The organism is Wolbachia endosymbiont (group A) of Barypeithes pellucidus, from assembly GCF_964030885.1.
Lineage (GTDB): Bacteria > Pseudomonadota > Alphaproteobacteria > Rickettsiales > Anaplasmataceae > Wolbachia.
The window spans coordinates 922,744-1,153,429 of sequence record NZ_OZ034985.1 but is presented as its reverse complement, the minus strand read 5'-3'; the positions used below and the strand labels follow the sequence as shown (position 1 = coordinate 1,153,429).

General features: G+C 35.5%; 205 protein-coding genes, 6 tRNA genes, 2 other RNA genes and 27 pseudogenes (1 of these 240 cut by a window edge). 132 read left to right on the top strand and 108 right to left on the bottom strand.

Annotated features, from left to right (window positions below; all coding sequences use genetic code 11):
- From ACQH1X_RS05940 to ACQH1X_RS05915, 6 genes are all read right to left on the bottom strand, one after another.
- Nucleotides 1-1,000 carry the 5' portion of an IS110 family transposase gene (locus tag ACQH1X_RS05940; RefSeq protein WP_425385829.1) on the bottom strand. Its footprint begins 23 nt before the window's first position, so the window shows 1,000 of its 1,023 coding nt (coding positions 1-1,000); it begins with the start codon at nucleotides 998-1,000; its stop codon lies beyond the left edge, outside the window.
- Between the two features lie 287 nt (nucleotides 1,001-1,287).
- Nucleotides 1,288-1,875 carry an ankyrin repeat domain-containing protein gene (locus ACQH1X_RS05935; RefSeq protein ID WP_425385989.1) on the bottom strand — a complete coding sequence of 196 codons (588 nt, stop codon included), beginning with the start codon at nucleotides 1,873-1,875 and terminating at the stop codon, nucleotides 1,288-1,290.
- A 38-nt stretch (nucleotides 1,876-1,913) separates the two neighbouring features.
- Nucleotides 1,914-2,258 (bottom strand): ankyrin repeat domain-containing protein, encoded by a 345-nt coding sequence (locus tag ACQH1X_RS05930; RefSeq protein ID WP_425386679.1) that lies wholly within the window; start codon nucleotides 2,256-2,258, stop codon nucleotides 1,914-1,916.
- The gene (locus ACQH1X_RS05925) at nucleotides 2,216-3,610 is read right to left on the bottom strand and encodes an ankyrin repeat domain-containing protein (protein WP_425385988.1); all 1,395 of its coding nucleotides are present in this window, start codon (nucleotides 3,608-3,610) and stop codon (nucleotides 2,216-2,218) included. The genes ACQH1X_RS05930 and ACQH1X_RS05925 overlap by 43 nt, the downstream gene beginning before the upstream one ends.
- A gap of 141 nt (nucleotides 3,611-3,751) precedes the next feature.
- Nucleotides 3,752-4,915, bottom strand: coding sequence for a multidrug effflux MFS transporter (locus ACQH1X_RS05920; protein WP_425385987.1), 1,164 nt, complete (start codon nucleotides 4,913-4,915; stop codon nucleotides 3,752-3,754).
- A 267-nt stretch (nucleotides 4,916-5,182) separates the two neighbouring features.
- Nucleotides 5,183-5,404 carry a phage tail baseplate protein gene (locus ACQH1X_RS05915; RefSeq protein WP_425385986.1) on the bottom strand — a complete coding sequence of 74 codons (222 nt, stop codon included), beginning with the start codon at nucleotides 5,402-5,404 and terminating at the stop codon, nucleotides 5,183-5,185.
- Between the two features lie 171 nt (nucleotides 5,405-5,575).
- On the opposite strand from ACQH1X_RS05915, the gene ACQH1X_RS05910 reads away from it, so the two are divergent.
- The 3 genes and pseudogenes from ACQH1X_RS05910 to ACQH1X_RS05900 all read left to right on the top strand — a co-directional run bounded on the left by ACQH1X_RS05910 (nucleotide 5,576) and on the right by ACQH1X_RS05900 (nucleotide 7,201).
- A complete protein-coding gene (locus ACQH1X_RS05910) occupies nucleotides 5,576-5,923 on the top strand; it encodes an IS630 transposase-related protein (protein WP_425385784.1) in 348 nt (115 codons plus the stop codon).
- A gap of 10 nt (nucleotides 5,924-5,933) precedes the next feature.
- Nucleotides 5,934-6,434, top strand: a complete 501-nt coding sequence (locus ACQH1X_RS05905; protein WP_306794344.1) for an IS630 family transposase — start codon at nucleotides 5,934-5,936, stop codon at nucleotides 6,432-6,434.
- A 15-nt stretch (nucleotides 6,435-6,449) separates the two neighbouring features.
- Nucleotides 6,450-7,201, top strand: a pseudogene (locus ACQH1X_RS05900) (IS5 family transposase).
- Between the two features lie 17 nt (nucleotides 7,202-7,218).
- Here the strand turns inward: ACQH1X_RS05900 and ACQH1X_RS05895 are convergent.
- From ACQH1X_RS05895 to ACQH1X_RS05880, 4 genes are all read right to left on the bottom strand, one after another.
- Entirely contained in the window at nucleotides 7,219-8,169 is a 951-nt protein-coding gene (locus ACQH1X_RS05895; protein WP_425385985.1) for an IS481 family transposase, read from the bottom strand.
- Between the two features lie 66 nt (nucleotides 8,170-8,235).
- On the bottom strand, nucleotides 8,236-8,829 hold the full coding sequence (gene pdxH, locus ACQH1X_RS05890) for a pyridoxamine 5'-phosphate oxidase (protein ID WP_425385984.1): 594 nt from the start codon (nucleotides 8,827-8,829) through the stop codon (nucleotides 8,236-8,238).
- A 16-nt stretch (nucleotides 8,830-8,845) separates the two neighbouring features.
- Nucleotides 8,846-9,661, bottom strand: coding sequence for a bifunctional DNA-formamidopyrimidine glycosylase/DNA-(apurinic or apyrimidinic site) lyase (mutM, locus tag ACQH1X_RS05885; RefSeq protein WP_425385983.1), 816 nt, complete (start codon nucleotides 9,659-9,661; stop codon nucleotides 8,846-8,848).
- Nucleotides 9,627-9,770 (bottom strand): hypothetical protein, encoded by a 144-nt coding sequence (locus tag ACQH1X_RS05880; protein WP_265026127.1) that lies wholly within the window; start codon nucleotides 9,768-9,770, stop codon nucleotides 9,627-9,629. The genes mutM and ACQH1X_RS05880 overlap by 35 nt, the downstream gene beginning before the upstream one ends.
- Nucleotides 9,771-9,790: 20 nt before the next feature.
- On the opposite strand from ACQH1X_RS05880, the gene ACQH1X_RS05875 reads away from it, so the two are divergent.
- Nucleotides 9,791-9,863: transfer RNA gene (locus ACQH1X_RS05875), tRNA-Thr, on the top strand.
- Nucleotides 9,864-9,916: 53 nt separating this feature from the next.
- On the opposite strand, the gene ACQH1X_RS05870 is transcribed toward ACQH1X_RS05875, so the two are convergent.
- Both ACQH1X_RS05870 and ACQH1X_RS05865 read right to left on the bottom strand, forming a co-directional pair.
- Complete coding sequence (locus ACQH1X_RS05870; protein WP_425385982.1) at nucleotides 9,917-11,434, bottom strand: acyl-CoA carboxylase subunit beta; 1,518 nt, start codon at nucleotides 11,432-11,434, stop codon at nucleotides 9,917-9,919.
- 118 nt (nucleotides 11,435-11,552) lie between these two features.
- On the bottom strand, nucleotides 11,553-12,659 hold the full coding sequence (locus ACQH1X_RS05865; RefSeq protein WP_425385981.1) for a hypothetical protein: 1,107 nt from the start codon (nucleotides 12,657-12,659) through the stop codon (nucleotides 11,553-11,555).
- Between the two features lie 127 nt (nucleotides 12,660-12,786).
- Between ACQH1X_RS05865 and der the strand changes: the two genes are divergently transcribed.
- From der to ACQH1X_RS05835, 6 genes are all read left to right on the top strand, one after another.
- Nucleotides 12,787-14,112, top strand: coding sequence for a ribosome biogenesis GTPase Der (der, locus tag ACQH1X_RS05860; protein ID WP_425385980.1), 1,326 nt, complete (start codon nucleotides 12,787-12,789; stop codon nucleotides 14,110-14,112).
- 51 nt (nucleotides 14,113-14,163) lie between these two features.
- The gene (locus ACQH1X_RS05855; RefSeq protein WP_425385979.1) at nucleotides 14,164-14,640 is read left to right on the top strand and encodes a disulfide bond formation protein B; all 477 of its coding nucleotides are present in this window, start codon (nucleotides 14,164-14,166) and stop codon (nucleotides 14,638-14,640) included.
- Nucleotides 14,615-15,157, top strand: coding sequence for a demethoxyubiquinone hydroxylase family protein (locus tag ACQH1X_RS05850; protein ID WP_425385978.1), 543 nt, complete (start codon nucleotides 14,615-14,617; stop codon nucleotides 15,155-15,157). Before ACQH1X_RS05855 ends, ACQH1X_RS05850 begins: the two co-directional genes overlap by 26 nt.
- Before the next feature lie 169 nt (nucleotides 15,158-15,326).
- Nucleotides 15,327-15,554, top strand: coding sequence for a hypothetical protein (locus ACQH1X_RS05845; protein WP_425385977.1), 228 nt, complete (start codon nucleotides 15,327-15,329; stop codon nucleotides 15,552-15,554).
- Nucleotides 15,555-15,596: 42 nt separating this feature from the next.
- On the top strand, nucleotides 15,597-16,577 hold the full coding sequence (gene mraY / locus ACQH1X_RS05840; protein WP_425386678.1) for a phospho-N-acetylmuramoyl-pentapeptide-transferase: 981 nt from the start codon (nucleotides 15,597-15,599) through the stop codon (nucleotides 16,575-16,577).
- A gap of 6 nt (nucleotides 16,578-16,583) precedes the next feature.
- Nucleotides 16,584-17,180 (top strand): ribonuclease HII, encoded by a 597-nt coding sequence (locus ACQH1X_RS05835; RefSeq protein ID WP_010082329.1) that lies wholly within the window; start codon nucleotides 16,584-16,586, stop codon nucleotides 17,178-17,180.
- A 14-nt stretch (nucleotides 17,181-17,194) separates the two neighbouring features.
- Here ACQH1X_RS05835 and virB9 read toward each other — a convergent pair whose 3' ends face one another.
- The 3 genes from virB9 to ACQH1X_RS05820 form a co-directional block, all read right to left on the bottom strand.
- Complete coding sequence (virB9, locus tag ACQH1X_RS05830; protein ID WP_425385976.1) at nucleotides 17,195-17,980, bottom strand: P-type conjugative transfer protein VirB9; 786 nt, start codon at nucleotides 17,978-17,980, stop codon at nucleotides 17,195-17,197.
- Nucleotides 17,981-18,167: 187 nt separating this feature from the next.
- Nucleotides 18,168-18,623 carry an outer membrane lipid asymmetry maintenance protein MlaD gene (gene mlaD, locus ACQH1X_RS05825; protein ID WP_182184055.1) on the bottom strand — a complete coding sequence of 152 codons (456 nt, stop codon included), beginning with the start codon at nucleotides 18,621-18,623 and terminating at the stop codon, nucleotides 18,168-18,170.
- Between the two features lie 2 nt (nucleotides 18,624-18,625).
- Nucleotides 18,626-18,940, bottom strand: coding sequence for an NADH-ubiquinone oxidoreductase subunit NDUFA12 family protein (locus tag ACQH1X_RS05820; protein WP_064125427.1), 315 nt, complete (start codon nucleotides 18,938-18,940; stop codon nucleotides 18,626-18,628).
- 64 nt (nucleotides 18,941-19,004) lie between these two features.
- On the opposite strand from ACQH1X_RS05820, the gene ACQH1X_RS05815 reads away from it, so the two are divergent.
- The 4 genes and pseudogenes from ACQH1X_RS05815 to ACQH1X_RS05800 all read left to right on the top strand — a co-directional run.
- On the top strand, nucleotides 19,005-20,471 hold the full coding sequence (locus ACQH1X_RS05815; RefSeq protein ID WP_425385975.1) for a proton-conducting transporter membrane subunit: 1,467 nt from the start codon (nucleotides 19,005-19,007) through the stop codon (nucleotides 20,469-20,471).
- Between the two features lie 53 nt (nucleotides 20,472-20,524).
- A complete protein-coding gene (gene rodA, locus ACQH1X_RS05810; protein ID WP_425385974.1) occupies nucleotides 20,525-21,628 on the top strand; it encodes a rod shape-determining protein RodA in 1,104 nt (367 codons plus the stop codon).
- Nucleotides 21,629-21,653: 25 nt separating this feature from the next.
- Nucleotides 21,654-23,039 (top strand): amidophosphoribosyltransferase, encoded by a 1,386-nt coding sequence (gene purF / locus ACQH1X_RS05805; protein ID WP_425385973.1) that lies wholly within the window; start codon nucleotides 21,654-21,656, stop codon nucleotides 23,037-23,039.
- A gap of 197 nt (nucleotides 23,040-23,236) precedes the next feature.
- Nucleotides 23,237-23,869: pseudogene (locus ACQH1X_RS05800) on the top strand (IS4-like element ISWosp8 family transposase); the annotation flags it as partial.
- A gap of 18 nt (nucleotides 23,870-23,887) precedes the next feature.
- On the opposite strand, the gene ACQH1X_RS05795 reads toward ACQH1X_RS05800, so the two are convergent.
- The 3 genes from ACQH1X_RS05795 to ACQH1X_RS05785 all read right to left on the bottom strand — a co-directional run bounded on the left by ACQH1X_RS05795 (nucleotide 23,888) and on the right by ACQH1X_RS05785 (nucleotide 26,609).
- Nucleotides 23,888-24,640 (bottom strand): IS5 family transposase, encoded by a 753-nt coding sequence (locus ACQH1X_RS05795; protein WP_425385758.1) that lies wholly within the window; start codon nucleotides 24,638-24,640, stop codon nucleotides 23,888-23,890.
- A 26-nt stretch (nucleotides 24,641-24,666) separates the two neighbouring features.
- Entirely contained in the window at nucleotides 24,667-25,128 is a 462-nt protein-coding gene (locus ACQH1X_RS05790) for a hypothetical protein (RefSeq protein WP_425385972.1), read from the bottom strand.
- A gap of 77 nt (nucleotides 25,129-25,205) precedes the next feature.
- Nucleotides 25,206-26,609: a malonyl-CoA decarboxylase gene (locus tag ACQH1X_RS05785; RefSeq protein ID WP_425385971.1), complete on the bottom strand. Its 1,404-nt coding sequence runs from the start codon at nucleotides 26,607-26,609 to the stop codon at nucleotides 25,206-25,208.
- A 237-nt stretch (nucleotides 26,610-26,846) separates the two neighbouring features.
- On the opposite strand from ACQH1X_RS05785, the gene ACQH1X_RS05780 reads away from it, so the two are divergent.
- Nucleotides 26,847-27,908, top strand: a complete 1,062-nt coding sequence (locus tag ACQH1X_RS05780; RefSeq protein ID WP_425385970.1) for a hypothetical protein — start codon at nucleotides 26,847-26,849, stop codon at nucleotides 27,906-27,908.
- A 747-nt stretch (nucleotides 27,909-28,655) separates the two neighbouring features.
- Here ACQH1X_RS05780 and ACQH1X_RS05775 read toward each other — a convergent pair.
- The 8 genes and pseudogenes from ACQH1X_RS05775 to pgsA form a co-directional block, all read right to left on the bottom strand.
- A pseudogene (locus ACQH1X_RS05775) lies at nucleotides 28,656-28,946 on the bottom strand (SPFH domain-containing protein); the annotation flags it as partial.
- Between the two features lie 207 nt (nucleotides 28,947-29,153).
- Nucleotides 29,154-30,101 carry an IS110 family transposase gene (locus ACQH1X_RS05770; protein ID WP_425385766.1) on the bottom strand — a complete coding sequence of 316 codons (948 nt, stop codon included), beginning with the start codon at nucleotides 30,099-30,101 and terminating at the stop codon, nucleotides 29,154-29,156.
- A gap of 218 nt (nucleotides 30,102-30,319) precedes the next feature.
- Nucleotides 30,320-30,877: pseudogene (locus tag ACQH1X_RS05765) on the bottom strand (SPFH domain-containing protein); the annotation flags it as partial.
- Nucleotides 30,878-30,884: 7 nt separating this feature from the next.
- Entirely contained in the window at nucleotides 30,885-31,745 is an 861-nt protein-coding gene (locus ACQH1X_RS05760) for a M23 family metallopeptidase (protein ID WP_425386677.1), read from the bottom strand.
- A gap of 273 nt (nucleotides 31,746-32,018) precedes the next feature.
- On the bottom strand, nucleotides 32,019-32,759 hold the full coding sequence (locus tag ACQH1X_RS05755; protein WP_425385969.1) for a YebC/PmpR family DNA-binding transcriptional regulator: 741 nt from the start codon (nucleotides 32,757-32,759) through the stop codon (nucleotides 32,019-32,021).
- Nucleotides 32,760-32,818: 59 nt separating this feature from the next.
- Nucleotides 32,819-33,526: an outer membrane protein assembly factor BamD gene (locus ACQH1X_RS05750; RefSeq protein ID WP_425386676.1), complete on the bottom strand. Its 708-nt coding sequence runs from the start codon at nucleotides 33,524-33,526 to the stop codon at nucleotides 32,819-32,821.
- A gap of 60 nt (nucleotides 33,527-33,586) precedes the next feature.
- Nucleotides 33,587-34,528: a hypothetical protein gene (locus ACQH1X_RS05745; protein WP_425385968.1), complete on the bottom strand. Its 942-nt coding sequence runs from the start codon at nucleotides 34,526-34,528 to the stop codon at nucleotides 33,587-33,589.
- 120 nt (nucleotides 34,529-34,648) lie between these two features.
- Nucleotides 34,649-35,182: a CDP-diacylglycerol--glycerol-3-phosphate 3-phosphatidyltransferase gene (gene pgsA, locus ACQH1X_RS05740; RefSeq protein WP_425385967.1), complete on the bottom strand. Its 534-nt coding sequence runs from the start codon at nucleotides 35,180-35,182 to the stop codon at nucleotides 34,649-34,651.
- 134 nt (nucleotides 35,183-35,316) lie between these two features.
- Here pgsA and ACQH1X_RS05735 point away from each other — a divergent pair, with 134 nt between their 5' ends.
- The 6 genes and pseudogenes from ACQH1X_RS05735 (at nucleotide 35,317) to ACQH1X_RS05710 (ending at nucleotide 39,706) form a co-directional block, all read left to right on the top strand.
- The gene (locus ACQH1X_RS05735; protein ID WP_425385966.1) at nucleotides 35,317-36,639 is read left to right on the top strand and encodes a malic enzyme-like NAD(P)-binding protein; all 1,323 of its coding nucleotides are present in this window, start codon (nucleotides 35,317-35,319) and stop codon (nucleotides 36,637-36,639) included.
- Between the two features lie 78 nt (nucleotides 36,640-36,717).
- Nucleotides 36,718-36,936: a BolA/IbaG family iron-sulfur metabolism protein gene (locus tag ACQH1X_RS05730; RefSeq protein ID WP_425385965.1), complete on the top strand. Its 219-nt coding sequence runs from the start codon at nucleotides 36,718-36,720 to the stop codon at nucleotides 36,934-36,936.
- Between the two features lie 15 nt (nucleotides 36,937-36,951).
- A complete protein-coding gene (gene grxD / locus ACQH1X_RS05725) occupies nucleotides 36,952-37,257 on the top strand; it encodes a Grx4 family monothiol glutaredoxin (protein ID WP_425385964.1) in 306 nt (101 codons plus the stop codon).
- Between the two features lie 440 nt (nucleotides 37,258-37,697).
- Nucleotides 37,698-38,491 (top strand): annotated as a pseudogene (locus tag ACQH1X_RS05720) (IS5 family transposase).
- Entirely contained in the window at nucleotides 38,488-38,934 is a 447-nt protein-coding gene (locus ACQH1X_RS05715) for a group II intron maturase-specific domain-containing protein (RefSeq protein ID WP_425385963.1), read from the top strand. Before ACQH1X_RS05720 ends, ACQH1X_RS05715 begins: the two are co-directional and overlap by 4 nt.
- Nucleotides 38,931-39,706 (top strand): annotated as a pseudogene (locus ACQH1X_RS05710) (Rpn family recombination-promoting nuclease/putative transposase). The gene ACQH1X_RS05715 and the pseudogene ACQH1X_RS05710 overlap by 4 nt, the downstream one beginning before the upstream one ends.
- A gap of 71 nt (nucleotides 39,707-39,777) precedes the next feature.
- On the opposite strand, the gene ACQH1X_RS05705 reads toward ACQH1X_RS05710, so the two are convergent.
- Nucleotides 39,778-41,025, bottom strand: coding sequence for an IscS subfamily cysteine desulfurase (locus tag ACQH1X_RS05705; RefSeq protein ID WP_425385962.1), 1,248 nt, complete (start codon nucleotides 41,023-41,025; stop codon nucleotides 39,778-39,780).
- Nucleotides 41,026-41,671: 646 nt separating this feature from the next.
- On the opposite strand from ACQH1X_RS05705, the gene recJ reads away from it, so the two are divergent.
- Entirely contained in the window at nucleotides 41,672-43,411 is a 1,740-nt protein-coding gene (gene recJ / locus ACQH1X_RS05700) for a single-stranded-DNA-specific exonuclease RecJ (RefSeq protein ID WP_425385961.1), read from the top strand.
- A gap of 18 nt (nucleotides 43,412-43,429) precedes the next feature.
- On the opposite strand, the gene ACQH1X_RS05695 is transcribed toward recJ, so the two are convergent.
- The 3 genes and pseudogenes from ACQH1X_RS05695 to ACQH1X_RS05685 form a co-directional block, all read right to left on the bottom strand.
- Nucleotides 43,430-44,602, bottom strand: coding sequence for an NADH-quinone oxidoreductase subunit D (locus tag ACQH1X_RS05695; RefSeq protein ID WP_425385960.1), 1,173 nt, complete (start codon nucleotides 44,600-44,602; stop codon nucleotides 43,430-43,432).
- 143 nt (nucleotides 44,603-44,745) lie between these two features.
- A complete protein-coding gene (locus ACQH1X_RS05690) occupies nucleotides 44,746-44,961 on the bottom strand; it encodes a hypothetical protein (RefSeq protein ID WP_425385959.1) in 216 nt (71 codons plus the stop codon).
- Nucleotides 44,958-45,751, bottom strand: a pseudogene (locus ACQH1X_RS05685) (IS5 family transposase). The gene ACQH1X_RS05690 and the pseudogene ACQH1X_RS05685 overlap by 4 nt, the downstream one beginning before the upstream one ends.
- Nucleotides 45,752-46,603: 852 nt before the next feature.
- Between ACQH1X_RS05685 and ACQH1X_RS05680 the strand changes: the two are divergent.
- The 7 genes and pseudogenes from ACQH1X_RS05680 to ACQH1X_RS05650 all read left to right on the top strand — a co-directional run bounded on the left by ACQH1X_RS05680 (nucleotide 46,604) and on the right by ACQH1X_RS05650 (nucleotide 55,973).
- Nucleotides 46,604-47,124 (top strand): annotated as a pseudogene (locus tag ACQH1X_RS05680) (cytochrome b).
- Between the two features lie 5 nt (nucleotides 47,125-47,129).
- On the top strand, nucleotides 47,130-48,158 hold the full coding sequence (locus tag ACQH1X_RS05675; RefSeq protein WP_425385958.1) for an NAD(P)H-dependent flavin oxidoreductase: 1,029 nt from the start codon (nucleotides 47,130-47,132) through the stop codon (nucleotides 48,156-48,158).
- Between the two features lie 112 nt (nucleotides 48,159-48,270).
- Nucleotides 48,271-49,446 carry a hypothetical protein gene (locus tag ACQH1X_RS05670; RefSeq protein WP_425385957.1) on the top strand — a complete coding sequence of 392 codons (1,176 nt, stop codon included), beginning with the start codon at nucleotides 48,271-48,273 and terminating at the stop codon, nucleotides 49,444-49,446.
- 101 nt (nucleotides 49,447-49,547) lie between these two features.
- A complete protein-coding gene (locus tag ACQH1X_RS05665) occupies nucleotides 49,548-49,922 on the top strand; it encodes a hypothetical protein (RefSeq protein WP_425386675.1) in 375 nt (124 codons plus the stop codon).
- Between the two features lie 44 nt (nucleotides 49,923-49,966).
- Nucleotides 49,967-52,321 carry a type VI secretion protein gene (locus ACQH1X_RS05660; RefSeq protein ID WP_419247215.1) on the top strand — a complete coding sequence of 785 codons (2,355 nt, stop codon included), beginning with the start codon at nucleotides 49,967-49,969 and terminating at the stop codon, nucleotides 52,319-52,321.
- Nucleotides 52,302-55,370 (top strand): hypothetical protein, encoded by a 3,069-nt coding sequence (locus ACQH1X_RS05655; protein WP_425385956.1) that lies wholly within the window; start codon nucleotides 52,302-52,304, stop codon nucleotides 55,368-55,370. Before ACQH1X_RS05660 ends, ACQH1X_RS05655 begins: the two co-directional genes overlap by 20 nt.
- 111 nt (nucleotides 55,371-55,481) lie before the next feature.
- The gene (locus ACQH1X_RS05650; RefSeq protein WP_425385955.1) at nucleotides 55,482-55,973 is read left to right on the top strand and encodes a WBM0748 family T4SS-associated protein; all 492 of its coding nucleotides are present in this window, start codon (nucleotides 55,482-55,484) and stop codon (nucleotides 55,971-55,973) included.
- Here the strand turns inward: ACQH1X_RS05650 and ACQH1X_RS05645 are convergent.
- On the bottom strand, nucleotides 55,970-56,311 hold the full coding sequence (locus ACQH1X_RS05645) for an SH3 domain-containing protein (RefSeq protein WP_425385954.1): 342 nt from the start codon (nucleotides 56,309-56,311) through the stop codon (nucleotides 55,970-55,972). The genes ACQH1X_RS05650 and ACQH1X_RS05645 overlap by 4 nt on opposite strands.
- Here ACQH1X_RS05645 and ACQH1X_RS05640 point away from each other — a divergent pair.
- The 3 genes from ACQH1X_RS05640 (at nucleotide 56,310) to ACQH1X_RS05630 (ending at nucleotide 58,715) form a co-directional block, all read left to right on the top strand.
- On the top strand, nucleotides 56,310-56,465 hold the full coding sequence (locus ACQH1X_RS05640; RefSeq protein ID WP_425385953.1) for a hypothetical protein: 156 nt from the start codon (nucleotides 56,310-56,312) through the stop codon (nucleotides 56,463-56,465). The genes ACQH1X_RS05645 and ACQH1X_RS05640 overlap by 2 nt on opposite strands.
- A gap of 57 nt (nucleotides 56,466-56,522) precedes the next feature.
- Nucleotides 56,523-57,821: a pyruvate dehydrogenase complex dihydrolipoamide acetyltransferase gene (locus ACQH1X_RS05635; RefSeq protein ID WP_425386674.1), complete on the top strand. Its 1,299-nt coding sequence runs from the start codon at nucleotides 56,523-56,525 to the stop codon at nucleotides 57,819-57,821.
- A 69-nt stretch (nucleotides 57,822-57,890) separates the two neighbouring features.
- Complete coding sequence (locus ACQH1X_RS05630) at nucleotides 57,891-58,715, top strand: hypothetical protein (RefSeq protein WP_425385952.1); 825 nt, start codon at nucleotides 57,891-57,893, stop codon at nucleotides 58,713-58,715.
- A 49-nt stretch (nucleotides 58,716-58,764) separates the two neighbouring features.
- Here ACQH1X_RS05630 and ACQH1X_RS05625 read toward each other — a convergent pair whose 3' ends face one another.
- Complete coding sequence (locus tag ACQH1X_RS05625; RefSeq protein WP_425385843.1) at nucleotides 58,765-59,994, bottom strand: IS256-like element ISWpi15 family transposase; 1,230 nt, start codon at nucleotides 59,992-59,994, stop codon at nucleotides 58,765-58,767.
- Between the two features lie 95 nt (nucleotides 59,995-60,089).
- Nucleotides 60,090-61,166, bottom strand: a complete 1,077-nt coding sequence (locus tag ACQH1X_RS05620) for an ankyrin repeat domain-containing protein (RefSeq protein ID WP_425385951.1) — start codon at nucleotides 61,164-61,166, stop codon at nucleotides 60,090-60,092.
- Between the two features lie 104 nt (nucleotides 61,167-61,270).
- Here ACQH1X_RS05620 and ACQH1X_RS05615 point away from each other — a divergent pair, with 104 nt between their 5' ends.
- Nucleotides 61,271-61,426 carry a hypothetical protein gene (locus ACQH1X_RS05615; protein ID WP_425385950.1) on the top strand — a complete coding sequence of 52 codons (156 nt, stop codon included), beginning with the start codon at nucleotides 61,271-61,273 and terminating at the stop codon, nucleotides 61,424-61,426.
- 64 nt (nucleotides 61,427-61,490) lie between these two features.
- Here ACQH1X_RS05615 and ACQH1X_RS05610 read toward each other — a convergent pair whose 3' ends face one another.
- On the bottom strand, nucleotides 61,491-62,447 hold the full coding sequence (locus ACQH1X_RS05610) for an IS5 family transposase (protein ID WP_425385760.1): 957 nt from the start codon (nucleotides 62,445-62,447) through the stop codon (nucleotides 61,491-61,493).
- A gap of 905 nt (nucleotides 62,448-63,352) precedes the next feature.
- On the opposite strand from ACQH1X_RS05610, the gene coxB reads away from it, so the two are divergent.
- The 5 genes from coxB (at nucleotide 63,353) to ACQH1X_RS05585 (ending at nucleotide 70,268) form a co-directional block, all read left to right on the top strand.
- The gene (coxB, locus tag ACQH1X_RS05605; protein ID WP_425385949.1) at nucleotides 63,353-64,117 is read left to right on the top strand and encodes a cytochrome c oxidase subunit II; all 765 of its coding nucleotides are present in this window, start codon (nucleotides 63,353-63,355) and stop codon (nucleotides 64,115-64,117) included.
- Nucleotides 64,118-64,132: 15 nt separating this feature from the next.
- Nucleotides 64,133-65,683: a cytochrome c oxidase subunit I gene (gene ctaD, locus ACQH1X_RS05600; protein ID WP_425385948.1), complete on the top strand. Its 1,551-nt coding sequence runs from the start codon at nucleotides 64,133-64,135 to the stop codon at nucleotides 65,681-65,683.
- Nucleotide 65,684: 1 nt separating this feature from the next.
- The gene (locus ACQH1X_RS05595) at nucleotides 65,685-66,572 is read left to right on the top strand and encodes a heme o synthase (protein ID WP_425385947.1); all 888 of its coding nucleotides are present in this window, start codon (nucleotides 65,685-65,687) and stop codon (nucleotides 66,570-66,572) included.
- A gap of 176 nt (nucleotides 66,573-66,748) precedes the next feature.
- A complete protein-coding gene (gene rnhA / locus ACQH1X_RS05590; RefSeq protein WP_425385946.1) occupies nucleotides 66,749-67,186 on the top strand; it encodes a ribonuclease HI in 438 nt (145 codons plus the stop codon).
- On the top strand, nucleotides 67,179-70,268 hold the full coding sequence (locus tag ACQH1X_RS05585; RefSeq protein WP_425385945.1) for an AsmA-like C-terminal domain-containing protein: 3,090 nt from the start codon (nucleotides 67,179-67,181) through the stop codon (nucleotides 70,266-70,268). The genes rnhA and ACQH1X_RS05585 overlap by 8 nt, the downstream gene beginning before the upstream one ends.
- 345 nt (nucleotides 70,269-70,613) lie before the next feature.
- On the opposite strand, the gene ACQH1X_RS05580 is transcribed toward ACQH1X_RS05585, so the two are convergent.
- Together ACQH1X_RS05580 and ACQH1X_RS05575 are read right to left on the bottom strand one after the other, a co-directional pair.
- Complete coding sequence (locus tag ACQH1X_RS05580) at nucleotides 70,614-71,843, bottom strand: IS256-like element ISWpi15 family transposase (protein ID WP_425385843.1); 1,230 nt, start codon at nucleotides 71,841-71,843, stop codon at nucleotides 70,614-70,616.
- 280 nt (nucleotides 71,844-72,123) lie between these two features.
- Nucleotides 72,124-73,146 carry an IS110 family transposase gene (locus tag ACQH1X_RS05575; RefSeq protein WP_425385829.1) on the bottom strand — a complete coding sequence of 341 codons (1,023 nt, stop codon included), beginning with the start codon at nucleotides 73,144-73,146 and terminating at the stop codon, nucleotides 72,124-72,126.
- A gap of 223 nt (nucleotides 73,147-73,369) precedes the next feature.
- Between ACQH1X_RS05575 and ACQH1X_RS05570 the strand changes: the two are divergent.
- Nucleotides 73,370-73,915: pseudogene (locus tag ACQH1X_RS05570) on the top strand (IS256-like element ISWpi15 family transposase); the annotation flags it as partial.
- 36 nt (nucleotides 73,916-73,951) lie between these two features.
- A pseudogene (locus ACQH1X_RS05565) lies at nucleotides 73,952-74,053 on the top strand (IS3 family transposase); the annotation flags it as partial.
- 58 nt (nucleotides 74,054-74,111) lie between these two features.
- Here ACQH1X_RS05565 and ACQH1X_RS05560 read toward each other — a convergent pair.
- A pseudogene (locus ACQH1X_RS05560) lies at nucleotides 74,112-74,366 on the bottom strand (EndoU domain-containing protein); the annotation flags it as partial.
- Nucleotides 74,367-74,450: 84 nt separating this feature from the next.
- Here ACQH1X_RS05560 and ACQH1X_RS05555 point away from each other — a divergent pair.
- Nucleotides 74,451-75,202, top strand: a pseudogene (locus ACQH1X_RS05555) (IS5 family transposase).
- Nucleotides 75,203-75,263: 61 nt separating this feature from the next.
- Here the strand turns inward: ACQH1X_RS05555 and ACQH1X_RS05550 are convergent.
- Both ACQH1X_RS05550 and ACQH1X_RS05545 read right to left on the bottom strand, forming a co-directional pair.
- Nucleotides 75,264-75,465, bottom strand: a pseudogene (locus ACQH1X_RS05550) (EndoU domain-containing protein); the annotation flags it as partial.
- 58 nt (nucleotides 75,466-75,523) lie between these two features.
- Entirely contained in the window at nucleotides 75,524-76,711 is a 1,188-nt protein-coding gene (locus tag ACQH1X_RS05545) for a phosphoglycerate kinase (RefSeq protein ID WP_425385944.1), read from the bottom strand.
- A 137-nt stretch (nucleotides 76,712-76,848) separates the two neighbouring features.
- On the opposite strand from ACQH1X_RS05545, the pseudogene ACQH1X_RS05540 reads away from it, so the two are divergent.
- The 4 genes and pseudogenes from ACQH1X_RS05540 to ACQH1X_RS05525 all read left to right on the top strand — a co-directional run bounded on the left by ACQH1X_RS05540 (nucleotide 76,849) and on the right by ACQH1X_RS05525 (nucleotide 78,981).
- Nucleotides 76,849-77,626 (top strand): annotated as a pseudogene (locus ACQH1X_RS05540) (IS5 family transposase).
- Nucleotides 77,623-77,757 carry a transposase DNA-binding-containing protein gene (locus ACQH1X_RS05535; RefSeq protein ID WP_425385943.1) on the top strand — a complete coding sequence of 45 codons (135 nt, stop codon included), beginning with the start codon at nucleotides 77,623-77,625 and terminating at the stop codon, nucleotides 77,755-77,757. The pseudogene ACQH1X_RS05540 and the gene ACQH1X_RS05535 overlap by 4 nt, the downstream one beginning before the upstream one ends.
- Nucleotides 77,758-78,111: 354 nt before the next feature.
- Nucleotides 78,112-78,447, top strand: coding sequence for a hypothetical protein (locus ACQH1X_RS05530; protein ID WP_425385942.1), 336 nt, complete (start codon nucleotides 78,112-78,114; stop codon nucleotides 78,445-78,447).
- Nucleotides 78,448-78,522: 75 nt separating this feature from the next.
- Nucleotides 78,523-78,981 carry an IS4 family transposase gene (locus ACQH1X_RS05525; protein WP_265026145.1) on the top strand — a complete coding sequence of 153 codons (459 nt, stop codon included), beginning with the start codon at nucleotides 78,523-78,525 and terminating at the stop codon, nucleotides 78,979-78,981.
- A gap of 8 nt (nucleotides 78,982-78,989) precedes the next feature.
- Here the strand turns inward: ACQH1X_RS05525 and ACQH1X_RS05520 are convergent.
- A pseudogene (locus tag ACQH1X_RS05520) lies at nucleotides 78,990-79,817 on the bottom strand (IS630 family transposase); the annotation flags it as partial.
- Nucleotides 79,818-80,076: 259 nt separating this feature from the next.
- On the opposite strand from ACQH1X_RS05520, the gene recR reads away from it, so the two are divergent.
- The 3 genes from recR (at nucleotide 80,077) to ACQH1X_RS05505 (ending at nucleotide 83,255) form a co-directional block, all read left to right on the top strand.
- Nucleotides 80,077-80,682: a recombination mediator RecR gene (recR, locus tag ACQH1X_RS05515; protein WP_425385941.1), complete on the top strand. Its 606-nt coding sequence runs from the start codon at nucleotides 80,077-80,079 to the stop codon at nucleotides 80,680-80,682.
- Nucleotides 80,683-80,685: 3 nt separating this feature from the next.
- Nucleotides 80,686-81,915 (top strand): KAP family P-loop NTPase fold protein, encoded by a 1,230-nt coding sequence (locus tag ACQH1X_RS05510; protein WP_425385940.1) that lies wholly within the window; start codon nucleotides 80,686-80,688, stop codon nucleotides 81,913-81,915.
- A gap of 110 nt (nucleotides 81,916-82,025) precedes the next feature.
- A complete protein-coding gene (locus ACQH1X_RS05505) occupies nucleotides 82,026-83,255 on the top strand; it encodes an IS256-like element ISWpi15 family transposase (RefSeq protein WP_425385843.1) in 1,230 nt (409 codons plus the stop codon).
- 19 nt (nucleotides 83,256-83,274) lie between these two features.
- Here ACQH1X_RS05505 and ACQH1X_RS05500 read toward each other — a convergent pair whose 3' ends face one another.
- From ACQH1X_RS05500 to ACQH1X_RS05485, 4 genes are all read right to left on the bottom strand, one after another.
- Complete coding sequence (locus tag ACQH1X_RS05500; RefSeq protein WP_425385939.1) at nucleotides 83,275-83,958, bottom strand: IS5 family transposase; 684 nt, start codon at nucleotides 83,956-83,958, stop codon at nucleotides 83,275-83,277.
- Between the two features lie 57 nt (nucleotides 83,959-84,015).
- Entirely contained in the window at nucleotides 84,016-84,435 is a 420-nt protein-coding gene (locus ACQH1X_RS05495) for a WD_0033/WD_0034 family tandem repeat-containing protein (RefSeq protein WP_425385938.1), read from the bottom strand.
- Nucleotides 84,436-84,967: 532 nt separating this feature from the next.
- A complete protein-coding gene (gene gyrB / locus ACQH1X_RS05490) occupies nucleotides 84,968-87,355 on the bottom strand; it encodes a DNA topoisomerase (ATP-hydrolyzing) subunit B (RefSeq protein ID WP_425385937.1) in 2,388 nt (795 codons plus the stop codon).
- A gap of 361 nt (nucleotides 87,356-87,716) precedes the next feature.
- Complete coding sequence (locus ACQH1X_RS05485) at nucleotides 87,717-88,673, bottom strand: IS5 family transposase (RefSeq protein WP_425385760.1); 957 nt, start codon at nucleotides 88,671-88,673, stop codon at nucleotides 87,717-87,719.
- Between the two features lie 366 nt (nucleotides 88,674-89,039).
- Between ACQH1X_RS05485 and ACQH1X_RS05480 the strand changes: the two genes are divergently transcribed.
- From ACQH1X_RS05480 to ubiH, 15 genes and pseudogenes are all read left to right on the top strand, one after another.
- Nucleotides 89,040-90,281 (top strand): hypothetical protein, encoded by a 1,242-nt coding sequence (locus ACQH1X_RS05480; protein ID WP_425385936.1) that lies wholly within the window; start codon nucleotides 89,040-89,042, stop codon nucleotides 90,279-90,281.
- Between the two features lie 122 nt (nucleotides 90,282-90,403).
- Entirely contained in the window at nucleotides 90,404-91,729 is a 1,326-nt protein-coding gene (locus ACQH1X_RS05475) for a dihydroorotase (RefSeq protein WP_264688260.1), read from the top strand.
- Between the two features lie 208 nt (nucleotides 91,730-91,937).
- Nucleotides 91,938-93,122, top strand: coding sequence for a dicarboxylate/amino acid:cation symporter (locus tag ACQH1X_RS05470; RefSeq protein ID WP_425385935.1), 1,185 nt, complete (start codon nucleotides 91,938-91,940; stop codon nucleotides 93,120-93,122).
- A 3-nt stretch (nucleotides 93,123-93,125) separates the two neighbouring features.
- The gene (gene pyrE / locus ACQH1X_RS05465) at nucleotides 93,126-93,722 is read left to right on the top strand and encodes an orotate phosphoribosyltransferase (RefSeq protein WP_425385934.1); all 597 of its coding nucleotides are present in this window, start codon (nucleotides 93,126-93,128) and stop codon (nucleotides 93,720-93,722) included.
- A 452-nt stretch (nucleotides 93,723-94,174) separates the two neighbouring features.
- Complete coding sequence (locus ACQH1X_RS05460) at nucleotides 94,175-94,561, top strand: hypothetical protein (RefSeq protein WP_246433168.1); 387 nt, start codon at nucleotides 94,175-94,177, stop codon at nucleotides 94,559-94,561.
- A gap of 26 nt (nucleotides 94,562-94,587) precedes the next feature.
- Nucleotides 94,588-95,889, top strand: a complete 1,302-nt coding sequence (gene ltrA, locus ACQH1X_RS05455) for a group II intron reverse transcriptase/maturase (protein ID WP_425385808.1) — start codon at nucleotides 94,588-94,590, stop codon at nucleotides 95,887-95,889.
- Between the two features lie 11 nt (nucleotides 95,890-95,900).
- Entirely contained in the window at nucleotides 95,901-96,062 is a 162-nt protein-coding gene (locus tag ACQH1X_RS05450) for a hypothetical protein (RefSeq protein WP_425385933.1), read from the top strand.
- A gap of 96 nt (nucleotides 96,063-96,158) precedes the next feature.
- Nucleotides 96,159-96,680: a hypothetical protein gene (locus ACQH1X_RS05445; RefSeq protein ID WP_425385932.1), complete on the top strand. Its 522-nt coding sequence runs from the start codon at nucleotides 96,159-96,161 to the stop codon at nucleotides 96,678-96,680.
- Between the two features lie 181 nt (nucleotides 96,681-96,861).
- Entirely contained in the window at nucleotides 96,862-98,691 is a 1,830-nt protein-coding gene (gene typA / locus ACQH1X_RS05440; RefSeq protein WP_425385931.1) for a translational GTPase TypA, read from the top strand.
- Between the two features lie 62 nt (nucleotides 98,692-98,753).
- A pseudogene (locus ACQH1X_RS05435) lies at nucleotides 98,754-98,996 on the top strand (PD-(D/E)XK nuclease family transposase); the annotation flags it as partial.
- Nucleotides 98,997-99,451: 455 nt separating this feature from the next.
- On the top strand, nucleotides 99,452-99,595 hold the full coding sequence (locus ACQH1X_RS05430) for a hypothetical protein (protein ID WP_425385930.1): 144 nt from the start codon (nucleotides 99,452-99,454) through the stop codon (nucleotides 99,593-99,595).
- Nucleotides 99,582-101,180, top strand: coding sequence for a group II intron reverse transcriptase/maturase (gene ltrA, locus ACQH1X_RS05425; RefSeq protein ID WP_425385929.1), 1,599 nt, complete (start codon nucleotides 99,582-99,584; stop codon nucleotides 101,178-101,180). The genes ACQH1X_RS05430 and ltrA (ACQH1X_RS05425) overlap by 14 nt, the downstream gene beginning before the upstream one ends.
- Nucleotides 101,177-101,914: an Rpn family recombination-promoting nuclease/putative transposase gene (locus ACQH1X_RS05420; RefSeq protein ID WP_425385928.1), complete on the top strand. Its 738-nt coding sequence runs from the start codon at nucleotides 101,177-101,179 to the stop codon at nucleotides 101,912-101,914. Before ltrA (ACQH1X_RS05425) ends, ACQH1X_RS05420 begins: the two co-directional genes overlap by 4 nt.
- Nucleotides 101,915-101,921: 7 nt before the next feature.
- Nucleotides 101,922-102,932, top strand: a complete 1,011-nt coding sequence (locus ACQH1X_RS05415; RefSeq protein WP_425385927.1) for an Mrp/NBP35 family ATP-binding protein — start codon at nucleotides 101,922-101,924, stop codon at nucleotides 102,930-102,932.
- 49 nt (nucleotides 102,933-102,981) lie between these two features.
- Nucleotides 102,982-104,139, top strand: a complete 1,158-nt coding sequence (ubiH, locus tag ACQH1X_RS05410) for a 2-octaprenyl-6-methoxyphenyl hydroxylase (protein ID WP_425385926.1) — start codon at nucleotides 102,982-102,984, stop codon at nucleotides 104,137-104,139.
- Between the two features lie 16 nt (nucleotides 104,140-104,155).
- On the opposite strand, the gene ACQH1X_RS05405 is transcribed toward ubiH, so the two are convergent.
- Together ACQH1X_RS05405 and ACQH1X_RS05400 are read right to left on the bottom strand one after the other, a co-directional pair.
- Nucleotides 104,156-105,160, bottom strand: coding sequence for a gamma-glutamyl-gamma-aminobutyrate hydrolase family protein (locus tag ACQH1X_RS05405; RefSeq protein WP_425385925.1), 1,005 nt, complete (start codon nucleotides 105,158-105,160; stop codon nucleotides 104,156-104,158).
- Nucleotides 105,161-105,237: 77 nt separating this feature from the next.
- Nucleotides 105,238-105,310 (bottom strand) — tRNA-Phe (locus tag ACQH1X_RS05400).
- A gap of 81 nt (nucleotides 105,311-105,391) precedes the next feature.
- On the opposite strand from ACQH1X_RS05400, the gene coaD reads away from it, so the two are divergent.
- Nucleotides 105,392-105,898 carry a pantetheine-phosphate adenylyltransferase gene (gene coaD, locus ACQH1X_RS05395; RefSeq protein WP_425385924.1) on the top strand — a complete coding sequence of 169 codons (507 nt, stop codon included), beginning with the start codon at nucleotides 105,392-105,394 and terminating at the stop codon, nucleotides 105,896-105,898.
- 68 nt (nucleotides 105,899-105,966) lie between these two features.
- A complete protein-coding gene (locus ACQH1X_RS05390; protein ID WP_425385923.1) occupies nucleotides 105,967-106,158 on the top strand; it encodes a zinc-finger domain-containing protein in 192 nt (63 codons plus the stop codon).
- Between the two features lie 24 nt (nucleotides 106,159-106,182).
- Here ACQH1X_RS05390 and ACQH1X_RS05385 read toward each other — a convergent pair whose 3' ends face one another.
- Nucleotides 106,183-106,809, bottom strand: coding sequence for a phosphatidate cytidylyltransferase (locus ACQH1X_RS05385; protein ID WP_425385922.1), 627 nt, complete (start codon nucleotides 106,807-106,809; stop codon nucleotides 106,183-106,185).
- Nucleotides 106,799-107,494 (bottom strand): polyprenyl diphosphate synthase, encoded by a 696-nt coding sequence (gene uppS, locus ACQH1X_RS05380; RefSeq protein WP_425385921.1) that lies wholly within the window; start codon nucleotides 107,492-107,494, stop codon nucleotides 106,799-106,801. Before uppS ends, ACQH1X_RS05385 begins: the two co-directional genes overlap by 11 nt.
- Nucleotides 107,495-107,757: 263 nt before the next feature.
- Between uppS and ACQH1X_RS05375 the strand changes: the two genes are divergently transcribed.
- Nucleotides 107,758-107,946, top strand: coding sequence for a hypothetical protein (locus tag ACQH1X_RS05375; protein WP_425385920.1), 189 nt, complete (start codon nucleotides 107,758-107,760; stop codon nucleotides 107,944-107,946).
- Between the two features lie 124 nt (nucleotides 107,947-108,070).
- On the opposite strand, the gene frr is transcribed toward ACQH1X_RS05375, so the two are convergent.
- The 4 genes from frr to rpsB are packed head-to-tail and all read right to left on the bottom strand — an operon-like array spanning nucleotide 108,071 to nucleotide 111,079.
- Complete coding sequence (gene frr / locus ACQH1X_RS05370; RefSeq protein WP_425385919.1) at nucleotides 108,071-108,628, bottom strand: ribosome recycling factor; 558 nt, start codon at nucleotides 108,626-108,628, stop codon at nucleotides 108,071-108,073.
- A 7-nt stretch (nucleotides 108,629-108,635) separates the two neighbouring features.
- The gene (pyrH, locus tag ACQH1X_RS05365) at nucleotides 108,636-109,379 is read right to left on the bottom strand and encodes a UMP kinase (protein ID WP_419247394.1); all 744 of its coding nucleotides are present in this window, start codon (nucleotides 109,377-109,379) and stop codon (nucleotides 108,636-108,638) included.
- Nucleotides 109,380-109,389: 10 nt separating this feature from the next.
- Entirely contained in the window at nucleotides 109,390-110,250 is an 861-nt protein-coding gene (tsf, locus tag ACQH1X_RS05360) for a translation elongation factor Ts (protein WP_425385918.1), read from the bottom strand.
- Nucleotides 110,213-111,079, bottom strand: a complete 867-nt coding sequence (gene rpsB, locus ACQH1X_RS05355) for a 30S ribosomal protein S2 (protein WP_425385917.1) — start codon at nucleotides 111,077-111,079, stop codon at nucleotides 110,213-110,215. Before rpsB ends, tsf begins: the two co-directional genes overlap by 38 nt.
- A 191-nt stretch (nucleotides 111,080-111,270) precedes the next feature.
- Between rpsB and ACQH1X_RS05350 the strand changes: the two genes are divergently transcribed.
- The 4 genes and pseudogenes from ACQH1X_RS05350 (at nucleotide 111,271) to ACQH1X_RS05335 (ending at nucleotide 115,644) form a co-directional block, all read left to right on the top strand.
- Nucleotides 111,271-111,347, top strand: a tRNA-Asp gene (locus tag ACQH1X_RS05350).
- A gap of 129 nt (nucleotides 111,348-111,476) precedes the next feature.
- Nucleotides 111,477-111,923 carry a preprotein translocase subunit YajC gene (yajC, locus tag ACQH1X_RS05345; protein ID WP_425385916.1) on the top strand — a complete coding sequence of 149 codons (447 nt, stop codon included), beginning with the start codon at nucleotides 111,477-111,479 and terminating at the stop codon, nucleotides 111,921-111,923.
- Nucleotides 111,924-111,955: 32 nt separating this feature from the next.
- Nucleotides 111,956-113,767, top strand: coding sequence for a glutamine--fructose-6-phosphate transaminase (isomerizing) (gene glmS / locus ACQH1X_RS05340; protein ID WP_425385915.1), 1,812 nt, complete (start codon nucleotides 111,956-111,958; stop codon nucleotides 113,765-113,767).
- A 443-nt stretch (nucleotides 113,768-114,210) separates the two neighbouring features.
- Nucleotides 114,211-115,644, top strand: a pseudogene (locus ACQH1X_RS05335) (IS4 family transposase).
- A gap of 518 nt (nucleotides 115,645-116,162) precedes the next feature.
- Here the strand turns inward: ACQH1X_RS05335 and ACQH1X_RS05330 are convergent.
- The 5 genes and pseudogenes from ACQH1X_RS05330 to ACQH1X_RS05310 form a co-directional block, all read right to left on the bottom strand.
- Nucleotides 116,163-117,596: pseudogene (locus ACQH1X_RS05330) on the bottom strand (IS4 family transposase).
- 149 nt (nucleotides 117,597-117,745) lie between these two features.
- Nucleotides 117,746-118,099 carry an Asp-tRNA(Asn)/Glu-tRNA(Gln) amidotransferase subunit GatC gene (gatC, locus tag ACQH1X_RS05325; RefSeq protein WP_265025593.1) on the bottom strand — a complete coding sequence of 118 codons (354 nt, stop codon included), beginning with the start codon at nucleotides 118,097-118,099 and terminating at the stop codon, nucleotides 117,746-117,748.
- A complete protein-coding gene (locus ACQH1X_RS05320) occupies nucleotides 118,089-119,015 on the bottom strand; it encodes a ribose-phosphate diphosphokinase (RefSeq protein ID WP_425385914.1) in 927 nt (308 codons plus the stop codon). Before ACQH1X_RS05320 ends, gatC begins: the two co-directional genes overlap by 11 nt.
- Nucleotides 119,016-119,226: 211 nt before the next feature.
- A complete protein-coding gene (locus ACQH1X_RS05315) occupies nucleotides 119,227-120,447 on the bottom strand; it encodes a hypothetical protein (protein ID WP_425385913.1) in 1,221 nt (406 codons plus the stop codon).
- A 116-nt stretch (nucleotides 120,448-120,563) separates the two neighbouring features.
- On the bottom strand, nucleotides 120,564-121,430 hold the full coding sequence (locus ACQH1X_RS05310) for an ankyrin repeat domain-containing protein (protein WP_425385912.1): 867 nt from the start codon (nucleotides 121,428-121,430) through the stop codon (nucleotides 120,564-120,566).
- Between the two features lie 417 nt (nucleotides 121,431-121,847).
- On the opposite strand from ACQH1X_RS05310, the pseudogene ACQH1X_RS05305 reads away from it, so the two are divergent.
- A pseudogene (locus ACQH1X_RS05305) lies at nucleotides 121,848-122,641 on the top strand (IS5 family transposase).
- 22 nt (nucleotides 122,642-122,663) lie between these two features.
- Nucleotides 122,664-123,218 (top strand): annotated as a pseudogene (locus tag ACQH1X_RS05300) (integrase core domain-containing protein); the annotation flags it as partial.
- Here the strand turns inward: ACQH1X_RS05300 and ACQH1X_RS05295 are convergent.
- Complete coding sequence (locus ACQH1X_RS05295) at nucleotides 123,215-124,414, bottom strand: multidrug effflux MFS transporter (RefSeq protein ID WP_425385911.1); 1,200 nt, start codon at nucleotides 124,412-124,414, stop codon at nucleotides 123,215-123,217. The pseudogene ACQH1X_RS05300 and the gene ACQH1X_RS05295 overlap by 4 nt on opposite strands.
- Before the next feature lie 332 nt (nucleotides 124,415-124,746).
- On the opposite strand from ACQH1X_RS05295, the gene ACQH1X_RS05290 reads away from it, so the two are divergent.
- Nucleotides 124,747-125,676 (top strand): AEC family transporter, encoded by a 930-nt coding sequence (locus tag ACQH1X_RS05290; protein WP_425385910.1) that lies wholly within the window; start codon nucleotides 124,747-124,749, stop codon nucleotides 125,674-125,676.
- A gap of 415 nt (nucleotides 125,677-126,091) precedes the next feature.
- Here the strand turns inward: ACQH1X_RS05290 and ACQH1X_RS05285 are convergent, their stop codons facing one another.
- The 4 genes from ACQH1X_RS05285 to ACQH1X_RS05270 form a co-directional block, all read right to left on the bottom strand.
- On the bottom strand, nucleotides 126,092-127,048 hold the full coding sequence (locus tag ACQH1X_RS05285) for an IS5 family transposase (protein ID WP_264735368.1): 957 nt from the start codon (nucleotides 127,046-127,048) through the stop codon (nucleotides 126,092-126,094).
- Nucleotides 127,049-127,229: 181 nt separating this feature from the next.
- Nucleotides 127,230-127,544, bottom strand: coding sequence for an FtsB family cell division protein (locus tag ACQH1X_RS05280; protein ID WP_265035566.1), 315 nt, complete (start codon nucleotides 127,542-127,544; stop codon nucleotides 127,230-127,232).
- 49 nt (nucleotides 127,545-127,593) lie between these two features.
- Nucleotides 127,594-127,722 carry a type B 50S ribosomal protein L36 gene (ykgO, locus tag ACQH1X_RS05275; RefSeq protein ID WP_006279631.1) on the bottom strand — a complete coding sequence of 43 codons (129 nt, stop codon included), beginning with the start codon at nucleotides 127,720-127,722 and terminating at the stop codon, nucleotides 127,594-127,596.
- A 69-nt stretch (nucleotides 127,723-127,791) separates the two neighbouring features.
- A complete protein-coding gene (locus ACQH1X_RS05270) occupies nucleotides 127,792-128,610 on the bottom strand; it encodes a pyruvate, water dikinase regulatory protein (protein WP_425385909.1) in 819 nt (272 codons plus the stop codon).
- Nucleotides 128,611-128,745: 135 nt separating this feature from the next.
- Between ACQH1X_RS05270 and ccmC the strand changes: the two genes are divergently transcribed.
- Complete coding sequence (gene ccmC / locus ACQH1X_RS05265) at nucleotides 128,746-129,456, top strand: heme ABC transporter permease CcmC (protein WP_265025583.1); 711 nt, start codon at nucleotides 128,746-128,748, stop codon at nucleotides 129,454-129,456.
- Nucleotides 129,457-129,762: 306 nt separating this feature from the next.
- On the opposite strand, the gene ACQH1X_RS05260 is transcribed toward ccmC, so the two are convergent.
- Nucleotides 129,763-131,418 carry a hypothetical protein gene (locus ACQH1X_RS05260; protein WP_425385908.1) on the bottom strand — a complete coding sequence of 552 codons (1,656 nt, stop codon included), beginning with the start codon at nucleotides 131,416-131,418 and terminating at the stop codon, nucleotides 129,763-129,765.
- Between the two features lie 180 nt (nucleotides 131,419-131,598).
- Here ACQH1X_RS05260 and ACQH1X_RS05255 point away from each other — a divergent pair, with 180 nt between their 5' ends.
- The 4 genes from ACQH1X_RS05255 to ACQH1X_RS05240 all read left to right on the top strand — a co-directional run bounded on the left by ACQH1X_RS05255 (nucleotide 131,599) and on the right by ACQH1X_RS05240 (nucleotide 137,127).
- Complete coding sequence (locus ACQH1X_RS05255) at nucleotides 131,599-132,876, top strand: adenylosuccinate synthase (protein WP_425385907.1); 1,278 nt, start codon at nucleotides 131,599-131,601, stop codon at nucleotides 132,874-132,876.
- 243 nt (nucleotides 132,877-133,119) lie between these two features.
- Nucleotides 133,120-136,119 carry a hypothetical protein gene (locus ACQH1X_RS05250; protein ID WP_425385906.1) on the top strand — a complete coding sequence of 1,000 codons (3,000 nt, stop codon included), beginning with the start codon at nucleotides 133,120-133,122 and terminating at the stop codon, nucleotides 136,117-136,119.
- A gap of 170 nt (nucleotides 136,120-136,289) precedes the next feature.
- On the top strand, nucleotides 136,290-136,553 hold the full coding sequence (gene infA, locus ACQH1X_RS05245; RefSeq protein ID WP_425385905.1) for a translation initiation factor IF-1: 264 nt from the start codon (nucleotides 136,290-136,292) through the stop codon (nucleotides 136,551-136,553).
- The gene (locus tag ACQH1X_RS05240) at nucleotides 136,531-137,127 is read left to right on the top strand and encodes a Maf family nucleotide pyrophosphatase (protein WP_425385904.1); all 597 of its coding nucleotides are present in this window, start codon (nucleotides 136,531-136,533) and stop codon (nucleotides 137,125-137,127) included. Before infA ends, ACQH1X_RS05240 begins: the two co-directional genes overlap by 23 nt.
- On the opposite strand, the gene ACQH1X_RS05235 is transcribed toward ACQH1X_RS05240, so the two are convergent.
- From ACQH1X_RS05235 to ACQH1X_RS05225, 3 genes and pseudogenes are all read right to left on the bottom strand, one after another.
- A complete protein-coding gene (locus ACQH1X_RS05235; RefSeq protein ID WP_425385903.1) occupies nucleotides 137,119-139,968 on the bottom strand; it encodes a hypothetical protein in 2,850 nt (949 codons plus the stop codon). The genes ACQH1X_RS05240 and ACQH1X_RS05235 overlap by 9 nt on opposite strands.
- Before the next feature lie 119 nt (nucleotides 139,969-140,087).
- Nucleotides 140,088-141,422 (bottom strand): alanine:cation symporter family protein, encoded by a 1,335-nt coding sequence (locus ACQH1X_RS05230; RefSeq protein WP_425385902.1) that lies wholly within the window; start codon nucleotides 141,420-141,422, stop codon nucleotides 140,088-140,090.
- A gap of 266 nt (nucleotides 141,423-141,688) precedes the next feature.
- Nucleotides 141,689-142,720 (bottom strand): annotated as a pseudogene (locus ACQH1X_RS05225) (IS3 family transposase); the annotation flags it as partial.
- A 73-nt stretch (nucleotides 142,721-142,793) separates the two neighbouring features.
- Between ACQH1X_RS05225 and ACQH1X_RS05220 the strand changes: the two are divergent.
- Nucleotides 142,794-143,546, top strand: coding sequence for an IS5 family transposase (locus tag ACQH1X_RS05220; RefSeq protein WP_425385758.1), 753 nt, complete (start codon nucleotides 142,794-142,796; stop codon nucleotides 143,544-143,546).
- Here ACQH1X_RS05220 and ACQH1X_RS05215 read toward each other — a convergent pair.
- Nucleotides 143,511-143,666: a hypothetical protein gene (locus ACQH1X_RS05215; protein WP_425386695.1), complete on the bottom strand. Its 156-nt coding sequence runs from the start codon at nucleotides 143,664-143,666 to the stop codon at nucleotides 143,511-143,513. The genes ACQH1X_RS05220 and ACQH1X_RS05215 overlap by 36 nt on opposite strands.
- 202 nt (nucleotides 143,667-143,868) lie before the next feature.
- Between ACQH1X_RS05215 and ACQH1X_RS05210 the strand changes: the two genes are divergently transcribed.
- Both ACQH1X_RS05210 and ACQH1X_RS05205 read left to right on the top strand, forming a co-directional pair.
- Nucleotides 143,869-144,216 carry an IS630 transposase-related protein gene (locus ACQH1X_RS05210; protein ID WP_425385784.1) on the top strand — a complete coding sequence of 116 codons (348 nt, stop codon included), beginning with the start codon at nucleotides 143,869-143,871 and terminating at the stop codon, nucleotides 144,214-144,216.
- A 10-nt stretch (nucleotides 144,217-144,226) separates the two neighbouring features.
- The gene (locus ACQH1X_RS05205) at nucleotides 144,227-144,727 is read left to right on the top strand and encodes an IS630 family transposase (RefSeq protein ID WP_306794344.1); all 501 of its coding nucleotides are present in this window, start codon (nucleotides 144,227-144,229) and stop codon (nucleotides 144,725-144,727) included.
- A 67-nt stretch (nucleotides 144,728-144,794) separates the two neighbouring features.
- Here ACQH1X_RS05205 and ACQH1X_RS05200 read toward each other — a convergent pair whose 3' ends face one another.
- The 3 genes from ACQH1X_RS05200 to ACQH1X_RS05190 form a co-directional block, all read right to left on the bottom strand.
- Nucleotides 144,795-145,298, bottom strand: coding sequence for a protein-disulfide reductase DsbD domain-containing protein (locus ACQH1X_RS05200; RefSeq protein ID WP_425385901.1), 504 nt, complete (start codon nucleotides 145,296-145,298; stop codon nucleotides 144,795-144,797).
- A gap of 415 nt (nucleotides 145,299-145,713) precedes the next feature.
- Nucleotides 145,714-147,363, bottom strand: coding sequence for a chaperonin GroEL (gene groL, locus ACQH1X_RS05195; protein WP_425385900.1), 1,650 nt, complete (start codon nucleotides 147,361-147,363; stop codon nucleotides 145,714-145,716).
- A 100-nt stretch (nucleotides 147,364-147,463) separates the two neighbouring features.
- A complete protein-coding gene (locus tag ACQH1X_RS05190; RefSeq protein WP_425385899.1) occupies nucleotides 147,464-147,754 on the bottom strand; it encodes a co-chaperone GroES in 291 nt (96 codons plus the stop codon).
- A gap of 174 nt (nucleotides 147,755-147,928) precedes the next feature.
- Here ACQH1X_RS05190 and ACQH1X_RS05185 point away from each other — a divergent pair, with 174 nt between their 5' ends.
- The gene (locus ACQH1X_RS05185; protein ID WP_353285399.1) at nucleotides 147,929-148,735 is read left to right on the top strand and encodes a YgfZ/GcvT domain-containing protein; all 807 of its coding nucleotides are present in this window, start codon (nucleotides 147,929-147,931) and stop codon (nucleotides 148,733-148,735) included.
- A gap of 698 nt (nucleotides 148,736-149,433) precedes the next feature.
- Nucleotides 149,434-150,390 (top strand): IS5 family transposase, encoded by a 957-nt coding sequence (locus ACQH1X_RS05180; protein ID WP_425385760.1) that lies wholly within the window; start codon nucleotides 149,434-149,436, stop codon nucleotides 150,388-150,390.
- A gap of 627 nt (nucleotides 150,391-151,017) precedes the next feature.
- Here ACQH1X_RS05180 and ACQH1X_RS05175 read toward each other — a convergent pair.
- Nucleotides 151,018-151,731 carry a hypothetical protein gene (locus tag ACQH1X_RS05175; protein WP_425385898.1) on the bottom strand — a complete coding sequence of 238 codons (714 nt, stop codon included), beginning with the start codon at nucleotides 151,729-151,731 and terminating at the stop codon, nucleotides 151,018-151,020.
- Between the two features lie 196 nt (nucleotides 151,732-151,927).
- Between ACQH1X_RS05175 and ACQH1X_RS05170 the strand changes: the two genes are divergently transcribed.
- Complete coding sequence (locus ACQH1X_RS05170) at nucleotides 151,928-153,133, top strand: MFS transporter (protein ID WP_425386673.1); 1,206 nt, start codon at nucleotides 151,928-151,930, stop codon at nucleotides 153,131-153,133.
- A 398-nt stretch (nucleotides 153,134-153,531) separates the two neighbouring features.
- On the opposite strand, the gene ACQH1X_RS05165 is transcribed toward ACQH1X_RS05170, so the two are convergent.
- From ACQH1X_RS05165 to secG, 3 genes are read right to left on the bottom strand one after another with little or no spacing between them, the layout of a single operon-like run.
- Nucleotides 153,532-153,939: a nucleoside deaminase gene (locus tag ACQH1X_RS05165; RefSeq protein ID WP_425385897.1), complete on the bottom strand. Its 408-nt coding sequence runs from the start codon at nucleotides 153,937-153,939 to the stop codon at nucleotides 153,532-153,534.
- Nucleotides 153,924-155,585, bottom strand: coding sequence for a CTP synthase (locus ACQH1X_RS05160; RefSeq protein ID WP_425385896.1), 1,662 nt, complete (start codon nucleotides 155,583-155,585; stop codon nucleotides 153,924-153,926). The genes ACQH1X_RS05165 and ACQH1X_RS05160 overlap by 16 nt, the downstream gene beginning before the upstream one ends.
- Nucleotides 155,585-155,905, bottom strand: a complete 321-nt coding sequence (secG, locus tag ACQH1X_RS05155) for a preprotein translocase subunit SecG (protein WP_425385895.1) — start codon at nucleotides 155,903-155,905, stop codon at nucleotides 155,585-155,587. The genes ACQH1X_RS05160 and secG overlap by 1 nt, the downstream gene beginning before the upstream one ends.
- A 144-nt stretch (nucleotides 155,906-156,049) precedes the next feature.
- Here secG and ACQH1X_RS05150 point away from each other — a divergent pair, with 144 nt between their 5' ends.
- Nucleotides 156,050-156,565 carry a gamma carbonic anhydrase family protein gene (locus ACQH1X_RS05150; RefSeq protein ID WP_265025559.1) on the top strand — a complete coding sequence of 172 codons (516 nt, stop codon included), beginning with the start codon at nucleotides 156,050-156,052 and terminating at the stop codon, nucleotides 156,563-156,565.
- A 45-nt stretch (nucleotides 156,566-156,610) separates the two neighbouring features.
- Here ACQH1X_RS05150 and ACQH1X_RS05145 read toward each other — a convergent pair whose 3' ends face one another.
- Genes ACQH1X_RS05145 through ACQH1X_RS05135 form a run of 3 tightly spaced genes read right to left on the bottom strand, consistent with a single transcriptional unit; the run spans nucleotide 156,611 to nucleotide 159,077 of the window.
- The gene (locus ACQH1X_RS05145; RefSeq protein ID WP_425385894.1) at nucleotides 156,611-157,351 is read right to left on the bottom strand and encodes a hypothetical protein; all 741 of its coding nucleotides are present in this window, start codon (nucleotides 157,349-157,351) and stop codon (nucleotides 156,611-156,613) included.
- A gap of 11 nt (nucleotides 157,352-157,362) precedes the next feature.
- Nucleotides 157,363-158,664, bottom strand: coding sequence for a group II intron reverse transcriptase/maturase (gene ltrA, locus ACQH1X_RS05140; RefSeq protein ID WP_425385808.1), 1,302 nt, complete (start codon nucleotides 158,662-158,664; stop codon nucleotides 157,363-157,365).
- A gap of 26 nt (nucleotides 158,665-158,690) precedes the next feature.
- Nucleotides 158,691-159,077, bottom strand: coding sequence for a hypothetical protein (locus tag ACQH1X_RS05135; RefSeq protein WP_246433168.1), 387 nt, complete (start codon nucleotides 159,075-159,077; stop codon nucleotides 158,691-158,693).
- Between the two features lie 361 nt (nucleotides 159,078-159,438).
- On the opposite strand from ACQH1X_RS05135, the gene ACQH1X_RS05130 reads away from it, so the two are divergent.
- The 8 genes from ACQH1X_RS05130 (at nucleotide 159,439) to ACQH1X_RS05095 (ending at nucleotide 170,663) form a co-directional block, all read left to right on the top strand.
- Nucleotides 159,439-162,009 carry a valine--tRNA ligase gene (locus tag ACQH1X_RS05130; protein WP_425385893.1) on the top strand — a complete coding sequence of 857 codons (2,571 nt, stop codon included), beginning with the start codon at nucleotides 159,439-159,441 and terminating at the stop codon, nucleotides 162,007-162,009.
- A 68-nt stretch (nucleotides 162,010-162,077) separates the two neighbouring features.
- Nucleotides 162,078-162,674, top strand: coding sequence for a hypothetical protein (locus ACQH1X_RS05125; protein ID WP_425385892.1), 597 nt, complete (start codon nucleotides 162,078-162,080; stop codon nucleotides 162,672-162,674).
- 63 nt (nucleotides 162,675-162,737) lie between these two features.
- Nucleotides 162,738-163,595 (top strand): hypothetical protein, encoded by an 858-nt coding sequence (locus tag ACQH1X_RS05120; protein ID WP_425385891.1) that lies wholly within the window; start codon nucleotides 162,738-162,740, stop codon nucleotides 163,593-163,595.
- A gap of 73 nt (nucleotides 163,596-163,668) precedes the next feature.
- Complete coding sequence (locus tag ACQH1X_RS05115) at nucleotides 163,669-165,075, top strand: hypothetical protein (protein WP_425385890.1); 1,407 nt, start codon at nucleotides 163,669-163,671, stop codon at nucleotides 165,073-165,075.
- Nucleotides 165,076-165,111: 36 nt separating this feature from the next.
- Nucleotides 165,112-165,792, top strand: a complete 681-nt coding sequence (gene pyrF, locus ACQH1X_RS05110; protein WP_425385889.1) for an orotidine-5'-phosphate decarboxylase — start codon at nucleotides 165,112-165,114, stop codon at nucleotides 165,790-165,792.
- Between the two features lie 435 nt (nucleotides 165,793-166,227).
- The gene (locus ACQH1X_RS05105; RefSeq protein ID WP_425385888.1) at nucleotides 166,228-167,427 is read left to right on the top strand and encodes a phage major capsid protein; all 1,200 of its coding nucleotides are present in this window, start codon (nucleotides 166,228-166,230) and stop codon (nucleotides 167,425-167,427) included.
- A gap of 349 nt (nucleotides 167,428-167,776) precedes the next feature.
- Entirely contained in the window at nucleotides 167,777-169,108 is a 1,332-nt protein-coding gene (rmuC, locus tag ACQH1X_RS05100) for a DNA recombination protein RmuC (RefSeq protein WP_425385887.1), read from the top strand.
- A 151-nt stretch (nucleotides 169,109-169,259) separates the two neighbouring features.
- Nucleotides 169,260-170,663, top strand: a complete 1,404-nt coding sequence (locus ACQH1X_RS05095) for a hypothetical protein (protein WP_425385886.1) — start codon at nucleotides 169,260-169,262, stop codon at nucleotides 170,661-170,663.
- Between the two features lie 184 nt (nucleotides 170,664-170,847).
- Here the strand turns inward: ACQH1X_RS05095 and ACQH1X_RS05090 are convergent.
- The 5 genes and pseudogenes from ACQH1X_RS05090 to ACQH1X_RS05070 form a co-directional block, all read right to left on the bottom strand.
- Nucleotides 170,848-171,924: pseudogene (locus tag ACQH1X_RS05090) on the bottom strand (IS256 family transposase); the annotation flags it as partial.
- On the bottom strand, nucleotides 171,912-172,037 hold the full coding sequence (locus tag ACQH1X_RS05085; protein ID WP_425385885.1) for a hypothetical protein: 126 nt from the start codon (nucleotides 172,035-172,037) through the stop codon (nucleotides 171,912-171,914). The pseudogene ACQH1X_RS05090 and the gene ACQH1X_RS05085, both read right to left, overlap by 13 nt.
- A gap of 11 nt (nucleotides 172,038-172,048) precedes the next feature.
- Nucleotides 172,049-173,350, bottom strand: a complete 1,302-nt coding sequence (ltrA, locus tag ACQH1X_RS05080; RefSeq protein WP_425385808.1) for a group II intron reverse transcriptase/maturase — start codon at nucleotides 173,348-173,350, stop codon at nucleotides 172,049-172,051.
- Between the two features lie 26 nt (nucleotides 173,351-173,376).
- Nucleotides 173,377-173,763 carry a hypothetical protein gene (locus ACQH1X_RS05075; protein ID WP_246433168.1) on the bottom strand — a complete coding sequence of 129 codons (387 nt, stop codon included), beginning with the start codon at nucleotides 173,761-173,763 and terminating at the stop codon, nucleotides 173,377-173,379.
- Entirely contained in the window at nucleotides 173,753-173,956 is a 204-nt protein-coding gene (locus ACQH1X_RS05070) for a hypothetical protein (protein WP_425385884.1), read from the bottom strand. Before ACQH1X_RS05070 ends, ACQH1X_RS05075 begins: the two co-directional genes overlap by 11 nt.
- Nucleotides 173,957-174,235: 279 nt before the next feature.
- Between ACQH1X_RS05070 and era the strand changes: the two genes are divergently transcribed.
- Nucleotides 174,236-175,120, top strand: a complete 885-nt coding sequence (era, locus tag ACQH1X_RS05065; RefSeq protein ID WP_425385883.1) for a GTPase Era — start codon at nucleotides 174,236-174,238, stop codon at nucleotides 175,118-175,120.
- Nucleotides 175,113-175,940, top strand: a complete 828-nt coding sequence (locus ACQH1X_RS05060; protein ID WP_425385882.1) for a 3'-5' exonuclease — start codon at nucleotides 175,113-175,115, stop codon at nucleotides 175,938-175,940. The genes era and ACQH1X_RS05060 overlap by 8 nt, the downstream gene beginning before the upstream one ends.
- Nucleotides 175,941-175,983: 43 nt before the next feature.
- On the opposite strand, the gene ACQH1X_RS05055 is transcribed toward ACQH1X_RS05060, so the two are convergent.
- On the bottom strand, nucleotides 175,984-177,201 hold the full coding sequence (locus ACQH1X_RS05055) for a lipase family protein (RefSeq protein ID WP_425385881.1): 1,218 nt from the start codon (nucleotides 177,199-177,201) through the stop codon (nucleotides 175,984-175,986).
- Nucleotides 177,202-177,651: 450 nt separating this feature from the next.
- Here ACQH1X_RS05055 and ACQH1X_RS05050 point away from each other — a divergent pair, with 450 nt between their 5' ends.
- Together ACQH1X_RS05050 and ACQH1X_RS05045 are read left to right on the top strand one after the other, a co-directional pair.
- Nucleotides 177,652-179,664 carry a WD0745 family porin gene (locus tag ACQH1X_RS05050; RefSeq protein WP_425385880.1) on the top strand — a complete coding sequence of 671 codons (2,013 nt, stop codon included), beginning with the start codon at nucleotides 177,652-177,654 and terminating at the stop codon, nucleotides 179,662-179,664.
- Between the two features lie 112 nt (nucleotides 179,665-179,776).
- Nucleotides 179,777-179,995 carry a ParD-like family protein gene (locus tag ACQH1X_RS05045; RefSeq protein ID WP_250295244.1) on the top strand — a complete coding sequence of 73 codons (219 nt, stop codon included), beginning with the start codon at nucleotides 179,777-179,779 and terminating at the stop codon, nucleotides 179,993-179,995.
- A gap of 163 nt (nucleotides 179,996-180,158) precedes the next feature.
- Here ACQH1X_RS05045 and ACQH1X_RS05040 read toward each other — a convergent pair whose 3' ends face one another.
- Both ACQH1X_RS05040 and ACQH1X_RS05035 read right to left on the bottom strand, forming a co-directional pair.
- Entirely contained in the window at nucleotides 180,159-181,115 is a 957-nt protein-coding gene (locus ACQH1X_RS05040) for an IS5 family transposase (RefSeq protein ID WP_264735368.1), read from the bottom strand.
- Between the two features lie 70 nt (nucleotides 181,116-181,185).
- Nucleotides 181,186-181,326: a hypothetical protein gene (locus ACQH1X_RS05035; RefSeq protein WP_425385879.1), complete on the bottom strand. Its 141-nt coding sequence runs from the start codon at nucleotides 181,324-181,326 to the stop codon at nucleotides 181,186-181,188.
- A 174-nt stretch (nucleotides 181,327-181,500) separates the two neighbouring features.
- Here ACQH1X_RS05035 and ACQH1X_RS05030 point away from each other — a divergent pair, with 174 nt between their 5' ends.
- Together ACQH1X_RS05030 and ACQH1X_RS05025 are read left to right on the top strand one after the other, a co-directional pair.
- Nucleotides 181,501-182,307: a DUF2163 domain-containing protein gene (locus tag ACQH1X_RS05030; RefSeq protein WP_425385878.1), complete on the top strand. Its 807-nt coding sequence runs from the start codon at nucleotides 181,501-181,503 to the stop codon at nucleotides 182,305-182,307.
- Between the two features lie 31 nt (nucleotides 182,308-182,338).
- A tRNA-Ser gene (locus ACQH1X_RS05025) sits at nucleotides 182,339-182,425 on the top strand.
- Nucleotides 182,426-182,551: 126 nt separating this feature from the next.
- Here the strand turns inward: ACQH1X_RS05025 and ACQH1X_RS05020 are convergent.
- Complete coding sequence (locus tag ACQH1X_RS05020; RefSeq protein WP_425385877.1) at nucleotides 182,552-183,598, bottom strand: class I SAM-dependent methyltransferase; 1,047 nt, start codon at nucleotides 183,596-183,598, stop codon at nucleotides 182,552-182,554.
- 99 nt (nucleotides 183,599-183,697) lie between these two features.
- On the opposite strand from ACQH1X_RS05020, the gene ACQH1X_RS05015 reads away from it, so the two are divergent.
- The 4 genes and pseudogenes from ACQH1X_RS05015 to ACQH1X_RS05000 all read left to right on the top strand — a co-directional run.
- The gene (locus ACQH1X_RS05015) at nucleotides 183,698-184,069 is read left to right on the top strand and encodes a hypothetical protein (RefSeq protein WP_370273656.1); all 372 of its coding nucleotides are present in this window, start codon (nucleotides 183,698-183,700) and stop codon (nucleotides 184,067-184,069) included.
- Nucleotides 184,070-184,363: a DUF2610 domain-containing protein gene (locus tag ACQH1X_RS05010; RefSeq protein WP_425385876.1), complete on the top strand. Its 294-nt coding sequence runs from the start codon at nucleotides 184,070-184,072 to the stop codon at nucleotides 184,361-184,363.
- A gap of 61 nt (nucleotides 184,364-184,424) precedes the next feature.
- Nucleotides 184,425-185,654, top strand: a complete 1,230-nt coding sequence (locus tag ACQH1X_RS05005) for an IS256-like element ISWpi15 family transposase (protein WP_425385875.1) — start codon at nucleotides 184,425-184,427, stop codon at nucleotides 185,652-185,654.
- Between the two features lie 191 nt (nucleotides 185,655-185,845).
- Nucleotides 185,846-185,941 (top strand): annotated as a pseudogene (locus ACQH1X_RS05000) (WPE palindromic element domain-containing protein); the annotation flags it as partial.
- Between the two features lie 55 nt (nucleotides 185,942-185,996).
- Here the strand turns inward: ACQH1X_RS05000 and dapD are convergent.
- Nucleotides 185,997-186,827 (bottom strand): 2,3,4,5-tetrahydropyridine-2,6-dicarboxylate N-succinyltransferase, encoded by an 831-nt coding sequence (dapD, locus tag ACQH1X_RS04995; RefSeq protein ID WP_425385874.1) that lies wholly within the window; start codon nucleotides 186,825-186,827, stop codon nucleotides 185,997-185,999.
- A gap of 73 nt (nucleotides 186,828-186,900) precedes the next feature.
- Between dapD and ACQH1X_RS04990 the strand changes: the two are divergent.
- From ACQH1X_RS04990 to ACQH1X_RS04950, 9 genes and pseudogenes are all read left to right on the top strand, one after another.
- A pseudogene (locus ACQH1X_RS04990) lies at nucleotides 186,901-186,960 on the top strand (zinc-ribbon domain-containing protein); the annotation flags it as partial.
- Nucleotides 186,961-187,023: 63 nt separating this feature from the next.
- On the top strand, nucleotides 187,024-187,329 hold the full coding sequence (locus ACQH1X_RS04985) for a hypothetical protein (RefSeq protein WP_419247537.1): 306 nt from the start codon (nucleotides 187,024-187,026) through the stop codon (nucleotides 187,327-187,329).
- 119 nt (nucleotides 187,330-187,448) lie between these two features.
- Complete coding sequence (gene rpe / locus ACQH1X_RS04980) at nucleotides 187,449-188,129, top strand: ribulose-phosphate 3-epimerase (RefSeq protein WP_265025803.1); 681 nt, start codon at nucleotides 187,449-187,451, stop codon at nucleotides 188,127-188,129.
- Nucleotides 188,130-188,460: 331 nt separating this feature from the next.
- Nucleotides 188,461-188,847: a hypothetical protein gene (locus ACQH1X_RS04975; RefSeq protein WP_246433168.1), complete on the top strand. Its 387-nt coding sequence runs from the start codon at nucleotides 188,461-188,463 to the stop codon at nucleotides 188,845-188,847.
- Nucleotides 188,848-188,873: 26 nt separating this feature from the next.
- Complete coding sequence (gene ltrA, locus ACQH1X_RS04970; protein WP_425385808.1) at nucleotides 188,874-190,175, top strand: group II intron reverse transcriptase/maturase; 1,302 nt, start codon at nucleotides 188,874-188,876, stop codon at nucleotides 190,173-190,175.
- A gap of 11 nt (nucleotides 190,176-190,186) precedes the next feature.
- Nucleotides 190,187-190,321 (top strand): hypothetical protein, encoded by a 135-nt coding sequence (locus ACQH1X_RS04965; RefSeq protein WP_425385873.1) that lies wholly within the window; start codon nucleotides 190,187-190,189, stop codon nucleotides 190,319-190,321.
- Nucleotides 190,322-190,642: 321 nt separating this feature from the next.
- Nucleotides 190,643-192,148 (top strand): ABC transporter ATP-binding protein, encoded by a 1,506-nt coding sequence (locus tag ACQH1X_RS04960; RefSeq protein WP_425385872.1) that lies wholly within the window; start codon nucleotides 190,643-190,645, stop codon nucleotides 192,146-192,148.
- A 1-nt stretch (nucleotide 192,149) separates the two neighbouring features.
- The gene (locus tag ACQH1X_RS04955) at nucleotides 192,150-192,590 is read left to right on the top strand and encodes an SWIM zinc finger family protein (protein WP_425385871.1); all 441 of its coding nucleotides are present in this window, start codon (nucleotides 192,150-192,152) and stop codon (nucleotides 192,588-192,590) included.
- Nucleotides 192,562-193,557 (top strand): hypothetical protein, encoded by a 996-nt coding sequence (locus ACQH1X_RS04950; protein WP_425385870.1) that lies wholly within the window; start codon nucleotides 192,562-192,564, stop codon nucleotides 193,555-193,557. The genes ACQH1X_RS04955 and ACQH1X_RS04950 overlap by 29 nt, the downstream gene beginning before the upstream one ends.
- A gap of 78 nt (nucleotides 193,558-193,635) precedes the next feature.
- On the opposite strand, the pseudogene ACQH1X_RS04945 reads toward ACQH1X_RS04950, so the two are convergent.
- Nucleotides 193,636-194,181, bottom strand: a pseudogene (locus tag ACQH1X_RS04945) (IS256-like element ISWpi15 family transposase); the annotation flags it as partial.
- 223 nt (nucleotides 194,182-194,404) lie between these two features.
- On the opposite strand from ACQH1X_RS04945, the gene ACQH1X_RS04940 reads away from it, so the two are divergent.
- Nucleotides 194,405-195,427: an IS110 family transposase gene (locus ACQH1X_RS04940; RefSeq protein ID WP_425385829.1), complete on the top strand. Its 1,023-nt coding sequence runs from the start codon at nucleotides 194,405-194,407 to the stop codon at nucleotides 195,425-195,427.
- A gap of 181 nt (nucleotides 195,428-195,608) precedes the next feature.
- Here the strand turns inward: ACQH1X_RS04940 and ACQH1X_RS04935 are convergent, their stop codons facing one another.
- Nucleotides 195,609-195,737: a hypothetical protein gene (locus tag ACQH1X_RS04935; protein ID WP_425385836.1), complete on the bottom strand. Its 129-nt coding sequence runs from the start codon at nucleotides 195,735-195,737 to the stop codon at nucleotides 195,609-195,611.
- 531 nt (nucleotides 195,738-196,268) lie between these two features.
- Complete coding sequence (gene terL / locus ACQH1X_RS04930) at nucleotides 196,269-197,720, bottom strand: phage terminase large subunit (RefSeq protein ID WP_425385869.1); 1,452 nt, start codon at nucleotides 197,718-197,720, stop codon at nucleotides 196,269-196,271.
- A 33-nt stretch (nucleotides 197,721-197,753) separates the two neighbouring features.
- On the opposite strand from terL, the gene ACQH1X_RS04925 reads away from it, so the two are divergent.
- Nucleotides 197,754-198,002, top strand: a complete 249-nt coding sequence (locus tag ACQH1X_RS04925) for a hypothetical protein (RefSeq protein ID WP_425385868.1) — start codon at nucleotides 197,754-197,756, stop codon at nucleotides 198,000-198,002.
- A gap of 353 nt (nucleotides 198,003-198,355) precedes the next feature.
- Here the strand turns inward: ACQH1X_RS04925 and ACQH1X_RS04920 are convergent, their stop codons facing one another.
- Both ACQH1X_RS04920 and ACQH1X_RS04915 read right to left on the bottom strand, forming a co-directional pair.
- Complete coding sequence (locus tag ACQH1X_RS04920) at nucleotides 198,356-198,757, bottom strand: DUF1284 domain-containing protein (protein WP_425385867.1); 402 nt, start codon at nucleotides 198,755-198,757, stop codon at nucleotides 198,356-198,358.
- Complete coding sequence (locus ACQH1X_RS04915; protein WP_425385866.1) at nucleotides 198,754-199,281, bottom strand: biotin transporter BioY; 528 nt, start codon at nucleotides 199,279-199,281, stop codon at nucleotides 198,754-198,756. The genes ACQH1X_RS04920 and ACQH1X_RS04915 overlap by 4 nt, the downstream gene beginning before the upstream one ends.
- Before the next feature lie 81 nt (nucleotides 199,282-199,362).
- Here ACQH1X_RS04915 and ACQH1X_RS04910 point away from each other — a divergent pair, with 81 nt between their 5' ends.
- On the top strand, nucleotides 199,363-199,950 hold the full coding sequence (locus tag ACQH1X_RS04910) for a nitroreductase family protein (RefSeq protein WP_425385865.1): 588 nt from the start codon (nucleotides 199,363-199,365) through the stop codon (nucleotides 199,948-199,950).
- On the top strand, nucleotides 199,931-200,719 hold the full coding sequence (gene dapF, locus ACQH1X_RS04905) for a diaminopimelate epimerase (RefSeq protein WP_425385864.1): 789 nt from the start codon (nucleotides 199,931-199,933) through the stop codon (nucleotides 200,717-200,719). The genes ACQH1X_RS04910 and dapF overlap by 20 nt, the downstream gene beginning before the upstream one ends.
- 644 nt (nucleotides 200,720-201,363) lie before the next feature.
- Here the strand turns inward: dapF and sucD are convergent.
- The 7 genes from sucD to hemF all read right to left on the bottom strand — a co-directional run bounded on the left by sucD (nucleotide 201,364) and on the right by hemF (nucleotide 205,838).
- Nucleotides 201,364-202,248, bottom strand: a complete 885-nt coding sequence (gene sucD, locus ACQH1X_RS04900; RefSeq protein WP_425385863.1) for a succinate--CoA ligase subunit alpha — start codon at nucleotides 202,246-202,248, stop codon at nucleotides 201,364-201,366.
- 3 nt (nucleotides 202,249-202,251) lie between these two features.
- The gene (gene sucC / locus ACQH1X_RS04895; protein ID WP_265026259.1) at nucleotides 202,252-203,403 is read right to left on the bottom strand and encodes an ADP-forming succinate--CoA ligase subunit beta; all 1,152 of its coding nucleotides are present in this window, start codon (nucleotides 203,401-203,403) and stop codon (nucleotides 202,252-202,254) included.
- A 37-nt stretch (nucleotides 203,404-203,440) separates the two neighbouring features.
- The gene (gene rpsU / locus ACQH1X_RS04890; RefSeq protein WP_006279819.1) at nucleotides 203,441-203,641 is read right to left on the bottom strand and encodes a 30S ribosomal protein S21; all 201 of its coding nucleotides are present in this window, start codon (nucleotides 203,639-203,641) and stop codon (nucleotides 203,441-203,443) included.
- A gap of 199 nt (nucleotides 203,642-203,840) precedes the next feature.
- A tRNA-Pro gene (locus tag ACQH1X_RS04885) sits at nucleotides 203,841-203,914 on the bottom strand.
- A 209-nt stretch (nucleotides 203,915-204,123) separates the two neighbouring features.
- Complete coding sequence (locus tag ACQH1X_RS04880) at nucleotides 204,124-204,810, bottom strand: 16S rRNA (uracil(1498)-N(3))-methyltransferase (protein ID WP_425385862.1); 687 nt, start codon at nucleotides 204,808-204,810, stop codon at nucleotides 204,124-204,126.
- 28 nt (nucleotides 204,811-204,838) lie between these two features.
- Nucleotides 204,839-204,910 (bottom strand) — tRNA-Glu (locus tag ACQH1X_RS04875).
- Nucleotides 204,911-205,013: 103 nt separating this feature from the next.
- Nucleotides 205,014-205,838: an oxygen-dependent coproporphyrinogen oxidase gene (gene hemF / locus ACQH1X_RS04870; protein ID WP_425385861.1), complete on the bottom strand. Its 825-nt coding sequence runs from the start codon at nucleotides 205,836-205,838 to the stop codon at nucleotides 205,014-205,016.
- Nucleotides 205,839-205,998: 160 nt separating this feature from the next.
- Between hemF and ACQH1X_RS04865 the strand changes: the two genes are divergently transcribed.
- The 3 genes from ACQH1X_RS04865 to ACQH1X_RS04855 all read left to right on the top strand — a co-directional run bounded on the left by ACQH1X_RS04865 (nucleotide 205,999) and on the right by ACQH1X_RS04855 (nucleotide 210,260).
- Entirely contained in the window at nucleotides 205,999-208,479 is a 2,481-nt protein-coding gene (locus tag ACQH1X_RS04865; protein WP_425385860.1) for a response regulator, read from the top strand.
- A 90-nt stretch (nucleotides 208,480-208,569) separates the two neighbouring features.
- The gene (locus ACQH1X_RS04860) at nucleotides 208,570-209,412 is read left to right on the top strand and encodes a ParA family protein (RefSeq protein WP_264687980.1); all 843 of its coding nucleotides are present in this window, start codon (nucleotides 208,570-208,572) and stop codon (nucleotides 209,410-209,412) included.
- Nucleotides 209,409-210,260: a ParB/RepB/Spo0J family partition protein gene (locus ACQH1X_RS04855; RefSeq protein WP_264731549.1), complete on the top strand. Its 852-nt coding sequence runs from the start codon at nucleotides 209,409-209,411 to the stop codon at nucleotides 210,258-210,260. The genes ACQH1X_RS04860 and ACQH1X_RS04855 overlap by 4 nt, the downstream gene beginning before the upstream one ends.
- Before the next feature lie 1,401 nt (nucleotides 210,261-211,661).
- On the opposite strand, the gene ACQH1X_RS04850 is transcribed toward ACQH1X_RS04855, so the two are convergent.
- Together ACQH1X_RS04850 and ACQH1X_RS04845 are read right to left on the bottom strand one after the other, a co-directional pair.
- Entirely contained in the window at nucleotides 211,662-212,951 is a 1,290-nt protein-coding gene (locus ACQH1X_RS04850) for a bifunctional folylpolyglutamate synthase/dihydrofolate synthase (protein ID WP_425385859.1), read from the bottom strand.
- The gene (locus ACQH1X_RS04845; protein ID WP_425385858.1) at nucleotides 212,926-213,531 is read right to left on the bottom strand and encodes an MlaC/ttg2D family ABC transporter substrate-binding protein; all 606 of its coding nucleotides are present in this window, start codon (nucleotides 213,529-213,531) and stop codon (nucleotides 212,926-212,928) included. The genes ACQH1X_RS04850 and ACQH1X_RS04845 overlap by 26 nt, the downstream gene beginning before the upstream one ends.
- A 109-nt stretch (nucleotides 213,532-213,640) precedes the next feature.
- Between ACQH1X_RS04845 and ssrS the strand changes: the two genes are divergently transcribed.
- From ssrS to ACQH1X_RS04830, 3 genes are all read left to right on the top strand, one after another.
- Nucleotides 213,641-213,802, top strand: a non-coding RNA gene (gene ssrS / locus ACQH1X_RS04840) — 6S RNA.
- Between the two features lie 19 nt (nucleotides 213,803-213,821).
- On the top strand, nucleotides 213,822-214,283 hold the full coding sequence (locus tag ACQH1X_RS04835; protein WP_425385857.1) for a type II toxin-antitoxin system RatA family toxin: 462 nt from the start codon (nucleotides 213,822-213,824) through the stop codon (nucleotides 214,281-214,283).
- 53 nt (nucleotides 214,284-214,336) lie between these two features.
- On the top strand, nucleotides 214,337-215,023 hold the full coding sequence (locus ACQH1X_RS04830; RefSeq protein WP_425385856.1) for a DsbA family protein: 687 nt from the start codon (nucleotides 214,337-214,339) through the stop codon (nucleotides 215,021-215,023).
- A gap of 29 nt (nucleotides 215,024-215,052) precedes the next feature.
- Here the strand turns inward: ACQH1X_RS04830 and ACQH1X_RS04825 are convergent, their stop codons facing one another.
- Nucleotides 215,053-215,331, bottom strand: a complete 279-nt coding sequence (locus ACQH1X_RS04825; protein WP_250295262.1) for a DUF2671 domain-containing protein — start codon at nucleotides 215,329-215,331, stop codon at nucleotides 215,053-215,055.
- A 258-nt stretch (nucleotides 215,332-215,589) separates the two neighbouring features.
- On the opposite strand from ACQH1X_RS04825, the gene ACQH1X_RS04820 reads away from it, so the two are divergent.
- Nucleotides 215,590-216,237 (top strand): O-methyltransferase, encoded by a 648-nt coding sequence (locus ACQH1X_RS04820; RefSeq protein WP_265034547.1) that lies wholly within the window; start codon nucleotides 215,590-215,592, stop codon nucleotides 216,235-216,237.
- 1 nt (nucleotide 216,238) lies between these two features.
- Here ACQH1X_RS04820 and ACQH1X_RS04815 read toward each other — a convergent pair whose 3' ends face one another.
- Together ACQH1X_RS04815 and ACQH1X_RS04810 are read right to left on the bottom strand one after the other, a co-directional pair.
- Nucleotides 216,239-216,892: a glutathione S-transferase family protein gene (locus tag ACQH1X_RS04815; RefSeq protein ID WP_425385855.1), complete on the bottom strand. Its 654-nt coding sequence runs from the start codon at nucleotides 216,890-216,892 to the stop codon at nucleotides 216,239-216,241.
- Nucleotides 216,889-217,290, bottom strand: a complete 402-nt coding sequence (locus ACQH1X_RS04810; RefSeq protein WP_425385854.1) for a WPE palindromic element domain-containing protein — start codon at nucleotides 217,288-217,290, stop codon at nucleotides 216,889-216,891. Before ACQH1X_RS04810 ends, ACQH1X_RS04815 begins: the two co-directional genes overlap by 4 nt.
- A gap of 58 nt (nucleotides 217,291-217,348) precedes the next feature.
- On the opposite strand from ACQH1X_RS04810, the gene ffs reads away from it, so the two are divergent.
- From ffs to ACQH1X_RS04790, 4 genes are all read left to right on the top strand, one after another.
- Nucleotides 217,349-217,448: signal recognition particle sRNA small type (gene ffs, locus ACQH1X_RS04805), an RNA gene on the top strand.
- A gap of 15 nt (nucleotides 217,449-217,463) precedes the next feature.
- Entirely contained in the window at nucleotides 217,464-219,065 is a 1,602-nt protein-coding gene (gene dnaX / locus ACQH1X_RS04800) for a DNA polymerase III subunit gamma/tau (protein WP_425385853.1), read from the top strand.
- Between the two features lie 21 nt (nucleotides 219,066-219,086).
- Nucleotides 219,087-219,401: a YbaB/EbfC family nucleoid-associated protein gene (locus tag ACQH1X_RS04795; protein WP_064125278.1), complete on the top strand. Its 315-nt coding sequence runs from the start codon at nucleotides 219,087-219,089 to the stop codon at nucleotides 219,399-219,401.
- Nucleotides 219,402-219,774: 373 nt separating this feature from the next.
- The gene (locus tag ACQH1X_RS04790; protein ID WP_425385852.1) at nucleotides 219,775-220,467 is read left to right on the top strand and encodes an acyloxyacyl hydrolase; all 693 of its coding nucleotides are present in this window, start codon (nucleotides 219,775-219,777) and stop codon (nucleotides 220,465-220,467) included.
- 109 nt (nucleotides 220,468-220,576) lie between these two features.
- Here ACQH1X_RS04790 and ACQH1X_RS04785 read toward each other — a convergent pair whose 3' ends face one another.
- Entirely contained in the window at nucleotides 220,577-221,533 is a 957-nt protein-coding gene (locus tag ACQH1X_RS04785) for an IS5 family transposase (protein WP_264735368.1), read from the bottom strand.
- A gap of 153 nt (nucleotides 221,534-221,686) precedes the next feature.
- Between ACQH1X_RS04785 and ACQH1X_RS04780 the strand changes: the two genes are divergently transcribed.
- Complete coding sequence (locus ACQH1X_RS04780; RefSeq protein ID WP_425385836.1) at nucleotides 221,687-221,815, top strand: hypothetical protein; 129 nt, start codon at nucleotides 221,687-221,689, stop codon at nucleotides 221,813-221,815.
- A gap of 181 nt (nucleotides 221,816-221,996) precedes the next feature.
- Here the strand turns inward: ACQH1X_RS04780 and ACQH1X_RS04775 are convergent, their stop codons facing one another.
- Nucleotides 221,997-223,019, bottom strand: coding sequence for an IS110 family transposase (locus ACQH1X_RS04775; protein ID WP_425385829.1), 1,023 nt, complete (start codon nucleotides 223,017-223,019; stop codon nucleotides 221,997-221,999).
- 223 nt (nucleotides 223,020-223,242) lie between these two features.
- On the opposite strand from ACQH1X_RS04775, the pseudogene ACQH1X_RS04770 reads away from it, so the two are divergent.
- Nucleotides 223,243-223,788 (top strand): annotated as a pseudogene (locus ACQH1X_RS04770) (IS256-like element ISWpi15 family transposase); the annotation flags it as partial.
- A 33-nt stretch (nucleotides 223,789-223,821) separates the two neighbouring features.
- Here ACQH1X_RS04770 and ACQH1X_RS04765 read toward each other — a convergent pair.
- Nucleotides 223,822-224,622 (bottom strand): annotated as a pseudogene (locus ACQH1X_RS04765) (IS110 family transposase); the annotation flags it as partial.
- Nucleotides 224,623-224,989: 367 nt separating this feature from the next.
- Here ACQH1X_RS04765 and aspS point away from each other — a divergent pair.
- Nucleotides 224,990-226,792: an aspartate--tRNA ligase gene (gene aspS / locus ACQH1X_RS04760; RefSeq protein WP_425385851.1), complete on the top strand. Its 1,803-nt coding sequence runs from the start codon at nucleotides 224,990-224,992 to the stop codon at nucleotides 226,790-226,792.
- A 52-nt stretch (nucleotides 226,793-226,844) separates the two neighbouring features.
- A complete protein-coding gene (locus tag ACQH1X_RS04755; RefSeq protein WP_425386672.1) occupies nucleotides 226,845-228,107 on the top strand; it encodes an MFS transporter in 1,263 nt (420 codons plus the stop codon).
- A 7-nt stretch (nucleotides 228,108-228,114) separates the two neighbouring features.
- On the opposite strand, the gene ACQH1X_RS04750 is transcribed toward ACQH1X_RS04755, so the two are convergent.
- A complete protein-coding gene (locus tag ACQH1X_RS04750) occupies nucleotides 228,115-229,038 on the bottom strand; it encodes an RluA family pseudouridine synthase (protein WP_425386671.1) in 924 nt (307 codons plus the stop codon).
- A 226-nt stretch (nucleotides 229,039-229,264) separates the two neighbouring features.
- Between ACQH1X_RS04750 and ACQH1X_RS04745 the strand changes: the two genes are divergently transcribed.
- Nucleotides 229,265-230,560 (top strand): Na+/H+ antiporter NhaC family protein, encoded by a 1,296-nt coding sequence (locus tag ACQH1X_RS04745; protein ID WP_425385850.1) that lies wholly within the window; start codon nucleotides 229,265-229,267, stop codon nucleotides 230,558-230,560.
- Nucleotides 230,561-230,686 lie beyond the last annotated feature (126 nt).

Sequence of the window (230,686 nt, the reverse complement as noted above, 5' to 3'; positions counted from 1 at the left end):
ATCTCCTAGTCCTGTAGCTTTTGATATGGTCAGGATTAAAAGCCTTTTTTGATTTTAAAATACCAAAAACAATATGAAGCAACTTACGCATTGCAGCACCAACAATGGCCATATTATGCTTGCCTTTTTCTTTTAATCTCTTGCAAAAAGTCATAATAATAGGATTGTGATTTTTAGCTACTATAGCAGGAAAATACATGGCCTTACGTAGTGTTCGTGAACCTGATTTACTTAATCTGGGCTTGGCATATACAGATGAACCTGATGTTATATTTCGTGGTATAGTTCCAGCGTATGCTGCCAATTGTCTGGCATTTATAAAAGCCTTTGTGTCAGGAATTTCAGCTAAAATAGCTATTGCTGATTCCTCTCCTATTCCTGGAATAGTCAATAAGAGTTGAAAGTTTTCCAACAACTCTTTGTGCTGTTTTAATAGTTCACGTATGGAGTTTTTTATTGTTTCTATTGATTGTTCTATGTTCACTGCAAGGTTTTCCCAAGCATTTGCAACTTCTTCAGGCAGTCTCTCCTTCTTTTCTAAATGATTATTTACGAATGTTAATCCATCTTTTAACGCAACCGAGCAACGATAAAGATGTTTTAATTTTTTCATTTCAGGAGAAGGTGGTGTCCAACGAGTAGGTTCCTGTCTTTGGCAATAATCAGCAATAATTTCTGCATCGGTCTGATCATTCTTTTGTCTTACAAGCTTACTCCTCGCATAAGATTTAATACAATAAGGATTTACAACACTTACAAAATGTCCAGCATTGTGTAGAAATTCAGCCAAAGCTTCACTATAACAACCGGTAGCTTCCATACAAGCTTTCACTTGCTCTACGTTATGTTTTTGTAGAAAGCTCTGCAGACCTTGAAACCCATTATCATCGTTCTTAAAGCTTCTTTTCCTAGTTTCACGTTTTCCTTTTTTACTTATAAATGAGAGAAAAACATCAAAGCGATCTTTTGATACATCTATTCCCAGAAAGTTGTTGATCATATATAACCCCATACGTTACTATTTAAAATGAAAAGTAAGGCTAACCTTGTGAATACAGAATTAGAACCATTTAGGTTTTTCTACGATACCGTCCAGCCTATACTTTTGAGAAGGGAATTCTTATCTCCTCTACAGATTTTATATCTAAGAAGAAGCACAGAGTTCCTCCCTTCTCCACCTAATGCTTAAGCTTAAAACATTAGATGCTTTTGACAAGATACAAGAAGGAGGCTACTTAGAGAGGATGTCATTCCAGCACGTGACGCTGGAATCTAGTAAACCTTTAGCTATATTATGTCATGGTCTCCTGAATTATTCGATGATTCTAACACAACTGGTTGGTCAGATTCAGATGATGATTGTATTGGCTCATCAGACCCAAACAACCATGGAAAAAACCCACCAAAAAATGATGCAATTAATGAAAAAGGCTTCATAAGTATACTAAACAAACTACAAAAAAAAGAGCTCGGCTGTTCTTCTGTTTGTGCAGGTTCTGTGGGAGCAATAGGCTGTGCACTTCCGGTTGTTAGAACCTCTTCACTATCTGTCGATGATTCATCCACTGAACCATCAACAGGGTTTTCTGCGGCTTTTAATAATAGAGTTCTTATTTCTTCTGTCTTAGCTAAATCTAAAGGAGTCTTTCCATCCTCATCTACTATATTAACATTTTTTGAGTAGCCTATTAGAATTTTTACCATCTCTGTTTTATTAAGTAAAACAGCCAAATGTAAAGGAGTATTTCCATCCTCATCTACTATATTATCAATATTTGTTCCTATAGATAGATTATCACCAAATCGCCCTTGTAATAGAGCTTCTACCAGTGTGTCTACCTCCTGCGCATTACCATTTTTAACAGCTGAGCACAAAGCTTCGATGTTTTCTTGTGCTTGTTTTAGAACTTCTACTACCTCGTTGTGATTATTTTTTTAGCAAGATCTAAAGGAGCATTGTTTTTGTTATCTTTTGCATAAACATTAATTCCTTCGCTTCTTATTAGAGCACTTACTATCTCTGTATGACCATTTGCAGCAGCACAATGTAAAGGAGTATTTCCAAAATAATCTTTTGCATTAACATCTGCTCCTTTTCTTAATAGAGTGTTTACTATATCCGTATAGCCCTTTTCAGCAGCCAAATGTAAAAGGGTCTTTTCGTGAATACCTTTTGCTGCAACATCGACTTTTTCTATTGTTAACAGCACTTTTACTACACCTTCATGGCCATTTTGAGCAGCCCAATATAATGCCAGAAAATATTCATTAACATCGATTTTTCTGCTGTTAATAGCACTTTTACTACACCTTCACGGCCATTTACAGCAGCCAAACGTAATTCCTCAGAAAGTATTTTAACACCTATTTCTTTTTCTTTTGTTAATAACACTTTTACTACATCTTCATAGCCCTTTTCAGCAGCAAAACGTAATGCTCGAGGATATGTATTAACATCAATTTCTTTTGCTGTTAATAGCACTGTTGCTACATTTCCATAGCCCTTTTCAGCAGCCAGCCATAAAGAAGTCATTCCTCTAGAACTTTCTACTAAATTAACATTTGCTCCTTTATTTAATAGAATTTCTACTATCTTTTCATGGCGACTTGCAACAGCAAGATGTAAAGGAGTAATATTCAGACCAAATGCTCCTGCATTAACATTTGCCCCATTATCCAATAGAGCTTGCACCACTTGCTTATAACCTTTTTCAGCAGCCCAATGTAAAGGGGTCCTTCTATCTTCATCTGTTGCATTAACACTTGCTCCTTCACTTATTAGACGTCTTACTTCATCACTATCACTATCACTATTTTTAGCAGCCTCAAGTAATTTAGTTGTGTTTTGTAATAGAGTTTGTATTCCTTCATCAGTGGCTAAATCGAGAGGAGTCTCTTCTTTATCATTTTGTGCATTAACATTTGCCCCTTTATCCAATAGATCTTTTACTATCTCTGCATGGTTTCTTTGAGCAGCCCAATGTAAAGGAGTCTTTCCATTTTGATCTGTTATATTAACACTTGCCCCTTTGTCCAATAGATCTTTTACTATCTCTGCATGGCCCATTTCAGCAGCAAAATGTAGAGGAGTGCTGTCATATTTATTTTGTGCATTAACATCGATCCCTTCTACTTGCAGTAGGGCTTCTACTACTTCTTTACGGCCATGTGCAGCAGCAAAATGTAAAGGAGTCTTTCCATCTTTATTTACTGCATTAACATTTGCCCTATTATCCAATAGAGCTTGCACCACTTCTTTATAGCCATATCCAGCAACATAATGTAAAGGAGTGTTGTTATGGTCCTCTATTGCATTAACATTTGCCCCATTATTTAGTAAAACTTCTACTACCCCTTTATGGTCCTCTTTAGCAGCCCGATGTAGAGGAGTCTCTTTTAACTCATTTGTTGCATTAACATTTGCCCCATTATTTAGTAAAACTTCTACTACCCCTTTATGGCCCTCTTCAGTAGCCCAATGTAAAGGAGTGTTGTTATGTGCACCTACTGCATTAACATCTGCTCCTTCACTTATTAGACGGTTTACTGCATCAACATCACCTCTTTTAGCAGCCTGAAACAAATCATCTATACTTTGTGAACTACTCATCCTACACCTCTTTGTAAAACTATATTGTTATGATAAAGCCGTTAATAATCTATGAGCTCTCACCCCCTGTAAAATTATATTATCATGATAAAGTCATTAATAACCCATGAGCTCTATGTTCCTGGATCACGTAAATAATGGCTATTCCCCGTGTTTTTCAGTACATTTGAGCTGGCTGTACATAAGAACCGCAATTGTAGAACATGCTATTGTTAATAGTAAATTTGGTAAAATACCATAGCAAAAAAATTTTCCTACTATATATATTCCAATAGCCCCAAACATCATATTGCAGAATGAGAGGACTGCACTACCAAGCCCTATACCTTTGATCGTTTCTAAAGCAGAAGTTACGTTATTGCTTATTATTAATGCAAGTCCGATATTGGCTGGAATCCAGGCGACTTGAAGAATTAATATATTCAACTTGTCCGCGAAATAAAAATATACCAATAAACTATCGGATATTATCGGTAACACCAAACCTATTATTAGCATTTTGCTAACCCCTATTTTTGGTACATACCTTCTATTAATTAAAGTTCCAATTATGTAGAATATGACTATGATCGATATGAGGTAGCCAAAACACTGTACTTCAATGCCCATCGATTCAAATATGAACGGGTAGTTAGCAACGTATGCCCAAAGCCACATGAAAGTTAATCCATGAATAATTGAAAACCCAAGGAAACGATAATTTCTAAATATTGATATATATTGCTTGAAGATATTAGTAGTTATGTTAGTTATACTGGTTTCATTTTTATTTACAGTGAGTGTTTCTTGTAATTTAAAGTAAATAAAAATAAGCATAGCAATTGCCGCAAGTGATATAATAAAAAACAAAAATTTCCAACTATACCCATGCGAAATTATATAACTGCCCACCACTGGAGCTATTCCAGGTGAGAGTGCCACTACCATATTTAACTTTGAAATTACTCTCGAGTATTCACTACCCGAATACATATCCCTTATTGCTGCATACCCAACAACACCTGCAACACCAGCCCCTGTTCCTTGTATGAAGCGAATTAGTATCAAGAGCGCAATACTGTCGGCTATATAACACATGACACTTGCCAAAGTAAAAATTGTCATACCAATCAGCATCATTGGACGCCTACCATAATGGTCCGATAATGGACCATAAATTAATCCAGATACTGCAAATCCAACTAGATTCAAGCTAATTGTAAGCTGCACTACACTGCCTTCTACTTTAAAATAATTGGCAATGCTTGGTAGTGCAACTGAGTACAAATCAGTTGCCATATCGACAATTGCTACAGACAATATCATAATAAGAGAGATGATATTTTGCGAAAGAGCTGTTTTCACTTAATGATTTATTGGTAAATATGCTTGATTATAGTATATTTTTTTCATTAGTACATTAATTTAACTACTGAAATTAAGGGTAGCTATTCGAGAAAAAGCCTGTGAAGGCTCTATCCAGTAGGGTGTCATGCAAGTAGCTGACACTGGGATCTTAAGCTAAAATCATAAAAAGCGCGAATTTCAATATTTTATCTTTGATTATTCAAGTTTAAGTTTAAATACTGAGCATCAATTGTTTAGGACCTTCGCTTCCGTATTTTCCAGCGAGTCACCATAAGTCACTGCTTTTAGGTAAAACTTTTTTCCCCTTTGCACTTCGAAAGATATTATTGAATCATCAAGTAGAACAAATTTTTCACCTGCGGTGTCTTTAGTACCTTCTTGCCCTCTAATTAGGTTGCTAAGCTTATATTTATTTTTATCTATGAGTTCAGTACTCTGGAATTTCACTATCTCTTTTCCGATTAATGCTGAATTTGAATCGATAATTCCTAGGCTCTGTGGACAAAAAATATGAAAAGAGAGAAAAAGATGGTAGTTTAGCTTAATAGGTAAAAAATGGAGAAACTATAGTATTTCCCAAAGTAAATGATAAAGGTATAATAAGGTATTTGGGTTATAATGGCGTATAGTGTGGATTTAAGAGAAAAGGCAATATCGATGATAGGAAAAGGGAAGAAGAAGGTTGAGGTGGCAGAGCTTCTGGAGATAGGAATAGCAACTTTGTACCGCTGGTTAAAAAAGAAAGCTGCTGGTGAAAGCCTCAAGCCATCTAAAAACGGCAGCTTTATTCGAAAAATAGACCCAAAAATACTCGAAGAATATGTTACAAAGAATCCAGATCATACTCTGGCAGAGATGAAACAAAATCTTGGATTTGGAATAAATTCAATTTGGTATAGACTAAAACAGCTAAAAATTACTTTAAAAAAAAGTCACACTATATCAAGAGCGCAATCAAGAAGATAGGCAGCAGTTTATTGATAAAATCTCAAAAATAGACCATTCCAGCATCTTATATATAGATGAAGCAGGAGTTGATAATAAATTATACCGAGAATATGGACGTGCTCCAAGAGGAAAGAAAATTTATGCAGATATTCCAGGGAGAACTCGAGAGAGAATCAGTATAGTAGCCGGGTGGATTGGAATGAGATTTATTGCACCAATGACTTTCAAAGGTGGGTGTGACAAAGAGGTATTCAATATATGGTTGGAGAAGATGTTATTACCTAAATTGCCACTTGGCACAACCATAGTTATGGATAATGCTACATTTCATAAGACCACTAAAACAAAATCATTAATAGAGTCTTTTGGCTGTCATGTGCTGTATCTTCCAACATATTCACCAGATTTGAATCCCATAGAACACTGTTGGCATACCATCAAAAGCCGCCTCAGACCTCTAATGTATAAATGTACAGACTTACAACTTTTGGTTGGTAATACCATAATGGAAATTTATCATTCATTTTAGAAAATACTATACCATATGCAATATTACATCAAAGAGGAAAATTGGAAACAAATTTTAGAGTTCATAAAAAGCGTAAAAGGAATGCATAGCAAAGATGAAAAACGTTTAAGAATATTCATAGAGGCAGTGTGGTACATAGTCCGAAGTGGTTGCCAATGGAGACTTTTACCAAAAACTTATGGTAATTACAGGAGTATACATAAGCGATTTAAAAGATGGTGTGAAAGAGATGTCTGGGAAAAATTGCTTGAATATACTAAACAAGAGCCTGATTTAGAAGTTGCTATAATCGACGGTACGATCATCCGAGCCCATCCATGTTCATCTGGATATACAAAAAACTCCAAGGATCAAGAAGCTTTAGGGAGGAGCAAAGGTGGCTTTACAACTAAAATACATGCGCTTGTCGATGCACTTGGAAATCCACTTAAATTTACTCTGACCCCTGGTCAAAGAAATGAGATTACACAAGCAGCAACATTAACTGAAAGTGTCTATAATACCACTGTAGTGGCTGATAAAGGCTATGACAGCAATGCTTTTGTTACGAGTCTTGAAAGCAAGGGATGTACAGCAGTTATTCCTCCGAAGCGTAATCGAAAAGTGCAGAGGGGTTACGATAAACACATTTATAAAGAGCGTCATTTAATTGAGTGTTTTTCGGTAAAATTAAGAACTTTAGGCGTATTTTTTCCAGATTCGATAAAACGGCTGAGGTTTTTATGGGTTTTCTAAATTTTGTCGGGGCTCTTGTATGGCTTCTCTAAAATTTTGTCCACAGAGCCTAGGTGTATGGTCCCAGAGTGTGATGGTGTGGATTTAGTATAAATAATTCTGGAGACTGTGTCCACTGATAACATATAAATTCATAAGGAGTAAGACCCTTAAGAGTTTTGAGTCTCTTTGCATAATTATAAGCCATAACAAAGTTATAAAGGTGTTCTTTAAGTTGCTGGTGCGATTGATAGTAATACTTCTTAACTGTAGCATCCTTTAAAGTTTTATTCATACGCTCAACTTGCCCATTTGTCCAAGGATGGCTAACTTTTGTCAAACGATGTTCAATAACATTCTCTTCGCAAACTCTATTAAATATGTGTTGGAAAGCATACTTATGACGCTTCTGGTTTGTAAATTGTATACCGTTATCTGTCAAAATAGTATGGATTTTATACGGTAAAATTCTAATCAAATTACGTAAGAACTCAGCAGCTATGGGTTTTGTAGCACTGTTACGCAACTCAACATAGGTAAATTTGGATGTCCTATCAATAGCAACAAACAAATGTAATTTGCCCTCCTCAGTTCTAACTTCAGCAATATCAATATGAAAGTAACCGATAGGATATTGTTTGAATTTCTTTTTTGACTTAACTTCTCCATCAACAGTTGGTAATCTGCTAATGTTGTGTCTTTGTAAACAACGATGCAAGCTAGAGCGAGTCAAATGCGGAATTGTAGACTGCAGAGCGTAAAGGCAATCATCTAGTGGCAGTAGTGTATACTTGCGAAATGTAACTATTATAGCTTCCTCTTCTAGCGTTAAAACAGTCGATCTTGGATGCTTTGGACCCATATCAGCATCTTTCGTAAATGAACGTTTTCTCCACTTAATAATAGTTTTTGGATTAAGGTTATAATGCTTGGAGAGTTTTGCTATGCTCTCTTTTCTATTTTGTATTGCTCTACGAATCGTCTGTGTTGTTTTGGCGCACCCATGTAATATTTGTCCCATAACTCCTCCTTTGATGGTATTTTTTTCTCATATTTTATCATACCATCACACTCTAGGACTGTACACCTAGGGATATAGTTGTTCTATTTTCCAATCGCTTCCCTCAACAAGAGTATATCTAAACCTAGTGTGTCTCCTATATTCACCTTCTTGCCAAAATTCAATTACTTTTGGGATTACGCAAAATCCCACCCAAAAGTCAGGACGAGAAACTTGTATATTGTAAAATTCTTTTTCCTTCAATTTTATAGCTTGCTCAAAATCTTGCCAATCTTTCAGAATGCTCGATTGTTTTGAGCACCATGCGCTAATTTGACTATCGCGCGCTCGAGAAGAGAAGTATTTGTCAGTTCTTTCATCGTTTAGAAGTTTAACCTCTCCTTCAATTCGTACTTGCCTAGCAAATTCTATCCAATGAAACACTAACGCAGCTTTGGGGTTCTCAGTCAATTCTTTCCCTTTTTTACTGTTTACGTTAGTGAAAAACACAAAACCTTCTTTGCTATATTCCTTTAGTAATACCACTCTTGCAGATGGAATGCAGTCTTTGCTACAAGTTGCTAGCGTCATTGCAGTTGGTTGTTTACACGGAGAATTAAGTACTGCTTCATACCACTTTGAAAACAAGTTAATAGGATCTTTTTCAGGTAAAAATGTCATATTCAAAAATAAAATCTTAATTCTGACATACGTTGCAGAAATAAGTGCTACGGCCATTTTGTCGTATAAGTGTTATGATATTGTTGCAGATTTTGCAAGGTTTTTGAACTTTACCATATACGTAAAAGTTATTTTGAAAGTATCCAGCAGATCCAGATGGCTGTGCATAATCTTTCAGTGTTGAACCGCCTGCAGCAATTGCATCACTCAGAGTATTTTTTATTTCAGCAGCAAGTTTTTCGCACTCTCTATAGGTCAAGTCTTTTGCTGACCTGAGTGGTGATATGCGGGCTCTAAACAAACTTTCAGAAGCATATATATTGCCTACGCCAACTATTAATTTATTGTCCATTAATGCTGATTTGATATTCACTTTTTTGTTTTTCAGCAACTCCTGTAAATAGTCTCCACTGAATTCATCCGTGAGGGGCTCTATTCCAAAACCATCAAAAAAATTTATTTCTTGTTCTTTGCTTAAAATAATAACTAATCCAAATCTTCTTGGATCATTAAAGATTATTGAAGTATTATCAGAAAAGAAAAATACCACATGATCATGTTTATTCTTCACTTGATCGTGGTCAGCATATATAAGCTTTCCACTCATGCCAAGATGTATGATTACAGCCATACTGCCATCTGTATTCCAGATCGTATACTTACCTCTACGCTTGATGTTGCGTATGACTTTGCCCTTTAGCATATCATCAATATTTTTTGTTATTGGGGCACGTAAATTCCAATTATTAACTATAACATTACTAATTTGCTTGTTTTTAATTTTATCAAGCAAGAAGTTAGAGATTACTTCCACTTCCGGTAGTTCTGGCATCTTGTCTACTCTGTTGCTGCTTTTTTCTTTTCAAAATATTTTGCTTTAAAGCTTTCGCTAATCTTTTTTTCTCCTCTTCTTTTTCCTTATTCTTTTTTATATTATTCATTATCATTATATATAAATCCTGCCGTTATAGCTCAGGTGGTAGAGTACGTCATTGGTAATGACGAGGTCCCAAGTTCGAGTCTTGGTAACGGCACACTGATTACACTTATAATATTGCATAACTTGTAAGCAAGGCTTAGAAGAAAGTTACAGAGGTAAGTTGTCATGCTTTTTCCATATCCTTTCTACTTTCTTGTTTTTGAGTAGCTCTAATGCTTTACAAAAGTGATGCCTTGTTTTACTTGGCACTATAATGTCATCAATGTATCCATATGATGCAGCAAAAAATGGATTAGCAAATTTTTCTTTATACTCTTTAATCAGTGTTTGCTGATCTTTTTCGTATCGAAATATAATCTCAACTGCACTTTCAGGGCCCATCACAGCTATTTCAGCAGTTGGCCAGGCATAATTTATATCACCTTTTAGATGTTTTGAATTCATAACAATGTATGCACCACCATACGCTTTTCTAGTGATAAGGCTAATTTTCGGCACGGTCGCTTCAGCGTAAGCGTAAAGCAGTTTCGCTCCGTGTTGTATTATATTATTGTATTCTTGATTTGTACCCGGCAGAAATCCTGGAACATCAATAAGTGTGATGATCGGAATGTTAAATGCGTCACAAAACCTTACAAACCTTGCAGCTTTTCTTGAAGAATCAATATCCAAACATCCTGCAAGGTGCATAGGTTGATTTGCAACAATACCAACAGTATTTCCTCCAATTCTACCAAAACCAATTATGATATTACGAGCAAAGTCAGGTTTTAACTCAAAAAATTTCCTTCCATCACAAACTTTTTCAATGAGTTCATACATATCATAAGGAGTATTAGGATTGGTAGGAATTAGAGTGTTTAAGGATTCATCGATGTCATTGCAGATTGGTGCAGATTTTGGTGATTCTTGATTATTTGCTGGTAAGAAAGTAAAGAATTCACGCATTTTTAGCAGCATTTCAACATCATTATTGAATGCAAAATCCGCTACTCCTGTTTTGCTTGTATGAATTTTTGCTCCACCAAGGTCTTCGAAACTTACATCTTCGTAGGTAACCTTTTTTACTACATCTGGTCCGGTTATAAACATATATGAACTGTTTTTCACCATGAAAGTAAAGTCAGTTAATGCTGGGGAATAAACTGCACCACCAGCACATGGCCCCATGATTAAAGAGATTTGTGGTATAACACCCGATGCATTTACGTTTCTTTGAAAAATTTCTCCATAACCAGCAAGAGAATTTACTCCCTCCTGAATTCTGGCTCCACCAGAGTCATTTAGCCCAATTACAGGAACTCTAGCATTAATTGCCATATCCATAATTTTGCATATTTTTTTTGCATGTGACGCACCAAGTGACCCACCAAAGACAGTAAAATCTTGCGAGTAAACAAAAACTTTTCTGCCATAAATAGTACCATGACCAATCACTACTCCATCACCTAAAAAATTAGCATTTTGCATGCCAAAATCAGCTACGTGATGCTTCACGAATTTATCGTATTCCTCAAACGAATTTTCATCGAGTAATACACTGAGCCTTTCTCTAGTAGTTAATTTCCCTTTTTCGTGTTGTTTATTGATTCTGTTAGAACCGCCTCCTTTTTCAGCTTCTAGTGTTTTGGTTTTTAGATTTTCTAGTATTTTAAAGTCTTGCATACGATAAAGTAGTTTTTAAATTGGTTGTAACTTTATTAAGTTTACAAACTCTACTACTATATACATACACTATTGCATGTGGCAACAGTGTATGTATTATGATTGTTAGAACTTTAGCCTAAGAGGGATGATGACCGCAGTTAGTGCACTTGAATGCACTGACTTCTTCCAGAACACTAAATGGCTCACTTTGTTTTCCGTTTTTCTCTTCGACAAAACTTTTAGCCCTATCAACAATTCTTTCTATACGTGGTTGCCCTTTTAGTATTTCATAGTGCTTTAAGAAAATTTCACAATTTTTATCATCCATATACACCATTATTGTACCAAAATCTAATGCGTTGTTTTCAGGTTCATGAGCTTTTTTAGAGAACAAAACCATCTCAAGCTTCTCATTACCAACTTTAAAAGTCATTTTTACTCTGCCTTTCATATCATGATATTGCCCATTTCGTAGCCGAATTATATTATCTCCTTCTCCCATTTGCAATGCACCATATTCTAAGTCCTTAAATCCCGGAGAATTCATAAACTTCGCAGGAGTTATAACACTTTCTTCTGGGCATTTTACGCAATAAAATCTATTATCTCTTTCTACTACAACTCCTTCTTTTTTGTCATTTTCAATACTGTCACACACAACTTTCTCTAGGCTCAATAAGTAGCTGTTACGCTTTTCTTTTAGAGCCGAATCTATTGGTGTATTGTTGCACGAATCCAAGATTTCTTTACTCACATACGTGCCTGTTGAAATTAAATTAGTTATCTCTGAGCAAAGAGAATCCAATTTTTCTTTTTCACTATTTTCAAGGCTTAAATTTTGTCTTTTGATTAGGTCTACATTTTTTATCAAGTGCCCTATCAGTGATATTTCTTTTGCTGTTCGTTCTTTTTCTTCATTAGATAGTATACCATGCACCAAACCATACGGCATACCAAACATAATTTGGTCCTGATATGCAAGCTTTACAATTTCTAGTAATTCGTCAACCATTTTTCCCACAGCCTGACTATCAGAAAACACTTTATATTTTTCTTCTATATCTTCTACTCGCTTTAGGATCTTTTTCCGCTTCTCTCTCTCAATTTGTTTATATAATGTCCTACTTAATAGGAATTCATCTGTCTTTTCTGGACGTTCTATACTTCTATATGAACGCTTTTGTGACCCTTGTTGTCCTAATTCTTTATTATCTAAACTCTGTACTTGCTCTAGCCCTAACATAACTCCCCCTTTCACATAATGAAATAAAAATTTCTTATTGTAGTGTACTTACGTGATCTACAAAGTCAATAGTTAAATTGAAAAGTTTCGGTTATAATTTACTTCATATAGAACATGCCCTTGAATTATGCTAAAAATCGCTATAGTAGGCCTACCAAATGCCGGAAAATCAACTCTTTTTAATAGGTTGGTGGGAAGAAAAGCGGCAGTAGTTAGTAATATTCCAGGAGTGACAAGGGATAGGCGAGAGGGAATAGGCAGAATTAGCGATTTGGAGTTTAAAGTTATAGATACAGGAGGATGGAACGACCAAACTAATTTTTCACTGCAAGTTATTGAGCAAATAGAATTTTCTTTATTGAGTGCAGATGTCATTTTCTTTCTTGTTGATGCAAAAGTGCAGAATGAGCAGAATAAAGAATTTGCAAAGTGGCTGAAGAGAAAAATGAATAAACCTGTAATCCTCATAGCAAATAAATGTGAGAGTCATAAATCCGAAAATGTTGATTATTTGCAGTTTTTTGATTTTCTTGGCCCGGTATACATCTCTGCCGAACATAATCTTGGTATGGTTGATCTTTATGATGTACTAGCTGGTGTTATTGAAGATTTAAATGAGGACACTGAACTACTTGAAAATGAATCCAGCAGACTTAGAATTGCAATCATCGGTCGTCCAAATGTCGGAAAATCAACTTTTTTAAACAGCTTGCTTACAGAAAACAGAGTAATAGTGAATTCAGAGCCAGGCACAACACGTGATTCTTTAGATATTGTATACGATCATAATGGAAAGCTAATTACTCTCATCGATACCGCAGGAATCCGCAGAAAGGCTAATGTTACAGATAAATTAGAATCAAGATTTGTTGAGAAAAGCATGGAATCAATCAAGCGCTCTCATGTGGTAGTTTTAATGCTAGACTCCCTACTTGGTATTGAGCAGCAGGATTTATCAATTGGTGAAGCTGCAATCAAAGGAGGAAAGGGGATTATCGTTGTTTTAAATAAGTGGGATTTAATAAATAAAGATGACAGAAGTAAGTTAATAAAATTTGTCAAACAACAGGAAGTGACTCGGTTATTCTTGGGAGTGTCAACTATAACAATTTCTGCGTTAAAAGGCATGCGCTGCGGTGATGTGATAGATAAGTGTCTTGAAGTGAGTGAATCTTTGAACAAGAAGATCAGCACTGCAAAACTGAATAAGTGGCTAATTGATGCTTTAGATAGGCACTCTCACCCGCTTGTAAAAGGCAAAGCAGTTAAAATGAAGTATATCGCTCAAATTGGTACTAAACCTCCAGCTTTTTCTTTGATATGTAACATACCTGAAAGTGTTGATGAAAGTTACAAACGCTATTTAATTAATGACCTTAGAAAAAATTTCTTTGCTGAAGGCGTGCCAGTCAGATTACTTTTGAAAAAAAATAAAAACCCCTATGCAAAATGAATACTCTACTTTATACTTTCAGGGGTCTTCTATAATAATTTACTTAAAGTCGTGTGTAATAACTCCAGAATTCCTACAATCTTTCTGCTATCAAGTGCTTTTGCTCTAATTTTTGCATATGTGCTAGAATATTTTTTCAATATGCTGCCATGCAAGTTATGTATATACGAGCGGGTAGTTTACTATGTCGCAGGGTTACTTGCAGTAGTATGCATGCTTAAAGACAACAAAATTCTAATCTATGCAATGTTTTGCAGCTACCTCATAGGTGCAGTAATATCTTTTTATCATGTAGGTCTTGAACTCCACTTATTTCATGATGTTTTAGGTTGTACAGAGCAAGCAAGTGGTAACGTTAGTATAGAAGAGCTCAGAAATAATCTACTAAATCCTAATTACTCTCCATCTTGTGACAGACCTCATTACGTTCTAGGTGTTTCCTTAGCAACATGGAATTTAATTTATCTCATAGCGACTCTATTTGTACTGGGTAAAATATATTGTGGAGAAAGAAAGAAATCTAAATAATTTAAGGTGCAGCAACAATCAGTTCTTGCAACAGGCAATTAGAGTAAATCATGCTGGAGAATATGGAGCTATTTGCATTTATTCTGGTCAAAAATTTATTCTTAAAAAATCTTCTATAATCAATGAAATAATTGAAATGGAAGAGCAGGAAAAAAAGCATTTTCACTATTTTAATGAGAAAATTAAAGAGCAAAAAGTTCGTCCTACTGTTTTGTTGCCAGTTTGGCGTGTTTTAGGAGTGTCACTTGGCGTTGCAACTGCCATTATGGGCAAAAAAGCTGCTATGGCTTGCACTGCTGCAGTTGAAGAAGTTATAGGGGAGCACTACAAAGAGCAAGTTTCACATTTAGAAGATGGGGAATTAAGAGAAACTATAAGTAAATTTCGCGACGAGGAGTTAGAGCACAGAGATATTGCAATTCAGCACAATGCTGAAAGTGCATTTGGCTACAACATTTTATCTTCATTCATAAAAACAGGCTGCAAAGCTGCTATTTGCTTGTCCAAGTTAATTTAACTAAGCAGCTTTCTTAAAGTGTTTTAAATGTTCTGATGACAGCAGAAATCAGGAAGAAATTCAAGTGTAACAATTATTTTATAACTATATTTTCATATCACCATTATTAATAAATAATTAGTGTTTGTAAACTAACTACATTAAAGTATAGACCGCAAAGGAGGCAAAAGTGCGTTTTAATTTAGAACCAGGAGATACTGCTTGTGATGGTAGAAGTAAGCTCGTAGCTGTCAAAATAAATAACGAAGAAAGAATTAACTTACCTTTCACATCTTACGTTTTCGATAAGGATCATTTTGTCATATCTAACTTTAGACACAATCCGATGAACGGCGTACTAACCAATTTATCTCAAGGACTACAATTAAAGCTAGAAAAAGCAGGAGATGATTATTGACCTTACCCAGATGGTATGATACTTAGTCAATTAAATAAGCAGATGATCTTAGCTACAAAAATATTTTTTACCTCATTTGTTTTTGGATTTATTCTTTTTCCCTATTTTATAAAGCTTCTAAAAAAAATAAGTAAAGATGGGCAACCAATTAGATCACGTGGACCAGAAAGTCATTTAATAACAAAAAAGAATGTACCACCTATGGGCGGAATAATAATACTGATTTCTTCTTTATTACCAATTTTACTCTGGGCTCAGTTAACACCAGAAATCTTGCTGCTGATATTGACAACTCTATTTTTTGCTCTACTTGGATTTATTGATGATTATTTAAAATTGAAGACAAATCACCATCGAGGTTTAAGTGCAAAAACCAAAATACTTATTCAGTTTATTGTTGCTCTGGTTGGTGTGTTTATACTTAAGCTATACTCTGCTGAAGGTTTTACAAAAACGTCCCTATTTAAAGGAGTAATAATTGATTTTGGCTATCTATATGTCCCATTCGCTGCGTTTGTAATTGTCGGCTCTTCTAATGCTGTGAATCTCACAGATGGTTTGGATGGCCTTGCTGCAACTCAAGTCATCACTTCCTTTGCTTTTTTGGGGCTAATTGCATACATAACTCAAGCAGATATGAATATTACTTTATTCTGCATTGCATTTATAGGAGCTATTCTAAGTTTTTTGTGGTTTAACACACATCCAGCAAAAATATTTATGGGTGATGTTGGTAGCTTGTCGGTAGGCGCAGCTTTAGGGTTAACTAGTGTCCTAATTAAAAGAGAAATGCTTTTTGCCGTTATTGGAATAATCTTTGTAATAGAGACTCTATCTGTAATTATTCAGATATCATATTTTAAATATACAAAGTTTAAATATGGAGAAGGAAAAAGAGTTTTTCTTATGGCACCAATACATCATCACTTTGAGAAGAAGGGATGGTCAGAAAATGTAATCGTTATGAAATTTTGGATAATTTCTATTATCTGTTCAGTTTTTACTATAACTTTCTTATTATAAAAACCTATGAAATACCCAGACTTTACATTAGAAAATAAATTATCAGGAGTGATAGCAGGAGTGGATGAAGTTGGAAGAGGTCCGCTAGCTGGTCCAGTAATATCCGCAGCCGTAGTGTTTATTGATAGAAATACAATTATTGATGGAATCAACGACTCGAAAAAGTTGACTCCTCAATGTAGGCAAGTCCTATATGAAAAAATAACATCCGTTGCAAAATTTGGTATAGGAATGGCAAGCGTAGAAGAAATAAATTCATACAATATCTTGCAAGCAACAAAACTTTCAATGAAACGTGCGTTGATAGACCTGGACCTAGAATTAGATTATGTGCTAGTTGATGGTAATCAACCACCTGAAGTGAAATGGCAAGTGAAATCCATAGTAAATGGTGATAATTTGAGTACATCAATTGCAGCAGCTTCAATCGTTGCAAAAGTTACGAGAGATCGGCTTATGCAAGAATTGCACAATAAGCATCCTGAATATAATTGGTATAAAAATAAAGGATATGGGACAAAAGAGCACCTTAACGCTATTGGCCTTTATGGAATTACAGAACATCATAGAAAAAACTTTGCACCCATATCTCGGGCATTATAGCCTTTAGATAGTAATCACTTACCTTTTTTGAAAGGCATGTTTTCATTAAATAGGCAAACTGTACTTGATCCATTCCTTAAGGTAAACACTGAACTCACCCTTTCGATTATCAGGTAGTTGTCAGCTGTACGGAAGTTTACTAAAGACTCATACCCTGCAGAATCAACCATAAAAACTGCCGGGAAATCAGAGTTTGTTTTATTGAATTGTAAATATGTAAATTTTCCGTCATCAAAAACTTTAATTGGTATTATTGACTGACTGCCTTTAACGTGCGAGATGGAATAATTAAAATTTAAGCCCTTCTTTACAACTTCAATGTCGTTTATATCAGGAATAATGGTATGACTAGCTTGTTCGAAGATATCGCCGTTATTTGTTGTGTAAATCTCATCACTGCTAAATAATGGATAAAGAAACCTTACTTCATATGCTAATTTTGGATCATCTAGTCCAGTTGCTTCTTCAGCATGAAGTTCAAAGTAATAAACTCTTTTATTGGTAATTATAGTTGCGTTAGTATCGGCAATATCATCTATAGGCTTAATAAACAATCTGTTACCTTGAGGAAGGAGTTGCCAACCAGTTGAATCACCCATTGAAAGGTTTTGTATTACCTCCCCTGGTTCAAACAATATGCTGGATTGATAACCATAAAAACCCGTATACTTATGTATAGCTTGTGGGTTATAATTTATTACCTTTATGTGATTATCTCCAGCTATTGAACGTGGCTCCTGTTTTGCAAGTGCATCACTACCACAAAAAAACAACAGTACGGCAAACAGTAAACCAACCATAATATCAAAATAAATTAATCTTCATTTTATCATTGATAGACATGCACTGCAACTGTTAAGCTGTACTATAAACCCCAATTATAGGTTAGCAAGGGGTAGAAAAGGCAAGAAATAAGGCAAATTCCTTAAATACTTTAGAACTACAGGAGGCTTCACCTGAACGGATATACTTGGAATCCTGCCATTTTCACTTCGTAAACATACCAAGAATTCTGTCCATTATTCCACCCATATTTGCTTCAGCTTGAGTATACTCTATTTTACCACCGTGCAAGATTAGTTTAATATCTGATCCAGGTGATATATTAACAAATTTACTACCAACAACTCCACTGCTAGTGATCAGAGCTGAGCTATCAACTGGCAACTTTATATCTCGGCTTACGCACATATCGATTCGTGCTATGTAGGTAGCTTTGTCAAGTGATACACCAGTTATGCTTCCAACGTCCACACCAGAGATCTTGACACTATCACCAACTCCTATACCGTTAGCGTTAGCAAAAAGACCATATATTTTATAGCAATCCTTATAGTTTTTCTTTATGTAAGATAGCTTATCAATAGCAAAGAAAATCAGAAAAATAGTGAAAACTAATACAAATAATCCAGCGGTTATTTCAAGTATATTTGACCTTCGCATCTTTAGTTATCAGGACTCCAGCTTTTATAGTAATTTTTCACTTTTTGGTTTGGATAGTATGCATCTTTTGTACCCGTTAAATTAGGAGTATGTTTTACTTTTCTTTTTTTATTATTAACTGGTACTACATTATCAGTATAGTGAAGCCATATATGCCATTCCGGAGGCACTGTTGTAGGCTCAGAAACACTGCTATACATAATCCACCTTTTCCCTTTACTTGATTCATAGTAAGAATTTCCATTTTCATCTCTTCCTACAAATTTATCTTCTCTTCGTAATAGGCGTTTTATTGCGTTACAAATTTTAGATAACATAAGAGTATTAAAACAAAAAGTATTATATATACTAATACTTTAACGATATATTAACAACAATTTAATGCAATTACCAATTTTACAAGTTATTATACCAATAATTGCATCAATGTTTTGCTTTCTTGCCAAGAAACACAAGGTGTCTTGGTTTATTTCTTTTATTGCAACAACAATCACTCTTATCATTTCATCGATACTACTCATTAAAACATATAAAGGCGAGATTATAACTTATCACCTTGGAAATTGGGCTCCTCCGTACGGCATAGAGTTAAGAATCGACGTGTTAAACTCCTTGATTCTAACTTTGGTGAATTTTATAGCGCTGATTAGTGTGCTTTATAGCTTTTATATTAACGAAAAAGAAATTAGCAAAAACAAAATCACTGGTTTTTACTCTCTATTTCTGTTGTGCTTAAGCGGACTATTCGGAATTTTAGTAACAAACGACATATTCAATCTTTATGTTTTTTTGGAAATTTCATCTCTTTCTTCTTATGTATTAGTTTCAATGGGAAGGGATAAAAAAGCTCTAGTTGCAGCATTTGAATATCTAATTAGTGGAACAATAGGCGCAACATTTTATTTATTTGGCATCGGGCTTTTGTACTCCATGACAGGAACGCTCAATATGTCTGACATGGCTGAGAGAATAGTGCCATTATACGATAATAACATCATAAAACTTGGCACATTGTTCATTTTTGTTGGTCTCTCAATCAAAATGGCACTATTTCCATTAAGCAGGTGGCTGGTTAATGCATATAGTGAGGCACCAAGTTTCATTAGCATATTCTTTTCAGGCACAGTAACTAAAGTGATGATATATGTTTTCATCAGAATCTTTTATACCATTTTCCAACAAAATTTTTTCTTGTTTAAGCCGCTGTTGGACAATGTGATAATTATCCTCGCACTTTGCGCTATTGTATTTGGGTCGATATTTGCAATAACCGCAAAAGACATAAAAAGACTGTTTGCTCACTCTAGTATTAGCCAAATTGGTTATATAATTTTAGCACTGAGTTTTAACTCAAAAACAGGTGTATTTGCAGCAATTCTTCACATAGTAAACCACAGCATAATAAAAACATCTTTATTCATGGCTGCAGGATGTATTTCTTACAAATTTGATACAACAAAAATAGAGAATTTATCGGGACTCAAGAAATCAATGCCTTATACAGCACTTGCGTTCACTCTACTCAGTTTAGCATTAATCGGTGTGCCTTTAACAAATGGCTTTGTAAGCAAGTGGTATATAATGAAAGCAATTATCGAATCTCATGCGTGGATTTCCCTTGTAACATTTGCTGCTGGCTCTTTCCTTGCATTGATATATATGTGGAAGATGGTAGAGAAAATGTATTTTGAAGATGATGCAACGTCACGCACTGGAATGACAACGGACAAAATTAATGATGTGCCATTTCCTATGCTTTTCTGTCTATTATTTATGGCAGCTTTAACAGTAGTAACTGGAATATATAGCACTTCAATTCGGTTAGTAGTTGAGAAGTTGGTTTTTTGATTTTTATCTTTGTTTCATATTTTACTATACTTTAAGGTTATAAGGTCTTTATTGTGGATAGGCTGAAGAAGATTCATTGGTTGTTAGTCATTAACGTGATAGCTCTGTTTTGCGTTGGCATTGTTGTTCAATACTCTTCTGCTGGAGGAAAGTGGGTGCCATTTGCGATTCACCAACTGGTCATATTCTCCTTCTTTTTCCTACTCGCTATAGCTATGTCATTCATAGAACTAGATTTTTATTTGAAGCACGCCTACTTTTTTTATATAGCAGCAACGATTTCGCTATTAGCAGTAAATTTTTTTGGCTCACACATAATGGGTGCAACAAGGTGGATAAGAATTGGGTCGATTAGTTTGCAACCATCAGAATTTGCAAAAGTGGGCTTAATACTTGCGCTTGCTCGCTATTTTGATAAGCAGAGTGTGTATAAAATGATGGAATTTAAAAGATTGCTTAAGGCACTTATAATTATTTTCTTACCCGTGTTCTTGGTGTTAAAGCAACCTAATTTAGGCACAGCTGTAATAATGTTACTTATAGGGATGTCAATTATATTCACAGCAATAATAAAAAGATCTCATTCAGTAATATGTGGAACTCTTGGCATTTTTGCAGTACCGGCTATTTGGCCTTTCTTACGTCCTTATCACAAGCAAAGGATATTGTCGTTTTTGGATTCATCAGTGGATCCACTTGGGATAGGTTATAATGCGCAGCAATCTCAGATAGCTATTGGTTCAGGAGGTTTACTTGGTAAGGGCTTTGTTAACGGAAGTCAAACTCAACTTGGATTTTTGCCGGAAAAGCGTACAGATTTTGCTTTTGCAGTGCTGAGTGAGGAGTGGGGCTTTTTAGGTAGCATGGCTTTAATTTTGCTTTATACCTCATTACTTGGAATAATTTTCTCTATCGCTTATAGGTCGAAAAATTATTTTTCTAAGTTAGTATCTATCGGAATTTTCGCCTTTTTTAGTGCTCATTTCTTTATAAACATCGGAATGTCAATAGGCCTCTTGCCTGTGATAGGCGACCCATTGCCATTTCTGTCCTATGGAGGAAGTACAACTGCTGCAAGTTTGATATGTATAGGATTATTGCTGGCAATAAAAGCAGATGAACAACAAAATGCTTGTATTTTACCTATGCTAAAGTAGAATTAAACTTTACTTAATAGTTTTTATGCTAGATGAAATGCGTGAGGAGTGTGGGGTATTTGGCATAAGTTGCAACCAAAGTGCTGCTTTTAACTCTATACTTGCTCTCCACGCTTTGCAGCATAGAGGTCAAGAGTCTTTTGGCGTAGCAACCAGTAACAACGATAAGCTGCACTCTTATCACTTTCAAGGTCAAGTGAGCAGCGTATTTGATGATATAGATGAAATAAAGAAATCCTTACCTGGAGATTGTGCAATAGGTCATGTTCGATACTCAACAAGTGGTAGTAAATTTGGAGTGCAGCCCATGTTTGGCAAAAGTGGCAAATTTGGGGGTTTTGCCATAGCACATAATGGTAATTTAATTAATATTTCTCCGATACGCGAACAATTAATTAAACAAGAGTGCGTTTTTCAGTCAGATATTGATACAGAAGTAGTAGTGCATCTAACAGCAAGCGGTGAAAAAGATAGCTTCTTAGAGAGTTTTATATATGCATTAAAGCGAATACAAGGTGCTTATTCTTTTGTGGCAATCAATCAAGAAGTAGTTATTGGAGTACGTGATCCATCTGGAATCAGGCCTCTTGTTTTAGGAAAGTTAAACGGTTCTTACGTTCTTGCATCTGAAACTTGTGCTCTTGATATAGTAAATGCAGAATTTGTTAGAGAAATAGAACCAGGCGAATTAGTTACCATCAGTTCGGATAGTAAGCTAGCCTCAATGTTTCCTTTCCCACAGCAAAAATCAAGTTTTTGTATTTTTGAATACGTTTATTTTTCAAGACCAGACAGCATAATGGAGAATAGGTCTATATACGATACAAGAAAAGAAATAGGAAGAATACTTGCGAAGGAAAGTCCACCAAAAAACAATGTGGATATGATTGTACCAATACCTGATTCTGGAATACCTGCAGCTATTGGATACGCAGAACATTCAGGATTACCTATGGAACTGGGGATAATTCGTAATCATTACATAGGAAGAACTTTTATACAACCAACCGCTGAAGTACGTAAAGTTAGAATAAAATTGAAATTCAACGCTAATAAGCACATTTTAAAGGGTAAAAACATAATTTTAATAGATGATAGTATAGTGCGTGGTAGTACGTTAACAAATATAATAGTTATGTTAAAGGATGCAGGAGTAAAAGAAATTCACCTCAAAATTTCAAGCCCACCAATTAAGCATTCTTGTTTTTATGGAATAGATACGCCAGAGTGCAAAGATTTAATTGCTGCAAATAAATCTGTAGAGGAAATTAAGGAAGTTATAGGAGTAGATAGCCTAGCCTTCTTGAGTATTGATGGACTATATCAGGCTGTTAAAGCAGAAAAGCGTAACAATGCTACACCACAATATTGTGATGCTTGTTTCACTGGTGATTATCCGATTGGCAAATAGTCTACACAAGATCACTGGAGCTCAATTGTACCCGTTCAGCCAATGGCGTCAACTTAAGGGAAAATATCAGTGATTGTGTATAAAACTTCTCTCTAAATTTTTTACCATTAAATTACCCAAAAGCTGCAATAAACAGCACTTTTGTTTCTGTTTTATTTCAACAAAGAAGTCTAAAATGTGTCCTTTTTAGGTGAAACATGCAAAAAGGAAAAAATCTTATTCTACAAATTAAAAATATAATATACTCGAAAGCTTTTCAGAGAATCCATTGTGTTGAGTTTTACACGAACAAGAAAACTTCCTTTTACGACAGTATTTTCTATGATTTTAAAGTTAATTAAGAAAAGTTTAGGAATAGAATGTGAGCTCATTAAGTTCCACCCTCAAAGCAAGCTTTTTCTAAAGCAAGATATAAATACAGGTTTTAAAGAATTTAAGCATCCAAACAGCCTATCAAGATGAGCCTGAGCTGGAGAGGCTATAGGCTTATTGCAGCAGATGGTTCTGGTATTCAGCTCTGAAGAAATTGTATCCGAATTTGAACCAAATGGAACAATAGGCACCATTGGCAATTTGTTTGTTGATTTATGTACTTCGCTGATTTGTAGTGCTCGCCTTGCGGCCTGGAATGTGGGTGAGCAAACGTTAGCAGAAACCTGAAGTCGTTACTCAAATGTGTTCATTAAATCAAATTATTTATCTACTACCGTCTTCATTAAAATTCATTCAGCAGCATTATGAATTGAAAGTAGACTTTATTTTTCGCTTGCAAAAAAGAAATTATAGCAAGCTATGGTTCATCTGGTGAATTAGATTTTGACTTTGTGCTAGGCTCTGTGGACAAAATTTTAGAGAAGCCATACAAGAGCCCCGACAAAATTTAGAAAACCCATAAAAACCTCAGCCGTTTTATCGAATCTGGAAAAAATACGCCTAAAGTTCTTAATTTTACCGAAAAAACACTCAATTAAATGACGCTCTTTATAAATGTGTTTATCGTAACCCCTCTGCACTTTTCGATTACGCTTCGGAGGAATAACTGCTGTACATCCCTTGCTTTCAAGACTCGTAACAAAAGCATTGCTGTCATAGCCTTTATCAGCCACTACAGTGGTATTATAGACACTTTCAGTTAATGTTGCTGCTTGTGTAATCTCATTTCTTTGACCAGGGGTCAGAGTAAATTTAAGTGGATTTCCAAGTGCATCGACAAGCGCATGTATTTTAGTTGTAAAGCCACCTTTGCTCCTCCCTAAAGCTTCTTGATCCTTGGAGTTTTTTGTATATCCAGATGAACATGGATGGGCTCGGATGATCGTACCGTCGATTATAGCAACTTCTAAATCAGGCTCTTGTTTAGTATATTCAAGCAATTTTTCCCAGACATCTCTTTCACACCATCTTTTAAATCGCTTATGTATACTCCTGTAATTACCATAAGTTTTTGGTAAAAGTCTCCATTGGCAACCACTTCGGACTATGTACCACACTGCCTCTATGAATATTCTTAAACGTTTTTCATCTTTGCTATGCATTCCTTTTACGCTTTTTATGAACTCTAAAATTTGTTTCCAATTTTCCTCTTTGATGTAATATTGCATATGGTAGTTTCTCCATTTTTTACCTATTAAGCTAAACTACCATCTTTTTCTCTCTTTTCATATTTTTTGTCCACAGAGCCTAGCGCTTCTTTCATTTTTTTCTGAAGTGACATAGCTTGATTAAGTTTGTCTCTTCTACCATCGTTACCATTATCAAGTAGCTTTAAAGCTTCTACCACTATGTTTAAGTTTTTATAAGCTACTTCAATATTATACTTGTCACTCAAAGGCTCATTGTTAGCTAAAGAGTGTTTCAAGCTATCCCAACAATCCTCTTCAATAATAGCATGTTCTATTGTAAGCGATTGATAGATACTCCAAAGCTTTCTGATTATTTCTTCTTTTTGATTATGATCCTTTCCAACTAGCTCCAGACTTTCTTTAATATCTTCAACTAGATTACCATACAGAGGAGATTTTACTATCGACCTGCTCTGTATTGATTGATTTATTTCTTTCTCAATATCTTGAAGTTTTCTCAAAATCATACACTTTCCCTCACAAAATTATCTAATATTATATACATAAACATTAGGAAATTTTCAACATATTTATGCATTTCCTATTATTCCTTCAACATAGACGACACTTTTTTCGAGCAGGAAATCACTTTATTAACCATATAGTTTTCATGATTGTTATCTATTTTAGGCAACTCATACAGATAATTTACCATCATTCCAGCCGACTGACTAATACCCTTTTCAGAAGTATCCGCCATCCAGTTTAATTGTTTTATCGATGCACCATTGCTTAAATGAAAATGCGCCACCGGGTCATAAGCATTTCCATTACTATTATTCACTTTTAGTAAATAATATGCACATAGTTTAAGCATGCATTGTTTAGTTTCATTTGTACATTCAACGTTAATTTTTAATTGCTCTGCACTTTCTAAAATTTCTGTACTAGATTGTTTTATATTTAGTTTGCCCAATAAAGTGACATCTTGGTTTAGATTGTTTTTTAGCCATTTCGTAAAGCCAGGTATTGGAGAAAGAGTTGCGTATGTTTTTATACTTTTAAACTCTTGCGATAGCTTTTCTACAACCCTTTTGATCAAAAAATTACCAAGGCTGATTCCAGATAACCCTGCTTGAGTATTTGATATTGAATAGAATATAGCAGTGCTCGCATTACTCGGATCATTTGAAGGTACCGACTCATCTAAAAGGTGTTGAATGCTATCTGCAATCTTATCCACCAATGCAACCTCTACAAAAATTAGAGGTTCGTTTGGTATCTTGTAATGAAAAAAAGCAAAACAGAGACGATCAGAGTCTAGTCTGTTTTTTAGGTCGCCCCAAGAGGAAATTTTATGCACAGCTTCATATTTTATAAGTTTTTCTAGCAATGATGCAGGTGAATCCCAGGTGATTTGACGAAGATCAAGTAGATCAACATCAACCCAAGTATAGAGTATATTTTTTAATTCGTTCTCTAGAGGATTCAAGCTTCTATGTTGGTTCTTTAGCTTAAGCACATCAGAACGCATATCAACAATAAACTTAAGGCCTTCTGGTAAAGAAATAAATTGCTTTAATATTTTAGAACGTGGTGATTCAAGAATTTTTATTAAATCCTGCTCAAATTTATAGTTTAACTCGGGATCTTGGTTTTTCTTATACTCTTTAATTTTCTCATCTATTTCCGCTTTATTCGGATTAAATTTTTCTGCCAGGGTTTGTAGAAATTTTATTTTACCTTTCTCTGATAAGCTCAAGTACAGATTACCAAGAGATACAGCGTTTTTACGTGCTGAAACTTCCCCTCCCTTTGGGTTTAAGCACTCGTTCATCTTCAAGACTAAACTATCGATATCGCGACTGTTGCTTAAATCAGGACTGATGTTACCAATCCACGATCTTACAGCATCTGCCACTCCACCTAGTATTTTAAAAAAGCTTCTTACCGCTTTTTTGTCTTCAACTTTCACTATATCAGTTTTTACCAATGATTCTTTTGTCATAGATTCCCTTTATTATACATGGCTAATGCAAGTCAGGGTCATACCGCCGCGGTATCTCTAGATCCCGCTAACAAGCAGCGGGATGACGGTTTGTCAAATCGTCGGTAAACCCAAGTTATTTTAGCTACATATAGCTTAAGTTAAAGGAAAATTTTAGCTACATAGCAGGCACTATTACTAGATTATTAACAATTCAGTAATACAATTAATTTCAGAATGTTAATGGGGAGCAAGATTATGGCAGAAGCAAAGAAAAATCCAATCGTTACATTAAACGCTCAAGCTAAAGAATTTGACTTCAGTAAATTAAGAGCTGCAGAGGATAATAAAGAAGCAAACTCTGGCGAAACAATGTACTTAGATTTCCACAGGATGAATTTCGTTATTAATGAAAAAAAAATAGATAAAAGTCTTATTATTGTGCTGAAAGAAGGAGCGAAGGACTATGAGAGTAAGCTTCTTAGTGAGAATGATATTTATAGTGATTCTCTAGTTGGTGAAAGAGAAATAGATACAGATCAGGGTAGAGTTTTTGTTGATTCAGTGTTAAAAGAGCTTAATCAGAATAGATTACCTAAAATTTTGGAGAACCACTTCAATAATCCTGAAATTACTGATCATCAGAAAACTGATTCATATAGAAAAGAGTTTGAAAGATTTTACAACATAGGAAAGGAGCATAATCACCTACTACCAAAAAAGGGAGATAAAAATCACCGCCCATTTGCAAAAGAAGTTTTTAAGGAAATGTTCAAATATGCTGGAGCAAAAGTTCCAAGTGACCCCATTTTAGAAGAGCTAGTTACTAATTGTAATCAAGCAGGGTATGGAGCTGGTATATTTAATGAGTATCACGCTGCGCTTAGCAGTTACAGCTTAACTCCACATAATCCTGAAAAAGCACTAAATATCTACTACATTGACCACAATCACATAAAAATTAAGTCTGATATGGCAATACCTATAACCACATTTGACAATCCAGAAGAAAAAATATGTGATCTATCCAGCTCATTAGAATTCACACTTGAGTCTCAAGATGGTAAAGATGGTGTAACATATAAAGACGGCAAATTGTCACTTACTGCTCCTGAAGAGCTAAAAAACTATCAAGAGGGTGAAAAGAGTTTGTTTGACATTATTAAAGAATATTTCCAAAAATTCTGCGAAAAGTTAGGATTTAAGTTCGAAACAAAAACACAAATAGAGCATAATCTGAACAACTCACTGAAAGTAGGCAGTTGTTTGGAAAATGTAGAACCGCCTGTCCACAGTAACGGACACGTTCATGGCGGTTAAGAATTATAGCTAACCCTTCTAACATTAGACTTCTTGCATAACCATATAACGAACTTTTATTGGGAATAGAGACGAAAAAACTTACTTGACACCCTTCGCCAGTCCCCTTATCATGAGACTGAAGCTATTTATTTATCTTCGCAATTTGTGCAGGTTAATGACAAAAAACTTAGGGTATTTGGCGTCTCATGTTTAATTTTTCGCACTACGTGCATCGCATGTCTTTAAAAATTTCTGGGTTTTTACCTATATAAGCCGAAACGCGCTTACAAAGCGTTTAAGACAGCAAAAAACGTCAAATTGACAAGGGAGAATTTGAATGCTAGCTACTACGGGGTTTCTTTGCCTTTTTTCCTGCTTAGTAAATTTCTTAAACACTTGCGGTGTAGGTTAGTTGCAAGTTAAAAGTAACTAAATCGCTCTTAATCAAGCGTTTTAGAATAAAAAAACGCCGATATTTTAGTACATAGTAAATAGCCAACCACCAACGGGGTTTCTTTTGCCTTTTTTTTTGTTTGGTAAATTTCTTAATGTTTATAGCTAAACGACAACCGTCATCCCGCTACTTGTTAGCGGGATCTAGAGATACCGCGGCGGTATGACGGTTCGTGGCGGTATGACGAGGGAAACCTGACTTGCATTAGCTATATCAAGCTTAAAATGTTGATAATCTTAAATTTCTTTACTAAATTATAATAATAACATAGTTTGGCCTATTAACCAAAAAGAATTAAAAGTATACCTAAGCTAATTATTATCCAAACTAATCGTCGGTTGTGCATCTTGCTCAGAGATTAGGGCAACCAACAAATTATTTATCAATTGAACTTTTTGCTTGCCATCTAATTGTAGGCTTTTGTTTTTTTCAAAATGAGCTATTACTTCCTCGACAATTCCTATTGCATTTTGCACTATATGCCTTCTTGCCGAAGTGATAGCATGTGCTTGTTGACGCCTTAACATTGCTTGTGCAATCTCGGACGAATACGCCAAATGCGATATTCTTGCTTCTGTAATCTCAATTCCTGCAATATCTAATCAACTATGTTTTTTTTAAAATTTTTTATTTGTGTAATTCTGTAACTTTGTTCAATCATGTAGGCAATAAAAACCCGTGTGTCATAGAAATAAAATTTTATATCAAACACTGCCACAACAATTTCTGCTTAGCTAATGAATATGTGCTTTAAGTCTGTGTGGACGCACATATTCATTAGCCAATTTCAGTTACCGTTGTGAGGATTTTTAAGTATGCAAATTAATTGCTTCTTTAAGTTTTGCATTAGCAATTACTATAATTTTTCGCATTAGAGCTGTTATAGCTACCATTTTCTTCTTACCACTTTCAACAAGCTTGGAATAAAAGGCACCAAGTACAGATTTGGACCTTGCAGCAGACATGGCAGCTATAAAAAGCTTTTTACGGACATTACTTCTACCACCTATAATCCTTCGATAACCAACAGCTTTACCACTTTCCCTAGGATGAGGTGCAACTCCGGCAAGACTTGCTACTTCTCTTCTGTTTAAGTAACCAAGCTCTGGTATTAAACACAGAAAATCTTGTGATAACTTTTTACCTATTCCAGGAACTGTTTTAAGGATTTTTTGATGTTCTTGTAACTCATGGCTTTCATCAATGATTTTTTGTATAGTATTACTGAGTTCATCTATTTGGCTATTAAAGAATTCAATAGTTTTTTGACAACTTTCCCTTATATGGTCGTTTTCAGGTGCTTCCAGTCTACATTTTTCCTGAGTTCTCATTTGCGTGATGCCATCACGACGTTGACAAAGTGCAACCAAGGTTGATTGTTTTTCAGAAGTAGGTACAAATAGAGAGAGAGTTCTATGGCGTTCAAATCCATATTGAGCAAGAGCCCTTGCATCTGATTTATCGGATTTTGCTAAAGTTCCGTGAGATAAAATAAAACTTTTTACTTTGCGGGTATTAGCTCGATGTACGGTGATATTCTTGTCAATAAGAAAATGCGACAAACCAAGCTCATATTTTCCTGTGTTTTCTAAAGTCACTAAAGAATTAGGTAAGATATCTGAGAATTTTTGAAACAATTGTTGCCAACCAGAAGTATTATTGTCAAATTCGACAGCATTTTTCTGTTTGTGAACCGCAACAACATTCTTGAATTTTCCGATGTCAATGCCAATAAAATTTTGATAAGATGTAACCATGATAACCTCGATAGTTTTATTAATTTAAGATTGTAAACGGGTGCATATATATGTCCCATACAACTATTCAAACGTATCGAGAGATGGGCTAGTGTACCTTGATAGGAACGGTTGTAATACCAATCTTTGTTCGGTCGCACACGCCCGTGATAGCCCTATTCCTATAGTGAGTAGGGTTATCTTCCCTCTTGTTTCTTTTATAACATGTTTTTAACTTACAATCTTTGTTGTAACATTGACCGCAATTCATCTGAAATTTTATCAGAATTTTTACGTAAAGACTCCTCATCGCTTTCGCTGTCATACGGATAATTGCTTGCTAATTCTCTTATTACTGAGTCACTTTGTACAAAAACAAATTCGTGATAGTTGTTAACATTATAATACGCCTTTGCCGGGCTGTTTACTCTCCAAACAATTACTGCAGAAATCTCTATTGGACTTCCGTTTGCATCATTAACTTTTATTTTTTCTGTGTTAATATTCTGAAATTTTAGGGAAACTATATATTTGTTTAAAAAGGGAAGCGTTACACATATTCCAGACTTAAAATAAGTTCCAATATAATGACCAAAAAACTCTATCACTCTTGCTTCATTAGGGTCATTAATAAAAAATCCTTGAAGAAAAGTCAAAATTGAAACAGCAGCAACTCCAAGCGCAATTGTGCTGTCATATGCAAAAAAAAGCAGCGATAAAATTAATCCTAGCGCTATTAGTACAGAAAAAAAACGGAGTTGACTTAAATTTCTATCGTTTATCGTATTCTTATCTATATTGTCTTTAAACTTCTTTTTCACTTGAATCCTCTCTGTTGATCGTTTTATTTATCTTATTTACAAATAGTTTAAACTCTCTTAATTCATGATCAGGCAATTTTACTTCAGTTTTATGCGCTATCGTAAGCGGATCGATGTGTTTGCCGTTATATATAACTTCGTAATGTAAATGGGGTCCTGTTGCAACACCAGTGCTACCAACATAAGCGATGACCTGCCCCTGCTTTACTTTAGAGCCTAACTTTATATCGTCACTAAATCTACTTATGTGCGCGTAACAGGTTGAATATTCATTTTTGTGTTTTATTTTGATGTAATTTCCATAGCCACCATTCTTTCCTATATATTCTATCACACCCTCTGCAGCAGCGTATATGGGAGTGCCAAGTTTAGCTGCATAATCCACTCCTTTGTGAAAAGCAATTTTACCGCGAACAGGATGCTTTCTATTGCCAAATTTTGAGGATATGCGATAATCTCCATTTAAAGGATTTGCAAAAATTTCGCCATTTTTTAAGCTTATTCCTTCATTATTAAAATACCTTTCTTTGCCGTCTTGCGATTTATAATGATATAAACTAATAGCTTTCTTGTTTATTGTCAGTGAAGCATATAAAATTTTTTCTTCAGTCTTCTGATTATTAGGCAATCTCTCAAAAAGAACCTCCAATTTACTCTTCGGCACAATGTCTTTTTTAAAATCAACACCGAAATCTTTATATATGTTGATCAATTTCACCACTGTATTTGGCGCCAACCCTTGCTCAATTCCCGTGGCAAAAAAGGAAGATTTTATGGTACTGGATATGAATAATAATCTTCTATCATGGTTGCTTTCTGTCACCTCAAAATCCTCTCCTGTCATTCCAGCGCTTGACGCTGGAATCCAGTTTTTATTATACAATCGCTTGATGTGTTCATTTGTAATTGAATTTTCTGGATCCAAGTAGTCAAGCACTGGGATGACATCTTTCTTGGTGGAAATTACCCTTATATCACAATGTTCGTACAGTTGTTTGTTTGACACTGGCTCTTTTTTCCTGATCCCATGCTGGAACAGCACTGCAAAATCTGTTGATGTTTCAGCGGTATATAACGGTAAGATAAAGAGCAGTATAAATATAATCAGCTTCATCATTTAAACAGCATCAACAAAAGTAAAATTACCTTCCACATACTGTACATCATCATTATCTTCCAGCTCTTCAACCAATGCAGATAATTTATCAATCAACTCTTTATCGCTAATTTCAATCAGATCTTTTGGCTGCCGTGAAAGACGAGCAAGTTCTGGTTCTCCGAATTTTGCATAAAAGGCATCGCGTACTTTACCAAAATCTTTTATTTCACAAGTTATAACGTGTAATCCTTCTTTGTCATTTTCCTCAACATTCAATACTTCTAATTCGATTCCATGACTGAATAAATCGTCAAAATTCATACCTTCTGCTTTATAGACGATTAAGCCTACATGATCGAAAAGGTAACTAATACTTCCTGTTTCTCCTAAATTTCCACCTTTACGAGAAAAGATATAACGTACCTCAGAAGCAGTACGGTTGCGGTTATTAGTCAAGGCATGGACAATGAGTGCAGTGCCAAAAGGCCCATGACCTTCATATTGTATTTCCTCGTAATTTTCTCCAGCAACGTTACCAGTTGCATTTTTTATTGCTGTTTCTATTTTATCTTTTGGTAGATTTTCCTTGCGTGCAGCAAATATAGCAGAGCGAAGGCGCGGGTTGAGTTCGGGATCGGGTAGCCCTTGCTTTGCAGCAACTGCTATTTCTCTGATCAGCTTCGTAAATTTTTGAGAGCGCTTTGCATCCTGAGCGCCTTTCCGATGTTTTATATTTGAAAATTGTGAATGACCAGCCATATTCAAATAGTTAAAAACCTAATTATATATCAAAGCATAGAAAAAGCTAAAGCAAATTTTCAAGCCTCTGGCTTGGCATCTTGCAGGTTTTCTGCTAATAACATACTTTCATACTGCTTAGCTTCTAAGTCAAGGCCAATAGCTGAAAGGGCTGCTATTAAATGGTTAATAGACTTAGAAAAATATTTAGAATCCTTATAGCTTGCCATATTCTGGAAACGCTTAATTGCTGCCAAATATTCACCACGCCTCAGATAAAATTTACCGATAAAATACTCTTTTGTTGATATATGCTCTGTGATTAGCTTTGCTTTTTCCTTTATCTCGTCTACATATTCGCTGCCTGGAAAGAGATTAATGTACTCTGTAGCCAGCTCTAAAGTTTTATATGCAGTTTGCTGTCCAAGTTGCACTTTATTAATTTGCATGCAATAAGATAATACTCTTAAGTAGTATACATATGGTAAATCTTCACCATTTGAATAAACATATATATAATCATCCATATCACTTGCAGCACTGCTATAGTTACCCATATTATAGTGAGAAACCCCAGATAATAATTTCGCTTTCATTGCCCAATAAGACAAAGGATACAAATCCTCTATCTTATGAAATGCCCTAATAGCTTGTTTATATTTTTTCTGGTCAAAAAGTTCAACTGCTTCTTCATATAGTTCAGTTTCAGTTTTTTCAAGATCATTCGCATACGATTGTGTAAAGGAGCAAATTAGGAAAATAAAGCACGTGATTAAAGTCTTATACATAAGATTTTTTTTGATCAAAATAAAGTATAGACCTAAATATTACTTAAATAAATAAATTTCTTAGGCAATAGCCGGCCCTTCTTCTTTATAACTACGGTCAGAACTACCTGCATTTCTTGATTCACCTCGTCCTTCCACTTTTGGATCTTTCAGCGTCTTGCTGTAGGAATGTATAGTTAAGACCTGTACAGCCATAAAAATTGCAATACCTATCAAGCCTAAAGTAGGTCCAACAGCAGGATTTAAGGACGATGCTAATGCCATTAACATTATCCTTCTTATTAAAAATATAGAAGAACCAGCAAGCGCCAATCCGGCTACAGACATATTGCTAGTTTTCTTGCTAGATTTCTCATCAAGATCAGACTTTTCTGTTTCCTTTTTCTTATTTTTTTCATGCTTATCAATATAAGAAACAATAGTTACAAGAAAAGCAATTGCATTGGCAAGAAATAAAATTGCATCCTCTGCTGCTTCAAGTGAAGATGTTTCACCCATTATCATACCCACAATGACCAGTGCAGTTGTTATAGCCTCAATATAGATCAAACACTGACCTATATCAGAAATATTGTGCTCTTTTTCCTTTACTTCCTCTTCATTTTCAATATTTTTCAACTCTCGTTCTTTTTGTGCTATTTTCCTATTATTGTAAATTAAATATAGTGTGCAAATAAGAGATAGGACCATGAAAGGTAATATAGTGTGACTTAGCGCGCCACTTATCACGCCAAGTAATACCTGATCGCTACATATTTTTTCCAGTTCAATAGCCATAAATAATGCAAATGGAACCATTGTTACCAATGATGCACATTGTCTATATAGCTCTCTTTTTTTTAGTGTTAATAGCTCTTGTTCTAGCCTTTCTCTTTTGACTTCTTTATCAACTGTTGGCCAAAAATCCCCAAAAAACTCTTCTAATGGTTCAAAATCTCTTTTTTTCTTATTCTTTCCTGGAACCTTTTTGGTAGAAGAAAATTTGCCACTAGGTATTTTCATAATATTAACCTAATTAGTTGTAAGTTAATACAATTATACACCTTTTTGCTTTCTGAGTCAATATCACTAAGATATTAACTACTCTTGTCTATTAACTATTTCCTAGGAGATTTAATCAATCTATTTGATGCCGGCTAGGATATAATTATAGCCTGACCACACAGTTATAATAGCTGCAACCCATAAACAAATCGCACCTGTATATTGAATCATATAATAATCGTTCATTATTAGCGCTACTACAGCAACCATCTGTAGAAATGTTTTAATTTTTCCAGCTTTGCTTACAGGTAGACTAACATTTGTAGCTATCAGAAACTCCCGTAAACCCGAGACTAATATCTCCCGACAGATGATGATAATCGACGGTACTATTGTAAAATCATTTACCTTTTGCTTATAAATTAGCATAATTATCGTTGAAACCACTATTAATTTATCAGCAATTGGATCAAATAGCTTGCCAAACTTTGATTGGACTTTCCACGCACGCGCCAGGTAACCATCAAAAAAATCCGTAATGCACGCAAATACAAAGATTGATATTGTTATCAGGCCTGCATATTTATTTTCTATATAAAAACTTAATATTATTGCTGGTATTGCAAGTGCACGAGAAATTGTAAGCAAATTAGGCACGTTTTTCTTAAGCATGTAATATCATCTTACGTAATAGGTAAACTTATACAGAAGTACAACAGAGTTCACAAGCTAATAGTTTACAATTGAACATTTATAAAAACTCCATATACTTAAAAAATACAAGCTTAAAATATAAGGATGTAATGATGAATGATGATTTAGATAGTACCACAAAACAAGAAGCACTTAAGTATCACAGTAGAGGTGGTAACCCTGGTAAAATTTCAATCATGCCAACAAAACCTTTATCTACCCAGTATGATTTGTCACTTGCTTATTCTCCTGGCGTTGCAGCTCCGTGCCTTGAAATAGCTAAAAATCCTGAGGTTGTTTATGATTATACAGCAAAAAGCAACTGTGTTGCTGTCATTTCAAATGGCACTGCAGTGCTTGGACTTGGTAATATCGGTCCTCTTGCTGCAAAACCTGTCATGGAAGGCAAAGCTGTTTTATTTAAGCGTTTTGCTGATATTGATGCAGTAGATATAGAAGTTGATACAGAAAATATAGAAGATTTCATCAATGCAGTAAGATATCTTGGACCAAGTTGGGGAGGAATAAATTTAGAAGATATAAGATCTCCCGATTGTTTCATAATAGAGAAACGTCTGAGTGAATTGATGGACATTCCAGTATTCCACGATGATCAGCATGGAACTGCGGTGGTTGTTGCAGCTGGTATAGAAAATGCTCTTGATATTGCCGGAAAGAAATTAGAGGATGTTAAGATCATCATGAATGGAGCTGGAGCAGCCGGTATTGCATGTTTAGAAATACTAAAGTCCATGGGCGCTAAAAATATAGTGCTGTGTGATAAGCAAGGAGTAATATACAAAGGTAGAAACGAGGATATGAATGAGTGGAAGGAAAAGTATGCAATTGATACTTCCGAACGTTCTCTACTTGATACAATAAAAGGCGCTGATGTATTCATCGGACTATCTGCAAAAGATGTGTTAAATGAAGAGATGTTAAAGAGTATGGGCAAAGACCCGATTATTTTCGCTCTCGCTAACCCCGATCCAGAAGTAAGGCCTGAGTTTGCAAAATCTGTGAGGCCAGATGCAATAATCGCAACTGGTAGGTCAGATTACAACAACCAAGTCAACAACGTAATGGGTTTTCCTTATATATTTAGAGGGGCGCTTGATGTATATGCAACAACAATAAATGATGAAATGAAAATTGCAGCTGCAGATGCAATAGCAAAGCTTGCCCGTGAGCCAGTACCAGGTGAGATATCTGCAGCCTATGGCGGTCGTAAAATGAGCTATGGACGTGAATATATAATACCTACTCCATTTGACCCAAGATTAATTTCTATAGTATCTCCTGCTGTTGCAAAAGCTGCAGTTTACTCAGGTATTGCAAGAAAGGCAATACAAGATTGGAGCAAATATGAAAATCAATTAAAATCTCGCCTTGCTAGTGCTCTTAACATGCTGAATTTACTGTCTTCACGATATTAGTAACTATACAATCAATAATTCAATTGTGCTCAATCGTTTTAGATTTATAATAAAAGTATTGTAATTTAAAGTAAATCAATGGTTATTGCAATTCATGAACTAGAAAGAATCGTCAAACAATCGTTCCCCGACGCTGATATAAAGATTCATGATCTTGCTGGAGATAATGATCATTATTATTTAAAAATAACCTCCAAGCGCTTTCTCGGAAAGACAAAAATAGAACAGCATAGAATGGTATATAAAGCACTAGAAGGTCAGTCTATATATGCCTTGCAGCTAGAAACTAATACTTAAAAATAAGGTGAATTTATGAGTAATTTTGAACAAATAAAAAAAAATATAGCAGAAAATGATGTGATATTGTATATGAAAGGCACTTCTGATTTTCCTCAATGCGGATTCTCTGGACTCGTCGTGTCAATCCTAAAAAAATTGAACGTGAAGTTTAAGTGTATTAACGTATTGGAGAATGATGAAATACGTGAATCTATAAAAAAGTTTTCTGATTGGCCAACAATTCCACAATTATATATAAAGGGAGAGTTTATCGGTGGCTGCGACATAACCCGCGAGATGTACGAAAAAGGTGAATTGCAAAGCTTATTAAAAGAATAAAAAAATTATTGCGGAATAAGTACCAAGAAACCAGTGCCCAGACGCTGGAATTGGTATAACGTAGTATAGCTATGAAAAAGGATCTTGTATCTTGAAAAAAGCATCTAGTGTTTTTAAGCTTAAGCATTAGGTGGAGCAGTTGTGTTAAAAGTCAATAGAAAAATTGATGTAGCTGTGAATAAGTACTTAAAATTTGTGTGGTGTACTTATTCACAGCTACGCTATTATTATATAGAAGCAGTCTTAGGACTATATTCCTCAGTAAACAGTCTACCGTCTCTTACTAAAGAGTTAGTGACCTTACCCAGAAAAAGTGGAGAGAAAGTTAAGACGATTTTGTCATGAAAATGATGAATCAAAAAATTCAGGAATGCAATAGTTAGAGCTTATCCGCAAACGAAAAAAAGTATAGTATATGAGTTTTAAAAATGGGGTTAGAAATGAGAAAAAAGTATCCTACAGATCTTAGTGAAAGAGAGTGGTCGCTAATAGAGAAACACTTTAGAGTATCATACAAGAAAGGAGGAAGGCCGCTAAAACATAGCAAAAGAGAAGTATTATCGGCAATTTTTTATGTACTACGTACAGGATGTCAATGGCGCTATTTACCGCACGTCATGGAAGACAGTATATGAACAATTTAGGAGGTGGAAAAAGCAAGGAATTTTCGAAAAAATGAACTACGATATCACTAAATATAGTAGGTCAAAAATGGGAAGAAACGAGGAGCCAAGTGCTTGCATAGTAATCTGTAAAAACGACAGAAAAAGGGGGGTCAAAGGTTATGATGGGAGTAAAAAAGTAAAAGGTAGAAAAAGGCACATAATCTCAGGGTTTTATATTAGGCTGTTATGTGGGTGCTGCTAGTGAAAATGACAGAGATGGTAGCATTGGATAATATGAGGAAAAAATATACTAACGTTAAGAAAATGTGGGCTGATATGGGGTATCAAGGAAGAAATTTAAAGGAGTACATAGAAAAAGAGTACGGAATAGACATTGAAATTGTTAAAAGGCCTCCATGTAGGTTTTGGGTACACAAAGACACACCACCTGAACTACTACCAATGAGGGAACAGGGGTTTAAAGTACAGTCAAGAAGATGGGTTGTAGAAAGGACTTTTGCTTGAGGAATAGAAGGCTATCAAAGGAATACGATTTACTTACAACATCCACTGAAAATTTCATATACCTGGCTATGAGTAGGGTTATGTTAAGGAGGGAATATGCTTGAGTTTACCAGTTTCCGGACAAGCTCTGAGAGGATGGGAAAATTACTATCACCATGTGTGTGCGAAAAGAGCTTTCAACAAAATAGACCATGAAATTATGTGTGCTCTATGGAAATGGGCAAAGAAAAGACATCCCCGTAAAGGATTACGTTGGATAAAGAATCGTTACTTTAAGGTAATGAATCAACGCCAATGGGTCTTTGCTGCACCAATATGCAAGAACAAACCGAAAGAGATAAGGTATTTAAGATTGCTTAGGCTGATTGATATACCTATCAGACGACATGTAAAAATCAGAGAGGATGCAAATCCACTTGACTTTAAATGGAAAAAGTATTTTGATGAAAGAGTGAAACGAACAAAAATGTTAGCAAGCTCTTTCTCAAGAGAAGGTTCTCTACTGTTAGTGTCACCACTAAAGATGCTGTTCTCCGAGGAATCATGAAAGACAAGCCGGTTCGAGAGAAGAAGAACTTAGATAAGGGGCTCAAGCGTAGTGTGGGGAAACCCGCATGCTGCGTTTCTAAGGGAGGAAGTAGTATTACTACTACTTCCTTACCTAACCAGCTCGCTCGCGATAAAGGCTTTGAAAAACGTGCTCAATACTATGCTGCTAAAGCTTACTCAAGGCAAGCTGATAAAGGTGACCAGTATCATAACCTTAAGGAAATTATCTTCATTGCTATAGCAGATTGTGTACTGTTTCCTAATAAATCTGAGTACAAATCAAAGCATACTATTCGAGATGAAGACACTAATGAGCATGATCTAAAAGATTTCTATTTTATATTTATTGAGTTGCCAAAATTTCCAAAGAATAAGGAAGAACAGCTAGAAAGTATAGTGGATCGTTGGTTGTTTTTCTTCAAATATGCAGATGAAACTACGGAAGCAGACTTAAGGAAAATAGCAGAAAAAGCACCAATAATAAAGTTAGCCTACGATGAATTAGACAGGTTTAGCTGGAATGAAAAAGATCTAATAGCGTATGAAGAAAGAATAATGGATCTACGTAAGGAAGAAGCCATCCTTGAATACAGACTTGACCTTGCTGAAGAGAAAGGTATACAAATTGGCGAAGAAAGAGGCATCAGAATCGGTAAAGAGGAAGGAAAAATTGAAGTCGCAAAAGCAATGCTGGCTATAATGTTAATGTCAACACTATTGTTAAGTTTACTGGCCTCTCCATGAGTGAGATCAAAGAATTGCAGAATTAAGTGAAAATCTGTGAATGGTTACAGAGTAATTTCAAAGTGCATTTGCAGTTGGACTGGCTGAATGGATACATTTAATGAGAGTCCCATTTCACGGTGTTCAAATCTACTCCTTCTTGTACCATCTCCCAAAGTGGGCTCATTTCTCTCAGTCGGCCAACATTTTTAGCAACAAGATCTGCTGCGTACAAAACTTCTTCTTTAGTTGTAAATCGGCCTAGGCCAAATCTAATTGATGAATGCTCAAGGTCATGGCCATTATTTAGCGACCGTACGACATAGGAAGGCTCAAGAGACGCAGACGTGCACGCAGAACCAGAACTTACTGCTAAATCCTTGATTGCCATGATGAGAGACTCACCCTCAACATAGGGAAAGCTCAAGTTTAGGTTGCCAGGAATTCTATTTTCATAATCACCATTTAAAACGATATCAGGAAACGCTTCTTTTATCTTGTTATACAAAATATCCCTTAATTCTTCCACTCTAGTTGTTTCTTTTTTCATTTCTTCTCTAGCAATACGTGCCGCTTCACCAAAACCAACTGCAAGAGGTGTTGGAACTGTTCCAGAACGCATACCTCTTTCTTGTCCACCACCACTAATTAGTGGTATCAGCCTAACACGAGGATTCTTTCTACGGACATATAATGCACCTATTCCCATAGGTCCATAAATTTTGTGGCTAGAGAGACTCATAAGATCAATGCACATCTCATTAACATCAATTGGAACTTTTCCAAAGCTTTGAGCTGCATCTGTGTGGAAAAATATATTATGCTTTCTACATACTGCACCAACTTCTTTGACAGGCTGAATTACTCCGATTTCATTATTTATCATCATCACTGAAACCAGGATTGTTTTATCAGTAATTGCTTCCTCAAGCTTTGATAAATCTATAATTCCGTTTTGCTTAACAGGCAAATATGTAACTTTAAAGCCTTCATTTTCCAGATGCCGACAAGAATCCAGAACACACTTATGCTCCGTGCAGACAGTTATTATATGATTTCCTTTATTTTTATAAAAGTGAGCAACGCCCTTGATTGCCGTATTATTTGACTCAGTTGCACCTGAGGTAAAGATAATTTCTTTGCTATCTGCGTTCACCAGATCAGCGATATGTTTCCTTGCTTTTTCCACTGCTTCTTCAGCAGTCCAACCAAATGAATGGCTGCGAGAGTGTGCATTACTGAACTCACCAAAGTAAGGTATCATCACCTCTAAAACACGGGGATCTACTTTAGTAGTAGATTGATAATCAAGAAATATTGGTAATTTTATTTTAGCATCATGTATTTTTTTACTTTCAACATTCATAAAGCTACCACAGAGACAAAATTTACAATTATTTTATAGCATCAAAACTTAATTTTTTCAAGATATAATCTTGCATCAACAAACGTTGTCACCAAAGGGATGTGTGTATGACTCTGGTTCACTCTGTGATGGTGTCATGCAAGTAGCTTGACGCTGGAATGGCTTTGTTGCATCGCTAGCTATGATGGATTAAAGATAAAAAAGATAGAGAATATCAGTAGCTTATTATTCTGGTATTTATAACAAGAACGGTCAGTGAATACCTAAATTTGAGTAAAAGAAATTTCACTACCACTCACTAATCCGGCTAAAATTCAAGAATTTCAATGCTTTAGCTATTTTCAATAGAATTAAATTTATTAATGTAAATAATAAATTACTATTCTTAAATTTGATCAGATTGATTGCAAAAAAACAAGATTTTCAATAGGTTGCTTATAATCCTAACTATAGTTAGCCTTTCATAAGTAGCGATGCAACAAAGCCATTCCAGTGTCAGCTACTTTCATGACACCGTCATAAAGGAACCAGTGTCAAGCTACTTTGATGACACCTTTTTTCTGCTTAGTTTAGGTTATGCAGAAGTCTAATACAATTATAGAACAAGCTTAAAAATTCTGGTAAAGTAGTTTTATTTACAAAGAATATGCTACTTGAAATTGAAAAGCGCAGCATAACAAATGCATTGTGGAAGTTACAAGAAGCAGATCAAAGGGAAATCTTAACTCTTATACAGAGATTTGAGTTGCCAGAAGTACTAGCAAGAATATTGGTTACTCGTGGTGTTAACATAGAAAATGCAAGCGACTTCTTATATCCACTAATCAGATTGCTATTACCAGATCCCTTTCACCTTCTTGATATGGATAAAGCTGTTTCTCGTATAATACGGGCAATAAAAAATAATGAAAACATTGCAATATTTGGTGACTATGATGTTGATGGTGCAACGTCGTCAGCATTGATCAACAGGTACCTAAGAGCAATCGGTATACACTCTATAATCTACATTCCAGATCGTGTTGATGAGGGCTATGGATTAAACACAGATGCTTTATTACAACTTAAAAAAAACGGGATCGATTTATGTATTTCCGTTGATTGTGGTACGCTTGCATATCAACCAATAGAAGATGCAAAGGTCTTTGGTCTTGATATTATAGTTGTCGATCATCATCTTGGTACGGAAAAATTACCAAGCGCCGTAGCAGTTGTTAACCCAAACCGCCTTGATGAGAGCTCTCCTTATAATAACTTAGCAGCAGTTGGAGTGTCATTTCTGCTAATTGTTGCTCTTAATAAAAGCCTACGTGAGCAAGGATTTTTTACCAACAAAAAAGAACCAGATTTATTTGATCTGCTGGATTTGGTTGCCCTGGGAACTGTCTGTGATGTTATGCAGATTACCGGCCTAAATAGAGCATTTGTCTCACAAGGATTAAAAGTGATGTCAGCAAGAAAAAACGTTGGCTTGCGTGTTTTATTTGATGCTTTGGGAATCCTTGAAAAACCAAGTGTTTCGCGGTTAGGGTTTAGTATTGGGCCATGCATAAATGCTGGAGGAAGAATCGGAGAAGCATCGCTCGGTGCACGGCTACTTTCTACGGATGATGAAGAAGAGGCACATTCAATCGTGCTAAAATTAATAGATTTGAATAATGCAAGGAAAGTGTTAGAAAATGAGGCTCTCTTAGAAGCCACAGCACAAGCGGAAAAATTTGCCCAATTAGGTGTAAATTTTATAATGGTAAGTGGCAATTGGCACCAGGGGATAATCGGTATAATTGCATCAAGGCTAAAGGAGCAGTTTCACTTACCAACGATAGTGATGTCTTTAAACAATGGAATAGGAAAAGCAAGCTGTAGATCAATTTTGGGAGTTGATATCGGTGCTGCAGTCCTTTCCGCAAAGTTTATAAATTTGATTATTGAAGGTGGTGGCCATAGTATGGCGGCAGGATTTTCAATTAAAGAAGACAAAATAAATGATTTGCATGATTTTTTTACTGAAAGATTTTCAAACTCTATAAATGAGAAAACTTTAAAAGCTGATAGTATAGTAACTGCTAAAGCAATAAACTTGTCTTTATGGAATCAATTGCAACGCTTGGGACCATTTGGAGTTGGGAATCCTGAACCAAGGTTTATTATCCAAGGAGCAAAGATAAGAAAGCCTGAAGTTATAGGAGTTGACCATATAAAATGTTTTATTGCCGATGATAATGTTATGGTAAGAGCTATTGCATTTCGCTCTGCAAATACTCACCTTGGCTCTGCTATTATGCAGGGTAATGTTAAAGCTATTTTGGGTAAAATCTCTATGAATCACTGGAATGGCAATGAATTTGTACAATTTTTAATAGAAGATGTATTGACCATTAGTTGAGTTGCTATTTTACAATAATTACCTATCAATCTCACCAAAAACTATATCGAGTGAGCCAATAATTGCTGCAACGTCGGCAAGCATGTGTCCTTTTGCCATAAAATCTAAGGCTTGTAAATGTGCAAAGCCAGGTGCTCTTATTCGGCATCTGTAAGGTCTATTGGTACCATCTGAAACTATATACACTCCAAACTCGCCTTTTGGTGCCTCAACAGCTGTGTAAGCCTCACCTTTTGGTACATGATACCCTTCCGAATAAAGTTTAAAATGGTGGATGAGAGCTTCCATAGATTTTTTCATCTCCGCTCTTGGCGGTGGAGAAATTTTTCTATCTTCAGTTTTTACTGGCCCTTCAGGCATTTTCTCTATACACTGCTTCACTAAGCTAACAGACTGCCTGATCTCTGCCATTCTAACTAGATAACGGTCATAACAGTCGCCATTTTGGCCGATCGGTATATCAAAATCTAGCTGATCATATATTTCATATGGCTGGCTTTTTCGCAAATCCCAAGCAAGCCCAGCAGCGCGCAGCATTGGGCCACTAAAGCCCCAATCAAGTGCCTGTTTAATTGATATTTCACTAATTCCTACAGTGCGTTGCTTCCATATTCTATTTTCTGTTAAAAGTTCATCAACATCGTCTATATACTTTGGAAATTGCTCTATAAACTTTGCAATATCCTCAATCAAACCTTCTGGAACATCTGCTGCAATTCCACCTGGCCTGATGTAAGCTGCGTGAAACCTTGCACCTGAAGCTCTTTCGTAAAATTCCAGTATTTTTTCTCTTTCTTCAAAGAGCCATAAAAGAGGGGTCATTGCTCCAACATCAAGCGCTTGAGAAGAAACGTTCAGTAAATGATTTAGTATTCTCGTCAGTTCACAAAACAAGGCACGTAAATACTTTGCCCTAATTGGAATTTCGCATTGCAACAACTTCTCCACACACAGTGAATATGCATGCTCTTGTGACATTGGTGATACATAATCAAGGCGATCAAAATAAGGCAAAGCTTGAAGGTACGTTTTATGTTCTATTAATTTTTCAGTACCGCGGTGCAAAAGCCCAATATGGGGATCTGCCCTCTCGATTACTTCACCATCCATCTCCAAAACAAGACGCAACACTCCATGTGCAGCCGGATGCTGAGGGCCAAAATTTAACATCATTGTCTTTAGATCGGGCATATCCGATAGTTTAAGATATTAGAATTGTATAGACTGAAGTACGTTGAAAGTCAATTAAAAACCCTCAGTTATATAATTGACATTGGTTGCAACATTATGTAATAATGAAGGATCACATCAATGAAGAGGATTATCATGCCTGATCAAAAAAAGTTTGCATCGTATGCATTAATAACCATAGGGTCCGTAGTGCTTATAGCTAATACCATAGCTTTTAAGTATTGTTCTAATTTATCGCCCTTGATTGCAGGGGGAATGATTGGCTCTATGATCCCGCTATTTGGATGTGCTATTATTGGCGTTTTATTGCTTATGGATAGAATCCTTCTCAGAGCTTGTCCGGAAACTGGTAAACTCAAGCATATTCCCTCCTTAACATAACCCTACTCATAGCCAGGTATATGAAATTTTCAGTGGATGTTGTAAGTAAATCGTATTCCTTTGATAGCCTTCTATTCCTCAAGCAAAAGTCCTTTCTACAACCCATCTTCTTGACTGTACTTTAAACCCCTGTTCCCTCATTGGTAGTAGTTCAGGTGGTGTGTCTTTGTGTACCCAAAACCTACATGGAGGCCTTTTAACAATTTCAATGTCTATTCCGTACTCTTTTTCTATGTACTCCTTTAAATTTCTTCCTTGATACCCCATATCAGCCCACATTTTCTTAACGTTAGTATATTTTTTCCTCATATTATCCAATGCTACCATCTCTGTCATTTTCACTAGCAGCACCCACATAACAGCCTAATATAAAACCCTGAGATTATGTGCCTTTTTCTACCTTTTACTTTTTTACTCCCATCATAACCTTTGACCCCCCTTTTTCTGTCGTTTTTACAGATTACTATGCAAGCACTTGGCTCCTCGTTTCTTCCCATTTTTGACCTACTATATTTAGTGATATCGTAGTTCATTTTTTCGAAAATTCCTTGCTTTTTCCACCTCCTAAATTGTTCATATACTGTCTTCCATGACGTGCGGTAAATAGCGCCATTGACATCCTGTACGTAGTACATAAAAAATTGCCGATAATACTTCTCTTTTGCTATGTTTTAGCGGCCTTCCTCCTTTCTTGTATGATACTCTAAAGTGTTTCTCTATTAGCGACCACTCTCTTTCACTAAGATCTGTAGGATACTTTTTTCTCATTTCTAACCCCATTTTTAAAACTCATATACTATACTTTTTTTCGTTTGCGGATAAGCTCTTAGCCGCTAACAAGTAGCGGGATGACGATTGTCAGGCTAGCTGTCATCCCAGTGCCCAGACACTGGGATCCAGGAAAGTTTGCTTGTTTACAAGCAAACTAGCATAGAAAGTGGTTACAACGTTTTCGATGAGATTATATGGAAAACTGGATTCCAGTGTCAAGCACTGGAATGACATCACAGGGGCACTGGAATGACACCTCTCTTGGGCTCTTTTAGCTACAAACATTAAGAAATTTACCAAACGAAAAAAAAGGCAAAAGAAGCCCTAGTCATTGTCTACTTTCAGTATTGGCGTTTTTTAAGTCTTAAACACTGCAATTTAGCTGCTTTTAAATGCAACTCACTTTTGTTTAAATGTTTAAGAAATTTACTAAGCAGAAAAAAAGGCAAAGAAATCCCGTGTTAGCTAGTTGTCACTCTCTAATCCTGCAAATTGGCGTACTATACTGTCTTAAACGACTTATAAGCGCGTTTCAGCTTATATAGGTAAAAACCTAGAAATATTGTGAAGACATAAGGTGCACATAGTGCGAAAAATTAAAAATAAGACGCCAAGTACGTTGTTTTTTTGCTGTTTAATCTGCACAGATGAAGATAACTGAATACCTTCAGTTTCATGATAAAAGGGCTGGCGGAGTTTGCCAAGGAAGTTTTTCGTTTCTATGAGCTACTTGACTCTCGGCTGGGTCGAATTTGTATAGCTACATTGTCGGTAAATCTAAATTGCTTTAATAATTTTGATTGAAAAATAGTTTTTCTATTATACAAATGCTACTTTAGAGTAATCAAAATGGAAGATGACAAATATAGCCTAGGTTTAAGAGTTATCCATTGGTTGATGGCTGCTTTTATTATCGGTATGCTTTGTTCTGGACTTTATATGAAAAGCTTACCACTTAGCAATGAAATTAAATTCAACATATATGCTATTCATAAGGCTTGTGGTATCACTATTCTCGGATTAATCATAGTACGCATATTTTTTCGCATCTTTACTTACGCTCCACCACTTCCAGCAAACTTCTCTCGATTTGTAATCAATGCAAGTAAAACAGTACACTTTGGTTTATATTCTTTAATGGTGCTAATGCCACTATCTGGCTATGTCATGTCTTCTGCTTTTGGCAAAAAGATCAAGTATTTTTTCATATCCCTTTGTTGATTAATCAAAACAAAGACCTAGCTAACACGGCTAATGAGCTACATTCGATGCTTGCATATTTTATGATACTCTTTATAATCTTACATATACTTGGCGCTTTGAAGCACACATTTATAGATAAACAAAACATTTTTAAACGCATGATATAGGTTATATGTTAAGTAGCCTCTGGAAAAAAGGAACAGATTTTCTTGGCAGTGAGTTTGCTATAATGGGTGGTGCTATGAGCTGGGTTTCAGAGAGAAACTTGGTCTCAGCAATCTCAAACGCTGGTGGTTTTGGTGTGATTGCATGTGGTGCAATGTTCCCAGACTTACTGGAAAAAGAAATCATAGAGACACAAAAATTAACTAACAAGCCATTTGGTGTAAACCTAATTACTATGCACCCAAAGTTGAGTGAGTTGATAGATGTGTGTATTGAAACGAAAGTGAGCCATATAGTGCTTGCCGGTGGACTGCCAACAAAGCCTAATATAGAAAAAATCAAGGGTGCAGGCATTAAAGTTATGTGCTTTGCACCAGCATTAAGCCTTGCGAAAAGGTTAGTAAAAATGGGAGTAGATGCATTAATAATAGAAGGAATGGAAGCAGGTGGGCATATAGGTCCAGTTAGCACTTCTGTTCTTGCACAAGAGATATTGCCTCATTTTAAAAATGAACAAATACCAGTGTTTGTTGCAGGTGGAATAGGAAGAGGTGAAATGATAGTTAATTACCTGGAAATGGGGGCAAGTGGCTGTCAAATAGGTACATTATTTGTCTGCACTAATGAGTCAATTGCCCACAAAAATTTTAAGGAAGTGTTTATTAAATCGGCCGCACGTAATGCAATACCTTCTGTACAGATAAGTGCTGATTTTCCTGTAATTCCAGTAAGAGCTATAGCCAACAAAGCAAGCGATGACTTTATGAAGCGTCAAAAAGAAGTTATTGATGAATACCAAAAGGGACAGATCTCAAAAGAAGATGGGCAGCTTGAAATAGAAAAGTTCTGGGCTGGAGCTTTAAGAAGGGCAGTGATTGAAGGAGATGTTGAAACGGGATCTTTAATGGCTGGCCAAAGTGTTGGCATGGTTGATAAGGAAAAGCCTGTAAAAGAAGTAGTGAATATGTTAGTTCAACAGGCAAACAATTATATTGAGAGCAAATCTGTAGAAGTAGAAAGCCCAGAAAGCAAATAGTTAAGCGACCTCACAATAAGCAAATTATCCATATATGGCATAATTGCCCAGTTTTAATGTAAAATTAACGCTAAAAAGGTATCTATACATTTTATTTGTATGGAGAAGTGCTATGCCTGTTTCACCTAGTAAAATAGAAAATTCTACTGAATCTTGGAATGACGCAGATTGGAAATTGTTCAACGCTATACGCGAAAAGGCAACAAGAAAAGATCATAAACATGAAAGCCCAAAAAAAAATGGAGATGGAACTATCAAAAAATGCATAGAGTTTTTCAAGAAAGGAGCTGGTCCTAAGGTATTAATTCAATTAGAAGAATCACTGAAAGAGCGAGAAGAATATTATAATTATTACACCAAAAACTTTCTTCCAGCATTGAAAGCAGAAATAACAAACTCAAAAAAACTAGACTCAAAAAAAAAGGTAGCAATAGTACAAACAATTTTGGAGATTACTAACAGGAGCAGCAATGTAAGCTCAATACCAAGTGCTGTTAAAGAAAATATTGAAGATCAAATGCAGCTAGGACATATTGAAGAGCAAAACAACACACAAGAAACACCCTTGAATGTAGCTGAGAAAAAAAGTGGTGATAATAAAATACTTGGCCAATTAGATATTCCGAAAGAGGTATCTAGAAAATATAGTAAAGTTATGGAGCAATTAAAGAAGAATATAAAAACTCCTAAGCTTGGTAACGGTAGTGGTTCAGATAGTGGAATAGACTCACCTGGACTGAGTGAAAAAAACTCGATATCACCAATAAATAGTAGAAAAAACAGTTTAACATCAATAGCAAGCACTTCATCTGAGGAAAGTTTAAACTCAACATTGAGCTCTGTTGAAGAAGATAATGGCTTACAACCAGAGGGTGGAGAAAAAACTGAGTTATTAGAATCAAATTTGGAATCCCCAAAAGAAAACGAGACTCAAGTGCAGCCAGAGCAGACTGTAAAAAAAGAGCCAAAAATGCAAGAAAATGAAAACTCAGATGGTCAAGCAAATCCAGATCAAGTTAAGAAAGATATCCTACTTAAAAACCAACCCAATAACAGAAATCTTCACGTTGCATTTGTAGCAGGTTGTGCTCTCTCCACAATAGGGTGCATTGTTGCAGGAGCAATGACATCAGGATTGATAGGAGCAGGACTACTTGCTATGGCTGCAGTGTTTGCTATAGCAGCAGTAGCTGAATTGCATTCAAACTTCCTATCAAGTAAATTAACATCCATTAATGTGAGTCCTCTTGTTGATGATAAAGAGCTTACAGCATGTTCACAGCGGTAAAAATTAAATATGTGTTACTTGTAGTGGATAAGTGAATTCAGTTCTTGCCTATTGATATAAAAGTTGTTATATTTGAGGAATGTTTAAAAGGTGTTTAGTTGATGCGCATTCAATTGAATAAAGTTTTGGTTTTTATAGCCTTATTAAGTTTTATTTTTGCATCATATTCTAGCGAAGCAAGTTCGGTGAGTGATGAGTTAAAGGATGTACAAGAAACGGTAAAAAATTTTATTTCTTCATTTTCAATTAAAGATACTGTAGAAAATATGAGTCCTTCAACAATCATAGGGTTGTGTATAGCTGCGGTGATACTTGCAGTAGTGTTCAGAGGTCTAATCTTTTTTATGATGATGTTTGGTGTACTGGTCCTGATGTTCGGTAGTACAGAAAAGGCAACAGACTACTTAAAAGAAAAATTTAACTTTGCAAAAGATATAAAATTACAATCCGATAGCGAAAAAAAAGATAAAAATTAAGATAGTATTTTTATCTTTTTTAATTATCTTTATTGAATGCGCATATGCAGCTAAAAGTACCAGCGATTAACTCTAAGTTTGAAAAAAAGAACAACTTAGCATTACTAGAAAGCATTGATTTAGATTTCATTCCGTATGCTTGTCATTACGATGAAGAAACCATACTAACAAAACAGGGAGAATTGTTAAAAATAATCAAGTTAGAAGATTATTCTTCTGTTGATAACTACAGCGACCTTAGAACTGAAATTAGAAAAAGCATATCAAAAAATATTAATAGCCTATATTTTACCGTTTGGATTCATACCGTTAGAAAGCGCAATAAGTTGAGCTTAAAATGGAATAAAACTGAAGACTTCTCTGATAAGCTACATTCAGCACGGTTTGATAAACTTACTGATAGTAAATTACAGTATATAAATGAATTATATATTGTAATATTGTTTAGCGATTTTGGCAAGCATACTAATAATTCATTTTTTTTTAATAGAATAAAGAATAAGCATAAGCTGTCTTTACAAGGAAGCCACCAGGAGTTGCAAAAGATAACTGACTTAATTCACAGTGATTTAGGACCTTTTGGAGCTAAAAAACTGGGTCTAAGATTTAGTGAAGGTAAAATATATTCTGAAATGATAGAATTTCTCCACTATATTGTTACATTAACGCACAAAGATTATCCAATACATGAAGGGGACCTGTCGCAATATATTAGAAATTTTAAAATAGCTTTTGGTTTTAATACGTTTCAAACAATATTTGAAAGTCAACAGAAATTTGGCTCTATTTTCAGCATAAAGGAATACCGGGAAATCTCTTTAGGCAATATAGATAGATGCTTGCAGCTTGAATCTGAATTTATCATTACAGAAATAATGATATTTACTAGTAATAGTAAGGCAATAAAAGAATTTAACAAACAAATTAACATGCTGCAAATTAGTGAGGATAATACCTTACTTAAAAATTCAGGAATTGAAGAAATAATAGAGCTTGAAAAGACCTCTAGTATAGACTTTTGCCAACAGAAAATTATTTTTACAATATTTGCAGACGATAGGAATAAGTTAGCCGAAAATATTAGTGATTTATCTTCTATAATGTCATTAATTGGCTTCATGATATTTAGAACTGATTTACATATGGAAAGTCATTTTTGGGCACAACTTCCGGGCAATTTTACTTTTATTACACAACCGAAAAATATATTAGCAAAGTATGCTTGCAGTTTTGCTATGCTGCATGATTTTACGTCAGGTACATTAAAAGGAGGAAGGTGGAAAGAAGCGGTAACAGTTTTTTTCTCAAGAGAAAGAAATCCTTACTTCTTTAATTTCCATGGAAAAAGAAATAATGGCCATACTACGATACTTGGAGCTCCAAATTCAGGCAGAACTTCACTCATTAATTTCCTATTATCAGAATCAAGAAAGTTTAACCCAAGAACTGTCATATTGGATAACACTGGAAAGTCGATAATTTTTACTAAAGCAGTGAGTGGTAAATATTATATAATCGATCCAAAGTATAAGGACAAAAGCCTAAAATTTAATCCACTAAACATTGAAGATAGTGCTTCCAATCGCAATATGTTGGTTGAACTAATCAAAAGAATGGTAGCCGATACGAGCTTGGTGGACGTAGAAGAAAAGATAAGAAAAATTGTGGATTCTATATTTGCTATACCCAAGGAATCACGTTCTATTTCACAAATTTCTGAGGTGCTTTTGCTCTTGGGGGGTAAGGTAAGTAGATGGTGTGACGGTGGTGAGTTTGCTTACTTATTTCAAGATGGTGATGAATCAGATATTGACTGGGAAACAAAAATTATATCTCTCAACACCGCAAACCTTACAAAACAAAAGGAATGTATGTCCGTGATACTTTACTATTTTTTATATTCTTTTGAGGCAAAATGTGATGGCTCGCCTGCAATACTTGTTTTGGATGAAGCATGGGAGATAAGTAATGTTTTTCCTACAGAGAAAGAGTTTGATAACTGGATGCAAAGAATGACGGAACTAAATGTTGTGGTAATCTTAAGTACTGAAAATTTAAATCTCGCATTTGCTAGCAAATTTACTCAATATTTAGATAAACATGTTGATACAAGAATCTTGATGCCGAACATCAATGCAAATAGATTATACATGAAGGCATTTTCTTTATCAAAAGAGGAGCTGAATATAATTCTGCAGACGCCAACACAGGAAGGTTTATTTTTGATAAAGCAGTACAAAGGATTAGTAACTTTAAATTTAGATTTAAAGAATATGCAAGAAATACATGTACTTTCAGCTAACAAAGAGACTATAAAGTATATGTACGAGGCAATAAAAGAAAAAGGGGAAGAAGTTAATGAGTGGTTACCGGTGTTTTATGAGAAGTGTAAAGCTTAAAGCCAAAATTTTTTTTCTAGTATTAATTTTGCTAATTGCAAGTAGTGGATATTCTGATACTTGCACAGTTATATACACTCGTACTGATCTTGAAGCTGGGGGAAGCACAATAGGAAAAGGTTTTTGGAACTTTATTACTGGCAAGTGGGGTGATTTGAATTTTGATCCTCATCTATTAAAAGAAATTAAAGTGACAGCAATAAAAGAGCAAGGAATTGATGGTTATTTCAACCCAAAGATTCAAGTCTGTGATTATGAAGGAAATAATTGTTATCAGTTATACAGTGAAACATCCTGCCGTCAGATATATGGAACGCAGACCAGTGGTGCTGGAATTTCTGCAGCAGTTTTTATCGACTGGGAAGGAGATAAAATGTTAGGTGATGGAAAAATTAAGGAAGGAATTGCGAAAGGTCTCGAGTGGGAGTGGGTAGATAATGTTACTGATGAAGAAAAAAGGAAATTTGCTAATTCTCCTAAAATATGTGCTTGTAGCCAAAAAGCGGCTTGTATAAGTGGTATTTTTGAATGGGCTGATAAAGTAGGTGAAAGAGCAAATATTTTTCGCCCTGGAGGAATGGAAAATGTTTGTGACACCTGCTATCAAACGGCAGTAAAATGTGCCCCTGTGCCACTTGCACCTGGCCCACCTCCGTTCTGTGAACAACTTGTGATGTCACCTCCACAAGTTAGAATTGTTCCTATAACAAATGGAGACAATGATTACTTTAACCCTAAAGTTAAGGTAATAGCTGGTGATCTAATAGAAGAAGACGGAAAGATTGGAAAAGAATTAGATTTTCCCAGAAAATACAAAAAAGATAAAGCTGGGGAGCGCCCTACTTCGGATGAAGTTGTTAGGGAGTATCCTATTTTGGATAAAGATGGCACGACACATTACTTCGCAACTTATAGAGAAAAAGATAAGCTCTGCGCTGAATACCATGGAACTCAAAGTATAGATGAAAAAAATCCACAGTTCGTCCGCTGTTTCCCGGCACCACCTGCTCCGGAGCCTGAAGTAGTAGAGATAGTAAAAAGTAACACGCCTGGAAAACAGAGTAACACGTTAAAGATAAGAATGAAGATGAGTGAGAACACTTGTACTTATAGAGCACATGGAACCTACAGTAATGGTTCCTGTACTTTTAATGTTAATGCTGGTTCTTTTTTAAACATTGGCCCTCTATCTTTAAAAGTAGTAAAACCGAGAATAGTTGAAAGAACAACTAGTACTAGTGACAATAAAAGTAATATTAACGATATTATAGAAGGTATATTAAAAAATAATTCCCAGTTTGAAGTTCTAAAAAAATATGATTATGTTCCTGATGTGCAAGTTAAATGTTCTAAAGGCGGAAGTTTTTATAGTTTGAATGATTTTGAGAAAAAGTTAAAAGACAAATCTATTCAATGTGAATTTAACAACTCTGGGCAGCCGGAAATAGAAATAAAATATAACGAAAATTCTAACAGCAAAATGCTCTGCCTTTCTGGATGGCAGCCAGAACCAGAGGAGTTTGTTCTTGAAAGAGAAAATAAAATAATACCACTAAAATTAATGGGAACAAGATACACTAAATACAATGCTGTTTATTCAAATGAATCGAATCAGTTCTATTATCTTCCAAGCAAGGAAATAGTTGACCTCTTAAAAAGCTCTCAAGATTGGTTGGATAAAATAGTGTTCAATAAGCAAGGGTATGTTTTCTTCCCCGATGAAAATAAGCAGGAGAAGGGAAAATGCAGTTACTGTGTAAAAAGAAATGATGAGATAGACGACGCATTTAAATCTAGTAAAGGACTGAAAGTAGTATACAAATTGACGGATGTAGAGCATAAAGAAGGATGTGAGCAAGGTGATGATGGTTGCATCTGCTTTGATGGAAAGTGTAGCCGTTCAAAACAATATTTGAATAAAAATGAAGATGGTAAGCCATTTTACTTAAGGTATGAGGAAGTGGATTGTAAAGATAAGGATGGTAAAGTATTAAGAGATGAAAAAAATGAAGTACAAAAGTGTACACAATTAAAAGATCAACTGATTAAAGCAAACAGAACAGAGGTCTTTTACGCTGATAAATTGTGTAGGTTCGATTTAGAAGGTCTTAAAGAGAAATTAAAAGAGATAATCGAGAAACAACTGAAAAATAAGGAACCAGAATTTGAAAAAAAGAGCGGAAAATCCCATGATTTTGGAAGTGGAAATCATGATGTGGATGGCTCACAAATAACATCTAGCCATGTTGAAATAGAAGTATGGGGAAGTGGTGAAGCAGGTCACATAAAAGATACACCCGCTCTCTGCGAACATTATGTAGATGATGCCACTAAGAAGAATGCCTGTTCCACTGAAACTAGAGCAGGAATGCCAGGAGATTATATTAAAGCTAAATTGGAAATTGATCCTGATTATCCTATCATTGACATTGAAGTTTCAGAGGGAGGAGGTAACAGAGAAAAGAGATACACAGATAAGGATGGGGGTCCTATTTTTATAAGAAAGTGTCGTGTAGGCAAACAAGAGTGCAAGGATGGGGGTCCTATTTTTATAAGAAAGTGTCGTGTAGGCAAACAAGAGTGCAAGGATTTAATCACTATGGGGGGTGGAGGTATCTATAAAGAGTATGAGTATAAAGGTCGGTATAGGGATTATATGGAAACAATAATTGATGGTAGTGTAGAATTAAAAGACAGAGTCATAATAGTAAGACCGCAGTCTGATGAAGATAATAAAATAGCATATATAGAAAATGGTGAAATCAAGTATGAAACAGTAGAGTGTGAAAGTGGTTTTAGAAGCAGTAAACCTGGTGCAAGTGGTTGCATTGATAAAAGCAAAAGAATTTATGGTAAAGGCTCTGCAGGGCAGGTGAAGATAACGCCTATTATAAAGGGATTTGACAAAAACATAATAAAGGATGCTATTGAAAAAAGAATAGGAAATCAATATGATTCCGGGGAGGTTAGGGATTTCTCGAGGAGTGAGTTTGACACGAGTTTAACTAAGATGATTGAAGAGGAACTCAAAAAAGAATTGTTAAGGTAAAAAGATATAGCTCTGAAAATTATGCTCTTGTTTTAATAATTAATTAAAACAAAGCATGTAGTAAATGGTGTATCTTAACAAAAAGGTATAACGAATGTAGGAGGGTACTTTATGTCTCTAAAGAATAAAATTTCTGAGTTAATAGAACAACAATTTAGCGTTAAGTACCATGCCAATTATTTGGCTTACACTAAACACAAGTGGGCTGCAAGTGAAATATCTAATTCTATTGCTTTTTGCATAATTGGTTGTGGAAATTGTAAGATTGGATATCAAGATGTTGCAAATTCATTCAACATAACAAAAGAAGAAATTGATCAAGATAATATTGCAAGCATAGAAAGTAAAATAAAAAGTGAAGCTGAAAAATCAGGTAGCGAGTTTTCTGAGTTGATTTCTAGAATGGATCAATCGCTAAAAGAGCAGAGTGAAAAGTCTATTGTACAAATTTTAGATTCATCCGCTGAGGAGATGTTAAAAAGTTTCTGTGATAGCCCTGTACAGTCTCCAGAGCATGAAGAAGTCAGTGCGTCCTCTGTTTCACATGAAGAGCCTACTGAAGGCCCAGAAACTATTGTTAATCCAGATCCTTTATCAACCTAATCAACCCCATATATGTGCTCTTTTTGCACCCACGCTTTGCGTTTTGGGGTAGAAAGAAAACACCACTCTTCGTTGCACTTTTCTATCTTCATCACAACAAACTTGTCTATTTTTATAATGATTTTACTGTCTACACTCTGTTTTTGATATCCATAAGCGTCTTCTTTTACAATCGCGTAGCGCTTATCACTAAGAAGATTGCCTTTTATCCATCCGCAGTCTTCATCTATATCACAGACCTTTTTCCAACTCTCAAACTCTTCTATCCCTTTCAGGGGCAGATTTTTGCAAGTGTATATCCATTTTACAGGATAGTGAAACCCTGGCCCCGTTCTCATGTTGATCTTATTTGATTTGGTTGAAACAAAGTTGCTAGCAAACAAGCTATGGCTAAATAATAAAAACAATAGGATAATAGTACTGCCCAGTGTCACGCACTGGGATGACGTGAGGGATAGTGTAACAGACTTATTCATCATAATTCACGATTAGATTGACATAAGATAAAGAGTAAATTAAAAATTGAATAGATCTTTAAATACAAAATCAATGCCTATAGAAATATTAATGCCTGCTCTTTCACCGACAATGAGCAAAACTGGAGGAAAAATTGTAAAGTGGCATAAAAAAGAACAAGACAAAGTTGAAGTAGGCGATGTAATTGCTGAGATAGAGACTGATAAAGCCATAATGGAGTTTGAATCTGTAGATAAAGGAGTTTTAGCAAAAATTTTAGTAACAGAAGGAACAAGTGGCGTGCCTGTAAATCAACTGATAGCTTTAATGCTGGAAGAAGGAGAAGATAGCAGTGTGCTTAATAACTATACCTCAACTTCCATCAATAGTGCAGTTAAAAAGGAAGTGACAAAAAGTGCTGTTGATAATCAAAAATCAGAACACCAAGATTTAAACGGAAAGCCAACAAGTCATTCTTCGGTGTCATCCCAGTGCTTGACACTGGGATCTAGAAAAGAAGAAGATACCAAGACAACAGAAGGTAGAATAAAAATAAGCCCATTAGCTAAGAAAATAGCTCAAAATGAAGGGGTTAATGTGCAGCAATTAAAAGGTACAGGACCATATGGTCGCATAATTAAGGCTGATGTGTTGGAGTCTTTAGGCAGTGGTATACACACTGAAAGTCCTGAGAAAGATACCATAGTTGAAGTAAGCAACATACGCCAAGTGATAGCGCAGCGCCTGACTGAATCAAAACAGAATGTTCCACATTTTTATTTAACTGTAGACTGCCAGGTTGATAAGTTAATCTCGTTAAAAAACGAGATTAACTCAGCAGATGAAAACAATAAAGTAACAATCAATGACTTAGTAATAAAAGCTGTGGCCTTCAGTATGAAAAAATTTCCTGATATAAATTCTTCGTGGATAGATAATAAAATACTTAAATACTCGAATGTAGATATTTCAATCGCAGTAGCACTTGAAGATGGGCTAATTACTCCTATAGTAAAAAATGCTGATAAAAAGGGTATTTTATCTATATCAAAAGAAGTGAAAGATCTAGTAAGCAGAGCAAGATCTGGAAAATTGAAACCTGAAGAGTTTCAAGGAGGTGGGTTTACTATTTCTAATTTAGGAATGTTTGGTATAAAAGCCTTCAGTGCTATAATCAATCCGCCGCAATCTTGCATTATGGCAGTTGGTGCATCCAAAAAACAACCAATAGTTATAAATGAAAAAATAGAGATAGCTGAGATAATGACAGTAACACTTTCTGTTGACCATAGAGCAGTTGATGGAGCATTAGGAGCAAAATTTTTAAACGCCTTTAAGCATTATATAGAGAGTCCTCTGGTGATGCTTATTGAAACTGCGGTAACCTATTAGCATTGTTATTACAAAATTAATACCTCTAAGTTTATAATTCTACTAGTTAATAGGCTTAGAGGTAAAAAAATGAATACTACAGTAGAAAAAAATAATCCAAAAATTTTTCCTAAAAATGAAGGAAAGGTTAATTCAAAAGGCATGGTTGCTCCACCTGTTCCTCCGAAATCTTCCCAAGCTAAATTTGCTGGAATAAGAGCAATTTTTGAGCAAAATGCATCTCATTTCCAAGCAAATGATAGTAATAAAACAGTGAGTAGCAATCTTGGAAGAACATTTGGCCCAACAATGCAAAAACTCATGAAAGACAATATTCATAGCACTTCTAACAAACAACGCCGTGATTCAGGGGATAGTGGTATCAGTGATGTTAGTAGCAGCACTTCTGATGATGAGGATAGAACAATAAAAGATAAAATGATGGAAAATGTTAAGCAGGATAACCATCAAAAAAGCTTTGATTTACATCAAGTACAAGCAACTGATGAATTAGAAACCGTAAAATTTCTCAAAACGCTAAGCAAGAAAGAAAGAGAAAAACTTGGTTTTTCTCCTAAACAGCAAAATAACCAAAAGGTTGAGACTAGCAAAAAAACTTACAATCCACTTGATTGGAATCCAATCTATCAAGGTAAAAAGCGTTTTAGTTTAGACAATATGTCGAGCAACTCGTCTTCGTACAGTGAAAAAAGTAATATTTCAGATATAAGCGATAAGTCTAATAATTCAAACATCGTCAGATGTAATATTACTAGGAGTAACAGTAAGGAAGACCTTCGTAAACCTGATGCTTCACATAATGACAAATCTGCAGGCAAAAAATTATCTAATGTCAATGTAAGCGAATTAATCAGAAAGTTTGAACAAGGTAGTGACATAGTAAAAGGGCGTTAATCAAATGTTACCCTAGGGAGTGTTAAATAAACTGTGTCAAACCGCATTTTTAGTTCGACTCAATTTTCAATCTGCCAGGAAAGAAAACATCAAGTTGAGAGATAGTTAATGCCCAATCATGTACAGGCATCGTCCACTTTTCCTCTGCCTTCTTTATAGCACAATATACCTGCTTATACAAGGCATTTATGCTGGTAAATGAGCCTTTGGTCTTAGTGAATTTCCTAATTTGCCTATGTAGCCCCTCTATGGGATTGGTGGTGTAGATTATCCTCCTAACTGGACCAGAATACTTAAAATAACCAGACAAGTTTTCCCAATTATTCTGCCAAGATTTTATAACCATAGGGTACTTTGTGCCCCATTTTTCATCCAATTCCAACAGATAATTCTCGGCAATTTCCTTGCTTGAAGCTTGATATACCTTCTTTAAATCGCTCAAAAAACTCTTCGCATCTTTACTGGCCACATACTTCAGTGAGTTGCGTATCTGATGCACTATACACATCTGCACTTCCGCATTAGGAAAGACACTGTTTATAGCTGCAGGAAAGCTTTTTAGCCCATCAACGCAGGCAATAAGGATATCTTCTACTCCTCTTTCTTTGAGGTCATTTAACACTCCCAACCAGAAGTTAGCTCCTTCACTTTCAGCCAAATAAAAACCTAATACTTCTTTTTTGCCATTTTGATCTATGCCTAATATGTTATACATGCATTTACTTACGCAATGCCCGTCCTCTTTGACTTTAAAAAACATGCCATCCATGAAAACTATCGGATATACAGACTGCAGCGGGCGACTACGCCATTCGTTGATTACTGGTAGCAATTTGTCAGTAATACTTGATATCTCTGCCGCCGATATTTTGTGATCATAAATTTCCTCAACATGTGACACTATATCTCTATAGCCCATACCACTGGCAAATGTGCTCAAAATCTTCGTTTCAAGCTCTGGATGTAAGTTTGTTTGCCTTTTTTTGACTATTTGTGGTTCGAAACTTCCTTCTCTATCTCTTGGTGTTAATAGCTCTGCACTTGTACGTAAAGTTTTTGCATTTCTCCCATTTCTTCGATTATTCTCTTCGCTTTTAGCCGACAAGTGGTTTTCTATTTCACCTTCCAGGCTTACCTCCAGCAACTTTTTTATAAACGGTGTTAATGCTCCATCTCTTCCTGTCAACGGTCTTCCTTCTCGTATAGACGACAGGATATTTGTTTCTAATTCTTTATAATCTACCAAACCGGTAGTTCTGTTTACTACTTTCTGACTCATTGTCAAACCTCCATTTTTTTATATCAATTTATTACTTTTTTTTCGGTTTGACACAGTTTATTTAACACTCCCACGGCTAGGTTTTTATGGGTTTTCTAAATTTTGTCGGGGCTCTTATATGGCTTCTCTAAAATTTTGTCCACAGAGCCTAGATATTCTGTAATTTCTACATAACCATATGCAGTAGCATAATGTAAAGGGGTATGTCCATCTTTATCCTGTACATCAACTTTTGCTCCACGTTCTACCAAACATTTCACTGATTCTTCATTGTTGTTTGCAGCAGCACGATGTAAAAGAGTCAATCCATTTTCATCTTGTGCATAAATGTCTTCTCCATCTTCTAATATAGATTGGCTTAAAGCTTCAGATTCATCTGCATCAAAACATATTCCGCTGTCGTCACTACTACTTTTATTTAAAAAGGTCCGTTCCCCATTATATGTAGTATACTGCTCTGGATGTTGATTGTGCAAGTAATCTTGTTCTATGCGCTTCTGATTATTGGCAAATCTTTGTTCTGCTTCTTGCAACTTTTGCTCCACAGCATTTCTTTCTCTTAGAGCCTGTTCTCTTTCTAATGTATCATCTACTTTGTCTGTATTGTTTTCATTATTGTTCTCTTTCTGAAGTTCTTCCAATACTCGCACTCTTTCCACTACTGATGCTTTCGTATTCTCATGATCTCTTGTCAAAGAACTTGCTGCCTCTAACATTTCTATTATAGCCTTTTTACCTTCTACATCGCCGACAATATCCCTTGGAGTTTGGCCTCGACTATCTTCTAGTGAAGGATCTGCGTTATTGTTCAATAAAAGCTGAACTATCTCTTGATGACCATGCAAAGCAGCAATGTGCAAAGCAGTGAATTTAGAATTAACATCACCCGACATTTGTTCATCAACTTTTACTTTCTTTTCTAGTAGGAGTTTTACTATTGGTACACTGTTATACTCCACAGCAAGATGTAACAACATACAATTTACAGTTTTGTCTGAATCTTGTATCATGAATAGCTTATCTATCTTCAAATTGTTACAAGTGCTATATGCTCCTGGGTTTATACCTTTTAGCTCACTTCCTATTCTTTCAAGCAAATTATCCTTATTCAAACCTTCACTCTCACTCACATTGCGTATTATTTTAAAAAACTTTTCCTTTTCTATTGCCATAACCTTTCCTCTCAATTTATTTATTATTGCTGAACAGTCTCACAAAAAAGTTAAGTTTGTCGAAATTCCATGTTTGATCTAAAAATTAGTCATAAACATTTTCTATGCAAGTAGCTGACACTGGTTCACTCTATAATGGTATCATCCCAGTACCTTCTCCTGTCATTCCAGCCGCCCCTATGATGTCATTCCAGTGCCCTCTTCTTGTCATCCCAGTGCGTGACACTGGGATCTCATTTTACTTTATGATGATGTCATGAAAATAACTGACACTGGGATGGCTTTGTTGCATAGCACCTTAAGCAGTGATGGTTTACGACAAATTTATGTAATGATTTCAAATTTAGCCATACCAATATCAGTGAATTTGTTGAGCAAATAGCACTTAATTAGTAATTCTTTTTCACGATTTACTTCAGATTTATTCCTAAAGCTAAATCCAAATACTTGCTTCAACCTTGAGAAAAATCCTTCTATGTAAGATCTCTTTCCATAAATCGCTTCCTTTTTCCACTCTTTTACACCATCTTGTCCATATAATTTTATTAACCTAATAGCAGCATTTCTGTCAGACATATAATCTATTTTTGAATGTTCTGCTGCATCCTTTTTTGGTAGAACTTTTGTCTTTATATCGTATTTCTTACACAATTTATAAAGTTTGTGCCTATCGTATGCCCTATCTGCATATAATGCTTTTATTTTGTGCTGAAAATTAACTTCTTCAAGCAAATCGCAAGCTCCATAGTGGTCAGAGTAGACGCCATTACTGTATCTTGCAGCTATAGCTTTTTTACTATTCACACTTAACATAACATGTAACTTTCTTACTTGCTCGTAGCTTCGGTACTTTCTATCTGCACTGTTTTCCTTACTGTGGCCAGGAGTGTTACTGTAAATGCTGATACTTGTGCTATCTATGATAATTTCAATATTTTCCATGTTGCTTTTATCAACCCTGCAATCATTTATCTTAATATTAAGTTTTTTAAACCTTCTTGATGCTTGTGAATAGCTGATAACTGCCAAATTTTTTCCTATTTGTTGCAGATATCCTTTTATAAACCCCACCGTTTGTCTTAAACCAATTCTAAAAAGATTGACAATTATATGCACCAAAATTACGACTTTATCACTGTAAATATAGTTGCCGCCCTGCATTTTTGGACTATTTTCATACCAATTTTCGATAGCTTCATCGATGTAATGAAAAATATTTCCCCTTTTTTCAAGGAATTTGTTATATTCGTTTTGGTTACTGACTTTCATTTTCTGTGGCATATTTTTTCTTCAACAGTTAAATGGTTATTTATAATGAATTTTGTCAGTAGCTACCAGATTTTTTCGGTTGCTATGCAACAAAGCCATCCCAGTGTCAAGCACTGGGATGATACCCTTCTGGTGGGCCCAAATCACAATGTTCGTACAGTTGTGGAATGAATCACGGTATGACGGTTCGCGGTGGCATGACGATAAGCCTCGTCACCCCGCTACGTGTTAGCGCCGCGGCGGTATGACGGTTCGTGGTGGCATGACGATAACTTCGTCATCCCGCTACTTGTTAGCGGGATCTATGCTAAGATTTTGGGTGAAATCAGGAATTTTAGCGTATTTTGCCTTGTTTTGGCGAAAGACCTTCATGAAACTTTGCCCATTTGGCTTCTCTAAAGATTTCGTTTACAAAATCTAGTAACTCAGCTATGCAGAATGAAAAAAGTTTGTATGGTATACAAATAGTGTGTTTTTTTATAATTATTTTCTATAATGCATAAACCTTTGGTCCAGTAAATGCTACCACAGGCATTAAAAGTTAATTAATAAACTGCAATGTATAATGAGATAAAGACACTTGTAAGATTTTGATCTTACAGATTATAAACTTGTCATAAAGTTTAATAGTGTCTGTTACTGCTTTTAGGTGTGAGGCTAGAGGGTTATTAGCAGTAACAGACACTATTAAACTTATTATAGAATTTACTTAAAGTAAATACTTAATTTAAAATATTATAACATTTTTACTCACAATAGATTTATGTAAATGCTTTTTTCCTCAAATTAGTATTGTACTACTATACTTGTTGAATGCTAAAAAATTATTAACCATCACTAATCTCTATTTGTATAGTAAGTTTATATATACTATTATACAGTATATCATTTAGTTTTATAGTAAACAAACAAAAGATATGGTGAAGTTACTTGCACTATTGATAATATTTTACTCAAATATATCTGTTGCCTCTGCTCCTACTTCCTGGCAATTTGGATTTCCTGCTCCTGCAACTGAAGTAATGGAGGCTGTAGTTAGGTCACATTCGTTTGTGATGGTTGTGATGGTTGCAATAATGCTTTTTGTGTGGGCGCTGCTTGCTTATATAGCGTTTCGCTTTCGTAAAAGCAAAGTAACAAACATAAGTAAAACTACCCATAGTGTTCCTTTAGAAATTATTTGGTTTGTTATACCAACTATCATTGTTGGTATATTAGCCTTTGAAAACGCTAAATTACTGAAGCTACAGGAAGAAATACCGAAGGCTGACATAACACTAAAAGTTATTGGCCATCAATGGTATTGGAGCTACCAATATCCAGAATATCAAGGCGTGTCGTTTGATAGTTATATTAAGGGAAAAGAAGACTTTATCGAAGGAGATTTAAAGCTGTTCTCTGTTGATAACAACATCGTTTTACCCGTTAATGCTAACGTTCGTTTACAAGTTACAGCAGGAGATGTGATACACAGCTGGGGAGTACCAGCTTTCGGTGTAAAAATTGATGCGATACCAGGTAGGCTGAATGAGGCGTGGTTTAATGTCAAAAGGTCTGGTGTTTATTATGGGCAGTGCTACGAATTGTGTGGTCAAGGCCATGGATTTATGCCAATTGTTGTTGAAGCAGTAAGCAAAGAAGAATTTAATAAGTGGATCGAAAATAGAAAATTAGTGAGTTAAATTTGGAGTATAGATATGAGTGATGTACCAAAGGGCATAAAGCGTTGGTTGTTTTCCACTAATCATAAAGACATAGGGACACTGTACATTATTTTTTCCATATTAGCTGGAATTATTGGTGGATTATTATCGGTGATTATTCGCACTCAGCTAATGCACATTAATATACTTAACAATAATTATCAATTATATAACGTAATGGTTACAGGGCATGCGTTGATAATGGTGTTTTTTATGATAATGCCAGCCCTCATGGGAGGATTTGGTAACTGGTTTGTACCTCTCATGATTGGCGCACCAGATATGGCATTTCCTCGTATGAATAATTTAAGTTTTTGGTTATTAGTGTCATCTTTTATTTTGCTCATTCTCTCAGTGTTTATTGGTGAAGGTCCAGGTACAGGTTGGACTTTATATCCACCTTTATCACAGGTAATGTCCCATCCAAGTGCAGGAGTTGACCTTGCTATACTTGCACTTCATGTTGCTGGTATGTCGTCAATTGTTGGGGCGATCAACTTTATAGTTACTATATTTAACATGCGCGCAAAAGGAATGTCATTAACTAAGATGCCACTGTTTGTTTGGTCTGTCTTGTTAACAGCATTTATGTTGATTGTTGCCTTACCAGTGCTTGCCGGTGCTATAACTATGCTTCTTACTGATCGCAATGTTGGTACTTCCTTTTTTGATCCTGCCGGTGGTGGCGATCCTGTGTTATTTCAACATCTATTTTGGTTTTTTGGTCATCCAGAAGTTTACGTAATTATTTTTCCTGCATTTGGCATCATAAGTCAGGTTGTATCAACTTTTTCTCACAGACCTGTGTTTGGTTACATAGGGATGGTTTATGCAATGATAGGTATAGCAGTATTTGGCTTTATGGTTTGGGCTCATCATATGTTCACTGTTGGGCTTAGTGCTGACGCTGCTGCATTTTTTAGCACTACCACAATTTTTATCGGTGTTATAACTGGTGTAAAAGTCTTTAGCTGGATTGCAACTATGTGGGGCGGAGCAATTGAGTTTAAAACCCCTATGCTATTTGCACTAGGTTTTATTTTTATGTTTGTTGGCGGTGGCATAACGGGAATAATTCTCTCTCATGGTGGAATAGATAAGCTCCTGCACGACACCTATTATGTTGTTGCTCACTTCCATTATGTCATGTCACTTGCTGCATTATTTGGAACTTTTGCTGGCTTTTATTATTGGATTGGTAAAATGTCGGGTAGGCAATATAATGAGCGCTTAGGTCAAATCCACTTTTGGCTTACTTTTATTAGCACCAATATCACTTTTTTACCTCAACATTTCTTAGGATTAGCTGGTATGCCAAGGCGTATACCTGATTATCCTGATGCGTTTATCCCTTGGAATTATATATCCTCAATTGGCTCATATATGTCCTTTGTTTCAGTTATGTTTTTTGTGTTTATAGTTATACATCTCTTTAAATGGGGCAAGAAAGCTGGAGATAATCCTTGGGAAGGTGACACCTTGGAATGGACGGTATCTTCACCACCGCCTTTTCATACTTTCGAAAAACCACCAGTGGTAAAATAGAATGTACACAAGTGTTTTGCTAAATGTTGAATCAACAATACTGGATTTTTGGCGTTTGCTGAAGCCAAGGATAATGTACCTTGTGGTATTTACTGCAGTTGCTGGTATGGTTACTGCACCAGGTAGTATGCACCCTTTTCTAGCACTAATATCTCTTATATGTGTTGCTCTTGGCTCAGGATCTGCAGGTGCTATAAATATGTGGTATGACAGAGACATAGATCTGCTCATGGAAAGGACAAAAAACCGCCCTATACCCTCAGGTAGAATTCTTGCAGAAAGTGCGCTTGAATTTGGTATAACTCTTGGAATATTGTCAGTATTTATCATGGCAATAGCAGTAAACTATATTTCTGCTGCTTTGCTTGCAGTTAGCATATTATTTTACGTTTTTGTATATACAATCTGGCTCAAAAGACGCACTCCGCAGAATATCGTTATCGGTGGTGCAGCAGGTGCTTTCCCTCCAATGATTGGCTGGGCAGCTGTGACTAATTCTGTCAGTTGGGAAAGTTTCATTTTATTTTTAGTAATTTTTATGTGGACTCCACCACACTTTTGGGCCCTATCTTTAAATAAGTCTGAAGACTATGCAAAGGCATCAATTCCAATGTTCAATATTGTTTATGGTCCGGAAAAAACAAGAAAATATATATTAATTTATAGTGTTTTGCTGGTGCTAACTAGCTTGCTTCCAGCTCTATTTTTGAAAAAGGCTTTACTTTATCTAAGCATGGCAACCTTTGAAGGGTGCGTTTTTGTTTGGTATGCTATATCAATTCTCAGATTCAAGAATCACAGCTCACAGAAAAAAATGTTTTCTTATTCAATTTCTTATCTATTTTCCCTATTCGCCAGTATTATTTTTTGTTCTATTGATTTATTTTAGTTATGAAAGAACGGCAGAAGCATAAAAACTATTTTTTACTTTTCCTTTTGGTAATGCTCGTTGTCACACTTTTTTTTGTTTCTATAATAAAATTTAAAGGTGCAGCTTAAACTACCTTTAGAAATTGTGCTTTCATAAAAGCAACTATATACTTTATTAATTCATTACAGTTAAAGATGAGTAAAAAAGAAGTGATAATATACACGGATGGGGCGTGTTCTGGTAATCCTGGAGCGGGAGGATGGGCAGCTATCATATTATTTCAAGATTATAGAAAAGACATTTATGGTAGAGAAGAAAATACCACAAACAATAAAATGGAGTTAACAGCGGTGATCAATGGGCTGAAAGTATTGAAATTTTCTTGTAATATTAATTTATATACGGATAGTCTTTATATTAAGCATGGCATAACAGAATGGATAAATAAGTGGAAAATGAATGGCTGGAAAACAAGTAATAAAAAATCAGTAAAAAATATGGAATTGTGGAAAGAGCTAGACAACGTTGCTTCACAACACGAAATTGATTGGAAGTGGGTTAAAGCACACAGTGGCGATAAGTATAATGAGGAGGCTGATAGTTTAGCAAGAAAAGCAATAATCGATGCTTAAAAAAATTACTATATTATTTTCCGTAGCTTTATTATTCATATTGTGCTTCTTTATTTTTTTTAAGCCTTTAAAAATCAATATTAATTATATTGATTTTTATGTTAAACATAAAATATCAAAAATATTTGTTGGCTCAAGCGTTAATATGGAGAATACCTCAGTTGTTTGGCAGAAAGATGGCAAAGATCCGTATTTAGTCATTACGGATTTGGCAATAGCAAACCCTAATTTTACTATAAAAGTTCCTGAGCTTTTTGTACATTTTAAGTTAAGTTCCTTATTTAAAGCTAGCACAAATCTCTCTCAGGTTTCAGCTGATAATGTGCATGTATATATCAAGAGAGAAGAAACTAATGTTAATCCGCAAAACTCATTAGACCTTTTGGATAATCATTATTTAAGTAATAACCGCCTCCCTTCGGTGTCATTCCAGCGCGTGACGCTGGAATCTAGAAAAAAAGAAACAAGTGGTCAAGCTACTTGGATGACAACTGGGATGACAGGGAAGAATTTCAAGATGACAGAAAGTAGTGCAAAAAATCTATTAAAAACAATAAGGGAATTTTTTTTTGACTTAAATGCGGATTCAAAAATTGAATTTACTAACATTGCTATTGATAAAAGCACAGAAGATGAATTTTTTATTGATAAATTATATATAGGGAAGGGGGAAGATTTTAATGTTTTAGATATTCATGTGAATACAAAAGATGGAAAGGGATTTTTGGATGATTTATCAATTACGATAAAAAATCGCAACAATTTGCTAAATGTGTACGGGACATTTTATGATCTAAAATTGGGACTATTGAGCAAGTTTTCTACATTAGTTAAAAGCTACAATTTGGACAAAAATATAGGATTCAAAGGAAGCTTCTCAGTGAAAATTAATAAAAAGGATGAAATTGTAGATGGAAATATATACGTATTGAATACAGAAAATTATTTGGACAAAAATTTGGCCTTAACTAATGTAAATATAAATTTAACATATAGTGATGGAATTATTAGTGTAAAAAACTTCCATTTTAAGTTAAATGACATGTATCTGTCTTTGATAGGCAAAATGAACTTTAGTACAAGTCATGCTTTGCTTAGAATTAATATTAGTAAGTTTGCTGCAAAGGATTTATGTACTTATGTACCAGATAGTGTAGTAAATAGTAAATTTAAAAGCTGGTATTGTGATAATATTGATGGGGATGTTTTAAATACCATTGTAAGTTTCAGTGGCAAAATTAAAAATTTGGTTGATGACGATCTGTCAGACATTGTAATTGTTGCTGATATAGAAAACGGTAGCGTAAAATTTGATGAAGATTTTGAGCAAGTAAGGGAATTAAACGGTGACTTAACCTTCAAGAATAACAATCTCAAAATTACTGCAAATAGCGCTAAGTTTCAGAATTTCACTATTAATGGTGGTGATATTGAAATGAAATCTCTCAATAAGGAAAATTCAGTTCTAACCATTAATGGCCAAGCTGTAAGTGATGCTTATGGTTTATATGAGCCTATAAGATTTAAGCTGGATGATGTGGTGAAGGTTGAAAGGGATAAAGTAAGTGGAATGGCAAAATCTGTATTTAATTTTCGCATTTTTAATCTAAATGCTGATGACAAAAAAGTAGACTTCTCAGCAAATTTTCATTCTGAAATTGACAATTTGGCTATCTATAATGCAAGTCTTGGTAAATATGACATTAAGCTTAGTTTTGGCAGTGACTTTATAGATTTAAATGGTAGTGGTATGGTGAATAACACACAGTTATTATTTGACCTAAAAAGTAGCAATAGGAATGAAAGTTTTGCCTGGAATTTGATCGGGGATTTACCTGCTCAAATATTTAATTTTGATAGTGGCTATGTTAATGCAAATATAGAATCGGTGATAAATCAAGATAAGACGGGGCATGTTAATGGTAATATGGATTTATCAGAGCTTGAATCACGTTCAAGTTATTTTGGGTGGAAAAATCGTTTTGAAGATCACAATAAAGTTTTGTTCTCTGTAAAGTTAAAAGGTGCCGATGAATTGTTAGTAGATAAATTAGACATTGTAGGAAGTGATTTAGATGTAAAATTCAGCGGAAGAGTAGGAAATGGAAATTTATATTTAAATTCTAGTAGCTTTAAATTGCCTGATAATGATTTTAGTATAGAAATTGAATCAGGTAAGGAAAAAAATGCCATAACTATTTATGGTGAGAAAATTAATTTGAGTGATATTTTAGGCTTGCTTGGCAAAAACAGTAATGGATTAAACAAAGATATAGAAATTAGTATGAATGTTGACAATGTAATTATGAAAGAAGGCATTGTTATAAAAGATGCTAAGCTGAATGTAACCTGCACTAAAGGAGATTGCGGTGGAAGTCAATTTACAGGACAGTTTCTAGAAGATAGCAGCAACATACTAGCGGAATACAGTGGAATAGGGCTCGAAATATATGCAGATAATGCAGGTATACTTTCGCGTTCCTTAGGCATTAGTAAATCAATTAAAAACGGCAAATTGTCTTTTTATCTCTCTCTTCAGAGAGAAAGTGGAGAACATTATGGTACGTTATCCATTAGCAATTTCTACATCAAAGATGCTCCACTACTTACTACTTTATTGTCGATGTCTTCATTGCCTGGCATTGTAAATGCCATAAAAAATGAAGGTGTATACTTTTATAAATGTAATGCACCTTTCTCATACAAAGACGGCTCTGTCGAAATTGAAGAATCTTGGCTTGAAGGGGCGGAATTAGGCATTAGCACTGGTGGTAAGCTCGATATTAAAGATTATAAATTCCAGGTTGAAGGGCAGGTAATACCGGCGTATTCAATTAATAAATCTTTGTTAAAAATTCCTATAATTGGGAAACTTCTTACTGGCGGGAAAAGTAGGGGAATCGTTTCAATAGACTATAAAGCAAGTGGTGATGACAAAAACAATAACGTATCTGTTGATCTTATCTCTTCGCTAACTCCAAACCTATTAAAGAGGTTATTGGGAGTGTTTGATCGCATTATGACAAAAACTAACGAAAGTGGCTTAAAAGGTGGTGTAAAAAAGAAATTTGGTTCGATATGACCAAAAGGGAAGTTGTTTAACAAAATTATGGACAAAAATGCAAGAATTTCAGAATGATCCGCCTGGTTTTTTATTTAGTTGTTTAAGCACCCTTTATCGCCTCCCCATATCTGCAAAGTTATAAATACAACTAGAAGGGTAGGGGATAAAAGTTCGTTATTTTACTATATTAGGTCATCATGTTGGTGATAATCATGATTACATAGTGAGTAATTGCCTACGTAATTTTCGTCAGCATCGTGATTAACATCAGGTTTAAGCAAAGAAAGGTTAGCAGCAGAAGGTTGTTGCGTAGATTCATCAGATTGTTTGGGAGTGTTAAATAAACTGTGTCAAACCGCATTTTTAGTTCGACTCAATTTTCAATCTGCCAGGAAAGAAAACATCAAGTTGAGAGATAGTTAATGCCCAATCATGTACAGGCATCGTCCACTTTTCCTCTGCCTTCTTTATAGCACAATATACCTGCTTATACAAGGCATTTATGCTGGTAAATGAGCCTTTGGTCTTAGTGAATTTCCTAATTTGCCTATGTAGCCCCTCTATGGGATTGGTGGTGTAGATTATCCTCCTAACTGGACCAGAATACTTAAAATAACCAGACAAGTTTTCCCAATTATTCTGCCAAGATTTTATAACCATAGGGTACTTTGTGCCCCATTTTTCATCCAATTCCAACAGATAATTCTCGGCAATTTCCTTGCTTGAAGCTTGATATACCTTCTTTAAATCGCTCAAAAAACTCTTCGCATCTTTACTGGCCACATACTTCAGTGAGTTGCGTATCTGATGCACTATACACATCTGCACTTCCGCATTAGGAAAGACACTGTTTATAGCTGCAGGAAAGCTTTTTAGCCCATCAACGCAGGCAATAAGGATATCTTCTACTCCTCTTTCTTTGAGGTCATTTAACACTCCCAACCAGAAGTTAGCTCCTTCACTTTCAGCCAAATAAAAACCTAATACTTCTTTTTTGCCATTTTGATCTATGCCTAATATGTTATACATGCATTTACTTACGCAATGCCCGTCCTCTTTGACTTTAAAAAACATGCCATCCATGAAAACTATCGGATATACAGACTGCAGCGGGCGACTACGCCATTCGTTGATTACTGGTAGCAATTTGTCAGTAATACTTGATATCTCTGCCGCCGATATTTTGTGATCATAAATTTCCTCAACATGTGACACTATATCTCTATAGCCCATACCACTGGCAAATGTGCTCAAAATCTTCGTTTCAAGCTCTGGATGTAAGTTTGTTTGCCTTTTTTTGACTATTTGTGGTTCGAAACTTCCTTCTCTATCTCTTGGTGTTAATAGCTCTGCACTTGTACGTAAAGTTTTTGCATTTCTCCCATTTCTTCGATTATTCTCTTCGCTTTTAGCCGACAAGTGGTTTTCTATTTCACCTTCCAGGCTTACCTCCAGCAACTTTTTTATAAACGGTGTTAATGCTCCATCTCTTCCTGTCAACGGTCTTCCTTCTCGTATAGACGACAGGATATTTGTTTCTAATTCTTTATAATCTACCAAACCGGTAGTTCTGTTTACTACTTTCTGACTCATTGTCAAACCTCCATTTTTTTATATCAATTTATTACTTTTTTTTCGGTTTGACACAGTTTATTTAACACTCCCTCCTGTGTAGCGGTATACAGATTGTAGTTGTATTAAACAAGAGCCTGATATTAGTTTTGACTACCTCAATTCTTCTGTCAGTTAATTCTTGTCTGTCAGATTAAATCTTGTCTTTTACACTTATCAACATATACACTAACCAACTACATTCAATAAATTTGTGTAAGATACCATTTTACATAAGATAGAATGGAAGCATTTTTCGATTTTAAATTACTAAAGCTTCAGTCAATCTCCTAGTCCTGTAGCTTTTGATATGGTCAGGATTAAAAGCCTTTTTTGATTTTAAAATACCAAAAACAATATGAAGCAACTTACGCATTGCAGCACCAACAATGGCCATATTATGCTTGCCTTTTTCTTTTAATCTCTTGCAAAAAGTCATAATAATAGGATTGTGATTTTTAGCTACTATAGCAGGAAAATACATGGCCTTACGTAGTGTTCGTGAACCTGATTTACTTAATCTGGGCTTGGCATATACAGATGAACCTGATGTTATATTTCGTGGTATAGTTCCAGCGTATGCTGCCAATTGTCTGGCATTTATAAAAGCCTTTGTGTCAGGAATTTCAGCTAAAATAGCTATTGCTGATTCCTCTCCTATTCCTGGAATAGTCAATAAGAGTTGAAAGTTTTCCAACAACTCTTTGTGCTGTTTTAATAGTTCACGTATGGAGTTTTTTATTGTTTCTATTGATTGTTCTATGTTCACTGCAAGGTTTTCCCAAGCATTTGCAACTTCTTCAGGCAGTCTCTCCTTCTTTTCTAAATGATTATTTACGAATGTTAATCCATCTTTTAACGCAACCGAGCAACGATAAAGATGTTTTAATTTTTTCATTTCAGGAGAAGGTGGTGTCCAACGAGTAGGTTCCTGTCTTTGGCAATAATCAGCAATAATTTCTGCATCGGTCTGATCATTCTTTTGTCTTACAAGCTTACTCCTCGCATAAGATTTAATACAATAAGGATTTACAACACTTACAAAATGTCCAGCATTGTGTAGAAATTCAGCCAAAGCTTCACTATAACAACCGGTAGCTTCCATACAAGCTTTCACTTGCTCTACGTTATGTTTTTGTAGAAAGCTCTGCAGACCTTGAAACCCATTATCATCGTTCTTAAAGCTTCTTTTCCTAGTTTCACGTTTTCCTTTTTTACTTATAAATGAGAGAAAAACATCAAAGCGATCTTTTGATACATCTATTCCCAGAAAGTTGTTGATCATATATAACCCCATACGTTACTATTTAAAATGAAAAGTAAGGCTAACCTTGTGAATACAGAATTAGAACCATTTAGGTTTTTCTACGATACCGTCCAGCCTATACTTTTGAGAAGGGAATTCTTATCTCCTCTACAGATTTTATATCTAAGAAGAAGCACAGAGTTCCTCCCTTCTCCACCTAATGCTTAAGCTTAAAACATTAGATGCTTTTGACAAGATACAAGTAGAAGATATCCTTATTGCCTGCGTTGATGGGCTAAAAAGCTTTCCTGCAGCTATAAACAGTGTCTTTCCTAATGCGGAAGTGCAGATGTGTATAGTGCATCAGATACGCAACTCACTGAAGTATGTGGCCAGTAAAGATGCGAAGAGTTTTTTGAGCGATTTAAAGAAGGTATATCAAGCTTCAAGCAAGGAAATTGCCGAGAATTATCTGTTGGAATTGGATGAAAAATGGGGCACAAAGTACCCTATGGTTATAAAATCTTGGCAGAATAATTGGGAAAACTTGTCTGGTTATTTTAAGTATTCTGGTCCAGTTAGGAGGATAATCTACACCACCAATCCCATAGAGGGGCTACATAGGCAAATTAGGAAATTCACTAAGACCAAAGGCTCATTTACCAGCATAAATGCCTTGTATAAGCAGGTATATTGTGCTATAAAGAAGGCAGAGGAAAAGTGGACGATGCCTGTACATGATTGGGCATTAACTATCTCTCAACTTGATGTTTTCTTTCCTGGCAGATTGAAAATTGAGTCGAACTAAAAATGCGGTTTGACACAGTTTATTTAACACTCCCCTGCTATATTTGAATATATAGAAATTTTTTATAACAAACAACGTAGACATTCCACTATTAACTATTGCATTCCTGAGCATTTTGATTCATCATTTTCTTTGTAAAAAACATTCCAAACTTTCTCTCCACTTTTTCTGGGTAAGGTCAGATTTATTGCATAGGATTCCAAATTGCACCTGCCCATTTATCTTCTTGAGCTTCAACATATCTACCTACAAAATGCATACCACCTAATTTATCGTTTGGCTCACCACAAAAAATATGTCCAAACCCTATAGTTTCTTTTTCACTTCCACTATTTGTAAACCAAATGTTAGCCAGTTCATCTTTAAATAACTCCAAATCCGCATCTGGCGTAATCACTTGATGATCAAGCTCATCATATATTCCTTTCACTACTTCTTGATGCTGCGGACACCTAGGCTCTGTGGACAAAAAATATGAAAAGAGAGAAAAAGATGGTAGTTTAGCTTAATAGGTAAAAAATGGAGAAACTACCATATGCAATATTACATCAAAGAGGAAAATTGGAAACAAATTTTAGAGTTCATAAAAAGCGTAAAAGGAATGCATAGCAAAGATGAAAAACGTTTAAGAATATTCATAGAGGCAGTGTGGTACATAGTCCGAAGTGGTTGCCAATGGAGACTTTTACCAAAAACTTATGGTAATTACAGGAGTATACATAAGCGATTTAAAAGATGGTGTGAAAGAGATGTCTGGGAAAAATTGCTTGAATATACTAAACAAGAGCCTGATTTAGAAGTTGCTATAATCGACGGTACGATCATCCGAGCCCATCCATGTTCATCTGGATATACAAAAAACTCCAAGGATCAAGAAGCTTTAGGGAGGAGCAAAGGTGGCTTTACAACTAAAATACATGCGCTTGTCGATGCACTTGGAAATCCACTTAAATTTACTCTGACCCCTGGTCAAAGAAATGAGATTACACAAGCAGCAACATTAACTGAAAGTGTCTATAATACCACTGTAGTGGCTGATAAAGGCTATGACAGCAATGCTTTTGTTACGAGTCTTGAAAGCAAGGGATGTACAGCAGTTATTCCTCCGAAGCGTAATCGAAAAGTGCAGAGGGGTTACGATAAACACATTTATAAAGAGCGTCATTTAATTGAGTGTTTTTCGGTAAAATTAAGAACTTTAGGCGTATTTTTTCCAGATTCGATAAAACGGCTGAGGTTTTTATGGGTTTTCTAAATTTTGTCGGGGCTCTTGTATGGCTTCTCTAAAATTTTGTCCACAGAGCCTAAGTAAAATTTTGAAATCTTCTTTATCTGGATGTGCTCCTCAATCTCCACAAACTTTCAACACTCCTCTATCGAAGTCAGTTAATTCTGGAAACGGTGGCTGGTTGTGAACTGAAAAATGGTTCAAAATTGACCTTAACATTTTCTTCTACATAGCCGGTGTGAAAATAATGATCCTTAATATAAAAAATAAATCCTATTATTGGTATTATTAAACACAAAATTAGTTTAACTGTCTTCGACATAATCACGTTCACAAAAAAGCTAGCTTATAAGAAACAATTTAAAAAAGTTTTAATCTAATCATTTTTGCAGAGCAGCAACTCCCGGCATTTCATCACCACTTAACCAATTTAAAAATGCTTCTCCACCAGTGGAAACACATGTAAAATCCTTATCGGTAAGGCCTGCAGCGCTTATTGCAGATACACTATCACCTCCCCCTATTATGCTGGTCAACTTTCCTTTGTGCGTTAAGTCACTTACGACTTTCATTACCCCTATTGTACCACTTGCAAAAGCTGAATGTTCAAAAACACCAATAGGTCCATTCCACAGCAGAGTCTTACTGCTTGCTATTATACTGCTTATTGTACTCAAAGTTTGTGGTCCGATATCCAAAATTATATCACCGTCCAAAATGGACTCAGTTTTTCTTGAAATACTAGTGCTGTAATCAGAGTTTACTGCAACCAGAACGTCTTCTGGCACAACTATTTTGCAATTGTTTTTATTTGCTGTTTTAACAATATTATGTAGAAGGTCGTCAACACCATTTTGAAAGAAAGATTTCCCTATATTTACTTTGCTAAATGACAAAAAATTATTGGCTATTGCACCACCTAGAACTAGGTAATCAACCTTTTCTGTTAGCTTCATAAGCACTTTTATTTTAGTTGATATTTTGGCTCCCCCAACTATCGCAGTAATAGGTTTAGCTTTAAACGATACAGCTTTTTCAAGATACTTTAGCTCATCTTGTAAGCAAAATCCTGCATAGGAGGGTAAAAATTCTGTAATGCGTGAAATAGAAGCGTGAGCTCTGTGAGAGCAAGAAAATGCATCATTTACATATATATCCGCTAGAGATGCTAGTTGTTTGGCAAAATTTGAGTCACTTTGCTCTTCCTCTTTATAAAATCTTAGATTCTCTAGTAATATTATATCTCTTGCATCCATAGCACTCACTGCTTTTTGCACTTTTTCACCAACGCAATCATCAATGAATTTCACTTTTTTATTTAGTAACTGCGATAAAGTGTCAATTACATTTTTTAGCGACAGATTATTGTCTCTGGCCTTTGGGCGTCTGAAATGCGATATAATAATAATCTTTGCACTCGCATTTACTAAATACTGAATAGTAGGCAATGCTCTCAAAATACGAGTGACATCACGAATTTCTCCATTTTTTATAGGAACATTGAAGTCAACTCTGAGTAAGACGGTTTTATTGTGAAGATCACAATTTTCTATACTAGGTATGTTCATTACAAAATTGAAGCTATAAAGTCACTATACAGCAGTTTGATCTAAAGTAAAGTTTTGAGTTATACGAACGTTTAAGAGACTGTACATGATCTCAAGAAAGGAATAAACTAAGAGATAGTGTATATAAATGAGGATATATGAGGAGTTTATACCCAAGTGACATAAGTCGAGAAAAGTTTGAGATTATTGTAGCAGATCTGGAATCTTGCAGAAAGAAGACAAAACCAAGAACACTTGATTTATATGATGTATTTTGTGGGGTGCTATACGTCTTAAAAAGCGGCTGCCAGTGGAGAATGTTACCAAAAGAGTTTCCAAAATGGCGCAATTGTTACGACTATTTTAAGAAGTGGAGTGAAAAATCAGATGTAAATAAAGAAAGTGTTCTGGAGCTGGTATTAAAAAAAAATAGTTGGCGTGGTCCGACAAAACAATGGTCGGAAAGAAAAAACCAGCTTCTGCATAATTGATGCACAAAGTGTAAAAAATGCAGATACTGCTGAAGAAAAAGGCTATGATGCAGGCAAAAAGATTTCAGGAATAAAACGCCATATTGCAGTAGATACGCAAGCATGCAATTTATATAACGACAGCAGAGATAACTGACCGTAGCAGTGCTGTGAGAATGGTCGAAAATGCAAAAGAAAACCTCTCGAGAGTAAAAAATGTACTGGTTGATGCAGTGGAGAGAATTTTGCAACTCAAATAAAAACGATTATTGGTGCAACCGTTGAAGTGGTAAAAAGAAATGAATTACATTCCTTTGTTGTGTTGCCCAAAAGATGGGTTGTGGAGCGATCTTTTGCTTGGTTAGAAAAATGTAGAAGATTGTGGAAAAATTGTGAGCGGAAACTCAACACTAGCCTGCAAATGGTCGTTCTTGCTTTCACTGCTTTACTCCTTAAAAGATTATGAACAGGCTCTTAGGGGATAAATGGCTAAAAAGAGAGTTAAAACACATTAATTTGGGAGATATAAGGCTTAATAAAAGACTTATAAAAACAAGTTATTGCATAGAGGGTAAGGCATCTGAATCAAAGCTGTAGTGGGTGGTAAGGGTGCATATAAGCAATGAAAAGCTTGAAGATAAGGAAATTTATTCTTCCCATTATAAAGAAACTAAGGAAAGAATAAAAGGAAACCAGTTGGTATTTTCAGTTCAAGATACAAGTTATTTGGATTTTGACTCTCATATAAAGACCAAGAGACTAGGCAGTATTTCTAAAGCTTATACAAAGCATAAAATGGGTTTACTGTTGCATAGTGCCTAGCAAAGACGGATTACCTTTAGGTCTATCTTCCCAACAATGTTGGGCGCGTTCTATTAGGGAAGAAGAAACGGTACAAGAAAAAGCAAACAGAAAATACCGTACCTCCATAGAAGAAAAAGAAAGTTATAAGTGGATAACAGCTCTCAAAGAAACTATAAACAACCTTCCTCCAAATGTACAACTTTTGGTGATAGGGAAGCAGACATCTTCAAATTTTTATGGGTGGCTGAGACGTTAGGTAGTTTTTATGTAATCCGCAATCGAGCTAATAGAAGATTTATCTGTACTGAAGTCGGAAAAACAGATTTGCAAACACGCATCACTCAACTGCCAGTAAAAAAGAAAATTTCTCTAGAAGTTACTAAAGGTGAAAACCAGAGATCAAGGAAAGCTAATATTGAAGTTAAGTATATGAAAGCCTATCAGATCTTCTTCCATTTATGGGTCAAAAGATACAATACATAAAATAAGTCCCTGTATATGTGGTAAGTGCAAAAGCTCCTGATGGATTGGAAGCTGTCGACTGGACTCTACTAACTAATGTACCATACTTTAGATGCCATAGAAAAGATAAATTGGTATAAGCTAAGATGGAAAATTGAAGAGTATTTTAGGATTTTAAAATCAGGATGTAAGATAGAAAGCTCTCGCTTAGCTACAAAAGAAAGATTACAGAAGTTAATTGCTATAAAAAGTATAATCGCGTTTAAAATTTTATATTTGACAAAAGTGGCTTTATCAAATCCCATGGAAACTTGTACTAAAATTTTAAGCAACGAAGAGTGGAAGGTCCTTTACATGCGTGAGTATCGGGTAGCAACATTACCCGAAGAACCTCCAAACATAAAACAAGCTATTATTTGGTTAGGAAAATTGGGTGGATTTATGAATAGAAAAAGTGATAATTTACCAGGGTCTATGACTCTATGGCGGGGCTATGAAAACCTTAAGGAGAGCATTGTTATGCTTCACATCATAACCTCTCAAAATTGTGGGTAAAAGTAAGCAGGTGAGTATGGTGGTAGGTATATAATGTCGATATTTTTAGGTACTTTTAAATTTTTTGACTTATGCCAACTAGCACAATCCATGATAAGAAATGCCTCCCTTGTTCCTAAATATTGTGACATCTGCTCAAGGAATATATTCATACAATCAGTATTGACGTTTGAGCTAGAACTCTCTCCATTTCTGGGATTAACTGCACTATAGAGATAAAAATTTTCCTACCTAGTTTTACCTTAACCTGTGTCCTAATGCCTTTTTTAAACCACCCGTGTCCAATCTTTGAATGTGTGCCAAACCGCGATTCATCGAAGAAAAATAGCTCTTTTTCAGGATACATGACAATAGTTTCATTAAGATTTTTTTTTAAATCCCTCTTGTTTACTTTTATCTTGTCCGTTATGCACTGGTCTTGGTGTGATACATGAGAATTTCATTCTTTGCATATTACGGTGTACTGTAGATTTGCTGATATTCAAACCAAACTTTTCTTGAATTCTTATTTTCATTTCTTTTATAGTAATATTGGGGTTTTCCTCTATCCACACCTCAACTTGTTCACGTTGACTTTGATTCAATATAGTTTTTCTACGGCGTTGAGGCGGAGCAAATAATTTTTCTTCTCTGCCAAATTTTAGGTGCTTTATCCATGCAGTAAGTGCCTTTCTTGAAATGCAGCATATCTTTGCTACGGCTGTTATACTGTGCTTTTTTGCTGCAATTACAGCATTTAGTTTTTTTGCAACATATGCGTTATTTCTTACTTTCTTCAGCATTTCTTTTGCTGATTCCACCACTTTTTCATCCAATAATTTTGATCTTAATGCCATTTAAACCTCGCTATTTTACTTACTTCAGTATGGCTTTTTTTCTATTATTGTCTATCCGTTACTTGTGTAGCGGGAATTGGTATTAGTTTGGGTTATGCAAGAAGTCTATTATAATCAGGCTTTAAGTATGCGGAAGTAATTTTTTGCGTTAGAGTAAAAAATTTTTTCTATAGCTAATCAAAGTGGATCAAGAGAAACTTACCACTTTCTTTACAAAGGGTTTGATGTTACCATTTGACTGCCTATTCTGAATTTATGAATGAACGTTAACATAAAGAATCTAGTTCATGCTTTCTCTAAATTGCCAAGTTTAGGGCCATCATCATCACGCAGGTTAGTTATACATTTACTCCAAAACAAAGAAAAAGTTATGCTACCACTTGCATCTTTGATTAAAGAGCTAGCAGATCTTATAATAGAGTGTGAAGTTTGCGGAAATCTAGATACTAAATCACCTTGTTCTATTTGTACTAATCCAAAACGTGACACTAAGTTACTGTGTGTAGTAGAAGAATTGGGTGATCTATGGGCGTTTGAAAAAGGAAATATATATTCAGGTTTATACCATGTTTTGGGTGGCAGATTATCTGCGATAAATGGCATGGGTCCAAAAGAACTTAACCTTGACACTATTCTAAAAAGAGTGACGGAGTCTAAAATTGAAGAGATAATTATCGCAATTAATCCGACATTAGAGGGCCAAGTTACTGCACAATATATAATTGAATTGCTAAAAGACTTGAATGTGAAAATATCGCGCCTTGCTTGTGGCATACCAATGGGTGGAGAAATTGACTATCTAGATGAAGGAACGCTAAAAGCAGCCCTCACTTTAAGACAAGAATATGAGTTAAATATAAAATAAGACATGTGCTTAAAAAAACTTATATCGCTAGTAACATTCAAAAAGAAAAAAATAGTGTCACCACTTAAAGTGGTGGCTTGGGAAAATGACCGTCTAAACTATAAGCAATTTTCAGGTAAATTCAACACTATAATTAAAACAATTGATAAGTCTTTTACAATAATATCTTTAGAAGGATATGATGGATGGGGCAAGACGTTTTTTTTGAAAGAATGGGTAAAAGAGCTAAAGCAACAAAATGAAATTGCAGCTTATTATAGCGCATGGGATATCAATGCACTGGATCAACCGCTTCCTTCTTTTTTAAATTTCCTATTTGAAGATTTATTTGCATCGTATAAAGTAAAAAGAAGCGTTATACAACAGTTCAAGAACATAAACAAAGAACTGTTTTCTCTAAACACAATAGGAAAGATGATCAGTAAATCTCCACTTGCTATGCTTTCCGTATTTCTTGATGCTGCAAAAGAGGCTGATAAAAAAGACATAGGTTTTGTCTTGAGTGAATTAAGTCTTCTCCAAAGAAGAAAAGAGAGTACTAGAGATTTTAAAACACAGTTAGCGGATGTGGTTAATAAAATCAGAAAAGACAAAAACATTTATATAATGGTGGATAATCTTGATGTGTGCCGTCCTAAATTCGTTGTCGATTTTTTGGAATCTATAAAGCATATGCTTGATGTGGAGGGGCTGGTTTTCATTATTTCTGTAAGTAAAGATAAGAGTAATGTACAGAGAGCAATCAGCACAATACTTGGACCAAATTTTGACCTAAAATCTTTTACTAATCTCTTTTTACATTTACCAAAACAACCGATAGAAAAATTTACAAAAGAACTATTTGAAAATATTAAATTACCGAAAAAATCAAAAAATTTGATTATAGATAGTTTTATACTTTATGCAGAAAGCCTATCACTATCGCTGAAAACAATAGAATATTGCGCAAAAAAAATAAAACTATGTCTTCTGAATTATATAAAGGAAGAACTACCTGATCCGAATTTGTTTGCATTTTTGGTAATACTGCAATCAATAAATATTGATATATATGAGGAACTAGATTCCTCATGTCAAAGATCCTTGGAAAAAATTGAAAATGAATATAAATCTTTAATTTTAACCCACATAAATGGTCAAGAGGAATGGGAAAAACTTAAAACCTCTCTAGAAGCTGCTTTTGCAGAGAAGGAGTCAAAAATTAACAAAGCTATAAAGGACATAATATTTTAAAAAGATACCCTACCTTTGCATATACAAGGATAGGGTAAGGGAGTGTTAAATAAACTGTGTCAAACCGAAAAAAAAGTAATAAATTGATATAAAAAAATGGAGGTTTGACAATGAGTCAGAAAGTAGTAAACAGAACTACCGGTTTGGTAGATTATAAAGAATTAGAAACAAATATCCTGTCGTCTATACGAGAAGGAAGACCGTTGACAGGAAGAGATGGAGCATTAACACCGTTTATAAAAAAGTTGCTGGAGGTAAGCCTGGAAGGTGAAATAGAAAACCACTTGTCGGCTAAAAGCGAAGAGAATAATCGAAGAAATGGGAGAAATGCAAAAACTTTACGTACAAGTGCAGAGCTATTAACACCAAGAGATAGAGAAGGAAGTTTCGAACCACAAATAGTCAAAAAAAGGCAAACAAACTTACATCCAGAGCTTGAAACGAAGATTTTGAGCACATTTGCCAGTGGTATGGGCTATAGAGATATAGTGTCACATGTTGAGGAAATTTATGATCACAAAATATCGGCGGCAGAGATATCAAGTATTACTGACAAATTGCTACCAGTAATCAACGAATGGCGTAGTCGCCCGCTGCAGTCTGTATATCCGATAGTTTTCATGGATGGCATGTTTTTTAAAGTCAAAGAGGACGGGCATTGCGTAAGTAAATGCATGTATAACATATTAGGCATAGATCAAAATGGCAAAAAAGAAGTATTAGGTTTTTATTTGGCTGAAAGTGAAGGAGCTAACTTCTGGTTGGGAGTGTTAAATGACCTCAAAGAAAGAGGAGTAGAAGATATCCTTATTGCCTGCGTTGATGGGCTAAAAAGCTTTCCTGCAGCTATAAACAGTGTCTTTCCTAATGCGGAAGTGCAGATGTGTATAGTGCATCAGATACGCAACTCACTGAAGTATGTGGCCAGTAAAGATGCGAAGAGTTTTTTGAGCGATTTAAAGAAGGTATATCAAGCTTCAAGCAAGGAAATTGCCGAGAATTATCTGTTGGAATTGGATGAAAAATGGGGCACAAAGTACCCTATGGTTATAAAATCTTGGCAGAATAATTGGGAAAACTTGTCTGGTTATTTTAAGTATTCTGGTCCAGTTAGGAGGATAATCTACACCACCAATCCCATAGAGGGGCTACATAGGCAAATTAGGAAATTCACTAAGACCAAAGGCTCATTTACCAGCATAAATGCCTTGTATAAGCAGGTATATTGTGCTATAAAGAAGGCAGAGGAAAAGTGGACGATGCCTGTACATGATTGGGCATTAACTATCTCTCAACTTGATGTTTTCTTTCCTGGCAGATTGAAAATTGAGTCGAACTAAAAATGCGGTTTGACACAGTTTATTTAACACTCCCCCTAAAGTTCTTAATTTTACCGAAAAAACACTCAATTAAATGACGCTCTTTATAAATGTGTTTATCGTAACCCCTCTGCACTTTTCGATTACGCTTCGGAGGAATAACTGCTGTACATCCCTTGCTTTCAAGACTCGTAACAAAAGCATTGCTGTCATAGCCTTTATCAGCCACTACAGTGGTATTATAGACACTTTCAGTTAATGTTGCTGCTTGTGTAATCTCATTTCTTTGACCAGGGGTCAGAGTAAATTTAAGTGGATTTCCAAGTGCATCGACAAGCGCATGTATTTTAGTTGTAAAGCCACCTTTGCTCCTCCCTAAAGCTTCTTGATCCTTGGAGTTTTTTGTATATCCAGATGAACATGGATGGGCTCGGATGATCGTACCGTCGATTATAGCAACTTCTAAATCAGGCTCTTGTTTAGTATATTCAAGCAATTTTTCCCAGACATCTCTTTCACACCATCTTTTAAATCGCTTATGTATACTCCTGTAATTACCATAAGTTTTTGGTAAAAGTCTCCATTGGCAACCACTTCGGACTATGTACCACACTGCCTCTATGAATATTCTTAAACGTTTTTCATCTTTGCTATGCATTCCTTTTACGCTTTTTATGAACTCTAAAATTTGTTTCCAATTTTCCTCTTTGATGTAATATTGCATATGGTAGTTTCTCCATTTTTTACCTATTAAGCTAAACTACCATCTTTTTCTCTCTTTTCATATTTTTTGTCCACAGAGCCTAGAGACTTTTAAAATTTCTTCAATAGTTTTGCTATTTTTACATAATATGGCATAAGTAAGTGGTGTGTAAATTTCTTCCTGACCATCTGGACATTTTATAATTGTTGTTGCGTCAAGAATGTCTTTCAGAGTATCGGTTTCTTTAGCTACTCTTAACATTTTCTCAACAGCTATACTATCTTTACGTAGTATAGCATAAGCAAGTGGTGTAACAGTTAGTTCTTTATCCCGATGTTTGCTTACTTCCGTAGTAAGAATCCTTTGTTTTTTCTCTTCAGATATTTTTTCTAGTTCTTCAGCAATGCTACTTTTTTTGCCTTTTATTTTTGATGCTAATTTTAAAATACTTTTTTCATCTTTCTCTTTCAATTTCGAATCGTTTACCTGATGAGTCATTTTTTTCTCAAGGTCTTTTTTATTAAACTAAGCATAACATTTCCTCTCTTCGTGGTTATAATATTTGCTTTTATGAATCAGTTGTGTTGATAATGTATTAATTGCATAGTTCAGACATTGTTTTATAAAGTAAAATTTTAGTAGACCACCTTACAAGAACGTTTCTTGCTAATTCTGAATCAGAAAAAAAGACGCAGTAAAGTGATTTGTAAGGGAAGAATGAAACTTGTAGCTATAGCTAAACTGACTTACGACAATTTGAAAAACGACAAATTCGTCATCCCGCTGCTTGTTAGCGGGATCTAGAGATACCATGACGGTATGACGTAGGACTGCTGTCATGCCAGTGCTTGACACTGGCATCCAGTCTTTATTATGCAGCCACTTGGTTAGAATTAAGTCTTCTGGATCCCAGTGTCTGGGCACTGGGATGACACCTCTGGGCACTGCCGTCATAAAGGAACCAGTATCAGCTACTTGAATGACACAGTTTTTGCTTAAACCCGTAACGTTCGTACATTTTGCTAAAAGTTCAAATATCAACATCATGCACGTTGAGTGCATTGCTATTAATAAAATCACGGCGTGGTTCAACTATATCACCCATTAATATTGAAAATATGGAATCAGCTTCTTCACAATCTTTTATTTCAACCTTCAATAAAGTTCTAGCCTCAGGATTTAACGTAGTATCCCATAGCTGATCAGCATTCATTTCACCAAGACCTTTAAATCTCTGCAGAGTTAAACCCTTTTTACCATAGTCCATTATTATTTTTGCAAGTGCACTTGGAGAAGTGATTCTTATTTCAGTTTCTTGTGACTTTAAAAATGAATCGCCATTAAATAAGTTACTTATACCATCAAGCAAACTTAATATGTTTTGCATATCTTTGCCTTCAAGCACACTAAGTGCAAATATATATTTGTCTGCCAATCCTTGAAATAATTTAGAGATGTGAATTTCTTTTTCTTCATCTTTTATTTCCACTTCCCAAGTGTATTCGCTGTACATTAATTTTAAATACTTTAATATCTCATCAGCCGATGATAGAGCATTCTTTTTGCTTAAAATTAGCAATGACTCTAAGAGATTTTGTGGTATTTCTCTATCATAATTTTTGCTAATATTAGAAGTGCTAACGCATTTATTCAAAATAAGGCGCAAGTCGTTAAATTCTGTAGTTGTACCACTTAGTGTTAATCTTTTAACTGCTGAGTTTATTATATACTCTTCAAAAGTTTCGTCATCTTTAATATAAGTGTCTTTAGCATTCTTTGTAACTTTATAGAGGGGTGGCTGTGCTATATATAAATATCCCTTATCAATTACTTCACGCATATGTCGAAAGAAAAAGGTTAGAATCAAAGTCCTGATATGTGATCCATCAACGTCTGCATCTGTCATAATGATAATCTTATGATATCTAACTTTCTCAACATTAAAATGCTCACTTCCTATTCCAGCACCAATTGCAGTAATTAAAGAGCCTATTTCTGCAGATGAAAAAATACGATCTAAACTTACACGTTCCACATTCAGGATTTTTCCTTTTAAAGCAAGTACAGCTTGTGTTTTTCGATTACGACCTTGTTTTGCAGAACCACCTGCTGAATTACCTTCTACTATAAATAATTCTGACAATTCGGGAGCTTTTTCCTGGCAATCAGCAAGTTTTCCTGGCAGAGTTGCAATATCAATACTGTTCTTATTCTTAACTAGTTCACGTGCCTTTCGAGCAGCTTCTCTTCCTTTTGCTGACCTAATTGCTCTTTCTACTATGCTTGCCGCCAATTTGGGATCAGTTTCAAGGATTGTGCTCAATTTATCAGAAACTATACTTTCTACAACTGCACGTGCTTCAGAACTAACTAGCTTGTCTTTTGTTTGTGAAGAAAATTTAGGATCAGGCATCTTAAGAGATAAAACACAAGTTAAACCTTCTCTAACGTCCTCTCCAGTTAAATTTACTTTTGCTTTCTTTAAGAACCCTTCATTAGTTGCATAGGTATTGATGCACCTAGTTAAGGCGGACCTAAACCCTGCCAAATGCGTACCACCATCTCGTTGCCTTATATTATTCGTGAAGCATAACATATGTTCATAGTAGGAATCATTCCATTCCATCGATATTTCCAAGCTGATGCCAAGATCTTCTGCATCTCCTTTCATACTGGCAATTTTAGTTACATGTGTCTTATTCTTATCTAAATACTGCACAAAATTTGCTGTACCAAAATTGTCTTTAGATTGATTGCTCTGATTGAAATGAGATTCTGTATATGGTTCATTGCGCAAATCACGTAAAGTAATGTCGATATTTGAATTTAAAAATGCTAATTCTCTTATACGACTTTCAAGCGTTGAGTAACTGAAATTAATGCCATTAAAAGTCTCTGTTGATGGCATGAACGTGACTTTAGTTCCTCTTTTGTTTGTATTTTCGTTGACTACCTTTAAAGGTTCAATAGACTCACCATCTTCAAAACGCATAAAGTGTTCTTTCTTATTGCGCCAAATAATTAATTCCAACCAGCTTGATAATGCATTCACAACTGAGATTCCAACACCATGTAATCCCCCAGAAACTTTATAGGTATTATTGTCAAACTTACCACCAGCATGGAGTTGAGTCATTATTACTTCTGCTGCTGATATTCCTTCTTCTTCATGAATGTCAGTTGGAATGCCACGGCCATTGTCGGTTACTGATACTGAACCATCTTTATTTATACTAACTTCAATTTTATCACAATATCCAGCTAAAGATTCATCTATTGCGTTGTCAATAACCTCATATACCATGTGGTGCAAGCCAGATCCATCGTCAGTGTCACCAATGTACATACCTGGACGTTTCCTTACAGCATCAAGACCCCTTAAGATTTTTATTGCATCGGCATTATAACTATTTTCCATTAGATTGCTTCATTTATACACGTTAATTGATGTTACATTCAGATATACTAGTTAGCAACGTTTTTAAACTGATAATCCATATTAAAAGCACAACTTTACGAACATTTATTTTTGAAGGACAGCAAATGGTGTCATTCCAATGCGTCTCCATAACTGTACGAACATTCATTTTTGAAGGTAAATTGCACAACAGATGATGTCATTCCAGTCTGGAATCCAGAAATTTTGCTTATAACTGAGCTGATGAGCTAAAGGTAGTCGTCTTACGCTAAAACAAACGTTTTTAATTAAGTTGCATAGAAGCTGGATCCCAGTGGGCTTTGTTGCATAGCACCTTAAGCAGTGATGGTTTACGACAAATTTATGTAATGATTTCAAATTTAGCCATACCAATATCAGTGAATTTGTTGAGCAAATAGCACTTAATTAGTAATTCTTTTTCACGATTTACTTCAGATTTATTCCTAAAGCTAAATCCAAATACTTGCTTCAACCTTGAGAAAAATCCTTCTATGTAAGATCTCTTTCCATAAATCGCTTCCTTTTTCCACTCTTTTACACCATCTTGTCCATATAATTTTATTAACCTAATAGCAGCATTTCTGTCAGACATATAATCTATTTTTGAATGTTCTGCTGCATCCTTTTTTGGTAGAACTTTTGTCTTTATATCGTATTTCTTACACAATTTATAAAGTTTGTGCCTATCGTATGCCCTATCTGCATATAATGCTTTTATTTTGTGCTGAAAATTAACTTCTTCAAGCAAATCGCAAGCTCCATAGTGGTCAGAGTAGACGCCATTACTGTATCTTGCAGCTATAGCTTTTTTACTATTCACACTTAACATAACATGTAACTTTCTTACTTGCTCGTAGCTTCGGTACTTTCTATCTGCACTGTTTTCCTTACTGTGGCCAGGAGTGTTACTGTAAATGCTGATACTTGTGCTATCTATGATAATTTCAATATTTTCCATGTTGCTTTTATCAACCCTGCAATCATTTATCTTAATATTAAGTTTTTTAAACCTTCTTGATGCTTGTGAATAGCTGATAACTGCCAAATTTTTTCCTATTTGTTGCAGATATCCTTTTATAAACCCCACCGTTTGTCTTAAACCAATTCTAAAAAGATTGACAATTATATGCACCAAAATTACGACTTTATCACTGTAAATATAGTTGCCGCCCTGCATTTTTGGACTATTTTCATACCAATTTTCGATAGCTTCATCGATGTAATGAAAAATATTTCCCCTTTTTTCAAGGAATTTGTTATATTCGTTTTGGTTACTGACTTTCATTTTCTGTGGCATATTTTTTCTTCAACAGTTAAATGGTTATTTATAATGAATTTTGTCAGTAGCTACCAGATTTTTTCGGTTGCTATGCAACAAAGCCATCCCAGTGTCAAGCACTGGGATGACAGCAGTCCTACACCATACCGCGATTCATTCGCGGTATCTCAGCCGCTAACAAGTAGCGGTATGACAGCAGTCCTACGTTATACCGTCACGGTATCTCTTAGCCGCTAACAAGTAGCGGGATGACGGTTGTCGGTAAGCCTAAATTACTTTAGCTATATCTCTGCAGCTAACTGCGCTAACAATGTCAGCATTAATTAAAAATTAAATATTAAGTCTTTGTACTTTTATAGATAGCGTTAATATTGAGGTAACATTGTGGGTACAACTAAGATTAGTAAATTTCCATTTAATATAAAAGGTAAAGTGGCAAAACAACATGCCGAACCAATAATCGAAAAAAATCTCTATACTATTTTAGGATTCAAAGATATAGAAGATTTTGAAAATAAGACAAGTAAGCTTGTTAATAAAAAAGTTTGGCAATCATTTGTTGACTGCTTTGCAAAAGAAATAGATTATGCAGCAACCGAAAAAGTTGTAAAGAACATCCTTTGTAACATTGCAAAGAGTGATCGCGGTGATGCTTTTACCAAAGCTGAACGTCTAATATTAAATGAAAAACAAGGTGATAAAAAGAGAGAAAAAGCGATTAGAGAAGCTATTAGTATTTTGAGGAAAATCAATCCAGAAAAAGCCTTTAGTGAACTTTCAGTAATAAAAAAACAAGCTGAAGATTTTTTACAAACCGATTTTTATAAAGCTCAGAGTAAACCACTTCAAGGATTTGCTCCCTCTGGTGGACAGCTCTTTGCGGAAGTTCTGAAATATATAGAAACACTAGAAAAATTATCCGAAGTAAAAAAAGAAGGGCTAGTTAAAGATTTCTTGTTAAATCATGTTAGTTCATTGAATAAAAAGTATCCTAAATCACAAGGCAAAAGGGAAGATGCTATAACAATACTATCAAGTGATGAGTTGAAGAATTTTTACAATAAAGGTGTAGAAGAAGGAATATTACAACCAATGGTATCTTACAAAGAATGCAGAAACCTGTATGACAAAATGAACCAAATGAAAAATGAATCCAAAAGTATAATTAAAAGAGAAGGACGGGAAGAAAATTTGAAGAAAATAGATAAGTCGATAGTCAGTGCAATTAATGACATAAAAAAACATAGAGAAGCAATCCTTAACTGTAAAGATTTTCAAAGTTCTTACATAAAAGAGAAAAAAGAACATCCATTTAGAGGCAACGCATGTCAAAAAATAATTGATATATATCAAGAGAGAATTGCTGGATATCAGGAGAAAATTCGTCAAAATTTAAACCAAATAAAAGCGATATTAAAAAGTGCGCCGCAAGAAATGGATGATGTGGAAGAATTAGAGGAAATAATCGATGGTATGAATGAAGCGAAGCAGTGTGATGAAAATTTTGACTCAGCTTTGATTTGTTTATCGAACATACAGAATGAGCTAGATATTCAACTGGAAAATCCTTCAACAGAGCTAAGAGTTTTTCATATTAACGTTAAAACTGAAGTAACTCGGTTATAAGAGCCAAATTTTTGGGACAATTTTAATTCAAGACAGCTCTCGCAACTTTAGTCTGCGTTTTTATTTGGTTGTGTTTTGTTAAAAAAACTTTAGATTTATTTTATAATCGATACTCAAATATAATGACTCAAACTTGGAATTTGCTGCAAACAGGGCAAAAGGAAGGCTATAAAATTGCATATATTAATGCTCGTGTTATCGATCCCGAAACTAAGCTTGATATAAAAGGTTCATTATTGACTGAAGGGGATAAAATTGTTGACTTTGGTGAATCATTATTTTCAACAAGTGGGGTCGATGAAACAATAGACTGTAAAGGGCTTGTTCTAATGCCAGGCCTTATTGACATTCACGTACATTTTCGTGAACCAGGCCAAGAACATAAAGAAACTATATATACAGGCAGCAAATCTGCAGCTGCGGGAGGCGTTACAACTGTAGTTTGTCAGCCGAACACTGTTCCAGCAATTGATAGCGTTGTTTTGGCTAAATATTTAAAATATAGAGCACTTGAAACTTCACATGTAAACGTTGAATTTTACGCTAAAATCACCACTTCGGAAGAAAAGTTGACTGAAATGGCACTTTTAAAGGAAGCAGGTGCGGTTGGGTTCACTGATGATGGCATGCCAGTTATGAACCCAATGATTATGAGACAGGCGCTGCTTTATTCAAGTATGCTGGGTGTTCCTATTGCTCAACATGCAGAAGATTTAAATTTATCAGCAGGTGGTGCAATCAACGAAGGTAAAATTTCTGAAGAATTGGGAGTAAAGGGAATCTTGAGTGCGTCAGAATCGGTTATGGTAAATCGTGATATACTGCTCATGAAAGATATGGAAAATGTGCACTACCATATTCTACATGTCTCTTCAAAAGATTCACTTGATGCTATTAAACGTGCGAAAGATTTGGGATTAAATGTTACATGTGAAGTAACCCCTCATCACTTCACTTTGACTGAAAATATAGTAAAACAACATGGAGCAATTGCAAAAATGAACCCGCCGCTTCGCACTGAAGAAGATCGTTTAGCTATGGTTGAAGGTTTAAAGACAGGTGTGATTGATTGCATTGCAACCGATCACGCTCCGCATGATCGTAATTCTAAAGATCTTCCACTTGAAAATGCTGCATTTGGTATTGTTGGCCTTGAAACAATGCTGCCCCTTTCACTTGAACTTTACCACAGTGGGCAAATGGGTCTACTTGATGTGCTTGCAAAATTGACATATAAGCCTGCAGATATAATACACGTATCACGTGGTCGTATACAAAAAAACCTTGCTGCAGACTTAATTTTAGTTGACCTCAATCATGAATGGGAAATTAAAACTGACAACTTTGCTAGTAAATCAAAGAATTCCCCTTTCGATGGGCGCAAAGTAAAAGGGCACGTGGTACGTACTGTTGTGTCTGGCAAAACTATATACTCACAGAAAAGTTAGTTATCATACCTTATCTATTCCAATTTGTTATCACCAGAATGGGCTAAGTGCACCTGAATTTAAAGTACATCGCATGACATATTTTTAACACTTAATTAATAATGAAATGTTACTTATCTTTCCCTAATCTATAAAGTTATTTTGTCTATCAATCTGATTCCAAAACAGCAAAATTGTTGTATAATGTTACTTTGAAGTTTTATTTTCAATGCACAAGTTTGCAATACTCTTTTCTATACTGTTTGCAATAGTTGCTTACTATTTAAACAGTGAGATTATATTTGAAATAGCAAAGCTGTTTAGTGACATATTTGTTAGTTTGTTGAAATTAATAAGTTTACCTTTAGTTTTTCTATCAATAGTTTCCACAATTTCAGGACTTAAAGACTCAATCGAAATTAAAACCTTAGTTAAGAAAACACTATTTTATACGCTGCTTACAACTATTATAGCTGCGTTTGTTGCATTATTGTTTTACCTGCTAATAGACCCAGTGAAAAAAAAATTTATATGTAACACGATAGGAAGTTTGGATAATAACAATTACAGTTACTTTTCATACTTAAAATCACTCATTCCTTCGAATTTTGTGCAAGTTTTTCTTGAAAATAACGTTATTGGTAGCATATTGATCGCTTTTTTGATGGGTGGAGCTATTGTTTCACTTTCAAAAGAAAAGCAGGACATATTACATCAAATATTCTCTGCACTTTTCGATACGTTACTTAAAATTGCTCAGGGGTTACTAAAGCTTGTTCCACTTGCTGTGTGGTCTTTTATTACATGTTTTTTGCACGAATTAAAAGGTGGTAGCGAGTTCTACAGTCTTTTATGGTATTTTGTTTGCATAATGTCTGCAAATTTTGTGCAGGCATTTCTGATTTTACCGCTACTTATGTGGTATAAAGGCATATCACCAATTCAAACGCTGAAAGGGGTTATGCCGGCACTCACACTTGCGTTTTTTTCTAAATCATCCAGTGCAACATTGCCAACAACTATAGACTGTGTGCAAAATAAGCTAAAGGTGCCAAAGAAATTGTCGTCCTTTATTTTACCAATATGCACAACAATTAATATGAATGCATGTGCTGCATTTATACTAATCACTGTAATGTTTGTTGCAGAGATGAATGGATGCGCATTTTCCTTAAGCGAAATGTTTATATGGATTTTTTTAGCAACTAGTGCAGCAATTGGTAACGCTGGAGTGCCGATGGGGTGCTATTTTATGGCAACCAGTTATCTCATGTCGATGAATGTTCCTCTGCATATTATGGGACTGATTTTGCCTATTTATACAATCATCGATATGTTTGAAACTGCAATAAACGTGTGGTCTGATATTTGTATCACTCAGATAATTAATAAAGAATGTAATAGTGAAACTTAAAAAATGATATTAGACGAAAACAACCTAATAATAAAAGAATTTAAAGAAGCAGAAGCAATTTTGCATGGGCATTTTGTTTTATCATCCAGGCTGCATAGTGACACATACATACAGTGTGCGAAGATTTTTGAAAATCCAAGCAGAGCCATGAAAGTTTGCGCATTATTAGCAGATAAAATAAAAAAAGAATTAAATAGCTCCATAGATTTAATATTATCTCCTGCAATTGGCGGAATAGTTGTAGGTTATGAGATTGGCAGGCAGCTTGGAATAAAGACAATGTTTTGCGAGCGCGTTAATGGCAAGTTTGAATTACGCCGTGGATTTAAGATCAAAAAGGGTGAGAAAATATTACTTATCGAGGATGTGATAACCACAGGCAAATCTTCACTTGAAGCAGTGAAATGTGCAGAAGGGGAGGGAGGTAAAGTTGTTGCTGAAGCTTCTTTGATAAAGAGAAATAGTGAAACGAAATTGCCTTTTCCTGTCATATCTTTGATTGAACTGAACATCAAAAATTACAGCGAGGAAGAACTTCCAAGTGAATTAAAACAACTACCCATAACAAAACCTGGGAGTAGAGAATATTTAACAAAGTAATCCTATATAGCACAAAAAATAGATCCTTTTTTTCAATGTCGTTACAGCATTATATTACTTAGTTAGCGAGAAAAAGAGAGGTAGTGGTATAGTTGTTAAGGACAGAAGAAGTACATAAGCTTGGATTATCTCAAAACGTCTGTGAGGTGTGCAATAACTTTGGAATTAAAACTGTATTAATTGGCTATAATAAAACAATCAGTCTAAAAAAAAATTCAAGAAGAGTTTGCAGAGCAAGATAAAATGCTGGTGGGAAGGAATGTCAAGTAGCAACATTAGTTGCTATAGCAATTATAAAAATTTCTCTGCAGTTGACTAATATATAATTTTGCATTACTATTAGCATTTAGTTAATGTGAGGGAGTTTCATGGTGCGCCAAGAAGTGCTTGGAGAACAGTTGGTGAAAATCCAACACAAACAAAGTCTAGCCAACAGTTTGGAACAGACCACTATGTTGCATGAGGTAACGAGTGTAATAGAGCTAGTGGGATGGACAATGCAGGGTACAACGAAAGTGAAGGGATTGAGTTCCGAAATACCTGAAGACATAGAGGTCGACATTTTCATGGCCATGGAAGACAGCATGAAGGATAACGTAAAGGCAAGTTATCACTCACTCTATCGGGATCTGAGACCGTGCCATGTATTGAAATGGACTTCAAGTGAACTTGGGAGATCCTATGCATTCCTACAAAGGTACGCTGGAACAAGTCAACAAAGGCAAGAACTAGCGGAAGATGCAGGGGAAGTCGGACTGATTGATAGTACTCAGAATGTGGGAAAGCCACGTACAAGGGGAAGCGATCAGCAATATAGTAACTGGAATAGGGATTGCTAGGCCAATACAACGGAGGTTGGAATAACATGCAAAATAAACTAAACCAGATAGCAGTAAGAGCAAAGCAAGATAAGCGACTAAAATTCACATCGTTAGTCCATCTGATAAATACAGAGAATCTTGCGAGATGTTATAAAGAACTGAAGCGTAACAAGGCTTGTGGAGTAGACCAGATAACAGTGGAATCATACGGAGAAAATCTGAATGAGAAACTCGAAGTGCTAGTAGAAAGTATGAAGAGGAAGCAATATCAACCACAACCAGTAAAGAGGGTATATATACCGAAAGCTGGAAGTAAAGAGAAACGCGGACTCGGAATACCATCGACCGAGGATAAATTAGTACAGATTATGCTGAAGAAGATATTAGAAAATATTTACGAGGCAAACTTTCTGGACAGCTCATATGGATTTCGACCTGGAAGAAACTGTCATCAAGCGGTAAATGCACTAGATAAAGCAGTTATGTACAAGCCAATAAACTACATTGTAGAAGTGGATATCAAGAAGTTCTACGATAATATACAGCATAAATGGCTAATGAGATGTCTAAGGGAACGAATAACTGACCCAAATTTGCTGTGGTTAGTAAAGCGGTTTCTCAAGGCAGGGATAGTCGAAGCTGGAAATTATGAAGCAACAAAACAAGGTACACCCCAAGGTGGTATAGTAAGTCCTGTATTAGCAAATATATACTTACATTATGTGTTGGATTTATGGATAGAAAAGAAATTTAAACCAAGATCCAGAGGATATATACAACTAATAAGGTTTTGCGACGATTTTGTGGTTTGTTGCGAAAGTAAGGTAGACGCGGAAGAATTTCTGGAATTACTGAAACAAAGGCTAAATAAATTTGGGTTGGAAGTATCTGAAAACAAGACCAGAGTAGTAAAGTTTGGCAAGAGGGAGTGGCAACAAGCGATAAGAGAGAAACGAAGGACGGAAAGTTTCAATTTTCTGGGGTTTACGCACTATGGTGCAAAAAGTCGTCGTGGTAGATTAATAATGGGACATAAAACCTCAAAGTTAAATCTAGCCAGAAAACTAAAAGAAATCAAGGAGTGGTTGAAAATAGTCCGCGGAAGTATTCGACTTAAAGATTGGTGGCAAGTACTGAAGGCTAAATTAACAGGACACTATAACTACTTTGGTATTAGCGGAAATTATTGGTGTTTGAAACAATTTTACACATCAGTAAGAAAGCTAGCATTTAAATGGATAAATCGGCGTAGTCAGAAAAAGAGTATGACCTGGGAACAGTTTGTACACTACGTAGAAGTAAATCCATTACCAAAGCCAAAAATACATTTTTCTTTATATGCATAAGAGGGACGACTGTGAAAACTAATATTGATGAGCCGTGTGCGGGAAATCTGCAAGCACGGTTCTTTAGGGGGAGTTGTAGTAATAAAACTCAAACGAGAGGAGTAAAGCTACAGCTTCTACCGAACATAGATGATGTGTATCTTAATAGTGATGGTCTTAATTCTTTCAATTAAGAATCTGAAGCATATTCTGATTCCGAGAAAGCTTTGTATGATTTCTTTCATGAGAAGTCTAACGCTGATTATGAAATTTCCATCAACCGTCAATTTTTGAATGATTTAATCGGTGGTGAGCTGCATTATAAGGTACACGTAGGTGATTTATTCTCAAAAGGTTCTCTTGCTGGTAACCACTGGTCACCGTATCAAGAAGAGATTCACTATAGGCAAGACATAATTCGACATGGCCATTTATCTAGTTTGGTTAACTATTATTTCAATCCTTTTGCTTATGGGAATAGAGTATTTAACATTAATGATCATGGGTATTACAATACTCATGTGATTGAGATGTCACCAGGATCTTCTTATACAAAAGGAGTGTATATAAGTCAAGGCAATGACTCAACTTACTACATAAGGATGGAGTTAGATCCGGATGAATTAGAAGTTAGAGAAAGTTTTTGTGCATCATTAGGCTGTGGGGAATATAGATACAAAATAGATCCAGAAAGCATTAAGATTGAAGAAAATTCAGTATCGTTTTACACAGGAAGGGAATATAAGAGTATACCGGAGGGGCTAGAAGGGAAAATAGAAGTTACTATTAAGAGAAAATACTCTTGGGTTTAGTACTTAATCATTAGAATTTTTGTTTCAATTATATAAAATAATTTAGCTAGCATAGTATTAGCACTAGGGATGGCACTTTATGGTTATTGCCTATAATACTTTGAAGATGTAGCTTTAGTTATTTACTCTAAGTATATTATACGTATACTTATTATTAAATTAAATTTGAAATGATGAAGAAATGAGTGAATTTAAATCAATCCGAAATATAGCAATAATTGCACACGTTGACCACGGTAAAACTACTTTACTTGATAACATGTTAAAACAAAGTGGCACGTTCCGCGAGAATCAAGAAGTTCAAGAACGAGTGATGGATAGTGGTGACCAAGAGCGTGAACGCGGAATTACAATACTTGCAAAATGCACATCAATAATGTGGGGTGATGAAAAAATCAATATTATTGATACGCCAGGGCACGCAGACTTTGGTGGAGAAGTAGAAAGGGTATTGTGCATGGCAGATGGCGTGTTGCTGCTGGTTGATGCTGCAGAAGGTCCAATGCCACAAACAAAATTTGTGCTCTCAAAAGCACTAAAAGCAAATTTGAAGCCAATTGTGATAATCAATAAGGTCGACCGACCAGACAGCAGAATTGATGAAGTATTAAATGAAATATATGAGTTATTTTTTAACCTTGATGCAACCAACGAGCAGCTAGATTTTCCAGTGTTGTATGCTTCAGGTAGAAATGGTTGGTGTGCTAAGGAGCTTTCTGATGAAAGAAAAGATTTAAGCCCATTATTTTCAACGGTTATAGATTATATAAAACCTTCTGTTTATGATCAAAATGCCCCTTTTGCTATGTTGGTCACTCTACTTGAGTCTGATAAGTTTCTTGGCAGAATATTGACAGGAAAGGTTTATCAGGGCGTTGCAAAAGTCAATTCAGATCTTAAGGTACTTGATCTGGACGGTAAAGTAATTGAACGAGGGAGATTAACTAAGTTGCTCTCATTTTCTGGCTTGAAACGTATTCCAGTAGAACAAGCTGTGGCGGGAGACATAATTGCAATTGCAGGACTTGAGAAAGCTTCAGTTTCTGACACTATAGCAGTACCAGAGGTTACAACTGCAGTAAGCTCAACTCCAGTTGATCCGCCGACGATGGCGATTACTCTGAGTGTTAATGATTCACCTTTTGCCGGACAAGAGGGAACAAAGCTTACCTCAACCGTTATAAAGGATCGTTTATATGCAGAAGCAGAAACAAATGTTGCAATTACCGTAACTTTGGCATCAAGTGGTGAAGCGTTTGAAGTAGGTGGACGTGGTGAGCTACAGCTTGGAGTGTTAATCGAAAATATGAGGAGAGAAGGTTTTGAGCTTTCAGTATCACGCCCTCGCGTGCTATTTAAGGAAGAAGATGGCAAAAAACTTGAACCTATAGAGGAAGTAGTAATTGATGTAGATGATGAATATAGTGGAATCATCATGGAAAAACTCAGCTTCCGAAAAGGTGAAGTGACTGACATGAGACCTTCTGGTAATGGTAGGACAAGATTAACGTTTTTAGTGCCATCAAGAGGATTAATTGGTTATCAAGGAGAGTTTTTAACTGATTCTCGGGGCACAGGCATAATTAACCGTTTATTTCATAGTTATGCTCCACATAAAGGTCCAATTTCTGGAAGGCGCAATGGAGTTTTAATTTCTACAGATAAGGGTGAGGCTGTGGCGTATGCAATTTTCAATTTGCAAAACAGGGGAATTATGTTTATCAAGCCACAGGATAAGGTATATTGTGGCATGGTTGTCGGCCAGCATAGCCGTGACAATGATTTGGAGATAAACGTGCTAAAAGGTAAGCAATTAACAAACGTAAGAGCTTCAGGTAGTGATGAAGCCATAAAACTCACTCCTCCAAAGATAATGACACTGGAGGATATGATAGCGTATATAGATGATGATGAATTGGTGGAAGTAACTCCAAAATCTATACGTTTACGCAAGAAATTCCTTGATCCAAATGAACGTAAGCGTGCAGGAAGAGCGAAGAATAAGGAGTAATCAGAGGTTGAACATTTGCGAAAAATAGTGTATAATTATTCGTCTCCTAATTGTATTTAATTATGGCCTTTTCAAGATTTCTCGATCCAAAAAACAATTTCGCGTTCAAGAGAATATTTGGTACTGAGAAAAATAAAGACATTCTTGTTCATTTTCTCAATGATATTCTAGGTCTCACTGGTGAAGCTGAAATAAAGGATGTAGACTTTCTAAGTCCCATTCAAAACCCTGAAATTGCCGCTAAAAAGGAGAGCATTGTCGATGTACTTTGTAGAGATTCTACGGGTGTTCAATTTATTTGCGAGAAGGTGCGACCTGAAAGTCTTCGGTCATATTGTTTAAAGGGAGAGGAATTCCTTCAGAAAGAAACTGAAAGAGTTCTAAAACTTATTAAACCAGATGTTTTGCCATCTGAGTCTACGCATCAGTGCGAATCGGGTAACCGGTTGGTGCCGAGCGATGCGGACAATGAACCTCCTCTTGAAAAAGAAGATGCGTAATCGTAAGAGGAGCATAAACTACAAGCATCATGTGGTTGGAGGGCTAGGCTAGTGGTATGGTGAACGTAAGTGAAGCTTCGTAAGTATCGTAAAAATTGAAGAGCTAAAGATGCTGATAAGCTCTGACCAAAAGGTAATGTGGATAAGTTACATTTTTCATCTCTAGATGTACGCAAATAATAACTCCACCGGTATAGAGAAGTCACCTAACCCACTGTTGTATGACAGAAGGAACAGGGTAAGCCTGTATTTCCGCCTATATGGGAAGCAAACCGCAAGGAACGCTGATGAAAATGCAGGTAGAGGAAAATGGAGAAAGCGAATGCCATTTTGTAACGAAATGGATAGAATTTGTAACATTAATTCGCGTGAAAACGAGCAGACTTCCATTTGGTCCCTCGTGACAAGAAACTTTGTCAACCACTTAAGGTAGGAAAGCAGATGATTACAAGTAAAACTGTAAGTGCACCTACCAACAGCTCCGAAGCATGGAACCAGTTGCCATGGAAGAAATGCCAAAAGGTTGTTATGAGGCTACAAAGGCGTATTGTTAAGGCTGTTCAAGAAGGAAGATGGAGTAAGGTAAAATCTTTACAACATCTCTTAACACGCTCTTTTAGTGGAAAAGCTTTAGCCATTAAAAGAGTAACTGAAAACCAAGGAAAAAACACAGCAGGTGTAGATCGTCAACTATGGTCAACTTACAATGCTAAATTTCAAGGAATAAAGCAGTTAAAACAAAGAGGGTATAAACCTTCTCCGCTAAAACGAATTTATATCAGTAAATCTAATGGCAAAAGAAGACCTCTTGGAATACCCACGATAAAAGATAGAGCCATGCAAGCATTATATTTGTTTGCTCTGGAACCGATAGCTGAAACAATCAGTGATCGTCACTCTTATGGCTTTAGATCTAAAAGATCCTGCGCGGATGCTATTGTTGCTTGTCACTTATTACTGGCAAGGCGCAATCGACCACAATGGATACTAGAAGGTGATATCAAAGGGTGCTTTGACAACATTAACCATGAATGGCTTATGAAGCACATTCCTATGGAGAGAAAAATTCTCCATAGTTGGTTAAAGGCTGGTTTCCTAGAATCAAAAACCTTGTACCCCACAACTGCTGGTACCCCGCAAGGAGGTATAATCTCTCCAGTACTAGCTAACTTTACCTTAGATGGTCTTGAAAAATTATTAGAAAGTCGTTTTGGTAAACTAGGTAGCAAAAGAAGAGAAAAAATCAGAAGTGGAGTAAATTTAATCAGATACGCAGATGACTTTATCATCTCAGGAAACACATGTGAAGTACTGGAAGATGAAGTCAAGCCATTAGTATCATCCTTCCTTTGTGAGAGAGGTCTAGCTCTGTCAGAAGAAAAGACAAAGATTACATTTATTACAAAAGGGTTCGATTTTCTCGGTTGTAATGTACGTAGATACAGCAAGAAATTAATTATTACGCCTTCGAAGGAAAGTGTTAAGAGGTTTCTTAAAAAAGCGCGTGCATTAATAAAAGCAAATATAGGTAGTTCACAAGCTGTAGTAATTAAATCACTCAATCCTCTACTAAGAGGATGGGGAAACTATTACCGTCATGTGTGTGCTAAAAAAGCGTTTAGTAAGATCGACAATGAAATTTGGCATAGTTTATGGAAATGGGCAAAGAAAAGACATCCCCGTAAAGGGTTACGTTGGATAAAGAATCGCTACTTCAAAGTAACGAATCATCGTCAATGGGTCTTTGCTACTTCTGTATGCAAGAACAAACCAAAGGAAATAAGGTTTATGAGCTTACTCAAACTAAGCGATATTCCTATTAGACGTCATATTAAAATCAGGGCGGATGCAAATCCACTTGACTTAAAATGGAAAAAGTATTTTGATAAAAGAGTGAAACGAACAAGAATGTTAGCAAGCTCTTTCTCAAGAGAAGGTTCTCTACTGTTAGTGTCACCACTAAAGATGCTGTTTTCCGAGGAATCATGAAAGACAAGCCGGTTCGAGAAAAGAAGAACTTAGATAAGGGGCTCAAGCGCAGTGCTGGGAAACCTGCATGCTGCGTTTCTAAGGGAGGGAGTAGTAGTAATACTACTTCCTTACCTAACCAAGTTGCTAGGACTAGTGGTTTTGAGAAACGTGCTCAATATTATGCTGCTAAAGCTTATTCAAGACAAGCTGACAAGGGTGATCAATACCATGACCTTAAGGAAATTATCTTTATTGCTATAGCAGATTGTGTACTGTTTCCTAATAAATCTGAGTATAAGTCAAAGCATACTATTCGCGATGAAGATACTAATGAGCACGATCTAAAAGATTTTTACTTTATATTTGTTGAGTTGCCTAAATTTCCAAAAACCAAAGAAGATCAGCTTTCAAGTATAGTTGAAAAATGGTGTTATTTCTTTAAGTATGCAAGTGAGACTAGTGAAGAGGATCTAAAAAAAATAGTAGGAAGTGATGTAATTATTGGTAGAGCTTATAATGAGTTGGATCAATATAATTGGAGTGAAGAAGAGCGGTTTACGTACGGTCAAGATAAGAAACGTGAAGATGATAATTTATCCTGCCTTAACCAAAAATTTGATGAGGGAAAGATTGAAGGAAAGATTGAAGTAGCAAAAAACCTACTTAAGGCTGATATCTCTATTGATATTGTCTCTCAGACAACCGGTCTTCCTCAAGCTGAGATTAAACGACTTCAAGAAGAAATCACCTAAAAGGCTAATGATCAACGAAGAAATTGTAAGAGAGCGTTTAAAGAAAGTCGTAGAACAAGAAAGCGGTAAAGTTCTTGGCATAATATCCTCAATTATTATTAAAGGTCGAGATGTTGGTTTTGCACTTGAAATTTCTGGTAACACACAAGCAAATGAAGAATTAAGAAGAAATTGTGAGCAAACTGTTAAGGCTATACCAGGGGTGGGGAAGGTGACCGTGGTTGCTACTTGTCAAAAACAAACTGGGCAACAAAAAGCTAAATTACATATTGAAGGAGTGAAAAATATAATTATTGTGGCCTCTGGTAAAGGAGGCGTAGGTAAATCCACAGTTGCGCTAAATCTTGCTCTCTCATTAGCAAAGTTGAAACATAAAGTTGCGCTGGTTGATGCAGATATATATGGTCCTTCAATTCCTAAAATGCTTGGCACTGAAAAATTAAAGCCAAAAATACAGGATAGTAAAGCAATGCCTATAGAAAAGTATGGACTGCATACTATTTCAATTGGCTATTTTATCGATAAAGATCGTGCAGCAATATGGCGTGGGCCTATGATCACAAAAGCACTTTATAATCTGCTAATAGAAACAAAATGGTCCGATATAGAGTATTTGATAGTTGATACACCACCTGGAACTGGCGATGTGCATTTAAGTCTTATGGAAAATTTTAACTTAACCGGGGCGATAATAGTTTCAACTCCACAGGAGCTCTCTTTAATCGATGCTCGCAAAATTTATGATATGTTTAAAAAGCTCAGCGTACCGGTTATTGGCATTGTAGAAAATATGAGCTATTTTACTCAAAGCGGCTCAAAAATATACATATTTGGAAAAGACGGCGCAAAAAAAATGTCTGAGGAGCTGGGCATCAAACTCTTGGGCAGAATTCCTCTAGATCCACAAATATGCCATGCTTCTGATTGTGGAAATCCTTTAATGCTAAGTAAAGATTTGGCAGAGATTTATGAAGACATTGCTAAAGATGTTAGGTCTTTGTCTACAAAGTTTGTTTAAACTATTTTCAAAATAGATAAAATATAATTTTACAATTAGCGTGAATAAAATGAATTACGATGTAATCATTTCAGGTGGAGGGTTGCTTGGTCTTATTACTGCTATTGGCCTCAGTTGTGACTCTGTGTCTGTAGCTGTGATTGAAAAAAATAGTTTGCCACGTGTAGTAGATGACAACCGAGCATTTGCTATTTCTCAAGGCTCGAAAAAAATATTGGAAAAATTAGGGATTTGGCAGTTTGTAGAAAGTGAAGCTGAGCTAATACTGGATATATGCATATTAGATGGAAATAGTCCAATTACTGTGCGTTATGATCATAAAATGGTTGGTGAAGAACCAATGGGTTATGTTATCAACAACGCTACTATATGGAATGCAATAAATAATAATTTTTTGAATAAACTGAATATATATTCTCCGCATTCCTATAAAACGGTTGCTTGTGATGCAGGATATGTGGAAGTTATCCTTGATAATGATCAGGAATTAATATCATCGCTACTTATCTGTGCTGAAGGCAAAAACTCTAAATTACCAGAGTTATTCTCTATACCGACAGTGAAATTTTGTTATAAGCAAAACAGTATAGTATGTAATGTAGAACATGAACTGCATCACCAAAACTTAGCAGTTGAACGTTTTTTTCCTGGCGGTCCATTTGCAATTCTACCAATGAAAGGCGGCTATGCTTCTTCAATAGTCTGGACAGAAAAATCTGAAATTTCAAAAATGCTAATGGATCTGTCTGAAGAGGAATTTATTATAGAACTCAAAAAAAGATTTGGTTCTTATTTAGGGGAGATAAAATTAGAGGGTGAAAGAAAACTTTATCCTTTAAGTTTTGCTTTCGCAAAAAGATTGTATAAAAGTAGAGCTTTGCTGATTGGTGATGCAGCGCATTCAATTCATCCAGTTGCAGGTCAAGGGCTTAACCTTGGAATTAGAGATGTAGAAAGTGTTATAAAGCACATAGTTGCTGCAAAAGCATCTGGTATTGATGTTGGCAGTAGTTATTTATTAAAGAAAATTTCATGTGACAGATACTTTGATAATTTTACAATGGCACTTGCAACTGATGGATTAAATAGGATATTTTCCAACAGAATATTCTGCGCTAAAGCACTAAGAAATCTTGGCTTGATTGCAGTTGAAAATTCAAATTTTCTCAAAAAAAGCTTCATTCGGCATGCTATGGGATTTATATAAACCACTATTTTATCTATTAAGCACGATAAAGAAAATCATTTATAATCGCTATAGCAACTAGTGTAGACACTTGACGTTCCTTGTGATTTGATAAATAGAGGTTTTTATCTGACTTCACAACAAGGGCTTCTGGATGACTTTGAAAGTGAACATTACCATGCTTATCTTCAATAGCCTCTATTACCCCATCACTGGAAAATGCTGCAACTTTATATCCAAGTAACTCCAATTTTCTTCTATTTTCTGGTGTATTACTTACTGCTCCTGAATGAGCGTCTGGAAAATATGTTGAAAACCAGCCATTTTCATTAGGTATTAAGAATTTAGCTACTAATTCCGCTAAACGGCTGTTTGGAACGATCTTTATCTGCTGGAGAGCTTTTTGTGGATTAGGCGCAGATTTTAAATGAGATCTTTGCTTCTCTTCATCACTCACAACACTCACTACTTCAATTCCCTTTGCATTCATTATGCCTTCACATATGCCAAGTAAATGAATTGAGGGATTATTATCCACTATTTTTACAATTGCTTCAGTAACAAGCTGGCGATAAGGGGTGGGGGGAAACGGTTCTGAATGAAATTTATCTGGAATAAATATCCTATTTATTTTGTGCTCTTTAATGAATTGTGCAACTTCAATTTTTATTCGGTCTAATGTCAGCTTCTTTGCCAATGTTTCATCTTGTTTTGCGAGATTAAGTAACTCTGTCTGAATTTTTTTAAGGCTAATTATCTTATTATAATCAATCAGTATAGTCTTAACCCCAAAGTTATTAAACATCTCGTAGATATTTTGAGATAGCCCAAGCTCATGTGCTTCTTCTGTTTTCAACAAACCAACAACTATGTCATCATTTACTGTATTTTCTGCCGTCAAGGCAGTTGACGCTGGTTCTTCTTTTCTGGTTACATGTTGAGATGCCGGTTTTTCACTAACGCCAGCATAAGTAATATTGCTTAATAATAGAACTATGATTAATAAGATCTTAAATACTTTATTGTAATATTTATATACCATGACTTGCTTCTCTAACATTTATATTATGATATAGAGTATTTTATAACAAAAAGGCAAGTTTGCCACGGAAGAGAAAGTGGCCTGAGCAGGAATCGAACCAGCGACACAAGGATTTTCAGTCCTTTGCTCTACCAACTGAGCTATCAGGCCAACTGTATACTTTCATTTTTAGATAAAAAATGTTATTATGTCTATCAAAAGTTTTTAAAGTAGTTTATATAAAAATAAAGGATGAACATTAATGACAGAATAGGAATCTACCCTGGCACATTTGACCCTATAACTTTTGGGCATATTGATATAATCAAAAGAGCGTGTAAACTAGTCGATAAATTAATAATAGGGGTTGCAGAAAACGTTAATAAGCATACTGTCTTTGACACAAAGCTACGCACAAGCATGGCTGAAAATGAAATCAAAGGGCTAGGAATTGATGCAGATGTTATATCTTTTAATGGGTTGCTAGTGAAGTTTGCCAAAGAGCAAAATGCTTCTGTTATTATTAGAGGATTAAGAGCAGTATCGGATTTTGATTACGAGTTTCAAATGAGTTGGGTAAATTATAAACTTCTTCCTGAAATCGAAACCATATTTCTTCCCGCTTCTGAAGATACTCAATTTATCTCATCAAGTTTTGTAAAGGAAATAGCAAGATTAGGAGAAGATGTTAGCAAATTTGTATCAAAAGGCGTCCAAAACGAATTGATTAATCTGAATAGGATAAAAAATGGAAAATAGTGTTTGTTGTTTTTTATTTCTGAATGGGTATATTCAATATATAAAATGTTATAAGCTAAAGGAGCAGCATGTCAAAAGTGAGGGTTAATAATAGAAAAGTTTGTTGTCATGGTAATGAGAATGATGAGGGTTCTGGCCATCCATTAATATATTTAGATATGGGAGAAGAAGAGGAAATAGCTTGCCCTTATTGTGAAAAGACGTTTGTCCATGACTGTACTGTAGAAGCGGTTGGGGAGCTGACTAGGGATGACCTCTAATGGCACTTTATTTCTTCTGCAGACTTAGCTTATGTAAATAGCAATAAGAGGGGCAGTAAAAATGAAGCTGTCCATACGGTCGAGCACTCCTCCATGGCCAGGTATCATACTTCCACTATCTTTAACACCGTAAGCTCTTTTAACAAGCGACTCAGTGAAATCGCCAAGTTGCGCTAGAATAGCAATTGCAAGGCCAATGATTGGAGAATAAAGAATTGAAAATAGACCAAAAAATATTGATCCAAAAATTGTGCACACTACTCCAGCTAAAATCGCACCAAGAAGTCCTGTCCAAGTTTTTCCAGGGCTAATAATTGGACAAATTTTGGCTCCACCAAAATTCTTGCCAAACAGGTAGGCAGTAATATCAATTCCCCAAATGGTTAAGACGAACCATACTAATGCGTATTTTCCCTGTGGTAGATTATATAAATATATTAATGAGGCGCTTGGTAGTGCAATCAATAATAATGCAAAAACGTATAAAATTTTGTTTCCCTGGGTTAGATTATACCATTCAAAAGAAGATAAAACTGCTATCGAAAAAATTAATAGGTAAAACGATAAATCACTGAAATATGTAGCAAAAGAAAATATGAATAATATTACTATTGAGGACAACATTCTAATTATAAAATTATTATCTACCATATTTTTTCTCTCTTTTTGTATAATCTTCTAATGCTTTGCTCAAATCTTGGCAAGAAAAATCAGGCCATAAAGTATCACAAAAATACAATTCAGCATAAGCTGCTTGCCATAATAAAAAATTGCTTAATCTTTTTTCGCCACCAGTGCGAATTAATAAATCCAATTTTGGCAAATCTTTAGTATATAGAAATTTTTCAAATTCGTCTTCTGATACACAATCAATATTTTCTTTTATAATATTGCTTATAGCTTGTGTAATTTCTTGCTTTGCTCCGTAACTGACTGCCACAGTGAGTAATAAACCATCGTTCTTATGTGTTATTTCTTCTACTTTTTTAATTTGATCCAATATTTTACTGGGTAACAGACTTAAATTGCCAATAAAATTCAACTTAATGTTACAGTTGCAAATGAAATTGACTTTATCTTCATTAGTTAAAACGGAGTAAAATAAATCAAATAGACAGTCAGTTTCGTTTTTGGGTCTAAGCCAATTCTCCATAGAGAATGCATACAAAGTTAAGTAGGGTATGGTTAGGTCCGTACAATACTTGGCAATATCGTATGCAACTTCACTGCCCTTTTTATAACCATCAATTTTTACTCTTCCTTGATTGTTTGCCCATCTACCATTACCATCCATAATAATTGCTAAATGTTTCGGTAAAGATTCTTGATTCAACATTTAAAATTCACCTAAACCACCCGATATCATCTGAGTGCTTAACATATCACTGTACAAAAATAGTGATTTAGTAGCAATCTCTACTTGAAAGGTGTCATCCCAGTAGCCCTTTTTCCTGTCATCCCAGTGCGTGACACTGGGATCTAAGTATAAAAATATTTGCAAATTATGCAATGAACAACAGATTCTTGGGGCATATAATGTCCATGATGAAAATAAGGTAGATCCCAGTGTCACGCACTGGGATGACAGGAAAAAGGGAAATGGATAACAGATTCTTAGAGCATATAATGTCCATGATGAAAATAAGATGTATCCCAGTGTTACGCACTGGGATGACAGGAAAGAGGGAAATGGATAACAGATTCTTAGAGCATATAATGTCCATGATGAAAATAAGATGTATCCCAGTGTCACGCACTGGGATGACAAAAAAGAGGGCACTGGAATGACATCATTTACTGTATAATACTGTGCAATATTGCAACGTTCATACAGCTGTGTGTCGACTACCTCCATGGCACCCTTGCATGTAATTTTTTCTTTTTCACTACTGAAGGCTTCTTTCATATTACCTTAGTGATGCAATATATCCTTTTCTTTGATGGACAATTCACCATCAATCTTTTTTATATTATCATTAGTAATTTTTTGTACTTCATCGTGAAGGTTATGGTAATCATCTTCCGAAATTTCTTTATTTTTTTTCATATTTTTTAATTCTTCTATTATATCCCTGCGTATATTCCGAATTGCAATTCGTGCATTTTCAGCAAATTGGTGTAATAGCTTCACTAATTTTTCACGGGTTTCTTGTGTTAAGTCCGGAAGAGCTATACGTATGGTATTACCCTCAACAACAGGATTTAAATTCAAGTTGGCATTTAATATAGCATTTTTCACTTTACCGACAACATTAATATCCCAAACTTTAATTGATAGGGTTTTGTTATCTATAACTGAAACGCCTGCAACCTGATTTAACTTTTGATGTCCACCATAGATATTGACAACTATACCATCAAGCAACGATGCGCTAGCTCTACCAGTGCGTACGCCTTTAATATCATCATGAAAGGACTGAATAGTTTTTAGCATTCTTTCTTTTGTTTTAGCTTTTATTTCATTTAACATAAATTACCTAATGTTTACAATCTGAAACTATAGTATAAGTACCTTGACCCTTAATAATATTGACTATTTTTTCTCCCTTCAAAGAAAAAACTATAATTGGAATAGAATTCTCACGAGCAAGTGAAATTGCTGATGCATCCATAACTTTTAAATCACGAGTCAATAAATCCGTGTAAGAAAGCCTATCATACATTACAGCATCCTCATTTTTTTTCGGATCAGCGGAGTATACACCATTTACTTGCGTACCCTTTAGAATAACATCACAATTCATTTCAACAGCACGTAAGGCTGCAGCTGTATCTGTAGTAAAAAATGGGTTGCCTGTGCCTGCTGCAAAAATTACCACTCTACCTTTTTCTAAATGACGAATAGCTTTCCTTCTTATGTAAGGTTCACATACAGTGGCCATGGGTATTGCAGATAACACCCTAGAAGCTACTAAATTTTTTTCTAAAAAGTTTTGTAAAATTAAAGCATTGATTATAGTTGCAAGCATTCCAATATAATCACTGCTTGCTCTTTCACAACCACTTAAAGACGCAGATGTGCCACGAAAGATATTACCACCACCAACAACAATACATACCTGAACTCCAAGCCTGTTAATATCAGCTATATCTTTGCATAATTGGCTTATTATTCCCATATCATAGCCAAAAGACTGTGACCCCATTAAAGCTTCACCAGAGATTTTAAATAACACTCTGGAATATTTTATTTCGCTTTTTTCATTTGTTGAGGGAAACATTTTTTACCATTTAGTTTGCACCACCCAAAACAAGTAACTTGTAATTAGATAATTTAATAGCACTCACCTCGCTTGATTTTATAAAATCAGAAACCTTCATTTTATCATCCTTTATGAACTTTTGTTCTAGCAAAACAACTTCTTCATAGTACTTAGCCATTCGTCCATCTACTATTTTTTTTGCTACTTCTTCAGGTTTATTTAAGCTCCTTACTTGCTCTTCAATTATAGAACGTTCATTTTTCAACTTCATTTGATCTAAATCATCTATAGACAAAGCTTCAGGCTTCATAGCAACTACATGCATAGCTATTTGTTTCCCAATCTCTTGTAGCTTCGCCTTATCACCAGATGATTGCAATGCAATTAAAGCACCAATCTTACCTAAGCCACACACATCACCATGTACGTAGCCAGCAATAACTCCATCCTTAGCTTCTAAGTAACAAAGCTTGCTTAACTCTAGCTTCTCACCAAGAACTGATGTACCATTCATAATAGCTTCCTGCACTGTGCCAATGCTTTCATACTTGGCATTTTTTAACTCATCAACGCTAGTACAGCGTACTTGATGAGCAATTGATGCTAAATTTGAAACTAACTCTATAAATTTCTCATTTCTTGCAACAAAATCTGTTTCGCAATTGAGTTCAACCAATGCACCATAATTTTCAGTCAAACACATAGCAACGAGCCCATCTGAAGCTACTCTATCAGATTTTTTGTCAGCTTTAGCAAGCCCTATTGTACGTAACTTATTAACGGCTTTCTTAATGTCACCATCACATTCTTCTAATGCTTTTTTACAGTCACTTAAGCCAAGCCCTGTTCTATCACGTAATTCTCTTATATAATCTGGATTCATCTTCATTTGTTACTACCTCCCTTTCTTCTTCTTTGTAAACTTTACTACGTCTCCTTTTAGTTTGCACAATACCATCTTCTTTTTCTTGAATAAACTCATCACCCCTTATATCATCAATCTTAACTCCAGATCTTGCTAGACTAGACTCTATTCCAGCTAATATAGAGTCGGTAGCTAATTTACAATAGAGCTCTATTGATTTTCTTGAGTCATCATTTCCAGGTATTAGATAAGTAATACCATCTGGATCAGAATTAGTATCAAGTATTGCAACTATTGGAATTCCTAACTTCTTAGCTTCCTTAACCGCTATATGCTCTTTATTAGTATCAATGATGAATAATATATCAGGAATTGCTCCCATTTCTCTAATACCGCCTAACACCTTATCAAGCTTTTGCTTTTTCTTTTCAATGTTCCCCAATTCTTTCTTTGTTAAAATGCTATCTTCATCATTTAATATTTTCTCATATTGCATCAAGGTTTTTATCGAAGAAGAAACAGTGCCCCAATTAGTAAGCATACCACCGAGCCATCGATGATTCACATAATATTGACCACAACGAATCGCTTCACTTGCAATAATATCAAAAGCTTGAAACTTTGTACCAACAAATAGAATGCGACCACCTTGAGATGCAACGTCATATAAAGCCTTCATGGCCACCTGTAGCAATGGTAATGTTTTTCGCAAGTCAATTATATGTATACGATTTTCTTGATGCACTCCATATATGTATGGAGCCATTTTTGCGTTCCAGCGACTAATTTTGTGACCAAAATGTACACCAGATTCGGCTAAATCACGTACAGTGACTTCAGGCAAATTTGTCATATATCATTCCTCCAAATAGTTTATCTTCCATGGCATAACCCTAATGGGACTACTTGTACAAGCCATGTGTGAAATTAAATTATTTACATAGTAATAGAAAAGACAGCAAAGTGCAAACAAAAAATATTGACAAAGGGCAACATGTTTATTAGCTTTAAAGTCGAAGCTCGAAAACGCTAAAAAGAAATTAGGGGGGTGTAGCTCAGTTGGTTAGAGCGCATGCCTGTCACGCATGAGGTCGTGAGTTCAAGTCTCATCACTCCCGCCATATTAGTTTTAGCATGACCTAAAATCCGCAACCGGTATTTAGAAACGCTTTCACCAAACTTGACATGGTATGGTATTGTAATTAATACTTAAATAGGTTTATTTTTATCATTAACAATTAGGATTAAATATGTTCATTTCTGAAGTTTTTGCAGCAGATGCAACTAGCAATGCATCAAGTATCGGCGCATCTTTTGCTAGTTTTATTCCATTGATTTTAATATTTGTGGTATTTTATTTTCTCATTATTCGCCCAAACCACAAAAAACTAAAAGAACATAGAAAAATTATAGATCAAATAAAACGTGGTGATACAGTCATTACTTCTGGCGGGATAATAGGTGAAGTTAACAAAGTTGATGGAGCAAATGCACAACTTATAATAGAAATAGCACCAAAAGTTGAGATAAAAGTCCTAAAGTCCGCTATATCTGAAGTTTTAAACAAAGAAGCTCAGAAAGTAGCAGCTAAACCAATTGAAAAAGGCAAAATCGAAAAGAGTGATAAAAAGAATAAAAATCAACCACCAGAGGAAAGTAAAAAGGGAAAAGATGATAAAGGCAAAAATGCTGCATAACTTTAAAAGAAAGTTCATTTGGTGATCCATTTGTGTGCGGAATATTTGGTGTAGTAAGTAGCGGTGATTCAGTAATACCAACTTTACTAACTGGGTTGCAAAAATTGGAATATAGGGGATACGACTCTTCGGGTATAGCAATCATAAATAATGAAGGTGAAATAGAAGTCAAAAAATCAGAAGGTAGAGTTGAAAGGTTATGTGAAATTGTTGATGAAAGCAAGATGTCTAGCAGTACAATTGGCATAGCACATACTCGCTGGGCTACACATGGAGTCCCAGGCCTTAAAAATGCTCATCCCATTCGTACAAATAATGTTGTTGTTGCTCATAATGGCATAATTGAGAATTACAATCTGCTAAAAAAGGGTCTAGAAGAAAGGGGAATGTCATTCCATACTGACACTGACACAGAGATCATACCAAATATGCTAACCTTATATCTTGATGAAGGATTGTCGCCAGTTGATTCTCTATTTAAGTGTTTAAACAACTTACATGGCTCATTTGCCTTGGTCTTATTATTTGCAGAATATCCAGACGCCTTATTTGTTGCGAAAAGAAATTTGCCTTTAGCAATAGGCTATAACTGTAACACAGTGTTTGCTGCATCTGACTCTAATGCTTTAAGTGCATTTGTGGAAAGAATATCGCATTTAGAAGATGATGACATTGCAGTGATAAAATCTAGTGGAGTTAGTATATACAACAATGGTACACAAGTTAAACGCAGTATAGAAAATAGTAGTCCAAGTGATTTTCTAATTAGCAAAAATGGTTACCCTAGCTTCATGTTAAAAGAGATTTTTGAGCAACCGCGTGCATTAAACAAAACAATAAATCAATTTTACAAGCAATATAAAGAGGTCAACAAAAAACTCTTCTCTGAACTGAATCACATTACTATAGTTGGATGCGGATCATCTTATTTTGCTGGGCTAATAGCGAAGTATTGGCTGGAAAGTATTGCTCAAGTTCGAGTATATCTAGAAATCTCATCAGAATTTAGGTATAGCAACGTCAAGCTGGAAGAAGGCAGTATTGGGTTATTCATCTCCCAATCTGGCGAAACTGCAGATACCATAGAAGCGCTGCGTTATGCGAAATCACAGAAGCAAACAATCATTAGTATAACTAACACATTTAGCAGCAGCATCGAAAAGATCTCAGATATTGTGTTACATACTCTTGCTGGTCCAGAAATTGGTGTTGCTTCAACAAAAACCTTCTCTGCGCAACTTGCAACTTTAGCATGCTTTGCCGTGGAGCTTGGAAAAATAAAAGGTATACTGGGTGGAGAGAGAATAAAGCAGCTAAGCAGTGCTATCAACTCTATCCCCAAGTATATTGAGCATGTTTTAAATGTGATGAAAATACAACATATATCAGGTAGTATATTAGAGCACAATAACGTTATTTTAATTGGCAGAGGAAGTTCATACGGAGTTGCAATGGAAGGTGCATTGAAGATAAAAGAGCTTTCATACATCAATACAATTGGTATTGCAGCGGGAGAAATGAAGCACGGTTCTATTGCTTTAATAGACTCTACTGTGCTTGTTATAGCAATTATCCCTTATGATAGTTTATTCTTTAAAACGCTATCTAATATACAAGAGATTATTGCAAGAAAAGGCAAAGTAATTGCCTTCAGTGATAAGCAAGGAGCGCCATTCCTAAGGGAAGTTTGCATAGATGTGGTGCAACTTCCAGACGCTGATAATTTTATCTCTCCAATCATCTACAGTGTTGCTATGCAATTCCTTGCTTACTTTACTGCAGCAAAAAAAGGGTTAGACGTGGATTGTCCGAGAAATTTAGCTAAGTCTGTCACGGTTGAGTAGTCCATTTAAAGTTAAACTTCTAATTAAGAACTTTAATTATTAACTATAAGTCACTGAATTTCACTAGTAAATTTACTGCCATCATCCATATTGTACAATTGTATATAAGATATAGTATAACAATAGTGTCCGTTCAGCTAATACCAATTCCCACTGCACAACAAACGGATAGACAAGAATGGAAAAAAAGCCATACCATTGCCTCTCTTTCTCACTCCATAATTAAAAAACTCTGCAATCCCTCTTATTTGATTCACTAATAATGAGAATTGGTATAACTTTGCTATTTTTCTCTCTATAGGGAGAGTAGACCGGCGGATCTTCCCCGCCAGCCTCTCGCAGAACCTTACTATTACCCATAAATCTAAAAATGGAGAAAAAGCTGCTATTTTACTAATTCAACTTTCTATTATAAATAGATCTATGGTCTAAAAATGGAATATATGATGAAAAGAAATATAAATACCTCAACTGGCGAATGGGCAGAAAGTGAATTTGGAATTGTTAATTTTGGTGATATAAGATTAAGTAAGAGGCTTTTAAAAATAGTTAATAGTTTTGCTGAATCGCCTGAGCGTTCAATAAATCAAGCTTGTGAAGATTGGCATCAAAGTAAAGCAGCTTATAGATTTTTCCAAAACGATGCCATTTCTGAAAGAAAGATATTAGACAGTCATATAATTAAAACTGTTGAAAGAGCTAAAAACTATCTTAGCTATCCAAGACACGAGTTATATTTCATATAAAAATCATAAAAAGACCGAAGGATTAGGGATTATAGCAGCAAGATTAACATCTAAAACAACTAACTTTAAAACCCATGATGCATACAACGTTTGCAGTTACAACAGAAGGGCTACCTATAGGATTATTAGATCAAAAAATTAGTACTAGACCTCCTTTGGCTGAAGACCTAAAAGAGTTGAAAAGAAGAAGCCATAATACTGCTATTCCGATAGAAGAGAAAGAAAGCATACGGTGGATAGCATCACTTAAAGATTCTACTCACCATCCTGGATTAAAGAACGTTAAGGTAGTTACCGTTTGCGATAGAGAAGCAGATATTTATGATTTATTTGAAGTCGCTTCCACTAATCAATCTCTTTTTGTAGTAAGAGGAAATCAAAACAGAACAGTAAATAAGAAGTCGACTTATTCTGAAAAAGGTGGTGAAAGGTTGTGGGATTTAATGAATCGCATGTCTTGTCAAGGAGAAATTCAAGTCTGCTCGCAATGATAAACCTCAAAGAACAACAGTTTTAGAAGTAAAGTTTAGTAACTTTGTGATGAATGCATCAAAAAATAATGCTAGACGTAAAACCCAAAAACTTCCTAATTTAAGTTTAAATGCTGTCTATGCTATAGAAAAACACCCCCCATTTGGCGAAGAACCTATGAACTGGATTTTGTTGACAAATATAAATATTAATAATTTTGAAGAAGCAGTAGAAAAAATACAATGGTATTGCTTAAGATGGAGAATAGAGGTTTTTCATAAAATTTTAAAATCCGGTCTTAAAGTTGAAGAATGTAGGCTCCAAACAGCAGATAGATTAATCCGCTTTCTTACAATTATGAGTATAATTGCATGGAGAATATTTTTTATCACACTAGTAGCTAGAACAAATCCAAATCTTTCTTGCACTGTCATACTGACTGATGACGAATGGAAGGTTTTGTATACCAAAATGCTTAAGACAAAAGACTATCCTGAAATCCCACCACCTATAAGAGAAATCGTGAGGTGGATAGCCAAATTAGGAGGGTTTTTAGCTCGCAAAAATGACTTAGCTATAGCTTTGTGGAAGGGATGGAAACGTCTCTTTGATTTAGCAGAAGGATGGAGACTCGCTCATGAATTTTATACTTGTGGGTAATAGTAAGTCGCAGAACTGTGCATGAACCTCTCGACTCACACAGCTCCCATTATTCAGCCCTTGCTACTAATTATAGCATAATTAAGGACTCTGTTTTAATCAATTGCTCATCCCATCTCTGGTTGACCAATAACTAAACTAAATCCCTTCGCTCCATCTCCATTACAGAGACTTCTTCACTACTACGAACTCTGTTTTCCGCATCGGTACTCTCACCCTTGGAGTTTAGCTCCTTGGATTTCTCCCTTATCATCGAAACGACAGGTTCCCGCAGTTCCAAGCAATAGCCCAAAATAGATTCACGCCACCTCTATGCCGGACGCCACCTATCCAGTAAACAAGCTCCCGATACCAGGTTAGCCTGGTTTTGACATCGTCTAGTTCCTTTCGACACTTTATCAGTGGTTCATTTGCATTCGTCTCTCTATTTCACACATGACGCATAATTGCGCCTTTTCCATAACGCTGGAGAGTAGACCGGCGGAACTTCCCCACCAGCCTCTCGCAAAACCTTACTATTACCCACAAGTATAAAATTCATGAGCGAGTCTCCATCCTTCTGCTAAATCAAAGAGACGTTTCCATCCCTTCCACAAAGCTATAGCTAAGTCATTTTTGCGAGCTAAAAACCCTCCTAATTTGGCTATCCACCTCACGATTTCTCTTATAGGTGGTGGGATTTCAGGATAGTCTTTTGTCTTAAGCATTTTGGTATACAAAACCTTCCATTCGTCATCAGTCAGTATGACAGTGCAAGAAAGATTTGGATTTGTTCTAGCTACTAGTGTGATAAAAAATATTCTCCATGCAATTATACTCATAATTGTAAGAAAGCGGATTAATCTATCTGCTGTTTGGAGCCTACATTCTTCAACTTTAAGACCGGATTTTAAAATTTTATGAAAAACCTCTATTCTCCATCTTAAGCAATACCATTGTATTTTTTCTACTGCTTCTTCAAAATTATTAATATTTATATTTGTCAACAAAATCCAGTTCATAGGTTCTTCGCCAAATGGGGGGTGTTTTTCTATAGCATAGACAGCATTTAAACTTAAATTAGGAAGTTTTTGGGTTTTACGTCTAGCATTATTTTTTGATGCATTCATCACAAAGTTACTAAACTTTACTTCTAAAACTGTTGTTCTTTGAGGTTTATCATTGCGAGCAGACTTGAATTTCTCCTTGACAAGACATGCGATTCATTAAATCCCACAACCTTTCACCACCTTTTTCAGAATAAGTCGACTTCTTATTTACTGTTCTGTTTTGATTTCCTCTTACTACAAAAAGAGATTGATTAGTGGAAGCGACTTCAAATAAATCATAAATATCTGCTTCTCTATCGCAAACGGTAACTACCTTAACGTTCTTTAATCCAGGATGGTGAGTAGAATCTTTAAGTGATGCTATCCACCGTATGCTTTCTTTCTCTTCTATCGGAATAGCAGTATTATGGCTTCTTCTTTTCAACTCTTTTAGGTCTTCAGCCAAAGGAGGTCTAGTACTAATTTTTTGATCTAATAATCCTATAGGTAGCCCTTCTGTTGTAACTGCAAACGTTGTATGCATCATGGGTTTTAAAGTTAGTTGTTTTAGATGTTAATCTTGCTGCTATAATCCCTAATCCTTCGGTCTTTTTATGATTTTTATATGAAATATAACTCGTGTCTTGGATAGCTAAGATAGTTTTTAGCTCTTTCAACAGTTTTAATTATATGACTGTCTAATATCTTTCTTTCAGAAATGGCATCGTTTTGGAAAAATCTATAAGCTGCTTTACTTTGATGCCAATCTTCACAAGCTTGATTTATTGAACGCTCAGGCGATTCAGCAAAACTATTAACTATTTTTAAAAGCCTCTTACTTAATCTTATATCACCAAAATTAACAATTCCAAATTCACTTTCTGCCCATTCGCCAGTTGAGGTATTTATATTTCTTTTCATCATATATTCCATTTTTAGACCATAGATCTATTTATAATAGAAAGTTGAATTAGTAAAATAGCAGCTTTTTCTCCATTTTTAGATTTATGGGTAATAGTAAGGTTCTGCGAGAGGCTGGCGGGGAAGATCCGCCGGTCTACTCTCCCTATACCTTAATCGTTTATAACCTTTGGCACTACGAAATACCCATGCTCAGGTTTTGTATTGGACAATATCTCTTCTTTAATGTTTTGAGAATTTATAACATCATCGCGTACATGAATGTCCTTGTCTATACTGCCATAATGCATAGGAGAAACACCTTCAGTATTAACTTGCAATAAAGTATCATGTATCCAATCCAGCATTGTCAGTTCTTTGGAGTAGTGATCAATCTCATCATTTGATAACTTAATCCTTACAAGCTGTGCAATTTTAAGCATTTCTTCTTTGGTAATTGTTATTTTTCTCTTATTTGCAAATTCTATTAGTGAAGTAATAACATCTTCTGTTGATCTAGTTGGCATCTTTACCTCCTTGGATGAAGTGAGTTAAAATATTTACGACCGAAACAACTTCTATTTTACCAGTTTTTTCAAGTTTGTGAAGTATGGTATCCGTAATCACTAATTTATCTAAAGAAGAGGAAGAGATTTTCTCAACTGCACTTCCTGAAAGCACGCCATGTGTAATGCATGAAATTACGGACTTTGCTCCGTGGCCTTTTAAAGCAAGAGCTGCATTACACAATGTTCCACCAGAGTCAACTATATCATCAACAATGACACAATTTTTATTCGCAACTTCTCCTATTATGTTCATTACTTGAGATGTGCCTGCTTTCTCCCTATATTTATCTACTACAATAATCTTACCACTTAACCCTATCTTGCACTTTTCCTCTAAAGTCTTTGCAAAAGCACGTGCTCTGCCAATTGCTCCAACATCAGGTGCAACAATTGCCAAATTTTCCGTGTATATACAGTCAACAAATGCTTCAAAGCAGTTCAAATTAGTTATCGGTACATCAAAGAATCCTTCAATTTGACTTGAGTGCAAATCAATAACTGCAACACTACTTGCACCTGCAGTTTGAATAAGATTTGCAACTAATTTGGCACTTAAAGCAGATTGCATATTATTGTTCTTGATAACTCTATCTTGCCTGCTATATCCATAATAAGGAATAATTACTACTATCCTTTTGGCTCCTAATCTATTTACTGCATCAATTATAAGCAGAAGCTCCATAAGGTTATCATTCACAGGGGGAGAAAGAGATTGTATTATATATACTTCTTGATTATATAGATCATTTTCTACTTCTACATTTACCTCACCATCGGTAAACTTTGATATCCAAGCAGAGGATGGTTGAACATCTAGCCGGTTAACTACTGATTCCCCTAATTCCTTACTAGCATTACCCATTATTATCTTCATAACGCACTAATTGAGTTTTTAAGATTATACAGAAATCATGAAATAATTGAAATGTAAGTTTCTTTATCTAGCATTCTTGTCGGCGAATTAGGTACCTCTTGTACAATGACCTGTCATTTTCATGCATTATTTCAATAAATAGATCTAAATTGAAATAATTATACAAAACCCTGCTTATGTTTCAAGATAAATGACTTTAATGAAATATAATTTACCTTACCACTTCGTTTTGATTCTTCAGTTCAACATAGGATAAATTACTCATACATTCTTCTAGTATTTCCTCCTTTTTATCATTACCTAGTCCACTGCTAAACCCCTGACACTTTTTCTCAAGAGCTAAGCGTGTAGCTATGATATACATTACTGTTTCAGGTGAGACCTTTGGTAATTCATTTCGGACTTTTTCTTGTTCTTCTTCAGAAAAATTACTAAGGTTTTCCCTGGCCATTTCAGGAAATTTTTGAGTAATCGTTTCTTTTATCATTCCACCAACTTCCTGTTTATTTAGTGTAATAACTACCGATGGATGCAAGCCAGATAAAGACTCAACCATTTTATTATATGTTCCACCAGCACAACTTTGACCGTGATTACCATAAGTTGTTGCTGCATCTATAAGACCTTTAATAAACATATCCTTTCTGTTTTTTATGTCCTTGTTACTTAAAGGAATTTTTTGGTCTATCGTTCCTGTATTTCTATCGTTGCAAGCTTTCCAACACAAAACAGCTGTTTGTTTTAGTGTTAATTTGCTATAACTATCTTCTGTTGTTTTATTAATAAACTCCAAGCATTTAAGTGCATGAGATTTTTCGTCTTCTGTAAATTCATTTGACTGTTTAATGTACTCTTCAACATCAGTTGTATTTCCTCTATTTAGTTGTGTATAGAATTCATCCTTACTTAGGTTCTCCTTATATTTTTCTATGAGTCTATCAACACTTAAATTTATACTAGAAACTGCACTTGGATCGTGAGTAGTTTGTGCAACAAAAGGAAGAACATTAACTAAATCGTGCATGAGAAACTGCCTTTCTTCTTCTGGAGCTTCTTGTATAAAATTAAAAATCTGCTGTATTTCTCTAATGAGTGCTTGGTTTAGCAAACTTAAGAACAACATAGGCAGCACTAAAAGTATACAGGAAATAATAATGCATATGGTTAAAACAACCTTTAATATTCCCCTAATGATATTTTTTGGCCAGGCCGATAATCTTGTTTCATTTTCTTTTGGTTTTAAAAAATAATCTACTAACCATGAATACAAAAAGAACCGTATAAGAAGAAAAAGTGGAGGAATTGTGCTTATCAGTAAAAGTATGTTAATGAATTTTTTGATTCTACCAGTATTGTTATAAGCGTTTCGTACTCTCTCTATTATAGTGTTTGCTCTATTTTGCTGTTGATTATTATCTGCACCTGCTAACATATTATATTTCCTCTAAAGCACTCGATCTAGTATATTAGAATATTAAAATTATATCAATAAAAAATTTGTGAACTACTATAGCTCTCTGTGATTTACTGATCGCTTTATAAAAAGCTTTATACTTTTTGCTTAATTGGAGATGCTACCTCTGCACTTTCTGCTCTGTCTAGGGTACTACTTGGTTTTTCTGCAGTAATTTTTTGAGTACTACCATCTACCTTATTCTCGATATCTGCTCCATATGATCTTAATACTTCAATAGCTTTCTCGTTTCCACTATTCAGCGCAATATCTAAAGCATCCATTCCATCATTATTTTTGTGGTTGATAAAATTTTCTAGCTCAAAGCTTTTTATATACTGTTCAATAACGAGTTTCACTACTTCTCCAGAGCAATTATTGGCAGCAGGAAAAAGTACTGTATTGTTATTATTGTCTTTTTTTGTTACATCTGCTTTGAGCTTGTCTATCAAATACTTGATAATTTCTATTCTGCTATCATCTTCTGCTTCAGTGCACTGCCTAGCAGCTAAAAACAGAGCTGTTCGCCCATTATTGTCCACATCTTCGATATTTTGCCCCTTATCAATTAAGGCTTGTATTATATTTTTATTACCATACAAAGCAGCAAAGTGAAGAGGAGTATACCCTTCGGTGCTTTCTCTTTCATTAATCAGCGCACCATGGCTAGCTAGTAATTCTATAAATTCTGGCGTATCTGCAAACACTGCAAAGTGCATTGGTGTTAGATCATCTTTACCATGATTTTGAGTTTTTGCATTAACGTTTGCTCCATTTTTTATTAGCAATTTTGCTATTTCTAATTGTTTGCGTCCGATGGCAATATGCAGTGGCGTACGATTGCGTTCATAATGATCATTGACGTTTGTGCCACACTTGATTAGTAGTTCTGCAGCTTCAATATTACCTTCCTGAATTGCAACATATAAGGAAGCATATCCATCTTTTGTTTCCTCTGTCATACGAAATTGCGAACATGTTAGTTCATATATTATTAAGGATTATTATTAAGTTTTTATTAATACAATATTAATAATAATTAAGATTTTAACCGCGGTTAGAGAAATTTATGTTTATCGACAATTTTGTAAACAGCAAATCCGTCATTCTGCTGCTTGTTAGCGCCGCGGCGGTATGACCCTAGCTGATCTTATACTAAATGAATGTTTTTGATGAGGTTGCATAGAAGCTGGATTCAAGTGCCAAGCACTGGAATGACATCATTCTCCTGTCATCCAAGTAGCTGACACTGGTTTCCATCCAAAAAGGTGTCATCCGAGTAGCTGACTACTTGGATCCAGATTGGATACTGAGTTGGTTAGAGCTTATCCGCAAACGAAAAAAAGTATAGTATATGAGTTTTAAAAATGGGGTTAGAAATGAGAAAAAAGTATCCTACAGATCTTAGTGAAAGAGAGTGGTCGCTAATAGAGAAACACTTTAGAGTATCATACAAGAAAGGAGGAAGGCCGCTAAAACATAGCAAAAGAGAAGTATTATCGGCAATTTTTTATGTACTACGTACAGGATGTCAATGGCGCTATTTACCGCACGTCATGGAAGACAGTATATGAACAATTTAGGAGGTGGAAAAAGCAAGGAATTTTCGAAAAAATGAACTACGATATCACTAAATATAGTAGGTCAAAAATGGGAAGAAACGAGGAGCCAAGTGCTTGCATAGTAATCTGTAAAAACGACAGAAAAAGGGGGGTCAAAGGTTATGATGGGAGTAAAAAAGTAAAAGGTAGAAAAAGGCACATAATCTCAGGGTTTTATATTAGGCTGTTATGTGGGTGCTGCTAGTGAAAATGACAGAGATGGTAGCATTGGATAATATGAGGAAAAAATATACTAACGTTAAGAAAATGTGGGCTGATATGGGGTATCAAGGAAGAAATTTAAAGGAGTACATAGAAAAAGAGTACGGAATAGACATTGAAATTGTTAAAAGGCCTCCATGTAGGTTTTGGGTACACAAAGACACACCACCTGAACTACTACCAATGAGGGAACAGGGGTTTAAAGTACAGTCAAGAAGATGGGTTGTAGAAAGGACTTTTGCTTGAGGAATAGAAGGCTATCAAAGGAATACGATTTACTTACAACATCCACTGAAAATTTCATATACCTGGCTATGAGTAGGGTTATGTTAAGGAGGGAATATGCTTGAGTTTACCAGTTTCCGGACAAGCTCTCAGGATACCTATTATGTGGACAATATCAAAGGTATAGATCAGCAGACTTTTGTTGATACTTATTCCAGAGTTGCAATGGTTAAACTTTACACGGGTAGAACAGCTATTACAGCTTGCAGACCTTCTCAACGGTAGAGTTATTCCATTTTTGGATGAGCAGAAAATTCCATTATTACGCATTCTAACTGATAGGGGTACGGAGTATTGTGGCAAGCCCGAAAATCACGCTTATCAGCTATATTTGGGAATAGAAAACGTTGATCATTCTAGAACCAAAGCCAACTCTCTACAAACTAGTGACATATGTGAAAGGTTTCACAGAACTATGCAAGATGAGTGTTACAATATTATCTTTAGAAAAAAAATCTACAATTCTTTGACAGATTGATGTTGATCACTGGTTGCGTTCTTACAATGAGACAAGGCCTCACTCAGGCAAATATTGCTATGCCTATGCAAACGTTTTTGGATAGTAAACATATTGCTTTTCAGAAAAATATTAGTAGCATTAAACAAGAGCATGATATTAGTTTTAATTCTTCTGTCAGTTAATTCTTGTCTTTTACAAAATTATTAATCATACCAGATCTTAAGGGTGTAGTTAGTAATAAATATGCAGTAAAAACAAGTTCTAGCACTACTGCAGATAGAACAAGAATAGCTGCACTGATCGCTTGACCATTGTAAACGTAGCTTGTTAAGCCGATAAAAATAGCCATGATAAAAGCTCTAATGACCGAGAGTGCAGAAGAAGCCGTACCTTTAATTTCAGGGAAAACATTTATTGATGCGTTCAAAACCACTGGCTGGCACATTGCACAACCGATAGAAAAAATAATCATAGACAGTGTTACTAAGTAGGAAGAATGGGGCATGATTACACTGAATATTACAAGCAATAGAGACCCAATAGCACCTACGCTCGTACCAGAAATTACACACCATCTTGCTCCAAATTTTTGTAGGATTTTACCGGAAAATAAGCTGGTTAGAGAAAAGGAACCTACAATCAAACCTTGATGTAGTGCATAAACTTTGCTTGGTAATCCAAAAGTTTCCATGTATAGAAATGGCCCACAAGTAATGAATGACATATATGCAGAAGTAAAGAGACTTGGTATTAAAGACAATGCAACGAATTTTGAACTCGATAATAATTTTCCGTAATCTTTCACCGTTTTTTTCAAACTGAAAATATCGCGGTCCTTTTTTGTTTCTGGTAACGCTAAAAGTAGTAAAATCCAAGAGATCAAACAAATTACTGCAACAGTTGCATAATTACTACGCCACCCTACAGCTTCGTTAATAAAGCTTCCTAAAATAGGTGCAATTGCCATGACAACTGTTAGAACAGAATTCATGATTCCAATAAATTTTATTGCTTTGTCACCCTGATAACTGTCTGCAACAATTGCAAACACAACTACAGATGTGCTAACACCAATGCCCTGAACAAAGCGAGAGATAAAAAGCCAAAAAACCGACGGTGCAAAAACGCAACCAACAGCACCGATTAATAACAAAGTGTTACCTATGATCATAATTCTCCTTCTGCCATAGCATTCAGACAATGGACCGAAAAACAACCCTCCTATGCAAAAGCCTAAAAAATTATAAGCAATAGTTAATTGAATTGTTCCTTCCGATACGTTAAAATAGCGCACTATATCCGGAAAGCTAGGCACGGAAATATCAATTTCAATGAACTTGGCAATTAGAGACAGGATTAACAGAAATGGTAGTAACATTTGAAATTTTTAATTAATGAATAAAAATATCACATTTAAAGCGTTAAAAGAAGAACATTTTCTTACTTTTTCAACAGTCCGTCTAAATTACCACAAGCAGTTTAATTTTTCATCATTATTTAAAAATATGCAAGAAGCTTTACAGAAACTTAACATAATTTTATCATAAAAATATCATTCTTAAGTCCTATATAAAAACAAATTTTGGCACTAAGTGAATCTTTTTTAATTAACTATGAGCTGGATAAATTGGAAAATAAATTTTGTTTACTTTTACAATACCTTAAGATCTAATATCACTTTATCAGTCAAAAGTATCACAATAGGCTAGTATGTTCTTTACTCTTTTTCTAAAAATATTACCTATCTATATTACGATGTTTATTGGTTATTTAGCAGGAAAATGTCTTAAAATTGATAGAAACACTCTATCTCAAATACTCTTTTATATAGCTAATCCAATAGTGATTTTATATGGAGTATCTCATACAGAAGTTAATTTAAAAGTAATTTCTCTGCCGATTTTGATATGGTTTATAGGTAGCACTATGTCCTTATCAGTGTATTATCTTTCTTCTTTTTTATTTAAGGATAACACAAGAAATATATTAGCATTTAGCTCGGGCAGCACAAGTATGGGTTATTTTGGCCTGCCGATTGCCATGGCTTTATTTGATGAAGATTCAGTATCTGTATATGTTGTTTGTTATATAGGGATGGCATTGTTTGAAAATAGCTTAGGATTTTACATAGCCGCAAATGGTATTTATACCGCAAAAGAATGCATATTAAAGTTGTTCAAACTTCCTTCGCTTTATGCGATGATTCTGGGCTTCTTTTTAAGTATATACGATATACAAATACCTACTTTTTTAACAGATGTTATGATGAACATTAGAAGTACATTTGTTACACTAGGAATGGTGCTACTTGGAGTGAGCATTGCGAATATTACAAGCTTTAAAGTAGATTGGAAGCTTGCTTTGATCACTATTACAGCAAAGTACGTATTCTGGCCATTATTTGTTTTAGGAATCGTTCTTATAGACAAACATATTGTAGGTGTATATGATGAAAGCATATACAAAGCATTGATGTTGCTAGCTATTATTCCAGTTTCTGGGTCCAGTATAATACTTGCTAACATTTTGAATTATCAACCAGATAAAGCTACTCTGTTGCTTCTAATCAGTACTGCAGTGGGACTGTTTTATGTTCCACTAATAATATCATTATTTTTTACTAAACTTGTTCCTTTTTGATCAAAAAATTAAGCGCTTGCACAACCATTATTTGGGTAACAACACAAGACATTGATAAAACTTGAATTTATAGCTAAAGCAACTTAGATTGTAACCAGACTGCATTCTGTGATTTTTAGCAAAACACGATCTTTCATTTGAGCTTTCTTCAATTTAAAATAAATACAGAAAATTGCTGCCTATAGCTAACCCAAGAAAGGTTTTCCTACGTCATCCCGCTACTTGTTAGCGGGATCTATGCTAAGATACCGCGAATGAATCGCGGCATGACGGTTGTCAGGGTGTCATCCCAGTGCCTTGACACATAGCTGTACAAACGTTTTTGGCTTGACTCACCAGTGGGTGTCATTCCAGTGCTTGACACTGGAATGGCTTTGTTGCATAGCACCTTAAGCAGTGATGGTTTACGACAAATTTATGTAATGATTTCAAATTTAGCCATACCAATATCAGTGAATTTGTTGAGCAAATAGCACTTAATTAGTAATTCTTTTTCACGATTTACTTCAGATTTATTCCTAAAGCTAAATCCAAATACTTGCTTCAACCTTGAGAAAAATCCTTCTATGTAAGATCTCTTTCCATAAATCGCTTCCTTTTTCCACTCTTTTACACCATCTTGTCCATATAATTTTATTAACCTAATAGCAGCATTTCTGTCAGACATATAATCTATTTTTGAATGTTCTGCTGCATCCTTTTTTGGTAGAACTTTTGTCTTTATATCGTATTTCTTACACAATTTATAAAGTTTGTGCCTATCGTATGCCCTATCTGCATATAATGCTTTTATTTTGTGCTGAAAATTAACTTCTTCAAGCAAATCGCAAGCTCCATAGTGGTCAGAGTAGACGCCATTACTGTATCTTGCAGCTATAGCTTTTTTACTATTCACACTTAACATAACATGTAACTTTCTTACTTGCTCGTAGCTTCGGTACTTTCTATCTGCACTGTTTTCCTTACTGTGGCCAGGAGTGTTACTGTAAATGCTGATACTTGTGCTATCTATGATAATTTCAATATTTTCCATGTTGCTTTTATCAACCCTGCAATCATTTATCTTAATATTAAGTTTTTTAAACCTTCTTGATGCTTGTGAATAGCTGATAACTGCCAAATTTTTTCCTATTTGTTGCAGATATCCTTTTATAAACCCCACCGTTTGTCTTAAACCAATTCTAAAAAGATTGACAATTATATGCACCAAAATTACGACTTTATCACTGTAAATATAGTTGCCGCCCTGCATTTTTGGACTATTTTCATACCAATTTTCGATAGCTTCATCGATGTAACGAAAAATATTTCCCCTTTTTTCAAGGAATTTGTTATATTCGTTTTGGTTACTGACTTTCATTTTCTGTGGCATATTTTTTCTTCAACAGTTAAATGGTTATTTATAATGAATTTTGTCAGTAGCTACCAGATTTTTTCGGTTGCTATGCAACAAAGCCATCCCAGTGTCAAGCACTGGGATGACAAAAAAGGGCTACTCGGATGACAAAAAAAGGAGCACTGGGATGACAGTAGGTAACGCAAGAAGTCTACTGCTATTCCACGTCAAGAACAACCATAAGTTCATTAGGGTTCACATAACCTAAAGCATTTTTTGCTTGCTCATCAAGCAGATCTAAATCCAAGCTTTTTTCATATAAGCCGAATACTTTGTTACCCAACTTTTCCTTTTCAAAAGAGATATCCTTTAGCAAAAGTTCATTGTACTCAATTTCTTTTTTTAAATCGATTAACGTCAACAAGCCACGTTTGCCTGTAATTGTGCTAATGCTGAAATATAATGTAAGAGAAGAAATGAGTAAGGCTGCGCTTAAACACAGCAACTTTTGCTTCTTTTTAGATATAAGCACCGTACTTTCACATACAAGAAATATATAACATGAAAGGGTGAACAAAAAGCTAAGAACCTTGACGCGCTTTACACCTTGGCTTTACCTTATTTATAATGTAAATCTTACCACCCCTTTTCACAACTTTACAATTTTTATCTCTGTTACGATGAGATTTTAGCGACCCTTTGACTTTCATATCTATAGTAAGAATTAAATTACCTTACATTATGATCACTTGCAGAGAGTTAGTCAATTGATAAATTTTTCACATTTTATTAAAATATTGTATAATTGTTGCTGATACTTCTTCGATTGACTTTTGCGTGACATCGATAATTGGCCAGTTATTCTGTTTAAAGAGCTCCTCTGCTTCTTTAATTTCCTTTTCTACTTTCTCAGGGTTAGCATATATATTATTATCTTCGTTGTTAATTGAAGTAAGTCTATTTTTGCGTATTTCTATTAGCCTACTTACGTCTATTGTTACCCCTATCGTTAGTTTATTTTTTAATTTTGCCAAGTCGACATAAAAGGGTACTCCACTAACAAAAGGAATATTTGCAACCTTATAGCCTCGGTAAGCTAAATACGTACTGGTGGGAGATTTTGATGTACGTGAAACTCCAACCAAAATTATATCTGCTTTATCAATATCTTGAATATTTTGTCCATCATCATGATTAATAGTGTAGTTTATTGCCTCAATGCGCTGAAAATATTCGTTATTTATCTCAGTATGCAAGTCAAGCTTTTCGTCTTTTTCAATTTCAAGATAAGACGAAATTTCTCTAATAATATGTGATAATATTGCTCTATAGGGAATTTTCAACTTTATACAGTTATCTTTTAGATATTTTCTTAGCTCATCATCAGTAATAGTGCATATAACAAAATTATGCTCATCACTTTTCCTATTAACTTCCTCCAGAATTTTGTCAATCTGCTCTTCTCCTTTTACAAAAGACCAAACATATTCGATCGTTTCTATAGAACGAAAGTGTTTCAGGGCTGATTTTGCAACTGATATAACAGTTTCACCACTTGAATCTGATACTAAATGTAGATTAAGCTTTTTAAGGGTCATATACTAAAAATAATAGCTAGCAATCTGCTACTGAAATTATGCTAATTTGTTGACCTACGTAAATATAGAAAAACTATCCTGTTGATAAAACTCAAACTAATTGGTAAATTCTTAACACAATTATTCTCAAAACGAATGTTTTTATTAAAGCCTACAAATTTCTCTTATTTTTCTAAGAAAGCTCTACCTTGGCTTGGGGTTATTTGTTTCGCATGTTTTTTGATTGGAATGTTTTTGGCGTTATTCTTCTCCCCAGAAGATTATAAACAAGGAGAAATTGTACGAATTATGTATCTTCATGTGCCTTCTGCATGGCTTGCTCTTGGAATATATGGATTAATTGCTTCACTCAGTTTCATTTCATTAGTGTGGAACAATAGCATTGCTAGTGTCTTGGCACATGCTGCTGCTCCTGCAGGGACAATCTTTTCTGCAATATGCTTAATCACAGGCAGCATCTGGGGAAAAGGAACCTGGGGCACCTGGTGGGTATGGGATGCAAGGCTTACTTCAATGTTGATCTTATTTTTCCTATATGTTGGCTACCTTTCATTGTGGAGCGCTTTTGACAATGAAGCGAGGGCAGAAAAATCAGCAGCAGTATTTGCCATTTTTAGTGCTATAAATATTCCTATAGTAAAATTTTCCGTGAATTTATGGTCTACTCTCCACCAGCCTGCAAGCATTTTGAGAAGAGGTGGAGTAGCAATAGAAGGTTCTTTGCTGTTGCCACTCATTGTAATGTTTATGTTTTGTGCCACATTTTTTTTAGTAGTGTGGATACTGTATTCACTTCATTTGATTAATTCGTACAAAATAAAGAGAGAAATCAGTATGCGGTATTAGGTAGCTTTGTAAGTATACAGGTAAATATGCTAGAGAAAATTAGGCAAAATATCTTTGGTCACTTTAAATACTTGCCTGCTGAAACTGAAGAACGTGCTATGTTAGGTGATCTAACTAATTTTAAAAGCAGCAATGACCAACTAACTAGAATAGATCAGGTATTGAATCGAGATCAACTTGAACATTTTACCAACGTTCTTGAAACATATGATGCAACGGCACGTAGTTTTTACGATGAGGTGCACTGTAAAATAGCAACCGTTGTAACCATGAACTCTAAAATATTTAAAGAGCCTACTAGTATCTTTAATGTAAGTGTTCATGTGATTCCACAGATAATCTCTGTTTTTTTATTTTATCTGTCCATTTATCATTTTCTATATCTTGTTTGTTGGTTGCTCTTTTTTCTTGCTCAACAATTGCCTTATCTACCTTCTGATAAATTGCATCAATTGCATTAATTGCATTTTTTTCTTTGTATACTTCGCTTTTCCCTTCAATAATTAACTTAATAAAAGTATTTACAACAGACTGCACTTGATTATGATTAATATGGCCTCTTATCAAAGAAGGTAAAGAGCCTAATTCCATTATATGTTGACCTATGTTATTATCTATACCTTCTGTATGCATTAACATTTCATCATCAAACTCTTTCAATACTTCTGATGCTATTTTACCTTGAAAGGAAAGCCCTAAATTATCTGCTACTTCACTTATTAATAACTCTCTGTTTTCTTTATTATCTTCCAATTTAGCATAATCACTCAATAGATCCATAACTGTAGATACTCTGACTTCAACAAGATCATTAACATCTTCTAGAGCAAGTCCTAACCCCAAGAACCTCTCTCTGAGATTTTCGCTTAAAAGATTGATAAACTCTTCATTTGCATCTGATCCTGTGGTTGATATTGTACCATCTAAATAGTTACTTTGAGCACCGAAGCCATGCTCTATTTGTATTTTTGTCTCAGGTTTAAATCCTAATTTTGCACAGAATTTCTGAAAATATTCTTTAATAATGTCAAACAAGCTCTTGCCATTATCTTTATAATTTTTTAACTCTTTAGGAATAGTAAGTGACAATTTACCATCTCTGTATGTTACAAAGTCTTCACCATTGTGAGATTCAATTGTAAATTCCAATGAACTGGGCAGATTACATATCTTATCGCCATGCATAACTTGATTTTCAACAGAGAGTATTGGTAGCCTCATATCAGATCTAATTCTCACATTATTTTGGTTAGCACAATCAATGTTTATTACTTTTTTAGGATTTTCTACTATGAACGACTGTCCAAGTGCAAGTTGAGTTTGTATAAATGGAGCAGCCTCATACCCTGCTTGATTACAATTGGTGACTAGCTCTTCTAAAATAGCATCACTTGGAACTTCCGCACTAGCGTATCTAAACATTTTCTTGAAAACTTCTTTTGCAAAGGAACGGTAATCCTTGTTTTCATCTCTCTCTGTAGGTAATAGATGGATATACCCGTGGCCAGCATTGTAAAATTCTTCAAATTCTTTCTTATATGAATCGGTTTTTTGATGATTGGCAGTTTTGGGATCTTTGCAGTATAGCTCATCCAATGTATCACTTACAAGCTCTTTCTCAATATCTTCAAGTACTGAAGCAACAAATGCTTTGCCATGATCCGTATCTATTTCTCTTGTTCCTTTTTTGTTAAATATTTCGTCATTATATATATCATCACTATTAAAAAGTTCGCTTTTGCGGTGCTTAGCTCCTTCCTTAAATGCAATAATAAGATTTTTATCTATTTCTTTTCCGTTAATAATAAAATTCATCCTTTGAAAATCTAAGAACATTGTTTCACCAGAATTCGCTAATTTATTATCTTGATCTGCTCTTAATTTACTAAAATTGAACTCTTTAGCTGTGGCCTTTAATCTAACTACTGGACTCTTATTATTTTTCCCCTTTGCCTCTTTCATAAATAACACCTTACTGTAAATATGCTGTAAGTTGTATCATATAATGATGAATAATTTGGTAATATATTAAGAAAATCGACAGTATATTTCTTTATTTAAGAGGTGCAGGAAAGGCGTAGATTTCTCTTTTCATTTGTAGCGTACTATATTAACATTTATGTATTAATCTAGAAAATAATGATGAATAATATTGTAATTGTTGGTCTGCAATGGGGTGACGAAGGCAAGGGTAAAATAGTAGATTATCTTTCTGAGAATGCAGATGTAGTTGTGAGATTTCAGGGAGGAAATAATGCAGGGCACACTATAGTAGTAGATGATGAGGTTTATAAATTAAATTTACTGCCCTCTGCTGTTTTGAGAACGGGCAAAATATCTATCATAGGAAACGGTGTTGCTCTTGATTCACATGCTCTAATCTCAGAAATAGAGTTATTGAAAGTTAAAGGGATGGATATTAATCCCAATAATTTGATAGTATCTGAAAGCTGTCCATTAATACTTAGCGTACATAAGGACAAGGAAAAGCTATTTGAAGATTTAAACGGAAATCGCAAAATTGGTACAACAAACAAAGGAGTAGGGCCATGTTATGAAGATAAAGTTGGAAGGAGAGCTATACGCCTTTGTGACTTAGAAAACGCAGATGAGCTCAATAAAAGAGTGGATACTCTTTTGAATTACCACAATGCTATCAGAAAAGGCCTTAACTACCAGGTGGTTAAAAAAGAAGAAATATTAAAGGAAATTCAAGAGATTTCAGAAAAAATTCTTTCATATAAAAAACCTGTGTGGAAGATATTAAATGACTTTATGAAAGAAGGTAAGAAAATAATATTTGAAGGCGCCCAAGGTACATTTTTAGATATCGACCACGGAACTTACCCTTTTGTTACTTCAAGTAATACTGTAGCGTCGCAAGCAATAACAGGTTCAGGATTAGCCTCCAATGCTCACATTATTGGTGTGGCAAAAGCTTATACAACAAGAGTGGGCAATGGCCCATTCCCTACTGAGCAAAAGAATGAAGTGGGGGATAGCTTATTTACTATAGGCAAGGAACTTGGAACAGTAAGCAATAGAAGAAGGCGCTGCGGATGGTTTGACGCAGTTTTAGTGCGCCAGGCTGTGCAACTTTCTGGAGTTTCAAGCATTGTATTAACCAAATTAGATGTGCTTGATTCTTTTGATACAATTAAAATATGCACTGGTTACAAGTATAGCGGGAAAATGTATGATTATTTACCCGCATCGCATTCAATACAGGAGGAATTAGAGCCAATATATGAAGAGTTTCCTGGCTGGAAAGAAAATACTCAAGGTAAAAGGTCGATTGAAGCATTGCCTATCAATTTAATAAAATATATAGACAAGTTAGAAAAATTAATAGGTGTACCAATTCATCTAATTTCAACTAGTCCAAAAAGAGAGGATGTTATTGAGCTTAAAGATTTCTGAAAACGTCTTGTTAACTTTTATCCAATAAAAAAAATACTTGCGTAACTTCGAATAGTCTATTATGCAAGGTAGTAGTGTAAACGTATAGTGAGCAGTGTATAATGAAAGATAAAAGCTCAAGGTTAACACTTGCAGTTATTTTTACACAATCAAGTAATTATAAAAGTTAGTGTAGAGCGTGGTTTGATTTTTTTAAATATATGTTAATTGGTATAATATAAATATAGTTAAAGGAGGTGTGTTATGATTGGAGATTTGACTAAGGAAGAAAAAACAGCAGAGGCAGGGGAGGATTCTGGTATTGGATCAATCGCATCATGTGCTTGGAATGCAATACATCGCTTGTTGGCATTTTATGAACACGATCTATATTTGTCACGGCTTACACTACGTCTTACATCCCTCAAGGACCGTATTGATGAAGTGGAAAAAGAAAATCCTTCCACTAAGGACTCTGCTATAATGAAGTTCTGCCGCTCAATTGCAGAAAATAAAGGATTACAAAACGAATTAAACAATCCTGCTGAAAATTTTGCCGATAAAGAATTTAATTCTCAATTAGAGAAGATAATGACAGGTTTTAAACTAAAAAATCTAGAAGACAAGGTAGGCTTTTTAACGCTTTTGAAAGAAGAAAGAGACTTCACTGCTATACAGAATGCTTATAGAGATGGGTGGAGTTTTTATGACCTAATAAACGATAAAGATTTTAAACAAACGTACATAGATAAAGCAGTAACAGAGTCTGCCGGTAAGAGCTTTAAGGAAGATATAGATAAATGCATAGAGTTGGCAGAGCAGGGAAAAAAAGCTGCAAGTAAATATTTTGAGGGAAAAGGCGTAGAGCTTCGAGCTTATTACACAGAAACTGATAACGCTCATAGAGTTTTGAATATCAATCTTATTAATTACAATAGAAGTGAGCCAACAAAGATTAGTGACATTTTGCAGCAAGAGAAAGAACTGAATATCTATTGCAATAAAAAACGTGAAATATGCGCTCATCGAGAAGGTAAGGAAAGACATTATAAATTTGAAGAAGGCGCATGTTATGAAATGACAAGCACTTGGCCTGTAAAGGATGAGTTCGGGAATGTTTCAATTTGTACCATGATTATGAATGTGAGTAGTGGTGGCATAACTGAAGTATTAAAATTTAATGGTAAAGATTTTGTGCTATCGGAGGAGATCCGAGAATTGATAAAGCAAAATGATGAATTATATATTCAAGGTCTCTCCTTACATAATGCTGTAATAAAATCACTAAAAAAGGGTGAGGCTGCTGATGTTGTACCTACTGCTAATAATAATTTTCAAAATGAATCTATAGTGGCCTATCAAGACAAAGAACCAGAGGAGAAATTAGATCCTAAAGTTGATGCTGACAATAGCCTTCCTCCTCCTCCTTCTATTAATAGCAATGCATTAATTCAAACAGAAGTCAATTTACAGCACACTGAAACTCAACCAGAAGTTGCTTCACAACAAATGGATGAATTGATTTTAAATAATCAGATGCTGTCCGAAGAAAACGTTGAATTGAAGCAAGAAGAAGCAGAGTTGCAAGTGATAAATAAAAAGCACCATGAATTAACACAAGAAAATCAGCAACTACAGGAGAAACTAGAAACAACCCAAGCAGAAGATAATCAAACAATTGTAAAAGAGAGGCAGAATAGCGATTTACAAGATAAACTTGGAGAAGAGAGACCAGAATTCGACATTCCAGAAAACGAGTACGAGGAATTTCCAGGAGATACAATGCTTATACTTAAACTCACTGAAGATGAAGATAACGTTAATGTTACACCAGAGAAGAAAAAATCACGCAGATTTTCAAGCGTTGATAGTGGACTTGGTGATGAGCATTATGTATCGGATCAGAGACCTGTAGAAATTGAGCAAGAGCAAAAAAACACAGAATTGCAAACTGAATTGGCACAAAAAGATAAAAAGTTAGCAAGTGCGTTAGCAGAGCTACAAGGGAAAGCACAAGAACTTGAAAGTGTATGTGAAGAAAAAGGAAAGCTAAGGCAAGAGCTGGAAGTTGCTAATGCAAAAAAGGAGGAGTTAAAAAGTAAATTAAAGAAATCGCAAGAAGAACTATATCATGTGCAGGAAGGAAAGTCTGATTTAGAGGACAAGTTTGATCAGTTAGAACGCTCTAATAAGGATATAGAGGAAGATAAAGAACGGTTTTCAAAACAAGTATTAGATCTGCAAAAAGAATTATCATGCTTGAAAGAGGTAAACCAAGCATTAAGCAATGAGCTAGAAAGTGCTCAAACAGAAAAGAAAAGAGTGAATCAGAAACTTGCAGAAGCTGAGCAAAGAATTGAAGCATTAAAAAAACAGACTAGTGATTTAAAAGATAAACTTGAAAAAAAGGAGCGAGGATCAAAGGCAGAAATAGATACAATGCGCAAGGAGTTAACGCAGCTCAAAGAAAACCTGGAGGAGAGGGCACAAAAACTTAAAAGTGTATATGAAGAAAAAGGAAAGCTAGAGGACAAGCTGAAAGATGTTAATACAGAAAAGAAGGAATTAGAAGACAAATTAAAAGAATTTGAAAAAGAGATAGACCAAGCAGCACACATAATGAAGGAAAAGGAGCAGTCTATAAGCAATTTAAAATATCAAATGCTAGGGTTGGAAAATGAGTATAAAGCACAACTGGAATCTCATGAACAAGAGATAGACAAACTAAAATGGGAAATTGAAGAGCGAGAAAATAAGTTTAAAGAGTATGTAGCATCAATATTGGAATCCATGGATAGAGAGCATGAAGATGAGATTAAGGAATTGGAAGAGAACCGTGATGCATTGAGCGACATCATTGCAGGTAAAGTTTTGGATATTGAAGGTCTGACGAAAGAACTACAAGACAGTAAAAAAGAAATAGAAGATTTGCGTAATCAAGTAGAAATGTTGAGTGCAGAAACGTTTGCTGACAAACAAAAGGGCCTCAACGATCAATTTTATACTCTAACAGGAGACATTTCTAGTGAGCCTGACAATGCTCCACGAAAGAAGATAGAGTTATCCAGATCTTTAAGCCTTGATAATGAGTCTTATGTTCCACTAGAAGGGGAGAGAAGATCACTCAGATCTTTAAGCATTGATGGCGGATATGGTGGCGATGAGGAAAATTGTGATAATGATTTATCTTCCAACATAACTACAAGTTCTATTGAGAAGGTGGCAGAGAGTAGAAACGTAGGTAGCTCGCCTTTTCTCGGTTAGGTTGGAGAAAGTGAAAAATGCAGGGCTGCACTTCGAAAGCATTATTGTGAAGATGGCTGGGATTAAGTTGCAAGAGAAATACTTAAGTGGAGTGGAAAAAGTCTTTTGTGTTGATAATAATTTAAAATCTATAGTAGACTGAAAAAGATTATTAAATTATAATATAACATATGATAAAAGACGAGAAATCGAAAACACTTTTTGAAGTGGAAGGGGCAGTAACTGCTTTACTACCTGCAGCAGAATTTAGAGTGAAACTGGACAATGAACATGAGATTATCTGTCATGTATCAGGGAAAGTGAGAAGAAGTAAAATACGCATCATTATAGGGGATAGGGTGTTAGTTGAGATGAGCATTTACGATAGGAATGCGAAAAAAGGTCGGATCATTAGAAGGCTTAAAGGTACAAGTGACAGAACGATCTCTAAATAATCTTATTCTTGCTTCATCATCAGAAAGACGTGTAGCTTTACTAAAACAAATAAATATTAAACCAGGCTTGATTTTGCCAGCAGATATAGACGAAACTCCTTTGAAAAAGGAACTTCCGAAGGATTACTCAATCCGTATGGCAAAAAGTAAAGCTGAGAAAATACAAAGTTCAAATCCAAATTACTTTGTGCTTGGTGTTGATACAATTGTTGCTTGTGGTAGAAGGATATTGCTTAAAGCTGAAAACGTTGAGCAAGCAGAAAAATGCATCCGCTTGTTATCAGGAAGAAGGCATAGAGTATATACCAGTGTATGTCTATTAACTCCCGATCAATCCAAACAACATATTAGGACTGTGGTTACAATAGTGAAATTTAAACGTCTCAGTGAACAAGAAATTAAGTATTATTTAGTATCAGAAGAGTGGAAAAATAGGGCAGGGGGATGCAATATACAAGGCCTAGCTGGAGTGTTCGTATTGTTCTTACGCGGCTCCTACTCTTCTGTTATAGGGTTACCGTTGCATGAAACCTATTGTTTGCTAAGCAATTATTTTAACCTCAATTTATATTGAAATACCTTTATTGGTATCTTTTTCTTGTTGTGACTCAGCAATACGTTTAGTCCAATCCAGTGGTCTTTTATTTCTGTTACCTAATGCGATTCTATCGCGATCACAACTATCAGTGTGTTCTGTTAAAGTATCTTCTCTTTCTTCTTTTATTACTCCAACTTCCAGTTGTATCTTATCTTTTTCTAGCAATTTATATAGTTCGCTATTTTTATCTACGGTTGGACTAGTGTCAGCATTTTCTCGTTCTGCCACTGTTTTTACATCTGTTGAACTATCTTTTAGCAACCCGGCTGCCAATAAATGTTCTTTAGTTTGTTCACTCATTCCTCTTTGATCCACTGGTTTTAGTGGGAACTTCTGAGTTTCTTTATCCAACTTACTGGTAAATTCCGTAAGTAGAGTGTCATCTTTTTGTTCAACATTCATTAGGCTCGCTTTTAACTGTTCAGGATTTACTTGAGATTGTTCATTATTGTCATGAGTTGGAGATGAATAGCCCGAATCGTTTGCTTTTATGTCTGTTGAGCTGTCTTTTAGCAACCCGGCTGCTAATAAATGTTCTTTGGTTTGTTCACTAATTCCTCTTTGATCCACTGGTTTTAGTGGAAACTTCTGAGTTTCTTTATCCAACTTACTGGTAAATTCCGTAAGTAGAGTATCATCTCTTTGTTCAACATTCATTAGGCTCGCTTTTAACTGTCCAGGATTTACTTGAGATTGTTCATTATTGTCATGAGTTGGAGATGAATAGCCCGAATCATTTGTTTTTACATCTGTTGAACTGTCTTTTAGCAATCCATCTTCTCTCAAGCGTTTTTTAGTTTCTTCACTAATCTGACTCTGATCAGCCGGTTTTAACCCGAGATTTTCTTGACCTAATGTATTTTTAAGTTCTTCAAATAGAGTTAGATTAATATGTTCTTCTAATTTCCTTCCTACCTGTTTTAAATCTGTTTGAGGTTTACTATCACTACTAGTTGGAGATATATAACCTGAATCACTTATACTATTTGGTGTTGAAGCAGAGACATTAACGGTTGGACCTTCCACTGTTTTTACATCTGCTAAATTGTCTTTTTGCAACCCATCTTCTTTATCTTGTGACAGTTTATCAGTAGGATCAACTTGCCTTAATCCTCTATTATCTTGCTGTGATCTATCTCTAATTTCTTTAAGAAGATTTTCAGGCGGAGTTTGATCACTTTGTTCAATGTTCTCTAAGCTCCTCTTTGGCTGCTCAGGATCTACTTGAGGTTGAGCATGAATTTGAGATGAAGAGCCCGAGTCACTTTTGCTATTGGGTTTTGGAACAGAAAATGACTGTTCACTTTCTTTCCACTCAGCACCACTAGCACTTTGGTTATCACTGTTATATATATCTGGATCTGGAGAAGGTGAATAAGGAATTCTGTCCTTTAATGTCTCTAACGGTGATGGGTTATTTTTTCTACTTCCTGCAATTGATGCTTCTCTATCATCAACATCAGTGTGCCGTAAGTTGTTTTTCTTGAAATTCCTGATCTCTTGTAATAGATCGCTTTTGCTATTTCCTTCTTGTTGCGGGATTTCAGGTTGTTGCTGATCATTAGGTGTTTGCTCACTTCTATCTGGTTTTTGGCTTCCAGGTACAGCATGTCCAAATGTAGCAAATGTAGGATTATCATATCGTTCATCTTCTTGCCTATTATCTTGATTGTGGCTTACAGACTTGGTGAAAGTAGAACTATCTGAAGGATCAGAAGATGGAAAATCATAGTTATCTCTACTATCAGACCGTGATACAGTGGTTGCACCTTTTTGCTGATTATTAGGTGTTTGCTCATTTCCGCGCAAGCCATCTGGTTTTTGGCTTCCACTCCCTTGCTCATTTAAAACATCTTTTTTGAGTGAACTAGTTCTAGTTGGTACTTGTGGAGGAGTTTTTTTGTTCTGAGGATTTTTCCCTTGACTTCCATAGCCTGAATCGTTTTCATCATTAGACTGTAATCTAGTAGTTTGAGACTCAACTTCTTGTTGTAGTGAATGTGAGAATAGACCACCTATTGGTGGTTTTTCGACCCCTTGCTCAATATCTCTGCTGTTACTTTTTATTGCGATTTCAGATGATTCTTTTCCGTCATGTTGCACCTCATTCACTTTTCCTTTTTCCCTGAATTGTATTTCATGCAAGAATAAACCACCTATTTTTATATCTTGATTCGCTTCTAACCGTTCTAGAGAAAAATCATCACCTTTAACAAGGTCTACACCGTTAGCATCAATCTTAATTTTGATCTTGCATTCTTCCCCTTTCGCGTACCATTTCAGAGTCATTTCATATGAACCATCGGTTACGACATAATGTCTTATTTTTTTCCCTCCTTCCTCGGCAACAAAACCGTGCATTCCGCTCTTTCCATCACTATGCAATGTTGAAAACCCCGAGATTTCATTCTTTTCACAAAAATCACTGTTTAAAAATTCGCTGATTTTAAACTCTTTTTTGTTATCCTCCAGTGTAATACTGGCATGATTACCGTATATTGAAACTTTTTTATCTTTAACATCATCATTAATGTTATTAGCAATAGTAATATATTTATTCAACTCTTCTTTAGCTTTATCTTCAAGCTCTTGTCTAGCTTTCTTTGTCTTGTCGCATTCCTGAAGAATAACTCCACATGCTTTATTTTTGTCTTTATCTTCGTTCCAATCCCAATCGGCGCGTTCTATTAAAAACTTTACTGTGTTAAAATCAACTCTAGCATTATAAATTGGGTCGTCCTTTTTATCAAATAAAGGAAAAAATTCTTGAATGCGCTCATTATAAATGTGTTCTTGTTGTGTATCGTTAGTACTCATATACCCCTCACTAATAACCCTCTGCCTTTAGTTCTAGCTAATACTAGCTAATATAATTATCATGAGCATTGGTTGAATTTTTATTAAGGAAGGTTGTGTTGTTACTCAGATGGCAACTTTTAGTTGGCGCCTAATTTTAAATATCTGTTGCTCATAGTGAATACTTCTGGATCTTTAGAAGTTAGCTTGAGTATAGCAAGTATGTTGATAAACAACAAAGCAGCAATCGAGATATCAGCGACATCCCATAGCAACCGGACTTTACCTATCGCACCAAGCGGAATGATCATGGTAAAAATTACAATCCAGATTTTAGTGTATTTATTATCCATAGACACATAACGTATTGTCTGTTTTGAGCAAAAAAACCAAGTAAAAATAGTAGTGAAAGCAAAACAAAACATTATGGCCATAATTAAATAGTCAATATAGGGCCAATTCATAGCTTTTCTAAAAGCAAATATGCACATGTTAGTACTCTCTAAATCAGTGACCCAAGAATCTGTGACAAGCAGTACCATTGTTGTAATAAACACTATGAATGCAACTATAAAAGGCGATATTATTGTGATTAGGCTCTGTTCAATAATAAATTTATTGTTATTTTTCTTAGGAACAATTGAAGAGTGCACGATTCCTTCGAGGCCAAGCCCTATATCTGTTGCAAAAATACCTCGCAAAGTTCCGACTTGAATAATAGTCAACATTTCTAAAATCAAACCTAGAGATAAACCAGAATTAAAGCTACTAGTTGTAAAAAAACTGCTTGTTATTAATTTTAGAGAAGGAAGGATATTTTCACTAAACTTAAATAATATGATACCGCAAAGTATGAGGTAACTTACCGTCATTATCGGTATCATAGCCGATATAAAAATTTTAATTTTTTTTAAGCTGAGAGCTGCAACAACAAAAAATATTATGGCCATTACAATGCCACCAACAACTGCAGGCACATCTATCATGTTAAGTGGTATTGATAGAGAATTTACCTGAACAAGGTTACCAACTGTTATTGAAACCATCATCATGATAACTAGAAAGACAATTGTGGCCTTCCTAGAGTTAAACGCATCAGTCATGTAGGCTACAGGGCCACCTATAAACCGTCCGTTCTTTTCCTTTCTGGTTTTTATACTTAGATAACAAGTGACATATTTTATCACAGAAGTGATAACAATAATTATTGCCATCCATAAAATAGAGCCCGGTCCTCCGGTTTTTAGAGCAACAGCAGTTCCTGAAATATTTCCTACTCCTAAATTTCCCCCTAAGATTGTAAACAGGGCGGCTATAGAAGAAAATTTATTTTCTCCTTTTTTAGCTCCAAGGAGTGAAAGGGCGTATGGTAATCTAAATACCTGTAGCCATTTTAGTTTAATCGATAGGTAAACACCAGCGATTAACATAAGTAATATTGTTGGCAGTAATAAAACAAACTTTACTATATCCATCTGTAAAAGTCAGATTTTCACTTGAGTATACAACAAAAGTTGAAAATACCTAACTTATTGTTCATGAGAAGTCACACTACAAAAGCTATAGTAAGCTAATAACCTGGTTTGGTAGAAGTCATAGTCCTAATTCTCTCGCTTGAGTCTTACTTCCATAACTTCCCCTAAAGAACCGTGCTTGCGGCTTTCCCGCACACGGCTCCACAATAATAGCGTTCACGATTGACCTTACCCAGAAAAAGTGGAGAGAAAGTTTGGAATGTTTTTTACAAAGAGAATGATGAATCAAAATGCTCAGGAATGCAATAGTTAATAGTGGAGTGTCTACGTTGTTTGTTATAAAAAATTTCTATATATTCAAATATAGCAGTTTTGATATGCTGTTTAGAGTGCCGAGAGGTGTCTATTGGTAACTCCCTTTTTAGAGAACTAAAGAAGCTTTCCACAACAGAATTGTCGTAACAACAACCTTTATGACTCATGCTAGGTACTATGTTTTTTATGGATAAGAGATATTGATAACCTTGCGAAGTATATTGTGAACCTTGATCACTATGTAATAGTAGATTTTTGGCAGGTTTACGCTTGTTAACGGCCATTAATAAAGAGTCCATAACCAATTGTTTATTTATTGAACTGCTCATTGACCAGCCAACTACCATGCGTGAATATAGATCGATTATTGTTGCCAAATATAGCCATCCTTCTTTGGTTTTTATATAAGTAATCCCATACTTTATTTGGTTGATCGACAATAAAGTTTTGGTCTAATATTACGACTCTACTGTCCGTTTGTTGTTTCTTAATTTTAAATTTTCTTCTCAATATAGCCTGAATACCATTTTTCTGCATAATACTTTGCACTGTTTTCAAGTTGCAACTTTTACCCGAAGCCTTTAATTCAGCATGAATTTTAGGAGCTCCATATCTACATTTAGAAGCTTGATATATTTTTTGAATATCTGCTAATAACTCCTTATTTGCTGATTCTCTACTGCTTATTTTCCTTGTAGTCCACTTATAGTAGCCACTAGCAGATACATTCAAAACCCTACATAATTCCTGCACTTTATGGTGTTTACTATGCTCTTTTATAAAAAAATATTTTACTCTTTTTGACTGCCCAGGGCTTTTTTTTAAATGTCTCTTTCTCTTGTTACTTTTGCTAACTCTTTCTGTAAATCAAATCTCTCTTTGTCATAAGGTGCTACATCTGGAAATGCATTTGCCGCTGACTTTTTTTCGTTATATTTCTTCATCCATTTTCCTAATACGCTATCCCTTATTCCTAGGCTCTGTGGACAAAAAATATGAAAAGAGAGAAAAAGATGGTAGTTTAGCTTAATAGGTAAAAAATGGAGAAACTACCATATGCAATATTACATCAAAGAGGAAAATTGGAAACAAATTTTAGAGTTCATAAAAAGCGTAAAAGGAATGCATAGCAAAGATGAAAAACGTTTAAGAATATTCATAGAGGCAGTGTGGTACATAGTCCGAAGTGGTTGCCAATGGAGACTTTTACCAAAAACTTATGGTAATTACAGGAGTATACATAAGCGATTTAAAAGATGGTGTGAAAGAGATGTCTGGGAAAAATTGCTTGAATATACTAAACAAGAGCCTGATTTAGAAGTTGCTATAATCGACGGTACGATCATCCGAGCCCATCCATGTTCATCTGGATATACAAAAAACTCCAAGGATCAAGAAGCTTTAGGGAGGAGCAAAGGTGGCTTTACAACTAAAATACATGCGCTTGTCGATGCACTTGGAAATCCACTTAAATTTACTCTGACCCCTGGTCAAAGAAATGAGATTACACAAGCAGCAACATTAACTGAAAGTGTCTATAATACCACTGTAGTGGCTGATAAAGGCTATGACAGCAATGCTTTTGTTACGAGTCTTGAAAGCAAGGGATGTACAGCAGTTATTCCTCCGAAGCGTAATCGAAAAGTGCAGAGGGGTTACGATAAACACATTTATAAAGAGCGTCATTTAATTGAGTGTTTTTTCGGTAAAATTAAGAACTTTAGGCGTATTTTTTCCAGATTCGATAAAACGGCTGAGGTTTTTATGGGTTTTCTAAATTTTGTCGGGGCTCTTGTATGGCTTCTCTAAAATTTTGTCCACAGAGCCTAGATCTCTTGCTACTTTTGCAACTGGTTGACCTACCTTTCTTTGTTCATTTGCCAGCTTAACAGCTTCCAATTTGAATTCTGCCGTATATTCTCTTGCCATTTCTAATCCTCCAAAATTTTATTTTACCCGAAAAAACTCCTTTCTTTCTCTCCACTTTTTCTGGGTAAGGTCACTTGGCGCACCCATAAAATAATTGACTTAGATTTACCGACAATTTGAAAAACGACAAATTCGTCGTATTCCGCTACTATAGTATTTCCCAAAGTAAATGATAAAGGTATAATAAGGTATTTGGGTTATAATGGCGTATAGTGTGGATTTAAGAGAAAAGGCAATATCGATGATAGGAAAAGGGAAGAAGAAGGTTGAGGTGGCAGAGCTTCTGGAGATAGGAATAGCAACTTTGTACCGCTGGTTAAAAAAGAAAGCTGCTGGTGAAAGCCTCAAGCCATCTAAAAACGGCAGCTTTATTCGAAAAATAGACCCAAAAATACTCGAAGAATATGTTACAAAGAATCCAGATCATACTCTGGCAGAGATGAAACAAAATCTTGGATTTGGAATAAATTCAATTTGGTATAGACTAAAACAGCTAAAAATTACTTTAAAAAAAAGTCACACTATATCAAGAGCGCAATCAAGAAGATAGGCAGCAGTTTATTGATAAAATCTCAAAAATAGACCATTCCAGCATCTTATATATAGATGAAGCAGGAGTTGATAATAAATTATACCGAGAATATGGACGTGCTCCAAGAGGAAAGAAAATTTATGCAGATATTCCAGGGAGAACTCGAGAGAGAATCAGTATAGTAGCCGGGTGGATTGGAATGAGATTTATTGCACCAATGACTTTCAAAGGTGGGTGTGACAAAGAGGTATTCAATATATGGTTGGAGAAGATGTTATTACCTAAATTGCCACTTGGCACAACCATAGTTATGGATAATGCTACATTTCATAAGACCACTAAAACAAAATCATTAATAGAGTCTTTTGGCTGTCATGTGCTGTATCTTCCAACATATTCACCAGATTTGAATCCCATAGAACACTGTTGGCATACCATCAAAAGCCGCCTCAGACCTCTAATGTATAAATGTACAGACTTACAACTTTTGGTTGGTAATACCATAATGGAAATTTATCATTCATTTTAGAAAATACTATAGTTAGCAGAATCTATGCCGAGATACCGCGGCGGTATGACGTGTTAGCTATAAAACCCTATTTTTCATACCACTCATTTATAAGTTTATTGATATCAGAATCTATGAAATCCTTTAGTGGTTGCCTGGTTTTTATCTCAACATTTTTAGGGATGCACCTATCTTTACATATCGCATAATTTATATGGAAGTTAAGGTCAATATACCCTTGATTTGAAAACACATTCATCTTAAAGGGAAATAATACCATATCCTTATATACGTTACTGATAAATATCTCTCTTCCTACTTTATCTCTATGTTCCTTTGGAGTAGGCCAGTAAATATCTATGTTTAATGTGTTACCCTTACAATCAAAAGAAGTGGGAAGACCGAAATTTCCAGGATCTTTATAATATATGTGCCAGCCTGGTTCTACTGTAACCCTTATTGCACCTTTAAGAGTGAGGTTTGCTTCATTTATCTCGCCAATAAGTAAATCAAATTTTGCAATTTCCTCGTCAGCATATAGTTGAGTGCAAGAAAAAAATAAAAACAATATTAAATATATATGTATTTTCATTAAGGTAAAATTCTCCTTTTATAGAGAAAGTGATTTAGATTTTAATTATTATATTTAATAGTATTATATAGATTATTTATTAACATAGCATTATTCTAATATATACAACTGTAATATAAATGGGTGAAAAGAATAAGTCATTGTGGAAAACACATATAGCTAAACTGACTTAGATTTACCGACAATTTGAAAAACAAAAATTCGTCATTCCGCTACTTATTAGCGGAATCTATCCGCGGCGGTATGACGTAGGAAAACCTTTCTTGGGTTAGCTATAGACAACCATAATATAAAAGAGTGAAACGGATGCAAACAGTAGTGCCTTTCTGCACCAAACGTATTACCTTTAACGAATAGTAAAATGTGAGATTTTTTGGAACTACCGTGGAGCAATTGCTCCACGGCTTCACTCTACTTAGAATCCACCCATGCCACCCATTTCTCCTGCGCCCATAGGAGATGAAGCATTTTCTTTGCTTGGTACATCAACTATCATAGATTCAGTAGTAATCAGCACACTCGCAACAGATATCGCTGTTTCAAAAGCAATGCGCACCACTTTTGCTGGATCAATCACACCAGCTGTAAATGCATTAGCGTAATTCATAGCCTCAACGTTGTATATAAGCTCTTTATCATTCTGCTTAATCAAATAGTCAATTATAACAGCAGACTCAAGACCAGCATTTTTAACTAACCTTCTAATTGGAGCACTGAGAACTTTCTTGATAATGTTTATGCCTATTTGCTCTTCGTCACTTGCACCTTTTAATTTGTCGAGAACAGATGAAGCATAAAGAAGCGCAACTCCACCACCTGGAACTATGCCTTCTTCAATTGCAGCTCTTGTTGCATGCAGCGCATCTTCAACTCTATCTCTACGTTCTTTAACTTCCACTTCAGTTGCTCCACCAACTTTTAGCACAGCAACACCACCTGATAATTTCGCTAAACGTTCTCTTAGCTTTTCTTTATCATAATCAGAAGTTGAAGTTTCAATTTGAGATTTGATCTGCTCGATTCTAGCTTTCACACTGTCAGAATCGCTATTTTCGCTGACAACTGTGGTATTATCTTTAGTAATTTTAACATTTTTAGCAGTACCAAGATCATCAAGTGTCAGATCTTCCATCTTAATTCCAAGTTCATCTTTTATGACGTACTTAGCACCAGTCAAAGTTGCTATATCTTCGAGCATCTCCTTTCTTCTGTCACCAAAACCTGGAGCTTTTACTGCAGCAACTTTTAAACCACCACGCAATTTATTGATAACTAAAGTGCTTAATGCTTCACCTTCGATATCCTCTGCAATAATAACTAAAGGTTTACCAGATTTAACAACAGCTTCAAGAATAGGAAGTAAAGGTTGAATAATATTTAATCTTTTCTCTGTAATTAATAGACAAGGATTATCAAGCTCCACGATCATTTTTTCATTATTTGTAATAAAATACGGAGAAAGATAACCGCGATCAAATTGCATGCCAGTAGTCAGCTCAACTTCTAACTCTTTTGAACCTTTACTCTCTTCAACAGTTATTACACCCTCTTTTCCAACTTTTTTCACGGAATCAGCGATACTGTTACCTATATCCTTATCACCATTTGCAGAGATTATCGCAACTTGCGCTACTTCATCTATTTTCTCTAGAGAAATTGTACGAGACATTGACGTAATTTCCTTTAATATTACATCTTTCGCCTTCTGTATTCCGTTTTTAATACCAACACGATCGTTTCCAGCAGCAATTGACTTTGAAGCTTCCATTATCATATTGCTAGTTAGTATTGAGCACGTTGTTGTACCATCACCAACTTTGTCGTTACATTGAGAACAACTTTGGGCAAAGATGCTTGCTATTGCAGCATTTAGTGGTTTTTCAGGCTTGATACCCTTCATTACCTTATAACCGTCTTTTGTGATTTCCGGTGCACCATAGGGCTTATTAATCCCTACTGTTTTTCCCCTAGGTCCCGCAGTTATTGCCACCGTTGAGTCTACTATTGCTGCGACTTCACGAAAGGCTTCTTGCAACTGCTCACCTGATACTACTACATTAGTCATTTTTATCACCTCTTGTTAATAAAAAATTTAGAAAACTATAATAAAACCATTTACAATGCGCCATGTTGCGCTTTGTTTCAGTTTAGTAAAATAAAGACTGCTATTTAATGACAGCAAGTATATCGGACTCTTTCATCACGATAAGCTTTTCATCATTATGTTCTATTTCTGTACCAGCCCATTGACGATAGAACACTTTATCACCAGCTTTCACAGTTAAAGCTACGCGTTCGCCATTTGAGTTGCGTGAACCTTCACCAATTGCTACAACTTCACCTTTAGTAGGTTTCTTTTCAGCACTTGATGGAAGCATAATTCCACCTTGCTTTTCCTCGCTAACAGGCTTGATCAACACGCTATCATCTAATACATTTAAATTTACATTTGACATTTGCTTTTCCTCTCAACAAATTAACCTATAACTTTATGTATATACTCGTAAGTTAGATTTCAAGGGCTGGAGCTTGTAAAATATGCACACCATTATAAAATATGTACGCCAAAAGCAGTTTCTAAAAGAGCCTAATGTTATATAATAAGATTTAGATTTATTTATGGAGATTTCATGAGTTATATACCATTCTTAAGTCGTGGTGTGATAGTGCTATATGGGCCTGACACTAGAGATTTTCTGCAGAGTATTATAACCAATGATATTAATAAGTTGGATAGCCAAAAAGCCATTTACTCTTTATTGCTTAGCCCTCAAGGAAAATATCTATATGATTTTTTTCTTATTGAATATGGTAAATACACCCTCTTGGAGTGCGAAAACATGCACTTGCAGCAAATAATCGAGAAACTGGATTTACTTAAAACTTATTTGAGGGTGAAGATTAAAGACGTTAGTGCGCTATATAAGGTTGGAGTTTTGTTTAATACTAAGTCAACGGAGTGTAGTGGTAAGTCACAAGTTATTTTTCAAGATCCAAGGCACAAACTGCTAGGAATGAGGATCATACATAAAGGTGAAATAAAGGAGCCAGTTGGGGATTTTACTCAGTATGAAAAAGTTAGAATTCAAAACCTCGTTCCAGATGGAGCAAAAGATATGGTACAAAATTCATCGTTCCCACTGCAATTTTTAATCGATAAAGTAAACGGTATAAGCTTTAATAAGGGGTGTTATATAGGTCAGGAAGTCGTAAATCGAATGAGCAGACAAGAAATATTCAGAAGAAAGCTTTACCTTGTTGAGGGGGATAACGCACTTCCAGATATTGGCACTAAAGTGACAAATGAAAATAATGAAGAAATAGGGGAACTGCGCTCTAGTGTAGACAACATTGGACTTGCATTGCTTAATACTGGAAAGAGCCATGCAAATTTATATGCTAGTGGGGTCAGGTGCGTTGAGACGTTGAAGTCTTAAGGTAGCGCATATAGAAACGAAAAAGCTGCTTGACACATTTCACCAGCCCCTTTATCATAAAACTGAAGGTATTCAGTTATCTTCATCTGTGCAGATTAAACAGCAAGAAAACAACGTAGTTGGCGTCTTATTTTTAATTTTTTGCACTATGTGCACCTTATGTCTTCACAATATTTCTAGGTTTTTACCTATATAAGCTGAGACACGCTTATAAGTCGTTTAAGACAGTATAGTACGCCAATTTGCAGGATTAGAGAGTGACAACTAGCTAACAAGGGATTTCTTTTGCCTTTTTTTCTGCTTAGTAAATTTCTTAAACATTTAAACTAAGGTGAGTTGCATTTAAAAGCAGCTAAATTGCAGTGTTTAAGACTTAAAAAACGCCAATACTGAAAATAGACAATGACTGGGGCTTCTTTTGCCTTTTTTTTCGTTTGGTAAATTTCTTAAATATTTATGGCTAAACGACAACCGTCATCCCAGTACCTTCTCTTGTCATCCCAGTGCCCAGACACTGGGATCCAGGAATTTTATTAAGTTGGTAAGCATAAAAGTAGCCGTTTTATGCTAAAGTACAACGTTTTGATGATTATGAAAAAGCTGGATCCCAGTGGGCTTTGTTGCATAGCAACCGAAAAAATCTGGTAGCTACTGACAAAATTCATTATAAATAACCATTTAACTGTTGAAGAAAAAATATGCCACAGAAAATGAAAGTCAGTAACCAAAACGAATATAACAAATTCCTTGAAAAAAGGGGAAATATTTTTCATTACATCGATGAAGCTATCGAAAATTGGTATGAAAATAGTCCAAAAATGCAGGGCGGCAACTATATTTACAGTGATAAAGTCGTAATTTTGGTGCATATAATTGTCAATCTTTTTAGAATTGGTTTAAGACAAACGGTGGGGTTTATAAAAGGATATCTGCAACAAATAGGAAAAAATTTGGCAGTTATCAGCTATTCACAAGCATCAAGAAGGTTTAAAAAACTTAATATTAAGATAAATGATTGCAGGGTTGATAAAAGCAACATGGAAAATATTGAAATTATCATAGATAGCACAAGTATCAGCATTTACAGTAACACTCCTGGCCACAGTAAGGAAAACAGTGCAGATAGAAAGTACCGAAGCTACGAGCAAGTAAGAAAGTTACATGTTATGTTAAGTGTGAATAGTAAAAAAGCTATAGCTGCAAGATACAGTAATGGCGTCTACTCTGACCACTATGGAGCTTGCGATTTGCTTGAAGAAGTTAATTTTCAGCACAAAATAAAAGCATTATATGCAGATAGGGCATACGATAGGCACAAACTTTATAAATTGTGTAAGAAATACGATATAAAGACAAAAGTTCTACCAAAAAAGGATGCAGCAGAACATTCAAAAATAGATTATATGTCTGACAGAAATGCTGCTATTAGGTTAATAAAATTATATGGACAAGATGGTGTAAAAGAGTGGAAAAAGGAAGCGATTTATGGAAAGAGATCTTACATAGAAGGATTTTTCTCAAGGTTGAAGCAAGTATTTGGATTTAGCTTTAGGAATAAATCTGAAGTAAATCGTGAAAAAGAATTACTAATTAAGTGCTATTTGCTCAACAAATTCACTGATATTGGTATGGCTAAATTTGAAATCATTACATAAATTTGTCGTAAACCATCACTGCTTAAGGTGCTATGCAACAAAGCCATCCCAGTGTCAAGCACTGGGATGGCAGGAGAAGGTACTGGGATCTAGCCTTTATTATTTGGTTGAAATTAAGTCTTCTGGATCCCAATGTCAGCTACTTTCATGACATCATCATAAAGTAAAATGAGATCCCAGTGTCACGCACTGGGATGACAGGAGAAGGCACTGGGATGACAAGAAAGGGGCTACTGGGATGACAAGAAGAGGGCTACTTGGATGACGGGGAAGGAAGGCACTGCCGTCTTGGATGGGAACCAGTGTCGGCTACTCGGATGACGGGAGAAGGAGACTACTTAGAGGACCAAAAAAGGGTGTCATTCCAGTGCACCTATGATGTCATTCCAGTGCTTGGCACTGGAATCCAGTTTTCCATATAATCTCATCAAAAACGTTGTAACCACTTTCTATGCTAGTTTGCTTGCTTACAAGTAAACTTTTCTGGATCCCAGTGTCTGGGCACTGGGATGACAAGAAGAGGGCTACTTGCATGACACCGAAGGAGCTACTGGGATGACAGGGAAGGAAGGCACTGCCGTCTTGGATGGAAACCAGTGTCTGGGCACTGGGATGACATCTTTATATTTAGAACAAAAGAGGTACTTTCTGCCCATTTTTAGCAATTTTTTCTTCTTTTTCTTTTTCCATTTTGGAGCCTGGTGCTTCATATGTAGCTGAAGGTCCAACAGATTCTTCTTTTGGTTGCATTATTTTACCTGATATGTATTCCTTAGCTTGCTTAGCGAGCTCGATTACAATAGCTACTCCAATTGCAGTTACGATCGCAAGCGCTAGTGCGTGTATTCCTACCATGGATAAGGACTCTAGTGCCGCTGATAAAGATGTTAAGGAATCTATTTTACATATTGAAAAAGTACCACTTGCAGCAATACAAGCTCCAGCTACGATGTTCCCAATAAACAGTAAAGGAATGAAGAACAAGAGCTGATAGTCTTCAGGCTGTTGAGTTAATGTTTTCCATGCTATTGAAAGAAAAATGTAAGCTGCTATCAATGGTATTATGGAAATAGCGCCAACAATACCACCTACTATACCTACTATCAGAGGTGACGGAGTAGTAAGGCTTAATATAATAAGTGGGAGAGATATAATTGATAGTATTATAGAAATTACACCTACTGTTTTCAGAAGAGATAGAAATCCTTTTGAATCTAAGAGTTCTTTAATTCCCTTAAATAACATAAAGAGAATGCCTATACATATTATAGCATAAAGTATTATTACTGCTATTTTTATTATAGCTGCTGATATAAGTGCTGCTAAATAAGCTATATCCATTATAACCTTACCACTAAACTTAATAACACTGCAATTATCACATACCATAATAAAAAAGTCAACACCATATGTTTAGGTTGTAAAATCCCAAAAAGCAGCCAGAATAGAATAAGCAAACATTTACGAATTGAATTTAGTGCAAACAAGGGTGTTGATATCAACCATACTCTGCAGAATCGCAATATGGTATGACTACATGCTCTTTATTGATTTGATTAACATAATCAGCAGAGAGTTTTGTTTTGCAAAAGATGTCTACAGTAACATACTGCAATTATTTGGAATTGTAGGGCTAGGCGCAATTGTAAGGCCACTTGGTGCATTCATATTTGGTCACGTTGGTGACAGGTATGGAAGGAGGATAGCATTAATAATTACTATCTTGCTAATATCGATACCATCGAGTCTCATTGCATTTATTCCAAGTCACAATCAAGTAGGTATAATTTCTACTATATTGCTTCTTGCAATCCATGTGACACAAGGAATTGCACTTGGTGGTGAACAAGGAAGTTCTGTTTATCTTATAGAGCATTTATCCAGTAGGAAAGAGAACTTAGGGATGTATTTTGGAATAATGGGCTTTGGTCGTTCCATTGGTGTACTGCTTTCTGCGGTGATAGTAATTATCTGCAAAAAAACTACTGATTTTTGTATCTGGGGTTGGAGATTGCCATTTGTTTTCTCAGCTATTTTAGGATTAATTAGCGCGTATAGCATATACACATTGGGAGAAACTCCAGCATATGAAAAAAATCGAAAACAAAGAAATTTACCTGATTTGCCAATAATAGAGCTTATAAAGCGCCACAAGAGAGCTCTTATACTTGCTATTTTAATATCTGTACCTGTTAATGTTGCTGTTGGATTTACCATATTTCTTCGAACACTCGCAAAGGAAATAGCATCAGTGGATGTTTATGTAACGACATATATCAACGAAATTGTATTGATTATAACCAGTGTATTAATGCCGATATCTTCAATAGCGTTTGGAATGTTGGCTGATAAAGTTGGAAAAGAGCGCACTGCAATCTTATTTATAGCAATTACAATGGCACTATGTTGTCCTGCGTTATCTATTGCATATTACTACAAAAATTATCTTATGATTGCGTTGAGCGTAATGGTTCTCTCTATAATAGAAAGGGGTATAGTTCCCATAGGAATAGTTGCATCTGAACTCTTTCCCACCAATGTCAGATTTAGTGGCGTAAGCTTATCACGTAACATCTCTTATGCATTACATGGAGGATTTACCCCTATGGTTTGTATTTGGTTGACTGTAACATTTCCTCAAACAAACCTTGCTGCTGGGCTTTATATAGTCTTCTGCTTGTTGGTCAGTGTGGTAGCAATATTGCAAATAAAGCCACAAGATAAAAAATGTGATTGGTCTTAGTTTTCTCTTATGTGATTTGATAGACCGGGAAAGGGTTTCATCTAAGTAGCTGACACCCTGACAACCGTCATCCCGCTGCTTGTTAGCGGGATCTAGAGATACTGTGACGGTATGACGTAGGACTGCTGTCATCCCAGTGCCCAGACACTGGGATGACAGCCTTTATCATGTAATTTCATCATATAAATCTTTCCATTTCTGATGTGTCTGTATATAAACATAATAACTTTTCATATATAGGAAATAAATTTACTGGATCCCAGTGTCAAGCACTGGGATGACACCCTCCTGGTAGACAATGTTCGTACAGCTGTGTGTCTGGGCACTGGGATGACACCCTCTGTTGTATGTCACGTGCTGGAATGACAGAGAAATCTAATTGAAATTGTTAGACCTAATTAGGTCCTTAGTTTCTCAAAAAAATCCTTTAACAAAAAAGAGCATTCTGTTTCTAATATTCCACCATAAACTTCAGGTATATGGCTGCAAAATTGAAATATCTTAGCACCATTTTCAATTCCTCCACCTTTTGGATTATAAGCTCCAAAGTACAATCGTTTAATTCTAGCAAAGGAAATAGCTTGAGCACACATCGGACATGGTTCTAATGTTACGTACATATCAGCATCACAAAGCGTGGAAGTTGAAAATGCTTGTCTGATCGCTAACATCTCTGCATGTGCAGTTGGATCGCTGGATATATTGTGTGCAGAAGAAACAACATTGCTTCTACTTACTATTACAGCACCTATGGGAACCTCATCATTTTTTTGAGCAAGTTTGGCTTGCTCTATGGCAAGCTCCATATATTGATACTTGAACACTTTCCTTTGCTAATCTTCTTTTTTAAAATTTTATTAACTGCTGCTTCAATAAATGATACAAAAAGAGGATGAGGAGAAAACGGCTTTGATTGAAACTCTGGATGAAACTGCACACCAATAAACCACGGATGACTCTCTAACTCCACTGCCTCTATGCACGTTCCATCTTCTGATATGCCACTGCATAGAAGCCCATTTTTTTCCAAATCATCTTTATAATCTGAATTGATTATGTATCTATGCCTATGCCTTTCTGAAATAGTAGTGTTACTATATGCATCCATCATTTTAGAGTTTGCATTTATATTACATTTGTATGCCCCAAGTCTCATGGTTCCACCAAGATCGTCATCTTGATCGCCAGCTAACTTAACGATTGGATGTTTACAGTTATGAAATTCTTCAGAGTGTGCATCTTCAAGCTTAACAACATTACGAGCAAACTCAATAATTGCAAGCTGCATACCAAGGCAAATTCCGAAAAATGGGATATTATTTGTACGGGCATAATTTATTGCTAATATTTTACCCTCTACTCCGTCATCACCAAACCCCCCTGGGACAAGGATTGCATGAGAATTCTGTAATTTTTCTTCTATAAGCTTCTCATTTATAGGTTTTTCTTCCTTTTCTCTTGAGTTAACCCAATTTATCCTTACTTTGACTTTATTACTAATTGCACCATGATTTAATGCTTCAACTAGTGATTTATACGCATCAGGGCATTCGGTGTATTTTCCCACTATAGACACAGTAACTTCCTGTGTTGGGTGCCTTATGGAATGCACTATTTGATCCCATTCAATCAAGCTTGGTTTTGGCTTACTTAAATGAAAGTGCTCCAAAATTTGCGTATCAAGCCCACATTGGCTATACAACACCGGTAACTCATATATATGACTCACATCAGGAGCAGGTATCACATTGGATAAAGAAACATTGCAAAGCTTAGCTATTTTCTCTCTTTGATTATCGAAAATTTCTTTCTCACTGCGGCATAATATAATATCTGGCTGTAACCCCGCGGAATTTAACTCTCGAACTGAATGCTGCGTTGGTTTTGTCTTTAATTCTTGCGCTGCAGTAAGATATGGTATTAAAGTTAAGTGAATAAGGATAACTCTTTGTTTTCCTAATGTGTAGTTAACTTGGCGTATAGCCTCCAAAAATGGTTGGCTTTCAATGTCACCTACAGTTCCGCCTATTTCACATATTACAAAATCTAAACCTTCCGTACCATTAAAAATGAACGATTTGATTAAATCTGTTACATGAGGAATGACTTGCACAGTTTTGCCCAGATAATCACCACGCCTCTCTTTCTTCAATAACTCATGATATATCTTACCAGTTGTTATATTGTCATCTTTTGTTGCTTTAATTCCAGTAAAACGCTCATAATGCCCAAGATCCAAATCAGTTTCAGCACCATCCTCGGTAACAAACACCTCTCCGTGCTGAGTTGGGTTCATTGTCCCAGGATCAATGTTGAGATACGGGTCAAGTTTTCTGATACGGATCTTAAAACCGTGAGCTTGAAGAAGCGCACCAACGCTTGAAGAAACTAAGCCTTTACCAAGCGACGATACAACTCCACCTGTGACAAAGATAAATTTAGCTTCCTTCATTAATTTTCAAATGGAACAGAAGTAGATTCACTTTCTTGCTTTTTTTCTAATATAATTTTTTCTACGATCGATTTTTTATGTACGTCTTTTGAACATAATCCTGACAATAGCAATGTGTTTATAATAAACAATCCAGCAACAATAGCCGTTATTCTGCTGAGCGGGTTTTCAGAAGATTTCACCGGAATCATCGAATTGACCCCTTGTTGTGTATTACTAAAACCACTTAATGAACTACTCTCAGGTGGCTGCAAGAGCACTAAAATTACTAACACAACAACCAATATTATTTGAAATATACTTAATACCGCTACTGACATTATAGATAGGGCTGAAAATAAAAATCTTAGCAGTACAAAGCACGTAAGTCAAGAACATCTGTCACCCAAATAACTTGAAATCTAAGTATGTATTTACTGCTTACCTTATTTTGATTAACATATGCATAAAACTTTGGGCTTAATATGTATCACATTTTAAAATACAAAAATTATGAACCAAAAATAGACGAAAGTGCTTTCATCGCAGGTGGTTCGCATATCATAGGCAAGGTTGAAATAGGAAGAGATGCAAGCATCTGGTTTAATTGTGTAATCAGAGGAGACGTTGGATCAATAAAAATAGGTGATGGAACAAATATTCAAGATGGAACGGTAATTCATGTGGATAGAAACCCAGGTGGTGACACAATTATTGGCAGTATGGTAACAGTGGGACATTTTTGTATGTTGCACGCATGCACGGTGCATGATAAAGCGTTTATTGGTATGGGCTCTACCGTGATGGACCATGCAGTTGTGGAGTCTGAAGCTATGGTAGCTGCTGGCTCACTAGTGACACATGGAAAAGTGATAAAAAGTGGTGAAATATGGGCCGGCAGGCCAGCAAAATTCTTCAAAAAAATGTCGAATGAAGAAATTAAACATATTGCACAGTCGGCACAAAACTATATTATGCTAATGAAGGAATATAAAAATTGAAGTTTGCGTCAAGTGTTTTACTTGACGCGTATGGCTCAACCCTTGTTACTTCCCTTTATTATTCCCATCTACTTCTTGTGCTTTCGCCCCATCTACTTGAGTACTAGGTAATGCTGCATATGTAACACCACCAACTACGAGTGCAGATGCTACTGCTATACCAATCATTACTGACATATCTAACCTAACTGTACGTTCAAGTGCAGTAAATGCTATCAGTCCAGCAGCAAGACCCATACCAACAGTAGCGGTGTACCGTGCTCCATTGCCTTGTTTTGGTTGCTCAGTTGTTTTGTTTTTAGCTTCTAGTGCTTGTTTTTCTTGATCGAATTTAGTTTGTAAGTCTGTTTTTTCCTTCTCTATCTGCTCAAGTTTATTTACTTTTTCTTGCATTTCATTTGATAGTTCATTTTTAGCTTCAGTTTTTAGCTCTTCGGTTTTTAGTTCATCTTTTGCAGCCGTTATTGTTGCTTGATCAGCTTTAAGTTCATCTTTAGCTTCTGTTTTTAGTTTCTCTCTGAATGCACTTACTATGTTTTCTGAAGTTTCTCCCTCTTTACCTTTCAACACTCCTTCAAGGAAAACTCTCAGCTCTTCTTTTTTTGTAGCATCCAGATTATGACCATTCTTACCTAAAGCATCCAAAATCTCTGCTAATCTTTTAAATCCTATGTTCGGTAGAAGCTGTAGCTTTACTCCTCTCGTTTGAGTTATATTACTACAACTCCCCCTAAAGAACCGTGCTTGCAGATTTCCCGCACACGGCTCATCAATATTAGTTTTCACAGTCGTCCCTCTTATGCATATAAAGAAAAATGTATTTTTGGCTTTGGTAATGGATTTACTTCTACGTAGTGTACAAACTGTTCCCAGGTCATACTCTTTTTCTGACTACGCCGATTTATCCATTTAAATGCTAGCTTTCTTACTGATGTGTAAAATTGTTTCAAACACCAATAATTTCCGCTAATACCAAAGTAGTTATAGTGTCCTGTTAATTTAGCCTTCAGTACTTGCCACCAATCTTTAAGTCGAATACTTCCGCGGACTATTTTCAACCACTCCTTGATTTCTTTTAGTTTTCTGGCTAGATTTAACTTTGAGGTTTTATGTCCCATTATTAATCTACCACGACGACTTTTTGCACCATAGTGCGTAAACCCCAGAAAATTGAAACTTTCCGTCCTTCGTTTCTCTCTTATCGCTTGTTGCCACTCCCTCTTGCCAAACTTTACTACTCTGGTCTTGTTTTCAGATACTTCCAACCCAAATTTATTTAGCCTTTGTTTCAGTAATTCCAGAAATTCTTCCGCGTCTACCTTACTTTCGCAACAAACCACAAAATCGTCGCAAAACCTTATTAGTTGTATATATCCTCTGGATCTTGGTTTAAATTTCTTTTCTATCCATAAATCCAACACATAATGTAAGTATATATTTGCTAATACAGGACTTACTATACCACCTTGGGGTGTACCTTGTTTTGTTGCTTCATAATTTCCAGCTTCGACTATCCCTGCCTTGAGAAACCGCTTTACTAACCACAGCAAATTTGGGTCAGTTATTCGTTCCCTTAGACATCTCATTAGCCATTTATGCTGTATATTATCGTAGAACTTCTTGATATCCACTTCTACAATGTAGTTTATTGGCTTGTACATAACTGCTTTATCTAGTGCATTTACCGCTTGATGACAGTTTCTTCCAGGTCGAAATCCATATGAGCTGTCCAGAAAGTTTGCCTCGTAAATATTTTCTAATATCTTCTTCAGCATAATCTGTACTAATTTATCCTCGGTCGATGGTATTCCGAGTCCGCGTTTCTCTTTACTTCCAGCTTTCGGTATATATACCCTCTTTACTGGTTGTGGTTGATATTGCTTCCTCTTCATACTTTCTACTAGCACTTCGAGTTTCTCATTCAGATTTTCTCCGTATGATTCCACTGTTATCTGGTCTACTCCACAAGCCTTGTTACGCTTCAGTTCTTTATAACATCTCGCAAGATTCTCTGTATTTATCAGATGGACTAACGATGTGAATTTTAGTCGCTTATCTTGCTTTGCTCTTACTGCTATCTGGTTTAGTTTATTTTGCATGTTATTCCAACCTCCGTTGTATTGGCCTAGCAATCCCTATTCCAGTTACTATATTGCTGATCGCTTCCCCTTGTACGTGGCTTTCCCACATTCTGAGTACTATCAATCAGTCCGACTTCCCCTGCATCTTCCGCTAGTTCTTGCCTTTGTTGACTTGTTCCAGCGTACCTTTGTAGGAATGCATAGGATCTCCCAAGTTCACTTGAAGTCCATTTCAATACATGGCACGGTCTCAGATCCCGATAGAGTGAGTGATAACTTGCCTTTACGTTATCCTTCATGCTGTCTTCCATGGCCATGAAAATGTCGACCTCTATGTCTTCAGGTATTTCGGAACTCAATCCCTTCACTTTCGTTGTACCCTGCATTGTCCATCCCACTAGCTCTATTACACTCGTTACCTCATGCAACATAGTGGTCTGTTCCAAACTGTTGGCTAGACTTTGTTTGTGTTGGATTTTCACCAACTGTTCTCCAAGCACTTCTTGGCGCACCTTGGCGCACCATAACGAACCTCAATATATATAATTAACATTACATAATACCTTTAGAACCTAAGGTCAAGTAATATTTTTATCATAGCATAGAAAATTTATGTTCGTAAACAAAAAATTTTGGCGTAAAATTGCCGTATTTACTTAATTGTGCTATAGCTAAAGTAATTTAGGTTTACCGACAATCGTCATCCCGCTGCTTGTTAGCGGGATCTAGAGATACCGCGAATGAATCGCGGTATGACGTTGCTAGCTTAAGGTTTAAAATTGAGAAATATTTATGTTAAAAGAAAAATACGGCTTTAAAGAAGTTGAAGACAAATGCAACATATTATGGGAAGGCAGTAAAGTTTATAAATGGAATGGTGAAAAGGATAACACTTTCACTATAGACACACCTCCACCAACAATATCGGGTAAATTGCATATCGGTCATATATTTAGCTATTGCCACACAGACTTTATTGCAAGGTTTCAGCGCATGCTGGGAAAAGATGTGTTTTATCCAATTGGGTTTGATGATAATGGGCTTCCCACTGAAAGATTGGTTGAACAAACCTATAAAACCCGTGCAAAAGAAGTTGGCAGAGAAAAATTTATAGAGATGTGCCATGAGGTTATTGAAAAATCAAAGCAAGAATTCAAGGAACTATTTAAATCAGTCGGCATTAGTTACGATTGGGGTTTGGAATATCACACGATCAGCAAGGAAACTGTGACGCTTTCTCAAATGTCGTTTATTGATCTATATAATAAGGGATATGCATATAGAAAAATGCAGCCCATCCTTTGGGACCCGGTTGATAAAACCGCAATTGCGCAAGCAGAAATAGAAGATAAAGTTTTTGAGTCATCCTTAAACACGATAGTTTTCTCTACTCAAGAAAATGAGCAGATCAATATTGCAACTACGCGACCTGAATTACTTCCAGCATGTGTTGCAGTTTTTTGTCATCCAGAGGATACGCGCTACACTCATCTGATCGGAAAAACAGCCGTAGTGCCAATAACAAAGGAAAAAGTTCCAATAATAGCTGATGATAAGGTTAAAATAGATAAAGGCACTGGGCTTGTTATGTGCTCTACGTTTGGTGATGAACTCGACATATATTGGCAGCAAAAGCATAATCTACCGATGAAAATTATCATCGATCAGGATGGGAGGATGAACCTGCATCCACCACATGGTCAGAAGGAAAGAGTATGGATCCCAGTGTCTGGGCACTGGGATGACACCATAGGGGCTACTCGGATGACAGGAGAAAGGGCTACTCAGATGACAAAAGAAGACGTCATTCCACCACACCCCGGCGTCATTCCAGCGCGTGACGCTGGAATCTATGAAATAAATGGACTAAAAATTGTAGCAGCAAGAAAGAGGATAATTGAAATCTTGAGTGGAAAAGGACTTTTGATAGAAAGCACTAGCATTTCTCATTCTGTCAAATGCGCAGAAAGGTCTGGTGCACCACTTGAGATATTGCCTACTTATCAATGGTTTATCAAGACCTTAGAGCAAAAAGCTCAAGTATTAGATAAAGTAAAAGAATGCAATTGGTATCCAGCTACTATGCGTAAACGTATGGAAGTGTGGATAGAAGGGCTAAATTGGGACTGGTGCATTTCAAGGCAGCGCTATTTTGGTGTGCCATTTCCAGCGTGGTATTCCAAACGTAAGGGAGAAGAAGGTAAAATTATTCTAGCTGAAATAAAGGCCCTACCTATAGATCCATCGAAAGATTTACCAAAAGGGTATAGCAAAGAAGAGGTTATCCCAGATCAAGATGTAATGGATACCTGGGCCACAAGTTCAATTACTCCTCAACTAAGTGCACTTGCAGTAAATAGTGAGTTTAGCTTGCCAAATCATCGCTATGATACAATATTTCCTGCAGATCTGCGCAGCCAGAGCCATGAGATAATAAGAACTTGGGCTTTTTATACTATTTTAAAGGCACATTATCATGCAAATTCTTTACCTTGGAAAAACATTATGATCAGCGGTTGGTGTTTAGCCGATGATAAGAAAAAGATGAGTAAATCAAAAGGTAACATCATCACTCCTCATGTAATACTTGAAACTTATGGAGCTGATGTAGTGCGCTATTGGGCAGCGAACTCAAGGCTTGGAGTTGATACAGTCTACTCTGAAAATATATTCAAAATTGGCAAGCGCCTAGTTACAAAACTTTGGAACGCTAGCAAGTTCGTTTCCATGTTCATGGAAAAGCATCAAGTGATGAGCATAAATTCTGCTCACGAGACAATGGATAAGTGGATATTGTCTAAGTTATACAAAGTTATAGAAAGAGCAACGAATAACCTATTACAGTTTGAATACTGCGAAGCTTTGGGCGTAATAGAGGAATTTTTTTTGAAGGATTTTTGTGATAACTACTTGGAATTAGTAAAAAAACGCGCGTACGGAAGCAGTTTAAGTGCAAAACAAAGCTTGGCATATGTACTGAATATTATTTTGCGGTTATTTGCACCTTTTTTGCCTTACATTACAGAAGAGATATACCACCAGTTGTATAGTTATAATTCTGTACACAATCAAAGTAATTGGCCGAGCAAAGAAGAGCTTATCTACGATAAATATTCAGAGGAAATGGGAGACAATTGCGTGCAGATATTAAACATTATCAGAAAGATAAAAGCAGATAATAATGTATCAGTTAAGCATTTGATAAAGAAATTAGTGATAAAAGCAGATCTACGAGAGGACAAATTGAATCAATCCGCGCAGAATGACCTACAAGCAGTTTGCAATGCGGAAATGATAGAGTGGATGCAGTCTGAGCTTGAAACTGAAGACGGGAAATACATAGTGAATATAGACTTATACTGATTTTTATAGCTTTACTTCCTTTGATATCCATGCTATTATAACCATTATTAGTTGTGAGGATGAGGGATTTGTATAGTAAAACCAATGCACCATATCTTATAGCTGGTGCTTTTGCTACTTTGGTATTGCTTGCATCTGGGACACTTGCTGTTGCCCATTATGTTGAGTTCTTGTCTTCAGTTGCAGCCTTTAATGTAGCTCTTCCTGTTGCCTTGAGTTTGTCTATACTTTCTATTTTGGTGCTTGCACTTTTATGTAAAATGATTAAGAAAATAGAGGTTGAGAAAAATAAATTTGCTGAAAAAGAGCAAGAGTTAGAAAGCGTAAAACAACAATTTGAGAGTAAGGTACAAGAGTTAGAAAATAAAATAACTCTAGAAAAAGAAGCTAAAGAAGCTGCAAACAAAGAAGTGAAGAATCAATTAAATAAATTAACTAGAGAAAAGCAAGATGCAGACAGAGTGATTGAAGGGTTAAATAAGGAAATAGAGCAGTTAAAGAAACAGCTAACTGATGCACAACAAGAATTAGATGATACTCTAAAAAAGTCAAGTGATAGAGATAGTAAAATCCAGAGATTGAAAAGTCAAATAGATACTCTTAATAATGAGAAAGAAGAGTTACGTAGTAAAAATGCAGAGTTGGAAGTGAAAGTTAAAGGTTAGTTAAAACATAAAGAGGAGATGCTTTCTCTTGAATACCAAGAGTTACGTGATGAAAATGCAAGATTGAATGAAAGAGTAGGTTCTTTAATGGAGGAATTATCTCAACCTCAAAAAGAAGTAGATTCCTTAGAAAGGCAGTTACATGAATTAAAATATGAAGGAACTTTAGCTCTTTTATTAGAAGAAAGAATAACAGAATTGGAAACATGTTTAGAAAAGAAAAGGAAAAAAGTAAGAGAATTAGTAGTGCAGTTAAGAAAAGAAAAAGGCGAAACTTCTTGTTTACAACCTAAATTAAGGGATGTAGTAGAAAGAAAAAGACGATTGAAAGAAGAGTTAAGTAAAAAAGCGCAAGAAACGATCCAGCTAGCTGCAGATTTAGAACAAAAAGAAAAACTATGCAAGGAATTAGAAGAGGAAAAAACTAAAGATCTTAATAAGATCGGAGAGTTAAATAAACTTTTGGATCAAGAAAGAAAAGGAAATGAAAAGTTGCGCGATAATAACAGTAAGTTGAAAAGTAGCGAAAAAGATTTGGATGACGAATGCAGTAAATTAAGAAGACGTAATTCTGATTTGGAAAGAAAAGTTAAACGTCTGCAAGCAGTAATTGAGCAGGAAGACAAGCCTAGTCATTCCATTTCTTCAGATATAAGCAGTGAACATTCATCAGAATTTGAAGGAACAGGTGAAAATAAGCTTGCTAATGGACTAACTTTCCCGAAACCACTTTCTCCTCGCACATCCACACCAAGAAGATATCTTAGAAAATCTCTATCTCCTAAAAAGGAAGATGAGGATGAGAATAAAGAAAATTCAGAGCAACTAAATCACGAAAGTCTTGATACAAATATAAACATCCCTCATTCATCGCCTTTTAAAGATACAACAAATAATTCCTATCACACCTTAAAGATGTAAGTGCAGGAACCTCCACAGATAAGAGAATCTTAACAAATATATACAAGACTGCTTTGTGTATGGAGGAGGGGTAATGAGCAATTTGTTTAACAAAGCTAACACATTTTATTTTATAGCTAGTTCCTTGACGTTACTTACATCTTTAGCGCTTATTGTAACTTCTAATGTGCCTCTTCCTCTAATTCTTGCTTTAGCTGCATTATCTATTTTGGTGCTTGCACTTTTATATAAAATAATTCGTAATAATAAGAAAATAGAGATTGAGAGAAATAAATTCGCTCAGAAAGAGCAAGAGTTAGAAAATAAAATAACTCTAGGAAAGGAAGCTGAAGAAGCTGCGAACAAAGAAGTGGAAAAATTAAAGAATCAATCACATGAATTAACTCGAGAAAAGCAAAATTTAGACAAGAAAGCAAAAAAATTGGCTCAGAAAGTAAATGAGTCAGAAGTTGAGAAAGAATCTCTTCTTAAAGAAAAAGAATCTTTAGAGCAAAAATTAGAAGCTAAAATAAACCGTGTATTTGAAATAATAGGCAAATTAGAAAAAATAACGAAGGAAAAAGATGAGCTTGGTGAGCAAGAAGAAGAATTACTTTGTAAAATCTCGCGTTTATGTGAACAGTTACAAGAAAAAGAAAATGATATAGCTAAAAAAGAAGAACGCATAACGGAATTGAAAAGGAAAATATACAATAATAAATATGAAGAATTACAAAATAAAGAAATTCATAAAGAAATAGAAAAATTATCTAAAGAAAAAGAGAGATTAGATAAGGAAATAGAAAAATTATGTAAAGAAAAACATATATTATATAAAAAAAAAGAAGAATTGTATAAAAGACAAGAAGAACTTTATGTAGAATTAGATGAGTTACAATGTAGATTTAAAGAAATTAATCAGAAAAATAAAAACTTATCTCAAGAATTAAAAAAGAAATTTGAAGAGTTAGATGAAGCAAATGGTTTAATTGAAAATCAATCTTCTGAGTTAGACGGAATAAGAAAAGATTGTAACAATGAGGCGAAAAGTTTAAAAAATTTACTTTTGAAGCAAGACGCTCAAATAGAACAACTTGAAGAAGGTTTTTTGAAAGAGAAGAAAGAACAAGTAAATTTTATGCAACTGTTGATAAGCTGTATAACAGACCAAATAGAAGGACCAACAGGAGATAATGATGAAAAAGCAATACTAAACACGACTCAAATATTAAAGTTTGCGTTACAAAAAGAAATTGCACGACTTTTGTCAGACGAAACGCCTGCTTCTTCGCTGGAAGATCTTGTATATGCATCATCGCCAAACGAAACATCTGTTCCTTTACATGCAGGAGATCCTGGATATGAATCCGAGGGAGATTCTGGATATGGATTACCTAACAGCTGTTTATCCACTCCGACCAAGTTGCCAATTTCACCATGGGCAGAACGTTGTAGACGCAGTCAATTCCGGAATGTAGAACTTGTAAAGTGCGATGATTAGTCTTATTATAAAAAAAATTGTACAAGGAGGTATATAATGAACCCAATAATATGCGCACTGGATACACAAGACTTAAATGAGGCTATTTCTCTAGCTAATGCTCTGTGTGGTAAAGTTGGCATGGTAAAGCTGGGATTAGAATTTTTTGCTGCTCATGGTCTCTCTGGAGTGCAAGAAGTTGCAAAATGCAATGTACCAATTTTTTTAGATCTGAAATTGCATGACATTCCAAACACTGTAGCTAAAACAGTTGAAGTAATAAAAGTTCTGAACGTTGAAATGTTAACTCTGCACATCAGCGGTGGAACAAAAATGCTTGAAGAAGCACTAAGTGTAGTGCAAGGCACAAAAATAAAGCTGATTGGAGTAACGGTGCTAACTAGTATGAGCGATGAGGATTTAAACGAGCTTGGAGTAGCAAGAGAGGCAAAATCACAGGTAATTTTGCTTGCAAAGCTTGCAAAAAAGATTGGACTTTATGGAATAGTCTGTTCTGCATTGGAAGCTCAAGAAGTGCGCCGAGAATGCGGTGAAGACTTTAAAATTATTACTCCAGGAATTCGTATAGATCCAGGTCATGACGACCAAAAAAGAACAGCAATGCCAAAAGAAGCAATAAATTCAGGAGCTGATTATATCGTAATTGGTAGGCCCATTACAAGAAGTGATGATCCTGCAAGTAGTGCAGAATTAATATTGAAATCTCTTACTAATTGAAGCAGATAAAAAAAAGTGCTTGACATAAAAAAACAAACATTATATAGTGTTGTTATCTTTTATTTTGTCCCGCTTAATTTAATTACTGAATTAAGCTTACAGTACTAGGCGTGGTACAAAGTGCCACGCTATTTTCAACAGATAAACAAATGATGCCATTCCAGCGCGTGGCGTTGGAATCCAGTTTTCCATCCAAGACGGCAGTGCCCAGACACTGGTTTCCATATCAAAAATGTTTATTTTCCAGCTACTTTTATACTTATTAATTAGTGTGCTTTCTTATAATTAAAATTCCTGGATTCCAGTGCCAAGCACTGGAATGACATCGTTTACTATGTACCATATTGCAATGTTCGTACAACTGTGGAAAACATCTATGAGTACCATTCCTATTACCTTATTTCCATTTTCATTTCATTTTCAAAGGAGGCTATTATGTCACTTACCGATATCGCTCACCGTATCAATGAACTCGCTTCATCATGGGAGCAATTTAAATTAATAAATGATCGCAAACTAAAAGAAATTGAAAGCAAAGGGCGTGCTGATTCTGCAACAGTTGAGCAGCTATGCAAGGTAAATAATACCATTGATAGTTGCAAAGAGCGTTTAGACTTGATCGAAACTGCAGCTCAACGTCCAGAAGTAAATACAGATTTTAGCACAAGCGATAAATATTTTTCTGATTATATCCGCAAGGGAATGGAAAGCGGTTTATCACACAAAACCCTCAGTGGAGATGATAATGATATCGGAGGGTATCTAGTTACTCCGCATATTGTAAAACGCATAAACAAGCGCGTAACTGATTCGTCCCCAATGCGACAAATATGCTCCAGTCAAAGAATCTCTACTGAAACATTGGATTACATTATAGAAGATTTTGACCGTGCCGGTGCAGGTTGGAGTAGTGAAACAGTAGATGATGAGGACGGTGGTAATAAATCTAAGTATGATTTTGCAAAAGATACGGACACACCTAAAATCCAAAAAATTTCCATAACAACTTACGAGTTATATGCTCAACCACAGATATCACAAAAGTTACTCGATGATGCGTTTGTCGATGTTGAGAGTTGGCTGGTGGAAAAGATTGCCGAGACTTTTAGCAAGGAAGAAAGCGAAGCCTTCATTAAGGGTGAGGGCACTTTTCAACCCAAAGGAATTTTAGCTTATGAAAATGGAAACAGTTATAATAAAATAGAGCAAGTTAAAACTGAAAAATTAGATAGTGATTCAATAATGATATTGTATTACTCTCTGGATGAATATTATTCCAAAAATGCATCATTTTTGATGAACAGGAGTACGTTGAAGAATGTTAGGCTACTAAAAGCTCAAACAGGTCAATATCTTTGGCAACCAAGTTTGTCGCTTGAAGCTCCAGATACCTTAATGGGAGTGCCAGTATACCAGTCTGCCGATATGCCACCGGTGCCAAACAATCAGCTACCGGTAATTGCGATGGCAGATTTCAAACAAGCTTATAAGATTGTAGATAACAGAGGAATGAGAATATTACGAGACCCTTATACGAATAAACCTTATGTGAGGTTTTTTGTCACTAAGCGTGTCGGCGGAGAGGTTGTAAACACCAGTGCTATTAAATTGTCGAAAGTTGCGAGCAAGTACTAAAAACTTCTATAGCATCATCTTTAGAGCCGTTTTACTTCTTTTTGTATAGCTCCGCTCCTGTCATCCCATGCCCTCTTCTTGTCATTCCAGTGCTTGACACTGGAATCCAGCCTTTTCATAATCATCAAAACGTTGTATTTTAACATAAAACGGCTACTTTTATGCTTACCAACTTAATAAAATTCCTGGATCCCAGTGTCAAGCACTGGGATGACATCAGCGGTTAATATTTTATATACATTTTATAACTAAACTAGACATTCGTACAGTTGTGTGCGGTATGACGTCGTTACTTATAGCTATACACACAAAAATCATATAGAATTGTAAACGCAGTTTTTTTATTCTGATGCTTTTCAATTCTATAGCTCTGGTTGTCTCTCTATTACTATTTTTCTACATTATTGTAAAAAAACTGAGCGAAAAGAAAGCAAACCTTGAGGGTAATTTATGTAAATTAGAGCGTGAGCTTCAAGAAACAAAGCAAACTTTACTTACAAAGAATGAAGAAATAGTTGATTTAAGGGTCAAAAGAGCAGAGCTTGAAGTAACTCTGCAAAAAGAACGTGAGGAAAAGAAAAAGGAAATAGAGTTACTAACAAAAGCAGAGGAGAGATTAACAAACACTTTTAAAGCGCTCTCTCTTGATGCTTTGCAGACAAATAACAATAATTTTCTGAACTTAGCGAAGGAAGTAATCGATAGTAAATTAAAAGAAACGGAAAGCGATTTTAAAAAAAGACAAGCAACGATCAACGAAGTTGTAACTCCAATAAAAGAAAAATTAGAAAAATTCGATAATGAAATACGTGAGCTGGAAAAAGAGAGGGTAGGGGCCTATGAAGGTTTAAAGGAGCAAATTGGAGCGCTGATGAACCAAACTTCTAGCCTTGCTAATGCCTTGAGAAAGCCCCACATTAGAGGAAAGTGGGGTGAAATGCAACTCAAAAGAGTGGTAGAAATGGCGGGAATGATTGAATATTGCGATTTTTTTACTCAGCCATCGGTAATTGATAAAAATGAGGATAATTTATTGCGTCCTGATTTAATAATCAAAATGCCATCTGGAAAGCAAATAATAATAGATGCTAAAGTGCCGCTTGATTCTTACATGGATGCTATATCACAAAATGATTTGCAAATACAAAAGGAGAAATTAAAGAATCATTCTCTGGCAATAAAAAAACACATAAATGACTTGGGTAAAAAAGAGTATTGGAATCAATTTGAAAATACGCCAGAACTTGTGGTGCTTTTCTTAACAGGGGAGGGGGTTTTTAGCGCAGCACTGGAATATGAGCCTGCTTTGATAGAGATTGGAGTGGAAAAAAAAGTGATCATTGCAACACCGATCACTCTAATTGCATTGCTGAGAGCAATAGCATATGGATGGAAGCAAGAGATGATAGCTGAAAACGCAAAAAAAATCAGTGAACTAGGTCATATTTTATATGAGCGCATTTGCACAATGGGTGAAAACTTTGATAATTTGCGCAGGAGCTTAAAAAGTGCTGTCGATCATTATAATAAAACTGCTGGTTCGCTTGAAGCAAGGGTGTTTCCTGCTGCCCGAGAATTCAATAAGCTTGGTATACATGCAAAAAATAAAAACTTAAGTGCTGCAAAGGAATTAGAGTCCTTACCGCGCAGTTTACATACTGAAGAACTGAAAGTAGATTAGACTTCTATTGCACTAGCAAACAAAGAAAGTATTGTTTGTGGCGGAAAATTATTACTTAAATATTTCTCACTCAAGTTTCATTTTATCAACATATTAAGAAAAATTGACTTTTTGTCTAAAATAATATAAAATGATAGTTGGTGAGGTAAAAATGTCAGTATCAAAAGAGCGTAAGGAATATTTACTAGAAAAGTTTAAATATGCTGCCAAAGAATTTGGCAAATCTGGTACAAAGTCCAATCATAAAACAGTACCAAAAGAACAGCAACTCTCTATTGATTTAGGTAACAAAAAAGTTTTTGGTATTATAAACAGAATTTTACACTGGATAGAAAGTAAATTTACATATTTTTTTCCACGCTATAATTTATTTTCAGAAGTTGGAGTTAAAGGAAGAAAAATTCCTAGAACTAATACAAAGGTTAAGTATTTTAACTCTGATGAACAGTTTGATCAAAGCAAATTTATTGGTGAGGAAGATGGGGAACTAAGGTTATACGACTTAGAAGGCAAGCTATATGATACAACTGATAAAATTAGTAAGGGTAAAAAAGGTTGTGTAGCTTATGTGATCACGCTTGATGGCAGATTGGTAACTCATGAACATATTAATGTTAATAAAAACGAGTGGGCTTATCGTCATTCAACTCTTGCAGGTGGTAGGCCAGTTTTATGTTCTGGTTTAATAAAAGTGGTAAATGGTAAAATAACTTATATAGACAACAATAGTGGGCATTATAAACCAGAATCAGCAAATTTATACAATGCAGTGAAAAAGTTAGAAGGTCTATTTTCGAAAGATGCAAAAGTTGTCTGCTTACCATATTGGGTTAGCTTGCAAAAACAAATTCCGTTTATACGCAAAATTATTCCAGCCAAACAAGAGCCAGTAGAGAAATTTTTGCAAAGGATGGAGAAAAAAGGAAAAGATGGATTGACTCAATATGAAAGACATTTTAAAGGGGTAAAAGAATGTAATGAACAGTATGAACAAAAGTTGCTTCTTGCAAGCTATAAATCACCTACAAATGAACTGCCCTGCAAACCAACTATATATAAAAAACACAGGTTGAAATACTCTGAATATATTAACTTACACCTTAATTTTTTGAAAGAGTTCGATGAAAATCCCAAAGTGCAAAAAATGGCAATAGAACACTCAATAAGAAGGATTATTGGAGCAAATTATGGCCATAAACCTACAGTTGCTCTTGCTAAGGCACAGATAGCTAAAGATGGAAAGTTGCAAGAAACGGACGAAATAGTAGGTATAAATGTAACCTTTCACCATGAGAACGATTGTAATAGCTTTGCTAAATTTCTGGATCTCAAAAAGCATAGCTATAATTGCACATCTCATCTGAAGGACAAAGAAATTGATGAGCTTCTTAAATATACATATGACGAAAAAGATAGAGCCACTATAGAAAAATTAATGCCCAATAAACATACAGTTTTTATGAGTACAGACCAGGCTGATAAGTTTATAAAGGACACTTTACAAATTGAAATAGACAGTGTTGAACAATTGGGTATCCGTTTAGTGGAGCGTTAAAACAGATAAACAAAGCAAGACAAAAAGGTAATCAGAGAGTAAATGTGAGAGAACTCTGCAAAAATTTACAGTAAAAAATAGAAAAGTTAGAAGCAAAAAGAATGAAGTGGTATTTTTTGAATGATCCAACCGCTACCATGCTGAATGACAGGGAGTGTTAAATAAACTGTGTCAAACCGCATTTTTAGTTCGACTCAATTTTCAATCTGCCAGGAAAGAAAACATCAAGTTGAGAGATAGTTAATGCCCAATCATGTACAGGCATCGTCCACTTTTCCTCTGCCTTCTTTATAGCACAATATACCTGCTTATACAAGGCATTTATGCTGGTAAATGAGCCTTTGGTCTTAGTGAATTTCCTAATTTGCCTATGTAGCCCCTCTATGGGATTGGTGGTGTAGATTATCCTCCTAACTGGACCAGAATACTTAAAATAACCAGACAAGTTTTCCCAATTATTCTGCCAAGATTTTATAACCATAGGGTACTTTGTGCCCCATTTTTCATCCAATTCCAACAGATAATTCTCGGCAATTTCCTTGCTTGAAGCTTGATATACCTTCTTTAAATCGCTCAAAAAACTCTTCGCATCTTTACTGGCCACATACTTCAGTGAGTTGCGTATCTGATGCACTATACACATCTGCACTTCCGCATTAGGAAAGACACTGTTTATAGCTGCAGGAAAGCTTTTTAGCCCATCAACGCAGGCAATAAGGATATCTTCTACTCCTCTTTCTTTGAGGTCATTTAACACTCCCAACCAGAAGTTAGCTCCTTCACTTTCAGCCAAATAAAAACCTAATACTTCTTTTTTGCCATTTTGATCTATGCCTAATATGTTATACATGCATTTACTTACGCAATGCCCGTCCTCTTTGACTTTAAAAAACATGCCATCCATGAAAACTATCGGATATACAGACTGCAGCGGGCGACTACGCCATTCGTTGATTACTGGTAGCAATTTGTCAGTAATACTTGATATCTCTGCCGCCGATATTTTGTGATCATAAATTTCCTCAACATGTGACACTATATCTCTATAGCCCATACCACTGGCAAATGTGCTCAAAATCTTCGTTTCAAGCTCTGGATGTAAGTTTGTTTGCCTTTTTTTGACTATTTGTGGTTCGAAACTTCCTTCTCTATCTCTTGGTGTTAATAGCTCTGCACTTGTACGTAAAGTTTTTGCATTTCTCCCATTTCTTCGATTATTCTCTTCGCTTTTAGCCGACAAGTGGTTTTCTATTTCACCTTGTTCGGTAGAAGCTGTAGCTTTACTCCTCTCGTTTGAGTTTTATTACTACAACTCCCCCTAAAGAACCGTGCTTGCAGATTTCCCGCACACGGCTCATCAATATTAGTTTTCACAGTCGTCCCTCTTATGCATATAAAGAAAAATGTATTTTTGGCTTTGGTAATGGATTTACTTCTACGTAGTGTACAAACTGTTCCCAGGTCATACTCTTTTTCTGACTACGCCGATTTATCCATTTAAATGCTAGCTTTCTTACTGATGTGTAAAATTGTTTCAAACACCAATAATTTCCGCTAATACCAAAGTAGTTATAGTGTCCTGTTAATTTAGCCTTCAGTACTTGCCACCAATCTTTAAGTCGAATACTTCCGCGGACTATTTTCAACCACTCCTTGATTTCTTTTAGTTTTCTGGCTAGATTTAACTTTGAGGTTTTATGTCCCATTATTAATCTACCACGACGACTTTTTGCACCATAGTGCGTAAACCCCAGAAAATTGAAACTTTCCGTCCTTCGTTTCTCTCTTATCGCTTGTTGCCACTCCCTCTTGCCAAACTTTACTACTCTGGTCTTGTTTTCAGATACTTCCAACCCAAATTTATTTAGCCTTTGTTTCAGTAATTCCAGAAATTCTTCCGCGTCTACCTTACTTTCGCAACAAACCACAAAATCGTCGCAAAACCTTATTAGTTGTATATATCCTCTGGATCTTGGTTTAAATTTCTTTTCTATCCATAAATCCAACACATAATGTAAGTATATATTTGCTAATACAGGACTTACTATACCACCTTGGGGTGTACCTTGTTTTGTTGCTTCATAATTTCCAGCTTCGACTATCCCTGCCTTGAGAAACCGCTTTACTAACCACAGCAAATTTGGGTCAGTTATTCGTTCCCTTAGACATCTCATTAGCCATTTATGCTGTATATTATCGTAGAACTTCTTGATATCCACTTCTACAATGTAGTTTATTGGCTTGTACATAACTGCTTTATCTAGTGCATTTACCGCTTGATGACAGTTTCTTCCAGGTCGAAATCCATATGAGCTGTCCAGAAAGTTTGCCTCGTAAATATTTTCTAATATCTTCTTCAGCATAATCTGTACTAATTTATCCTCGGTCGATGGTATTCCGAGTCCGCGTTTCTCTTTACTTCCAGCTTTCGGTATATATACCCTCTTTACTGGTTGTGGTTGATATTGCTTCCTCTTCATACTTTCTACTAGCACTTCGAGTTTCTCATTCAGATTTTCTCCGTATGATTCCACTGTTATCTGGTCTACTCCACAAGCCTTGTTACGCTTCAGTTCTTTATAACATCTCGCAAGATTCTCTGTATTTATCAGATGGACTAACGATGTGAATTTTAGTCGCTTATCTTGCTTTGCTCTTACTGCTATCTGGTTTAGTTTATTTTGCATGTTATTCCAACCTCCGTTGTATTGGCCTAGCAATCCCTATTCCAGTTACTATATTGCTGATCGCTTCCCCTTGTACGTGGCTTTCCCACATTCTGAGTACTATCAATCAGTCCGACTTCCCCTGCATCTTCCGCTAGTTCTTGCCTTTGTTGACTTGTTCCAGCGTACCTTTGTAGGAATGCATAGGATCTCCCAAGTTCACTTGAAGTCCATTTCAATACATGGCACGGTCTCAGATCCCGATAGAGTGAGTGATAACTTGCCTTTACGTTATCCTTCATGCTGTCTTCCATGGCCATGAAAATGTCGACCTCTATGTCTTCAGGTATTTCGGAACTCAATCCCTTCACTTTCGTTGTACCCTGCATTGTCCATCCCACTAGCTCTATTACACTCGTTACCTCATGCAACATAGTGGTCTGTTCCAAACTGTTGGCTAGACTTTGTTTGTGTTGGATTTTCACCAACTGTTCTCCAAGCACTTCTTGGCGCACCATTAGCAAACCCTCCTATGGATCTTCTGAAAAGTTTTTGAGTATATTGTATTTTTAATTTGTAAAATAAGATTTTTTCCTTTCTGCATGTCTCCTTATAGAAAGGACACATTTTAAACTTTTTTATAGAAACAACAGCGTTTTTTTTTACTCTTTGGATAATTTTATGATAAAAAATTTAGAGAGAAATTTTACACACTATCGCTTATATTTTTCCTTAAGTTGACGCCATTGGGAGAACAGTTGCTACTTGTTAGCGCCGCGGCGGTATGACGTAGGACTGCTGTGATACCATTATAGAGTGAACCAGTGTCAGCTACTTGGATGACAGGAGAATGATGTCATCCAAGTAGCTTGACGCTCGCATCCAGTTTTCTTTATAATTTCCTTTGTGAAAGAACAAAAGTGCTTATTTGTAACCATAGCTGGCTTACCAAATGCTGGGAAGTCTACATTAATTAACAGCATCATAGGCAAGAAGATTGCAATTGTCACCCCTAAAGTGCAAACAACAAGGACGCAAATAAGGGGTATTGCAACATGCAACAACACACAAATTGTCTTTACTGACTCCCCAGGAATTTTCTCAGCAGAAACAAAACTTGAAAAAGCTTTAGTCAAGTCTGCATGGTCAGCAATCAAGGGTGATGACATCACTTTGTTGCTTGTTGATGTAAGCAATTATTTGAAAAATATAGAAAGAATTAAGACTATATTTGCACGACTGCAGCGCACAAAAGGCAGATGCATTTTGGTTATCAATAAAACTGATTTGGTAAAAAGGCCTGAATTAAAGATGGCGCATGAGCATCTGAATTTGCTTTATAAATTTGAAAAGGTTTTTACAATATCCGCATTAAAGAATGATGGACTTTCTGATTTGATGAATTACTTATCTGAAGTTGCACCGGTGAGCCCTTGGTTTTATGAAGAAGATCAAATAACCGATTCCTCGACAAATTTTTTATCAGCAGAAATTACGAGAGAAAAATTATTCTTGAACTTGCGTGAAGAATTGCCATACTCTACAGCTGTTATAACTGAACAATTTGAGGAAAAAAAAGATAAGAGTTTAGTCATAAAACAGATCATATTCGTGTTGAAAGATAGTCATAAAAAAATAGTGCTAGGGAAAGATGGCAGTAATATTAAAAAAATTAATATCGAAGCGCGTGCTGAACTAGAAAAATTATTTGAGTGCAAGGTACACCTCTTTTTATTTGTAAAAGTGCGACCTTGGATTGACCGCCCTGAGGAGTATATAGGCAATGCTTAATTCTTTATTGGTATTTGATATTGAAACTATACCAGATGTAAATTCCTGCAAGAATTTACTCAATATTAGTGGCGATAGTAGTGTAGAAGAGAAGAGGGATGCATTAACAAAGTATCATCTCGAAATAACAAACGGGCAAAACTCTTTTCTGCGTCAGCCCTTCCACCAAATTGTAGTTATTAGTTTTTTACTTTGCAATATAAGCCACCAGAGCGGTTATGAGGTGTTCACACTGCAAGAAATAAGATCTGGAGGCACACTAAATTCCAGTGAAAAGGAGCTAGTGAAAGGATTTTTTAACTACATATCAGAAAAAAAGCCAAGACTAGTTTCGTTCAACGGTCGCACTTTTGATATACCAGTGCTGAAGTATCGTGCTATGATCCATGGCATTCAAGCAGAATATTTTCATAAAGCTGGCGATAAGTGGAATAGTTACAATCAGAGATATAGCAGTGATTGGCATTGTGATTTGCTTGAAACCCTCTCTGATTTTGGAGCTTCTGCGAGAGTAAAAATGAACGAAGTTTGTGCAGCATTTAATCTTCCTGGCAAGATTGGAGTTGATGGGTCACAAGTTATGGGCTTATACGATAGCGGCAAGATACAAGAGATTCGAGATTATTGTGAAACAGATGTAATTAACACTTATTTAATTTACTTAAGGTTCATGCATCATCAGGGAAGGATTACTACTGAAAGCTACAACAAAAGTGTGGAAGAGCTGCTTTTAGAGTGCGAAAAAAAAGAATACCTAAAGAAATTTAAAGAAGAATGGGAAATAACTTGTGGTGGAAAGTTTTGTATTGAATTTAAATGAACAGATATTATGGAGCAATCTAACAATTGCTCCATAATAGTAGCTATCCACCTATTGCTGGGAAACTTTCATGTGCTATCTGCTCAACTTCTACTTGTTCAACCTGAGAAGAACTTTTTAATTTATTATCTTGATATTCCTTTTTTACTTTCTCAAAAAAATTTGATTCGCCAAAAATATAATTTTGGAAATTGGCAAAATAATGTTGAGCATTACCTCCAAGCACACAGCTAATTCGACTTAATGCTCTAGCAGGATAGTAAAAGAGAGATACGTTATTATTTGACTTGAAATCACTTTCATCCATCATCTTAATAGCTTCATGATAACCATCTATTCCATGAAAATAATCTATACCAGAATATCCTTCTGGTGTTGGTACTCTTAATTGTGCACCTACGTGAGCATAACCAAACGAACCAGGTAATACTGCTGGCACTGGATCTTGCCTGTGGTGAGTGACCCTTATGGTTTTTTCCTGAAGAGCGTCATTATAAATTTCACTAGCAGTAAGGTCAAAAACCCTTGGATCAGCAAAAGTTGCAACATGAACATCTTCAGCGCCTTCTTTTTTGTTGAGGCATAAAGCAGCTATCTTAGCAATAGCTCCTCCCATGCTATGACCTGTGAGATTAATTCTAAAATCTTTTATTTCTGATTTTTGTTTTTCAGCATGAGATTTCAAAATGCCATAAAGATTAGGCCATGAATCTTGAAACGAATTATTAAAGCCACGATGCATTCTTCCACCTTCAGGTAAAAGTTCTGAGGGAGTAAAAAACAAATTGAAATCAGTGATTCCATCGTTTAAGCCCGATAAGCCATATTCTAATGGATTTTTCAAACGAGTACCATGGTAAGCTATTGTTATTTCTTTATCTTTTATAAAAACATGACCAGCATCTTTTTCGAATCCATTACCAAATGGAATAATTTCATAACCTTCACTAATAAGTTCAGCTCTAGTTTTATACATTTTTTCAGTGGATGGAATAATTTCAAAATCTTCTACAACTTTAAATTCAGTTTTGTATACTCCTTCAGCTAAGTTGTGACATCTTTTTTCACTTAGCTTATTGTCGTCATCGCCATAGCTTATTTTACAGAAATTACTCATTTCCAATAATTTCTCTTTATTAAATCCTGCAATTTCTGCAATACTTTCATCTATTTGGTAAGAAGAAGGTAAAGAATGTGGTTCATTTGGGTCAGCAGGATTTATAAATTCATAATCTTCAATGATCTCAAACTCATCATCCACCTTATATTTGCCGTTATCTGCTAAGATGGAGCTTTATTGTTCAACATCACCTAATTGTGAATCTATACTACTTGCACTAGTACCTGTGGTGCTAAACCAATTGCGTAAAAAACTAAAATCCATAACTACCTTAATCTACTATCAGCTAAACAATTTATTTAACTATAATGTAGATTGATATTATTGTCAATAGTATTTTCTATAATCTTTCTATTGCTAGAATAAAAAAATTTTACTTCCATAGAATAAATATAGAGTTATAATGCACTAACAAGCGAACCTCTGTACTAAATTTTGGTTAATATACACGTTGAGCGTATTAAGAAAGTTGCTTTTAAGGTATTGCATTTTACTTTTATTTTCGTTATAAGGTTGCTTTAAGTTGAATTTTCAACATTTTTATACTATTTACATTTAAGATATGATTTCGAAATTTTTTGGGGGCACTTCATGAAAAAATCTATTTATACTAGAACTGCTCTAGCTTCTCTATTAACTTTATATTCTTTCAGCGGCTTTGCAGCTGACTTTCCTGATGAGAGTATGAAGGAAATAAAAAAGCAAGAGAGCACAAAAACTTCTGGAAAAACAGAAGTTATGAAAACATCAAATAAAAAACTGAAAGAAAAGATGGACAGAATATGTAATGCTGATCCAAGAAAAAAAGCTGAAGAGCTTAAGAAAAAGGAGGAGATGAGATTAGCAGCCGAGCAGAAGAAAAAAGAGGAGATCAGGCTAGCAAATGAGAAAAAAGCAAAGCTTATAGAGGATTCAAAAGCGAAAGCTCTAAGCGCTAAGAATTCTAATATAGAAAAAGGTAAAGTTTCAAAAACTAAGCGTTCTAAAACTAAGAATGCTAAAGTTGAAGCTAAAGATGTAAAGAAGGATGTAAAAGTTGTTAACAAAAATACAGAGGAAAAAGTTAAGGCAAATCCTGTTGTTTCAGTTGGTGGAGTTGATATTATCGATACCAACCAAGGGCAAAGTAATTTAAGAATAACTTTCGGTGGTGTTGTTGATGCTCAAGGTTATGGCAAAGCTGGACCAAGTAATGAAGAGTATAAACGTTATAACGTTATGCCAAATAGATCTACATATTACTATGCTCTTCCTGCTAATAATGGTGTAAAAGGAGCAAATCCAGTGTTCCCTGAGGGAATAGGAAATATCGGTGACTATAGCGATAATATGGGTATGATTGCTGATGCGATATTGCACCTCAGAGCAGAAAATAAGAATGAAGATTTAGGTCTTCTTTATGGTGCTGACGTGCAGTTTCATGTTCCAGTGACCGAAGGTAAGGGAGCTTCACAGGGTGTTTATGCTGCAAAAGGCAGAAGTGCGCATGTGTTTGTTAACTCAAAATATGGTGACGTGAAGCTTGGTTACCAATTTGGTCCTGAGGCTCTAATGAGACTTGATGCAACAAGAATTGCAACTGTTGACGGAGCTGCAGATAGTGACTGGTTCAGAAAAGTGAACTTAGAAGGAAGCGCTGCGAGCTTTCCATTTTATGTAACACCGCGTCTTTACACTGAAAGTTTTTCGAGTGAAAGTGAAAAATTCTCTTTCCGCATGGCAGGGAAATATAACAAAGGCGTTATGACTACACTGCCATTTAGAGTTGCTTACTACTCACCAAATTATATGGGCGCAAGGTTTGGTGTTAGCTATTCACCTCGCTATGATAGTAGCTTGTTTACTGTAAAAGAAACAGTTCCTTTCAAGGATAGTACAGATAATGATAAAATAAAACATAAGGAAGAGATAAAACATGTCGGTCCAGACTATGAGCACATAATAAGTGCTGGTGCATCATATGAATATGACTTTGATAAATATAAGGTGAAAGTTAAAACTTCTGCAGTTGGTGAGTATGGTCAAGCGAAAAAACCAAGTAAAGATAAGCATCTTTATAAGGAATTTGTAGAGTACAATGACCTTATGGGTGTTAATTTGGGTGTAAGCGCTGATTATAAGATCAATGAAGACCAAGGCGTAAAGTTTGCTGCCTCTTTTGCATATTTGGGTAAATCTGGCCAACCGAAGGGTATTAAAAAATTAGTTGGTGATATCTATACGGAAATTGATGGTAAAGGTACTACTGATGATGACAAGAGAGTGAAAGGGCTGGAAGCTCAATTTGGTAAAGATAGTATAGATACCATGTATTGGACCGTAGGAGCTGGGTATCAACATGAGAATATCTACACAAGTTTGACGTACTTTGGTAGCAGAATGAATGATGGAGATATGCTTCATGATGGTGCACTTGGCGTTCAATATGATCTGTCTCCTGCATGCAGTAAGAGCAAATTTGTTCCTTATGCAGCTCTCCATTATTTTATGACTAACGAGAAACAAAACGCAAATCATAAAATTACAAAAGCAGGTAGTACCACAGAAGAGGCACCTTCTAACCAAGGAATTCTCCTTCTTACTGGTGTGAAGTTTTCTTTCTAACCAGTCAGTACACACCACAGCTTGAATGTGGTGTGTATTTCCAGATGAAAATTTTATATTGAAAAAATTTCCAATATATGGTATAATAGCTTAAAGTAGAAGTAACAATATCATGGATATAACAGTAAATCTTGATGGAGAATTTGAGGAAATAGTACAGTCTCATTCTATGTTACAAAATCGTTCCGTACCACAACAAATCGAGCATTGGGCTAAAATTGGTCAAGTTGTTGAAGATAACCCTGAGCTAAGCTATAACATCATTAAAGAAATCCTTTCAGGCATCGAGGATGCAAAATCAGGTGATGTTGAGGAGTATAAGCCTTTGTAGCCATATTCCATAAGTGCTCCTTTTCTATCGTCTCAGTGCCAATTTTTGTCATTCCAGTATTTCTCTCCTTGTTATCCCAGCACCCCTCTCCTGTCATTCCAGTGCTTGACACTGGAATGGCTTTGTTGCATAGCACCTTAAGCAGTGATGGTTTACGACAAATTTATGTAATGATTTCAAATTTAGCCATACCAATATCAGTGAATTTGTTGAGCAAATAGCACTTAATTAGTAATTCTTTTTCACGATTTACTTCAGATTTATTCCTAAAGCTAAATCCAAATACTTGCTTCAACCTTGAGAAAAATCCTTCTATGTAAGATCTCTTTCCATAAATCGCTTCCTTTTTCCACTCTTTTACACCATCTTGTCCATATAATTTTATTAACCTAATAGCAGCATTTCTGTCAGACATATAATCTATTTTTGAATGTTCTGCTGCATCCTTTTTTGGTAGAACTTTTGTCTTTATATCGTATTTCTTACACAATTTATAAAGTTTGTGCCTATCGTATGCCCTATCTGCATATAATGCTTTTATTTTGTGCTGAAAATTAACTTCTTCAAGCAAATCGCAAGCTCCATAGTGGTCAGAGTAGACGCCATTACTGTATCTTGCAGCTATAGCTTTTTTACTATTCACACTTAACATAACATGTAACTTTCTTACTTGCTCGTAGCTTCGGTACTTTCTATCTGCACTGTTTTCCTTACTGTGGCCAGGAGTGTTACTGTAAATGCTGATACTTGTGCTATCTATGATAATTTCAATATTTTCCATGTTGCTTTTATCAACCCTGCAATCATTTATCTTAATATTAAGTTTTTTAAACCTTCTTGATGCTTGTGAATAGCTGATAACTGCCAAATTTTTTCCTATTTGTTGCAGATATCCTTTTATAAACCCCACCGTTTGTCTTAAACCAATTCTAAAAAGATTGACAATTATATGCACCAAAATTACGACTTTATCACTGTAAATATAGTTGCCGCCCTGCATTTTTGGACTATTTTCATACCAATTTTCGATAGCTTCATCGATGTAACGAAAAATATTTCCCCTTTTTTCAAGGAATTTGTTATATTCGTTTTGGTTACTGACTTTCATTTTCTGTGGCATATTTTTTCTTCAACAGTTAAATGGTTATTTATAATGAATTTTGTCAGTAGCTACCAGATTTTTTCGGTTGCTATGCAACAAAGCCCACTGGAATCCAGCTTTTGATCGAAAATGTTGTATAATGCACAATCAATTTTCCTGGATCCAAGTAGTCAAGGCACTGGGATGACACCTTTGTCTTTGAGGCAAAACCGGCTATAACACTTAACATACTGCCTTTACAAACAAATATTTGTAAAGCTGTATGTCAAGCACTGGAATGACACCCTATGGTCACCGGAATGACGCTTTATGGCTACTTAGATGATGAGAAAAGAACACACTGCCCTTATTCTACTGGCCGTATAGCTACTTTCAAATTTAATCAATTAAGCAGGAGGTCCCTATGCAAACCACACTAAAAAATCATTTAGCTGGAGAATTACTTACCACTGCTACGTGCTGGAAATTAAAGCTCGCAGGTGGAGAAGTAATGGGATTCACTGACTATGATGAAGATTTAAATATTGATAATATACTCTATAAATCTTCAAGTGGATTTACAGCCAGTAGTATAATATTAAACAGCGATTTAAAAACTGATAATCTAGAAATTGAAGGGATATTAAATAGTGTTGATATTAAAGAAGAAGATGTTTTATCAGAAAAGTACGACTTTGCAAATATTGAGATATTTCTTGTGAATTATAAAGACTTGACCCAGGGAACAATGAATCTACATTCAGGAACTTTTGGTAAAGTGACATTAAGTAGTGGAAGATTTATTGTTGAAATTAGAGGGCTCTCAGCAAAGCTTGAGAGAAGCATAGCAGAATTATACTCTCCTGCATGCAGAGCACAATTTTGCGATGATAAATGTAAAGCCGATACTAAAAAATTTAGTAAAATAAGTACAATCACTAAAGTAATAGATGAAAGAAGATTTGAAGACACGAATTTAACTGAGAGTGATGAATATTATAAGCACGGAGTAGTGAAATTCTTTGGCTCAACAGCGTTTGAAGGTGTAGTAAAAGAATATAAAAATAAAGTAGTTACGTTATTTACTTCGCCTCCATACCAAATTTCTGCTGGAGATAAATATTCAATACTTGCAGGTTGCGATAAAACATTTCCAACTTGCAGAAGCAAGTTTAACAATACTGTAAATTTTCGTGGTGAACCCTATATACCAGGTTTTTATATTGTTTAGCAGTACAATTTTCAATATTATGAATAAGCATGGAAAGGTGGCTGAGTGGTCTAAAGCACACGCTTGGAAAGCGTGCACATATGAAAATATGTCGGGGGTTCGAATCCCCCCTTTTCCGTATATTACTTCTAGAATGGTATAAAACCCTCGGTCGCGCGCGCAACTCTATTCCTATAGTGAGTAGCTCCCTCTTATCTCATTTATATCATATTTTTAACTTACCCAATAACATAAATTACTTTAGCTATGCTATCAATAGCATTGCTTTAAAAAGAGTGCCCATATTTTCAGTCAACCTTAGGAATTCACTAAAGATCCTATTCCTTTGTTCATCACTTGCGCTTTTCATTAAAGCCTGGGTTCTTTCTTTTATGCCAAAAAGATATAAAAATTCTCTTTGAGTTAAAATCTCGCAATCTACGTGTTTTAATGAATCTTTTAATGCTTGAAAGTTCACAAGTGCGGTAATATCACTATTACCAACATTCTCAAGAAAATTAGCATACTTATGTTGTTTTATCGATTGCAAAGTGCTCTTATACGCGGGGTATACATAACCGTAATCTATAATCAAAGCAGCTCCTTTATGATTATATATCTTCTTCTCAAGTTTTTTTAATATTTCAACCCCAGTTGAACATATTTCCACCACTGCACCATCGAAACCCCCTGTCATGCAAGTAGCTGACACTGGAATCCATGATTCTTTTTTTCTGGATTCCAGTGTCACGCACTGGCATGACATCAAGAGACTGCCATCATCTTGTTTTGTCACCCTATTTTCATACCACCCCTCATTACGATATACAAACTGATCTATCGGAAGAGCGTCAAAGAACTCATTTGCTAAAAAAATGGTTGGTTGTTCTGGTAGGTTGTCAATATTTTTGTGCCAATTAACATCTAAGCCTTTTAATTTTTCCTTTTGTATCTTCCGTAAAGTAGGGCTTATTTCAACTAAGTAGATAGACATTGAATTAAAAAAGCTGCTGTATTTTTTAGTGACTCTTATTATATCGTGAATGAGTGTTCCTTTGCCTGGTCCAAGTTCAACTAGAGAAAATTTTGATGGCTTTCCTAATTTTTCCCATGTATGCATTATCCAAACTGCAATGACTTCACCAAATAATTGGCTGATCTCAGGTGCGGTAGTAAAATCACCATCCTTACCAAGTGGTAATTTATTCGTATAATAGCCGTATTTTTCATGGTACAAAACGGCATTCATGAAATCACTGATGGATATTGATCCTTGACTTTTGTCAATTAATTCGTGTATATAAGTGAGCATGTTATTAATAAATGTTTAACTATAGCGTGCCATAATATAAAATAGTAGAGTATTTATATATAGTATAAACTTAAGTTTGTGAGTAATAGTGCTTCAGTTATGGACGACAAAAACACCGATTATGTTGCCCTTATACCTCAAGATGATAGTATTGAATACAAATTTGAAGAAGCTGTCAATTTTATAGAAAACAAGGTTATAAATGCTGACGGGTTAACTTTAGCAGAGGTATTTCAAGTGCTAGTTCAAATGCTAAATGGTGATCTAGAATTGGTAAAAAAAGTACTAGCGTATGCTAATATTATGGCAAAGCATGGAATGAAGGTAGCAAAAGAGTCGCAATTAAGCAGAGCTGATGTTCGCCGAGCTTTGGAAGGTAAAGAAAGTGTTGTCAATAGACAAGATTTTATAAAGAAACCACCTCTTCCACCTGCTATAAAATCGACCAAAAAGAAAAGTAGAGGTCTTTAGATGGCTGAATCTATAAAAAAATTTACTGTACAATGTGACTTCAAAGGGCAAAGTTCACCTTTTGCAATATATATAGGAAATCCAAAAAGTGATGCTCATCCAATTCATCATCAAGATTCCTGGCTTGTAAAAGAACGTGGAGGGAATATTCCTAATAAAGTAAAAGAAAGTCTACAAAAATTATATAAACTATCTCAAGAAAATGGAGTCTCTTTCTCAGAGTTATGCGCGTATGCCATTACTGTGGTTAGTAATAATGATAAAAAAAGCGATAGCAAAAAATGGGAGTGTTAAATAAACTGTGTCAAACCGAAAAAAAAGTAATAAATTGATATAAAAAAATGGAGGTTTGACAATGAGTCAGAAAGTAGTAAACAGAACTACCGGTTTGGTAGATTATAAAGAATTAGAAACAAATATCCTGTCGTCTATACGAGAAGGAAGACCGTTGACAGGAAGAGATGGAGCATTAACACCGTTTATAAAAAAGTTGCTGGAGGTAAGCCTGGAAGGTGAAATAGAAAACCACTTGTCGGCTGAAAGCGAAGAGAATAATCGAAGAAATGGGAGAAATGCAAAAACTTTACGTACAAGTGCAGAGCTATTAACACCAAGAGATAGAGAAGGAAGTTTCGAACCACAAATAGTCAAAAAAAGGCAAACAAACTTACATCCAGAGCTTGAAACGAAGATTTTGAGCACATTTGCCAGTGGTATGGGCTATAGAGATATAGTGTCACATGTTGAGGAAATTTATGATCACAAAATATCGGCGGCAGAGATATCAAGTATTACTGACAAATTGCTACCAGTAATCAACGAATGGCGTAGTCGCCCGCTGCAGTCTGTATATCCGATAGTTTTCATGGATGGCATGTTTTTTAAAGTCAAAGAGGACGGGCATTGCGTAAGTAAATGCATGTATAACATATTAGGCATAGATCAAAATGGCAAAAAAGAAGTATTAGGTTTTTATTTGGCTGAAAGTGAAGGAGCTAACTTCTGGTTGGGAGTGTTAAATGACCTCAAAGAAAGAGGAGTAGAAGATATCCTTATTGCCTGCGTTGATGGGCTAAAAAGCTTTCCTGCAGCTATAAACAGTGTCTTTCCTAATGCGGAAGTGCAGATGTGTATAGTGCATCAGATACGCAACTCACTGAAGTATGTGGCCAGTAAAGATGCGAAGAGTTTTTTGAGCGATTTAAAGAAGGTATATCAAGCTTCAAGCAAGGAAATTGCCGAGAATTATCTGTTGGAATTGGATGAAAAATGGGGCACAAAGTACCCTATGGTTATAAAATCTTGGCAGAATAATTGGGAAAACTTGTCTGGTTATTTTAAGTATTCTGGTCCAGTTAGGAGGATAATCTACACCACCAATCCCATAGAGGGGCTACATAGGCAAATTAGGAAATTCACTAAGACCAAAGGCTCATTTACCAGCATAAATGCCTTGTATAAGCAGGTATATTGTGCTATAAAGAAGGCAGAGGAAAAGTGGACGATGCCTGTACATGATTGGGCATTAACTATCTCTCAACTTGATGTTTTCTTTCCTGGCAGATTGAAAATTGAGTCGAACTAAAAATGCGGTTTGACACAGTTTATTTAACACTCCCCAAAAAATAGCAAACTGCTCTCTTATCATCCAATATCTTCTTCCTGTCTTTCCTATACCTTCTCTCTTGTCATCCCAGTGCTTGACACTGGGATCCAGCTAAGTTGGTGAATATAAAAGTAGCTAATCTCATTTATATTAAAACACTACGTTTTTGATGGGGTTGCGTGAAAAACTGGATTCCAGTGTCAAGCACTGGAATGACACCACCTGCCACACAAATTGCCTACAAATTACAATGTTCGTACAGTAAGTACTGAAATGACATCATTTACTATGTAATATTGTGTCATATTACAGATATATAGTTTAATCCCTCAATATTTCATTTATAGAGATTTTCGATCTCGTCTTTTCATCCACTTTTTTTACTATGACTGCACAATAGGTTGAAATATTATTTTTAGATGGAATAGACCCTGGTACCACTACAGAATAAGGTGGCACTTCGCCGTAAAATACCTTGCTAGTTTCTCTATCAATAATCTTTGTTGATGCCCCAATAAACACACCTATGCCAAGGACTGATCCTTCTCTCACTACCACACCCTCGGCCACTTCGCTACGTGCTCCAATAAAGCAATTATCTTCTATAATGACAGGTGAAGCTTGAATAGGCTCTAAAACTCCACCTATTCCCACTCCACCGGAAATATGGCAGTTTTTTCCTATTTGCGCACAGCTACCAATCGTTGACCAGGTATCTATCATTGTTCCTGAATCAACATATGCACCAACGTTAATAAAACTTGGCATTAGAACAACATTTGTACCTATATAAGCAGATCGGCGAACAAAACACCCAGGAACTGCTCTAATTTTTAACCGGCGAAATTTTTCCTCATTCCATTCACTAAACTTGTTACCGATCTTGTCAAACCAGCAATTGGTATTGTCTATTATTTTGCTTTCTTCAGTGAGAAAATGTAATAATATTGCCTGCTTTAACCACTTATGTACTACCCATTCTCCACTTGATAGCTTTTCTGCTACTCTAATTTTGCCACTATCAAGGAGCTCAATTACCTCTTTAATTGCTATTCTTGCTGTTTTCTTTAGATTACAGTCATTAAATTTTTCTCTATTTTTCCAAATATCTTTTATCTCACTCTGTGTTTTTTTTAGTTGCAAACCTTCCATTTGTTATATATATATTGATATTAAATTTATAGCTCGTATCATTTGGGCTTGTTACTACTTATATGTAAGTGCTATGAAAATACAATGTAATAGTTGTACTAAAACTTACTTAGTATCTTCTAAGCAAATTGGTGCGTCTGGAAGAAAGGTAAAATGTACGAACTGCAATCACATATGGTATGAATATCTAGAAGAAGTGTCAAACAAATCGCACTCTGCTAATATACAGGAAAAAAAAGTTAGTGGAAGGAATTTTTTACAAAATCTAGCATTTACCACTCTAGCTTTTGCAACAGCTACGGGGTTATGCGTCGTAATTGCTAATGGCATCTTTCCTAGAGAGATGAACAAAGCATACAAAACGATCAGTTCATATAAGGATTCAATAGGCTATAAATTAGGGTACAAAAAAGAACAAACAGAAAGTCCAAATGTAAAAAAACTTGCTGTAAATAAGTTTTATCAAGACTACCTTTTTTTATCTAATTTAAGATCTAGTTAAATAGGCATAAGCCGTCGCCGGTATCGGTATTCAGTTTCTATAGCTACTCAGATGGTGCGCATAGTATTAGGGTGACAGAGTTTTAAAAATAAGTTATTTTTTAGCAAAAAAGGCAGCTCATGAGTATTAAAATTGCACCTTCTATACTTTCAGCAGACTTTGCAAAATTAGGAGAAGAAGTAAGAAAAATTAGCGATTTAGGTGTAGATTACATACACATAGACGTTATGGATGGGAATTTCGTTCCAAATATTACAATTGGTCCTAGCGTTGTCTCTGCAATACGTAAATATAGCAATCTTCCTTTTGATGTGCATTTAATGGTCAAATCTCCTGGTAACCACATTGAAAGCTTTATAAATGCTGGTGCTGATATTATCACTGTACATGCAGAAGCAGAGATACATCTTGAGAGGTTGATAAGAAAGATAAAGTCATACAAAAATGTAAACGATGCAAAAAAACCGATTCAAGTTGGAGTTTCAATTGTTCCTTCAACTTCCCCAAGTGTGCTTGAATACATAATACATGAGCTAGATATTGTACTGATTATGACAGTCAACCCTGGCTTTGGAGGGCAGGAATTTATTCATTCACAGTTGAACAAGATATCTACTATAAAAAAAATGATACAGGAGCATAATCTTAAAACACAAATTTCAGTAGATGGTGGAATTAACTTTTCTAACGCAGCTGATATAATAAAAGCAGGTGCAGATATTTTAGTTGCGGGATCGGCGATATTCAAGGCTGAAGATATTAAGAAGGCCGTAAACGATCTTAAAAATCCATCGTTGTAACCCTATATAGCTAAAGTGGCTTAGGTTTACCTACAATTTGAAAAACAATAAATTAGTCATTCCGCTACTCGTTAGCGGAATCTATACCGCGAATGAATTGCGGTATGACGTAGGGAAACCTTTCTTGGGTTAGCTATAGCTAACACCACAATTGTACTAACATTGTGATTTGAGAACAACCTTCACCAGAAAGGGTGTCATTCCAGTGCTTGACACTGGAATGACGAGAGGTAACGCAAGGTGCGCCAAGGTGCGCCAAGAAGTGCTTGGAGAACAGTTGGTGAAAATCCAACACAAACAAAGTCTAGCCAACAGTTTGGAACAGACCACTATGTTGCATGAGGTAACGAGTGTAATAGAGCTAGTGGGATGGACAATGCAGGGTACAACGAAAGTGAAGGGATTGAGTTCCGAAATACCTGAAGACATAGAGGTCGACATTTTCATGGCCATGGAAGACAGCATGAAGGATAACGTAAAGGCAAGTTATCACTCACTCTATCGGGATCTGAGACCGTGCCATGTATTGAAATGGACTTCAAGTGAACTTGGGAGATCCTATGCATTCCTACAAAGGTACGCTGGAACAAGTCAACAAAGGCAAGAACTAGCGGAAGATGCAGGGGAAGTCGGACTGATTGATAGTACTCAGAATGTGGGAAAGCCACGTACAAGGGGAAGCGATCAGCAATATAGTAACTGGAATAGGGATTGCTAGGCCAATACAACGGAGGTTGGAATAACATGCAAAATAAACTAAACCAGATAGCAGTAAGAGCAAAGCAAGATAAGCGACTAAAATTCACATCGTTAGTCCATCTGATAAATACAGAGAATCTTGCGAGATGTTATAAAGAACTGAAGCGTAACAAGGCTTGTGGAGTAGACCAGATAACAGTGGAATCATACGGAGAAAATCTGAATGAGAAACTCGAAGTGCTAGTAGAAAGTATGAAGAGGAAGCAATATCAACCACAACCAGTAAAGAGGGTATATATACCGAAAGCTGGAAGTAAAGAGAAACGCGGACTCGGAATACCATCGACCGAGGATAAATTAGTACAGATTATGCTGAAGAAGATATTAGAAAATATTTACGAGGCAAACTTTCTGGACAGCTCATATGGATTTCGACCTGGAAGAAACTGTCATCAAGCGGTAAATGCACTAGATAAAGCAGTTATGTACAAGCCAATAAACTACATTGTAGAAGTGGATATCAAGAAGTTCTACGATAATATACAGCATAAATGGCTAATGAGATGTCTAAGGGAACGAATAACTGACCCAAATTTGCTGTGGTTAGTAAAGCGGTTTCTCAAGGCAGGGATAGTCGAAGCTGGAAATTATGAAGCAACAAAACAAGGTACACCCCAAGGTGGTATAGTAAGTCCTGTATTAGCAAATATATACTTACATTATGTGTTGGATTTATGGATAGAAAAGAAATTTAAACCAAGATCCAGAGGATATATACAACTAATAAGGTTTTGCGACGATTTTGTGGTTTGTTGCGAAAGTAAGGTAGACGCGGAAGAATTTCTGGAATTACTGAAACAAAGGCTAAATAAATTTGGGTTGGAAGTATCTGAAAACAAGACCAGAGTAGTAAAGTTTGGCAAGAGGGAGTGGCAACAAGCGATAAGAGAGAAACGAAGGACGGAAAGTTTCAATTTTCTGGGGTTTACGCACTATGGTGCAAAAAGTCGTCGTGGTAGATTAATAATGGGACATAAAACCTCAAAGTTAAATCTAGCCAGAAAACTAAAAGAAATCAAGGAGTGGTTGAAAATAGTCCGCGGAAGTATTCGACTTAAAGATTGGTGGCAAGTACTGAAGGCTAAATTAACAGGACACTATAACTACTTTGGTATTAGCGGAAATTATTGGTGTTTGAAACAATTTTACACATCAGTAAGAAAGCTAGCATTTAAATGGATAAATCGGCGTAGTCAGAAAAAGAGTATGACCTGGGAACAGTTTGTACACTACGTAGAAGTAAATCCATTACCAAAGCCAAAAATACATTTTTCTTTATATGCATAAGAGGGACGACTGTGAAAACTAATATTGATGAGCCGTGTGCGGGAAATCTGCAAGCACGGTTCTTTAGGGGGAGTTGTAGTAATAAAACTCAAACGAGAGGAGTAAAGCTACAGCTTCTACCGAACAAAAGGACTATTATAATATGATTGCTATCATCCACTTGAATTAAACTGGGAGATAGAATAAGTAAAAAATATGAATTACATAACAACAAAGCAAGTCATATCCTTCATCCTAAAAACGCTGCGTCCATTCCCATTTCCCATTATTATAGTGTTATTAGCAGCATTAGTCTGGGCTATTGATGTTTCCTTTAGTCCATATTTAATAAAAGTCATTATAGATCGTATCAGCCACAAACAATCTTCTCAAGATATAGCAAATCCTGCCATATCCTATGTACTAATATTACTTTTACTTGAGTGTATTGCCAGGTTATACAACTACTTCGTTGAAATAAAAATAGATTGCCCAATCTTCGTAAAAATATTGCCGAATCAAGCCTTGCCATGTTATTAAATCAGGATAATAGCTATTACCAAAATAACTTCTCCGGCAGCCTTGCCAACAAGGTTAATGATTTGACAAATTATATTCCGGATATTGTACAAATTACGGTTGATAGGTTCATAAGCCGCTCATTAGCGCTTGGTATTGGGATTTATTTTTTATGGCAAGTGAATATTTACTTTGCCTTGTTGATGTTAACTTGGTCGGCATTATTTGTTTTGTCTTCCTTGTTTCTTGCAAAAAAGATAACACATCTTGCAGGTGTATGGTCAGAGCTTGGTTCAAGCATTACTGGTAAAATGGTAGATATATTCTCAAACATCATGTCTGTAAGGTTATTTGCAAGCCAATACCAGGAGAAATTATCTTTGCAATCCACTTGTAGTGAAGCTGTTAAAGCAGAGCAGAAGCTTCAGTGGTTATATACGTGGATTTTTACTTTCTATGGTTTCTCATTTGTAATCATGCAAATGCTTAATTTATATTTCTTAGTTAAAGGAAGAGAACAAGAATTAATTACTACTGGAGATTTTGCTTTTGTTATGACCGTTAATATAGCAATAGCTAATTTTCTTTGGATGATAGCCAAAGATTTCTCACAGCTCTCTAAATCATGGGGAAGGGTTACTCAAGCTTTAAGAACGATTACTTCAATCCCTGAAGTCCAAGATCAGCCAAACGCAGCAGATTTGGTTGTTGACAAGGGGGAAATTAGTTTTGATAAAGTTCAGTTTCATTATAAAGATACAGAACCAATATTTGAAAACAAATCCACAATAATTGGATCTGGTCAAAAAGTAGGACTCGTTGGTTATTCAGGTGCTGGTAAATCAACATTTGTAAACCTGATTCTTAGGCTTTATGACATAAAATCTGGAAAAATTTTAATTGACGGACAAGATATTCGCAATGTAACCCAGGATTCTTTACACAAAAATATTGGCATGATTCCGCAAGATCCATCGCTTTTTCATAGGACTTTGATGGAAAATATTCGCTATGGAAAAACAGATGCTAACGATGATGAAGTAATTGAAGCGGCAAAAAAAGCACATGCTCATGAATTTATTGCAAAATTACCCCAAGGTTATGAGTCACTCGTTGGAGAAAGAGGTGTTAAGCTTTCTGGTGGACAACGTCAACGTATTGCAATCGCGAGAGCTATTTTAAAAAATGCACCTATATTAATTCTAGATGAAGCAACTTCACAACTTGATTCTGTAACCGAAAGTAATATTCAAGAATCTCTATGGGAGTTAATGCAAGGTAAAACTACGATAGTAATAGCCCATCGCCTATCTACACTTTTGCACATGGATCGCATTTTAGTGTTTGACCAAGGCAAGATTGTGGAAGATGGCACGCACCAAGAACTTCTCAATAAAAATGGGCTGTATAAAACTCTGTGGGATGCACAAGTTGGTGGGTTTTTGCCAGAGAAAAAGGAAGGTGAGGGGGTGTAAGATGAAATTAAATCGTGGAGATATTGAGGATTTGGTTGATGAACCTTACTTCTCCAGGGGAGAATTTTACTTTAATCGCGGACTGGTGCGGATCATATCTGTTAGCGATTTTGATGTTAAATCAAAAGTTGTTGGATCTAGAGTATATAAAGTAACACTAAAATACAATGGTCAGTGCCTTGGTGGAGAGTGTTCTTGCCCAGCATTTGAAAATTTTGGTCCGTGTAAGCATATGGCTGCAACAGGTTTTGCTTTGATTCAATACAACAAGCAAGGATATTGTTCGTCTGCAGAGTGTTCTGATCGCATTGATGAACAAGATCGCTTTGAAAAGTTACTACTCAAAAAGACAAAACAGGAGCTTGTTGCAATAGTTATTCGTTTAAGTGATTATTGTCCAGAAATTATTATTGATGAATTGGAAGATGAGGAGGATTTATGATAGAAAAATTGGAGCAAGATGGTATGTAATTATAATAGCTATTCTTATAGGATTAATGATGTCTGAGTTAAATGCTGATACGAAACTAGAAAGTTTTGATGATCTGTTCACGGGAAACCCTGAAAATATTGAAAAAAATCTCAGTGCACTTCTTCCACAAGCACAAGCTTTAGAAAACAAGTCAGTATATTTGCAAATCTTATCACAGATTGCGCTAGCCCAAGCAATGCAAAAGAAATTTGACCTAGCCCATAAAACTCTTGATAATGCAGAGACAAGTCTCACTTCAGAGTATAAGCTTGCACGAGTGAGGATTCTTCTGGAGAGAGGACGTGTATTTCATCAGTCTGACAATACTGACGAAGTATTACCGCTATTTAAGATGTCCTATGAACTAAGTAGAAAACACAAATTTGATTTTCATACCGTCAATGCTGCTCATATGGTTGCTATTGTAGAAAAAAGTGTTGATAAAAAAATTGTATGGAATAAAAATGCAATTAATCTTGCTCAAAAAACACAAGATAAGAGAGCGTACGTATGGTTGGGAGCGCTCTATAATAATCTAGCACAGAACTATATTGAAGCTGAGCAATATAGCGAAGCACATTCTGCCTTCAAACAATCCAAAAAATTTGGAGAAGACAGAGGTGACGTTATAGTTGTTCGCGGAGCAAAGTGGGGTATTGCACGTAGCTTACGGTCGCTTAATTGTCTGGATGAGGCTATGAGTATGCAGCTTGCTCTTCTTGAAGAGTATGAAACAGTTGCTAAAAAAGGTGAACTGCCTATTGAGTTGATAGTAGTTGGACGTGGATTAGTCTACGAAGAATTGGCTGAAATTCACCTTGCTCACATGAAAAAATATGCTGTATTCGCTTATCAAGATCTGTCAAAGGATCCTTGGTGTATTAAGTTGATGCCAGAAAGATTAGAAAAAATGAAAGAACTAGGAATACATAAGTAAACACCGGATAAAAAGGAAGATGGTGAAGATTTACGATAGACTAAGGGAGTGTTAAATAAACTGTGTCAAACCGCATTTTTAGTTCGACTCAATTTTCAATCTGCCAGGAAAGAAAACATCAAGTTGAGAGATAGTTAATGCCCAATCATGTACAGGCATCGTCCACTTTTCCTCTGCCTTCTTTATAGCACAATATACCTGCTTATACAAGGCATTTATGCTGGTAAATGAGCCTTTGGTCTTAGTGAATTTCCTAATTTGCCTATGTAGCCCCTCTATGGGATTGGTGGTGTAGATTATCCTCCTAACTGGACCAGAATACTTAAAATAACCAGACAAGTTTTCCCAATTATTCTGCCAAGATTTTATAACCATAGGGTACTTTGTGCCCCATTTTTCATCCAATTCCAACAGATAATTCTCGGCAATTTCCTTGCTTGAAGCTTGATATACCTTCTTTAAATCGCTCAAAAAACTCTTCGCATCTTTACTGGCCACATACTTCAGTGAGTTGCGTATCTGATGCACTATACACATCTGCACTTCCGCATTAGGAAAGACACTGTTTATAGCTGCAGGAAAGCTTTTTAGCCCATCAACGCAGGCAATAAGGATATCTTCTACTTGTATCTTGTCAAAAGCATCTAATGTTTTAAGCTTAAGCATTAGGTGGAGAAGGGAGGAACTCTGTGCTTCTTCTTAGATATAAAATCTGTAGAGGAGATAAGAATTCCCTTCTCAAAAGTATAGGCTGGACGGTATCGTAGAAAAACCTAAATGGTTCTAATTCTGTATTCACAAGGTTAGCCTTACTTTTCATTTTAAATAGTAACGTATGGGGTTATATATGATCAACAACTTTCTGGGAATAGATGTATCAAAAGATCGCTTTGATGTTTTTCTCTCATTTATAAGTAAAAAAGGAAAACGTGAAACTAGGAAAAGAAGCTTTAAGAACGATGATAATGGGTTTCAAGGTCTGCAGAGCTTTCTACAAAAACATAACGTAGAGCAAGTGAAAGCTTGTATGGAAGCTACCGGTTGTTATAGTGAAGCTTTGGCTGAATTTCTACACAATGCTGGACATTTTGTAAGTGTTGTAAATCCTTATTGTATTAAATCTTATGCGAGGAGTAAGCTTGTAAGACAAAAGAATGATCAGACCGATGCAGAAATTATTGCTGATTATTGCCAAAGACAGGAACCTACTCGTTGGACACCACCTTCTCCTGAAATGAAAAAATTAAAACATCTTTATCGTTGCTCGGTTGCGTTAAAAGATGGATTAACATTCGTAAATAATCATTTAGAAAAGAAGGAGAGACTGCCTGAAGAAGTTGCAAATGCTTGGGAAAACCTTGCAGTGAACATAGAACAATCAATAGAAACAATAAAAAACTCCATACGTGAACTATTAAAACAGCACAAAGAGTTGTTGGAAAACTTTCAACTCTTATTGACTATTCCAGGAATAGGAGAGGAATCAGCAATAGCTATTTTAGCTGAAATTCCTGACACAAAGGCTTTTATAAATGCCAGACAATTGGCAGCATACGCTGGAACTATACCACGAAATATAACATCAGGTTCATCTGTATATGCCAAGCCCAGATTAAGTAAATCAGGTTCACGAACACTACGTAAGGCCATGTATTTTCCTGCTATAGTAGCTAAAAATCACAATCCTATTATTATGACTTTTTGCAAGAGATTAAAAGAAAAAGGCAAGCATAATATGGCCATTGTTGGTGCTGCAATGCGTAAGTTGCTTCATATTGTTTTTGGTATTTTAAAATCAAAAAAGGCTTTTAATCCTGACCATATCAAAAGCTACAGGACTAGGAGATTGACTGAAGCTTTAGTAATTTAAAATCGAAAAATGCTTCCATTCTATCTTATGTAAAATGGTATCTTACACAAATTTATTGAATGTAGTTGGTTAGTGTATATGTTGATAAGTGTAAAAGACAAGATTTAATCTGACAGACAAGAATTAACTGACAGAAGAATTGAGGTAGTCAAAACTAATATCAGGCTCTTGTTTAATACAACTACAATCTGTATACCGCTACACAGGACGGGAATTGGCAGTATTTTTTGATTTCACAATATAACTTAGGCAATTTAGATTCAATTTTTGTAATTTTCTTGTTGACTGGCGAGACGGTATCTCCTGTCATTCCAGCACCTTCTTCCTGTTATCTGAGTAGCTGACTACTTGGATCCAGAAAAAAGAATGGTGTCATGCAAGTAGCTGACACTGGTTCCTTTATGACGGTGTCATCCCAGTGCCTTGACTACTTGGATCCAGGAAAAAGAATGGTGTCATGCAAGTAGCCCCTATAATGTCATCCCAGTGCTTGACACTGGGATCTCATTTTATTTTATGATGATGTCATGCAAGTAGCTGACACTGGTTCCTTTATGACGGTGTCATCCGAGTAGCTGACACTGGGATCTCATTTTACTTTATGATGATGTCATGCAAGTAGCTGACACTGGGATCCAGAAGACTTAATTTCAACCAAATAATAAAGGCTAGATCCCAGTGTCACGCACTGGGATGACACCCTCCTGATAGACAATGTTCGTACATCTGTGGATTCATTCATGGTATCTCATCAGCTAACAAGTAGCGGGATGACGGTTGTCAGGCTAGTACCTTCTCCTGTCATGCAAGTAGCTGACTACTTGGATCTGGTAGACTCAAATCACAATGTTCGTATAGCTGTGACCCTAGAGGTACTGTTCCTCATCCACTGTAAATATTGCACCGTACTATCTACTTGATCGTCATGGCGCGTTTCTGGGAACATTAAAATCTCATACTCAAAATCGCTGAGCCATACTGCTTGGTGCGGCAGAAAAACCTTGCCAGACTCTATAGTCGGAACAATTTGATAAAATCGAGTGAGTTTGTCATCATGTGGCATTATTTCGATAATGGGTAAATCACTGTTTGCTTTTAGCTCTTGCACTAATTGCTGACCACTTGTTTTTGCTTCGATTAAAATTGCGTGTGGCGTCCATCTTGCTGCTAAGGAAAAAACTTGCTCTTTAAGCTTTGGATACTCAAGCTTTGCGCGATATACATCAAGTAAATAGAATTTATTGCCCACTTTTGTCCAGGTGGTGCAGACGCTAAAGTTGCTAGTGTTGCTTGTTGAAACTGCAGTGTCCCAGCTTTGAGTTACATGCGAGAGACTATCAGGAAAATTTCTATAGCGCTTCAGCCACTCTCGTTTAATTATACCACTTGAAAGTGGCAGAGGATTTTGTTGATATTGTGCAGCAAAAGCATAACTCCCAAGTTCAGCCTTTATCATCTCAACTTCTTCTTTTCCTCCATCGAGGGGATATAGCAACTGACCTTCTTCTCTTGAATATAATATCCTTACAGGTGACGCTGGTTTATTATACAACCGCCTGGTCGCACAGTGCTGAGCTACTCGGATGACAGGAACAGGAGGCATTGGCTTTTTGATTGAATAAATAACCTGCTTATTTTCAGAAATCATTGGCAAACAAATATGATGCCATATGTTTTTTGGCTTGGAGAGAAGGTGTCCGGTCAAATCTTCCTGATGTAGCCTGTGCATCACAAGAACGATTACTCCTTTTTTTCTGTCGTTAAGCCTGGTTACTAGAGTCTGATCAAACCAGTTTATAGCGCGCTTTCTAAACATTTCACTCAAAGCTTGAGCAGAACTGAGCGGATCGTCCACGATGATGAAATCACCACCTTCACCGGTTAATGTTCCTCCAACTGATGTTGCGATTCTGTATCCTCTTTGCACTGTTTGGAATTTGTATTTGGTATTCTGATCTTTGGATAGTTCTACCTCTGGAAATAGCTTTTTATACCAACCAGATTGCATTACGCACCTTGTATCAAGCGAGTGCTTTTCGCTGAGCAGCCGAGAGTAACTTGCAACTATTATCCTCGCGGTTGGCTGATTTCCCAGTATCCATGCGGGCCATGCAACACTAGCGCACAGGGACTTCATTGAACGCGGAGGCATATTGAATATTATTCGCCTCACTTCACCAACGCTCACTGCTTCTAGCCTGTCTGCTATGACTTTTATGTACTGATAATCATTATACTCACACCCCGGCACCACCGTTTGAAAGCATAACTCAATGAATTTTAGAAAGTTCATGATATAATGTTGAAGCCAGCGCGTGACGCTGGGATGACAAAAAAAGGAGTGCTGACCATTTCTGGTCTCTTAAATTGCAACTATAAATACTTAAGAAATTTACCAAATAAAAAAAAGGCAAAAGAAGCCCCATGGTTATTATCCGCTTTAAAATATTGGCGTTTTTTATGTTTTAAACGCTTGACAAGCGAGATTCAGCTGCTTTTAATTGCAACTAACCTACGCTGCAAATGTTTAAGAAATTTACTAAGCAGAAAAAAAGACAAAGAATCCCCGAGTTAGCTAGTCTTTTACTATCTCTGTCGAGTATTGGCATTTTTTGATGTCTTGTAACGCTTTATAAGCGCGTTCAGCTTATTTAGATAAAAATCTAGATGTAGATGAAGTTTTGTAAAGACATACAGTATCTATATACTGCAAAAAATTGAACATAAGACGCCGATACATTAAGTAATCCTTACCTTTTAATCTGCAGATTGGCGAAAGCAAATACAATAGCTTCAGTTTCATGATAAGGGGGCTGGCGGAGGGTGTCAAGCAAGTTTTTCCGTTTCTACTGAATGACAGTTGTGGTTTGGGAGGTGATGCAAGAAGTCTATTTCCACAAAAATGCTTCAATTTATCTTAACATTTTGTCAACTACCTTTGTAGGAATGACAATTTAAAAGGGCATCTTTACATATTCCATATGGCTGCCAGTTGCACCCTTCACATGCGTAATCAAATTTCTTTAAAGACATTTTCTCTCTAATCTTTTTTACTGCCTCATTCCAAGTTAAAGCCTCGCCAATTTTTATTCCTAAAATTTCCATATGCCTTCTATCTAGCTGTAAAACTTTAGCTTGTGTGGTGCATTCACCTTGTTTAGTCTGATTTGGACAAGCACTACAGATACTATCAAGGTTACCAACTACTTCGATTTGAGTACTAATTACTTTGCTTGCTATCTTTTTATAATTTTCTACAAAACCCTGAGAATACCCATATCCCCGAAACGCGAGGGTGCACATAAAATGATGAGGGCGAAATTTTATCATTTTTTCAAATATTGCAAAGCTGCTACAAGTAGAAAAATTTTTACCAAACCAGGAAGGATAAATGGTAAAACACCCACCATTATTGCTTGTTCCAGACCCAAGTAAACAGCAAGCCAACTGGTACCACATATAAAAATCATAGCTGTGCCAACTATGCAACTAAAAGAATTGCGCGCGAGTAATTCACATTTAAGGCTTAAGAGTTCATTTACTTCGCCCATCACTATGACAGCAGCTAAACAGCCAATTAAATATCCACCTGTTGGTCTGAGAAAAATGTGATAACCACCAGAAAAATTCGCAAGAACAGGAAATCCTATTGCACCAAGTGATAGATATGTAAGCACAGAATAGAATGCTGTTCTGCGGTTAAATTTAAGCCCAATAAGCATTACTCCTAAAGTTTGCAATGTGATAGGCACAGGCTGCAATGGTATGCTTATTTGAGCCATCAAGAATAAAAGTAAAACGCAAGACAATATTTCAGTCAGTGTTGATCTACTGCTAGATTGTGTTGTAAACATACCTTCCCAATAAAAATAACTTATAAAATGTAATATATATAAGAGGTTTTGCAATTTAAATTTTGCTTATATTGTGCTACAATGAATTATTTATGCACTATTAAATTAAAAATGATAAGTAAACAAGATCTATTATCGTTGATGAAAGCAAGACACAGTGGACGTTCATACGATCCTACAAGGGCAATATCTCAGGAAGGCATGGATATTTTAATGGAAGCTGTAAGGCTGACTCCCTCATGTTTTGATGATGAACCCTGGAGATATGTAATATGCAACAAACAGAACAATCAAAATGCATGGGAAAAGCTGCTAAGTTGTCTTGATGAATCTAATCAAAAATGGGCAAAAGATGCACAAGTGTTAATCATATCTTTAAGTGCTAAAAACTTCCGTAAACGAGGTAAAGGAGAAAATCTTTGGGCTAGTCATGATACTGGTGCAGCAAATTATGCACTTATGCTACAGGCTGCATCTGTGAACTTAATGGCTCATCAAATGGGTGGATTTGATAGAGATAAAATAGTAGAAAGATTCAACATATCCGATGATTTTAATGTAATGTCAGTGATAGCGGTTGGTTACGAAGAAGAGGGCGCTGAAGTTAAGGAGAAAAAAAGAAGGCCAGTAGGGGAAATATTTTTTTATGATGAGTGGCCAAGGTCCTAAAAATTTTATCAAGATGCACGGTACTGGCAATAATTTTGTTATTATAGACTCACGTTCAGCAAATGATTTAAATTGGAACTATAAAAAAATTGCTAACCAAAACGGTTGCGATCAAGTCATAGTGATAACAAACTCCAGTTTAGCCGATTGCTTTATGCATATCTATAATGCTGATGGTAGCAAAGCTGAAATGTGCGGAAATGCAGCACGTTGCGTTGGATATTTGCTAATGTCAGAAAAAGGTGCTGAATACTCCATTATTGAGCTAACAAGCAAACGCATTTTAGAGTGTTTTAAAGTGGGTGATAAATCCATAAAGGTTAACATGGGTAAACCTTTGCTAAAATGGCATGGAATTCCCTTGTCTACTGAGTGTGACACTCTTCACTTACCTATAGAGCTTGAAATGCTAAAAGATCCTGTTGCAGTAAATATTGGCAATCCTCACATAGTTTTTTTTGTTGATAACATAAGTGAAATACCATTGCGAAATTTAGGACCAAAGCTAGAAAATCACGCATTATTTCCTCAGAAAATTAATGTTAGTATTGCACAAGTTGAAAAGTCTGGAGAAATAGCTTTAAGAGTTTGGGAAAGAGGTACAGGCATTACTGCATCATGCGGTAGTGCAGCCTGTGCAGCACTTGTTGCATCCACACTACGTGGATATCTGACTGCCCAACAGACTTCAGTAGATTTACCAGGAGGTAAGTTATTAATCGAATGGGCAAATAACGTATTCATGACCGGTGATATAGGATTTTTGTGATAATTGTTTTCACAATGCAAAAACCACTTGACAAACTCCGCCAGCCCCCTTATCATGATGCTGAAGGTATTCAGTTATCTTCATCTGTGCAGATTAAACAGCAAGAAAACAACGTAGTTGGCGTCTTATTTTTAATTTTTTGCACTATGTGCACCTTATGTCTTCACAATATTTCTAGGTTTTTACCTATATAAGCTGAAACGCGCTTATAAGTCGTTTAAGACAGTATAGTACGCCAATTTGCAGGATTAGGGAGTGAACACTAATTACCACGGGGTTTCTTTTGCCTTTTTTTCTACTTAGTAAATTTCTTAAACATTTTAGCTAAGGTTAGTTGCACTTAAAAGCAGCTAAATTGCAGTGTTTAAGACTTAAAAAACGCCAATACTGAAAATAGACAGTGACCAGGGTTTCTTTTGCCTTTTTTTTCGTTTGGTAAATTTCTTAATGTTTATAGCTAACATGAAGCTAAGTACGAACTTTGTTAAACACAACAAATGGTGTCATGCCAGTGCTTGACACTGGCATCCAGTCTTTATTATGCAGCCACTTGGTTAGAATTAAGTCTTCTGGATCCCAGTGTCTGGGCACTGGGATGACATCATTCTTGGTCCCTTATATCACAACGTTCGTACAGTTGCGTTTTAGATTAGGCACTGATGCATTACTTCCAATACCTTCTTACCAATCACTGCAGGGGTTTCAGCAATTGCAATCCCGGCACTCCGCATAACTTCTAGTTTTGCACCAGCACTTCCACCGCTGGAAGAGATGATTGCTCCAGCGTGTCCCATACGTCTTCCTGGAGGTGCTGTTTGACCTGCTACAAAACCAACGATTGGCTTTTTAGTTTTTTCTGTTTTCACAAAATGTGATACATCTTCTTCTTCGTTTCCACCTATTTCACCAATAACTACAATACCATGAGTATCGTCATCTTTTAAAAAGAGCTCCATACAGTCGACAAATGTCATACCATGAATTGGATCTCCCCCAATTCCGATACACGTGGATTGACCAAGACCAACAGCGGTTGTTTGTGCTACTGCCTCGTAAGTTAAAGTTCCAGAGCGAGACATAATTCCTATGTGTCCACGCTTATGGATATGGCCAGGCATAATTCCTATTTTGCACTCTTCAGGCGTAATAATTCCCGGACAGTTGGGACCAACCAATCGACTTTTTGAATCAACAAGCGCGCGCTTAACTTTCACCATATCAAGTATAGGAATGCCCTCTGTAATACAAACTATCAATTCTATTTTTGCATCTATTGCTTCAAGTATTGCAGCAGCAGCAAATTTAGCAGGTACATATATTACCGTGGCATTCGCATCAGTTTTTTCTCTAGCTTCTGCTACAGTATTAAAAACCGGTAAATTAAGGTGAGTGCTACCACCCTTTCCAGGAGTTACACCGCCAACCATTTTCGTCCCGTAGTCAATAGCTTGCTCTGAATGAAACGTACCTTGTGCACCAGTAAAACCCTGGCATATTAATCTTGTATCTTTATTTACTAAAACGGACATGCTTTATTTTACCTCTTTTACTATCTTTTGCGCAGCTTCATCTAGCTCATCTGCAGCAATAATATTTAATCCCGACTCTTCTAAAATTTTTTTTCCTTCTTCAAAATTAGTACCTGATAACCTAACCACCAGAGGAACTTTAATGCTCATTTCTTTTGCAGCCGCAACAATTCCACTTGCGATAATATCGCAACGCATTATACCACCAAATATATTAACCAAAATTCCTCTTACGTTGCTATCAGACAATATGATTTTAAATGCTTCAGTTACAGTTTCTTTACTCGCTCCACCACCAACATCCAAAAAGTTAGCAGGCTCTGCTCCGTAGTATTTTATTATATCCATTGTTGCCATAGCAAGACCTGCACCATTTACCATGCAACCAATACTGCCATCCATTTTGATGTAACTGAGCCCATACTTTGAAGCCTCTATCTCTTCTTTCACTTCTTCATCATAATCACGAAGTTCCATAATTTCTGGGTGACGATATAAAGCATTATCATCGAAATTAATTTTCGCATCGAGCGCAATAAAATCTCCAGAACTTGTTTCAACCAGTGGATTAATTTCAATTTGGCTCGCATCAGTTGCAATAAACGCATCATATATATTTTTTGCAACATTTGTTATTTTTTCTATTTGTTCTGAACTCAAATTAAAGCTGCTGCTTAACTTGCTGCTATCAAAACTTGTAGCAAGATCAATATCAAATTTCACAATTTTTGCGGGAGAATTTTTCGCCACTTCTTCGATGTCCATTCCACCTTCTGAGGAAAATATGAATATTGGCCTACTGAGCTTCGGGTCAATTACCAGGCTTAGGTAATACTCTTTCTTAATGCTTGAGCCTTCTTCAATGTATACTCTTCTTACTTGCTGCCCGCTTGGCCCTGTTTGATGAGTAACTAAAGTCATACCAATCATGTCCTTTACAAACTGTTGAGCTTCTTCAGCTGACTTTGCTAGCTTTACGCCACCGGCTTTACCCCTACCACCTGCATGAATTTGAGCTTTAACTACAAACACGTCAGATTTTAATTGACTTACTTGAGTCTTTACTTCTTCCGCAGATGTAGCAACAAAACCTTTTGGCACTGGGACATTAAATTTATGCAAAACTTCTTTCGCTTGATATTCGTGAATATTCATAAAATAACCAATGATAAACTATTAACTTGAGTACAAACTACCAACCATAACGCTGCCTTCTGCACTCTTGTTGGTACCTCTTTTTTTTAGCTTCAGCTTTCTTTTTGGCTCTTTTTTCTGATTTTTTTTCATGATATTGTTTTTTCATTTTCAACCCTCTTCCTTCCTTTTGAATTGTTTTTTTCAATACTGGAAGAGCTCTGTCTACATCACCATAATGGACTGATACTTCTATCAAACTCTATACCTCCTTCGGTAATCATTTCAAAATCTATTTATAAATTAGAAAATTAACATTGTCAATTATTTTATAAACTTGAGCGTTAAAATGTAATATGCCACAATTTACATGGTAAATGATGTCATTCCAGTGTCAGCTACTTGCTTACTGATGGAGATTGCTCTTATGTTGCAGCGTTTTTACAATTATACTAACATCGGGGCGGAGAGATTTGAACTCCCGACCCTTTGGTCCCAAACCAAATGCGCTACCAGGCTGCGCTACGCCCCGACTTCTTTACTCAGAGTATCAATAACTCAGGCAAAATGCAAGATTCATTTGTTTACTTTAGAAAAAATATAATACGAGATTTAATATTATCTTAGAATATGTTTTTTATTAGCTCCTCTTTAACAACAGACTGCTTCGTAGAGAGTCTACAGAGTTTTTGTGCGCGCAACACTGAACCAGATTTCTTTATCTTAGCCATATTTAAAAATCTAGCTACACCAATTGGTGAAAGTTAATGCAGCAACTACAGCAGTATCGACCCTTAAAATTCTTTTTCCTAGACTCAATTTTTGACAAAACTTATCGGCAAGATCAAGTTCATAAGATGAAAAACCACCTTCAGGGCCAACAATAATAGCAACATTTTTTTTGCCTTTCAGCACTTTATCAGCTTTACCTGTTTCATCACATAAAACAAAATTTTTACTCTGGGAATCAGGTAACTCACAAAAGTTAATAGGAGGCAAAATCTCTGGTATACTCATCCTACCGGATTGTTCCGCAGCTTCGATTGCCTGTAATTTTGCTCTACTTAGGTTAATATTTTTTACCACTGTACGTTCTGTTGAAATAAATTGAATGCAGGTTACTCCCATTTCAGTTGCCTGTCTTACTATGTTGCCCAAAGCACCACTTTTTACCATGGCACAATATAAGTATAAATTTTCCTCATACTGCTGTTGTTTAGTACATTCTTTGAGTGTAACTTTTGTCAATTTACGCGATATATTAACTACTTCTCCTAACCATTCTCCATCTTTTCCATTAAAAAGAGAGAGATTATCATACTTCTTAAGCCGCATTACATTGCAAATATAGTGACTTTGTTGTGGATTAAGTGCTAAACTCACGCCTTGTGATAAAGCTTCTTCAACATAAAGCCTAATTTTTCCCATTTAAAACTTTAATTATATTCTATTTGAGTGACTCTTACGGGATTTGAACCCGTGTTACCACCGTGAAAGGGTGGTGTCCTAACCACTAGACGAAAGAGTCAATGTTAATAACTCAAGTTATATTGATTATGCACATAAAGTCAATTCAATTGTTTTACGACACAAGCAGTTTTTGTGAAATCCCAATTTGTAATAAGAGTGATTTACACCCACTTAACAAGTGGTGGCATTGACATCATAATTGCATCTGGATTGCCGTCAGTCATTAAACCAAACCTTGTGCCACGATCGTATAACAGATTGAATTCTACATATCTGCCACGTTTTATTAATTGATTTTCTCGTTGTTCTTTTGTCCAAGATTTTTGTATATGTTTACGTATGATGTGCAAATAAATTTCCAAAAAGGCTTCACCTACTGCTTTTGTGAACTCAAAATCATTCTCCCAATTGCCAGAACTCAGATTATCATAGAAAATACCACCAATGCCACGCGGCTCTTTTCTGTGTTGTAAGAAAAAATAGTTGTCACATTGCTCTTTAAATTTTGGATAATATCCGGTGTCAAATCTATCACATGTCATTTTGATTGATTCATGAATATACTTGCAATCTTCTTCATTTTTATATATCGGCGTAAAATCCATTCCTCCACCAAACCATTGTTTTGAAGTATATATCAGCCTTGTGTTCATATGCGCTGCAGGGATAAGGGGCGATTGCATATGAGACACTAAAGATATACCGCTTGCCCAAAACTCTCCGTTACTTTCACTTGCACCAGGAATCTCATTAATGGCTGAATCTGCAAATTTTCCGTGTACTTTTGAAACGTTTACTCCAACTTTTTCAAAAACATTACCAAAAATAATTGTAGATTCACCACCTCCACCACCTGGGCGATCCCACTTTCTCTTTTCGATCTTTGGCTCTGCGGATGATTGTTTTTCAATTGATAAGAAAGATTCTATAATCTTATCTCTTAGTGCACAGAACCACTTAAATGCTTGTGTTTTTTGTTTTTCCATAATATCCTCTCGCTAGCTTATTAACATTGTTATATCTGATATTTAAGGAACTTAATTAGATTTGGATGATAATTATCTATCAAAGACGTTAATAAATCTATAATAATTAAATCAATATAATAAAACATTTTCGTATGTACAACAATGCCAAGTAACAATAATGAGTAAAAGATACATAGATAACAAAAAAGAGAACAGGGTTGACTTCATACTAAGAAATTATGGAATGTCAATTGTTGTGATGGCAGTTATTATGCTCTTACCTCCAGTAGCAATATCGATACTCTACTTTTTTGATATATATAGTCAGCATATTAATATAGAGATTAATTTATTAGTTAGCATTCTAACAACTCTCTTTATGATATATAATGTAAAACGCTACAGACACCTACTTAATACTATAGAATTTCAAAATGCAATATTTGCAAATGCACTAAATCATAATACAGAATTTTGCCTTATTTTACATAGAGATGAGGGTATTATTTATGCTGATGCAAGGTTCTACGAAAGGTTTAAAGATCATATAGATGATGACATTACGTTAGGCAAGATTTTTGAAATAGGAGATGTTTCAGAAGAAGACAAAAAAGTACTCTATCATGCACTAAAAAATAACTCTTCTGTACAAGTATGCATTTCCTTAAACAAGAAGAATAGAGTATCTAACTTTCTTTTGCTCTTTGAGCCGATACCAGATAATCCCCAAATTGCTATAAATAGTAATAAGATTTTAAATTTATCATTAGTGCCAATAGCAAGGCCAGATGGGTATTTTGTGTTAAAAGCAACACAGATAAACAAGGAGCAGATATATGAAGAGTTAATAGAAAAACACAGTATAGGAACTTACATTGCAAATGCCAAAGGGGTGATTTTATCTGTAAATAAAAGATTTTTAGATATATTTGAACTGAAAAAACTGGAAAAAGGTAGCTCAATCAGTGATTTTATATCTCAATCTAAATATAACAATACAACAACCGATAATGAAATTTTGTTTTTTACTATAAGTGGTATTCCATTCAAGGCTTATATGAGCACTGCTATATTTTGTGATAAATACAACCATAGCTATATATATGGCTTTATAACACCAACCGAATCAAATATTGTTGATTATCAATTACACCCTTGTTTTGCAAATTCATCAATTGCTATTGCACAATGTGACATAAACGGCAACTTTGTAAAGAAAAATACGGCACTAATAAAGCTTGCAGGGTCAGATAATAATTCAATCTTTACATTGATATTAGATAGTTATCATGTGAAAATACGTGAATATTTTTCGAGTAATAGAATAAATAATGCGTCCTTTGATGTACAGCTCAACGGCGATAATAACATAAAAATATATTTCAATAAGTTTCTTCATAATAAAATGATCTTCATACTTTGTTATTTTATTGACAATACTGAACACAAAAACCTAGAGATAAAGCTTGAGCATTATCAAAAGATGCAAGCTATAGGGCAGTTAGCAGGTGGTATTGCGCATGATTTCAACAATATATTGACTGGGATAATAGGATTTTGCGATTTGCTTTTACTCCAACATTCAGCTGGTGATCCATCTTTTGGAGATATAATACAGATACAGCAAAATGCAAAGCGTGGATCAAATTTAGTAAGACAATTGCTTGCTTTTTCAAGAAGACAGACCTTGCAGCCAAAAATTATTGATGTAAATAGTACTATAGCTAATCTTTATGAAATGATAAAAAGATTAATAGGTGAAAATATAAAGTTTAATATTTATTATGGTAGAGACTTGGGTGCTGTTAGGGCTGATCAAGGGCAATTAGAGCAAGTTATACTTAACTTAGCAGTCAATGCTAGTGCTGCTATGGAAAAGGGCGGAGAATTAACTATACGAACCTTTAATCAAAAGATTGACTCATTAAATTCTACATCTCAGGACATGTTTTCTCCAGACAAGGAAACGATCGAACATGGAAATTATGTTGTGATTGAAGTAATTGATACTGGATGTGGAATGACAAGTGATACAATTGAAAAGGCATTTGACCCATTTTTTTCTACCAAAGATATTACCTCTGGTACAGGTCTTGGCCTCTCTACTGTATATGGCATTATTAAACAAACTGAAGGATACATCTATGTTGCTAGCAAAGTAAATCATGGAACTAAATTTAGCATATTTTTGCCCATGGTTTACATATCAGATGAAAATCTGATAGAGGAAGATAGTGAAGAAATAGAAAGACCGGTAGTAAGTGAAATTAAAGGTAATGGTATAATTTTATTGATTGAAGATGAAAATTCAGTAAGGGAATTCATCTCTAAAGCACTCAAAAGAAAAGGATTTGATGTAATAGAAGCGAGTATAGGCAGCGAGGCGCTAGAAATAATCAGTAAAAAAAATCAACACATAGATCTAATAATCACTGATGTAATCATGCCAGAGGTGAGTGGTCCAGAAATAGTTAAAGAAGCATTGATCCATAGGCCAAATATCAACGTTATTTTTATTTCTGGGTATGCAGAAGATGCTTTTTTAAAGAGTGATGACATCAATATAGAAGATTTTCACTTTTTGCCAAAACCATTCACTCTGAATGAATTAGGAAACAAGGTTCAAAGTGTGTTACACAAAGCAAAAAAGACAGTCTAATTTTAGTGTGATTAGCAACAAAAAAATTTTCTAATGCAAAAGTTTCTTGCATATATACAATAGAATTATTTTATACATAAGATAAAAGGCGTGAGCAAGATTATTGCAATAGTAAATCAAAAGGGTGGAGTTGGCAAAACCACAACTAGTATAAATTTATCGACAGCCTTTGCTGCTGTGGGAAAAAGCACTTTATTGGTAGATCTTGATCCTCAAGGAAATGCTAGCACCGGACTCGGGATTTCTTATCGTAGTAGGGAAGAAAAAAATATATACAAAATACTACTGAGCAGAGAAAATAAATTGATAGAATCGGCAATTTTCAATATAAAGGAAATTCCAAATTTATCACTAATTTCGTCAGTAGTTGATTTATCAGCTGCAGAAATTGAATTATCGCAACTTGAGCGAGGAAAATTTGTGCTAAAAAGCGCATTAGAGAAGATACGCGATAATTATGAGTATATAATCATCGATTGCCCTCCATCACTTGGGCTTCTGACCATAAATGCTTTGACTGCTGCTAATTCTATTATTGTTCCTCTTCAGTGTGAATTTTTTGCTCTGGAAGGATTAAGCCATTTAGTTAAAACTGTAGAACTGATAAAAAGGAATAACCTAAACCCTTTTTTGGCAATAGAAGGGATAGTGTTAACAATGTATGACAGGCGTAACAAACTCAGTGAACAGATTAAAAACGATATTTGCCAGTATTTAAATGATAAAGTATACAAAACTATCATCCCATTGTATGAGACTGTTATTCCACGTAACGTACGGTTATCAGAAGCGCCTTCTCATGGAAAACCCGCTATTGTGTATGATCTTAAGTGTCCTGGTGCACAAGCATATATAAGTTTGGCAAGGGAAATTTTAAAAAAGCACGCGAGCAGTTGTAAGGAGAAGAAGCTAGTAAGCGAGGGCGTAGTATGAAGGATGATAGACGCCTCGGCAGAGGTCTTGCCGGCCTCATAGGCGATAATTATGATAATAAAGAAGATCGACAAGAGTATTTGCCTATTTCATTACTGCACCCAAGCAAATTTCAACCGAGGAAACATTTTGACGAAGAATCATTAAGAGAACTTGCAAATTCGATAAAGAAAAGTGGCATTATACAGCCTATCGTGGTACGCAAAGATTCAAATGATGATGGTTACGAAATAATAGCTGGGGAACGTCGTTGGCGAGCAAGCAAGATTGCAAATCTTGATAGTGCACCCGTTATCATAAAAGATCTGAGCGACAAGGAATGCTTGGAAGTATCCATTATTGAAAACATACAAAGGCAAGATATTAATCCAATAGAAGAAGGTGAAGCGTATAAGAGACTGATAGATGAGTTTTCCTATACACATGAAGAATTAGCTTCAACTATAGGCAAAAGCCGCAGTCACATAACCAATATGATTCGGATGTTGTCACTTCCTGATGGAGTAAAAACAATGATCAACGAAAAAAAGCTATCTATGGGCCATGCAAGAGCGTTGATTAATGTTGAAAATGCGGAAAGTATTGCAGAAAAAATAATTTCCCAAGGCTTAAGCGTTAGGCAAACTGAAAAATTGATAAAAGACTTACATCAAAGTAACAACCAAAAAGAGCAGAGATATACCAAAAATCAAGATATGGCAGCACTAGAAGGTGCTATATCTTCTCAACTTGGTTTAAAGATCAAAATTAATGACAGTAATTCTAAGGGTAAAGTTATGATACGGTATAATAATCCAAATGAATTGAATTTAATATTAAAAATTTTAAATAGGAAACTTGAGTGCTAGTAGAGCAAAAAGATAATATAAAATACAACTGTTGGTGTCACCCAAGTAGCATGGAGAGACAAAAATCACTTGACACCCTCCGCCAGCCCCCTTATCATGAAACTGAAGCTATTGTATTTGCTTTCGCCAATCTGCAGATTAAAAGGTAAGGATTACTTAATGTATCGGCGTCTTATGTTCAATTTTTTGCAGTATATAGATACTGTATGTCTTTACAAAACTTCATCTACATCTAGATTTTTATCTAAATAAGCTGAACGCGCTTATAAAGCGTTACAAGACATCAAAAAATGCCAATACTCGACAGAGATAGTAAAAGACTAGCTAACTCGGGGATTCTTTGTCTTTTTTTCTGCTTAGTAAATTTCTTAAACATTTGCAGCGTAGGTTAGTTGCAATTAAAAGCAGCTGAATCTCGCTTGTCAAGCGTTTAAAACATAAAAAACGCCAATATTTTAAAGCGGATAATAACCACGGGGCTTCTTTTGCCTTTTTTTTCATTTGGTAAATTTCTTAGTATTTATAGCTAACATGAACTGGGCAGGAAGGTGTCATCCCAGTGCTCCTTTCTCGTCATCCCAGTGCCCCTATGATGTCATTCCAGCGCGTGACGCTGGAATCTAGTTCTTATTGTACATTTACTTGGTGTAGAGTTAAGTTTCCTGGATCCCAGTGTCTGGGCACTGGGATGACAAAAAAGGGGCTACTCGGATGACAAAAAAAGGAGCACTGGAATGACAGGAGAAGGAGGCGCTGGGATGACAAGAAAGGAGCACTGCCATTATAGAGTGAACCAGTGTCAGCTACTCGGATGACAAAAAAAGGGGCACTGGGATGACAGCTACCCTGACAACCGTCATCCCGCTGCTTGTTAGCCGGTATCTAGAGATACCGTGACGGTATGACGGTTTGCGGCGGTATAGTAACTCGTCATCCCGCTGCTTGTTAGCGGCTAAGAGATACCGCGGCGGTATGACGGTGTAGATGATGGTTAAGTATCCCGCTACGTGTTAGTGCCGCGGCGGTATGACGGTTCGCGGCGGCATGACGATAACCTTGTCATCCCAGTGCTCGACACTGGGATCCAGTTTTCCATATAATCTCATCGAAAATGTTGTAACCACTGTCTGTGCTAGTTTGCTTGCCCACAAGCAAACTTTCCTGGATCCCAGTGTCTGGGCACTGGGATGACAAAAAAGAGGCTACTTGGATGACACCCTGACGATCGTCATCCCGCTACTTGTTAACGGCTAAGAGATACCACGAATGAATCGCGGTATGACGAGGGAGAACAGTTGATATTTTGTTACGTGTTAGCGGCTAAGAGATACCGCGAATGAATCGCGGTATGACGGTTCGCAGCGGTATGACGCGTTGCTTGGGTCAGCTATATCATTAAAGTTAGTTATTCTCCATACTCAAATCTCTGGCTAGAAATAACGAGCCACAGATCAGTATGGTTTTGACGTTTTGGATAGAGGCTTTTAATATGTGATTTGATATTGCATCGCCAATTGATTCACATTCAACTGCCTTTATTTCTATGTTATTGGCTTTTTCCCTAATCAAATTTGTATTTGTTGCTTTAGGTTCAGACTTAACACAAACCGCACATAGTAGTTTGATATATGGTTTTAAGTGTTCTAAGAACTCTTCTACATTTCTGTTACGAGTAACACCAAAAATTATATAGACACCTTCAGCAAAGTTATCTCTTACCCACTGAGATAGCACTCTAGCACCATCATTATTGTGCGCACCATCTAAAAATAATTGCCAATCTTTTGGTAATAAAGAAATTAAATTGCCCTCTTTTATACGCTCCAGTCGTGCAGGCCAATAGGTATGCTGTAAACCTGAAGTGATATCCTCTTCTCCAATGTCAAATCCATATTTTCCACTCAAAATGCTACATGCTGCAATGGCGCTTCCTGCATTGATTATTTGGTGATCACCCTTTAAAGACGGCAAAGGAAATTCTATTGATTGAATAGCTGATTGAAAAACCATTTTGTTGTTCTTTTTTTTGCAATTCCATTCAAAGCCTCCTCTATATAAAGGAGATTTCTTATTTATTGCATGGAATTCTAGTGTATTCATTATAGACTTTTTTTGTGGTGCTATTACACAAGGAATATTAGGTTTCATTATTCCAGCTTTTTCACCTGCTATGGTTTCTACAGTAGGGCCAAGATATTCTGTATGATCAAGTGCAATGGAAGTAATGATTGTTAAAATCGGATTATCTATAACATTTGTTGCATCAAGCCTTCCACCCATACCTACTTCAACTAAAGTTATATCGGCTTTATGACGAGAAAAAGCTAAAAAAGCTGCAACTATTGCAGCTTCAAACAGAGTGATAGGTTGTTCTGCAATTACGGCACGGCATTCTTCTAACAAGCTATATAATTCATTATCGTCGATATAACTGCCTGCAATAACTATTCTTTCATTAAAATTCACCAAATGTGGAGAAGTGTATGCGTGTACCTTATACCCTGCTGCTTGCATTATATATCTTATAAATGCTAGTGTTGAGCCTTTCCCATTAGTTCCAGCTATATGAATTGCGGGAGGCATTTTTTTCTCGGGGTTATCTAGTTTGCTAAGAAAGCCTTTTATGCGATCAAGAGAAAAATCATTCGGCCTGCTACCAAGTGGCTTAGGCCAATGAGGCATATAGATCATTATTGCACCTTAATTCATCTATAACGCTCGCTATACCATGCGTATCAATCTTCTCACTAAATTGAGAACGTTGATTAATAGCAATACTTATTCCACTCATTACAACATCACTTATCAAGAAAGAACTGTTATTTTTAGTAACTTTAAAATCAATATTTGTAAATTCTTCATCGCCATAAGAGAACCTTGTACCAATTAAGCAAGTTTCATCGTCAACTGCTTTTGTACTCATTATGATCATTTCACTATCATGCATGTATTTATATAAAATTTTAACGCACAAACGCGTAAGATACACTTCATACTCTCTTAAAAAATCTTCTTTTTCTTTTTGTTTAACTAAAGCCCAATGTTTCCCTATAACGAATTGCGATATTCCTTTGAGGTTAACATTATTCTGAATGACCTCCTGAAGCTTTTCGTGTACATGCTCTAGGTTTTTTCTATTTCCTTTTGTAGATATACCATCCACTTGTTGCTTCATAGTATGCACAAAAATTTTGTGATCTGTACAATTAGTATAAGCACTTGAAGAAATTACAATAAAAACAATAATGATTAAAACTTTAGTAATGTTCATAAGATAAACTATAATACTTAAAATGCAAAATTTAATAAAGATTAAATAATAATCGCTGACTTTAATATACCTATAGACATGCCCTGTGTAAATCATCTATAATTCAAGTGGGGGTCTGTGCTATGCGTTATGAGTTAAGTTAAATTTCCCGAGCGATAATTTCTAGAGAAGGGAATTGCCTCTGCTGGTTTCGTTGAAACTAATATGCGATGCCCACTTTCACTTCAGGTCTCAGGAATCTACTAAGGCTGACGGTAGATACGGATCCTTTTTTGATTGGTACTAAATTTATGCTTCATCAATACAGAGAACAAGGTACCTTCCTATGTTTGCCTAATGAAGTATTCCAAATTGTAATTGATGTTGAAAGGTATCCTGATTTTGTTCCTTGGTGCAAAGCCGTTTATATAAAAGAAAAAATTAACAACCAAATGGTTGTGGATCTCCTCGCAGCTTTTCATGGAATTAAAGGAAGGTACACATCAGAAGTTACTTCTCTTTCTCCAAGTGGAACAAATGAAAGTTGGATAAAAGCTGTATCATCAAATGGAATATTTAAACATCTATACAATGAATGGCAATTCATTCCCATAGATGAAAATAAAACCATGGTAAAGTTTTATATAGAGTTTAAGTTTAAGTCCAACTCATTTTCCACTTTATTAAACTCAGTATATAAATATACACAAAGTAAAATAATTGCTGCATTTAAAGATAGGGCTGAAAGCCTTGCTAAACAAAAGTTATCTTGACATTATTAATATAAATATGTAAATTTTTTAGTAAGTTAAGTGTTTGTATTGTAATGATTTTTAGACTATTGTTTTTACTAATTCTTATGAGTGTTGATTCTTATGCAGTTGTTAACCAACATATTCAAAAAGAAACTAATGAAATAACATCAAAGGAGTTACTATCACTATTACCTGATGATAAATTATTAGGAGATCCAAAAGCACCAATTCTAATGATAGAATATGCTTCATTAACTTGCTATCACTGCTCTCTTTTTCATAAGAATGTTTTTCCTAAAATTAAAGAGAAATATATAGATACAGGTAAGATGTTATATATATTTCGTCATTTTCCTTTGGATTACAGAGGGCTAAAGGCTGCAATGCTAAGTCATTGCTACAAAAAACAAGAAGACTACTTTAATTTTAACAAAGCTGTTTTTAACTCAATAGATTCGTGGAATTACTCCAATTTGAGTGATTTGACTTTACTACAAAGAATTGCTGCACTAAGCAACTTAAAGCAAGATGCATTTAACCAATGCATTAATGATAAGAAAATGATGGATAAAATCATAAATGATAAATCACTGGCAATTAATAAACTTGGTATCACAGCCACTCCAATATTTTTCATCAAGCTCAACGATGGTAAGTCATATATAGAGCATAATAAAGTTAAACATGAAGGGTATAAAGAGCTGAAATACTTCACTAACGTAATAGATGAATTATATGGAAAAGCTATAGTGAAGTAATACCACTGTAGCTTACCATATAAAAGACTCTATGCTGAGTCATTGTTTTTCACTACTGTTTGTTGTTTTTTACGCTCAAACTCTCTTTTTTTACTGTGCCAAGTGTAGTAATACATAGCGATTTTATTCTCTATTAATATTATTGTCCCATCATAAAACTGAACCATATCCATAACTTTTTTCTGAGCTTCATTAAAACGTTCTTTATACTTTTCACGATAAGCTGGATTATGTAGTAACATAACCCCTTCATTCTTGTTAGATTTTTTGTTTAACGTTTCAACTTCACCAGCAATAGTATAAGACATATAACCCCCTCTAATTGATTATAAAAATTATATTTTAAAAAGAAAAATGCGCATAAACAATCCCTTTAATTCTAGCATAATAATCGATTGTTTATTATACTAGTTAACTATAGTACAATATATAATAATTCTTGTCACTTAAAATTTTATACTATGAAATAATAACTTAAAATAAATGTTTTTATTATTTTAAACTATATTATTATATTTATAAATTGTGTATGAATTAAGCCTCTCTAATTTATAATATAAAACGTAATGCGTAATAATCCTAGTACAAAATTGTCATACATAAGAAATCTATTTGCAAAAGAATATAAAACAATAGAAGAATATTGTATTCTTGAAAAAAAGCAACATATTCAGATTGGCCCTGAAGAAGGAAAGCTATTAAGTTTATTTATAAAAATCCATAAAATCAAAAGTATTGTTGAGATTGGCACGTTATACGGTTATTCGTCGATTTGTATGGCAAAAGCTCTACTGAAAGACGGTCATATATATACAATAGAAAATAATCCTCAACACTCAAGAATAGCAAAAAAAAATTTTAGTGCTTTTAATCTAAGTGATAAAATTACTCTAATAGAAGGCGATGCACTGGAAAAAATTAATGAATTATCAGCAAAGGCACCATTTGACATGATATTTATCGATGCTGACAAAAGCAGTTATCCTAAGTATTTAGATTGGGCAGAGTCATACATTAAACGAGATGGGCTAATTGTTGCAGATAACACTCTACTGTTTAACACAGTATTTTTAGAATCGCCTCCAAAAGAAGTATCAGAAAAATCATGGCATGCTATGAGGGAGTTTAATAATAGATTATCAGATGAAAAGAAATATTTCTCTATATTGATTCCAACTGATGAAGGAATGACTGTAGCTTTAAAGCTAACATAAGTTAAAAATCAAGGTCAGCATAATGTTTAGGAGGGGTTAACCCGGAAACTCTCTCTAATAATATTTCGCGAAAACAAGGCCTTGATTTAACAATGGAGTACCATTCTTTTAAAATTTTACTTTTTTCCCATGGAAAACTATTTACGTAGTCTATTACAGAAATATGCGACGCTAAAGTAATATCAGCCAAAGTGAACTTATCAGTTGCAAGCCAAACGTTCTTGTTAATTAAGTGTTCGATGTATTCCATATGGCAAGGCAGGTTATGCTGAGCTGCATGAAGAAATCTAGAGTCAGGGCTGCGGTTAGTAATTACTTTTTCATTCATAATATACTTAGTAACTTCATTGTAAAATTTGTTATCGAACCAATTGATTAGAGCGCGTATTTTAGACTTAATAATAGTGGATGAACCAAGTAATTTGACGTCGCTATTGTAAGTCTCTTCTATATATTCACAAATGGCATTACTATCCACTATTACAAAGTTATTATCTATTAATACTGGTACTTGCCCGGTTGGATTGATCTCCATAAATTCATTCCGCTTTTCCCATGGATTTTCATACACTAGATCGCAGCCTAATTTTTTTTCTTTCAAAAGCACTCTAACTTTTCGTGAAAACGGACAAAGAGGAAAATGATATAAAATCATAATATTCCTCTTTTGTTATCCCAATATCCTTTTTTTGTTACTCTATGGCTTGACCTACAACTGTACGAACTTTCTTTGTAGTCCACAGAAGTTTGCGTAGCAGGTGGTGTCATGCAAGTAGCTGACACTGGAATCCAGTTCTTGTTATACAATTGCCTAGGGCGCTCATTTACAGTTAAGTTTTCTGGATCCAAGTAGTCAAGCACTGGGATGACATCCTTTTCGGTAAAAATTGCTCTTATATCACAACATTCATACAGCTGTATGCCTAGGCACTGGGATGACATAAATAAGCGCTGAAATGACATAAATAAACATTGTAGTGACAATCTTGTAGTGACTTGCATGACAACTAACTTTTTGTTTACTTCAAAATAGCACTGTAAAAAATTTAACATATCAAATTATAGAGCTAATATAGGATATACCTTGCTAAATAAAAAAAAAAGTATAATATTTTATAAGGTATGCAGGCAAAAACTCTGTAATTTGGTCAGATCAGAAATGAAGCAGCCATATCAGAACCTTTTTGGGTTGCATACCTATTTCATTATTTGTTTTATTCGAGGCTATGAACATAGCATTAAAACATCGTCCTAGTAGCTTTAAAGATCTAGTAGGTCAAGATATATTAGTGCGTGTATTAGAAAATGCTTTTACTTTAAACAAAATTCCACAATCTATACTGCTCTCTGGTAGTAGTGGAGTTGGTAAAACCACCACTGCAAGGATAATAGCTTTATGTTTGAATTGTTCCCTGGGGCCAATTTTTGAACCTTGCGGATCATGTGAAAACTGTCTAGCAATAAAAAATTCAAGCCATCCAGATGTAATTGAAATCGATGCAGCAAGTCACACTAGCATTGACGATGTTAAAGTAATCCTGGGAGATATTTGCTATTCACCTATAAGCTCTAAATTCAAAGTCTACATTATAGATGAAGTACACATGTTATCCAGCAGTGCATTTAACGCATTACTTAAAACCCTAGAAGAGCCACCATCTAGTGTAAAATTCATTTTAGCAACTACAGAAATAAAAAAGATACCAATAACTATTATTGCACGTTGTCAAAGATTTGATTTACACAACATTCCTGTAGCTAAAATAGTAGAACGTTTAAATGATGTTGCACAAAAAGAGAGTTATTCCATTGAAAAGGGAGCATTAGAGTTAATTGCACGACATTCTGGAAATTCAATGCGTAACGCCTTGTTTTTGATGAATCAAGCAGTGCTATATAGCAAAGATGGTGCAATATCCACTAAAAATGTGATAGACATACTTGGCCTAGTGGATAAAGATATTATATTCGATCTATTAGGGGCAATATTAGAAGGTGATTTGCAGAAAGCTCTATCAGTGTTTGACAAGGCGATAAAAACAGCAAACCCACTTAGTATTTTTGAAGGTCTATTGCAAACAATTCAGTTAGTATGCCGTTTTTTGATTACAAAAGAAATTGATAATGCAGTTACAGAGTATGAAAAGAACAGGATAAAAGATTTAAGTATAAAGAAGTCTTTAATATTTTTTTCGAGATTGTGGAAGGTGTTGCTTAAAGGTATTCAAGATATAAAAACTTCAACATGCAACGATGTTGCTGCTGAAATGATGCTAATTAGTCTTTGCTATCTCTCTGATCTACCTTCTCCAGAACAGGTGATCAAAAAAGTTCTTTCACAGAATGCAGAGCAAGGAAATAGACAGGGCAGACCTGTTGCACCTTCCCCCTCTGTCATCCAAGTAGCTGACTACTCGGATCCAAAAAAATATGTGGAAAGTAAACAACAACCCCACTCTGTCATCCCAGTGCGTGACACTGGGATCCATGTGGAAAATAAACAACAAAATTACGATTTTGATAAGATTTTGCAACTATTAAGGCGGAGTAACCAAATTTATCTTTACAAACAACTGTGTAATAATCTACAATTAATAGATTGTAAACCTGGATATTTAAAATTAAAAGCTGTATCTAAGTTGGATAGTAATTTTTGCAATGATTTAAAAAATTACTTAAACCAGGTGACTCAGCAGGAGTGGGTTATTACAGTTGATACGGGTTATATAAACAGGGAAGTGAGTAATTTAAATTATGCACCTGCAGTTAAGGATATACTTGATACATTTAAAGGTGCAAAAGTAGTTAATATAGAAAATAAGGAGTAAGTTGTGGATTTTAGTCAAATAATGAAACAAGCGCAAGAGATGCAAAAAAAGCTTGCAGAAGCTCAAGAAAAATATGTTGGGAAAGAGTTTCAAGGTATTTCTGGTGGTGGCAAAGTTTCTGTATTAGTGGAAGTCATAAAAATAGGTAGCTATAAAGCTAAAAAGGTGAACATAGACTTAGAGCTTATGAGAAATGAGGAAAAAGATATAGTAGAGGATTTAGTAACAGCAGCGTTTAATGATGCCGTTAAAAAAGCAGAAGAAGATATGGCGAATGCAACTTCTGATCTTGCAGGCATGATGGGTTTACCACCTGGATTTAAGCTTCCTTTTTGAATTTACTACTGAAGTTTCTTTTAGCGTAAGTATTTCTTTTCTAATATTTCCAACGCTAGTACTTCTTCATATAATGCGCCTATAGCTAGCACAGCCCTACATTATACCGCGATTCATTCGCGGTATAGATCCCGCTAACAAGCAGCGGGATGACGAGGTCTTTCGATAGTAAATCTTACCTGTGTTAGCTATACCAAAAAATCAAGAGTAAAAAAGTCGTGTAACTCTATTTATTCATTAATAAAATCTTTGTCTTTTCCTAAAAATTAGTTAAAATGTAGAATATTTTGTGTTATTAAGTTAGCACTTGACTTAACTTTAGTTGTTACTTAGACTGCTAAAGTGGAATTTTAATTTTTTTACGAGGACAATTATGCATTATAAAAAGTTTTTTTCAGCAGCCGCTTTAGCAACGTTGCTAAGTTTATCAAACTCTGCTTTTTCAGATCCTGTTGGTCCAATAAGTGATGAAGAAACTAGCTACTACGTTCGTTTGCAATACAACGGTGAAATTTTACCTCTTTTCACAAAAGTTGATGGTATTACCTATAAGAAAGACAATAATGATTACAGTCCATTAAAAGCGTCTTTTATAGCTGGTGGTGGTGCATTTGGTTACAAAATGGACGACATCAGGGTTGATGTTGAAGGGGTTTATTCGCAACTAAGCAAAAATAATGTTACAGGTGCAGCATTTAACCCAGATACTGTTGCAGATAGTTTAACAGCAATTTCAGGACTAGTTAACGTTTATTACGATATAGCAATTGAAGATATGCCTATCACTCCATATATTGGTGTTGGTGTTGGTGCAGCGTATATTAGCACTCCTTTGAAAGAAGCTGTGAATGATCAAAAAAGTAAATTTGGTTTTGCTGGTCAAGTAAAAGCTGGTGTTAGTTATGATGTAACTCCAGAAATCAAACTTTATGCTGGAGCTCGTTATTTCGGTTCTTTTGGTGCTCATTTTGATAAAGATGATGTTGCAGCAAGCAAAGACAAAGGGGAACTCAAAGTTCTTTACAGCACTGTTGGTGCAGAAGCTGGAGTAGCGTTTAATTTCTAGTCTATCTCAGTCTTGTTATCCCAGTGGGTTTTTTCTTGTCATTCAAGTAGCATGACACTGGGATGGCTTTGTTGCATAGCACCTTAAGCAGTGATGGTTTACGACAAATTTATGTAATGATTTCAAATTTAGCCATACCAATATCAGTGAATTTGTTGAGCAAATAGCACTTAATTAGTAATTCTTTTTCACGATTTACTTCAGATTTATTCCTAAAGCTAAATCCAAATACTTGCTTCAACCTTGAGAAAAATCCTTCTATGTAAGATCTCTTTCCATAAATCGCTTCCTTTTTCCACTCTTTTACACCATCTTGTCCATATAATTTTATTAACCTAATAGCAGCATTTCTGTCAGACATATAATCTATTTTTGAATGTTCTGCTGCATCCTTTTTTGGTAGAACTTTTGTCTTTATATCGTATTTCTTACACAATTTATAAAGTTTGTGCCTATCGTATGCCCTATCTGCATATAATGCTTTTATTTTGTGCTGAAAATTAACTTCTTCAAGCAAATCGCAAGCTCCATAGTGGTCAGAGTAGACGCCATTACTGTATCTTGCAGCTATAGCTTTTTTACTATTCACACTTAACATAACATGTAACTTTCTTACTTGCTCGTAGCTTCGGTACTTTCTATCTGCACTGTTTTCCTTACTGTGGCCAGGAGTGTTACTGTAAATGCTGATACTTGTGCTATCTATGATAATTTCAATATTTTCCATGTTGCTTTTATCAACCCTGCAATCATTTATCTTAATATTAAGTTTTTTAAACCTTCTTGATGCTTGTGAATAGCTGATAACTGCCAAATTTTTTCCTATTTGTTGCAGATATCCTTTTATAAACCCCACCGTTTGTCTTAAACCAATTCTAAAAAGATTGACAATTATATGCACCAAAATTACGACTTTATCACTGTAAATATAGTTGCCGCCCTGCATTTTTGGACTATTTTCATACCAATTTTCGATAGCTTCATCGATGTAACGAAAAATATTTCCCCTTTTTTCAAGGAATTTGTTATATTCGTTTTGGTTACTGACTTTCATTTTCTGTGGCATATTTTTTCTTCAACAGTTAAATGGTTATTTATAATGAATTTTGTCAGTAGCTACCAGATTTTTTCGGTTGCTATGCAACAAAGCCATTCCAGTGTCAGCTACTTTCATGACATCATCATAAAGTAAAATGAGATCCCAGTGTCAGCTACTCGGATGACAGGAGATACCGTCTCGCCAGTCAACAAGAAAATTACAAAAATTGAATCTAAATTGCCTAAGTTATATTGTGAAATCAAAAAATACTGCCAATTCCCGTCCTGTGTAGCGGTATACAGATTGTAGTTGTATTAAACAAGAGCCTGATATTAGTTTTGACTACCTCAATTCTTCTGTCAGTTAATTCTTGTCTGTCAGATTAAATCTTGTCTTTTACACTTATCAACATATACACTAACCAACTACATTCAATAAATTTGTGTAAGATACCATTTTACATAAGATAGAATGGAAGCATTTTTCGATTTTAAATTACTAAAGCTTCAGTCAATCTCCTAGTCCTGTAGCTTTTGATATGGTCAGGATTAAAAGCCTTTTTTGATTTTAAAATACCAAAAACAATATGAAGCAACTTACGCATTGCAGCACCAACAATGGCCATATTATGCTTGCCTTTTTCTTTTAATCTCTTGCAAAAAGTCATAATAATAGGATTGTGATTTTTAGCTACTATAGCAGGAAAATACATGGCCTTACGTAGTGTTCGTGAACCTGATTTACTTAATCTGGGCTTGGCATATACAGATGAACCTGATGTTATATTTCGTGGTATAGTTCCAGCGTATGCTGCCAATTGTCTGGCATTTATAAAAGCCTTTGTGTCAGGAATTTCAGCTAAAATAGCTATTGCTGATTCCTCTCCTATTCCTGGAATAGTCAATAAGAGTTGAAAGTTTTCCAACAACTCTTTGTGCTGTTTTAATAGTTCACGTATGGAGTTTTTTATTGTTTCTATTGATTGTTCTATGTTCACTGCAAGGTTTTCCCAAGCATTTGCAACTTCTTCAGGCAGTCTCTCCTTCTTTTCTAAATGATTATTTACGAATGTTAATCCATCTTTTAACGCAACCGAGCAACGATAAAGATGTTTTAATTTTTTCATTTCAGGAGAAGGTGGTGTCCAACGAGTAGGTTCCTGTCTTTGGCAATAATCAGCAATAATTTCTGCATCGGTCTGATCATTCTTTTGTCTTACAAGCTTACTCCTCGCATAAGATTTAATACAATAAGGATTTACAACACTTACAAAATGTCCAGCATTGTGTAGAAATTCAGCCAAAGCTTCACTATAACAACCGGTAGCTTCCATACAAGCTTTCACTTGCTCTACGTTATGTTTTTGTAGAAAGCTCTGCAGACCTTGAAACCCATTATCATCGTTCTTAAAGCTTCTTTTCCTAGTTTCACGTTTTCCTTTTTTACTTATAAATGAGAGAAAAACATCAAAGCGATCTTTTGATACATCTATTCCCAGAAAGTTGTTGATCATATATAACCCCATACGTTACTATTTAAAATGAAAAGTAAGGCTAACCTTGTGAATACAGAATTAGAACCATTTAGGTTTTTCTACGATACCGTCCAGCCTATACTTTTGAGAAGGGAATTCTTATCTCCTCTACAGATTTTATATCTAAGAAGAAGCACAGAGTTCCTCCCTTCTCCACCTAATGCTTAAGCTTAAAACATTAGATGCTTTTGACAAGATACAAGTAGAAGATATCCTTATTGCCTGCGTTGATGGGCTAAAAAGCTTTCCTGCAGCTATAAACAGTGTCTTTCCTAATGCGGAAGTGCAGATGTGTATAGTGCATCAGATACGCAACTCACTGAAGTATGTGGCCAGTAAAGATGCGAAGAGTTTTTTGAGCGATTTAAAGAAGGTATATCAAGCTTCAAGCAAGGAAATTGCCGAGAATTATCTGTTGGAATTGGATGAAAAATGGGGCACAAAGTACCCTATGGTTATAAAATCTTGGCAGAATAATTGGGAAAACTTGTCTGGTTATTTTAAGTATTCTGGTCCAGTTAGGAGGATAATCTACACCACCAATCCCATAGAGGGGCTACATAGGCAAATTAGGAAATTCACTAAGACCAAAGGCTCATTTACCAGCATAAATGCCTTGTATAAGCAGGTATATTGTGCTATAAAGAAGGCAGAGGAAAAGTGGACGATGCCTGTACATGATTGGGCATTAACTATCTCTCAACTTGATGTTTTCTTTCCTGGCAGATTGAAAATTGAGTCGAACTAAAAATGCGGTTTGACACAGTTTATTTAACACTCCCTTCTGTGCACTGAGAATACACATATGTAAAACCGTCCTAACTTGTGATCTACCGCCCTGAATACGTCTCTTTCCCTTACTAAAACCACTGTCTCGATTAAAAGGTGCAAGTCCTGCAAGGCTAGATATTTGCTTTTCTTGAAGGGTTCCAAGTTCGGGCAAATAGCAAATCAAAGTAATGGCTGTGATTTTGCTTACACCTGGTATACTAGTTATTGATATGTATTTTCTTTTAAGCTCTTGATTTTGATCGATAAATGTAATCATCTCATCTTCTAAAGTTTTAATTTGATTACGTAAAATTGCAAGAAGCTCCTCTATTTGTTTGATTATAGATGTATCCGTTACCTGTTGGATTTGGGTTTTTTGTATTTTTGCTATTTCTACAAGTTGGTTTCTACGAGATAATTTTTGTTTCAAGCAATCAATATTACCATTATCAACTGTTAAAGGAGTAACACGCATATCTGTGTTATTGATATAACGTGAAATGATACTGCAGTCTATTTTATCAGTTTTTGTAGTAATACCAAGGCTTTTAGCATAGTCTCTCACCCACCTTGGTTGAATGATGTACACCTCAAAACCATTGCTTAGTAAAGTATAGGCACATAATTTTTCGTATCCACCAGTTGCCTCAAGACCAACTTTGGTTACATTATGCAAACGTAAAAAGTCCAGTATTTCATCAATGGATTGTACATTGTTTTCAAATATTTTATAATGCTCAAGTGGGTGAATGTGGATATCTAATTTACCTTTGCTAACATCAATGCCAGCAATAATGTTTGATGAATTCATAATTCCTCCATAATAATAACATATACTGCATTTTCCAGCCTTATATACGAGCCTAAAAGCTCAATCAGTTGTTCGGAACTTTCAGTATAATAAACAGAGAAGAGAACCTTGCTCCACCGCGGTCCTTATGACCAAGAAGATATACGGTTCCTCTTCTCTATACATCTTTATATTACTACTTCTTAATACTTATAAAGACTTAATTTCAACATATAAGAAGATATGCTGTTTTGATTTGTGTGAAAATTATTGTTGACTTATGTGCAATTAGAGAACCTGAATTACTTTAGCTATACCCGAATGAATGGGCTTGTATGCAGTAAGGTTTATTTCTATACTTCTTAAAGAATTTAGAAGTGAAACAAATATGAACTGCTATAAAACTCACACGTGCAATGAATTAAGGAAGAATGACGTAGAAAAGGAAGTTACCCTCTCTGGATGGTTATACCGTAAGCGCGACCATGGTAACCTAATCTTTGTTGATTTAAGAGACTTCTATGGAATCACTCAACTAGTATTTAATAATGACAAAGACTTTTTTGATGAGATATCAAATTTAAAATTGGAGAGTGTAATTACTGTTACAGGAATAGTTGAAGCTAGAACTGAAGATACGATAAACACCTCTATCGCAACCGGGGAAATTGAGGTTGTAGTTAGCAATTTGCACGTTGAATCGGAAGTCGAGTTCCACCGTGATGAAGAAATAGCGAAAGAAGAGAGAAGTATATTAGCGAGCATTGCTGGCGAACAAGAATACCCAGAAAATATGAGATTTAAATATCGGTTTCTTGATTTAAGGCGTGAAAAAGCCCGCAACAATATTATTCTGCGCTCACAAATTATTGCAGAACTCCGCAAGCTCATGATAGAGCAAGGGTTTTTGGAAATTCAGACTCCAATACTTACTGCTTCATCTCCTGAAGGTGCACGTGATTATTTGGTGCCAAGCAGACTAAATCCTGGTAAATTCTATGCATTGCCGCAAGCTCCACAGATTTTTAAGCAATTGCTTATGGTTTCAGGGTTTGATAAATATTTTCAAATTGCACCGTGTTTCCGTGACGAAGACGCAAGGGCTGACCGTTCTCCGGGAGAGTTTTATCAGCTAGACCTTGAAATGTCTTTTGTGACTCAAGAAGATATCTTTCAGATTATTGAGTCTACTTTATATAAAGTATTCGCCAAATTTTCTCGTAAGTCTGTCGATAAAGATTTTCCACGTATTACATACAGAGAGGCAATGCTCAAATATGGTTCTGATAAGCCAGATCTGCGCAATCCACTATTAATCAGCGATGTTACAGAAATTTTCCGTGATTCAGAGTTCAATATTTTCAAAAGCAATGTTGAGCGTGGTATGGTAGTGAGAGCTATCCCTGCACCTAAAACAGCAGAGGAACCACGCAGCTTCTTTGATAAAAAAATGGAACATGCGCAAAAAGAATTCGGTGCTAAGGGTCTTGGATATATAACGTTTTATAAAGATGGTACTGCGAAAGGCCCAATTGCTAAATTTCTTGATGACAATAGGCTAAACCACATAAGAGAAATAACGAATGTAAAGCCTGGAGATAGTGTGTTTTTTGCTTCTGACAAAGAGAATGAGGCAGCAACAATTGCAGGAAAAGTGCGCACTCTTTTAGGGTCAGAATTAGGTCTTATAGATGATAATATCTTCAAGTTTTGTTGGATCATTGATTTTCCATATTTTGTGTATGACGATAAAAGCAAAAAAATTGATTTCTTTCATAATCCGTTTTCTATGCTACACGGCGGCTTGAAGGATTTAGAGGAAAAGAATCCACTCGATATCCTTGCTTACCAATATGATCTTGTTTGCAATGGAATAGAGTTGTCAAGTGGAGCAATTCGCAATAACAAACTGGACATCATGTATAAGGCCTTTGCCATTGCAGGTTATAGCCGGAGAGAAGTTGATACAAAATTCGGTGCACTTGTGCGTGCATTCAGATTTGGAGTACCACCTCACGGCGGAATAGCACCAGGGGTTGACAGAATGGTTATGCTGCTTGCTGATGAGCCAAATATTCGTGAAGTAATCTGTTTTCCTATGAACCAGCAAGGTGAAGATGTTCTAATGGGCGCCCCTTCCAAAGTGGACAATAAACATTTACGTGAACTGTCTTTGCAGGTCATTGAATGAAAAATTTTATAGCGAAGCAAATAGCATATTACATTATGGCAAATTGAAAATCATGAATAATATCCAAAAGGCAATACTATCAAGCATAATCTGCAATATGATTATATGGTATGAAGTAACTCTGTTTGGAGTTTTAACACATATAATAAGCAACGTTTTTTTTCCTTCAGAAAGTAATTATTTAAGCACAATCAAATTTCTCGGTACCTTTGCAGTTGGCTTTGGATTTAGGCCACTTGGTGCATTTATTTTTGGCTACATTGGAGATAAATCCGGTAGAAGGAAAGTTTTACTTACTTCAGTGATATTAGTTTCAATACCATCTACTGTAATTGGAGTTATACCTGGGTATAAAGAAATAGGAATATTTTCTTCTATACTACTTCTATTGTGTAGAATCATGCAAGGAATGGCAGCGGGTGGAGAAACAAGTATCAACTCAGCCTTTTTAATAGAGCATTCAAGCGATAAAAAAAATCTAGGATTTCTGGGAAGCATGAAGCCTTTTAGCGGCGCTCTTGGTTCTCTTACATGCTTTGTAATGATAGCTGTTTGCAAAAAGTTTACAGGTGAAAATTATGAAATTTGGGGCTGGAGATTGCCTTTCTATTTCTGTTTCATTATGGGCATAATAGGTTTTTTAACAAGATATATAATGGAAGAGAGCTTAGCATATAAAGTGCACGATCAAAATAAAAGCTTATCTAATTCTCCATTTTTAGAGTTAATCAGGAACTATAAAAAAGCATTTGTGATAGCAATTGGACTTGGTATCGCTCAAAATGCAATCGTTTATTCAGCAATCATGTTTTACAACATATCTGTAAAAGAACTTATTCTCTCAGGCATCAATATCAAAAATGTAGTAAGGATTATAGTTGAAATTACATTTGGAGCGTCTGCAGTGCTGTTTGCAATACTGTCTGATAAAGTTGGAAGAAAAAATGTAATGATTCCTACATTAGTAGCTCTAGCTTGCGCCGGTTTGCCGGCACTTTCGCTATTATCATATGATAACCACTATATTGTAACGCTCACTTTTCTATTGATAAGCGTACCGATAGGTGCATCTTTTGGAATATATAATTCTCTTGTCTGCGAGTTATTTCCAACGAAAGTTAGGTGCACGGGCTTTAGCCTCGCAAATAACATATCTGCAGGAATTTTTGGCGGCCTTTCTCCATCTGTATGCATATGGCTTATAGAAAAAACCGAAACAAAACTTGCAGCAGGCATTTATCTTACTGCCTGCGCATTAATTAGCCTAATATCTGTGCTTCAAATCAAAGCCAAAGACAGAAAAGTTGATTGGTGAAATCGCTTCAGTCAAAAAATAGCACTTCAATAGATTTTTCGATGTGCTTAGGGATAGGAGAGGTAATAGTGATTTCTTTATTGTTTGGCAATTTTAAAGATAAAGAATGCGAATGAAGGTGAATCTGATTTGCTACTTCATCAATAAAAGCTTTTTTACCACCGTATTTACCGTCACCAAGAATAGGGCAATTTATATGAGCTAAATGTGCACGTAACTGATGGGTTCTGCCGGTAATTGGTTGTAATTTTAAATAAGCAACATTGTGTTTGGATTTTGCTATAATTGAAAAATGCGTAATGGCATTTTGAGGTGAATTTTCATCAACAACTACCTTTTCTTGACCAGAAATATATTTTTTCGCCAATGGATAGTCTATTGTTCCACTATCCTTGCTCGGTATGCCGGAAGTCAATGCTAAATAAATTTTTTTTACTCTTCGTCCTTTAAATTCTTCCATAAGGTATCTGGCAACATTAGCATTGCGTGCGAATATTATCACTCCACTCGTATCTCTATCTAGCCTATGGACAATTTTAAATGTTTCTCCCTCTCTTATTTGGTCAAGCAAATCACTAATGCTAATCTTTACTTTTACGCCACCTTGAACGATGACCCCTGCGGGTTTGTTTATAGCTAGTATATATTCGTCTTCATATAATATGTTCTCTCTTAGTAGATTCACTAACTTTTCATTATATTTGCGATCAGAATTAGCGTTCTCAATATAATTCAAGTGCTTCAGCGTTATAGTTTGCCCAGAATTTACTCTATCACTGGACTTTGCTTTGCAATCATCAACTTTGATTAGCCCTTTCCTTAAAGATTTTTCAATTACAGATTGCTTTAGATCAGGAAAAATTCTTCTGATGTACCTATCTAGTCTAACGTTATCGTCTTCTACTAATATGGTTTTTATACCCTCCATTATTGATATATTTTATTTGAATATATCCAAGTAGTCAAGCTACTTGCATGACATCTTATAGTTGGTGAAACTGTGTTGATCCTATCATCAAGCAATAGGCTACATGTGCTATTTATTTAGTAGATTAAATATGAAGTTTAAAACTCTGCCATTAACTTTAGAATTAGTGAAACCAGGCTTGCTTAAAACCACTTAATTAGTTATAGTCGTAAGTTTGAGGTACAGTAAAATGACAGCTTTTGTCCCTTTGATTATTTTTTTAATCTTGTACCTTGGAAGTGGTGCTTATTTTTCTTTTATCGGAACTGATAATCCACTTCATCAGGTTTCACCAGTAATATGCTTGTTACCAGCGCTATTTTTTGCTGTCTCACGTGGTACAAATAAAATTCAACATAACATAGATACTGTTATCAAGGGCATGGGTGACAAAAATACCCTTACTATGTGCTTGATTTTTCTATTTTCCGGAGCATTTTCTGCGGTTACTCAATCAATTGGTAGCGCAGACACTGTTGCTAATTTAATTCTTAATTTCCTTCCAGCACGATTACTACTGCCTGGAGTATTTTTGGCTTCTGCTTTTATTTCAACTGCAATTGGCACATCTATGGGAGTTGTTGCGCTGATGGTACCTATAGCTGTTAATCTGGCAAAAAGTGGAGCTTTTGGTCTTGAAATAGGAACTGCAACTGTAGTAGGTGGTGCTGTATTTGGCGATAACCTTTCGATGATATCTGATACCACCATTGCATCTGTTTCTTCACAGGGGGCTTCAGCAAAAGATAAACTTAAAATAAACTCTAAGGTTGCATTTACTGCAGGTATTATAACACTCACCTATCTGGTAGTGATTTCAAGTAGTACAAAAATTATTTCTATATCAAATTTAGATTATTATTCTATAATAAAAATTATTCCTTACATTTCTTTAATAATCATGGGGCTGCTTGAAGTCACCACTTTAGTAACAATAACTGTAAACATAATTATTGCTGGTGTGCTAGGAATAACTTTTTTTGACTATGCTATCATTCAATTTCCTCATGACGTGTATGACGGTTTCAAAAAAGTAAACGAAATAGTGATATTTGCTCTATTTATCGGTGGGTTGAGCCATATAATGTACAAACAAGGTCAAAAAGCGTTGCATAAACTTATCGATGAAAGCAATATCACAAAAACTAAAGCTGAATTTGTGATAGCAGGAATTGCGTCTATGTTTACTACCTTAGTTGCCAATAATACCATTGCTATTTTACTAAGTGGTGGCATTGCAAAAAGGCTTGCACAAAAACACAGTATTGCGCCACATCGCAGCGCATACTTATTAGATGTTTTTGCTTGTGCTACAAAAGGCATCTTACCTTATGGTTCTCAACTATTGCTGGCAGGTAGCATCGCCTTTGTATCACCTGTTTCTTTATTAACACAGGTATATTACTGCTTTATTTTAGCAGCAGTTACAATAGGCGAAATAATCATCAACAGCAGAAAAGAGAAACATCGTGCGGCTGCAACTTAGAGTTTCTCTTTTTTTTACCCATAAGGAACGGAATTACTTGACAAACTCCGCCAGCCCTTTTATCATGAAACTGAAGGTATTCAGTTATCTTCATCTGTGCAGATTAAACAGCAAAAAAAACAACGT

Bases quoted from the DNA above. Each gene is read 5' to 3' on its own strand.
- ACQH1X_RS05925 (WP_425385988.1), bottom strand. From the start codon at position 3,610: ATGAGTAGTTCACAAAGTATAGATGATTTGTTTCAGGCTGCTAAAAGA.
- ACQH1X_RS05920 (WP_425385987.1), bottom strand. From the start codon at position 4,915: ATGATATTGTCTGTAGCAATTGTCGATATGGCAACTGATTTGTACTCA.
- ACQH1X_RS05910 (WP_425385784.1), top strand. From the start codon at position 5,576: ATGGCGTATAGTGTGGATTTAAGAGAAAAGGCAATATCGATGATAGGA.
- ACQH1X_RS05895 (WP_425385985.1), bottom strand. From the start codon at position 8,169: ATGGGACAAATATTACATGGGTGCGCCAAAACAACACAGACGATTCGT.
- pdxH (WP_425385984.1), bottom strand. From the start codon at position 8,829: ATGACATTTTTACCTGAAAAAGATCCTATTAACTTGTTTTCAAAGTGG.
- mutM (WP_425385983.1), bottom strand. From the start codon at position 9,661: ATGCCAGAACTACCGGAAGTGGAAGTAATCTCTAACTTCTTGCTTGAT.
- ACQH1X_RS05880 (WP_265026127.1), bottom strand. From the start codon at position 9,770: ATGAATAATATAAAAAAGAATAAGGAAAAAGAAGAGGAGAAAAAAAGA.
- ACQH1X_RS05870 (WP_425385982.1), bottom strand. From the start codon at position 11,434: ATGCAAGACTTTAAAATACTAGAAAATCTAAAAACCAAAACACTAGAA.
- ACQH1X_RS05865 (WP_425385981.1), bottom strand. From the start codon at position 12,659: ATGTTAGGGCTAGAGCAAGTACAGAGTTTAGATAATAAAGAATTAGGA.
- der (WP_425385980.1), top strand. From the start codon at position 12,787: ATGCTAAAAATCGCTATAGTAGGCCTACCAAATGCCGGAAAATCAACT.
- mraY (WP_425386678.1), top strand. From the start codon at position 15,597: ATGATCTTAGCTACAAAAATATTTTTTACCTCATTTGTTTTTGGATTT.
- ACQH1X_RS05835 (WP_010082329.1), top strand. From the start codon at position 16,584: ATGAAATACCCAGACTTTACATTAGAAAATAAATTATCAGGAGTGATA.
- virB9 (WP_425385976.1), bottom strand. From the start codon at position 17,980: ATGGTTGGTTTACTGTTTGCCGTACTGTTGTTTTTTTGTGGTAGTGAT.
- mlaD (WP_182184055.1), bottom strand. From the start codon at position 18,623: ATGCGAAGGTCAAATATACTTGAAATAACCGCTGGATTATTTGTATTA.
- ACQH1X_RS05820 (WP_064125427.1), bottom strand. From the start codon at position 18,940: ATGTTATCTAAAATTTGTAACGCAATAAAACGCCTATTACGAAGAGAA.
- ACQH1X_RS05815 (WP_425385975.1), top strand. From the start codon at position 19,005: ATGCAATTACCAATTTTACAAGTTATTATACCAATAATTGCATCAATG.
- purF (WP_425385973.1), top strand. From the start codon at position 21,654: ATGCTAGATGAAATGCGTGAGGAGTGTGGGGTATTTGGCATAAGTTGC.
- ACQH1X_RS05795 (WP_425385758.1), bottom strand. From the start codon at position 24,640: ATGCAATATTACATCAAAGAGGAAAATTGGAAACAAATTTTAGAGTTC.
- ACQH1X_RS05790 (WP_425385972.1), bottom strand. From the start codon at position 25,128: ATGATTTTGAGAAAACTTCAAGATATTGAGAAAGAAATAAATCAATCA.
- ACQH1X_RS05785 (WP_425385971.1), bottom strand. From the start codon at position 26,609: ATGACAAAAGAATCATTGGTAAAAACTGATATAGTGAAAGTTGAAGAC.
- ACQH1X_RS05780 (WP_425385970.1), top strand. From the start codon at position 26,847: ATGGCAGAAGCAAAGAAAAATCCAATCGTTACATTAAACGCTCAAGCT.
- ACQH1X_RS05770 (WP_425385766.1), bottom strand. From the start codon at position 30,101: ATGGTTACATCTTATCAAAATTTTATTGGCATTGACATCGGAAAATTC.
- ACQH1X_RS05760 (WP_425386677.1), bottom strand. From the start codon at position 31,745: ATGACAGGAGAGGATTTTGAGGTGACAGAAAGCAACCATGATAGAAGA.
- ACQH1X_RS05755 (WP_425385969.1), bottom strand. From the start codon at position 32,759: ATGGCTGGTCATTCACAATTTTCAAATATAAAACATCGGAAAGGCGCT.
- ACQH1X_RS05750 (WP_425386676.1), bottom strand. From the start codon at position 33,526: ATGTATAAGACTTTAATCACGTGCTTTATTTTCCTAATTTGCTCCTTT.
- ACQH1X_RS05745 (WP_425385968.1), bottom strand. From the start codon at position 34,528: ATGAAAATACCTAGTGGCAAATTTTCTTCTACCAAAAAGGTTCCAGGA.
- pgsA (WP_425385967.1), bottom strand. From the start codon at position 35,182: ATGCTTAAGAAAAACGTGCCTAATTTGCTTACAATTTCTCGTGCACTT.
- ACQH1X_RS05735 (WP_425385966.1), top strand. From the start codon at position 35,317: ATGAATGATGATTTAGATAGTACCACAAAACAAGAAGCACTTAAGTAT.
- ACQH1X_RS05730 (WP_425385965.1), top strand. From the start codon at position 36,718: ATGGTTATTGCAATTCATGAACTAGAAAGAATCGTCAAACAATCGTTC.
- grxD (WP_425385964.1), top strand. From the start codon at position 36,952: ATGAGTAATTTTGAACAAATAAAAAAAAATATAGCAGAAAATGATGTG.
- ACQH1X_RS05705 (WP_425385962.1), bottom strand. From the start codon at position 41,025: ATGAATGTTGAAAGTAAAAAAATACATGATGCTAAAATAAAATTACCA.
- recJ (WP_425385961.1), top strand. From the start codon at position 41,672: ATGCTACTTGAAATTGAAAAGCGCAGCATAACAAATGCATTGTGGAAG.
- ACQH1X_RS05695 (WP_425385960.1), bottom strand. From the start codon at position 44,602: ATGCCCGATCTAAAGACAATGATGTTAAATTTTGGCCCTCAGCATCCG.
- ACQH1X_RS05675 (WP_425385958.1), top strand. From the start codon at position 47,130: ATGTTAAGTAGCCTCTGGAAAAAAGGAACAGATTTTCTTGGCAGTGAG.
- ACQH1X_RS05670 (WP_425385957.1), top strand. From the start codon at position 48,271: ATGCCTGTTTCACCTAGTAAAATAGAAAATTCTACTGAATCTTGGAAT.
- ACQH1X_RS05665 (WP_425386675.1), top strand. From the start codon at position 49,548: ATGCGCATTCAATTGAATAAAGTTTTGGTTTTTATAGCCTTATTAAGT.
- ACQH1X_RS05660 (WP_419247215.1), top strand. From the start codon at position 49,967: ATGCAGCTAAAAGTACCAGCGATTAACTCTAAGTTTGAAAAAAAGAAC.
- ACQH1X_RS05655 (WP_425385956.1), top strand. From the start codon at position 52,302: ATGAGAAGTGTAAAGCTTAAAGCCAAAATTTTTTTTCTAGTATTAATT.
- ACQH1X_RS05650 (WP_425385955.1), top strand. From the start codon at position 55,482: ATGTCTCTAAAGAATAAAATTTCTGAGTTAATAGAACAACAATTTAGC.
- ACQH1X_RS05640 (WP_425385953.1), top strand. From the start codon at position 56,310: ATGTTGATCTTATTTGATTTGGTTGAAACAAAGTTGCTAGCAAACAAG.
- ACQH1X_RS05645 (WP_425385954.1), bottom strand. From the start codon at position 56,311: ATGAGAACGGGGCCAGGGTTTCACTATCCTGTAAAATGGATATACACT.
- ACQH1X_RS05635 (WP_425386674.1), top strand. From the start codon at position 56,523: ATGCCTATAGAAATATTAATGCCTGCTCTTTCACCGACAATGAGCAAA.
- ACQH1X_RS05630 (WP_425385952.1), top strand. From the start codon at position 57,891: ATGAATACTACAGTAGAAAAAAATAATCCAAAAATTTTTCCTAAAAAT.
- ACQH1X_RS05625 (WP_425385843.1), bottom strand. From the start codon at position 59,994: ATGAGTCAGAAAGTAGTAAACAGAACTACCGGTTTGGTAGATTATAAA.
- ACQH1X_RS05620 (WP_425385951.1), bottom strand. From the start codon at position 61,166: ATGGCAATAGAAAAGGAAAAGTTTTTTAAAATAATACGCAATGTGAGT.
- ACQH1X_RS05615 (WP_425385950.1), top strand. From the start codon at position 61,271: ATGCAAGTAGCTGACACTGGTTCACTCTATAATGGTATCATCCCAGTA.
- ACQH1X_RS05610 (WP_425385760.1), bottom strand. From the start codon at position 62,447: ATGCCACAGAAAATGAAAGTCAGTAACCAAAACGAATATAACAAATTC.
- coxB (WP_425385949.1), top strand. From the start codon at position 63,353: ATGGTGAAGTTACTTGCACTATTGATAATATTTTACTCAAATATATCT.
- ctaD (WP_425385948.1), top strand. From the start codon at position 64,133: ATGAGTGATGTACCAAAGGGCATAAAGCGTTGGTTGTTTTCCACTAAT.
- ACQH1X_RS05595 (WP_425385947.1), top strand. From the start codon at position 65,685: ATGTACACAAGTGTTTTGCTAAATGTTGAATCAACAATACTGGATTTT.
- rnhA (WP_425385946.1), top strand. From the start codon at position 66,749: ATGAGTAAAAAAGAAGTGATAATATACACGGATGGGGCGTGTTCTGGT.
- ACQH1X_RS05585 (WP_425385945.1), top strand. From the start codon at position 67,179: ATGCTTAAAAAAATTACTATATTATTTTCCGTAGCTTTATTATTCATA.
- ACQH1X_RS05580 (WP_425385843.1), bottom strand. From the start codon at position 71,843: ATGAGTCAGAAAGTAGTAAACAGAACTACCGGTTTGGTAGATTATAAA.
- ACQH1X_RS05575 (WP_425385829.1), bottom strand. From the start codon at position 73,146: ATGATCAACAACTTTCTGGGAATAGATGTATCAAAAGATCGCTTTGAT.
- ACQH1X_RS05545 (WP_425385944.1), bottom strand. From the start codon at position 76,711: ATGAACATACCTAGTATAGAAAATTGTGATCTTCACAATAAAACCGTC.
- ACQH1X_RS05535 (WP_425385943.1), top strand. From the start codon at position 77,623: ATGAACAGGCTCTTAGGGGATAAATGGCTAAAAAGAGAGTTAAAACAC.
- ACQH1X_RS05525 (WP_265026145.1), top strand. From the start codon at position 78,523: ATGTACCATACTTTAGATGCCATAGAAAAGATAAATTGGTATAAGCTA.
- recR (WP_425385941.1), top strand. From the start codon at position 80,077: ATGAACGTTAACATAAAGAATCTAGTTCATGCTTTCTCTAAATTGCCA.
- ACQH1X_RS05510 (WP_425385940.1), top strand. From the start codon at position 80,686: ATGTGCTTAAAAAAACTTATATCGCTAGTAACATTCAAAAAGAAAAAA.
- ACQH1X_RS05505 (WP_425385843.1), top strand. From the start codon at position 82,026: ATGAGTCAGAAAGTAGTAAACAGAACTACCGGTTTGGTAGATTATAAA.
- ACQH1X_RS05500 (WP_425385939.1), bottom strand. From the start codon at position 83,958: ATGCAATATTACATCAAAGAGGAAAATTGGAAACAAATTTTAGAGTTC.
- ACQH1X_RS05495 (WP_425385938.1), bottom strand. From the start codon at position 84,435: ATGACTCATCAGGTAAACGATTCGAAATTGAAAGAGAAAGATGAAAAA.
- gyrB (WP_425385937.1), bottom strand. From the start codon at position 87,355: ATGGAAAATAGTTATAATGCCGATGCAATAAAAATCTTAAGGGGTCTT.
- ACQH1X_RS05485 (WP_425385760.1), bottom strand. From the start codon at position 88,673: ATGCCACAGAAAATGAAAGTCAGTAACCAAAACGAATATAACAAATTC.
- ACQH1X_RS05475 (WP_264688260.1), top strand. From the start codon at position 90,404: ATGACTCAAACTTGGAATTTGCTGCAAACAGGGCAAAAGGAAGGCTAT.
- ACQH1X_RS05470 (WP_425385935.1), top strand. From the start codon at position 91,938: ATGCACAAGTTTGCAATACTCTTTTCTATACTGTTTGCAATAGTTGCT.
- pyrE (WP_425385934.1), top strand. From the start codon at position 93,126: ATGATATTAGACGAAAACAACCTAATAATAAAAGAATTTAAAGAAGCA.
- ACQH1X_RS05460 (WP_246433168.1), top strand. From the start codon at position 94,175: ATGTTGCATGAGGTAACGAGTGTAATAGAGCTAGTGGGATGGACAATG.
- ltrA (WP_425385808.1), top strand. From the start codon at position 94,588: ATGCAAAATAAACTAAACCAGATAGCAGTAAGAGCAAAGCAAGATAAG.
- typA (WP_425385931.1), top strand. From the start codon at position 96,862: ATGAGTGAATTTAAATCAATCCGAAATATAGCAATAATTGCACACGTT.
- ACQH1X_RS05430 (WP_425385930.1), top strand. From the start codon at position 99,452: ATGGGAAGCAAACCGCAAGGAACGCTGATGAAAATGCAGGTAGAGGAA.
- ACQH1X_RS05420 (WP_425385928.1), top strand. From the start codon at position 101,177: ATGAAAGACAAGCCGGTTCGAGAAAAGAAGAACTTAGATAAGGGGCTC.
- ACQH1X_RS05415 (WP_425385927.1), top strand. From the start codon at position 101,922: ATGATCAACGAAGAAATTGTAAGAGAGCGTTTAAAGAAAGTCGTAGAA.
- ubiH (WP_425385926.1), top strand. From the start codon at position 102,982: ATGAATTACGATGTAATCATTTCAGGTGGAGGGTTGCTTGGTCTTATT.
- ACQH1X_RS05405 (WP_425385925.1), bottom strand. From the start codon at position 105,160: ATGGTATATAAATATTACAATAAAGTATTTAAGATCTTATTAATCATA.
- coaD (WP_425385924.1), top strand. From the start codon at position 105,392: ATGAACATTAATGACAGAATAGGAATCTACCCTGGCACATTTGACCCT.
- ACQH1X_RS05390 (WP_425385923.1), top strand. From the start codon at position 105,967: ATGTCAAAAGTGAGGGTTAATAATAGAAAAGTTTGTTGTCATGGTAAT.
- ACQH1X_RS05385 (WP_425385922.1), bottom strand. From the start codon at position 106,809: ATGGTAGATAATAATTTTATAATTAGAATGTTGTCCTCAATAGTAATA.
- uppS (WP_425385921.1), bottom strand. From the start codon at position 107,494: ATGTTGAATCAAGAATCTTTACCGAAACATTTAGCAATTATTATGGAT.
- ACQH1X_RS05375 (WP_425385920.1), top strand. From the start codon at position 107,758: ATGGATAACAGATTCTTAGAGCATATAATGTCCATGATGAAAATAAGA.
- frr (WP_425385919.1), bottom strand. From the start codon at position 108,628: ATGTTAAATGAAATAAAAGCTAAAACAAAAGAAAGAATGCTAAAAACT.
- pyrH (WP_419247394.1), bottom strand. From the start codon at position 109,379: ATGTTTCCCTCAACAAATGAAAAAAGCGAAATAAAATATTCCAGAGTG.
- tsf (WP_425385918.1), bottom strand. From the start codon at position 110,250: ATGAAGATGAATCCAGATTATATAAGAGAATTACGTGATAGAACAGGG.
- rpsB (WP_425385917.1), bottom strand. From the start codon at position 111,079: ATGACAAATTTGCCTGAAGTCACTGTACGTGATTTAGCCGAATCTGGT.
- yajC (WP_425385916.1), top strand. From the start codon at position 111,477: ATGTTCATTTCTGAAGTTTTTGCAGCAGATGCAACTAGCAATGCATCA.
- gatC (WP_265025593.1), bottom strand. From the start codon at position 118,099: ATGCCAACTAGATCAACAGAAGATGTTATTACTTCACTAATAGAATTT.
- ACQH1X_RS05320 (WP_425385914.1), bottom strand. From the start codon at position 119,015: ATGAAGATAATAATGGGTAATGCTAGTAAGGAATTAGGGGAATCAGTA.
- ACQH1X_RS05315 (WP_425385913.1), bottom strand. From the start codon at position 120,447: ATGTTAGCAGGTGCAGATAATAATCAACAGCAAAATAGAGCAAACACT.
- ACQH1X_RS05310 (WP_425385912.1), bottom strand. From the start codon at position 121,430: ATGACAGAGGAAACAAAAGATGGATATGCTTCCTTATATGTTGCAATT.
- ACQH1X_RS05295 (WP_425385911.1), bottom strand. From the start codon at position 124,414: ATGTTACTACCATTTCTGTTAATCCTGTCTCTAATTGCCAAGTTCATT.
- ACQH1X_RS05290 (WP_425385910.1), top strand. From the start codon at position 124,747: ATGTTCTTTACTCTTTTTCTAAAAATATTACCTATCTATATTACGATG.
- ACQH1X_RS05285 (WP_264735368.1), bottom strand. From the start codon at position 127,048: ATGCCACAGAAAATGAAAGTCAGTAACCAAAACGAATATAACAAATTC.
- ykgO (WP_006279631.1), bottom strand. From the start codon at position 127,722: ATGAAAGTCAAAGGGTCGCTAAAATCTCATCGTAACAGAGATAAAAAT.
- ACQH1X_RS05270 (WP_425385909.1), bottom strand. From the start codon at position 128,610: ATGACCCTTAAAAAGCTTAATCTACATTTAGTATCAGATTCAAGTGGT.
- ccmC (WP_265025583.1), top strand. From the start codon at position 128,746: ATGTTTTTATTAAAGCCTACAAATTTCTCTTATTTTTCTAAGAAAGCT.
- ACQH1X_RS05260 (WP_425385908.1), bottom strand. From the start codon at position 131,418: ATGAAAGAGGCAAAGGGGAAAAATAATAAGAGTCCAGTAGTTAGATTA.
- ACQH1X_RS05255 (WP_425385907.1), top strand. From the start codon at position 131,599: ATGAATAATATTGTAATTGTTGGTCTGCAATGGGGTGACGAAGGCAAG.
- ACQH1X_RS05250 (WP_425385906.1), top strand. From the start codon at position 133,120: ATGATTGGAGATTTGACTAAGGAAGAAAAAACAGCAGAGGCAGGGGAG.
- infA (WP_425385905.1), top strand. From the start codon at position 136,290: ATGATAAAAGACGAGAAATCGAAAACACTTTTTGAAGTGGAAGGGGCA.
- ACQH1X_RS05235 (WP_425385903.1), bottom strand. From the start codon at position 139,968: ATGAGTACTAACGATACACAACAAGAACACATTTATAATGAGCGCATT.
- ACQH1X_RS05230 (WP_425385902.1), bottom strand. From the start codon at position 141,422: ATGGATATAGTAAAGTTTGTTTTATTACTGCCAACAATATTACTTATG.
- ACQH1X_RS05220 (WP_425385758.1), top strand. From the start codon at position 142,794: ATGCAATATTACATCAAAGAGGAAAATTGGAAACAAATTTTAGAGTTC.
- ACQH1X_RS05215 (WP_425386695.1), bottom strand. From the start codon at position 143,666: ATGGCAAGAGAATATACGGCAGAATTCAAATTGGAAGCTGTTAAGCTG.
- ACQH1X_RS05210 (WP_425385784.1), top strand. From the start codon at position 143,869: ATGGCGTATAGTGTGGATTTAAGAGAAAAGGCAATATCGATGATAGGA.
- ACQH1X_RS05200 (WP_425385901.1), bottom strand. From the start codon at position 145,298: ATGAAAATACATATATATTTAATATTGTTTTTATTTTTTTCTTGCACT.
- groL (WP_425385900.1), bottom strand. From the start codon at position 147,363: ATGACTAATGTAGTAGTATCAGGTGAGCAGTTGCAAGAAGCCTTTCGT.
- ACQH1X_RS05190 (WP_425385899.1), bottom strand. From the start codon at position 147,754: ATGTCAAATGTAAATTTAAATGTATTAGATGATAGCGTGTTGATCAAG.
- ACQH1X_RS05185 (WP_353285399.1), top strand. From the start codon at position 147,929: ATGAGTTATATACCATTCTTAAGTCGTGGTGTGATAGTGCTATATGGG.
- ACQH1X_RS05180 (WP_425385760.1), top strand. From the start codon at position 149,434: ATGCCACAGAAAATGAAAGTCAGTAACCAAAACGAATATAACAAATTC.
- ACQH1X_RS05175 (WP_425385898.1), bottom strand. From the start codon at position 151,731: ATGGATATAGCTTATTTAGCAGCACTTATATCAGCAGCTATAATAAAA.
- ACQH1X_RS05170 (WP_425386673.1), top strand. From the start codon at position 151,928: ATGCTCTTTATTGATTTGATTAACATAATCAGCAGAGAGTTTTGTTTT.
- ACQH1X_RS05165 (WP_425385897.1), bottom strand. From the start codon at position 153,939: ATGGAGCTTGCCATAGAGCAAGCCAAACTTGCTCAAAAAAATGATGAG.
- ACQH1X_RS05160 (WP_425385896.1), bottom strand. From the start codon at position 155,585: ATGAAGGAAGCTAAATTTATCTTTGTCACAGGTGGAGTTGTATCGTCG.
- secG (WP_425385895.1), bottom strand. From the start codon at position 155,905: ATGTCAGTAGCGGTATTAAGTATATTTCAAATAATATTGGTTGTTGTG.
- ACQH1X_RS05150 (WP_265025559.1), top strand. From the start codon at position 156,050: ATGTATCACATTTTAAAATACAAAAATTATGAACCAAAAATAGACGAA.
- ltrA (WP_425385808.1), bottom strand. From the start codon at position 158,664: ATGCAAAATAAACTAAACCAGATAGCAGTAAGAGCAAAGCAAGATAAG.
- ACQH1X_RS05135 (WP_246433168.1), bottom strand. From the start codon at position 159,077: ATGTTGCATGAGGTAACGAGTGTAATAGAGCTAGTGGGATGGACAATG.
- ACQH1X_RS05130 (WP_425385893.1), top strand. From the start codon at position 159,439: ATGTTAAAAGAAAAATACGGCTTTAAAGAAGTTGAAGACAAATGCAAC.
- ACQH1X_RS05115 (WP_425385890.1), top strand. From the start codon at position 163,669: ATGAGCAATTTGTTTAACAAAGCTAACACATTTTATTTTATAGCTAGT.
- pyrF (WP_425385889.1), top strand. From the start codon at position 165,112: ATGAACCCAATAATATGCGCACTGGATACACAAGACTTAAATGAGGCT.
- ACQH1X_RS05105 (WP_425385888.1), top strand. From the start codon at position 166,228: ATGTCACTTACCGATATCGCTCACCGTATCAATGAACTCGCTTCATCA.
- rmuC (WP_425385887.1), top strand. From the start codon at position 167,777: ATGCTTTTCAATTCTATAGCTCTGGTTGTCTCTCTATTACTATTTTTC.
- ACQH1X_RS05095 (WP_425385886.1), top strand. From the start codon at position 169,260: ATGTCAGTATCAAAAGAGCGTAAGGAATATTTACTAGAAAAGTTTAAA.
- ltrA (WP_425385808.1), bottom strand. From the start codon at position 173,350: ATGCAAAATAAACTAAACCAGATAGCAGTAAGAGCAAAGCAAGATAAG.
- ACQH1X_RS05075 (WP_246433168.1), bottom strand. From the start codon at position 173,763: ATGTTGCATGAGGTAACGAGTGTAATAGAGCTAGTGGGATGGACAATG.
- ACQH1X_RS05070 (WP_425385884.1), bottom strand. From the start codon at position 173,956: ATGTGTCCTTTCTATAAGGAGACATGCAGAAAGGAAAAAATCTTATTT.
- ACQH1X_RS05060 (WP_425385882.1), top strand. From the start codon at position 175,113: ATGCTTAATTCTTTATTGGTATTTGATATTGAAACTATACCAGATGTA.
- ACQH1X_RS05050 (WP_425385880.1), top strand. From the start codon at position 177,652: ATGAAAAAATCTATTTATACTAGAACTGCTCTAGCTTCTCTATTAACT.
- ACQH1X_RS05045 (WP_250295244.1), top strand. From the start codon at position 179,777: ATGGATATAACAGTAAATCTTGATGGAGAATTTGAGGAAATAGTACAG.
- ACQH1X_RS05040 (WP_264735368.1), bottom strand. From the start codon at position 181,115: ATGCCACAGAAAATGAAAGTCAGTAACCAAAACGAATATAACAAATTC.
- ACQH1X_RS05035 (WP_425385879.1), bottom strand. From the start codon at position 181,326: ATGTTAAGTGTTATAGCCGGTTTTGCCTCAAAGACAAAGGTGTCATCC.
- ACQH1X_RS05030 (WP_425385878.1), top strand. From the start codon at position 181,501: ATGCAAACCACACTAAAAAATCATTTAGCTGGAGAATTACTTACCACT.
- ACQH1X_RS05020 (WP_425385877.1), bottom strand. From the start codon at position 183,598: ATGCTCACTTATATACACGAATTAATTGACAAAAGTCAAGGATCAATA.
- ACQH1X_RS05015 (WP_370273656.1), top strand. From the start codon at position 183,698: ATGGACGACAAAAACACCGATTATGTTGCCCTTATACCTCAAGATGAT.
- ACQH1X_RS05010 (WP_425385876.1), top strand. From the start codon at position 184,070: ATGGCTGAATCTATAAAAAAATTTACTGTACAATGTGACTTCAAAGGG.
- ACQH1X_RS05005 (WP_425385875.1), top strand. From the start codon at position 184,425: ATGAGTCAGAAAGTAGTAAACAGAACTACCGGTTTGGTAGATTATAAA.
- dapD (WP_425385874.1), bottom strand. From the start codon at position 186,827: ATGGAAGGTTTGCAACTAAAAAAAACACAGAGTGAGATAAAAGATATT.
- rpe (WP_265025803.1), top strand. From the start codon at position 187,449: ATGAGTATTAAAATTGCACCTTCTATACTTTCAGCAGACTTTGCAAAA.
- ACQH1X_RS04975 (WP_246433168.1), top strand. From the start codon at position 188,461: ATGTTGCATGAGGTAACGAGTGTAATAGAGCTAGTGGGATGGACAATG.
- ltrA (WP_425385808.1), top strand. From the start codon at position 188,874: ATGCAAAATAAACTAAACCAGATAGCAGTAAGAGCAAAGCAAGATAAG.
- ACQH1X_RS04955 (WP_425385871.1), top strand. From the start codon at position 192,150: ATGAAATTAAATCGTGGAGATATTGAGGATTTGGTTGATGAACCTTAC.
- ACQH1X_RS04950 (WP_425385870.1), top strand. From the start codon at position 192,562: ATGAATTGGAAGATGAGGAGGATTTATGATAGAAAAATTGGAGCAAGA.
- ACQH1X_RS04940 (WP_425385829.1), top strand. From the start codon at position 194,405: ATGATCAACAACTTTCTGGGAATAGATGTATCAAAAGATCGCTTTGAT.
- ACQH1X_RS04935 (WP_425385836.1), bottom strand. From the start codon at position 195,737: ATGACAGGAGATACCGTCTCGCCAGTCAACAAGAAAATTACAAAAATT.
- terL (WP_425385869.1), bottom strand. From the start codon at position 197,720: ATGAACTTTCTAAAATTCATTGAGTTATGCTTTCAAACGGTGGTGCCG.
- ACQH1X_RS04925 (WP_425385868.1), top strand. From the start codon at position 197,754: ATGACAAAAAAAGGAGTGCTGACCATTTCTGGTCTCTTAAATTGCAAC.
- ACQH1X_RS04920 (WP_425385867.1), bottom strand. From the start codon at position 198,757: ATGATAAAATTTCGCCCTCATCATTTTATGTGCACCCTCGCGTTTCGG.
- ACQH1X_RS04915 (WP_425385866.1), bottom strand. From the start codon at position 199,281: ATGTTTACAACACAATCTAGCAGTAGATCAACACTGACTGAAATATTG.
- ACQH1X_RS04910 (WP_425385865.1), top strand. From the start codon at position 199,363: ATGAATTATTTATGCACTATTAAATTAAAAATGATAAGTAAACAAGAT.
- dapF (WP_425385864.1), top strand. From the start codon at position 199,931: ATGAGTGGCCAAGGTCCTAAAAATTTTATCAAGATGCACGGTACTGGC.
- sucD (WP_425385863.1), bottom strand. From the start codon at position 202,248: ATGTCCGTTTTAGTAAATAAAGATACAAGATTAATATGCCAGGGTTTT.
- sucC (WP_265026259.1), bottom strand. From the start codon at position 203,403: ATGAATATTCACGAATATCAAGCGAAAGAAGTTTTGCATAAATTTAAT.
- ACQH1X_RS04880 (WP_425385862.1), bottom strand. From the start codon at position 204,810: ATGGGAAAAATTAGGCTTTATGTTGAAGAAGCTTTATCACAAGGCGTG.
- hemF (WP_425385861.1), bottom strand. From the start codon at position 205,838: ATGGAAAAACAAAAAACACAAGCATTTAAGTGGTTCTGTGCACTAAGA.
- ACQH1X_RS04865 (WP_425385860.1), top strand. From the start codon at position 205,999: ATGAGTAAAAGATACATAGATAACAAAAAAGAGAACAGGGTTGACTTC.
- ACQH1X_RS04855 (WP_264731549.1), top strand. From the start codon at position 209,409: ATGAAGGATGATAGACGCCTCGGCAGAGGTCTTGCCGGCCTCATAGGC.
- ACQH1X_RS04850 (WP_425385859.1), bottom strand. From the start codon at position 212,951: ATGATCTATATGCCTCATTGGCCTAAGCCACTTGGTAGCAGGCCGAAT.
- ACQH1X_RS04845 (WP_425385858.1), bottom strand. From the start codon at position 213,531: ATGAACATTACTAAAGTTTTAATCATTATTGTTTTTATTGTAATTTCT.
- ACQH1X_RS04835 (WP_425385857.1), top strand. From the start codon at position 213,822: ATGCTTCATCAATACAGAGAACAAGGTACCTTCCTATGTTTGCCTAAT.
- ACQH1X_RS04830 (WP_425385856.1), top strand. From the start codon at position 214,337: ATGATTTTTAGACTATTGTTTTTACTAATTCTTATGAGTGTTGATTCT.
- ACQH1X_RS04825 (WP_250295262.1), bottom strand. From the start codon at position 215,331: ATGTCTTATACTATTGCTGGTGAAGTTGAAACGTTAAACAAAAAATCT.
- ACQH1X_RS04820 (WP_265034547.1), top strand. From the start codon at position 215,590: ATGCGTAATAATCCTAGTACAAAATTGTCATACATAAGAAATCTATTT.
- ACQH1X_RS04815 (WP_425385855.1), bottom strand. From the start codon at position 216,892: ATGATTTTATATCATTTTCCTCTTTGTCCGTTTTCACGAAAAGTTAGA.
- ACQH1X_RS04810 (WP_425385854.1), bottom strand. From the start codon at position 217,290: ATGTTAAATTTTTTACAGTGCTATTTTGAAGTAAACAAAAAGTTAGTT.
- dnaX (WP_425385853.1), top strand. From the start codon at position 217,464: ATGAACATAGCATTAAAACATCGTCCTAGTAGCTTTAAAGATCTAGTA.
- ACQH1X_RS04795 (WP_064125278.1), top strand. From the start codon at position 219,087: ATGAAACAAGCGCAAGAGATGCAAAAAAAGCTTGCAGAAGCTCAAGAA.
- ACQH1X_RS04790 (WP_425385852.1), top strand. From the start codon at position 219,775: ATGCATTATAAAAAGTTTTTTTCAGCAGCCGCTTTAGCAACGTTGCTA.
- ACQH1X_RS04785 (WP_264735368.1), bottom strand. From the start codon at position 221,533: ATGCCACAGAAAATGAAAGTCAGTAACCAAAACGAATATAACAAATTC.
- ACQH1X_RS04780 (WP_425385836.1), top strand. From the start codon at position 221,687: ATGACAGGAGATACCGTCTCGCCAGTCAACAAGAAAATTACAAAAATT.
- ACQH1X_RS04775 (WP_425385829.1), bottom strand. From the start codon at position 223,019: ATGATCAACAACTTTCTGGGAATAGATGTATCAAAAGATCGCTTTGAT.
- aspS (WP_425385851.1), top strand. From the start codon at position 224,990: ATGAACTGCTATAAAACTCACACGTGCAATGAATTAAGGAAGAATGAC.
- ACQH1X_RS04755 (WP_425386672.1), top strand. From the start codon at position 226,845: ATGAATAATATCCAAAAGGCAATACTATCAAGCATAATCTGCAATATG.
- ACQH1X_RS04745 (WP_425385850.1), top strand. From the start codon at position 229,265: ATGACAGCTTTTGTCCCTTTGATTATTTTTTTAATCTTGTACCTTGGA.